The sequence below is a fragment of the Nitrospira japonica genome (assembly GCF_900169565.1).
Taxonomy (GTDB): Bacteria; Nitrospirota; Nitrospiria; order Nitrospirales; family Nitrospiraceae; genus Nitrospira_C; species Nitrospira_C japonica_A.
The window spans coordinates 2,172,374-2,387,500 of record NZ_LT828648.1; the positions used below are offsets into that span (position 1 = coordinate 2,172,374).

210 protein-coding genes, 5 tRNA genes and 3 pseudogenes (2 of these 218 only partly in view) are annotated in these 215,127 nt (G+C 60.2%); 166 read left to right on the forward strand and 52 right to left on the reverse strand.

The annotated features are described in order from the left end of the window. The 3 genes from malQ to NSJP_RS10440 form a co-directional block, all read left to right on the forward strand. Nucleotides 1-577, forward strand: the final stretch of a protein-coding gene (malQ, locus tag NSJP_RS10430) for a 4-alpha-glucanotransferase (RefSeq protein WP_080886844.1). Its footprint begins 1,673 nt before the window's first position; the window shows 577 of its 2,250 coding nt (coding positions 1,674-2,250); the start codon falls outside the window, past its left edge; the stop codon is at nucleotides 575-577. An 85-nt stretch (nucleotides 578-662) separates the two neighbouring features. Continuing rightward, nucleotides 663-1,817 (forward strand): sensor histidine kinase, encoded by a 1,155-nt coding sequence (locus NSJP_RS10435; protein WP_080886845.1) that lies wholly within the window; start codon nucleotides 663-665, stop codon nucleotides 1,815-1,817. Between the two features lie 8 nt (nucleotides 1,818-1,825). Further along, entirely contained in the window at nucleotides 1,826-3,241 is a 1,416-nt protein-coding gene (locus NSJP_RS10440) for a sigma-54-dependent transcriptional regulator (protein WP_080886846.1), read from the forward strand. Between the two features lie 43 nt (nucleotides 3,242-3,284). Here the strand turns inward: NSJP_RS10440 and NSJP_RS10445 are convergent, their stop codons facing one another. The 6 genes from NSJP_RS10445 to NSJP_RS10470 form a co-directional block, all read right to left on the reverse strand. After that, entirely contained in the window at nucleotides 3,285-3,731 is a 447-nt protein-coding gene (locus tag NSJP_RS10445) for a hypothetical protein (RefSeq protein ID WP_080886847.1), read from the reverse strand. Further along, the gene (locus NSJP_RS19740) at nucleotides 3,728-4,141 is read right to left on the reverse strand and encodes an Lrp/AsnC ligand binding domain-containing protein (RefSeq protein WP_231989364.1); all 414 of its coding nucleotides are present in this window, start codon (nucleotides 4,139-4,141) and stop codon (nucleotides 3,728-3,730) included. Before NSJP_RS19740 ends, NSJP_RS10445 begins: the two co-directional genes overlap by 4 nt. Nucleotides 4,142-4,149: 8 nt before the next feature. Continuing rightward, nucleotides 4,150-5,526, reverse strand: a complete 1,377-nt coding sequence (locus NSJP_RS19285) for a PD-(D/E)XK nuclease domain-containing protein (protein ID WP_155970093.1) — start codon at nucleotides 5,524-5,526, stop codon at nucleotides 4,150-4,152. 149 nt (nucleotides 5,527-5,675) lie between these two features. After that, a complete protein-coding gene (locus NSJP_RS10460; protein ID WP_155970095.1) occupies nucleotides 5,676-5,915 on the reverse strand; it encodes a hypothetical protein in 240 nt (79 codons plus the stop codon). A gap of 240 nt (nucleotides 5,916-6,155) precedes the next feature. After that, nucleotides 6,156-6,560 (reverse strand): hypothetical protein, encoded by a 405-nt coding sequence (locus tag NSJP_RS10465; RefSeq protein ID WP_080886850.1) that lies wholly within the window; start codon nucleotides 6,558-6,560, stop codon nucleotides 6,156-6,158. Between the two features lie 365 nt (nucleotides 6,561-6,925). After that, nucleotides 6,926-7,002, reverse strand: a tRNA-Arg gene (locus NSJP_RS10470). A 203-nt stretch (nucleotides 7,003-7,205) separates the two neighbouring features. Here NSJP_RS10470 and NSJP_RS10475 point away from each other — a divergent pair. After that, the gene (locus NSJP_RS10475) at nucleotides 7,206-7,532 is read left to right on the forward strand and encodes a hypothetical protein (RefSeq protein WP_080886851.1); all 327 of its coding nucleotides are present in this window, start codon (nucleotides 7,206-7,208) and stop codon (nucleotides 7,530-7,532) included. A 17-nt stretch (nucleotides 7,533-7,549) separates the two neighbouring features. Further along, entirely contained in the window at nucleotides 7,550-7,774 is a 225-nt protein-coding gene (locus NSJP_RS19745) for a hypothetical protein (RefSeq protein ID WP_080886852.1), read from the forward strand. Between the two features lie 194 nt (nucleotides 7,775-7,968). Here NSJP_RS19745 and NSJP_RS10485 read toward each other — a convergent pair whose 3' ends face one another. Genes NSJP_RS10485 through NSJP_RS10500 form a run of 4 tightly spaced genes read right to left on the reverse strand, consistent with a single transcriptional unit; the run spans nucleotide 7,969 to nucleotide 12,636 of the window. Continuing rightward, nucleotides 7,969-9,345, reverse strand: coding sequence for a DUF4340 domain-containing protein (locus NSJP_RS10485; protein ID WP_155970097.1), 1,377 nt, complete (start codon nucleotides 9,343-9,345; stop codon nucleotides 7,969-7,971). A gap of 5 nt (nucleotides 9,346-9,350) precedes the next feature. Then, nucleotides 9,351-10,874: a GldG family protein gene (locus NSJP_RS10490; RefSeq protein WP_172834281.1), complete on the reverse strand. Its 1,524-nt coding sequence runs from the start codon at nucleotides 10,872-10,874 to the stop codon at nucleotides 9,351-9,353. Then, nucleotides 10,871-11,641: an ABC transporter permease gene (locus tag NSJP_RS10495; RefSeq protein ID WP_080886855.1), complete on the reverse strand. Its 771-nt coding sequence runs from the start codon at nucleotides 11,639-11,641 to the stop codon at nucleotides 10,871-10,873. Before NSJP_RS10495 ends, NSJP_RS10490 begins: the two co-directional genes overlap by 4 nt. After that, nucleotides 11,638-12,636 (reverse strand): ABC transporter ATP-binding protein, encoded by a 999-nt coding sequence (locus NSJP_RS10500; RefSeq protein ID WP_080886856.1) that lies wholly within the window; start codon nucleotides 12,634-12,636, stop codon nucleotides 11,638-11,640. The genes NSJP_RS10495 and NSJP_RS10500 overlap by 4 nt, the downstream gene beginning before the upstream one ends. Before the next feature lie 238 nt (nucleotides 12,637-12,874). Between NSJP_RS10500 and NSJP_RS10505 the strand changes: the two genes are divergently transcribed. The 4 genes from NSJP_RS10505 (at nucleotide 12,875) to NSJP_RS10520 (ending at nucleotide 15,301) form a co-directional block, all read left to right on the forward strand. Then, complete coding sequence (locus NSJP_RS10505) at nucleotides 12,875-13,231, forward strand: hypothetical protein (protein WP_080886857.1); 357 nt, start codon at nucleotides 12,875-12,877, stop codon at nucleotides 13,229-13,231. Nucleotides 13,232-13,440: 209 nt separating this feature from the next. Beyond that, on the forward strand, nucleotides 13,441-14,076 hold the full coding sequence (locus NSJP_RS10510; RefSeq protein ID WP_080886858.1) for a septal ring lytic transglycosylase RlpA family protein: 636 nt from the start codon (nucleotides 13,441-13,443) through the stop codon (nucleotides 14,074-14,076). Between the two features lie 157 nt (nucleotides 14,077-14,233). Beyond that, on the forward strand, nucleotides 14,234-14,449 hold the full coding sequence (locus NSJP_RS10515) for a hypothetical protein (RefSeq protein WP_080886859.1): 216 nt from the start codon (nucleotides 14,234-14,236) through the stop codon (nucleotides 14,447-14,449). 33 nt (nucleotides 14,450-14,482) lie between these two features. Continuing rightward, nucleotides 14,483-15,301: a HEAT repeat domain-containing protein gene (locus NSJP_RS10520; protein WP_080886860.1), complete on the forward strand. Its 819-nt coding sequence runs from the start codon at nucleotides 14,483-14,485 to the stop codon at nucleotides 15,299-15,301. Nucleotides 15,302-15,340: 39 nt separating this feature from the next. Here NSJP_RS10520 and NSJP_RS10525 read toward each other — a convergent pair whose 3' ends face one another. The 4 genes from NSJP_RS10525 to NSJP_RS10540 form a co-directional block, all read right to left on the reverse strand. Then, entirely contained in the window at nucleotides 15,341-15,796 is a 456-nt protein-coding gene (locus NSJP_RS10525; protein ID WP_080886861.1) for a hypothetical protein, read from the reverse strand. A gap of 2 nt (nucleotides 15,797-15,798) precedes the next feature. Then, nucleotides 15,799-17,172 carry a HEAT repeat domain-containing protein gene (locus NSJP_RS10530; RefSeq protein ID WP_172834282.1) on the reverse strand — a complete coding sequence of 458 codons (1,374 nt, stop codon included), beginning with the start codon at nucleotides 17,170-17,172 and terminating at the stop codon, nucleotides 15,799-15,801. Nucleotides 17,173-17,218: 46 nt separating this feature from the next. Further along, nucleotides 17,219-19,375 carry an alpha-glucan family phosphorylase gene (gene glgP, locus NSJP_RS10535; RefSeq protein ID WP_080886863.1) on the reverse strand — a complete coding sequence of 719 codons (2,157 nt, stop codon included), beginning with the start codon at nucleotides 19,373-19,375 and terminating at the stop codon, nucleotides 17,219-17,221. Between the two features lie 70 nt (nucleotides 19,376-19,445). Continuing rightward, nucleotides 19,446-20,291 (reverse strand): hypothetical protein, encoded by an 846-nt coding sequence (locus tag NSJP_RS10540; protein WP_080886864.1) that lies wholly within the window; start codon nucleotides 20,289-20,291, stop codon nucleotides 19,446-19,448. 178 nt (nucleotides 20,292-20,469) lie between these two features. On the opposite strand from NSJP_RS10540, the gene NSJP_RS10545 reads away from it, so the two are divergent. The 64 genes and pseudogenes from NSJP_RS10545 (at nucleotide 20,470) to NSJP_RS10855 (ending at nucleotide 70,504) form a co-directional block, all read left to right on the forward strand. Further along, the gene (locus NSJP_RS10545; protein ID WP_080886865.1) at nucleotides 20,470-22,497 is read left to right on the forward strand and encodes an ATP-dependent helicase; all 2,028 of its coding nucleotides are present in this window, start codon (nucleotides 20,470-20,472) and stop codon (nucleotides 22,495-22,497) included. A gap of 4 nt (nucleotides 22,498-22,501) precedes the next feature. Next, complete coding sequence (locus NSJP_RS10550; RefSeq protein ID WP_155970099.1) at nucleotides 22,502-23,383, forward strand: hypothetical protein; 882 nt, start codon at nucleotides 22,502-22,504, stop codon at nucleotides 23,381-23,383. A gap of 396 nt (nucleotides 23,384-23,779) precedes the next feature. Continuing rightward, nucleotides 23,780-23,864 (forward strand) — tRNA-Tyr (locus tag NSJP_RS10555). A gap of 105 nt (nucleotides 23,865-23,969) precedes the next feature. Then, nucleotides 23,970-24,044: transfer RNA gene (locus tag NSJP_RS10560), tRNA-Gly, on the forward strand. A gap of 140 nt (nucleotides 24,045-24,184) precedes the next feature. Further along, nucleotides 24,185-24,260: transfer RNA gene (locus NSJP_RS10565), tRNA-Thr, on the forward strand. Nucleotides 24,261-24,431: 171 nt separating this feature from the next. Further along, a complete protein-coding gene (gene tuf / locus NSJP_RS10570; protein ID WP_080886867.1) occupies nucleotides 24,432-25,637 on the forward strand; it encodes an elongation factor Tu in 1,206 nt (401 codons plus the stop codon). Nucleotides 25,638-25,679: 42 nt separating this feature from the next. Continuing rightward, nucleotides 25,680-25,829 carry a 50S ribosomal protein L33 gene (gene rpmG / locus NSJP_RS10575; protein ID WP_080886868.1) on the forward strand — a complete coding sequence of 50 codons (150 nt, stop codon included), beginning with the start codon at nucleotides 25,680-25,682 and terminating at the stop codon, nucleotides 25,827-25,829. A gap of 39 nt (nucleotides 25,830-25,868) precedes the next feature. Continuing rightward, nucleotides 25,869-25,943, forward strand: a tRNA-Trp gene (locus NSJP_RS10580). 154 nt (nucleotides 25,944-26,097) lie between these two features. Next, nucleotides 26,098-26,292, forward strand: a complete 195-nt coding sequence (secE, locus tag NSJP_RS10585; RefSeq protein ID WP_080886869.1) for a preprotein translocase subunit SecE — start codon at nucleotides 26,098-26,100, stop codon at nucleotides 26,290-26,292. A gap of 142 nt (nucleotides 26,293-26,434) precedes the next feature. After that, entirely contained in the window at nucleotides 26,435-26,971 is a 537-nt protein-coding gene (gene nusG, locus NSJP_RS10590) for a transcription termination/antitermination protein NusG (protein WP_080886870.1), read from the forward strand. Between the two features lie 58 nt (nucleotides 26,972-27,029). Then, nucleotides 27,030-27,455: a 50S ribosomal protein L11 gene (gene rplK, locus NSJP_RS10595; protein WP_080886871.1), complete on the forward strand. Its 426-nt coding sequence runs from the start codon at nucleotides 27,030-27,032 to the stop codon at nucleotides 27,453-27,455. A 25-nt stretch (nucleotides 27,456-27,480) separates the two neighbouring features. Continuing rightward, entirely contained in the window at nucleotides 27,481-28,173 is a 693-nt protein-coding gene (gene rplA, locus NSJP_RS10600; protein ID WP_080886872.1) for a 50S ribosomal protein L1, read from the forward strand. Between the two features lie 132 nt (nucleotides 28,174-28,305). Continuing rightward, a pseudogene (rplJ, locus tag NSJP_RS19750) lies at nucleotides 28,306-28,812 on the forward strand (50S ribosomal protein L10); the annotation flags it as partial. Between the two features lie 27 nt (nucleotides 28,813-28,839). Beyond that, complete coding sequence (gene rplL / locus NSJP_RS19755) at nucleotides 28,840-29,241, forward strand: 50S ribosomal protein L7/L12 (RefSeq protein WP_231989534.1); 402 nt, start codon at nucleotides 28,840-28,842, stop codon at nucleotides 29,239-29,241. Nucleotides 29,242-29,322: 81 nt separating this feature from the next. Next, the gene (gene rpoB / locus NSJP_RS10610) at nucleotides 29,323-33,279 is read left to right on the forward strand and encodes a DNA-directed RNA polymerase subunit beta (protein ID WP_080886874.1); all 3,957 of its coding nucleotides are present in this window, start codon (nucleotides 29,323-29,325) and stop codon (nucleotides 33,277-33,279) included. Between the two features lie 46 nt (nucleotides 33,280-33,325). Then, entirely contained in the window at nucleotides 33,326-37,507 is a 4,182-nt protein-coding gene (gene rpoC, locus NSJP_RS10615; protein WP_080886875.1) for a DNA-directed RNA polymerase subunit beta', read from the forward strand. A gap of 123 nt (nucleotides 37,508-37,630) precedes the next feature. After that, on the forward strand, nucleotides 37,631-38,002 hold the full coding sequence (gene rpsL / locus NSJP_RS10620; RefSeq protein ID WP_080886876.1) for a 30S ribosomal protein S12: 372 nt from the start codon (nucleotides 37,631-37,633) through the stop codon (nucleotides 38,000-38,002). 37 nt (nucleotides 38,003-38,039) lie between these two features. Beyond that, complete coding sequence (gene rpsG, locus NSJP_RS10625; RefSeq protein WP_080886877.1) at nucleotides 38,040-38,510, forward strand: 30S ribosomal protein S7; 471 nt, start codon at nucleotides 38,040-38,042, stop codon at nucleotides 38,508-38,510. A gap of 111 nt (nucleotides 38,511-38,621) precedes the next feature. Beyond that, the gene (gene fusA / locus NSJP_RS10630) at nucleotides 38,622-40,703 is read left to right on the forward strand and encodes an elongation factor G (RefSeq protein WP_080886878.1); all 2,082 of its coding nucleotides are present in this window, start codon (nucleotides 38,622-38,624) and stop codon (nucleotides 40,701-40,703) included. A 35-nt stretch (nucleotides 40,704-40,738) separates the two neighbouring features. Then, nucleotides 40,739-41,944: an elongation factor Tu gene (tuf, locus tag NSJP_RS10635; RefSeq protein WP_080886867.1), complete on the forward strand. Its 1,206-nt coding sequence runs from the start codon at nucleotides 40,739-40,741 to the stop codon at nucleotides 41,942-41,944. 24 nt (nucleotides 41,945-41,968) lie between these two features. Next, on the forward strand, nucleotides 41,969-42,283 hold the full coding sequence (gene rpsJ, locus NSJP_RS10640; RefSeq protein ID WP_080886879.1) for a 30S ribosomal protein S10: 315 nt from the start codon (nucleotides 41,969-41,971) through the stop codon (nucleotides 42,281-42,283). Between the two features lie 43 nt (nucleotides 42,284-42,326). Next, nucleotides 42,327-42,947, forward strand: a complete 621-nt coding sequence (gene rplC / locus NSJP_RS10645) for a 50S ribosomal protein L3 (RefSeq protein WP_080886880.1) — start codon at nucleotides 42,327-42,329, stop codon at nucleotides 42,945-42,947. 3 nt (nucleotides 42,948-42,950) lie between these two features. Further along, nucleotides 42,951-43,574 (forward strand): 50S ribosomal protein L4, encoded by a 624-nt coding sequence (gene rplD, locus NSJP_RS10650; RefSeq protein ID WP_080886881.1) that lies wholly within the window; start codon nucleotides 42,951-42,953, stop codon nucleotides 43,572-43,574. 2 nt (nucleotides 43,575-43,576) lie between these two features. Further along, a complete protein-coding gene (locus tag NSJP_RS10655) occupies nucleotides 43,577-43,864 on the forward strand; it encodes a 50S ribosomal protein L23 (RefSeq protein ID WP_172834497.1) in 288 nt (95 codons plus the stop codon). A 19-nt stretch (nucleotides 43,865-43,883) separates the two neighbouring features. Then, complete coding sequence (rplB, locus tag NSJP_RS10660) at nucleotides 43,884-44,726, forward strand: 50S ribosomal protein L2 (protein WP_080886883.1); 843 nt, start codon at nucleotides 43,884-43,886, stop codon at nucleotides 44,724-44,726. Then, nucleotides 44,719-45,006, forward strand: coding sequence for a 30S ribosomal protein S19 (gene rpsS, locus NSJP_RS10665; protein WP_080886884.1), 288 nt, complete (start codon nucleotides 44,719-44,721; stop codon nucleotides 45,004-45,006). The genes rplB and rpsS overlap by 8 nt, the downstream gene beginning before the upstream one ends. Before the next feature lie 24 nt (nucleotides 45,007-45,030). Further along, nucleotides 45,031-45,381 carry a 50S ribosomal protein L22 gene (gene rplV / locus NSJP_RS10670; protein ID WP_080886885.1) on the forward strand — a complete coding sequence of 117 codons (351 nt, stop codon included), beginning with the start codon at nucleotides 45,031-45,033 and terminating at the stop codon, nucleotides 45,379-45,381. A gap of 51 nt (nucleotides 45,382-45,432) precedes the next feature. Then, the gene (gene rpsC / locus NSJP_RS10675) at nucleotides 45,433-46,104 is read left to right on the forward strand and encodes a 30S ribosomal protein S3 (RefSeq protein WP_080886886.1); all 672 of its coding nucleotides are present in this window, start codon (nucleotides 45,433-45,435) and stop codon (nucleotides 46,102-46,104) included. Between the two features lie 14 nt (nucleotides 46,105-46,118). After that, on the forward strand, nucleotides 46,119-46,532 hold the full coding sequence (gene rplP / locus NSJP_RS10680) for a 50S ribosomal protein L16 (RefSeq protein ID WP_080886887.1): 414 nt from the start codon (nucleotides 46,119-46,121) through the stop codon (nucleotides 46,530-46,532). A 30-nt stretch (nucleotides 46,533-46,562) separates the two neighbouring features. Further along, entirely contained in the window at nucleotides 46,563-46,772 is a 210-nt protein-coding gene (gene rpmC / locus NSJP_RS10685; protein WP_080886888.1) for a 50S ribosomal protein L29, read from the forward strand. A 23-nt stretch (nucleotides 46,773-46,795) separates the two neighbouring features. After that, a complete protein-coding gene (gene rpsQ, locus NSJP_RS10690) occupies nucleotides 46,796-47,062 on the forward strand; it encodes a 30S ribosomal protein S17 (protein ID WP_080886889.1) in 267 nt (88 codons plus the stop codon). 35 nt (nucleotides 47,063-47,097) lie between these two features. Beyond that, the gene (gene rplN / locus NSJP_RS10695) at nucleotides 47,098-47,466 is read left to right on the forward strand and encodes a 50S ribosomal protein L14 (protein WP_080886890.1); all 369 of its coding nucleotides are present in this window, start codon (nucleotides 47,098-47,100) and stop codon (nucleotides 47,464-47,466) included. 16 nt (nucleotides 47,467-47,482) lie between these two features. Beyond that, nucleotides 47,483-47,812, forward strand: a complete 330-nt coding sequence (rplX, locus tag NSJP_RS10700; protein ID WP_080886891.1) for a 50S ribosomal protein L24 — start codon at nucleotides 47,483-47,485, stop codon at nucleotides 47,810-47,812. Between the two features lie 17 nt (nucleotides 47,813-47,829). After that, nucleotides 47,830-48,489, forward strand: coding sequence for a 50S ribosomal protein L5 (rplE, locus tag NSJP_RS10705; RefSeq protein ID WP_269457664.1), 660 nt, complete (start codon nucleotides 47,830-47,832; stop codon nucleotides 48,487-48,489). 21 nt (nucleotides 48,490-48,510) lie between these two features. Then, entirely contained in the window at nucleotides 48,511-48,696 is a 186-nt protein-coding gene (locus tag NSJP_RS10710) for a type Z 30S ribosomal protein S14 (RefSeq protein WP_080886892.1), read from the forward strand. Nucleotides 48,697-48,774: 78 nt separating this feature from the next. Further along, entirely contained in the window at nucleotides 48,775-49,170 is a 396-nt protein-coding gene (gene rpsH / locus NSJP_RS10715; RefSeq protein ID WP_080886893.1) for a 30S ribosomal protein S8, read from the forward strand. A 39-nt stretch (nucleotides 49,171-49,209) separates the two neighbouring features. After that, nucleotides 49,210-49,746: a 50S ribosomal protein L6 gene (gene rplF, locus NSJP_RS10720; protein WP_080886894.1), complete on the forward strand. Its 537-nt coding sequence runs from the start codon at nucleotides 49,210-49,212 to the stop codon at nucleotides 49,744-49,746. Nucleotides 49,747-49,752: 6 nt separating this feature from the next. Continuing rightward, a complete protein-coding gene (gene rplR / locus NSJP_RS10725) occupies nucleotides 49,753-50,118 on the forward strand; it encodes a 50S ribosomal protein L18 (protein ID WP_080886895.1) in 366 nt (121 codons plus the stop codon). A gap of 45 nt (nucleotides 50,119-50,163) precedes the next feature. Further along, nucleotides 50,164-50,673, forward strand: coding sequence for a 30S ribosomal protein S5 (gene rpsE / locus NSJP_RS10730; protein WP_080886896.1), 510 nt, complete (start codon nucleotides 50,164-50,166; stop codon nucleotides 50,671-50,673). Continuing rightward, nucleotides 50,670-50,873 carry a 50S ribosomal protein L30 gene (rpmD, locus tag NSJP_RS10735; RefSeq protein WP_231989365.1) on the forward strand — a complete coding sequence of 68 codons (204 nt, stop codon included), beginning with the start codon at nucleotides 50,670-50,672 and terminating at the stop codon, nucleotides 50,871-50,873. The genes rpsE and rpmD overlap by 4 nt, the downstream gene beginning before the upstream one ends. Then, nucleotides 50,870-51,319 (forward strand): 50S ribosomal protein L15, encoded by a 450-nt coding sequence (gene rplO / locus NSJP_RS10740; protein ID WP_080886897.1) that lies wholly within the window; start codon nucleotides 50,870-50,872, stop codon nucleotides 51,317-51,319. The genes rpmD and rplO overlap by 4 nt, the downstream gene beginning before the upstream one ends. Then, nucleotides 51,312-52,631 carry a preprotein translocase subunit SecY gene (gene secY, locus NSJP_RS10745; RefSeq protein ID WP_080886898.1) on the forward strand — a complete coding sequence of 440 codons (1,320 nt, stop codon included), beginning with the start codon at nucleotides 51,312-51,314 and terminating at the stop codon, nucleotides 52,629-52,631. Before rplO ends, secY begins: the two co-directional genes overlap by 8 nt. A 4-nt stretch (nucleotides 52,632-52,635) precedes the next feature. Beyond that, nucleotides 52,636-53,292, forward strand: coding sequence for an adenylate kinase (locus NSJP_RS10750; RefSeq protein WP_080886899.1), 657 nt, complete (start codon nucleotides 52,636-52,638; stop codon nucleotides 53,290-53,292). Next, nucleotides 53,289-54,038, forward strand: a complete 750-nt coding sequence (gene map, locus NSJP_RS10755; protein WP_080886900.1) for a type I methionyl aminopeptidase — start codon at nucleotides 53,289-53,291, stop codon at nucleotides 54,036-54,038. The genes NSJP_RS10750 and map overlap by 4 nt, the downstream gene beginning before the upstream one ends. Nucleotides 54,039-54,081: 43 nt before the next feature. Then, nucleotides 54,082-54,300 carry a translation initiation factor IF-1 gene (gene infA / locus NSJP_RS10760; RefSeq protein ID WP_080886901.1) on the forward strand — a complete coding sequence of 73 codons (219 nt, stop codon included), beginning with the start codon at nucleotides 54,082-54,084 and terminating at the stop codon, nucleotides 54,298-54,300. Nucleotides 54,301-54,316: 16 nt separating this feature from the next. Beyond that, entirely contained in the window at nucleotides 54,317-54,430 is a 114-nt protein-coding gene (rpmJ, locus tag NSJP_RS10765) for a 50S ribosomal protein L36 (protein ID WP_080886902.1), read from the forward strand. Nucleotides 54,431-54,489: 59 nt separating this feature from the next. Further along, complete coding sequence (rpsM, locus tag NSJP_RS10770; RefSeq protein ID WP_080886903.1) at nucleotides 54,490-54,885, forward strand: 30S ribosomal protein S13; 396 nt, start codon at nucleotides 54,490-54,492, stop codon at nucleotides 54,883-54,885. A 24-nt stretch (nucleotides 54,886-54,909) separates the two neighbouring features. Then, a complete protein-coding gene (rpsK, locus tag NSJP_RS10775) occupies nucleotides 54,910-55,293 on the forward strand; it encodes a 30S ribosomal protein S11 (protein ID WP_080886904.1) in 384 nt (127 codons plus the stop codon). A gap of 81 nt (nucleotides 55,294-55,374) precedes the next feature. Beyond that, the gene (gene rpsD, locus NSJP_RS10780; protein ID WP_080886905.1) at nucleotides 55,375-56,001 is read left to right on the forward strand and encodes a 30S ribosomal protein S4; all 627 of its coding nucleotides are present in this window, start codon (nucleotides 55,375-55,377) and stop codon (nucleotides 55,999-56,001) included. An 80-nt stretch (nucleotides 56,002-56,081) separates the two neighbouring features. After that, on the forward strand, nucleotides 56,082-57,083 hold the full coding sequence (locus tag NSJP_RS10785) for a DNA-directed RNA polymerase subunit alpha (RefSeq protein ID WP_080886906.1): 1,002 nt from the start codon (nucleotides 56,082-56,084) through the stop codon (nucleotides 57,081-57,083). A gap of 16 nt (nucleotides 57,084-57,099) precedes the next feature. Further along, the gene (rplQ, locus tag NSJP_RS10790; protein WP_080886907.1) at nucleotides 57,100-57,510 is read left to right on the forward strand and encodes a 50S ribosomal protein L17; all 411 of its coding nucleotides are present in this window, start codon (nucleotides 57,100-57,102) and stop codon (nucleotides 57,508-57,510) included. A 201-nt stretch (nucleotides 57,511-57,711) separates the two neighbouring features. Beyond that, on the forward strand, nucleotides 57,712-58,281 hold the full coding sequence (lptC, locus tag NSJP_RS10795; protein ID WP_080886908.1) for an LPS export ABC transporter periplasmic protein LptC: 570 nt from the start codon (nucleotides 57,712-57,714) through the stop codon (nucleotides 58,279-58,281). Beyond that, complete coding sequence (locus NSJP_RS10800; RefSeq protein ID WP_080886909.1) at nucleotides 58,256-58,816, forward strand: LptA/OstA family protein; 561 nt, start codon at nucleotides 58,256-58,258, stop codon at nucleotides 58,814-58,816. Before lptC ends, NSJP_RS10800 begins: the two co-directional genes overlap by 26 nt. 5 nt (nucleotides 58,817-58,821) lie before the next feature. Beyond that, complete coding sequence (gene lptB / locus NSJP_RS10805; protein WP_269457725.1) at nucleotides 58,822-59,595, forward strand: LPS export ABC transporter ATP-binding protein; 774 nt, start codon at nucleotides 58,822-58,824, stop codon at nucleotides 59,593-59,595. A gap of 18 nt (nucleotides 59,596-59,613) precedes the next feature. Next, nucleotides 59,614-61,131, forward strand: a complete 1,518-nt coding sequence (rpoN, locus tag NSJP_RS10810; protein WP_080886911.1) for an RNA polymerase factor sigma-54 — start codon at nucleotides 59,614-59,616, stop codon at nucleotides 61,129-61,131. 162 nt (nucleotides 61,132-61,293) lie between these two features. After that, nucleotides 61,294-61,800: a ribosome hibernation-promoting factor, HPF/YfiA family gene (hpf, locus tag NSJP_RS10815; RefSeq protein ID WP_080886912.1), complete on the forward strand. Its 507-nt coding sequence runs from the start codon at nucleotides 61,294-61,296 to the stop codon at nucleotides 61,798-61,800. Nucleotides 61,801-61,814: 14 nt separating this feature from the next. Beyond that, entirely contained in the window at nucleotides 61,815-62,678 is an 864-nt protein-coding gene (gene rapZ, locus NSJP_RS10820) for an RNase adapter RapZ (protein ID WP_080886913.1), read from the forward strand. 246 nt (nucleotides 62,679-62,924) lie between these two features. Then, complete coding sequence (pilM, locus tag NSJP_RS10825; RefSeq protein ID WP_197685397.1) at nucleotides 62,925-64,028, forward strand: type IV pilus assembly protein PilM; 1,104 nt, start codon at nucleotides 62,925-62,927, stop codon at nucleotides 64,026-64,028. Beyond that, a complete protein-coding gene (locus NSJP_RS10830) occupies nucleotides 64,025-64,576 on the forward strand; it encodes a PilN domain-containing protein (protein WP_080886914.1) in 552 nt (183 codons plus the stop codon). The genes pilM and NSJP_RS10830 overlap by 4 nt, the downstream gene beginning before the upstream one ends. A 4-nt stretch (nucleotides 64,577-64,580) precedes the next feature. Continuing rightward, nucleotides 64,581-65,204, forward strand: coding sequence for a type IV pilus inner membrane component PilO (locus NSJP_RS10835; protein ID WP_080886915.1), 624 nt, complete (start codon nucleotides 64,581-64,583; stop codon nucleotides 65,202-65,204). Nucleotides 65,205-65,227: 23 nt separating this feature from the next. Then, complete coding sequence (locus NSJP_RS10840) at nucleotides 65,228-65,833, forward strand: pilus assembly protein PilP (RefSeq protein WP_231989537.1); 606 nt, start codon at nucleotides 65,228-65,230, stop codon at nucleotides 65,831-65,833. Continuing rightward, nucleotides 65,830-67,797, forward strand: coding sequence for a type IV pilus secretin family protein (gene pilQ / locus NSJP_RS10845; RefSeq protein WP_080886917.1), 1,968 nt, complete (start codon nucleotides 65,830-65,832; stop codon nucleotides 67,795-67,797). The genes NSJP_RS10840 and pilQ overlap by 4 nt, the downstream gene beginning before the upstream one ends. 243 nt (nucleotides 67,798-68,040) lie before the next feature. Beyond that, a complete protein-coding gene (aroB, locus tag NSJP_RS10850) occupies nucleotides 68,041-69,213 on the forward strand; it encodes a 3-dehydroquinate synthase (protein ID WP_080886918.1) in 1,173 nt (390 codons plus the stop codon). Nucleotides 69,214-69,238: 25 nt separating this feature from the next. Further along, entirely contained in the window at nucleotides 69,239-70,504 is a 1,266-nt protein-coding gene (locus NSJP_RS10855) for a GAF and ANTAR domain-containing protein (protein WP_080886919.1), read from the forward strand. 34 nt (nucleotides 70,505-70,538) lie between these two features. Here the strand turns inward: NSJP_RS10855 and NSJP_RS10860 are convergent, their stop codons facing one another. Next, complete coding sequence (locus NSJP_RS10860) at nucleotides 70,539-71,459, reverse strand: hypothetical protein (protein WP_080886920.1); 921 nt, start codon at nucleotides 71,457-71,459, stop codon at nucleotides 70,539-70,541. 590 nt (nucleotides 71,460-72,049) lie between these two features. Here NSJP_RS10860 and NSJP_RS10865 point away from each other — a divergent pair. The 8 genes from NSJP_RS10865 (at nucleotide 72,050) to NSJP_RS10900 (ending at nucleotide 81,017) form a co-directional block, all read left to right on the forward strand. Beyond that, entirely contained in the window at nucleotides 72,050-73,264 is a 1,215-nt protein-coding gene (locus NSJP_RS10865) for a hypothetical protein (protein WP_155970103.1), read from the forward strand. Between the two features lie 119 nt (nucleotides 73,265-73,383). Further along, nucleotides 73,384-74,697 (forward strand): urea ABC transporter substrate-binding protein, encoded by a 1,314-nt coding sequence (urtA, locus tag NSJP_RS10870; protein ID WP_080888566.1) that lies wholly within the window; start codon nucleotides 73,384-73,386, stop codon nucleotides 74,695-74,697. 74 nt (nucleotides 74,698-74,771) lie between these two features. After that, nucleotides 74,772-76,328, forward strand: a complete 1,557-nt coding sequence (urtB, locus tag NSJP_RS10875; RefSeq protein ID WP_080886922.1) for an urea ABC transporter permease subunit UrtB — start codon at nucleotides 74,772-74,774, stop codon at nucleotides 76,326-76,328. Nucleotides 76,329-76,349: 21 nt separating this feature from the next. After that, nucleotides 76,350-77,489, forward strand: a complete 1,140-nt coding sequence (gene urtC / locus NSJP_RS10880) for an urea ABC transporter permease subunit UrtC (RefSeq protein WP_080886923.1) — start codon at nucleotides 76,350-76,352, stop codon at nucleotides 77,487-77,489. Further along, nucleotides 77,486-78,250, forward strand: coding sequence for an urea ABC transporter ATP-binding protein UrtD (gene urtD, locus NSJP_RS10885; protein ID WP_080886924.1), 765 nt, complete (start codon nucleotides 77,486-77,488; stop codon nucleotides 78,248-78,250). Before urtC ends, urtD begins: the two co-directional genes overlap by 4 nt. Further along, nucleotides 78,243-78,953, forward strand: a complete 711-nt coding sequence (gene urtE / locus NSJP_RS10890) for an urea ABC transporter ATP-binding subunit UrtE (protein WP_080886925.1) — start codon at nucleotides 78,243-78,245, stop codon at nucleotides 78,951-78,953. The genes urtD and urtE overlap by 8 nt, the downstream gene beginning before the upstream one ends. A 364-nt stretch (nucleotides 78,954-79,317) precedes the next feature. Further along, the gene (locus NSJP_RS10895) at nucleotides 79,318-79,659 is read left to right on the forward strand and encodes a CC0125/CC1285 family lipoprotein (protein ID WP_155970105.1); all 342 of its coding nucleotides are present in this window, start codon (nucleotides 79,318-79,320) and stop codon (nucleotides 79,657-79,659) included. An 80-nt stretch (nucleotides 79,660-79,739) separates the two neighbouring features. Beyond that, nucleotides 79,740-81,017 (forward strand): outer membrane beta-barrel protein, encoded by a 1,278-nt coding sequence (locus NSJP_RS10900; protein WP_172834283.1) that lies wholly within the window; start codon nucleotides 79,740-79,742, stop codon nucleotides 81,015-81,017. 63 nt (nucleotides 81,018-81,080) lie between these two features. Here NSJP_RS10900 and NSJP_RS10905 read toward each other — a convergent pair whose 3' ends face one another. From NSJP_RS10905 to NSJP_RS10940, 8 genes are all read right to left on the reverse strand, one after another. Beyond that, complete coding sequence (locus tag NSJP_RS10905; RefSeq protein WP_080886928.1) at nucleotides 81,081-81,995, reverse strand: urease accessory protein UreD; 915 nt, start codon at nucleotides 81,993-81,995, stop codon at nucleotides 81,081-81,083. Beyond that, on the reverse strand, nucleotides 81,992-82,630 hold the full coding sequence (gene ureG, locus NSJP_RS10910) for an urease accessory protein UreG (protein WP_080886929.1): 639 nt from the start codon (nucleotides 82,628-82,630) through the stop codon (nucleotides 81,992-81,994). Before ureG ends, NSJP_RS10905 begins: the two co-directional genes overlap by 4 nt. Nucleotides 82,631-82,648: 18 nt before the next feature. Further along, entirely contained in the window at nucleotides 82,649-83,317 is a 669-nt protein-coding gene (locus tag NSJP_RS10915) for an urease accessory protein UreF (protein WP_080886930.1), read from the reverse strand. 100 nt (nucleotides 83,318-83,417) lie between these two features. Then, entirely contained in the window at nucleotides 83,418-84,038 is a 621-nt protein-coding gene (ureE, locus tag NSJP_RS10920; protein WP_080886931.1) for an urease accessory protein UreE, read from the reverse strand. Nucleotides 84,039-84,055: 17 nt separating this feature from the next. Continuing rightward, entirely contained in the window at nucleotides 84,056-85,774 is a 1,719-nt protein-coding gene (locus NSJP_RS10925; protein WP_080886932.1) for an urease subunit alpha, read from the reverse strand. 59 nt (nucleotides 85,775-85,833) lie between these two features. After that, nucleotides 85,834-86,265 carry an urease subunit beta gene (gene ureB, locus NSJP_RS10930; protein WP_080886933.1) on the reverse strand — a complete coding sequence of 144 codons (432 nt, stop codon included), beginning with the start codon at nucleotides 86,263-86,265 and terminating at the stop codon, nucleotides 85,834-85,836. Nucleotides 86,266-86,316: 51 nt separating this feature from the next. Continuing rightward, entirely contained in the window at nucleotides 86,317-86,619 is a 303-nt protein-coding gene (locus NSJP_RS10935) for an urease subunit gamma (RefSeq protein WP_080886934.1), read from the reverse strand. Between the two features lie 70 nt (nucleotides 86,620-86,689). Further along, nucleotides 86,690-87,739 (reverse strand): urea transporter, encoded by a 1,050-nt coding sequence (locus NSJP_RS10940; protein WP_197685400.1) that lies wholly within the window; start codon nucleotides 87,737-87,739, stop codon nucleotides 86,690-86,692. 298 nt (nucleotides 87,740-88,037) lie between these two features. On the opposite strand from NSJP_RS10940, the gene NSJP_RS10945 reads away from it, so the two are divergent. The 17 genes from NSJP_RS10945 to NSJP_RS11025 all read left to right on the forward strand — a co-directional run bounded on the left by NSJP_RS10945 (nucleotide 88,038) and on the right by NSJP_RS11025 (nucleotide 108,713). Beyond that, nucleotides 88,038-89,813: an NAD+ synthase gene (locus tag NSJP_RS10945; protein ID WP_080886936.1), complete on the forward strand. Its 1,776-nt coding sequence runs from the start codon at nucleotides 88,038-88,040 to the stop codon at nucleotides 89,811-89,813. A gap of 71 nt (nucleotides 89,814-89,884) precedes the next feature. Continuing rightward, a complete protein-coding gene (locus NSJP_RS10950) occupies nucleotides 89,885-91,162 on the forward strand; it encodes an ammonium transporter (RefSeq protein ID WP_197685401.1) in 1,278 nt (425 codons plus the stop codon). A 148-nt stretch (nucleotides 91,163-91,310) separates the two neighbouring features. Further along, nucleotides 91,311-91,649: a P-II family nitrogen regulator gene (locus tag NSJP_RS10955; RefSeq protein ID WP_080886937.1), complete on the forward strand. Its 339-nt coding sequence runs from the start codon at nucleotides 91,311-91,313 to the stop codon at nucleotides 91,647-91,649. A gap of 4 nt (nucleotides 91,650-91,653) precedes the next feature. After that, the gene (gene glnD / locus NSJP_RS10960) at nucleotides 91,654-94,332 is read left to right on the forward strand and encodes a [protein-PII] uridylyltransferase (RefSeq protein WP_080886938.1); all 2,679 of its coding nucleotides are present in this window, start codon (nucleotides 91,654-91,656) and stop codon (nucleotides 94,330-94,332) included. A gap of 44 nt (nucleotides 94,333-94,376) precedes the next feature. Then, entirely contained in the window at nucleotides 94,377-95,786 is a 1,410-nt protein-coding gene (gene glnA / locus NSJP_RS10965) for a type I glutamate--ammonia ligase (RefSeq protein ID WP_080886939.1), read from the forward strand. Nucleotides 95,787-96,126: 340 nt separating this feature from the next. Beyond that, on the forward strand, nucleotides 96,127-97,440 hold the full coding sequence (locus NSJP_RS10970; RefSeq protein WP_197685402.1) for a CmpA/NrtA family ABC transporter substrate-binding protein: 1,314 nt from the start codon (nucleotides 96,127-96,129) through the stop codon (nucleotides 97,438-97,440). Nucleotides 97,441-97,449: 9 nt separating this feature from the next. After that, complete coding sequence (locus NSJP_RS10975; protein ID WP_197685403.1) at nucleotides 97,450-98,502, forward strand: ABC transporter permease; 1,053 nt, start codon at nucleotides 97,450-97,452, stop codon at nucleotides 98,500-98,502. A 3-nt stretch (nucleotides 98,503-98,505) separates the two neighbouring features. Then, nucleotides 98,506-99,372, forward strand: coding sequence for an ABC transporter ATP-binding protein (locus tag NSJP_RS10980; RefSeq protein ID WP_080886941.1), 867 nt, complete (start codon nucleotides 98,506-98,508; stop codon nucleotides 99,370-99,372). A gap of 52 nt (nucleotides 99,373-99,424) precedes the next feature. Then, the gene (cynS, locus tag NSJP_RS10985) at nucleotides 99,425-99,865 is read left to right on the forward strand and encodes a cyanase (protein ID WP_080886942.1); all 441 of its coding nucleotides are present in this window, start codon (nucleotides 99,425-99,427) and stop codon (nucleotides 99,863-99,865) included. Between the two features lie 381 nt (nucleotides 99,866-100,246). Next, nucleotides 100,247-101,467, forward strand: a complete 1,221-nt coding sequence (locus tag NSJP_RS10990) for an ammonium transporter (protein ID WP_080888569.1) — start codon at nucleotides 100,247-100,249, stop codon at nucleotides 101,465-101,467. 82 nt (nucleotides 101,468-101,549) lie between these two features. Beyond that, entirely contained in the window at nucleotides 101,550-101,780 is a 231-nt protein-coding gene (locus NSJP_RS10995) for a hypothetical protein (protein ID WP_080886943.1), read from the forward strand. Then, nucleotides 101,780-102,946 (forward strand): ammonium transporter, encoded by a 1,167-nt coding sequence (locus NSJP_RS11000; RefSeq protein WP_080886944.1) that lies wholly within the window; start codon nucleotides 101,780-101,782, stop codon nucleotides 102,944-102,946. The genes NSJP_RS10995 and NSJP_RS11000 overlap by 1 nt, the downstream gene beginning before the upstream one ends. Before the next feature lie 2 nt (nucleotides 102,947-102,948). After that, the gene (locus NSJP_RS11005) at nucleotides 102,949-103,395 is read left to right on the forward strand and encodes a QcrA and Rieske domain-containing protein (protein ID WP_080886945.1); all 447 of its coding nucleotides are present in this window, start codon (nucleotides 102,949-102,951) and stop codon (nucleotides 103,393-103,395) included. A 54-nt stretch (nucleotides 103,396-103,449) separates the two neighbouring features. Beyond that, nucleotides 103,450-104,478, forward strand: a complete 1,029-nt coding sequence (locus NSJP_RS11010; protein ID WP_080886946.1) for a cytochrome b — start codon at nucleotides 103,450-103,452, stop codon at nucleotides 104,476-104,478. 31 nt (nucleotides 104,479-104,509) lie between these two features. Further along, nucleotides 104,510-105,934 (forward strand): multiheme c-type cytochrome, encoded by a 1,425-nt coding sequence (locus tag NSJP_RS11015; protein WP_080886947.1) that lies wholly within the window; start codon nucleotides 104,510-104,512, stop codon nucleotides 105,932-105,934. Nucleotides 105,935-106,014: 80 nt separating this feature from the next. Next, on the forward strand, nucleotides 106,015-106,797 hold the full coding sequence (locus NSJP_RS11020; RefSeq protein WP_080886948.1) for a CBS domain-containing protein: 783 nt from the start codon (nucleotides 106,015-106,017) through the stop codon (nucleotides 106,795-106,797). Nucleotides 106,798-106,871: 74 nt separating this feature from the next. Further along, nucleotides 106,872-108,713 (forward strand): ABC-F family ATP-binding cassette domain-containing protein, encoded by a 1,842-nt coding sequence (locus NSJP_RS11025; protein WP_080886949.1) that lies wholly within the window; start codon nucleotides 106,872-106,874, stop codon nucleotides 108,711-108,713. Here NSJP_RS11025 and rnhA read toward each other — a convergent pair. Continuing rightward, nucleotides 108,710-109,195, reverse strand: a complete 486-nt coding sequence (rnhA, locus tag NSJP_RS11030) for a ribonuclease HI (RefSeq protein ID WP_080886950.1) — start codon at nucleotides 109,193-109,195, stop codon at nucleotides 108,710-108,712. The two genes, NSJP_RS11025 and rnhA, sit on opposite strands and share 4 nt — an antisense overlap. A gap of 194 nt (nucleotides 109,196-109,389) precedes the next feature. On the opposite strand from rnhA, the gene NSJP_RS11035 reads away from it, so the two are divergent. Next, nucleotides 109,390-109,764 (forward strand): tetratricopeptide repeat protein, encoded by a 375-nt coding sequence (locus NSJP_RS11035; protein ID WP_080886951.1) that lies wholly within the window; start codon nucleotides 109,390-109,392, stop codon nucleotides 109,762-109,764. 156 nt (nucleotides 109,765-109,920) lie between these two features. Here the strand turns inward: NSJP_RS11035 and NSJP_RS11040 are convergent, their stop codons facing one another. The 4 genes from NSJP_RS11040 to NSJP_RS11055 form a co-directional block, all read right to left on the reverse strand. After that, nucleotides 109,921-111,165, reverse strand: a complete 1,245-nt coding sequence (locus NSJP_RS11040) for a murein transglycosylase domain-containing protein (protein WP_080886952.1) — start codon at nucleotides 111,163-111,165, stop codon at nucleotides 109,921-109,923. Between the two features lie 52 nt (nucleotides 111,166-111,217). After that, the gene (locus NSJP_RS11045) at nucleotides 111,218-112,273 is read right to left on the reverse strand and encodes a DUF2157 domain-containing protein (protein WP_080886953.1); all 1,056 of its coding nucleotides are present in this window, start codon (nucleotides 112,271-112,273) and stop codon (nucleotides 111,218-111,220) included. A gap of 189 nt (nucleotides 112,274-112,462) precedes the next feature. After that, complete coding sequence (locus NSJP_RS11050; RefSeq protein WP_080886954.1) at nucleotides 112,463-112,789, reverse strand: hypothetical protein; 327 nt, start codon at nucleotides 112,787-112,789, stop codon at nucleotides 112,463-112,465. Nucleotides 112,790-113,087: 298 nt separating this feature from the next. Beyond that, entirely contained in the window at nucleotides 113,088-113,417 is a 330-nt protein-coding gene (locus NSJP_RS11055) for a hypothetical protein (protein WP_080886955.1), read from the reverse strand. 354 nt (nucleotides 113,418-113,771) lie between these two features. Between NSJP_RS11055 and NSJP_RS11060 the strand changes: the two genes are divergently transcribed. From NSJP_RS11060 to NSJP_RS11090, 7 genes are all read left to right on the forward strand, one after another. Then, on the forward strand, nucleotides 113,772-114,920 hold the full coding sequence (locus tag NSJP_RS11060; protein ID WP_172834284.1) for a S1C family serine protease: 1,149 nt from the start codon (nucleotides 113,772-113,774) through the stop codon (nucleotides 114,918-114,920). A 124-nt stretch (nucleotides 114,921-115,044) separates the two neighbouring features. Beyond that, nucleotides 115,045-115,407, forward strand: a complete 363-nt coding sequence (locus NSJP_RS11065; RefSeq protein ID WP_155970107.1) for a SpoIIAA family protein — start codon at nucleotides 115,045-115,047, stop codon at nucleotides 115,405-115,407. 63 nt (nucleotides 115,408-115,470) lie between these two features. Then, on the forward strand, nucleotides 115,471-115,977 hold the full coding sequence (locus NSJP_RS11070) for a hypothetical protein (protein ID WP_080886958.1): 507 nt from the start codon (nucleotides 115,471-115,473) through the stop codon (nucleotides 115,975-115,977). Between the two features lie 156 nt (nucleotides 115,978-116,133). Then, nucleotides 116,134-116,646: an RNA polymerase sigma factor gene (locus NSJP_RS11075; protein ID WP_172834286.1), complete on the forward strand. Its 513-nt coding sequence runs from the start codon at nucleotides 116,134-116,136 to the stop codon at nucleotides 116,644-116,646. Between the two features lie 78 nt (nucleotides 116,647-116,724). Then, on the forward strand, nucleotides 116,725-117,711 hold the full coding sequence (locus NSJP_RS11080) for a FecR family protein (RefSeq protein WP_172834287.1): 987 nt from the start codon (nucleotides 116,725-116,727) through the stop codon (nucleotides 117,709-117,711). Between the two features lie 94 nt (nucleotides 117,712-117,805). Next, a complete protein-coding gene (locus tag NSJP_RS11085; protein WP_080886961.1) occupies nucleotides 117,806-120,304 on the forward strand; it encodes a TonB-dependent siderophore receptor in 2,499 nt (832 codons plus the stop codon). Between the two features lie 17 nt (nucleotides 120,305-120,321). Continuing rightward, nucleotides 120,322-121,479 (forward strand): PepSY-associated TM helix domain-containing protein, encoded by a 1,158-nt coding sequence (locus NSJP_RS11090; RefSeq protein ID WP_080886962.1) that lies wholly within the window; start codon nucleotides 120,322-120,324, stop codon nucleotides 121,477-121,479. Between the two features lie 723 nt (nucleotides 121,480-122,202). Here the strand turns inward: NSJP_RS11090 and NSJP_RS11095 are convergent. Further along, the gene (locus tag NSJP_RS11095) at nucleotides 122,203-124,563 is read right to left on the reverse strand and encodes a [protein-PII] uridylyltransferase family protein (RefSeq protein ID WP_080886963.1); all 2,361 of its coding nucleotides are present in this window, start codon (nucleotides 124,561-124,563) and stop codon (nucleotides 122,203-122,205) included. Here NSJP_RS11095 and NSJP_RS11100 point away from each other — a divergent pair. Continuing rightward, the gene (locus NSJP_RS11100; RefSeq protein ID WP_155970111.1) at nucleotides 124,539-126,269 is read left to right on the forward strand and encodes a [protein-PII] uridylyltransferase family protein; all 1,731 of its coding nucleotides are present in this window, start codon (nucleotides 124,539-124,541) and stop codon (nucleotides 126,267-126,269) included. The two genes, NSJP_RS11095 and NSJP_RS11100, sit on opposite strands and share 25 nt — an antisense overlap. 12 nt (nucleotides 126,270-126,281) lie before the next feature. On the opposite strand, the gene NSJP_RS11110 is transcribed toward NSJP_RS11100, so the two are convergent. From NSJP_RS11110 to NSJP_RS11135, 6 genes are all read right to left on the reverse strand, one after another. Next, nucleotides 126,282-126,929: a response regulator gene (locus tag NSJP_RS11110; RefSeq protein WP_080886964.1), complete on the reverse strand. Its 648-nt coding sequence runs from the start codon at nucleotides 126,927-126,929 to the stop codon at nucleotides 126,282-126,284. Between the two features lie 12 nt (nucleotides 126,930-126,941). Continuing rightward, nucleotides 126,942-129,551: a PAS domain S-box protein gene (locus NSJP_RS11115; protein ID WP_231989368.1), complete on the reverse strand. Its 2,610-nt coding sequence runs from the start codon at nucleotides 129,549-129,551 to the stop codon at nucleotides 126,942-126,944. 157 nt (nucleotides 129,552-129,708) lie between these two features. After that, nucleotides 129,709-130,107 carry a hypothetical protein gene (locus NSJP_RS11120; protein ID WP_231989369.1) on the reverse strand — a complete coding sequence of 133 codons (399 nt, stop codon included), beginning with the start codon at nucleotides 130,105-130,107 and terminating at the stop codon, nucleotides 129,709-129,711. Nucleotides 130,108-130,409: 302 nt separating this feature from the next. Further along, a complete protein-coding gene (gene groL / locus NSJP_RS11125; RefSeq protein WP_080886966.1) occupies nucleotides 130,410-132,050 on the reverse strand; it encodes a chaperonin GroEL in 1,641 nt (546 codons plus the stop codon). A gap of 58 nt (nucleotides 132,051-132,108) precedes the next feature. After that, the gene (locus tag NSJP_RS11130; RefSeq protein WP_080886967.1) at nucleotides 132,109-132,408 is read right to left on the reverse strand and encodes a GroES family chaperonin; all 300 of its coding nucleotides are present in this window, start codon (nucleotides 132,406-132,408) and stop codon (nucleotides 132,109-132,111) included. 276 nt (nucleotides 132,409-132,684) lie between these two features. After that, a complete protein-coding gene (locus NSJP_RS11135; RefSeq protein WP_080886968.1) occupies nucleotides 132,685-133,683 on the reverse strand; it encodes a sigma-70 family RNA polymerase sigma factor in 999 nt (332 codons plus the stop codon). Nucleotides 133,684-133,810: 127 nt separating this feature from the next. Here NSJP_RS11135 and NSJP_RS11140 point away from each other — a divergent pair, with 127 nt between their 5' ends. From NSJP_RS11140 to NSJP_RS11270, 27 genes and pseudogenes are all read left to right on the forward strand, one after another. Next, on the forward strand, nucleotides 133,811-135,013 hold the full coding sequence (locus NSJP_RS11140) for an MFS transporter (RefSeq protein ID WP_080886969.1): 1,203 nt from the start codon (nucleotides 133,811-133,813) through the stop codon (nucleotides 135,011-135,013). Between the two features lie 105 nt (nucleotides 135,014-135,118). After that, the gene (locus tag NSJP_RS11145) at nucleotides 135,119-136,330 is read left to right on the forward strand and encodes a bifunctional 3,4-dihydroxy-2-butanone-4-phosphate synthase/GTP cyclohydrolase II (RefSeq protein WP_080886970.1); all 1,212 of its coding nucleotides are present in this window, start codon (nucleotides 135,119-135,121) and stop codon (nucleotides 136,328-136,330) included. Nucleotides 136,331-136,469: 139 nt separating this feature from the next. After that, a pseudogene (gene ribH, locus NSJP_RS11150) lies at nucleotides 136,470-136,928 on the forward strand (6,7-dimethyl-8-ribityllumazine synthase); the annotation flags it as partial. Nucleotides 136,929-137,008: 80 nt separating this feature from the next. After that, complete coding sequence (gene nusB, locus NSJP_RS11155; protein ID WP_080886972.1) at nucleotides 137,009-137,449, forward strand: transcription antitermination factor NusB; 441 nt, start codon at nucleotides 137,009-137,011, stop codon at nucleotides 137,447-137,449. A gap of 27 nt (nucleotides 137,450-137,476) precedes the next feature. Then, a complete protein-coding gene (purB, locus tag NSJP_RS11160) occupies nucleotides 137,477-138,814 on the forward strand; it encodes an adenylosuccinate lyase (RefSeq protein ID WP_080886973.1) in 1,338 nt (445 codons plus the stop codon). Then, nucleotides 138,811-139,611, forward strand: coding sequence for a chlorite dismutase family protein (locus tag NSJP_RS11165; protein WP_080886974.1), 801 nt, complete (start codon nucleotides 138,811-138,813; stop codon nucleotides 139,609-139,611). The genes purB and NSJP_RS11165 overlap by 4 nt, the downstream gene beginning before the upstream one ends. A 21-nt stretch (nucleotides 139,612-139,632) precedes the next feature. Next, complete coding sequence (gene purC, locus NSJP_RS11170; protein ID WP_080886975.1) at nucleotides 139,633-140,337, forward strand: phosphoribosylaminoimidazolesuccinocarboxamide synthase; 705 nt, start codon at nucleotides 139,633-139,635, stop codon at nucleotides 140,335-140,337. 223 nt (nucleotides 140,338-140,560) lie between these two features. Then, the gene (locus NSJP_RS11175) at nucleotides 140,561-140,779 is read left to right on the forward strand and encodes a hypothetical protein (RefSeq protein WP_080886976.1); all 219 of its coding nucleotides are present in this window, start codon (nucleotides 140,561-140,563) and stop codon (nucleotides 140,777-140,779) included. After that, nucleotides 140,776-141,015, forward strand: coding sequence for a phosphoribosylformylglycinamidine synthase subunit PurS (gene purS, locus NSJP_RS11180; protein WP_080886977.1), 240 nt, complete (start codon nucleotides 140,776-140,778; stop codon nucleotides 141,013-141,015). Before NSJP_RS11175 ends, purS begins: the two co-directional genes overlap by 4 nt. Nucleotides 141,016-141,175: 160 nt before the next feature. Further along, nucleotides 141,176-141,898, forward strand: coding sequence for a phosphoribosylformylglycinamidine synthase subunit PurQ (gene purQ / locus NSJP_RS11185; RefSeq protein ID WP_080886978.1), 723 nt, complete (start codon nucleotides 141,176-141,178; stop codon nucleotides 141,896-141,898). 88 nt (nucleotides 141,899-141,986) lie between these two features. Beyond that, nucleotides 141,987-144,233 carry a phosphoribosylformylglycinamidine synthase subunit PurL gene (gene purL / locus NSJP_RS11190; protein WP_080886979.1) on the forward strand — a complete coding sequence of 749 codons (2,247 nt, stop codon included), beginning with the start codon at nucleotides 141,987-141,989 and terminating at the stop codon, nucleotides 144,231-144,233. Nucleotides 144,234-144,265: 32 nt separating this feature from the next. Next, entirely contained in the window at nucleotides 144,266-145,696 is a 1,431-nt protein-coding gene (gene purF / locus NSJP_RS11195) for an amidophosphoribosyltransferase (protein WP_080886980.1), read from the forward strand. Between the two features lie 140 nt (nucleotides 145,697-145,836). Then, the gene (locus tag NSJP_RS11200) at nucleotides 145,837-146,307 is read left to right on the forward strand and encodes a lasso peptide biosynthesis B2 protein (RefSeq protein WP_172834288.1); all 471 of its coding nucleotides are present in this window, start codon (nucleotides 145,837-145,839) and stop codon (nucleotides 146,305-146,307) included. A 238-nt stretch (nucleotides 146,308-146,545) separates the two neighbouring features. Then, nucleotides 146,546-147,562: a hypothetical protein gene (locus NSJP_RS11205; protein WP_155970113.1), complete on the forward strand. Its 1,017-nt coding sequence runs from the start codon at nucleotides 146,546-146,548 to the stop codon at nucleotides 147,560-147,562. Further along, the gene (locus NSJP_RS11210; RefSeq protein ID WP_155970115.1) at nucleotides 147,486-148,385 is read left to right on the forward strand and encodes an ATP-grasp domain-containing protein; all 900 of its coding nucleotides are present in this window, start codon (nucleotides 147,486-147,488) and stop codon (nucleotides 148,383-148,385) included. The genes NSJP_RS11205 and NSJP_RS11210 overlap by 77 nt, the downstream gene beginning before the upstream one ends. Before the next feature lie 102 nt (nucleotides 148,386-148,487). Next, complete coding sequence (locus NSJP_RS11215; protein WP_172834289.1) at nucleotides 148,488-148,943, forward strand: PqqD family protein; 456 nt, start codon at nucleotides 148,488-148,490, stop codon at nucleotides 148,941-148,943. A gap of 223 nt (nucleotides 148,944-149,166) precedes the next feature. Beyond that, entirely contained in the window at nucleotides 149,167-150,201 is a 1,035-nt protein-coding gene (locus NSJP_RS11220) for a phosphoenolpyruvate carboxykinase (ATP) (RefSeq protein ID WP_080886985.1), read from the forward strand. Between the two features lie 6 nt (nucleotides 150,202-150,207). Further along, entirely contained in the window at nucleotides 150,208-151,245 is a 1,038-nt protein-coding gene (locus tag NSJP_RS11225) for a sterol desaturase family protein (RefSeq protein ID WP_080886986.1), read from the forward strand. After that, nucleotides 151,242-152,537: a nucleotidyltransferase domain-containing protein gene (locus NSJP_RS11230; RefSeq protein WP_080886987.1), complete on the forward strand. Its 1,296-nt coding sequence runs from the start codon at nucleotides 151,242-151,244 to the stop codon at nucleotides 152,535-152,537. The genes NSJP_RS11225 and NSJP_RS11230 overlap by 4 nt, the downstream gene beginning before the upstream one ends. A gap of 156 nt (nucleotides 152,538-152,693) precedes the next feature. Further along, a complete protein-coding gene (locus NSJP_RS11235; protein WP_080886988.1) occupies nucleotides 152,694-153,230 on the forward strand; it encodes a peroxiredoxin family protein in 537 nt (178 codons plus the stop codon). Between the two features lie 30 nt (nucleotides 153,231-153,260). Then, on the forward strand, nucleotides 153,261-153,500 hold the full coding sequence (locus tag NSJP_RS11240) for a hypothetical protein (RefSeq protein ID WP_080886989.1): 240 nt from the start codon (nucleotides 153,261-153,263) through the stop codon (nucleotides 153,498-153,500). 94 nt (nucleotides 153,501-153,594) lie between these two features. Next, complete coding sequence (locus tag NSJP_RS11245) at nucleotides 153,595-154,200, forward strand: MBL fold metallo-hydrolase (protein ID WP_080886990.1); 606 nt, start codon at nucleotides 153,595-153,597, stop codon at nucleotides 154,198-154,200. After that, nucleotides 154,200-155,003 (forward strand): tetratricopeptide repeat protein, encoded by an 804-nt coding sequence (locus NSJP_RS11250; RefSeq protein WP_231989538.1) that lies wholly within the window; start codon nucleotides 154,200-154,202, stop codon nucleotides 155,001-155,003. Before NSJP_RS11245 ends, NSJP_RS11250 begins: the two co-directional genes overlap by 1 nt. Beyond that, on the forward strand, nucleotides 155,000-155,437 hold the full coding sequence (locus NSJP_RS11255; RefSeq protein ID WP_080886992.1) for a hypothetical protein: 438 nt from the start codon (nucleotides 155,000-155,002) through the stop codon (nucleotides 155,435-155,437). Before NSJP_RS11250 ends, NSJP_RS11255 begins: the two co-directional genes overlap by 4 nt. After that, complete coding sequence (locus NSJP_RS11260) at nucleotides 155,434-156,489, forward strand: methyltransferase (RefSeq protein ID WP_080886993.1); 1,056 nt, start codon at nucleotides 155,434-155,436, stop codon at nucleotides 156,487-156,489. Before NSJP_RS11255 ends, NSJP_RS11260 begins: the two co-directional genes overlap by 4 nt. 369 nt (nucleotides 156,490-156,858) lie before the next feature. Continuing rightward, nucleotides 156,859-157,305, forward strand: coding sequence for a thiol-disulfide oxidoreductase DCC family protein (locus NSJP_RS11265; RefSeq protein WP_080886994.1), 447 nt, complete (start codon nucleotides 156,859-156,861; stop codon nucleotides 157,303-157,305). Nucleotides 157,306-157,445: 140 nt separating this feature from the next. Then, nucleotides 157,446-158,351 (forward strand): hypothetical protein, encoded by a 906-nt coding sequence (locus tag NSJP_RS11270; protein WP_080886995.1) that lies wholly within the window; start codon nucleotides 157,446-157,448, stop codon nucleotides 158,349-158,351. A 2-nt stretch (nucleotides 158,352-158,353) separates the two neighbouring features. On the opposite strand, the gene NSJP_RS11275 is transcribed toward NSJP_RS11270, so the two are convergent. Beyond that, nucleotides 158,354-159,784: a peptidase MA family metallohydrolase gene (locus NSJP_RS11275; protein ID WP_080886996.1), complete on the reverse strand. Its 1,431-nt coding sequence runs from the start codon at nucleotides 159,782-159,784 to the stop codon at nucleotides 158,354-158,356. 127 nt (nucleotides 159,785-159,911) lie between these two features. Between NSJP_RS11275 and recG the strand changes: the two genes are divergently transcribed. The 3 genes from recG to NSJP_RS11290 all read left to right on the forward strand — a co-directional run bounded on the left by recG (nucleotide 159,912) and on the right by NSJP_RS11290 (nucleotide 163,879). Beyond that, entirely contained in the window at nucleotides 159,912-162,434 is a 2,523-nt protein-coding gene (recG, locus tag NSJP_RS11280; protein WP_080886997.1) for an ATP-dependent DNA helicase RecG, read from the forward strand. Between the two features lie 159 nt (nucleotides 162,435-162,593). Next, nucleotides 162,594-162,917 carry a hypothetical protein gene (locus NSJP_RS11285; protein WP_080886998.1) on the forward strand — a complete coding sequence of 108 codons (324 nt, stop codon included), beginning with the start codon at nucleotides 162,594-162,596 and terminating at the stop codon, nucleotides 162,915-162,917. Next, a complete protein-coding gene (locus NSJP_RS11290; protein WP_080886999.1) occupies nucleotides 162,914-163,879 on the forward strand; it encodes a Ppx/GppA phosphatase family protein in 966 nt (321 codons plus the stop codon). Before NSJP_RS11285 ends, NSJP_RS11290 begins: the two co-directional genes overlap by 4 nt. A gap of 70 nt (nucleotides 163,880-163,949) precedes the next feature. Here NSJP_RS11290 and NSJP_RS11295 read toward each other — a convergent pair whose 3' ends face one another. Then, nucleotides 163,950-165,440 (reverse strand): class I SAM-dependent methyltransferase, encoded by a 1,491-nt coding sequence (locus NSJP_RS11295; protein WP_080887000.1) that lies wholly within the window; start codon nucleotides 165,438-165,440, stop codon nucleotides 163,950-163,952. Between the two features lie 139 nt (nucleotides 165,441-165,579). Further along, complete coding sequence (locus NSJP_RS11300) at nucleotides 165,580-165,957, reverse strand: cupredoxin domain-containing protein (protein WP_080887001.1); 378 nt, start codon at nucleotides 165,955-165,957, stop codon at nucleotides 165,580-165,582. A gap of 165 nt (nucleotides 165,958-166,122) precedes the next feature. Between NSJP_RS11300 and NSJP_RS11305 the strand changes: the two genes are divergently transcribed. The 3 genes from NSJP_RS11305 (at nucleotide 166,123) to NSJP_RS11315 (ending at nucleotide 168,306) form a co-directional block, all read left to right on the forward strand. Then, complete coding sequence (locus tag NSJP_RS11305; RefSeq protein ID WP_080887002.1) at nucleotides 166,123-167,121, forward strand: PKD domain-containing protein; 999 nt, start codon at nucleotides 166,123-166,125, stop codon at nucleotides 167,119-167,121. A 163-nt stretch (nucleotides 167,122-167,284) separates the two neighbouring features. Beyond that, nucleotides 167,285-167,731, forward strand: a complete 447-nt coding sequence (locus tag NSJP_RS11310; RefSeq protein ID WP_080887003.1) for a hypothetical protein — start codon at nucleotides 167,285-167,287, stop codon at nucleotides 167,729-167,731. Nucleotides 167,732-167,847: 116 nt separating this feature from the next. Then, nucleotides 167,848-168,306 (forward strand): hypothetical protein, encoded by a 459-nt coding sequence (locus NSJP_RS11315; RefSeq protein WP_080887004.1) that lies wholly within the window; start codon nucleotides 167,848-167,850, stop codon nucleotides 168,304-168,306. Nucleotides 168,307-168,398: 92 nt separating this feature from the next. On the opposite strand, the gene NSJP_RS19520 is transcribed toward NSJP_RS11315, so the two are convergent. Further along, a complete protein-coding gene (locus NSJP_RS19520) occupies nucleotides 168,399-169,001 on the reverse strand; it encodes a S16 family serine protease (RefSeq protein WP_172834290.1) in 603 nt (200 codons plus the stop codon). A gap of 187 nt (nucleotides 169,002-169,188) precedes the next feature. Here NSJP_RS19520 and NSJP_RS11325 point away from each other — a divergent pair, with 187 nt between their 5' ends. From NSJP_RS11325 to NSJP_RS11370, 10 genes are all read left to right on the forward strand, one after another. Beyond that, nucleotides 169,189-170,247 carry a pentapeptide repeat-containing protein gene (locus NSJP_RS11325; protein ID WP_080887005.1) on the forward strand — a complete coding sequence of 353 codons (1,059 nt, stop codon included), beginning with the start codon at nucleotides 169,189-169,191 and terminating at the stop codon, nucleotides 170,245-170,247. Nucleotides 170,248-170,323: 76 nt separating this feature from the next. Further along, the gene (locus NSJP_RS11330) at nucleotides 170,324-171,121 is read left to right on the forward strand and encodes a segregation and condensation protein A (RefSeq protein WP_155970117.1); all 798 of its coding nucleotides are present in this window, start codon (nucleotides 170,324-170,326) and stop codon (nucleotides 171,119-171,121) included. 2 nt (nucleotides 171,122-171,123) lie between these two features. Further along, the gene (gene scpB, locus NSJP_RS11335) at nucleotides 171,124-171,996 is read left to right on the forward strand and encodes an SMC-Scp complex subunit ScpB (RefSeq protein WP_197685404.1); all 873 of its coding nucleotides are present in this window, start codon (nucleotides 171,124-171,126) and stop codon (nucleotides 171,994-171,996) included. A 292-nt stretch (nucleotides 171,997-172,288) separates the two neighbouring features. Beyond that, nucleotides 172,289-175,255 (forward strand): 6-bladed beta-propeller, encoded by a 2,967-nt coding sequence (locus NSJP_RS11340; RefSeq protein ID WP_080887006.1) that lies wholly within the window; start codon nucleotides 172,289-172,291, stop codon nucleotides 175,253-175,255. A gap of 56 nt (nucleotides 175,256-175,311) precedes the next feature. After that, nucleotides 175,312-176,778 (forward strand): IMP dehydrogenase, encoded by a 1,467-nt coding sequence (gene guaB / locus NSJP_RS11345; protein ID WP_080887007.1) that lies wholly within the window; start codon nucleotides 175,312-175,314, stop codon nucleotides 176,776-176,778. A 131-nt stretch (nucleotides 176,779-176,909) separates the two neighbouring features. Beyond that, nucleotides 176,910-178,466 carry a glutamine-hydrolyzing GMP synthase gene (guaA, locus tag NSJP_RS11350; RefSeq protein ID WP_080887008.1) on the forward strand — a complete coding sequence of 519 codons (1,557 nt, stop codon included), beginning with the start codon at nucleotides 176,910-176,912 and terminating at the stop codon, nucleotides 178,464-178,466. A 98-nt stretch (nucleotides 178,467-178,564) separates the two neighbouring features. After that, nucleotides 178,565-179,401 carry a pseudouridine synthase gene (locus NSJP_RS11355; RefSeq protein ID WP_080887009.1) on the forward strand — a complete coding sequence of 279 codons (837 nt, stop codon included), beginning with the start codon at nucleotides 178,565-178,567 and terminating at the stop codon, nucleotides 179,399-179,401. Between the two features lie 78 nt (nucleotides 179,402-179,479). Beyond that, a complete protein-coding gene (aspS, locus tag NSJP_RS11360; protein ID WP_080887010.1) occupies nucleotides 179,480-181,243 on the forward strand; it encodes an aspartate--tRNA ligase in 1,764 nt (587 codons plus the stop codon). 33 nt (nucleotides 181,244-181,276) lie between these two features. Next, nucleotides 181,277-182,440, forward strand: coding sequence for a chorismate synthase (gene aroC / locus NSJP_RS11365; protein WP_080887011.1), 1,164 nt, complete (start codon nucleotides 181,277-181,279; stop codon nucleotides 182,438-182,440). A gap of 14 nt (nucleotides 182,441-182,454) precedes the next feature. Continuing rightward, nucleotides 182,455-183,255, forward strand: coding sequence for an ABC transporter ATP-binding protein (locus NSJP_RS11370; protein WP_080887012.1), 801 nt, complete (start codon nucleotides 182,455-182,457; stop codon nucleotides 183,253-183,255). A 161-nt stretch (nucleotides 183,256-183,416) separates the two neighbouring features. Here the strand turns inward: NSJP_RS11370 and NSJP_RS11375 are convergent, their stop codons facing one another. The 3 genes from NSJP_RS11375 to ypfJ form a co-directional block, all read right to left on the reverse strand. Beyond that, nucleotides 183,417-184,427 (reverse strand): S1C family serine protease, encoded by a 1,011-nt coding sequence (locus NSJP_RS11375; RefSeq protein WP_080887013.1) that lies wholly within the window; start codon nucleotides 184,425-184,427, stop codon nucleotides 183,417-183,419. A gap of 64 nt (nucleotides 184,428-184,491) precedes the next feature. Further along, nucleotides 184,492-184,947, reverse strand: a complete 456-nt coding sequence (locus NSJP_RS11380) for an FUN14 domain-containing protein (RefSeq protein ID WP_080887014.1) — start codon at nucleotides 184,945-184,947, stop codon at nucleotides 184,492-184,494. Then, entirely contained in the window at nucleotides 184,944-185,813 is an 870-nt protein-coding gene (gene ypfJ, locus NSJP_RS11385; protein WP_080887015.1) for a KPN_02809 family neutral zinc metallopeptidase, read from the reverse strand. The genes NSJP_RS11380 and ypfJ overlap by 4 nt, the downstream gene beginning before the upstream one ends. 163 nt (nucleotides 185,814-185,976) lie before the next feature. Here ypfJ and NSJP_RS11390 point away from each other — a divergent pair, with 163 nt between their 5' ends. Then, nucleotides 185,977-186,405, forward strand: coding sequence for a DUF3015 family protein (locus NSJP_RS11390; protein ID WP_172834291.1), 429 nt, complete (start codon nucleotides 185,977-185,979; stop codon nucleotides 186,403-186,405). A gap of 107 nt (nucleotides 186,406-186,512) precedes the next feature. Further along, complete coding sequence (locus NSJP_RS11395; protein ID WP_080887017.1) at nucleotides 186,513-187,124, forward strand: pseudouridine synthase; 612 nt, start codon at nucleotides 186,513-186,515, stop codon at nucleotides 187,122-187,124. Nucleotides 187,125-187,143: 19 nt separating this feature from the next. Here NSJP_RS11395 and NSJP_RS11400 read toward each other — a convergent pair whose 3' ends face one another. Continuing rightward, nucleotides 187,144-188,049: an alpha/beta fold hydrolase gene (locus NSJP_RS11400; protein ID WP_080887018.1), complete on the reverse strand. Its 906-nt coding sequence runs from the start codon at nucleotides 188,047-188,049 to the stop codon at nucleotides 187,144-187,146. 277 nt (nucleotides 188,050-188,326) lie between these two features. Between NSJP_RS11400 and NSJP_RS11405 the strand changes: the two genes are divergently transcribed. Further along, nucleotides 188,327-189,916: an SGNH/GDSL hydrolase family protein gene (locus NSJP_RS11405; RefSeq protein ID WP_080887019.1), complete on the forward strand. Its 1,590-nt coding sequence runs from the start codon at nucleotides 188,327-188,329 to the stop codon at nucleotides 189,914-189,916. Nucleotides 189,917-189,931: 15 nt separating this feature from the next. Here NSJP_RS11405 and NSJP_RS11410 read toward each other — a convergent pair whose 3' ends face one another. The 3 genes from NSJP_RS11410 to NSJP_RS11420 form a co-directional block, all read right to left on the reverse strand. Continuing rightward, nucleotides 189,932-190,756 carry a hypothetical protein gene (locus tag NSJP_RS11410; RefSeq protein ID WP_080887020.1) on the reverse strand — a complete coding sequence of 275 codons (825 nt, stop codon included), beginning with the start codon at nucleotides 190,754-190,756 and terminating at the stop codon, nucleotides 189,932-189,934. A 67-nt stretch (nucleotides 190,757-190,823) separates the two neighbouring features. Next, entirely contained in the window at nucleotides 190,824-191,723 is a 900-nt protein-coding gene (locus NSJP_RS11415; protein ID WP_080887021.1) for a hypothetical protein, read from the reverse strand. 49 nt (nucleotides 191,724-191,772) lie between these two features. Beyond that, on the reverse strand, nucleotides 191,773-193,344 hold the full coding sequence (locus tag NSJP_RS11420; RefSeq protein ID WP_080887022.1) for a CHASE2 domain-containing protein: 1,572 nt from the start codon (nucleotides 193,342-193,344) through the stop codon (nucleotides 191,773-191,775). Nucleotides 193,345-193,513: 169 nt separating this feature from the next. Here NSJP_RS11420 and NSJP_RS11425 point away from each other — a divergent pair, with 169 nt between their 5' ends. From NSJP_RS11425 to NSJP_RS11435, 3 genes are all read left to right on the forward strand, one after another. Further along, nucleotides 193,514-195,880 carry a caspase family protein gene (locus tag NSJP_RS11425; RefSeq protein WP_080887023.1) on the forward strand — a complete coding sequence of 789 codons (2,367 nt, stop codon included), beginning with the start codon at nucleotides 193,514-193,516 and terminating at the stop codon, nucleotides 195,878-195,880. Between the two features lie 127 nt (nucleotides 195,881-196,007). Then, complete coding sequence (locus tag NSJP_RS11430) at nucleotides 196,008-196,616, forward strand: hypothetical protein (RefSeq protein ID WP_080887024.1); 609 nt, start codon at nucleotides 196,008-196,010, stop codon at nucleotides 196,614-196,616. Nucleotides 196,617-196,647: 31 nt separating this feature from the next. Continuing rightward, nucleotides 196,648-198,396, forward strand: a complete 1,749-nt coding sequence (locus tag NSJP_RS11435) for a M48 family metalloprotease (protein ID WP_080887025.1) — start codon at nucleotides 196,648-196,650, stop codon at nucleotides 198,394-198,396. A 36-nt stretch (nucleotides 198,397-198,432) separates the two neighbouring features. On the opposite strand, the gene NSJP_RS11440 is transcribed toward NSJP_RS11435, so the two are convergent. Together NSJP_RS11440 and NSJP_RS11445 are read right to left on the reverse strand one after the other, a co-directional pair. After that, nucleotides 198,433-199,320, reverse strand: a complete 888-nt coding sequence (locus tag NSJP_RS11440) for a hypothetical protein (protein WP_080887026.1) — start codon at nucleotides 199,318-199,320, stop codon at nucleotides 198,433-198,435. Nucleotides 199,321-199,378: 58 nt separating this feature from the next. Next, nucleotides 199,379-200,836 carry a caspase family protein gene (locus NSJP_RS11445; RefSeq protein ID WP_080887027.1) on the reverse strand — a complete coding sequence of 486 codons (1,458 nt, stop codon included), beginning with the start codon at nucleotides 200,834-200,836 and terminating at the stop codon, nucleotides 199,379-199,381. 187 nt (nucleotides 200,837-201,023) lie between these two features. On the opposite strand from NSJP_RS11445, the gene NSJP_RS11450 reads away from it, so the two are divergent. Together NSJP_RS11450 and NSJP_RS11455 are read left to right on the forward strand one after the other, a co-directional pair. Then, nucleotides 201,024-201,623, forward strand: a complete 600-nt coding sequence (locus tag NSJP_RS11450) for an outer membrane beta-barrel protein (RefSeq protein ID WP_080887028.1) — start codon at nucleotides 201,024-201,026, stop codon at nucleotides 201,621-201,623. A 61-nt stretch (nucleotides 201,624-201,684) separates the two neighbouring features. Beyond that, nucleotides 201,685-202,062: a hypothetical protein gene (locus NSJP_RS11455; protein ID WP_155970119.1), complete on the forward strand. Its 378-nt coding sequence runs from the start codon at nucleotides 201,685-201,687 to the stop codon at nucleotides 202,060-202,062. A 22-nt stretch (nucleotides 202,063-202,084) separates the two neighbouring features. Here the strand turns inward: NSJP_RS11455 and NSJP_RS20140 are convergent. The 3 genes and pseudogenes from NSJP_RS20140 to NSJP_RS11470 form a co-directional block, all read right to left on the reverse strand. Further along, nucleotides 202,085-202,619, reverse strand: a pseudogene (locus NSJP_RS20140) (DUF4136 domain-containing protein). 193 nt (nucleotides 202,620-202,812) lie between these two features. Continuing rightward, nucleotides 202,813-202,962 (reverse strand): hypothetical protein, encoded by a 150-nt coding sequence (locus tag NSJP_RS19295; protein WP_155970121.1) that lies wholly within the window; start codon nucleotides 202,960-202,962, stop codon nucleotides 202,813-202,815. Nucleotides 202,963-202,990: 28 nt separating this feature from the next. Continuing rightward, nucleotides 202,991-204,022, reverse strand: a complete 1,032-nt coding sequence (locus NSJP_RS11470) for a molybdopterin-dependent oxidoreductase (RefSeq protein WP_080887031.1) — start codon at nucleotides 204,020-204,022, stop codon at nucleotides 202,991-202,993. Between the two features lie 209 nt (nucleotides 204,023-204,231). Between NSJP_RS11470 and NSJP_RS11475 the strand changes: the two genes are divergently transcribed. From NSJP_RS11475 to NSJP_RS11495, 5 genes are read left to right on the forward strand one after another with little or no spacing between them, the layout of a single operon-like run. Further along, the gene (locus NSJP_RS11475; RefSeq protein WP_080887032.1) at nucleotides 204,232-204,780 is read left to right on the forward strand and encodes a QcrA and Rieske domain-containing protein; all 549 of its coding nucleotides are present in this window, start codon (nucleotides 204,232-204,234) and stop codon (nucleotides 204,778-204,780) included. A 57-nt stretch (nucleotides 204,781-204,837) separates the two neighbouring features. Then, complete coding sequence (nirK, locus tag NSJP_RS11480) at nucleotides 204,838-206,316, forward strand: copper-containing nitrite reductase (protein ID WP_080887033.1); 1,479 nt, start codon at nucleotides 204,838-204,840, stop codon at nucleotides 206,314-206,316. A gap of 18 nt (nucleotides 206,317-206,334) precedes the next feature. After that, complete coding sequence (locus tag NSJP_RS11485; RefSeq protein WP_172834293.1) at nucleotides 206,335-206,691, forward strand: c-type cytochrome; 357 nt, start codon at nucleotides 206,335-206,337, stop codon at nucleotides 206,689-206,691. A gap of 31 nt (nucleotides 206,692-206,722) precedes the next feature. Then, nucleotides 206,723-208,051: a cytochrome b N-terminal domain-containing protein gene (locus NSJP_RS11490; protein WP_080887035.1), complete on the forward strand. Its 1,329-nt coding sequence runs from the start codon at nucleotides 206,723-206,725 to the stop codon at nucleotides 208,049-208,051. A gap of 40 nt (nucleotides 208,052-208,091) precedes the next feature. Then, entirely contained in the window at nucleotides 208,092-208,511 is a 420-nt protein-coding gene (locus NSJP_RS11495) for a cysteine rich repeat-containing protein (protein ID WP_080887036.1), read from the forward strand. A gap of 33 nt (nucleotides 208,512-208,544) precedes the next feature. On the opposite strand, the gene NSJP_RS11500 is transcribed toward NSJP_RS11495, so the two are convergent. Beyond that, nucleotides 208,545-209,258 carry a DUF3313 domain-containing protein gene (locus NSJP_RS11500; RefSeq protein ID WP_080887037.1) on the reverse strand — a complete coding sequence of 238 codons (714 nt, stop codon included), beginning with the start codon at nucleotides 209,256-209,258 and terminating at the stop codon, nucleotides 208,545-208,547. 147 nt (nucleotides 209,259-209,405) lie between these two features. On the opposite strand from NSJP_RS11500, the gene NSJP_RS11505 reads away from it, so the two are divergent. The 3 genes in view from NSJP_RS11505 to NSJP_RS11515 are tightly spaced (at most 23 nt apart) and all read left to right on the forward strand, a layout consistent with a single transcriptional unit that may run on beyond the window. After that, entirely contained in the window at nucleotides 209,406-210,611 is a 1,206-nt protein-coding gene (locus NSJP_RS11505; protein ID WP_197685405.1) for an efflux RND transporter periplasmic adaptor subunit, read from the forward strand. Beyond that, nucleotides 210,612-213,758 carry an efflux RND transporter permease subunit gene (locus tag NSJP_RS11510; RefSeq protein ID WP_080887038.1) on the forward strand — a complete coding sequence of 1,049 codons (3,147 nt, stop codon included), beginning with the start codon at nucleotides 210,612-210,614 and terminating at the stop codon, nucleotides 213,756-213,758. A gap of 23 nt (nucleotides 213,759-213,781) precedes the next feature. Beyond that, nucleotides 213,782-215,127 carry the 5' portion of an efflux transporter outer membrane subunit gene (locus tag NSJP_RS11515; protein ID WP_080887039.1) on the forward strand. It continues 148 nt past the right edge of the window, so only the first 1,346 of its 1,494 coding nucleotides appear in the window; its start codon is at nucleotides 213,782-213,784; its stop codon lies off the right edge, out of view.

The following is a 215,127-nucleotide window of genomic DNA, read 5'->3' on the forward strand; positions in this document are numbered from 1 at the left end:
CGTCCCCGATTGGGTGCGGGAGGAACTGGCAAAAGCCGGTGTTCTATCCTATCGCGTCTTCTATTTCGAACGTCACGGCGATGGAACCTGCAAAGCGCCGAATGAATATCCCGAACAGTCGCTTGCCGTGGTCGGCACGCACGATCTGCCGACCTTGACCGGGTTCTGGTCCGGCCAGGATCTGCAGGTTCGAGCGGCGCTGGGTACCTCGGGAGATGATGACGCCAAACGTCGGGCATGGGAGGACCGTCGACGGGATAAAGGGCGCATGCTGGAGGCGCTCGCCCGTGAAGGCTTGTTGCCGGAAGGTGTCTCCATCGACCCGGACTCGACCCCCTCGATGACGCCGGCTCTGTGCCAAGCGATCCATGTCTACCTCGCCCGCAGCATGTCCGCCGTCGTGTTGGCCAATCTGGAGGATGGTTTGGAGGAACTGTCGCAGACCAACCTGCCTGGCACGATCGATTCCCATCCCAATTGGAATAGAAAGTATGCCGTATCGGTGGAAGCCCTGCCTGCCGACCCTCGTTTGCACGACCTGGCCGCCGTCTTGCGTTCCACACGCCCTCTAGGCTAAGACCTTCCGTCGGGATGGAGGTTTCGTCGGCATCCTTTCCTAATAAGGGACGGGATCTCCAGACCCTTCGTCGCGGACGTTCAAGATGAACAAGCAGAACCGCATTCTCCTGGCCGTCGCGGGAGTCGTCTTTCTTGCCATCGTGATTCTCGAAACCGCTGCGCCGGCGAACATCGTCGCCGCATACGGTTTGGTGTTTCCCATTTTGCTGGTCGCACGGCTGCGCAATCGGGTGTTGATGGTGCTGGCGGTCGTCTGCTGTGTGGCGGCGACCTATCTAGGGCTCATGCAGCCCACGAAGCCTGGGCGTTTTCAGGCCGCGGTCATCAATCGCTCGGTCGTCGCGGGCGTGTTGATGGTGGTGGCGTATGTCGGCATGACATGGGAAGAGCGGAAGGCGAGGGAAGAGGCGTCAAAGGCGGCTCTCGCACAACAGACCGAAAGTCTGCTGCGTGCCAATACGCTGTTGGTGGACGCGAAAGATCAATTGAATCGTTCGGAGCGTCTGGCGGCCGTCGGGCAGCTCGTGGCCTCCGTCGCTCACGAAGTCGGGACGCCGCTGCATTCGATCGCGTGGCATGTGCAGGCCTTGGCCGAGGAGCCGGGTGTCACGCCGGCCATGAAGAAGCGCATCACGGTCATCGACGAGCAGTTAAATCGTGTGGTCCGAATCATTCAAGACCTGCTGTCTTCGACCAGACAGCGGAAGCCCGAACCCGTGTGGATGTCGACGGAACGGGTCATCAATCCCGCCACGGCGCTGATGGAACCGGCGTTCCACGCGAAAGGGGTGTCGTTAAGCACCGAGTTGGCCATCGGAATTCCGCATGTATGGGCCGATGCGGAGAAGGTGCATCAAGTGCTGGTCAACCTGCTGGCGAACGCCTTGGCAGCGACGGCCCAACATGGCTCGGTCATCGTGCAAGCGAGCGGTCGCCCCGCTACGGCGGAGGAAGTGGACGTGGCGCGACGGATGGCCCCGGACATGACGGCGATGATGGTGACCATCGCCGTGCGTGACACGGGGGTGGGGATGCCGGCGGCGGACGTCCAGCGGGCCTTTCATCCATTTTTCACCACGAAGGAAGTTGGCAAAGGAACCGGATTGGGACTATTCTTGAGCCGTGAAACGGTGACGGCGCATGGAGGGAGCCTGTCCCTCCAGAGCGAAGCCGGTCGCGGAACTGTGGTGACGGTGATATTGCCCGGGAAGATGCCGAATCCAAGCGCAACGGTATAGAGACAATCATGAAAACTGCGACGATTGTGGTGGTTGACGACGATGCGGTGGCCCGTGAGCTGTTGGCGGAAGCGTTGAAGAAAGAAGGCTATAACGTTGAGGCCTTCGGGAGCGGCGAAGAGGCGATCGCACGCGGACGTGAAGGGTCGGTGGACCTCGTGCTCACCGATATCCGCATGGGGGCGGTGGACGGCCTGACGGTGTTACGCGAGTTTAAGCGGACAAGCCCGGATACCGCCGTCGTCGTGCTGACGGCCTTCGGCTCGCTGGAAGGCGCGATCGAGGCCATCAAGCAGGGTGCCTACGACTATTTGGCCAAGCCGTTCAAGAAGGAGGAGATCAAACTCGTCGTCGAACGGAGCTTGGATCATTGCCGTCTGGTCCGGGAAAATGCGCGATTCCGGGAAGAGCTGAAAGGTAAAGAGGATTGGTCGCCGCTGGTGGGCAGCAGCCCTGCCATGCTCGAAGTCTATAAGCTGGTCGCCCGGGTGTCGGAAGGCAAGAGCACGGTATTGTTGCAGGGCGAAAGCGGAACCGGAAAGGAACTGATCGCCCGTGCCATCCATGCGAACGGACCCCGGCGTGAGAATACGTTCGTGCCTGTAAATTGCGGAGCGCTTCCGGACGCGCTGCTCGAATCGGAGATGTTCGGGCATGAGAAGGGTGCATTTACCGGAGCGGTGGGTACCAAGACGGGTCTCTTCGAATCGGCCAGCGGCGGCACCCTGTTTCTCGACGAGATCGGAGAATTGGGGCAGGCGCTGCAAGTGAAGCTGCTGCGCGTCATGCAGGAGCAGGAGGTCAGGCGGGTCGGCGGCACGGCCTCGATCAAGGTCGACGTGCGGATTATCGCGGCGACAAATCGGGACTTGGAGCAACTCGTCAAGGAGGGAAAGTTCCGCGACGACTTGTTCTACCGGCTCAACGTCGTCCGCATTACGTTGCCTTCGCTCAAGGAGCGTCAGGAAGACATTCCCATGTTGGCCCATCATTTCCTGCAAAAGTGCGGCGTCGGCGCGACGAGAGCCGTGAGAGGGTTTCATCCGGACACGCTGACGCTCTTGCAACACTATCGTTGGCCGGGAAACGTCCGCGAACTGGAAAATGCTATTGAACGGGCTGTTTCGCTGAGTCGGGGCCCGCTCCTGACGCCGGACGACTTGCCGTCGGCGATCCGTCAAGCGGGATCGGAGCCGATCCAACGGGTGGAGTCGGCGGAGTCCCCTGGTGAGGCCTATCTCACGCTCGAGGAAGTGGAGAAACGCCACCTCATACGCGTGCTGAAAGAAATGAAGGGTAACAAGGTCAAGGCGGCGAAGGTGCTTGGCATTGACCGGCGGACCCTGTATCGGATGGCGGATCGCTTCGGGGTCGATCTTGGAGATGACGGGGAAGGGGGGGAGGCCGCACCCGTTTCCAACTAGGCCGAGCGGACAACAGTGGATCGCTCGAGGCGCAACCTGAAGTTTAGAGCAAATGGAGGGCGTTCTTGATCAAACGGAGTTGGTTCTCAGCGCTTTGAGGTAAAGCCGTCCGGGAGTCTTCCCACCGCGTAAACAGTCCGTCTTTCCCCTGGTAAAACACATGGAGCTTCAGCCTGGTACTATCCTCTGAGGCGGGAGTCACTTTGGCTTCCACCCAGCTCTTTCCCGTACCGAATCGCCAGTCCAGCATCCAGTCCCAAGGCCCGCGCATGTCTCGTCTGTGGCTTGTTACCATTTGTTCGTCGTCCTTGGGTTCGACGGTGTAACCCCCATCGGTCAGTACGTCGATCACTGCGATTCTGACCTGTTCGGCCGGAACCGGCAGCATGACGTCGATGATGTCGGGCTCATGGGGAATGGAGGGGCCGGCGCACGCGAGGGTTCCTAGGAGGGAGAGGCAGAGGGCTATTCGAGGGAGGATGGCGATCACTTGACCTTGGTTTCTTTCAATCGATAGACGAGATGCGTGTCGGTCTGCGTCACTCCTTCGATGGCATGAATCCGGCTGAGCACCAGCTGCGTCAAGGCATCTTGGTCCGCCACTTCCACGACGGTAATGATGTCGGGCTTTCCCCAGCAAGGGTCTACGGTCTTAATCTGCTTGATGTCCCGAAGTGCCCGGACCACACTGCTGGTCTGTCCTGGTAACACGTGAATCAACACATACGCACGGTCGGCCATAACTACCCCGCCGTCTACCGGCGCATGGATTGTACAAGGCACCGCCGGAATGGCAGGTTCGCCGTCAACGTAGCGGATGCCTCGTGTGCCTGTCAATGTGCCGGCGGGCGATTTCGCTGCGGGGGAGAGTGTGGCGACAGGAGACTTCGCTTTCTTCATCGATGGCCTCATTTCGGTGCGACGTAGACGTCGACGGTCAATTGATCGCTGATACTGATGAGATCGGTCTCGAGCCCTCGCGGATTGCCGATCCGCCCTTCCGGGTCATATACGAAATACAAGAGCGTCGAGCAGCCCTTCAGAGTTCGGCAATGTTCGATATCGGCTCGCAATTGCTCCATGAGGTCTCTTGTGTTCAATCCGGACCTGGTCTTTTTCACGATCACCGCAAGACGGCCGTCATTGAGCAGAAACCTGACGCGCGGTGTGCCGTTGGCGTAGTCGGGCACCCACTCACTCGTTTCGATGTCGTCGAAGGAAACGCGCAGCAGGGCATGCAGCAGATCTTGAGCATCCAGTTCGTCCTCGACATTCAGCGTGGCTCGATACTCGCCTCGGAGGCGGAGCTGCCGGACTATCATATGGAATCGCTTGCAAAGGGACTTGACCATCTCCAAGGGATCGGCGCCCGGCTCGCCACTGGCTGATGACGTTGGTTTCGACGCAGGGGACGATTCCGAGAAGAGCGCCTTGGGAACCGTAGAAACGGGTGTCGCCCCGGGTGGGATGAGATCGGGGGCGGCTAGCTTCGTTTCGGGAGCAACGGACGGCGTCGGCATCGATGCCGGCGCGGGAAGTGGTGCAACCGTGGGTGTCATAGGTTGTGTTTCCTGCAATGAAGGTTGTGGGGGAACAGGGGCGACCGCCTGATTGAGCGTAACCGGTTTGGGAGCAGAAACAGCAAGAGGAGCAGACAGTGAGGGGGCTGGAGTCGATGGCGGATAAACGGCCGTTAAGATCGCCGCATTGTGCTGGTTCGCTGGAGTCTGAGGACTTCCAGTGGGAGGAGCTGCCGGTGATTGTGGTGCGGCCGGCATCGATGGCGGTGGCTCAGGTGCAGCCTGCTGCCGGGTCATGTCTAGATTTGTGGTCAGCGCAACAGACATCGTAATGGGTGGAGGCAAGACCGGAGCGGCCGGAGTAATGGTCACCTGTGCTGAAGGAGTCGTGGAAGGCACGAGCGTCAGTGAGGGGCGCGGTGCAGTTGGGGCAGTAGCGGGCGGTGGAGGAGGTGTTTCCACAACCGGGGGAGGCTTAAGACCTTGTAGTTCCAATTTCTTATCTTCTAGGGCTCCAATGAGGCTCTTGAGGAGTGCAACCGTCTGTTTGGTATCAGCCGGTGTTTCCACCGAGAGGCGATGTTGTCGATAGGCTTGAAATTCCGGTGACTTGTCTCCGAACGTCTTCTTGATACATTCCTTCAGCTGAAGCTCGGTGCGTGCACGGGCGCCTTCCAAATAGGGAAACCCGTCGCGTCCCAGGTCTTCGATCTGCGGAATGAAGCTCTGCAGACGTTCGATGCCTTGAGCGATGTCTTCCAACATCGCGGTCTTCGACCGCGAGCGCTCTGCCTTTACTCGTGCCATGATGCGTGGAAAAAGTGTATCGGAGGCCATAGGCTCTGACAAGAAAACACCGTAATCCCGACAGTCAGGGGCGCATTTTCCGGATGACGAATTCACTCGTTCGATTCCTACGCGGCTGAATCAAGTTCCGCCAGCTCTTCGCCCGCGTGTGGATCCTGGGATACCGCCGCCGCCGAGAGGACCACGTGCGCGCTCTGTTGTTTACGACGATTCCGTTCCAAGACGGCGTCGAGCACGTAGCCGCAGTTGATGCACCGCCATGTGGTGGTCCACCACTCTCCACCACTCTCCTGGAGATCCACGAAATGGTCACGAACCATGCAACCGTGACAACGATGGCAATTCATGAAGCGCTCCTTTCAATGAGGTTTCGTGATTCAATGATCCAAAAATATCGGACTTCGCACGATGCGGTTAGACCTGAAAGCAGTACCTCGAAAGAGGGTGTTGGAAGACCTGGAACGATTGAAGTGATTGATTGTTTGGGGAAAAACAACGAGATTTCTGGGGAGGAGAAGCTTGGGTCGGCCTATTTAATTGGACCAACCCGTCTTCGCTCGGAATCTGAGTCAGTAGGAAAGACCTTGTTACGGTTTGATTTTTTCGATGGTTGCCAGTTTTTGGTCCGCCCCGTAGGTGAGATGGAAAATGACGAGTTTGTCCTTAAAAGCAATCTCGACAGGGGTAAAAATAAGTTCTGTCAGGCATAACGTGAAAAAATCGGCTGCGAAGTAGAAAAATCCTGTGAAGAATTTGGCGATGCCGCTATGTGCGTCAGGATCGAGTTTGTACCGGTCGTCGTAACCTCCGTCTTCCCGGGTGAAAAAATTGTCTGGCTGGCCGAGTTCGTTGATGACAGTCGATCGTTGAGCTCCCAGTTGAATGACGGTGAGATCTCCTCTTTTGGTATCGCGACTTGCTACCATGAGGACCGAACAGCCAGAAAGGCTCATGACGAGTAGGATCGCGACGAACACGTTTGGCTTTCGCATATCCCCTCCCTACCGAGTGAAAAACAATCAAGATCTTTCAATAAAGATAGCAAGCGAGATGGTGCCGCACTCAAGGCATTGATAGCATTGATGTTTCAACTGAGCCTCCATGTCTCAAATACTTCGATGAGAACTTGATTCTCTCAAGCAGAGAGGAGAGAAAAATCTAATCCCACAAGGAACAACAAACCATGTGTAACTTCCAAGGGGGTGCAGATGGGCTGGTTTGCTGGATCACTCGATGCCGTCACAAAACGGAAGAGTCAGCGGTGAGGTGTCGTCGGTAGTGGTAGCAATGGCGACCGCTCCCCTGATCGTCGAGGGTGGAGTGGCGTTCCAAGTACCTGATGTTGTGGGAGAAAATTTGGTGCCCCCGATACGAATTGAACGTACGACCCGCGGTTTAGGAAACCGCTGCTCTATCCAACTGAGCTACGGGGGCATGGTTGAATATCATATAGTTGCGCGCTCCCAGGGACAAGCGCTTTTTCGGCGTAGTGGAATAACGGCGAAGTTGTCTAGGCATTTCCCTCCTTGACTTAGCGATGCAACCAGCTCAGGCTGAATAAGACAATTCTATACACATCTGCCGACGGCCTCCTGGAAGGCCCGACCGCCGCCATTTGTGAGAAAGGCGGTCGCTCTATGGCGGACTCTCCGGATAAATCTGTTCGCAATCAAGTCCAGACCCACCTGCGTGCTTCTGATCGCATGCTCCTGTCAATCGAACCGCACTTGCTGACCGAGGAAATGCAAATTGCCAGGGACTCGATACGACGACTGAAGCAGATGATCACTCTCCAGCAAGACCGTCTGAAGAAGGCACGGCATCAGCCAGGAGGAAGTTCCTCCCACGCACGTCGATTGCGAGCCTCTACGGTGGATGCGCTCTCAATATGCAAGCTCACACTCCTGCAATTAAAACAAAGTGCTGACCAGCTCAAAATCGCTTGGGCTTCGCTCGACGATTAGTAGAGGACCGCCGACTCATGGGATTACGAAGGAACAAGAAGGACGGAGCAGACAGCGTACAGGAGATTCCGGCCCACCAATTAATCGCTCACTTTATGTCGGCAAGTGTGCCGCTGGAGCAGTACTTACAACGAGGAAAGCCGCTAACACTCCAGGAAATCGACTTGATCTCACTGACCGTCATGGGTCTCCAGACGTTTATCGAGGTATGGAAACGAAAAAAATCCATTCCTATTAAGTAGAAATCGGTTTTACTCCTTCCCGTGTAAGTTCCTCTTTTACTACCGCGCTGCGAGCAAGACCGGTTTTTCCGCTTCGGAAGACGGAACACACGCAATCCCTTCGACTGCCTTCGCCTTATGAGCAGGGAGAGGTGGGTAAAGCGTTCGACTGTCGCGAGCGCAATCCACGAAGATAGGTATCAGGCAGGTGACTGTCAATGAACAGATGACTCACCCTCCTTTGCCGAACCAAGCAGTTCCTTTTTCGATGGGATTTGCTTGAGCAGGTCGGCGCGAATCTGATAGATGCCCTGCAATCGGTGCCCCATCGCATAGGCAAGTCCATTGGATTGGCTGCCGAGGGAGAGCTTGCCGGCGAGCTTCCCGTCCCGTCCGGTGGCGACGAATTCCGCAGCGGGCGATACGAGACCGTATGGAGCCAGCGGGCCGGACTGTTTCATCACCCGTTCTTCAGCCGGCACATTGACTACCCGGCTGACGAAGAGGTCTGCGGTCTGCTGATTGACCTTGTCGGCCGGGCGATCCTCCAACACCCACTCGCCGCTCTGATTGATCAGCACATATTGTTCCGTGGCGGTCTTGACCGACAACATCGCGATGTCGGGTGCGTCCACCCCGAGCAGCCGTTTGTCCTGCAGATTGAAGAGTTCCTTCGTGAGATCTCTGATCGCCGTGGGATTGATGCGGTAGAGGGGGGCGTCAGACGTCGTCTCGGCGATCGCCTCACCGCTTGACGGGTCCGGTTGGTACAGCTTGACCGTCTGATCGCCATCGGCGGCGTGGATGGTCACCTTCACTTTCGGTGCATGAAGGGTCTTGGCCAATGTGTCGCGTTCGGGGCCCGGATCGATGATGCCGAGTGCCTTCAAGTCTTCCAGGCGGAACAGCAGCATGCGGACTTCGTTCAAGTCGGCTTCGGCCTCGATGGGGTAGCGGATTTTCCATTTTGGTTTTGGCTTTTCATTCACGTTGTACAGCACGATTTCGGTCGTAGGATAGGTGAGACGAATACGGTCGACGTCGCCTTTGGCTATACGCAAGATATCTTTGCGTCGGAAGGTCATGAGGTTTTTATTGACGAAGTCTTTCGGCGCCATATCGGTTAGCAGCAGGGCATGGTCGGATTCCCTCAAGACATACAGAGTCGAGGATAGAGGGCCGCTGTCGCCGATGGACAGTGTTTCCTTTGCGGCGCCGGTCGTAATCGTGATCGTCGTCACAGGAGAGTCGAGCCCGAACGGCGAAAGCGTGGTCGGATTTTCTTCGACGATCCGATGCACGGATCCCGTCACAAGCGCACGGATCAGGCTTTGAACTTCACGTTGGTCTGCGTCGGTTTGCAGGGGAGAGGTGATCGTCCAGCCTTTCTCGCCGGTCCGCCCGAACACCAGTTCGCTCTGATCAGTCTTGATGGCCAACCCTGTCAGGGCCTGTTGATCCAGCAATAGGACTTTTCTCTTTTCGACCGTCTGACGTTCTTCGGTTTCCTTGGCCGGAAACTCGACGAGGTACAAGTAGAGGCCAAGACCTCCGAGAACGAGGGCCATGAGTAGGGTGGGCCAGTATCTCATGAGGATTAGAGTCGGCGCCGCTTCCGCCACACCGTTAGGCCGATCATGCACAGCAAGGCAGGAATAAGGATGACTTGCACATAGAGCAGCGTTCGTTCCTGAATCGGATTGGGAATAAAGGGTCTCAGGGCCTGGTCTCTTGGACCGATGGCAAGCAGTTCTCGATCCTCCGCCAGCCACCCTGTGGTGTGTAGAAGAAAATCACTGTTGCCTGGGAAATTGACGAAGCCGTTTGTTGCAAAGGTGCTGTTACCGATGATCACGATTCCTGGTCTTGGCTTGCCTTCAACGGGAGGTGCTTTGGGAGCCAAGGCAGCGGCCATCGGAAGCGGGCCCTTAATGTCTTCCTTTTCATTGAGACCCACGACCCGGCCCTTCAGATCCGTTTCAGCCCAACTGTTCGGGGAGGTGCGTGCAAGCGGCACGTAGTCCCAGTCCTTTCCCGTCTGCTCGTCAAAGGTGATATGTCGGGCGAGCGGAAATAGCACGGCCGCATTCAGATCTTGCGTAATTTCATGTTCGGTGAAGGTGCGGACCAGCAAGGCAGTGAGATCGCCTTGAGCGAGCCGGTCCTGCAGGTCGACAAGCACTCCGGGACCAAGTCCAAGCCCCCATCGGGACAACAAGGGGGACAGATCGGCCTGTGTGTCCGGATCCACCATGAGCAGCAGTCGGCCTCCCGCGTCCACGTATGTGCGGATACGGTCCAGCTCATCCGACGTAATCGGCTTACGGGGCCCCGCCAGTGCGAGGATCGCCGTGCCGTCCGGCACCGAAGGTTGCGATAACAGACTGATTGAGTCGATTTGGTAGCCCTGTCTGATCAGCAGCTCCTTGGCGGAAGAGAAACCTGTTCGTTCCCGGTCCGTGAGACTGTGTTCTCCGTGGCCTTCCAGGAAAAGAATGCGCTTTTTCTCGTCCCGCGAAACGCGCATGAGCGCGCCGGTCAATTCCGCTTCCGATGGATTGGTCACGCGGACCGTCTGTGTGCCGCTTTCGAAAATGGCCGTGTCGGTTCTGGTGATCCCATAGGATTGCGCTGCCTTGGGCTGGCGTTCCGGGTCGATGAATTCGACGGCCAGCTTGGGACTTGCCTGTCGATAACTGTCAAGCCGTTCTTTGTAAGACTGATATCCCGCATCTTTTTCTCTTGTGAAGACGGTGACCTTTACGTCGCGTGGCAGGCTGCGTAGAACCCGATGGGTCTGAGGCGCAAGCGAAAAGTTCTGATTTTCAGAGAGATCCCACCGAACCGAGTGGCGGGCCGACAGAAAGTTGATGATCGCCAGAATCGCCACCAGCAAGAGAGTCAGAATCAGGCTGTTGGCCCCGAGCCGCGTGGACCGACGGGACGAAAAGCTCTTGAGCGATTGAAAATGGACGATGAAGAATGCAACCAGGCAGACCAGCGCCAGCCCTTCTACAACCGTCACGAGCCACAGCTTCTCGGGTGCGAGGCTGTAGGCGACCAGGCCGGCGACCGCCAGGGCCGTTCCCAATACACCCAGTGGCAGGGTTCTGAGGTTCATCTCCATCTGGTGGAATCGACGACGCGATGAGTAAGAAACAACAATAGAATGATCGCGGTGGCAAAGTAGACGAGGTCCTTCGTGTCCACGAGACCGCGCACCAGGTGGTCGTAGTGCTCCATGAACGAGACGTAGGAAATGATCTGACCTGCCGTGGTATCGCCCAGCAGGGAGCCCATACCGGCGAGGAGCCACAGGAGCAGTAAGAGACCGAAACTGACGAACGCCGCGACGATCTGATTCTCGGTCAGCGCAGACGCGAGGAGCCCCACGCTGAGAAACAATGCGCCGAGTAACGCCAACCCCAGATAGCCGGTCAACACGGGGTGCCAGTCGAAATCGCTGAAGAGCGACAGGGTCAGCGGGATGAGGCTTGTCCATGCGAGCAAGCCCAGGAAAACCAGGAATACGCTTACGAACTTCCCGGCGACGATCTCGTTCAGTCCGGCGGGGGAGGTCATCAGGAACTCAAAGGTCCGAAGCTTCCGCTCTTCCGCGAAGAGTCGCATGGTGAGGATTGGCAGAATGATCAGGAGAACGAATCGCACGCTTGCAAAGAGATTGCGGAAGATGAGGTCGTTGAGGTTGATCTGCGCCTGGCCGCCCTGGATCTGCATCAACTGGATCGCTTGGGCGCCTGCGAACACGATGTACAGATAGGCCAGCAGTCCGACGATGAGCAGGAACACCGCTCCGACGACATAGACGACCGGCGACACGAAATACGAGCGTAGCTCTTTGGCAACGATGGCGCCGACCGGCGTCATGATGAGGTCTCCGCGCGTTCCATGGGTTCGAGTTCCGTCTGGCCGGATCCTTGCCCCGGTTCGCCCATGCTTTCCTCGTGGCGCGTGAGACGGAGAAAGACGTCTTCCAACGTCATGGAAACCGGCTTGAGTTCAACAAGGCCCCAGCCGCTGTTCACGGCAAGACGGCCGACGTCTTCTCGAATGTCGTGACCCAGTTCGGATTCCAGAAGGAAGCCGCCCCCTTCACCGCCGGCAAGGACATGTTGCACGCCGGGGATCTCCTTGAACCGGGCTTCGACGTCGCCTGGCGGCCGCTTGAGCACCACTGAGATTTTTTCCGAGTTGCGCAAGCGGGCGGAGAGTTGATCGGGTGTGTCTTCGGCGACGATACGTCCGGCGCTGATGATCACCACGCGCTGACAGACGGCGGTCGCTTCAGGAAGAATATGCGTGCTGAGGATGACCGAGTGTGATCCCGCCAGGCTTCTGATCAATTCCCGTATCTCAATGATTTGCTTTGGGTCCAACCCCACTGTCGGCTCATCAAGAATCAACACGGGCGGATCGTGAACCAGGGCTTGAGCCAGTCCCACGCGCTGCCGATAGCCCCGAGAAAGATTGCCGATCAATCGATGCCGGACCGGCCCCAATCCCAACCGCTCTACTTCGCGGTTGATTGCCGCGGTGAGAGTGTTGCTCGTCAGGCCGCGGAGTTGCCCAACGAATCGAAGGTACTCATCGACCGTTAACTCTTGATAGACGGGCGGGGTTTCCGGCAAATAGCCAATCCGCCGTTTCACTTCCAACGGTTGATCCTGACAGTCGTAGCCTGCGATCCGTGCCGATCCTTCCGTGGCCGGAAGGAAGCAGGTAAGGATCCGCATGGTCGTCGTCTTGCCGGCTCCATTGGGGCCCAGAAAGGCGAGCACCTCTCCTTTGGCGACGGAGAAGGTCACTCGGTCAATGGCGGTATGCTGTCCGTATCGCTTGGTGACTTGCTGAACGTCAATCATCTGTCGTCGCTGGTGTGCTGTCGGCTGAACGGAAATCGTCGAGGTCTATACAGGCGGGCTACTCATCACCGTTGGTCCATGTAAAAGACAGGGCATCTTACTCATCGGACAGAGGGCAGTCAATATCGTTGCGCGAGATGTAAGTTAGCCATTGGGAGGACTCCGGCAGTATAGACGGCAGCTTTACACGCGCCGAGCATCCTGTTAGAGTCCACCACACTCCGAACGACTTCCGGCAATGAGAGACAGAATCGTCACGCCGACTTGGCGTTGGGTTTCCACAGCGGTGATGGCGATTTCGATTGGGTTGCTGTGCGTCCCCCTCGTTCAGGCCGCTCAGGGTCGCACGTACAAGGTACAAGGGATTGTCATTGGGGTGACCTCGAATCAGTCTCCGCAACTGATTGTCGTCAATACCCCGATCACTCCCAAGAATTTCATGACCGTCGGCGCCACCGTTACGGCTCAGACCAAGATTCTACGGGGGCAGAAAAAGGTTCCGCTCCATAGTATTCGGGTAGGCGAGAGCGTCTGGCTCACGTATATAAAGAGTCCCGAAGGCCTGCTCGCCAGGATGATCCAAGCCAAGGGCTGATGAGTTCCTGGGCGGGAGCCAATGCGGCCTTTGGGATGACGGGGGAGTCTGGGCGCATCCCCGCACATGTGATGCTATGTGATTAATCCCGGCTCCAGCCGAACGTAGGGGGCGGGGACTACGCTGTCGGTATTGTTGAACGGCAGCGCTGGCTTTAGGTTGAACCGTGAGAGTCAAAGCCATCGGTTCAACCGGATAGAGGTGACGACATGACCGTTCATGCAACGCCATCACCGTGTACTGCCGCTCTGGCCGTCGCTCTGGGCGCTTGGTGCCTCGTGGGCGGCTGTTCTTGGATTCCGAAGGGTGATTCCCAATTCGACGCCGGTATCAAGGATCGCGGCATCGCCTCATGGTATGGCGAACCGTTCCATGGCAGGCAGGCCGCAGACGGGACCATTTATGATATGGAAGGGTTGACCGCCGCTCATCGCACGATGCCCCTGGGGAGCGTGGTCCGTGTGACCAATCTGACCAATGGTAAGTATGTCTATGTTCGGATCACGGATCGCGGTCCCTATGTCAACGGCCGAATCTTGGATCTTTCACATGCCGCAGCGGTGCGAGTGGGCATGGTAAAGGGGGGGCTGTCGCTGGTCCAGGTTGAAATCGTCGGAGAGCGGCGGCCGGATGCGCTGCTCTCCTCCGATGCGGTCGCGGCATTGTCCCTTGCCAGGATCGTCAGGGCCGATTCGACGGCACAGCCCGACGGCGTCGCGCTCGGCGCTCCTCATCGGCCCCGTCCCGGCGATTTGTGGACTCGGCGAAGAAACCTGAGCGTTCCGGCGACATTGGCGGCAGATCATACGGCGCATGTCCAGCTTGCCGCGCTTGTTCTCGACTAATCCGGTACGGTCTCCCGGCTCCCGTTGACAGCGCCTAAAGCGGTCCACTAGACTGCGGCGGATGTGCTTGATGCGGGGGCTCGGGACGTTTCAAATTCCCCCGGCTCAATTTCTTCGAGAATGATCCAGAGAACTTGACGGAAGGCGGAGGTTTGTCATGGCGAAAAAGGGGACGGAATCGGACGAATCGCGGCTCAAGAAAAAAGTCGCCACGAAGTTGAGCGGCCACGAGAATCCCGAAGGTGATGCGGCACTCCGCGCGCTTCGGAAACGGCTGAAGCGCGAACAGCGGAAGCGGCGCGCGCTGGCCCTGAGGAAGAAGCATGCCGGGGCGAACAAACCGGCAGCCGAGGGAGCTCCGGCGGCAGGATAGCCGGCATTCAGCCACCGCGTAAGGAAGCGATCCATGGAACAATCGGAAACACACGACCAAGACCTACACAAAGAAGCCGGTTCTGACGCCGCCTCCGACGAACTCACCGACCAGGTGGCGGCCGAATTGACGGGCGAGACGGCTGTGGCTGAGACGACGGATGAACAGCCTGAGGCCGTGCTGCTCGAAGAGGAGAAGCCGAAGGACGAGATCGACATACAAATCGATCTGCTCAAGGATCCTGACTGGGTTGTTCGACGCGAAGCAGCCATTACTCTTGGGGAAATGGCCGATGAGCGGTGCGTAGAACCGTTGTGCCAGGCGCTGCGGGACGGCGACTGGCAGGTTAGGGAAGTCGCTGTGGATGGTCTCGGTCAGATCGGCTCTCCCGCCGTAGAATTGCTGCTCAAGCTGCTTCGTGATTGGGACGTTCGCAAGTACGCGATCGGCGCATTGGGAAAGATCCGTGATGAACGAGTTCTCGACCCGCTCATGCTCCAGCTGCGGAACGACGAATTCAAGGACGATGCGACTAATGCCTTGGTCGAGTTGGGCGCCCCGGCCTTGTCGCGCCTGATTGTGGCATTGAAGGACAAGGATGAGTTGGTCCGAAAGCAGGCCGTGCTGGCTCTCGGCCGCATCAAGCATACCGATGCCATCGATCCGCTGATTGACATGCTGGCTGATAAGGACTGGTTTACGCGTCTGACGGCCGCTGCTGCGTTGGAAGCGATCGGAGACGATCGTGGACGCGAGGCCATCAAGCCGTTGACGAAAGATTCGGATATGGTGGTGAGGATGCGGGCCGAGCGAATTTTGGCGAAGTGGAAAAAACAGCCGGCCAACGCCTGAGCGGCTTCCCGCCTGACGTTGTGCGCGCGGAGTCGTTCTCTACTTGTCGAGTTGCCGGTCGATTTCCTTTTGAACGTCGTTGAGTTTCTTCATCGGAACCGGTTTTCCCATCGATAGTTCCAGCCGCAATTCCTGCAATGTGCCAATGATGGACCGCACGGCCTGAGTCGAGCCATCTTGGCGCGCTCCCTTGATAGCCGCTTCCAGACCGGCCACGCCGTCCGCCAGTTGCTTCGCCGCTTCCCCGAAATTTTTGTCCAGCACCTCTGAGCGAGCTTGAACGATTTTTGATTTGGTTTCGAGCAGGGCTTGCCGCCTGCGGAGATCCTGTTCGATTCCCATCGTGGTATCCATGACGTTTCGAGAGACTTCCCGTATCGATTTCGGTAACCCAGCCACTGTTTGCTCCAGAGTTCCGGTCGGCCGCTGTCCGAAATAGAATCCCGCTGCAAACGACCCCGTAATCAGGACGAGCACTCCGATGAATTTCCACATGCCTATCCTTTCCGTCCCTTGGATGCCGTGGACTTGCTGTGTCGGTCGATTTGTTGCAGCAGGCTTCCGGCCACGGTGATACGGACCGCCGAGTCCGAGTCGTGCAGACCTTTTTTCAACAGCGCGAACGGAGGTGGATTCGTTTTTCCCAAGGCCTTTGCCGAGAAGAGTCTGGGCTGAGGTTGCTGGTCCTGCAACAGAGTCTGGAGGATGGTGATCCCCTGCTTGTCGGAGGCCATCCCGAGAGCCTGTGCCGTGGCGGCGCGAACTGACGGATCCGGATGACGGGCCAGGTCCGTCGCAATTAGGACAGCGGATGAATCGCCCAATCGGAGAAGACCCTCCACGGCGTTGGCGCGCACCTGCATGGATGCGTCCCTCGTCAATTGGAGCAACAGCGGACGTGTTTCGGGGATGCCGAGCCGGCCGATGCTGACGGCGGCAGTGCCTCTGACCCTGGCGTGCTCGTCCCCGATCGCGTGTGTGAGCGGCGCGACCGCCCCGGGTTGACCGAACTCTCCCAACGCGCCGGCGGCAAACGCGCGAACCGATGGCTCGGGATCGTAGACCCCTTGGCTGAGCACCGCGAGGGTCGACGGCCGCTTGAGTTTGCCGAGCGCACCTAATGCGGCCATGCGGGTTTCCGGATCCGGAAGCGTGGCGGCTCCCGTGATATCGCGCAGCATGTCCTGTTTACCCAATCGATAGAGTGCGGCATAGGCGAATACGCCTTCGGGGCCGTCTTCGGTTCTCGCCACCTCGATCAGCCGGGGCACGATATCGTTGACTCCCCCTTCACTCAGTACATTCATGGCGGCAATGCGTACAGGCGGCATGTCGTCCCGAAGCGCGCGTCGCAGCGCGTCCGACTTCGAGGCGAGCCCGGCACGACCCAGACCCTCCACGGCGCGAGCCCGCACCAAGGGGGAAGGATCCAGGAGGCCGTCCTCGAGAATAGATCGGGTCTCGGCAAGCCCCAACTCCGCCAGCGCACTGTAGGCGGCAATTCTGACGTATTCCTTGGGATCACGGACGTGCGTGGTCAGTGTGCTCAACGCAAGCGAACGTAGGAGCGGAAATTCATCCGGCTGGTCACTGGGAACCAAGCGGTCGTATAGCGTCAGGGCTTCCCCGGTCTGGCCCAATTTCAGATAGCTTTGAAGCGTCACGCGAAGCAGATCCTTCGACGGGGTGCTGTCCGAGGGCCGTGAATTCCATAACTTGAGAACCTTGTCGTATTCTGCCTCGCGGTAAGCCTGAGAGGCTTCCTGCTCAAGGCTGGTTCCCGGTGTGGTCGCAGTTGCACCGGAAGCAAGGATGGCGGCAAGCAGAAGCGCCGTAAATGAAATTGCGAGTAGCGAGAGGCGGGTCACCATGCCATGGGCAATTGAGTTTTTCGGAAGGGAAGCGGAAGAAACGCTCTTACCATATCGTTGGGGTTCTGGCCATTGCCGGCGTGTAGAGCATCTCCACATAGTCCTTAACCATCCGCTTGGTGCAGAAGACTGGTGCCACAGTCCTGATGCTTTCTTTGACGAGTTGGAGCCAGCCTCGCGGGATACCGTCAATGTCCCGTTGATAGTAGAGCGGGACGACTTCTTGCTCCAACAGCCGATAGAGCTGGTCTGCATCGTGGCGGTCCTGAACGTCGACGTCGCCATCGGCCAGTGGTTGAATGCCCCAGCCGTTCGCCCCGTTATACCCTTCCTGCCACCACCCGTCGAGCACACTGAAATGCAGCGCGCCATTGAGTGCCGCCTTCATACCGCTCGTGCCGCTGGCTTCCATCGGAAAGCGCGGGGTGTTTAGCCAGATGTCCACGCCTTGAACCAGATACTTGGCCATGTGCATCTCGTAGTCTTCCAGAAACGCCACCTGGCCTCCCAACTTGTGGTCTTGGCAATAGCTCATGACCTCGTGAATGAAATAGCGTCCCGGTTCGTCTGCGGGATGAGCTTTGCCGGCGAAGATCAATTGGACGGGCCGCCATTGGTCGTGGAGAAGGCGTTTCAAACGGTCGAGGTCGGCGAACAGCAAGGTGGCTCGTTTGTACGTGGCGAACCGTCGGGCAAAGCCGATCGTGAGCGCTTCGGGATCGAGCAGGGTGCCTCGCGCCAGCACCTGCGAAGGGTGGAGCATTCCCTGCATCCAACCGGAGCGGACACGCTCTCGTATGAAGCCCATGAGTTTGCGCTTCATCGTCTGGCGCACGGCCCAGAGTTCATGATCGGGAATATCGGCAACCCGTTGCCACATGGCCGGATCGTCGCAGCTCTCGGCCCACATCGGGCTGAGCGATTTGCTATACAGCCTGTGAAGATCGGGAGAAATCCACGTCGGAGCATGGATACCGTTGGTAATGCTCCGGATCGGCACCTGTTCAACGGGAAGTCCGGGCCAAAAATGCTGCCACATTTGGCGACTAACCCGTCCGTGTTCACGACTGACTCCATTGAGATGTGCCGACAGCCGCATCACAAGGGCGGTCATGTTGAATCCCTGTCCCCGAGATTCCGGCGTTTCGCCCAGGCCCAGGAATTCCTCACGCGAGAGGCCGATCTGATCCCAAAAACCGGAAAAATACTTGTCCATCAAGTGGTGCGGAAACACGTCATGACCGGCGGGCACAGGCGTATGGGTCGTAAAGACAGTGCTCTGCCGGACAATCTCGCTGGCTTCCGCATGGGACGTGCCTGCTTGCATAAATTCACGCAAGCGCTCCAGGGTGAGAAATGCTGAGTGTCCTTCATTGGCATGCCAGACAGAGGGGGCGATGCCCAGGTTGCGGAGCACGCGAACTCCGCCGATGCCCAGCAGGATTTCTTGACATAACCGCATTTCCTGATCTCCCCCGTACAATCGGGCGGAGAGGGCGCGGTGTTCCGGCGTATTCTCAGGCACGTCCGTGTCGATCAGATAGAGCGGGACCCGACCGACCTGCACCTTCCAGACGACCGCGGCCACGGTCCGCCCGCCTATCTCCACTGCAATCCGACACGGTTCTCCGGACGGAGTCAGCGCCGGATGAATAGGAGACTCCGCGCGATTGAAGGCTGCATAGGCGGCTTCCTGCCACCCCTCGGCTGAGATTCGTTGCCGGAAATAGCCCTGGGGATACATGAAGCCGATGCCGACCAGCGGCACCCCGAGGTCGCTTGCCTCTTTGCAGTGATCGCCGGCCAGAATGCCCAGGCCACCGCTGTAAATCGGGATCGAGGTGTGAAGGCCGAATTCTGCAGAGAAATAGGCGATGGTCTCTTTCAGCGAAGCGGCGTGCTGTGTGCTAAACCAACTATGGCCATTGGCCAGGTATTGATCGAACAGTTTGATCACCGCGGAATATTGCCGGAGATAGGACGGATCTTCCGCCAGCCGCGCCAGTCGTTCCGGTTTCACGTCCGCGAGCAGCTTGACGGGATTATGTTGGGTCAGAAACCAGAGCGTGGGGTCGATCGTTTCGAACAGCTGCCGTGCTTCGAGCGTCCAACTCCACCACAAATTTTGCGAGAGTTCCCCAAGGCGGGCCAAGCTGAGCGGCAAACCGGCACGTGGGTTCTGAGCAATGTTCGTAGTCTCCACTGCGACTCCTTATGAATGTGGGGCCGGGATGGTCGTGAGGGGATTGCCGAGCACCCCGCGCCAAGTAAGATCAGGCGTGGCCGGCCTTGTGCCAGGAGGTCCACTCATCCGAGAATGCCACGGATGCGTAGCGTTCGCCAAGAATTTTTGCAACTCGATTCATCAGTTTGGTCAACTGTTGCACTTCTTCCTGGGTGAGATCCTGGCGAAAGCGAGGATGCAGTCCCCAGCGAGTTTCCACTTCCTCGCCGGAGACGGTGGACATGACGCTGATGAGCTTGATTTCATTTCCGGTAGGATTTTGGGGCGCAGAAGCCGTTTCCATGTGTGTCATCGAGGCGGACGTCGGCTGCACGGCCATGCCGGTCGACATGGGAGGAGCGTCACCCTGCAGAATGGCGGTGATCGCCGGGACCGCGGCACTGGCGCAGAGTGTGGCGGCAGATGTAATCTGAGGATGGCCGCTGACGCCGAGAGCTTCCGCGACACGTCCGCCGAAGACGTCAAACATCTCGTTCTTTGCCTTGCTGTCTTCTGCGATGGAAAAACGATAGCGCTCATAGAGTTGGCGGCTCTCCGCCACGGCGCCTCCGATCGTCATCATGATTTCAGACTGATCGACGCCGGAGCCGAACGCGGGTTCCAAGACCGTCTTGAGCTGGATGGTCACCGCGTCCTCCAGCCCGTTCATGAACTCCGGCTGGTCCTTGATCGGAATATGGAAGGCTGAAATCCTGTCCGTCAGATTGAACATGACTTTGAGGAATTCCAGATAGAGGCCCCACTCGTCCTGGCGCTTGAGCTTCATGGCCTGCTCCGGCGCATTCTTCTTCATCACAGTGACGGATTCGCCGGCGACGGCCAGCATCAATTCGGCGAGCGACCGTTGTTGGGCTCCGTATGGCGTCTTTCCCATATATAGATATAGTACTGTGGAGTATAAGGTCCGGTGCCGTCAGGAGGCGCATTATAGCCGAGAGATCCCTTCAGACTCCAGGGGCATCCCGAGAGCCGATTGTGACGGGATCCCGCCGCGTTGAAACGGTCTCAACCATAATGTTATACAGCGCAGACATACCTGCGAACGCTCATCAATGAATCGAAACATTACCCCTTACATCTTGAAGCGGACTGCGGACGACACCACCCCGCGCAAGCTGTCGATCGATTATGCGGCGGCGCTGAATCCTCAGCAATTGGCCGCGGTGACGGCCGGCGACGGTCCGTCGCTGGTGATTGCCGGGGCGGGAAGCGGCAAAACCCGTACGCTGGTCTATCGCGTGGCATATCTGATTGATTCGGGTATTGACCCCTCGCATATTTTGCTGCTTACGTTTACGAGAAAATCGGCGCAAGAAATGCTCGATCGAGCCGGAGAATTGATCGGCTCGCGCAGCGAACGCGTGTGCGGCGGCACGTTTCACTCGGTCGCGAACATGCTGTTGCGCCGCTACGGCCGAACCATCGGAGTGGAACCGGGATTCACCATTCTGGATCGCGGGGATGCGGAGGACTTGATTGCGCTCGTGCGGTCGCAGTTGGGGCTCAACGAAAAGGACAAGCGATTCCCCCGGAAGGGGACGATCGCCGAAATTTTCAGCAAGGCCGAAAATACGCTGCGGAGCCTGGACGACATCCTATTGGAAGAATTCAGTCATTTCGCCGACCATCTTGACGCGCTTGGACAGTTGCAGAGGGGGTATCAGGCTGCGAAACGGCAACGGCAGCTCGCGGACTATGACGATCTGTTGGTTCTGCTGCGGCGACTGTTGACCGAAGACCCGCATGCGCAGGAGTCGATCTCCAGCCTGTATCGGTACATCCTCGTCGACGAATATCAGGATACCAACCGCCTGCAGGCCGACGTGATCCGCAAACTGGCCTCGACGCATCAGAACGTAACGGTGGTGGGAGATGACAGTCAGTCGATCTATGCGTTTCGGGGCGCGACATTCAAGAACATTATGGAGTTCCCCGCGCTCTTTCCAGGCGCGACGATCTACAAGCTGGAAGAAAACTACCGCAGTACTCAGCCGATCTTGAATCTTGCCAACTGCATCATCGAAGAGGCGGCCGAAAAATACAGTAAGCGCCTGTTCACGCGCAAGCTGGACGGGCCGCTGCCGACCTTGGCGGAGGCCGCGGGTGAGAATGCCCAGTCCCGCTTCGTCGCGCAGAAAATCCTTGAGCTTCGCGAGGAAGGGGTGCCGCTCGGCGAAGTTGCGGTGCTGTTCCGGTCGAGCTTCCATTCTTTTGATCTGGAGATCGAGCTCTCCCGCCGCGGCCTGCCGTTCGTCAAGCGCGGCGGCGTCAAGTTCATCGAAACGGCGCATGTGAAGGATCTGTTGGCGCATCTGCGCGTGGTCGCCAATCCGCTCGACGCGGTCAGCTGGCACAGGGTGCTGATGTTGGTCGAAGGCGTCGGTCCGAAGAAGGCGCAGGATCTGTTGGCATCGTTGGTCAAATCGGATGCGCCCTATCGGGTCTTGAGGGACGTAGGCGGGAGATCGGGCCAAGGGCTGAAGAATCTGGCCCATACGCTCGAAAGTCTGGCCGGTTCGGCCGATCTGGGGACGGCCGAGCAGGTAAATCACATTTATGAGTATTACTTGCCGATCCTCAAAGAACAGTACGACGACTATCCCAAGCGGACCAGGGACCTGGATCACCTGCATACCATCGCAGAGGGATATGCCGAAGTCGGCCAGTTTCTCGCCGACCTTGCATTGGAGCCTCCGGACGGGAGCGCGGTGGATGTGGAAGCGCCGGACCGGGACGATGAGCGGATGGTCCTGTCCACAATCCATTCGGCCAAGGGATTGGAATGGCAATGTGTATTCGTCATTTGGATCGTCGATGGGAAATTCCCGTCGCTCTATTCGTTCGTCGCAGATGAAGATTTGGAGGAGGAGCGCCGCCTGTTCTATGTTGCGGTCACCCGAGCGAAGCGGCATCTATATCTCACCTATCCGATCAATGTTTTCGATAAGAGCAGCGGCATGCTGCTTTCGAAACCGACGCGGTTTCTCGACCATGTCTCCCCGGCCATGTTCGAGCAGTTGGCTCTCATCGAAGAGGGAGGGCATTCCGACTGGCGCCGCTATCGGGACGATTCCTACTGATCCCGTGCCTCAATCGCTTGCCCACATGATGCGGCCGTTCCGTGACTGGAGTCTGCCTTTCTGTCTGCTGGTCTGCTGGTGCCTTGTCTTGATCGCAGCGTCCGGAGCGCAAGGGACGTCCGACCACATTTGGCGACAAATTGCAGGTGAAGCGGAACGGTTGGGGCTCCCGGTGAAGTTTCTCAAGGCCGTGCCAGCCGACTTCGTCAAGTTTGAATTCGACGATCTCCAGGCCTTCGCGGCCGAGTATCATCTGGGCGAGCATCGAATGGTCTTGAATCGTACGCTGTCATTCAATGCTGCCGGAGGTACGCTGCGTCCGCTGAATCGTCTGACCAGCAGCGAGATGGAAACGCTCTACCACGAACTGTTTCACGCCTACATGGATTATCTGGCGACCGATGGTCGGGGGGCCACGTTGACGTTCGCGCGCAAGCAGCAACAATGCCGGTATGGTGTAGTTCTCATCAATCCGGTCGTGCAACGTCGGACTGAGACGGAAGAACGATTTCTGAGCGAGGTCGAATCGTGGGAAGCGTTAAACGAAGCGTGGGCGGTCTTTGTTGGATGGGCAGTGTGGAACCAATCGGAATCAGCTGGCCGAACCATGCAGTCTCTTCTGAAGTCGGCAAAATCCCGTTCGGATTGGCTGCGCCGCCTGGAGTCTGCGGATCGTGAGGGGAAACTTCGGGGCTATTATGAACCGGAGAATTCTGAGGAGCGAGCCGTGGCGAGGAAGCGATTCCTAGCTCCAGCTTCTCGGATTTCCTCGGAGGAAGTCCAACACCTTATGCGGGAGGCGCTCGGTTTCCCTGACGATCTGACCAGGCAGGCCGGTCAGATGCTCGGTTCTGGCGGATTCCCTCGATTTCCCCATTCCTGTTAGCCATGTCTAGCCCAAGAAACTGAAAAGAATTGCCTGCTTAGGGACGATGATCTTGGATGCGTGGTGCAGTAGTGGGGAACGTTCCATGCGCAGCGCATCCTGCTTTCCGGATTGTGATGATGGTGAAAGTGCGGCTGATGAGGGAGGTATTTAGGTAGGGAGGGTTGAGACACAAAAAGAAAAAATTGTGCCATCGGCCTCCTCCCCCTTGACTTCAAGATACTTCATCAATAGAATCGGGCGTTTCTTGAACAAGGCTCTGTCCCCAGTTCAGTACTTTATCCTTCTTCAAAAAGGAATAGGTGCTGTACATGGACAAGCCTGCTCTTCTTTTCTCGTGCGCGGTGATGGAATAAGAGGATCAGATTTTCTGTTGAACATTGTCGTTGGCTGTTCGGGCAGGTACCCAAGTGGCCAAAGGGGGCAGACTGTAAATCTGTTGCCATCGGCTTCCAAGGTTCGAATCCTTGCCTGCCCACCAACGCAGCGCTTGCTCGACCAGGGGGCTTTTGGCTGGCGTGGTCGACTACGGGCGAGTCAGATAGGGAGTTTTGCAGCGTAGCGAATGATCGAGTGGGCCGATGATGCGGGCGTAGCTCAGCGGTAGAGTCCCAGCCTTCCAAGCTGGCTGTCGTGGGTTCAACTCCCACCGCCCGCTCCAAATGGGAGAGCCCATAGCCATAGAGATGTCGATAGGCTGATATCTCAATTCAGGGCGATGACTGGAAGGGAGTTGCCATCTCGGACTCCAAATATATTGGGACGGTTGACGGACAGTGGCTTGCCACCGATTGCAGGAACGCCCACGTAGCTCAGTTGGTAGAGCACGTCCTTGGTAAGGACGAGGTCACGCGTTCGATCCGCGTCGTGGGCTCCATGCAGAGCTTGCTCGACCTGGAGCGCTTTTCATAGTGATGTGCGACGGGATGTGGGTGCCTTGAGTCGTTGGAATGGTTTCAAGCTCGACTGATTGATTGCTCGATGCAGAGGCCCAGGGTTTCCGGATTGCCGGATGCCGCAAGGGGGTCCGAACTAGAAGGGGTGATGTATGGCGAAGGCGAAATACGAGCGGAAGAAGCCGCATGTGAACATCGGGACGATTGGGCACGTGGATCACGGGAAGACGACGTTGACGGCGGCGTTGACGAAAGTGTGTGCGGATAAAGGGATGGCGAAGTTCATTAGCTACGACGAAGTGGCGAAGGCCTCGGAGAGCCAGGGGCGCCGGGACGCGACGAAGATCATGACGATTGCGATCAGCCACGTGGAGTACGAGACGGACAAGCGGCACTATGCGCACGTGGACTGTCCGGGCCACGCGGATTATGTGAAGAACATGATCACGGGGGCGGCGCAGATGGACGGGGCGATCCTGGTCGTGAGCGCGGCGGACGGGCCGATGCCGCAGACGCGGGAGCATATTTTGTTGGCGCGCCAGGTGGGGGTGCCCTACATCGTGGTGTTTTTGAACAAGGCGGATAAGGTCGACGACAAGGAATTGCTGGACCTGGTGGAATTGGAAGTGCGGGAGTTGCTGTCGAAGTATGACTTCCCGGGGGACAAGACGCCGATCGTCCAGGGCAGTGCGCTGAAGGCGATGGAAGGGGACGGAGGCCCGCTGGGGGTGCCGGCGATCATGAAGTTGTTGGACGCGGTGGATACGTATATTCCGACGCCGCAGCGGCCGATCGACAAGCCGTTTTTGATGCCGGTGGAAGACGTGTTCACGATCAGCGGACGCGGGACGGTGGTGACGGGGCGGTGTGAGCGGGGGATCGTGAAAGTGGGCGATGAAATTGAGATCGTGGGCTTGCGGCCGACGCAGAACACGGTGGTGACGGGGGTGGAGATGTTCCGCAAGGTGCTCGACGAGGGGCAGGCGGGCGACAACATCGGGGTGTTGCTGCGGGGCACGAAGAAGGAAGATGTGGAGCGGGGGATGGTCTTGGCCAAGCTGAAGACCGTCACACCGCATACGAAGTTCAAGGCGGAGATTTATGTGCTGACGAAGGAAGAGGGCGGGCGGCATACGCCGTTTTTCAACGGGTATCGGCCGCAGTTCTACTTCCGGACGACGGATGTGACGGGGATTGTGTCGTTGAATCCCGGGGTGGAGATGGTGATGCCGGGGGACAACGTGAGCGTGACGGCCGAGTTGATCAGCCCGATTGCGATGGATCAGGGGTTGCGCTTCGCCGTGCGCGAGGGCGGCAAGACCGTCGGCTCCGGCGTCGTCACCGAAATCCTGGCGTAACGAAAAGAGGCTGCGGTCCTCTGACCGCATGGGAGTATTGCGATGCGAGAGATTATCGACTTGGCTTGTACCACCTGCAAACAGCGGAACTATTCGACCAACAAGAACAAGAAGAACGATCCTGACCGGTTGGAGCGAAATAAGTTCTGCAAGTTCTGCCGGAAACATACGCCCCATAAGGAAGTGAAATAGTCAGGCCGGTGTTCATGGTTGAGGGAACGGCTGTCACGTAGGGGCATAGTGTTAATGGCAGCACGTCGGTCTCCAAAACCGAAAGTCTGGGTTCAAATCCTAGTGCCCCTGCCAAGCAGAGTTCGCTCGACCGCGACGCGGTTCAATGGTTCTTGCTGAGCGGGTCAGGCGTCGCCGGGGTTCTCATGGCTGGAGATATTGAAGCGTGATTGGGCTGTTTTGGCTGAACGGGCCGATGCCTGATGCTTGAAAAGAAGTAGGTAATGAGATGTTTAAACGGATGATCGAATCGGTCAAGACATTTTTGACCGATGTGCGCACCGAGCTCAAGAAGGTGTCATTTCCCACCCGTGCCGAGACAATTGGATCGACCACCGTGGTGATCGTCTTTTGTGTGCTGATGTCTCTGTATCTCTCGGTGATCGATTCGTTTTTGGTGTGGTTAGTCGGAAAAATTCTTTAGCGCTGGATGAAAATCGCGCTGGACTCCTGATCCGGGAGACCTGGGGTGACCGTTGTTTGTAGAAAGACAGTCGATGGCCTGTATTGGGACGTTCGTGTCGTCTGCGCCATTGTGGCTTGAACCAGCGATTCGAGGGTAGGGCATGGGAAAAAACTGGTATGTCATCCACACCTATGCGGGCTTTGAGCAGCGGGTCAAGACCAGCTTGCTTGAGCGGGCCAACCAAATGAGTCTGGCCGAGCACCTGGGGCAGGTGCTGGTGCCCACCGAGGATGTGATCGAAATCAAGGACGGAAAGCGCCGGACCTCGCGCCGGAAGTTTTTCCCCGGTTACGTGCTGGTCGAGCTCGAGACTCCGTTGACGGACGAGACCCTTCAGATGATCAAGGAAACTCCGAAGGTGACCGGATTCGTTGGGGGAGGGGCTCAGCCGACGCCGCTGACCGGTGAAGAAGTCGCGGAATTGCTGAAGCAGGTCGATGCGGGAAATGCGGGACCTCGCGAGCAGGTGAAGTTTATCAAGAGCGACAATGTTCGGATCGTCGACGGTCCGTTCATGGGATTCAACGGCATGGTCGACGAGGTCGATCAGGATCACAACCGGCTCAAGGTCATGGTGAGTATTTTTGGAAGGTCGACCCCGGTCGAATTGGGATTTTTGCAGGTGGAACGGATTTGAACGGGCAGGGGATCGCCTGAGGGAAGGCGGAAGAGCCCGGCAGCCTTAAGGAGTTCGCATGGCAAAGGAAATCAGCGCACAAATCAAATTGCAGATTCCTGCGGGAAAGGCCAATCCGGCGCCTCCCGTCGGGCCGTCGCTTGGTCAACACGGCGTCAACATCATGGAGTTCTGCAAGCAATTCAACGCGAAGACCCAGAAGGAAGGTGACAGCATCATTCCGGTGGTGATCACCGTCTATAAGGACCGGACCTTTACCTTCATCATGAAGACACCGCCGGCTTCAGACTTGCTGAAGAAGGCCGCCGGTATCATCAAGGGGTCCGGTGTGCCCCAGAAGGACAAGGTCGGAAAGATCACCAGAAAACAGCTGAACGAAATCGCCCAGAAGAAGCTGGCGGATTTAAACGCCGCCGACTTGGAGGGAGCCGTCAAGATCATCGAAGGCACGGCCCGCAGCATGGGCGTGGTCATCCAAGGCTAACGACGAGACGGAAGGAGTACCCGATATGGGAAAGAAAATGAAAGCTGCGCTCGACAAGGTCGAGCCGCGCCAATACGCGCTGCGCGAGGCCGTGGGTGTAGTGAAGGGCACCGCCTATGCCAAGTTCGATGAATCCGTCGATCTGGCCATCCGTCTTGGCGTTGATCCGAAGCGTTCCGACCAGATGGTTCGGGGGACCACATCGCTCCCGCATGGCACGGGAAAGAAGATGCGCGTCCTGGTCTTCGCCAAGGGAGAGAAGGAGCAGGAAGCGCGTCAGGCTGGCGCGGATTTTGTGGGTTCCGATGATCTGATGGAGAAGATCAAGGGCGGATGGATGGAGTTCGATTCCGCGATCGCGACGCCGGACCTGATGGCTGCTGTGGGAAAACTGGGTAAAGTCCTCGGTCCTCGCGGGCTCATGCCCAATCCCAAGACCGGGACGGTGACCTTTGAGGTCGGCAAGGCTGTCGGAGAAATCCGAAAAGGGCGGGTCGAGTATAAGGTTGAGAAGGCCGGTATCGTGCAGGTTCCCGTGGGCAAAGTCTCTTTTAACGCCGACCAGCTGTATGACAATGCGTCAGCCGTGCTGGAAGCGGTGGTCAAGGCGCGACCGGCTTCATGCAAGGGCCGCTATCTGAAAAGCGTGACCATTTCGAGCACGATGGGGCCAGGGGTCAAGCTCGACGCCGCGGCGATTGCCAAGCAGTGGAGCTAAAACCGGCGCCACGCAACTGGTCGATCGCGTCGGAGAACACCCGGTCCGTCGAGAGTCTGCCGTAGGGTGCGATGACCGATTGGCGCCATTAAGGGCGGTTCATGGTCGGCGCGAAGGAAAAGAGGGAGTGAGATGAAGAAGGAAGAGAAGGCCACAGCAGTAGCGGAGTTGACGGAAAAGTTCGGCCGGGCGCGATTGGCGATTCTAACCGAGTGCAGCGGGCTGCCGGTCAACCAGGTGACTGAGCTTCGGAAGCAGCTGCGCGGCGCCAAAGCGGAATATAAGATCGTCAAGAACACCTTGGCGGCGCGGGCTTCGGAAGGAACGTCCGTCTCGGGTTTGAAGACTCACTTGAAGGGTCCGACGGGCATGGTGATCGGCTATGACGATCCGGTGCTTCCGACCAAGATCCTCCGGGACTTCATCGCCGCCGAGAAGCGTGAAGAAAAGATCCGCATCACCCTCGGTGTACTCGAGGGAAAGGTTGTGCAAGCCGCCGAATTGGCGGCTGTTGCGAAGCTCCCGAAGAAAGAAGTGTTGATCGCGATGCTTCTGTCGGCCATGCAGGGGCCGATTCGTGGCGTGGTCTATACACTCAATGCAGTGTTGTCCAAGTTTGTGAGAGTCATTGCCGCCATTCAGGATAAACGGAAAGGAGAAGGAGACATGCCAGCTACAGAGGGAAAGTTGTCGCAGGATGAATTGATCAAGGCGATCGAGAGCATGAGTGTGCTCGATCTGGCTGAATTGGTGAAGGGGCTGGAGAGCCGCTTCGGCGTCACCGCCGCGGCTCCGGTTGCCATGGCTGCGGCTCCCGCCGCAGGCGGTGCCGCCGCCGCTCCCGCTGAAGAGAAGACGGCATTCGATGTCATTCTGGCCTCTGCACCGGCCGACAAGAAGATCCAGATCATCAAGGTGGTGCGCGAGCTCACCAGCCTGGGCCTCAAGGAAGCCAAGGATCTCGTGGAAGGCGCTCCCAAGCCGGTCAAGAACGGCGTCACGAAGGAAGAAGCCGACACGATGAAGAAGAAGCTGGAAGAGAGCGGCGCGAAGGTCGAAGTCAAGTAACCTGTCGTTCGATCAGCAGCATCTGCGGGTACCCGCATGTGCGGGTACCCAAGCCCAACCATTGTAGTGGAGGACTGGCGAATGTCCGAAACGACTCTACAAGAGTTCGTCGAGCGGAAAGACTTTTCCCGCATCCGTACGAGCATCGACATTCCGGATCTGATCGAGATCCAGAAGCGATCCTACGAAGAGTTTCTGCAGTTTGAGGCGGAAGCTGAACGGCGAAAAGATCATGGGCTCCAGGCCGCCCTGGCCAGCGTGTTTCCGATTCCGGATTACAACAACACGGCCGTCCTGGAGTTCACCAGTTACACGCTCGGGATACCAAAATACGATGAACGGGAATGCCTGGAGCAAGGTATGACCTTCGCCGTGCCGTTGAAGCTGCGCGTGCGGCTCGTCGTGTTTGACAAGGAAGACAAGGGACCCAAGAAGAAAGTCTTGGACGTACGCGAGCAGGAAGTCTACGTGGGCGAGCTTCCGCTCATGACGGAACGAGGCACGTTTATCGTCAACGGGACCGAGCGTGTCGTCGTCAGCCAGTTGCACCGATCGCCCGGCGCCTCGTTTACCCACGACAAAGGCCGGACCCATGCCAGCGGAAAGGTGCTGTACTCGGCCCGGATCATTCCCTATCGCGGCTCATGGCTCGACTTCGAATTCGACGCGCGCGACATCCTTTACGTACGCATTGACCGCCGCCGCAAGATGCCGGCCACCATTCTGCTCAAAGCCTTCGGCTACTCCGGCGATGACTTGCTGAAGATGTACTACCCGGTGGAGGAGATCAGGGTGGTGAAGGGCAAGTTGTTGCGGAAGCTCGATCCCGAGATCCATCAAGGGCTTCGCTGCTCGGTGGAAATTTCCGAAAAGGGGGGGAAGGAACCGCTGGTCCGGGAAGGTACGAAGCTGACCAAGGGTGTGATCGCCAAGCTCAAGGCCGCCGGGGTGAAGGAAATCCCGCTCTCGCCTTCCGAACTGGTGGGTCGTGCGGTGCTCACGGAGTTGGTGGACAACAAGAAGAACAAGCTCGCGGAGAAGAATCAGCGGCTGACCGCCGACATGGTCGAACGTATCCTCGAAACCGAGATCGAAGACTTCAAAGTCATCTACTTCGACACCGCTACCACGACGCCGGTCATTCTCGATACGTTGGAAATGGAGCGAACGGGCTCGAAGGAAGAGGCGATGGTCGAAATCTATCGTCGGCTCCGTCCGGGTGAAACACCGTCTGTTGAGACGGCCCGCGCCCTGTTCGACAATTTGTTCCTGAATTCGAAACGGTACGACCTGTCGCCGGTCGGCCGATTGAAGCTCAACAAGAAACTCGGGCTCGACCTGCCGCTTGAGCAGCGCACGCTGACGGCGCAGGACATTGTCGAAGTCATCCGGTATCTGGTCAACCTCAAGATGGGCAAAGGTGAGATCGACGACATCGACCATTTGGGCAATCGGCGGGTCCGGTCGGTCGGCGAATTGCTGGAAAACCAGTTCAGGCTCGGATTGGTCCGCATGGAGCGCAGCATCAAGGAGCGCATGAACCTCCTGGATATGGAGACGGTGCTGCCGCATGACCTGATCAATGCCAAGCCGGTCGTCGCCGCGGTGAAGGAATTTTTCAGCAGTAGCCAGTTGTCGCAGTTCATGGATCAGACGAATCCGCTGGCGGAGATCACCCACAAGCGGCGTCTGTCGGCATTGGGTCCCGGCGGTTTGACGCGGGAGCGGGCAGGCTTCGAGGTTCGAGACGTGCACCCGTCGCACTACAGCCGTATCTGTCCAATTGAAACCCCGGAAGGGCCGAACATCGGTTTGATCACCTCGCTGGCCACGTATGCGAGGATCAATCAATTCGGGTTTATCGAAGCTCCATATCGGAGGGTCGACAAAGGCCGCGTCACCGACCAGATCGAGTTTCTGTCGGCCATCGAGGGTGACAAGTACGTCATCGCTCAGGCCAATTCGAAGGTGGACGGTGGAGGTCGGTTGGTTTCCGAAACGGTGTCCGCCCGATCAGCGGGGGATTTCGTCACGGCCACTCCCGATAAGATCGAGTACATGGACGTCTCGCCCAAACAGGTGGTCAGCGTGGCGACCGCCCTCGTCCCGTTTCTCGAGCATGACGATGCGAACCGCGCCTTGATGGGTTCCAACATGCAGCGCCAAGCCGTGCCGTTGTTGAAGGCGGAAGCGCCGCTGGTGGGAACCGGTATGGAAGCCGTGGTGGCGCGTGATTCGGGCTATGTGGTGCAAGCCCGGCGGTCCGGTGTCGTCGAAAGCGTCGATGCCACTCGTGTCGTCGTCCGCGCCGATGCCAAAGAGGGACGGAAGCGAAACGATTCGGGACTTGACGTCTACGATATGATCAAGTTCCAGCGGTCCAATCAAAACACGTGCATCACCCAGACTCCGGTCGTGCGGATCGGACAACCCGTGAAGAAGGGCCAGGTTTTGGCCGACGGTCCGGCCATCGATCAGGGGGAGTTGGCGCTCGGCAAGAACGTGCTGGTCGCATTCATGCCCTGGGGCGGGTACAACTTCGAAGACGCCATTCTCCTGAGCGAGAAACTGGTGCGCGAGGATGCGTTCACCTCAATTCACATCGAAGAGTTCGAGGTCGAAGCCCGTGACACCAAGCTGGGGAAGGAAGACATCACGCGCGATATTCCGAACGTCGGAGAAGAAGCTCTTCGCAATCTCGACGAGAGCGGCATCATCCGGATCGGCGCGGAAGTGAAGCCCGGCGACATTCTGGTCGGCAAGGTGACGCCGAAAGGCGAGACGCAGCTGACGCCGGAAGAAAAACTTCTTCGCGCCATCTTCGGCGAGAAGGCCGGCGACGTGAAGGATACGTCGTTGACCGTGCCTCCCGGCGTCGAGGGGATCATCGTCGATGTGAAGATTTTCTCCCGAAAGGGGCTCGACAAGGACGAGCGGTCCAAGAGCATTGAGAGCGAGGACGCGATGAAGCTCCAGCGTGATCATCACGAGGAGCTGCGCATCATCGACGAGGAAAAGACCAAGAAAGTCAGGAAGCTGCTGTTGGGGAAAGTCGTCGGTCGCGACCTCATGGATCCCGAGAGCGGCGACGTCATTTTGAAGAAGAAAGGCAAGCTGACCGCGGAGATTCTCAAGCGGCTGCCCGACGACACCGTTCGGTACATCATCCTGAGCGATCCGGACGAGCAAAAGGAGCTTGAGGACGTCGAGCGCCGGGCCAAAGAGCAGATTGAGATTCTACAGACGCTGTACGACGAGAAGGTTGGCCGCCTTAAGCGCGGGGATGAGCTGCCGCCGGGCGTCATCAAGCTCGTCAAAGTCTACATTTCGATGAAGCGGAAGATACAGGTCGGAGACAAGATGGCCGGCCGGCACGGCAACAAGGGAGTCGTGTCACGGGTTCTTCCCGAAGAGGACATGCCGTATTTGCCGGACGGGACGCCGGTGGAAATCGTATTGAACCCGCTGGGCGTGCCCTCACGTATGAACGTGGGACAGATTCTGGAAACTCACCTTGGCTGGGCCGCGAGGGCCTTGGGAATCAAGGTGGCGAGTCCCGTGTTCGACGGGGCATCAGAGAAGGAAATCAAGGACCTGCTGAAAAAGGCGAAGCTCCCATCGAGCGGGCAAACCGTCCTCATGGACGGCCGCACGGGAGAGCCCTTCGGCAGCCCGGTCACAGTCGGATACATGTACGTGCTGAAGCTGCACCATCTGGTCGACGACAAGATTCACGCACGGTCGATCGGACCCTATTCGCTCGTCACGCAGCAGCCGCTGGGCGGCAAAGCCCAGTTCGGCGGGCAGCGGTTGGGCGAAATGGAAGTCTGGGCGCTGCAGGCCTACGGTGCGGCCTCCACGCTGCAGGAATTCCTGACCGTCAAGTCCGATGACGTGCCGGGTCGGTCGCGGATGTACGAAGCAGTCGTCAAAGGGGAGCCGTTCCTGGAGCCGGGCTTGCCCGAGTCGTTCAACGTTCTGGTCAAGGAGCTGCAAAGCCTCGGACTGGACGTCGAGTTGGTCAAGACTCAAGACTAACCACTTGTGTGCCGGGCGCGTCCCGGCATCAGAGGAGGTCACTACCTTGGAAGGCGTATACACATTATTCGAAAAACCGAGGGACGCGGTGTCGTTCGATTCGATGCGGATCCGCATCGCCTCGCCCGAAAAAATCCGGTCCTGGTCGTACGGTGAAGTGAAGAAGCCCGAGACGATCAATTACCGGTCGTTCAAGCCGGAGAAAGACGGCCTGTTCTGCGCAAAGATTTTCGGGCCGATCAAGGATTGGGAGTGCAATTGCGGCAAATACAAGCGCATGAAGCACCGGGGCATCGTATGCGACAAGTGCGGCGTGGAAGTGATTCAGAGCAAGGTGCGGCGCGAACGCATGGGGCACATCGAGCTAGCTGCGCCCGTGGCGCACATCTGGTTCTTGAAGGGCGTGCCCAGTCGCATCGGCACTCTGCTGGACATGAGCCTGAAGCAACTGGAAAAGATTCTCTATTTCGAAAGCTACGTCTGCGTCGACGCCGGTCAGACAGACCTGACGGAAAAGGAACTCGTCACGGAAGAAAAACTCCGACAGCTGCAGTCGGAATTCGCGCCCAATTCCTACAAGGTTGGCATCGGCGCCGAAGCGATTCGCGATTTGTTGCGCAAGATCGACATCAATGCCAAGTGGGACGAGATCAAGGCCAAGTCCAAGACTTCCACGTCGGCGGCGTTGAAAAAGAAACACGCGAAGCAACTCAAAGTCATCGAGGCGTTCCGCAAGTCCGGGAACAAGCCCGAATGGATGATCATGGACGTGATTCCCGTGCTGCCACCGGAGTTGCGCCCGCTCGTACCCCTGGACGGCGGACGGTTCGCCACGTCGGATCTGAACGATCTCTATCGCCGCGTGATCAACCGGAACAACCGGCTGAAGCGGTTGATGGAGTTGAAGGCGCCCGGCGTCATCATCCGCAATGAAATGCGCATGCTGCAGGAGGCCGTGGACGCGTTGTTCGACAACGGCCGCCGCGGCCGTGCGATCCGCGGACCCAACAAGCGGCCGCTCAAGTCGCTGAGCGACATGCTGAAGGGCAAGCAAGGGCGTTTCCGGCAGAACCTGCTCGGCAAGCGCGTCGACTATTCGGGCCGGACGGTCATCGTCGTCGGTCCTGAACTGCGGCTGCATCAGTGCGGCCTTCCGAAGAAGATGGCCTTGGAGCTGTTCAAGCCCTTCATCTTCCACAAACTGGAGGAACGGGGCGCCGCCACGACGATCAAGAGCGCAAAGCGCCTGGTGGAAAAGGAGCGGCCTGAGGTGTGGGACGTGCTCGACGAAGTGATCCGGGAGCATCCGGTACTTTTGAACCGAGCGCCGACGCTCCACCGGTTGGGCATCCAGGCGTTCGATCCGGTGTTGGTCGAAGGCAAAGCGATCCGGCTGCATCCGCTCGTCTGCGCCGCGTTCAACGCGGACTTCGACGGCGACCAGATGGCCGTCCACGTGCCGTTGTCCGTCGAGGCACAAGTGGAAGCGCGCGTTCTGATGATGTCCATCAATAACATTCTCTCGCCGGCCAACGGCAAGCCGATCGCCGTTCCGTCGCAGGACATGGTGCTCGGGTGCTACTGGCTGACGAAGGAGCGGGTCGGTGTGAAGGGTGAGGGCAAGGTATTCGGCTCGCCTGAAGAAGTGCGCATCGCGTTCGATGCGCGCGAAGTGGAGGAGCACGCGCGGGTCAAGGTTCGCATCGAAGGCAATCTCGTGCAAACCACGGTCGGGCGGGTGATCCTGTCCGAAGTACTGCCTGCCGGAATGCCCTTCGCCTATGCCAACAAGCTGATGACGAAGAAAGAGGTGACCAAGCTGATCGATTCGGTCTATCGGCAGTCTGGACACCGCGAGACCGTCATGTTCCTCGACAAGATCAAGGACACCGGATTTCAGTATGCGACCAGGGCCGGCGTCTCGATCTGTATCGACAACATGCACATTCCCAGCAAAAAGGAAGAGTTGATCGCAAAAGCGCAGCGCGAAGTCAACGAGATCGAGCGGCAGTATGCCGAAGGCTTGATCACGAACGGCGAGCGGTACAACAAGGTCATCGACATTTGGGCCCATGTCACCGAGCAGGTGGCGGGCGAAATGATGAAGGAGTTGGGCGCAGGCGGCGATGCGGCCAAGCAGGAGGCCTTCAACCCGATCTTCATGATGGCCGACTCGGGCGCTCGAGGCAGTTCGCAGCAGATCCGTCAGCTGGGCGGCATGCGCGGATTGATGGCGAAGCCGTCCGGAGAAATCATCGAAACGCCGATCACGGCGAATTTCCGCGAAGGCCTGACGGTGCTGCAGTACTTCATCTCGACGCACGGCGCGCGCAAGGGTCTGGCGGATACGGCGTTGAAGACCGCAAACTCCGGGTATCTCACGCGCCGTCTCGTGGACATCGCGCAGGACGTCATCATCAGTGAAATCGACTGCGGTACGACCGACGGGATTTTCGTGAGTGCGCTGGTCGAAGGCGGCGAAATCATCCAGCCGATCGAAGAGCGCATCCTGGGACGCCTGGCCGCCGAGGATATCCGCGATCCCGTGACCGGCGAGATCATCGTGTCGTTCAACGAGGAGATTACCGAAGAGCGGACGAAGGACGTCGTGGAAGCGGCCGTCGACCGGGTAAAGATCCGATCCGTTCTGACTTGCCAGTCCCGTCGCGGCGTCTGCCGTGCCTGCTATGGGCGGGATCTGGCGCGCGGCCGTTTGGTCGAAAAGGGAGAGCCGGTCGGCGTGATCGCGGCTCAGTCCATCGGAGAGCCCGGAACTCAGCTGACGATGCGCACGTTTCACATCGGCGGCACCGCGAGCAAAGTGGTCGAGCAGACGGTGCTCGAAGCGAAGCATGCGGGCTACATGAAGTTCATGAGTTTTGACGCCAAGAAGAACGCCGACTTGCATAACGCCGGTATCGCCGTCCGTAACAAGGACGGCGAGTGGGTCGTGATGAACCGGAATGCGAAGATCGCGATCGTCGATGAGAACGGTCGGGAACGTGAGAAATATCCGGTTGTCTACGGCGCCAAGATCAAGATCAAGGACGGTGATCGTGTCGCCCTGGCGCAAAAGCTGGTGGAATGGGATCCGTACTCGCTGACGATCTTGACCGAGGTCGGCGGGAAGGTCGCCTACGGCGATATCGTCGAAGGCGTGACGATGAAGGAAGAATTCGACGAGGTGACCGGTTTGTCGAGAAAGGTCATCATCGAACACACGGGAGCGACTCTTCGTCCCCGCGTGTCGATCAAGGACGAAGGCGGAAAAACCGCCAAAGTGTCCGGTGGGGCCAATATGGTTGCCCGATACCTGCTGCCAGTCGGCGCCCACATCTTCGTGGAGAAGGGTGCCATGGTGCATCCGGGCGACGTGCTCGCAAAGATCCCGCGCGAGACCACGAAGACGAAGGACATCACCGGCGGTCTTCCTCGCGTGGCGGAGCTCTTCGAGGCCCGGAAGCCGAAGGAGCAAGCCGTCATCAGCGAAATCGACGGAGAGGTGTCGTACGGCGGGTTTGTCAAAGGCCAGCGCAAGGTGTTGGTCGACAATAAGATGGGCGATACCAAAGAATACTTCATCCCGAAAGGCAAGCACGTCAACGTGCATGAAGGAGATTGGGTGCGCGCCGGGGAGCCGTTGATGGACGGGTCGGCCAATCCGCACGACATCCTTGACGTGTTGGGTCCCAATGAATTGCAGAAGTATCTGGTCGACGAAGTGCAGGACGTCTATCGTCTGCAGGGCGTATCGATCAATGACAAGCACATCGAGATCATTGTTCGGCAAATGCTGCGCAAGGTTCGAATCGAAGATCCGGGGGACACGGAATTTCTCCCAGGCAGCCAGGTCAGCAAGCTGCTCTTTGAAGAGGAAAACGACCGCGTGTTGAAAAAGGACGGCAAGCCCGCACTGGGCAAACCGGTTCTGCTGGGCATCACCAAGGCGGCGCTGACGACCGACAGTTTCATTTCCGCCGCGTCCTTCCAGGAGACGACGAGAGTCTTGACCGAAGCGGCCATCAACGGGCGAGAAGACAATCTGCTGGGTCTGAAGGAAAACGTCATCGTTGGACGCCTGATTCCTGCCGGCAGCGGATTTGAGGAATATCGCGACACGTTCGTGATCAGTCCCAAGCCCGAACCGGTGGCTGTTGGCACGGGCGACGCGCCCGCGCTTCCACGCGAAGGCGTCGCCGCGGCCTCTGGAGAGACGACGGGATCGTGACGGCTGTGGCCGATTCGGCCGTGGCTTGACAGCGTAAAGGTTGATCACTATAATCCTCCGGCTTTGCCCTTGAAGGTCGCGGGCGAGCGGACAAAACAGCGGTTCAGATCAAGAGAGAGAGCAATGCCGACGATCAATCAACTCGTGAGAAAGGGCCGGCAGCTGGCCCATGCCAAGACCAAGAGTCCCGCGCTCAAGTCCTGCCCGCAAAAGCGCGGCGTGTGCCTCCGCGTCTACACGTCGACGCCGAAGAAGCCGAACTCCGCGCTTCGGAAAGTCGCCCGTGTTCGACTGACGAACGGGATGGAAGTGACGACGTACATTCCCGGCGTCGGCCACAATTTGCAGGAGCACTCAATCGTGCTCGTGCGAGGCGGGCGTGTGAAGGACTTGCCGGGCGTGCGGTATCACATCGTGCGCGGCGCGCTCGACGCCGTCGGCGTGGCCGATCGAAAGCAGGGCCGCTCCAAGTACGGAGCCAAGCGTCCAAAGTAATTTGATCCACGGAATCTGAGCAGAGAGAACGGAACGTATGCCACGAAGCAGATTTTTAGGCCAGCGAGAACCGCTCCCGGACGTCCGCTACCGCGACAAGATCGTCGGGAAGTTTCTCAATATCCTGATGGAGAACGGCAAGAAGAGTACGGCGGAACGGATTTGTTACGGCGCGTTCGACGCGATCCAGGAAAAGACCGGCGGCGATCCGCTCAAGATCTTCAAGGCGGCGATCGATAACGTGAAGCCAATCGTCGAGGTGAAATCAAGGCGGGTCGGCGGCGCATCCTATCAGGTGCCGGTTGAAATTCGTCCCGCTCGCCGGATGTCGCTGGCGCTCCGTTGGTTGTCGGAATATGCGCGGACGCGCGGCGGTAAGAGCATGCGGGAGAAGCTCGCGGCCGAACTGCTGGACGCATCCAATAATACAGGGGCCGCGGTAAAGAAGCGGGAAGACGTGCATCGCATGGCGGAGGCCAACAAGGCTTTCGCGCACTATCGCTGGTAACGTCATTCTGTGCTGCAGTTGGGCCGTGCTGCGATCCGCAGACGCGGGGTGCCCCTGAATCGCAGCTTTCACCGGCTCAGTCTGCAGCACATGTATTTTTAGGGGTTAAACGTGGCTAGGCAAGCACCATTAGAGCGGACGCGCAACATCGGGATCATGGCGCATATTGACGCCGGTAAAACTACGACCACCGAGCGCATTCTCTATTACACCGGCATGACGCACAAGATGGGTGAAGTCCACGAGGGTGCCGCGACGATGGACTGGATGGAGCAGGAGCGCGAGCGCGGGATTACGATCACAGCCGCTGCAACCACCTGTTTCTGGAAAGATCACCGCATCAACATCATTGATACTCCGGGGCACGTCGATTTTACCATCGAAGTCGAGCGCTCCTTGCGCGTCTTGGACGGCGCGGTCGCGGTCTTCGATTCGGTGCAGGGGGTAGAGCCGCAGTCCGAAACCGTGTGGCGGCAGGCAGACAAGTACCAGGTGCCGCGCATTGCGTTCATGAACAAGATGGATCGGGTCGGCGCCGATTTCTATTTCAGCGTGCAGACCATCATCGACCGTTTGGGCGCCAATCCCATTCCGATTCAGATTCCCATTGGAAAAGAATCGGAATACCGGGGTTCGATCGATTTGATTACGATGAAAGCCTACGTGTACGACGATGAGACGCTGGGAGCCAAGTATAAGATCGAGGAAATCCCCGCCGACTTGGTGGAGAAGGCCAAAGAGTATCGGGAGAAGATGCTCGATGCGGTGGCGGAGTTCGACGATCAGGTGATGGAGAAATATCTCAACGGGCAACCGTTGACCGAGGAGGAGATTCGTCGCGCCGTCCGGGCCAGTGCGATTGCCATGAAGGTCACTCCGGTGCTCTGCGGCTCGGCGTTCAAGAACAAGGGTGTCCAGCAATTGCTCGACGGCGTCGTCGAGTTTCTGCCGTCTCCTCTCGATATTCCGTCCGTCAGGGGCATCGATCCGAACACCGGAAAGGAAGTTGAGCGCAAGGCCGCCGATTCCGAGCCGTTCGCCGCGCTGGCCTTCAAGATCATGTCCGATCCGTTTGCCGGTCAGCTGACGTATTTCCGCGTCTATTCCGGCACGCTCAAAACCGGCACACCTGTGCTCAACGTGACCAAGGGGACGAAGGATCGCATCGGACGCCTGCTCAAGATGCACGCGAACAAGCGTGAAGAGATTGATGCGGTCTATGCGGGGGACATCGTGGCTGCGGTCGGACTCAAGGGCGCGACCACCGGCGATACCCTGGCCGACGAAAAGCAACCGGTGTTGCTGGAGGTCATGAAGTTTCCGGAACCGGTCATTGCCATGGCCATCGAGCCGAAGACGAAGCAGGATCAGGAAAAGATGGGATTCGCGCTTCAGAAGCTGGCACAGGAGGATCCGTCCTTCCGTGTCCGTACCGACGAAGAAACGGCCCAGACTATCATCGCCGGTATGGGCGAGTTGCATCTGGAAATCATCGTTGATCGATTGTTGCGCGAGTTCAAGGTCGAGGCGAACGTCGGCAAGCCGGAGGTTGCCTTTAGGGAAACGATCAGGCGCAAGGCCGAATCGGAGTCCAAGTATATTAAACAGACCGGTGGCCGAGGTCAGTACGGCCATGTGGTGCTTACGGTCGAGCCGTCCGAGCCTGGGAAGGGCTTGGAGTTCGTCAATAAGGTCGTCGGCGGTGCCATTCCCAGGGAGTTCATCCCCGCGATCGAGAAGGGTGTGAAGGAGCGGATGGAGAACGGTGTGATCGCCGGCTATCCCTTGCGAGACATCAAGGTGACCGTGATCGACGGGTCGTATCACGAGGTGGACTCCAACGAAATGGCGTTCAAGATCGCCGGCTCCATGGGATTTTCCGATGCCTGCAAGAAGGCGGATGCCGTGCTGCTCGAGCCCATCATGAAAGTGGAAGTGCTCGTACCGCAAGAATTCATGGGCGACGTCATCGGCAATCTGAACGGTCGTCGGGGCAAGGTGCAGGGTATGAAGGTCCGCGCAGGAGCCCAGGCCATCGAGGCTTCGGTCCCGCTCATGGAAATGTTCGGCTACGCCACTGATCTCCGTTCCCGTACGCAGGGCAGGGCGACGTATAGTATGGAATTCGATCGATACGATCCGGTGCCGCGGCAGATTGCAGAGGCAATCATCGCCAAGTATCGCGGCGAGTAATTCAGCGGTCACAGAAGTCGTAGGGAGGATTCGGCATGGCGAAGGCGAAATACGAGCGGAAGAAGCCGCATGTGAACATCGGGACGATTGGGCACGTGGATCACGGGAAGACGACGTTGACGGCGGCGTTGACGAAAGTGTGTGCGGATAAAGGGATGGCGAAGTTCATTAGCTACGACGAAGTGGCGAAGGCCTCGGAGAGCCAGGGGCGCCGGGACGCGACGAAGATCATGACGATTGCGATCAGCCACGTGGAGTACGAGACGGACAAGCGGCACTATGCGCACGTGGACTGTCCGGGCCACGCGGATTATGTGAAGAACATGATCACGGGGGCGGCGCAGATGGACGGGGCGATCCTGGTCGTGAGCGCGGCGGACGGGCCGATGCCGCAGACGCGGGAGCATATTTTGTTGGCGCGCCAGGTGGGGGTGCCCTACATCGTGGTGTTTTTGAACAAGGCGGATAAGGTCGACGACAAGGAATTGCTGGACCTGGTGGAATTGGAAGTGCGGGAGTTGCTGTCGAAGTATGACTTCCCGGGGGACAAGACGCCGATCGTCCAGGGCAGTGCGCTGAAGGCGATGGAAGGGGACGGAGGCCCGCTGGGGGTGCCGGCGATCATGAAGTTGTTGGACGCGGTGGATACGTATATTCCGACGCCGCAGCGGCCGATCGACAAGCCGTTTTTGATGCCGGTGGAAGACGTGTTCACGATCAGCGGACGCGGGACGGTGGTGACGGGGCGGTGTGAGCGGGGGATCGTGAAAGTGGGCGATGAAATTGAGATCGTGGGCTTGCGGCCGACGCAGAACACGGTGGTGACGGGGGTGGAGATGTTCCGCAAGGTGCTCGACGAGGGGCAGGCGGGCGACAACATCGGGGTGTTGCTGCGGGGCACGAAGAAGGAAGATGTGGAGCGGGGGATGGTCTTGGCCAAGCTGAAGACCGTCACACCGCATACGAAGTTCAAGGCGGAGATTTATGTGCTGACGAAGGAAGAGGGCGGGCGGCATACGCCGTTTTTCAACGGGTATCGGCCGCAGTTCTACTTCCGGACGACGGATGTGACGGGGATTGTGTCGTTGAATCCCGGGGTGGAGATGGTGATGCCGGGGGACAACGTGAGCGTGACGGCCGAGTTGATCAGCCCGATTGCGATGGATCAGGGGTTGCGCTTCGCCGTGCGCGAGGGCGGCAAGACCGTCGGCTCCGGCGTCGTCACCGAAATCCTGGCGTAACGAGCGAGAAGGATAGGGGTTGGCATGGTAAAGGTTGATCAAAGAATCAGAATCAGGTTGCGCGGGTTTGATTACCGCGTCTTGGACCAATCGGTGGCGGAGATCGTCGAGACGGTTCGTCGCAGCGGAGCAAAAATCGTCGGTCCGATTCCGTTGCCGACTCGGATCGAGAAATTCACGGTTCAGCGGGCGACTCATGCGGACAAGAAGGCGCGCGAGCAATTTGAGATTCGTACGCACAAGCGTCTCATGGACATTATGGAGCCGACCCCGGAAACCATGGATTCCTTGATGAAGCTGAATTTGGCTGCCGGCGTGGACGTTGAAATCAAGTTGTGACGGTTGACTCGGTGGTAACCGCAAGTATGGGGCGGAAGAGACTATGACGAACGGATTGCTCGGAAAAAAACTCGGCATGACGCAGGTCTTCGACGAGAGTCAGTTGGTTCCGGTGACGGTGATCAGCGCGGGACCCTGCCGGGTCGTGACGGTGAAGACGAAGGAGCGCGACGGATACGAGGCGGTGCAGTTGTCTTACGGCGACACGAAAGAGCGTCTCCTGTCCAAAGCGGAGTTAGGACATCTCAAGAAGCACGAGGCGTCGGCGAGCCGGACGCTCAAGGAGTTCAAGAAGACCGGCGACGTGGCGATCGGTCAAACGATCAAGGTCGATATCTTCAAAAAAGGCGACTGGGTTGACGTCATTGGCGTGTCCAAGGGAAAAGGATTTCAGGGTGTTGTCCGGCGTCATCACTACTCCGGAGGGCCGGAGTCGCACGGGTCCATGTTCCATCGTGCGCCCGGATCGATCGGCGCCAGCTCATTTCCTTCCCGTGTGTGGAAGGGAAAGACGTTGCCCGGACACATGGGCGCGGAACGAGTGACCTCGCAGCGGTTGAAGGTCATTGAGTCGCGGCCGGATGAGAATTTGCTGTTCGTCCGCGGGGCTGTGCCCGGTGCCGCGAACGGGCTGCTCGTGGTCAGAAAGTCGAAGAAGGGATAGGACATGCCGACGGTCGACGTCATCGATGTGAACAGGCGTAAGGTGGGTTCCGCCGAGCTTCCCGCCGAAGTGTTCGGCTGCCAGCCCCATGCGGCGCTGGTGCATGAAGCGGTGGTGATGCAGCGTGCCTGTGAGCGGCAAGGTACGGCTTCTACGCTCCGACGCGGAGAGGTCAGCGGATCGGGGAAGAAGCCGTGGAAGCAGAAGCATACCGGTAGAGCGCGCGCCGGTTCCTTGCGGTCTCCTGTCTGGAGGCACGGAGGCTCGGTCTTCGGGCCGAAGCCGAGAAGTTACGCATTCAGCATGCCGAAGAAAAAATACCGCGCCGCGCTGCAGAGCGCCTTGTCGGCCAAAGTGGCGGGCGGGCACGTGGTGGTCATGTCCGATCTTTCGCTGGCGCAGCCCAAAACGAAGGTATTGGCCAAGACCTTGAGTCAGTTCGGGGACGGCGTTCATATCCTTATCGTCGCGGGGGAGGGCCAGACTGGACTTATCCAAGCGGCCAGAAACCTTCCGACCGTTGCAGTCGTGGCGCCCGATCAATTGAACGTCTATGACGTGGTGCGTGCCGGAACGATCGTCATCCCGGAACGGGAGTTGGCTCGCGTGAAGGAGGTCTGGGCATGAAATTGGATCTTCATCGCGTGCTGATTCAGCCGCTCTTGACGGAAAAGGTGACGGCGATGCGTGAATCGAACAATACGGTCAGTTTCCTCGTGCATCCGGAAGCCAATCGATTGCAGATCAAGCAGGCGGTTGAGACTTTGCTCAAGGTCAAGGTTGAGCGGGTGAATGTGCTCAATGTGCAGGGCAAGATCAAGCGTTTGGGACGGTTCTCCGGCAAGCGGTCGGATTGGAAGAAAGCTTTCGTCAAGCTGAAAGACGGCGAAAAACTCGAGTTGTACGAGAGCGCCTAGAAGGGGAAAGAGGCATCCAATGGGGTTGAAAGCGTATAAGCCGACAACGTCAGGGCGCCGCGGGATGTCCGTGGTAACTACTGATGAACTGACCGGCAAGCGGCCCGAAAAGTCATTGACGTCGTTTCATCATCGGAGCGGCGGGCGCAATAACGACGGACGCACGACTGTCCGTTTCCGCGGGGCCGGACATCGGCGGTTGTATCGGAAGATCGATTTTCGCCGGGATAAGGTCGGTATTACCGCCAAGGTAGCCGCGTTGGAATACGATCCCAACCGGTCGGCCCGGATCGCCCTGCTGAATTATCGGGATGGAGAGAAGCGCTACATTCTGGCTCCCGTCGGTCTGCAGGTCGGCGACGTGTTGCAGTCCGGTGCGGATGCGGAAGTACGGACCGGAAACGCGCTCCCTCTGGCGAATATGCCGTTGGGTACGACGATCCATAACATCGAACTCAAGCCCGGCAAGGGCGGTCAGTTGATCCGCAGCGCCGGCGGGTTCGCGCAGGTGATGGGCCGGGATGGCGACTATGTTCAGGTACGGCTGAAATCGGGTGAAATGCGCCGGGTCCTTGCGTCCTGCATGGCCACCGTTGGACAGGTGGGAAATCTGGATCACGAAAACATCAATGTGGGGAAAGCCGGTCGATCCCGCTGGATGGGGCGGCGCCCGCACGTGCGCGGCGTGGTCATGAACCCCGTCGACCATCCGCACGGCGGCGGTGAGGGTAAGTCCGGTCAGGGAAATCCGCATCCCGTTTCGCCGTGGGGCCTGCCGACGAAGGGATACAAGACCCGCAACAACAAGGCGACGGACAAATACATCATCGCCCGACGCAAGTCAGGAGTGCGCAATGCCTAGATCGGTTAGCAAGGGGCCGTTTGTCGACGACCATCTGCTCAAGAAGGTGGAGCAGATGAACCAGACCAAGGACCGGAAGATCATCAAGACGTGGTCGCGTCGTTCCACCGTCGTTCCGGACATGATCGGGCACACATTTGCGGTGCATAACGGCAAGAAGTTTATTCCCGTCTTTGTCACTGAGAACATGGTCGGCCATAAGCTCGGTGAGTTCGCCCCCACCCGTTTCTTCAAAGGGCACGGACAGGCCAAGACGGAAAAAGCGGTCGCTCTGAAATAAAGGATGATCAGGTAAGGACTAGACATGGCAGAAGCACGAGCAGTATTGAGATTTGTTCGCGTGGCTCCTCGAAAGGCCCGTCCCGTTGTCGACATGATTCGTGGGCAGCAGGTTCCCCTGGCCCTGGCGATGCTCAAGCATCTGCCCCGCCATGCGGCGCGTGTCATCGAGAAGGTGCTCCGCTCGGCCGTGGCCAACGCCGAGCAAAAGGAGTTGGGGGACAGTGATTCCATGCGGGTCTCCAAGGCATTCGTGAATTGCGGGCCAACCTATAAGCGGTTCCGCGCCCGGTCGATGGGGCGGGCCAATGCCATTCAAAAGCGGACGAGTCATATTACCGTTGTCGTCGAGGCGCCGGGCCTCACGGGAAAGTAAAGTAACGCGCATCGCGGTCGTTCGGCCGCGGTAGAACTGAGGACAGATCGTATGGGTCAAAAAACGCATCCAATCGGCTATCGGCTTGGTTACAACTATACGTGGAGTTCACGGTGGTACGCCGAGAAAGACTACGCCAAGCTGCTGCACCAGGACATCAAGATCCGTAAGATCGTGAAGCAGAAGCTCTTTCACGCTGGCGTGGCCAAGGTGGAAATCGAGCGGTCGGGCGATCAGACCCGGGTCATCATCCATACGGCCCGTCCTGGAATCATCATCGGTCGCAAGGGCGCCGAGGTCGATAAGTTGAAAGCTGAATTGGAAAAGCAGTACGGCGGGCAGGTGTACATCACGGTCAAGGAAATCAAGAAGCCCGAGTTGGACGCCCAATTGGTCAGTGAAAACGTGGCCACCCAGCTGGAGAAGCGCGTTGCATTCCGCCGCGCCATGAAGCGAAGCGTACAATCGGCGTTGCGTCTCGGGGCGCAGGGAATCAAGATCATGATCGCCGGCCGTTTGGGGGGGGCTGAAATTGCCCGCACCGAGTGGTACCGCGAGGGGCGCGTGCCTTTGCATACGCTGCGGGCGGAGGTCGATTATGGATTTGCAGAAGCCCATACGACGATGGGACAGATCGGCGTGAAAACGTGGATCTACAAAGGGGAAATTCTTCCCGCGCAGCCGCTCAAGCCGGAATCGGCCTTTGAGCGTCGACTGGCATAAGTTAAGAGGCGAACGTGCTGGCACCGAAAAAAGTCAAGTTTCGAAAGATGATGAAGGGTCGCATGCGAGGCAAGGCCTATCGCGGCGGGAATGTCACGCTCGGCGAGTTTGGACTGAAGGCGTTGGAACCCGGTTGGGTGACCAGTCGGCAGATCGAGGCTGCACGTATTGCCATCACCCGGTATGTGAAGCGGGGTGGACAGGTATGGACGAGAATTTTCCCCGACAAGCCGATTACCAAGAAGCCGGCCGAAACCCGCATGGGCAAAGGAAAGGGCAATCCTGAGTATTGGGTGGCGGTCGTCAAGCCCGGCCGGATTCTCTACGAGATGGGCGGGGTCACCCCGGAAATCGCCAACGAAGCATTTCGTTTGGCTTCACACAAGTTGCCGATCGCGACCAAGTGCGTGGCTCGGGGAGAATTTTAAGAGCGTTGGGTTCAGGAAGGGCGGAGTGAGATGGATCTCAAAGAATTAAAGCAATTGAGTGCGCCTGAGTTGTCGGAAAAGGCCAAGGAGTTGACGCAGGAGTTGTTCAATCTCCGATTTCAGCTGGGGACTGGGCGGCTGGAAAACCCGATGCAAATCCGGAAAACCAAGCGAACGATCGCTCAGGTGAAGACGCTCTTGCGTGAAACAGAACGGGCGAGCCAAAAACCGGGCTCGTAAGAGAGGGGAAATAGGTACGCACTATGGCAGAGACGGGCGTCAAGCGGCGTGAGTGGATCGGGCGGGTCGTCAGCAACAAGATGAATAAGACCGTCGTCGTGGCGGTGGAACGGTCGGTCGTTCATCCCATCTATCGAAAAGTTTTACGGCGGATCACCAAGTTGAAGGCCCACGACGAGCAGAATGCCTGCGGGATTGGCGACCGGGTGCGGATGATCGAAACCCGACCGATCAGTAAAGAGAAGCATTGGCGGGTGGTTGAAGTACTGGAAAAAGGGCGCGGCGAGTAGTTCGCTCGTCCACGACGACAAGGAACGAGTCAGACATGATTCAGAACTATACCTACATGGATGTGGCCGATAACTCAGGGGCGAAGCAGGCCATGTGCTTCCATGTTCTCGGCGGCTCAAAGCGCCGGTACGCTTCCCTGGGAGACATCATCGTTGTGGCCGTGAAGGAAGCGATTCCCCAGGCCACGGTCAAGAAGGGCGACGTCAGCCGCGCCGTGATCGTGCGCACGACGAAGGAAGTGCGGCGTGAAGACGGATCCTATATCAAGTTCGACCGGAACGCCTGTGTGCTGATCAATAAAGATGGAGAGCCGGTCGGTACCCGCATCTTCGGACCGGTCGCCCGCGAGCTCCGGTGGAAAAAATTCATGAAGATTATTTCTCTGGCTCCGGAAGTTCTTTAGGCCGATAGGAGTAGACGTGGAAGCGTTACAGAAGGTTCGAATCCGCAAGGGCGACACGGTTGTGGTCATCGCCGGGCGCGATCGGGGAAAATCGGGAAAGGTTTTGTCGGTTGACCGTACCGCGGGTCGTGTGGTGGTTGAAAAGCTGAACATGATCAAGCGACATACCAAGCCGAATCAGAAGGTGAAGCAGGGCGGTATCCTTGAGCGCGAAGCGCCGTTGGCGATTTCCAACGTGATGTTTCTGTGCCCGGTCACCCAGAAGCCGACGCGGCTCGGGGTTCGGGTGCAGGCTGACGGCAAGCGTGTCCGCTTCAGCAAGAAATCCAAAGACACTGTGGAATAGGGGCAAAGGGAAGGCACATGGCGGACGCGAAAGATCCGAAAAAATCAAAGGGCGCGAAGCCGGCAGGACGCGCATCGAAAAAAGACGGCGCGCCGGCTCCTCAGGCGCTGGACGACGGGAGCGAGGAGTCAAAATTCAAACCGCGCCTCCGTGACATGTACCGGGAGCAGGTCATTCCGGCCCTCATGAAGGAATTCGGATACAAGAATCTGATGCAGGTGCCGAAGCTCGAACGGATCGTGTTGAACGTCGGAATGAGTGAGGCTACTCAGAACGTGAAGCTGCTCGAAAGTGCGGCGACTGAACTGGGGATGATTACCGGACAAAAGCCGGTCATAACCAAGGCCAAGAAGGCAATCGCCGGGTTCAAGTTGCGTCAGGGAATGCCGATCGGGACGAAAGTGACGCTACGGAACCGCCGGATGTACGAATTTTTCGATCGCCTGGTGACGCTGGCGCTGCCCCGGATCCGAGATTTTCGCGGCGTATCGCCCAAGGCGTTCGACGGACGGGGTAACTATACGCTGGGGCTCAAGGAACAGTTGATTTTCCCCGAAATCAAGTATGACGAGGTGGCATCGATTCACGGCATGGACATCACCATCGTGACGACGGCCCGTACCAACGACGAAGGTAAAGCCCTGCTGCGGCAATTAGGGATGCCCTTCCGGACTTAACGCGTAACGAAGGAGCCGACTGTGTCGAGACTAGCCCTGCGCAACAAATGCGCGAAGAAGCCTAAGTTTTCCTCGCGCGCGTATCACCGATGCGGGATCTGCGGGCGTGTGCACGGATTCTTGCGCCGGTTCAAGATGTGTAGAATTTGCTTTCGCCTGCTGAGCCTGAAGGGGGAAATCCCCGGAGTCAGGAAAGCCAGCTGGTGATGCGTGACCGGCGGTTGTCGGTCGCCGCACGATGCGAACAACGCAACGCATTACAATAATTGGGTGTGAAGGGAGTCTATGGTTACGGATCCGATCAGTGATTTGCTGGTGAGATTGCGAAACGGATTTCGGCGGCAACATGAAGTGGTCACTATGCCCGCGTCCAAGTTGAAACGCGAGGTCCTGCGTGTTCTGCAGGCCGAGGGCTTCATTCATGGTGTTGAGGGAGCCGAAGAGGAGGGCCATCCGGTCCTCAAGGTTCGTCTCCGGTATGTGGGCGAGGGACAGCCGATGATTACCGGTATGGAGCGTGTGAGCAAGCCGGGCCGACGGGTGTACGTCGGAAATAAGAACATTCCGCGTGTGCGTAACGGTATCGGCATGGCGATTCTCTCGACGTCCAAGGGGATCATGACCGATCAGGCCTCACGCAAAGCCGGGCTCGGCGGTGAAGTGCTCTGTTCGATCTGGTAGCGGTCGGTTGATTGCATCGGCAAGAAGGATGGCGTAGCGATGTCACGCATAGGAAAAAAACCGGTTCCGGTTCCGTCCGGTGTCGACGTGAAAGTGGCGGGGTCCGTAGTATCCGTGAAGGGTCCCTTGGGTAAGTTGGACTGGGCGCTGGCACCGGGCATCGGTGTCACGGTGGACCAGGGTCAGGTGCTGATCACCCGATCGAGCGAGGCGCGCAACGTTCGGGCGCTGCACGGGTTGGTCCGCGCCGAGTTGAGCAATATGGTCTTGGGCGTCACCAAAGGGTATGAACGAAATCTGGAAATTACCGGCGTCGGCTATAAGGCTGCCGTGCAGGGTCGCACGATGAGTTTCAACGTGGGTTACATCAATCCGGTCGTATATCCGATCCCCGCCGGGATCGAAGTGAAAATCGACAAGCAGACCCTAATCAATGTGAAGGGTATAGACAAGCGGCTCGTGGGGCAGGTGGCGGCCAACCTCCGGGCCATCAAGCCACCCGACGTCTACAAGCAAAAGGGTGTGCGGTATGTCGGCGAAGTCTTGCGTAAGAAGGAAGGCAAAACAGGGAAGTAGGATGCCATGAACAGTTTGGAAAAGAACCGGCAGCTCGCGCGTCGTCAGCAGCGTGTCCGCCAGCGGATTTTTGGGACCGACGCGCGTCCGCGACTCAATGTGTTTCGCAGCAGCAGCCACATCTATGCGCAGATTATCGATGACCTGAAAGGCCTGACGTTGGCGTCGGCCTCGTCCCTCGACAAATCGTTGCGGACGACGCTCAAATCCACGAGCAGCATCGAAGCGGCGAAGGCGGTCGGTAAGCTGCTGGCCGAGCGGGCCAAGGCCGCGAAAGTTCAGACGGTCGTGTTCGATCGCGGCGGTCGCCTGTACCACGGCCGAATCAAGGCCTTAGCCGAAGCCTCCCGCGAGGGAGGGTTGCAGTTCTAATGCAGCCACTGTCGAGTCTTCATACAGGAGAGGGGGAGTAGGCGCGTGCGAGTTAATCCCGATGAACTCAGTCTAAAAGATAAAGTCGTCTTCATCAACCGCGTGGCCAAGGTGGTCAAGGGCGGTAAGCGGTTCAATTTTTGCGCCCTCGTCGTCGTCGGAGACGGGCAGGGTTGGGTCGGCATCGGTAAAGGCAAGGCAGCCGAAGTCCCGGTGGCGATTTCCAAGGCCGTGCAGCAAGCGAAGAAGAATTTGGTGCACGTGCCGCTCAAGTCCGGAACGATTCCGCATGAAGTCCACGGACTGTTCGGAGGCGAGCACGTGCTGTTGAAACCCGCGGCGGAAGGCACCGGCATCATCGCCGGCGGGGCCGTGCGGGCCGTCGTCGAATTGGTCGGCGCGCATAACGTGATCTCGAAGACGCTGGGCCGAGGCAATCCCTTCAATACCGTTCGGGCGACGCTCGACGGCCTGACCCAGCTTCGGAATCCGGAAGAAGTGATGCAGTTGAGGCGCGGTCTCACAGATGTCCGTGCGGCCGGAGTGGGGGCATGATGGGAGCGAAAAAAACAGGCACGGCAAGCGTACGCATCACCCTGAAGCGAAGCCCCATCGGAACGCCGGAGCGTCATCGGCTGGCATTGCGCGGGCTGGGGCTGCGAAAGATTCGTCAGGCGGTCGTGCGTCCGGACACACCTCAAGTCCGGGGTCTTATTCATCAGGTCGGCTATTTGCTGGAAGTGCAACCACAATGAATCTACACGAACTGGCTCCCGCCAAGGGAGCAAAGAAAAAGCGCAAGCGGATCGGTCGAGGGCCGGGTTCCGGACACGGGAAGACCGCGACCAAGGGACATAAAGGATTACTGGCGCGTTCCGGCGGCGGTAAGGGGGCCGGCTTCGAGGGCGGGCAGATGCCCCTCATTCGTCGCGTACCCAAGTACGGCTTTACCAATCCGTTCAGGAAAGAATTCGCCATCGTTAATCTCAAAAGTCTCGTGGACTTGGCCGAGCAGGGAACCATCACGCCTCAGACATTGGTCGATGCCGGACTCGTCAGGCGGCTGACATTGCCGATCAAGATCCTCGGAAACGGGGAGCTCAAAAAGCCGTTGGTGGTTCAGGCGCACAAGTTCAGCAAGTCGGCTGAGGCCAAGATCCAAGCCGCAGGAGGCAGAGTCGAGGTCATTCCCGGTGTTTGAGCGGCTCCTGACGAGTTTTCAGAATATTTTCAAGATTCCCGAGCTGCGGACCAGAATCCTGTTCACGCTGGGCATGCTGGTCGTCTATCGAGTCGGTGCACACATCCCCACACCGGGAATCAATGGGGAGGCGCTCCAGGACTTTCTGCAAAAGCAGGGCGGTGCGCTGCTCGGTTTTCTAGACATTTTTTCCGGCGGCTCCCTGTCGCGGCTGACGATCTTTGCGCTCGGCATCATGCCGTACATCAGCGCATCGATTATTCTTCAGCTCCTGACGGTGGTCATTCCCCATTTGACGAAACTCGCCAAGGAAGGGGAGCGCGGCCGTAAGAAGATTATCCAGTATACGCGCTTCGGAACGATCGGCATCGCCCTCATCCAAGGGTTTGGTATCGCCGTCGGTTTGGAACAGATGAACGGCGGGGCGTTTGTTCTGGATAAAGGGTGGGGGTTCCGTCTGATGACGGTCATCACCCTGACCGCCGGCACTGCGTTTCTGATGTGGCTTGGCGAACAGATTACTGAGCGCGGGATCGGCAACGGCATCTCGTTGATTATTTTTGCAGGGATCGTCGCCCGCCTTCCGGCCGCGGTGGCGCAGACATTCGATCTGTACAAGGTCGGCCAGCTGAGCTTTCTGCTGTTGGCCGCGCTGGCCGTCTTGATGGTCGCAGTCGTGGCTGCCATCGTGTTTCTCGAAAGCGGTCGCCGCAAGGTGCCTGTGCAGTATGCAAAGCGGGTGGTTGGGCGGAGGGTCTACGGGGGACAGAGCACGCATATTCCGCTGAAGATCAATACCGCCGGAGTCATTCCGCCGATCTTCGCGTCGTCGATCATTGCGTTCCCTGCCACCATTGCCGGATTTTTTGAGACGCCATGGGTGAAGGCCATTGGCGCACAGTTGGCCCCGGGGTCGTTGCTGTATACGCTCATGTACGTCGGGTTGATTCTGTTCTTTTGTTTTTTCTATACGGCAGTCGTACTCAATCCGGTGGATATGGCCGACAATATGAAAAAATATGGCGGTTTCATTCCCGGAATTCGACCCGGCCAACGGACCTCGGATTACATTTATAAGGTCCTGACCCATATTACATTCGCCGGGGCGATCTATCTGGCCATCGTCTGCGTGATTCCGGAGTTTTTGATCTACAAGTTGAACGTGCCATTTTATTTCGGCGGTACATCGTTGCTGATCGTCATCGGAGTCGGATTGGATACGGCACAGCAAATCGAGTCCCATATGCTGATGCGCAACTATGAAGGCTTCCTGGGAAAAGGCATGGGACCGCTGCGCGGCCGGAGTGGTTGACCCGATGCGCGTGGTATTTCTCGGAGCGCCGGGCGTCGGCAAGGGTACTCAGGCGGATCGAGTCGCCGCAGCGTCCAAGAGCGTGAAGCTCTCCACCGGCGACCTGCTGCGTGAAGCGGTGAGAAATCAAACGACGCTGGGCCGCGAGGCCAAGGGTTATATGGACCAGGGTAAGCTGGTTCCCGATAGCGTGGTCATCGGGTTGGTCCGTGAAAAGCTCGCCGACCTTAGCGGTGCGAACGGTTTCATACTCGACGGGTTTCCGCGGACGGTCGTGCAGGCCGAGGAGTTGAATCGCGTGCTGGCGTCTGCAAATACGCCTCTCGATCGCGTGGTCAACTTTCAGGTCTCCAGGGAGGACGTGGTTCGGCGCTTGAGCGGGCGACGAAGTTGTCCCAAGTGCCAAGCGACGTTCCATGTAGACTTCGCTCCGTCTAAAAAGGGGAACGTGTGTGACCGGTGCGGTGAGCCGTTGGTGCAGCGTAGCGACGACCGGCCGGAAGCCATCGAAACGCGGCTCAAGGTATACGAAGAACAAACGGCTCCGCTGATCCGGTATTATCGCGAGCGGCAACTTCTGTCGGAACTCGACGGATCCGGCTCGGTGGACGCGGTATTTGAAGGGTTATCTCGGGTTCTGGCTCCTTACAGGCCGACATGATCATTCTGAAGACGCCAGAGGAAGTTGCCCTGATGGCAAAGGCGTCGAGAGTGGTGGCGGAAGCGCTGGAGGTTCTGAAGAAAGCGGTCAAGCCCGGGGTCACCACGGATGAATTGGACCGGCTGGCTGAAGCTGAAATTCGTGCCCGCGGTGCGCAGCCGGCGTTCAAGGGGTATCGAAATTATCCCAAGACGCTTTGTGCGTCGGTGAACGAACAAGTCGTGCACGGCATTCCCTCCAAACGAGTGCTGAAGGAGGGAGACATCGTCGGACTGGATCTTGGCGCGATCGTCGAAGGGTTCTACGGGGACTCCGCCGTGACCGTCGGGGTCGGCCAGGTAGAGGACGGCGCGGCGAAATTGGTTCGCGTGACGGAAGAAGCGCTCGCCTTGGGTATCGAACAAGCGGTGGTGGGAAATCGGTTGTCCGACATATCCCACGCGGTTCAGCGCCATGTCGAGGCGGCCGGGTATTCAGTGGTTACGGAATTTGTCGGACACGGGATCGGCCGGCAACTGCATGAGGAACCGCAAGTTCCGAACTATGGCAAGCCCGGGCAGGGACCGCGGTTGCAGCACGGGATGGTCCTCGCCATCGAGCCCATGGTCAACATGGGACGGGCAGCGGTCAGAGTGCTGGACGATCGATGGACGGCGGTGACGGTGGACGGCAGTCTGTCGGCGCATTTTGAGCATACGATCGCCGTTCAGCCAGAGGGGCCGGCGAAGGTTCTTAGTCGATTGTAGAAGAGCCGTTCGGCGAGACATCGGGAGAAAGGATACGAGGTTCGTGCCCAAGGAAGACATCATCGAGATTCAGGGGACCGTGGCTGAAACCTTACCGAACGCGATGTTTCGTGTGCAACTCGAGAACGGTCACAAGATTCTGGCGCACATTTCAGGAAAGATGCGCATGCATTTTATTCGCATCCTGCCCGGCGATAAAGTCACGGTGGAAATGTCTCCGTACGATTTAACGCGCGGGCGCATTACGTATCGGTTCAAGTAGGAGCATCGGAAGAGCTATGAAAGTGAAATCGTCCGTCAAGCCGATCTGTGCGAAGTGCAAGGTGGTCAGACGCCGGGGCGTCGTGCGGATCCTCTGCGAGAATCCGCGGCATAAACAACGGCAAGGATAGGCCTGAGGCGGGTCGTCCTGCTTCTCGCACCAGTGAGTCAGTAAGCAAACGGAGTACATATGGCTAGAATCGCCGGAGTGGATTTGCCCAGAGAGAAACGGTCGGATATCGGCCTGACTTATGTGTTCGGCATCGGCCGGGCCGCTGCCCGGACTATTCTCGATAAGGCCGGAATCGACGGAGCCGTCCGTGTGAAGGATCTCAGTGAAGACCAAATCGTAAAGATCCGCGAGATCATCGATCAGGAGTATCAGGTCGAGGGTGATCTCCGGAAGACCTTTTCGATGAACATCAAGCGCTTGATCGATACCGGCACCTATCGCGGGTTGCGTCATCGCAAAGGGCTGCCCGTTCGCGGTCAGCGCTCAAAGACCAATGCGAGAACCCGCAAGGGGCGTCGCGCAGGAGTCGGAAGCAAGCCGAGACCGGCAGCTCGTCCGGCCTCCACCACTTAATCCATTCGCGGCAAAGGGACTTCCATGAGTGTAAAAAAAGGGAAGAAGAAGGAACGACGGATCGTCCAGAGCGGGATCGCGCATGTGCAGGCCTCGTTCAATAACACCATCGTGACGATCACCGATATGAGCGGCAATACCGTCGTCTGGGCGAGCGCCGGCAATCAAGGATTCAAGGGGTCGCGCAAGAGCACGCCATTCGCCGCGCAACGCGCAGGTGAAGCCGCCGCTCGAAAGGCGATGGAAAGCGGAATGCGTCAGGTCGACGTCTACGTGAACGGCCCGGGCTCCGGCCGCGAATCGGCGATTCGCTCGCTCCAAGGAGCGGGGCTTCGGATCAATCTCATTCGTGATGTGACGCCTATTCCGCACAACGGATGCAGGCCGCCGAAGCGCCGTCGCGTATAAAGCGGCATGAGCGGTGCTGGAAGTTAAAGACAAGCATGTGAGGACACCGACAGTTGGTGTCCGGTAACCGGAGGTAGAGAAGTGGCAAAGTATCGAGGTCCTGTCTGTCGGTTGTGCCGGCGTGAGGGGGAGAAGCTGTTTCTGAAAGGCTCCCGCTGCATGACGGAGAAGTGTGCCATCGAGCGGCGCAGCTATCCGCCAGGCCAACACGGGCAGGGGCGGCAGCGTACGTCGGACTACAGCCTCCAGCTTCGGGAAAAACAGAAATTACGGCGGATTTATGGGTTGCAGGAACGGCAGTTCCGGGGCGTCTTTGAACGGGCCGAGCGGCAGACGGGCGTCACCGGCGAAGCGCTGCTGCGCCTGCTCGAATCACGACTCGACAACGTGGCCTATCGACTTGGCTTCGGTGCGTCGCGACGTGAAGCGCGCCAGCTGGTGAGCCACGGTCATGTGACGGTCAACGGCCGGAAACTGAATGTCCCCGGCGCACTGGTTCGGGCCGGAGACGTGGTGGCCGTGCGTGAGCGAAGCCGAAATTTGGTCACCATCCAGGCGGCGTTGGAATCGGTCGATGGTCGGGGCGTACCGGAGTGGCTGGAATTGGACAAGGCCGGCTTTACGGGCACGGTCCGCGCCCTTCCGACGAAGGATCAGATTACATTGCCGGTTAACGAGCAGATGGTCGTCGAACTCTATTCACGGTAACGATGACTTCATACGGCGCCGCTCCCCTGCAGAATGCTTCGCCGGGGTCATGCAGGCGCTGACACGATGAAGGGGGACTCATGATTAAAGCGATGAAGGACTTCCAGATCCCGTTGCGGGTCGAAGTCGACAAAGAAACCATGTCTCCGACGTTCGGTCGGTTTTCGACCGAGGCCTTTGAGCGGGGATTTGGGACGACGGTAGGCAACGCGTTGCGACGGGTACTGCTTTCTTCGTTGACCGGTGCAGCCGTCACGACCGTGAAGATCGAAGGGGTCTTGCACGAGTTTTCTACGATTCCCGGCGTGACCGAGGACGTCACCTCGATCATCCTGAACGTGAAGGGACTTCGGTTGGCGCTCCATACCGACAAGCCCAAGACCATCCGTCTCAAGAAAAAGGGACCGGGCGAAGCGAAAGGCTCGGACATCGTTCATGACGCCGACATCACGATTCTGACCCCGAATCTCCATATCGCCACGTTGGATAAGGACGCGACATTGGATATGGAAATGACGGTGAAGCACGGCCGTGGATATGTGCCGGCTGAGCGCAACAAGGAAGAGGGCTTGCCCATCGGCGTGATTGCGATTGATTCTATTTTTTCGCCCATCAAGCGAGTTAACTTTCAGGTTGAAAATGCCCGCGTGGGGCGCATGACCGATTATGACAAGCTGACTTTGGAAGTTTGGACCGACGGAACGATCTCGCCGCGGGATGCGCTATCGACGGCCGCTGGAATTTTGCGGGATCACGTCGACATTTTCATCAATCCCGAAGCACGGGTGGAAGGCCGTGGGGAACTGGCCGGTGAAGATGCGCAACGCGAGATCAACAAGAACCTGTTCCGTAGCGTCAACGAGCTGGAACTGTCCGTCCGGGCGGCCAACTGCCTGAAAAATGCCAACATCAAGACGATCGCCGATCTGGTGCAGAAGACGGAAGCGGAGATGCTGAAGACCAAGAACTTCGGCAAGAAGTCTCTGAATGAGATCAAGGAAATCCTGACCGAAATGGGATTGGGCCTGGGGGTGAAGCTGGACGCATTGCCCTCAAACGGCAATCCCAAGCCGATCGAATAACGAAGAAGAGGGAACCGTGCGGCACAGAAAAAAAGGCAGACAACTCGGTCGACAGACCAAGCATCGCTGGGCGTTGTTCAGAAGTCTGGTCACGTCGTTGCTCGAACACGAGCGGATCGAAACGACGGAAGCCAAGGCGAAGGAAATCCGTGGGTTTACCGACCGCATGATTACGCTCGGCAAAGACGGTTCGTTGCCAGCTCGCAGACGGGCCCTCAGCTTTCTCCGAAGCAAGGCGGTCGTCACGAAGCTCTTCAGCGACGTCGCGACGCGATTTAAGGATCGGCCGGGCGGTTATACCAGGATGGTGAAGACCAGGAGGCGGATTGGTGATGCCGCCGAATTGGTCGCGATCGAATTGGTGTCCCGCACCGAGGCGCCGGCCGCGAAACCAGCTTCTCCGGCCACTCCAGCCGAGAAATCCTAGTTCAGTAACAGGTCGCTGGGACTCTCCTGAGTTCCAGCGGCCCGTTGTCTTTACATCAAGCGCTCCACAAACATCAGATATCGTTCGTGCGCCGGGTTCTCGGCGAAACGGTTCATCCGCCAGGGGAGAAGTTTACTTGCTCTGATCCGAATGCTACTATCGTGCCAGTAACCGTTCTGAGTTGGGAGCAAGATATCTAACGTGTGGAGAACGCTGGCGCAGCGAGGCCTTCTCGGGTTGAGCGTTGTGTTGGCCTGTTATCTTGTCTACCTCCTTATGACCAATTCGACCGCCGCGCCTCCACCGACGAGACAGACCGGCGGGATGGATCAGGCCGACGCCACCATCTCCCGCTTCACCTTCACGCAAACCAAAGGCGACAAGGTACAGTGGCAGGTGGACGCCAAGCAGGCCCGGTTATTTGAACAGAAAAAACAGGCCCTCCTCGATACGGTCGCCGTCACACTCTTCGGACAGGCGGGTAAGGAACTCACCGTAGAAGGCGATGAAGGCACACTCAACACGGACACGAAGAATTTTATCTTGGCCAACCGGCTCGAGCCGCTGGTCCTCCGCACGCAGAGCGGGTATACCATCTATACGAATCATTTGTCCTGGACCGATGCAACGAGGGAGATTCGAACGGGCGATCCTGTCCGGATCGTCGGACACGGACTGGACGTAACCGGTGTCGGCTTGTTGGGTCATATGGACCGGGAAGAATTCGAAGTGCTCGAGGACGTGCATGTTGAAGTGTCTCCTGTTTCTTAGCGTTGCGCTCGCCGGTGTCGTTGTTGCCGCTCATCCGTCGCTGGCTGCCCCGGTGACTGCGGGCGCCGATCAGACTGTCAGTACGACCATCACGTCAAAAAAGATGACCGTCAAGAATCAGGACAGCCAGGCGATTTTCGAGGGGACGGTCGTATTGACGCGCGGTACCTTGGTGGTCTATTCCGATCGGATGATCGTCTCATTCGGCTCCGCGCAATCCAACGGAACCGAGGATCGGAAAGGTCGGGAGACGGCATCGCCGCGAAAAGGGCCGGACACGGTTTCGAACCGGGCGGTGAATAGGATCGAAGCGATCGGCCGTGTGAAAATCGAGCGCGACAGCGGAAACGCCACCTGTGAAAAAGCGGTGTATTATCGAGAAGAGGATAAGATCGTTCTGACCGGATCGCCTGTGGCCTGGGAAAAAGGAACCAGAGTGAGCGGGAAGCAGATTACCATGTTTCTGGCCGAGGATCGGAGCGTCGTTGAAGGGGGTTCTCACGTGCGGATCGAGCCCGAGGGGGAAGCCAAGTGACCGAAGTGGCGCACGCGTCTGCGACAGCGTCCACCGCTGCCGGATCCGGGTCTCGAAAGACCGCTCTTCAGGCCACGGGATTGATGAAGAGCTTTCGTTCGCGGAAAGTCGTCAAAGGGGTGTCCGTGGAAGTTCACGCCGGCGAAGTCGTCGGTCTGCTTGGACCGAACGGAGCAGGCAAAACGACGATTTTCGACATGATGGTGGGGCTCACACAGCCGGACGAAGGGACGATTACACTGGATGGTGAGCCTCTGACGAGCTTGCCCATGTATAAACGCGCCCGCAAAGGGATTGGGTATCTCCCGCAGGAATCGTCGATTTTCCGGCGTTTGTCCGTCGAGGACAATATTCTGGCTATTCTCGAAATGCTGGATTACTCTCGGTCGGAGCGGGCCGAGCGTGTGGAGATCTTGCTAAAGGAGCTGGATCTCGGACATATTCGGACGAGCATGGCCTATGCGTTGTCCGGTGGCGAACGTCGGCGGCTCGAAATTACCAGGGCGTTGGCGACCAATCCCTCGTTCATGTTGCTGGACGAGCCGTTTGCCGGGATCGATCCTATCGCCGTGGCGGACATTCAGCAGATCATCACTCGGCTGAAGGAAAAGGGCATCGGGATCCTCATCACCGATCACAACGTTCAGGAAACGCTTTCCATAACGGATCGTGCGTACATCATCAATGAGGGCTTGATTCTGGAGGCAGGGTCCCCCGAAGCTATTGTGAGAAGTGAAACGGCCAGAGCTGTCTATCTCGGCGATCGATTCAAGTTATAAGGAACGAATACGGTGTCGATGAAACTGCGACTTGACCTGAAGCTCAGCCAAAAGCTCATCATGACGCCGCAATTGCAGCAGGCGATCAAGCTGCTGCAATTGTCACGATTGGAACTGCAGCAAAGTCTTGTGCAGCATTTGATGGACAATCCGATGCTGGACGAGTTGCCGGCCGAAGCCGAGGAAAATGAAGGAAGCTCCGCCGACGAACAGGGGGAAGATGCCGCCGCCTCCGCATCCAGCAATTCCGAGACGGCCGAGTCCGAGGAATCGACCCCTGAAGAACGCGACACCCCCGACGAAGCTTCAGCGGCAGGCTGGGAGGAATATTTCCAGACCGACCGACGGACGGGAAGCGGCGAGCGGCAGTCCTCGTCATCCGACGACTTTCCTTCGTATGAACAGAACATGCGGAAGGCCACGTCTCTTGAGGACCATCTGCTCTGGCAGCTGTCTCTGTCCGGCTTGTCCGAACAACAGAAGGTCATCGGCCGGTTGCTGATCGGCAATCTTGACGACGACGGCTATCTGCGCATGCCCCTGTCGGAAGTCATCAGCGGAACCGAGTTTGCCGAAGCGGAAGTCGAATCGGTGCTCAAGGACATTCAGACCTTCGATCCAACGGGGGTCGGCGCCCGTGACTTGCCGGAATGTCTCCTCCTACAATTGGGACACCTGGGTCGAAGCCCCATCGGCTCGTTGGGAGCACGTCCTGGCGCATTGAAGGGGTCGATCATCGAGGCGATCATCCTTCACCATCTTAAAGATCTCGAGAAGAAGCAATATGCCCGAGTGGCCAAAGCTCTCGACGTAACGATAGAGGAAGTGTTACAGGCCACAAAAGTGATCGAGGGGCTCGAACCGAAGCCGGGCCGTCCCTTCGACAATACCCAGAATTATGTCATTGTGCCGGACGTTTTCGTCGTGAAGAACGAAGGAGAATGGGTCGTATTGCTCAATGACGACGGCCTCCCCCGCATGAGGATCAGCCCGTACTACAAACAGCTCATGGCTTCCGGGCAAAGCGGATCCACTGAAACAAAGGCGTACCTGGACGAACGTCTCCGCGCCGCCCAATGGGTGATCCGCAGCATCGAACAGCGCAACAAGACCATCGTCAAGGTCGTTTCCAGCATCGTCAAGTTCCAGGAGCAGTTCTTCGAACACGGGGTGCAGTACCTGAAACCGTTGGTGCTCAAGCAGGTTGCCGAGGACATCGGTATGCACGAGTCGACCATCAGCAGGGTGACGGCGAACAAGTATATGTATTGTCCGCAAGGCATGCTGGAACTCAAGTTCTTCTTCAATGCGGGCTTGCAGCGTGCGGATCAACCGAGCGATATGCTCTCGTCCGTGACCGTACGTGAAATGATCCGCAAGATGGTTGCAGCCGAGGATGCCCGCCACCCGTTGAAAGATGAGGAAATCGCCGCACGTCTCCGTGAGCAACAGGTGCTGATCGCCCGACGAACGGTTGCGAAGTACCGGGCAGAGGAGAACATTCCTCCTGCGACGCAACGCAAACAGTTTTTCTAGGCAATGGGACGCAAGCCGCACGGTCATCCCAGTCGGATGCCCGATGCCTAATTCCGGCCGGCCGACGAACATCATGTGTCTTATAGTCGTGGGCCGTTCTGTGGTCGCCCTTCCCAGCACCCGCCACATCAGCCAAGATGAATCACCAATAGGAGCAGCTGCATGAAGATTACAGGCAGGCATTTGGTCATAACTCCCGCGCTCAAACGTCATATCCGCGAAAAGTTCGAACGGTTGGATCGATACGGGGTGCTGCTGGATCGCATGCAGATCACGCTCGGCGTGAATAAGCTGCAGCACACGGCGGAGGCGCTCTGTTCCGTGAATAGAAAACAGTTCCAGGCCAAGACGTCAACTCGTGAAATGTACATGACGATCGACCAATTGGTTGATCGGCTTGAAACACAAATTCGCAAGTACAAGGAGCGGCGGACGGAGCATAAAGGGAAAAAGTCGGCGGCCCGCCGGGTGCCGTTCGTGCCTCCTGATTCGGTCGAACAGGACATAGAGGTCGTGCGGCCAAAAGTTTCCGTCCTGTCCCGCGCCGCGGCGTCAAGCCGCCTGGACGATCTGCCCGGCTCGATCATGGTGTTTACATGCGCCGAGTCTGGGAAGCTGCAGATCTTGAGAAGAGCCGAGAGCGGCAAGATCGTGCTCATCGATCCATAAGACAAGAGTCTGTGATGCCCGGATTAAAGCTCGTGGTGATCAGCGGTCTCTCTGGGGCGGGTAAGTCGCACGCGCTGAAATCGTTCGAGGACGTCGGATACTTTTGCATCGACAATTTGCCTCCCGCCCTCCTTCCTCCGTTCGTCGAGCTGTGTCATCAGCAAGGCGGCGAGATCAGAAACGTGGCGTTGGGCATCGACGTGCGCGAGCGCGTGTTCTTCACCGATCTGGTCGGTGTGCTGGACCGGGTGAGGGCCTTGGGACATTCTGTCGAGCTCTTGTTTCTGGAGGCCCGGGAAGAAGTCTTGGTCAGAAGGTTTTCGGAGTCTCGAAGGCCGCATCCGCTGCTCCCGGATCTCCCGGTGCTGGAGGGCGTGAGATTTGAGAAGGAACGTCTTGCCGAGTTGCGGCGCCATGCGGATCGCATTATCGACACGTCAGATTTGACGGTCCATGAACTGCGTGATCTGCTCGCGAGACAGTTCAGTCAGGACAGCGTCCCACGCCGGTTGACGATCTCCATCATCTCTTTCGGCTATAAGTTCGGCGTTCCCTATGATATCGATCTGCTCTTCGACGTCAGATTTCTGCGTAATCCATTCTTCGTTCCGGAACTCAAGCCCCTAACCGGGGAGGATCAGCGGGTCAGGGCATTCGTCCTGGCCGATCCCGATGCGGTGGCATTCATCAGCCATTTGGAGCAACTGTTCAAGTTCCTCATCCCGCTTTTTGAGCGAGAACGTCGCAGCTACCTCAATGTCGCGATTGGCTGTACGGGCGGCCGGCATCGATCAGTGTCCGTGGCCAAGCGATTGCAGGAAAGCTTTGCTGCGGCTGGCTATCCGAGCACCGTCGTCCATCGGGATTTAGGTAAATAACGGCCCGCCCCTCCAGTTCCTCCTCCCTGGATCGCATCAGATTGCATCCATTTCGCTGAAAGCGCAGCCTCCATTTCTTTCGATTTCTTGACACATGAGAGACATGAACTATACTTGGCCTGTGTCGTAACGATTTCCGCTCTGGTGGCATCGTTTTCGTGACAGGCTCAGCGGTGATCATGCGATGCAAGAAATCGAAAAATGATTTTGCCGGTTGCATGAAGTGAGATACAGTCTGAGGCGCGTATGCTGAATTCCCTTAAAAGTCTGGTGGAAACCGATATCTTTTCGATGCTTACCCCGAAGCGTCAGCTCGTGGGGCTGGACATCGGGTCAAGCGGCATCAAGCTTGTCCAGCTCAAAGAACATCGCGGACGCTATCTGTTGCAGAAATTCGGCGTCAAGCCGCTCGAACCTGAGGTGATCGTCGATGGAACGGTCATGGATGAGGGACGGGTTGTCTCGGCAATCAAGGAGCTGTTCGAAGAATTGAAGGTCAAGGTGAAGCAGGTGGCCGTTTCCATATCCGGCCATGCGGTCATCATGAAAAAAATCAGTCTCCCCCCGATGCCGGACGATGAGCTCGAGGGGCAGGTCAGACTCGCCGCGGAGCAATACATTCCTTTTGACATCAACGAAGTGAACATCGATTTTCACGTGCTTCCCCCGTCGGAGGGCGATGCGGAGGAAGGCGAGATGTCCGTGATTCTTGTGGCGGCAAAGAAGGACAAGATCAACGAGTTGACGGAATTGGTCAAGGGAGCCGGTCTGTTTCCCATGGTCATGGACGTCGATGCATTTGCCATCGAGAACATGCACGCGATCAGTTACCCCGTGTCTCAGGAGGACACCACCGCCCTCGTCAACATCGGCGCGAGCGTGATGAACATCAACATCGTGCGCGGCGGTGTCTCGGTGTTTACCCGAGATATTCCGATCGGAGGAAACCGCTACACCGAAGCGATGCAACGGGAGTTAGGGCTCTCGTATGAAGACGCCGAGGAAACGAAAAAGGGTGGCCGCAGTGCCGGTTCGAGTCAGGCCGTCACGGGCGTGATCGACAGCGTCAATGCCGAAGTGGCTTCGGAAATCGCGCGTACGGTGGATTACTTCAAGTCCACGATGTCCGATGCCGAAGTTCAGCACGTGGTGCTGTGCGGAGGCGGCGCTCAAGTGGCAGGTCTCGAGCAGCAGTTGCGCGACCGTATGAACGCCATGGTCGAGATTGCCAATCCGTTCGGAGAAATCGACACGTCAGGGTGTGACATGGATCAAGCCACTCTTGCGGAGATGGCTCCGATCGCCGCGGTCGGAGTCGGTTTGGCTCTGAGATCGGTAGGGGACCGATGATTCGCATCAATCTATTGCCCGGGCCAAAGGGGCGAAAGGCGAAGCCTCAGTATGATGTTCGTGCACAAGCCATGCTCGGGGTCGGCCTTTTCATCATCACGATCGCCGGTTGCTGGTGGTACTCTGCGTCTCTGGACGAGGAATTGGAAGTCCGACAGACCGAGAAGAGCGACAAGACCAAACAGGTGGCATCCCTGAACGAGCAGGTCAAGCAAGTCGCGGACTTTGAGCAGCGTAAGCGGCACCTGGAAGACAAGAACCGTATTATTGATCAGTTGGAAAAATCTCGTGTTGGTCCGGTCAAGGTATTGGACCATGTGAGTCAGAGTCTCGACCCCTTGAAGCTCTGGTTGGTTCGTATCGGTGTCAACGGCCAGAACATCGACTTGGAGGGACGTGCCCTGTCCAATGACGACGTGGTGGAGTTCGTCAACAATCTTCGGCGAACCGATTATTTTACCGCCATCGATCTTCAGGAGAGCCGTTCCGCCACGGAAAGCCAGCTCAGTGTCTATCAGTTCAAACTCGCGTTTAAACTGAAGGGATAAGCTGATGACCTTGCCTGCGATCAATCTGGAAGTGCTGCGCACCGTCCCGCTGGCGCAGAAAATCGGATTGCTGGTGCTGACGCTGGCCGGCATAGTGGTGGGATTCTACTACTACATCGTGGAACCAAAGACGACCGAGATCGCCGGGCTCCAGTCTGAAATCAGCAAGCTTGATGGAGACATCCAAACCCTGTCCATCAAGGTCAAACATCTCGACGAATTGATCGCCGCGAGCAAGCAATTGGAAATCGAACTGGCCAAAAAGAAGGAGCGTCTCCCGCCGGAAGAGGAGGCGGTGATGCTGCTCAAACAGGTTTCCGATCTCGCGATCCGCCTTGGACTTGACGTGAAGCTCTGGAGGCCGAGCGTGAAGTCGGAGGATCCTTCAAAACTCTTTGTGAGGATGCCGGTGAACGTAGAAGTTGCCGGCGGATACCATACGGCGGCTCTTTTCTTTGACCGGATCAACAGTTTGCCCAGGATTGTGACCGTGTCGGGTGTAAAGATGGGAAGCCCCAAGAGCGATAAAGGCCGCGTTGTCACGCAGACGGTATTTGATTTGATCGCGTATGCGGCGCCTCAGGAATCCAAGACCGTGGCGGCGGTGCCGGCAACTCAGGGCAAGTGAAGGCGGTTAACCACGTGAAGGTGATGCTCGTGTTCCAGGTAACAAAGGCGACCGCGCTGTTGGCAGGCTGCTGCGTCATCGTCTTATCCGGCGAAATCGCGTTGAGTCAGCCGGGCCTGGCGATCAACGCCAAGCAGGTGGCACCAATGCGGCAGGATTCCGTGAAGATGCCGTCTCCCGCCGATATGGGGATCCGGTCTACCTCGGATGTCGTGCCTTCCGTGTCGGAAGGTCTCGCGCCGCAGGTCGATCCCCAGCAACCGTCCGTATCCTTGTCGGTCAACGGGTATGATCCCTCCGGACGTCGAGACCCGTTCGCTCCGGTGCTTCAGCAACTCGTGCCGGGTCAGATCGACCTTACGGTGCCTCCACTGCAGCGGATCGGATTGACCGACATGAATCTGATCGCCGTCATTTGGGGAGCCTACGGGTACACCGCGATGGTCCAAATGCCTGACGGTAATGGTTACGCTGTGAGAAAAGGGACGCGCATCGGGCCAAACAATGGCGTGGTCAGCGCCATCACCGAAAAGGGAATTGTGGTTCAGGAACGGTTCACCGATGTCTATGGGCGAAAGCAAGAGCGGGAGTACGTCAAGCTCCTCCATCCGAAAGAGGGTTCAGAATGACACCTAAGACGATGCACACAACCACGGTCGTTCGCATTCTTTCTGCGGTGGGGGCGGTCGGCCTCCAGCTGTCGATCCCCTCGCTGGGTATCCCGGCCGACCTCGACAACAGTCAGCCTGCGCTCTCAGTGGACGCGGCCTCAGCGATCGATTCGGCCGTCTCTCCAATTGAGGAGCCTGCCCGCAGCCTGACCGCCATCGACATTCAACGGAATCTCCAGGATGTGTCCGTGACGATCGCCGGAGATGGATCCTTGCTCCATGAAGCCAATCTCGTGGCAGGTCGTCGGCTCGTCATCGATGTGCCGAACGTGACCTCGACGATCCGAAAGCCGGTCTGGACGGTCAATCATCCTTTGCTTCGCCGGGTGCGCGTAGGAACCTATGCGGAAAAAGTGAGAGTCGTCCTCGACATGAACGCGGATGCTGAATATGCAGTTCAAGCACGCGGCAACAGTCTCGTCGTCAGTTTGAAGGGGAACGTCGCCGATCAGAGTGAACGAGTCGAGAGCGGAGATCGTCAGACCCTTCTCAACAACCGTGCCGAAATGTTGGAACGGACCGCCAATCTTATCGCCAGGCAGGAAGACGTCCGGACTGTGCGGACGTCCAATCTTCAGCGAATCCCCGCTGCGTTCCGTGTTCGGCCCGCCCAGATGATGGTCGGAGGAGAGGAGTCTGAAAAAAGCACGCCCAAAGAAGATCTGGTGCTCGGGGAAACACGATACGTGGGGCGACGGATTTCGCTGGATTTTCAGCAGGCCGACATCAGCAATGTCCTGCGGTTGATCGCCGAGGTAAGCGGTTTCAATATCGTTGTGGGCGAGGGCGTCAAGAGCAAGGTCACCATGAAGCTGGTCAGCGTCCCTTGGGACCAGGCACTTGATATGATCCTGAAGATGAACGGTTTGGGAAAGATCAGGCAAGGAAACATTCTTTGGGTCGACTCCCTGTCGAACATTGCCAGACAGGAGGATGAAGAGGCTCGAGCCAAGGATGCCAAGACCAAGGCCGAAGAACTGGTCGATCGTGTGTTCTATGTCCGAAATCTTCAGGCGCAGGAACTCATGACGGCGCTTCGCCAGAATTTGAGCCCGAGGGGTGTCATGCAGATCAGTCAGGGCACGAACGCCCTGGTGGTCAGAGACACCGAGAGCAAGATGAACGTACTCAAGCAGTTGATCGACGGATTGGACCTCGCCGTGCCTCAAGTTCAGATCGAGGCCCGTATCGTCCAGGCCGACACCACCTATTCTCGGTCTCTCGGCGTTCAGTGGGGTGTTCAGAACCTCAATTCCGGCCAGTCGTTTGGGGTGGCCAACTTCAGATCGGGAACGGCCGGTCCGTTCGGAGCCCAGACGTCGGACTTTCTCGTAAATCTTCCCGCCACCGTCGGAGGTTTAGTCACGACGCCGGGCGCCGGGTTCACGTTCGGAAAGGCGGATGGCGCGATGCTCGATGTGCGGCTTTCCGCGGGAGAACTGTTGGGGCTGAGCAAGGTCATCGCTGCGCCGAAGGTGACGACGCTCGACAAACGTGAAGCCAAGATCTCACAGGGCGAATCGATTCCGTTCCAAACGACATCGTTGCAAGGAACGCAGACGACATTCGTTGACGCGAACCTCGAGTTGAACGTGACGCCGCAGATCACGTCGCGTGACCCGAAAGAGATCGGCAAGCAGATCCTGATGCGCGTGCGGGCAACGAGAAACGCCGTGGGAGCGCGCAGCAATCCGGCCGGTCCCAGCATCGACCGTCGCGAAGCCAACACCCAGGTGATCATCCGGGACGGTGAGACGATGGTCATCGGCGGGGTGTTCATCGACACTCAGAACAATAACGTGGCAGGAGTCCCGTACCTTTCCCGAATTCCTGTGCTCGGCTGGCTCTTCAAATCGAAGTCGGAATCTGTGGCCAAACAGGAACTGTTGATCTTCCTGACCCCGTCCATCGTCAAGACGTAACCCGCCACTCGATCGTCTTCAGTCTTTGGAAGGCCGAGCTGAGAGCAGCTCGGCCTTCCGTACTTTTCGCGTTCTATCAGATGAACCGGCCGCGGCCTCAGCGTGTGATCGTTTCGGGCTTCTGACCTTTCGCCCGTACCTCGGTTGTGTTACTATCCCATCTCTCGTAAGCCATTGATATATCGTTCAAGATTTGAAATCCTTTGGACATTTCCCAGCCTCGCCCATACCACCTGCTGAAGAATGAAGCTAAAAACGTCCGATAAAGTTTCCAACGTCCCGTTTCAGGCTGAAAAAGTTGTCCGGGTGGATTTGGGAATGCGGAGTTATGAGATTGCCGTCGAACCCGGGTTATTGCCAACCGTCGGGAGCCGTCTTGCAGGGCTCACGCGTGGCCGTAAAGTGGGAATCGTGACCGACACCCATGTGGCATCCCGCTACCTCACAGGGCTTCGCCGTTCTCTTTCGAGAGAGGGACTGGAGCCGGTCGCGATCATTCTTCCTCCGGGAGAACGATCGAAGACCTTGAGGACCGCGGGCACGGTGCTGGATGTACTCGCCCGCCACAAGTTCGATCGCCAATCGATGCTGGTCGCGCTCGGAGGCGGGGTCGTTGGCGACATCACCGGCTTTGCCGCGGCGATCTATCTGCGAGGAATCCCTTTCGTCCAGATTCCCACTACCCTGGTGGCACAAGTGGATTCCAGTGTAGGCGGCAAGACCGGTGTGGATCATCGATTGGGCAAAAACCTGATCGGGGCTTTTCATCAACCGCGCGCGGTGTTCATCGACCCCGACACGCTTCGGACGCTGCCGCGGCGAGAATGGGTGGCCGGATTGGCGGAGGTGATCAAGTACGGCATTATCGCCGATGAAGCCATGTTTTCCAGCCTGGAGCGGACCATGCCGGCTCTGTTGAAACTGGATCTATCCGCCGTTGTGCCGGTGATTGTTCGATCGTGCGAGATCAAAGCGCAAATCGTCGTCGAGGATGAGAGGGAAACGGACCGGCGGAGGACTCTGAACTACGGCCATACGATCGGACATGCCTTGGAGTCGTTGGGAGGTTACCGCGGCCTGATACACGGGGAGGCGGTCGGTATCGGGCTGGTCCAGGAGGCGAGCGTGGCCTCGTTTATGGGGTTGTGCGGAGAGGACGTCGTGAACCGGATCACGTCACTGGTACGGCTTGCCGGGCTTGCGGATCAGATGGGTCCTGTTTCTCTGCCGAGTCTCTGGGAAGCGATGCTTCACGACAAAAAGGCCGTGGCCGGTCAGGTCATCGGCGTGTGGCCTGTGCGGATCGGTGAGACCGTCATCAAGCCGGTCGACAAGAAAGTCTTCGGGGACTGGTACAAAAAGCGAGTCAAGCATACCAAGGGCCTCAGGGCTCGCAATCAGCGGAGTATCTTGTAAGCCGCATCAGTTGGGATGATCATCCATGGCGTCGACACGTCCGTTATCCATCGCGCAGCTTGAGCAAGCCTTCCGGGAAAAGTCCCGCGAAGTCGATGTCTTGCATCGGATTACCGATTCCATCAGCAATACGTTGGACCTTGAAGCGGTTCTCAAACACATCGTCGAAGTCGTGGTTGAAGTCACCAAGGCCGACGCGTGTCTCTTATATCTGTTGTCCGACAAGGGCGACGAACTCATTCTTCGGGCTTCGAAGAACCCTCATCCGAAGCTGATCGGACGCATCACCATCGGCATGGGCGAAGGTATTACCGGTTGGGTCGCGCAGGAGCGCACCAGGGTGGTGATTCCGAGCAATGCCAGCGACGATTCCCGCTTCAAGTTTTTTCATAATCTTCCGGAAGATCGGCACCAGGCCTTCGTGTCCGTCCCCATCATGGCCAAGAAGGAAGTGGTCGGGGTCATCAACGTGCAACATCGGCGGCCCAAACGGTATCGCCCCGATGAACTGGCATTGCTCTCCACCATCGCCAATCAGGTGGGAGGTGCCATCGAAAATGCGCGTTTGTATGAGCAAATGCGACGCAAAGCATTGCAGGTCGAAACGCTGTCCCAGGTGTCCGAAACGGTCGCGTCGAATCGGCTCATCGAGGACGTCCTGCAGTTGCTCGTTACCATGACGGCGCAAATGATGAACTCGAAAATTTGCTCCATCATGTTGCTCGACGGAGCCACCGGAGATCTGCGCATCGAAGCGACGCAGAGTCTGAGCGAGCTCTACCGGCGCAAGCCCAATTTGAAGATCGGGCAAAGCATCAGCGGGCGTGCGGTACAAGAACGGCGGCCGATCATCGTGGCCGACGTCATGAAGGAACCGAACTACATGTATCCGGACATGGCGAGGAAGGAAGGACTGTGTTCGCTGTTGTGCGTTCCGATGCTCGTGAGGGAAAAGGCGGTCGGTGTCATCAACAGCTATACCTCTGCGCCGTACTCATTTACGAGCGAGGAGGTCAAGCTGCTGCAGGCGATCGCCAACCAGGCAGCCATCGCAATCGAACATACGACCCTGCTTGAGAAGTCATTTGAAATGCAGGAAGCATTGGCCGTGCGAAAGCTGCTCGATCGCGCCAAAGGCTACCTGATGCGGTCCAAAAAACTGTCTGAAGAAGAAGCTTTCAGGCTCATTCAGCGGCAGAGCATGGATCTCAGAAAGTCGATGCGGGAAATTGCCGAAGCCGTGCTATTGGCGGGAGAACTGGATGAGCGGGCGGACAAACAACGAGGATGAGTGCGAGCGGTCGTCCATTCGCATCGGTCGTGAGCTACGGTGACTTCGGTGTTCCGGAGGGTTTGGGTGGAGCCGGCTGTCTCCGCGTATCTTGATCCGCCAGTTGACGTTTGATGTCTTCCAGTTCCTTTCGCAAAGCTTCCAATTCTGGATCTTTTTTATTCGTGTCTCCCACCTTGGCAGGTGCGCCTTGGGCGGACGCGGGTGCAGGCGCAGCGGGAGGTGGCTGGCGTACGATCTCGCGGCCGGCGTCGAGCGGAAGACCGGCCAGTAATTCGTAATCGATCACCAGCGTCGTATCGGTGGACAGAGCGGTTCGATATTTGTCGTCGCGCTTGGCCGATTCCGGGATGAACATCACGGTGTGATTCAGTAGGCCGGTGCGGTCAGGGACGCGGCGATTGGGCATATTGATGGTATCAGGGCGCTCAACCCGGTATCGATATTGAGTCAAGGTGACGTAGAGCGAGCGGCCGTACGCATAGATGGACCCCGCGGTGGTTTCCGGCGGAGCAAGACGCAACGGGGGCTCGGAGGAACCGACGGCTGCCCCCACCCGTTGAGAATAGACCGGCGGTCCCTGCTGATTGACCGTGAATCCCACCTGCTGGTCGGAAGCGGCGCGGCTCAGTCCGTCTGTGATCAGCGGAGCCAGGTACGCCACGTCTTCTTCAGAAAAAGCCTGTAAGGCATCTGCTTTGCGGACTCCAATATCCTGCAGAAATCCTTGATCGTCCCGTACGAGTACACCGCGCAACACGCGCGCGACTGTGCCGGCGGGAAGCTTGATGGGATGGGCGGCCTGAAAGGAGCGATCGGTGATCCGTTCGAGAACGACGGTGCCGCGATCTGACTCCTGTAGCATGAGATCCAGTTCCGAGGACGTGGCGCAGGCGGCCAGGCTGAGGATGGAAACGACCGCCGCATTACGCAGGAAACTAGAAGGTAACCCCATTCGAAAATCTCGCTCGGGCATCCGTGCAGTCTAGCACACGACCACGGTAGACGATATGGAGGCCTCGATCTCAACCCTTGAAAGTATCCGCTTGACAGGTGGGGGCGGCAGCTTTTATAAGTACGCCCGTCTAACGGCTTCAGCGGCGGACAAGGGAGTCCGAATCTGGACCGCCAAAGACGAGGACATGAGAAAAGGACAATGGCGTCCTTTTGGTCCATCATGTGGGCCGGAAGGGCGCTTTTTTATTTTGAATTGAAGTCTGATCCCAACTGGCCAGGGCATTGAGTCAACCAAGAGGGAGATCCACTGTTATGAAGGGCGGAAGAAAACGTCACCATGTACTTGGAAGCATTGGCGTCGCGGTAGTGACCCTGGCGCTCTTCAGTGCTGTCGCCTCGGCTGCGGAGGCACAGAGCGCGGGAGAATCAACCGGTGCGGGTCGCAAGTCTCGTGAGATGCAGAGTCCCCCTGCCTCATCCGAGCCGTCTATGGGAAATGAAGAAGGACAGAGTGCAGGTGAGTCAACCGGCGGCGGTCGTCTGTCACGTGAAACGCAGACTCCTCCCGCGGTCATCTGCGGAGGGTGCGTGACCCATACTCATGATGCCCAAGCCAAAGGCAGCATCGTTCCATACGGCCGCATCGAATTGGACGGCATCTACAGCACCCGCAATACCAATCCGCTCGATCCCGGTCAATTCAATGGATACGCCACGGCAGCAGGAAAGAGCAGCAATTCCTCCTCGACGTTCAATCCGCGCTACAGCGTCTTCGGTCTTCGTGCCGACCGCACGGACGGCGCCAACGTGATCACCGGCGTGGTCGAAACGGATTTTTATTCGCAGACGGACAACGCGGGAAACATCTCCCCGCGCCTTCGCCTTGCGTTTGCACGGTACTCTCCCAACAACAGCAGGACGAGTGTTACGGCTGGTATGGACTGGACGCCGGTCATGGGCCTGCACCCAAATCTTGTCGACTTTTCGATCATGGGTTACAACGGCAATCTCTGGCAGCGTCTCCCGCAGGTCACGGTTCGGCACCAGTTCAGCGAGCATATCGATGCGCTCGTGACGGTGTTCCGGTTTGAACGAGGGCTGTCGGCGATCCAACCGCAGACGCAGCGGCGTCCGTTCACAGGCAATGGCGTCGGCGGCGTGCCTCCGGTCTCCTGCAACAATCCGACGGGGAACTTTGCCTGTTCCGAGAACGCCTTCAATGATCCCGTCCAGATGCCGTACACGGGAACGAGGTTTGGGTATAACGGAACGGGTAAGCTCCAGGGGATGATGGTGGCGGTGAGTGGTGCCTATCGTTGGTATCGTTCGGCTCCGACGGCCTTGGTCGGTGGTATTCCCTCGGGTCAAGACATCAACTCATATGTAATCGGCGGGGAATTGGTGGTCCCGATCACCAGGCAGTTGAAGTTTTCCGGAGAAATTGCCTACGGTCAGGCACTTGGCGTCGAATTCTTCCGGTTCGGTCAGGATCGCAACCTCGGAACCGGAAAACCGATTCGCACGACGGTGGGATGGGGCGAAATCGATTACGCGCATGATAAAGATACGACTTTTATTGCGGGCTACGGCTTCGACAATCCTCTCAATTCCGATCTGAAAGGGGATGTGGCTGGTCCGGACACCCAGTACCTTCTGAACCATCGCACCTATGTGACGGCCGTTCGTCACATCTGGAGCGACTTCTATATGTCGTTCGAGTGGAACCATCTGATGACCGAATGGTCGACCAATGAACGCTTTGCCGGCGACAACTTCATGTTGTCGACCTGGTACAACTTCTAAACCTGCGTTCCGCCTGACGGCGTTCATCGCCCATGGTCCGGCGTCACGTTCACGGCGAAAGGAATCTGACGATGGAAAATAAGAAGCAACAGACCGAAATTACATCAACCGAGCCATCCATGGACGGCGGTCCGTCCCGACGGGATTTTTTGGTGCGAGGCGCCAGGCTCACGGCCGGCGTTGGTGTGGCGGCCCTGCTGGGGAATCTGGGGCAATGGGCGCTCTCTTATGCGGCGGACAAGGAGCCGATCAAGATCGGCGTGCTTCATTCTTTGAGCGGAACGATGGCGATCAGCGAGGTGTCGCTCCGTGACGTCGTCCTCATGGCCATCGAAGAAATCAATGCAAAAGGTGGCGTGTTGGGACGTCAGGTAAAACCGGTGGTGGTGGATCCGGCTTCCAACTGGGACCTGTTCGCGGAAAAGGCCAAGCAGCTCCTGCTCCAGGACAAAGTGTCCGCCGTATTCGGATGCTGGACCTCGGTGAGCCGCAAGTCCGTCCTGCCCGTGTTCGAAAAAAACAACGGATTGCTGTTCTATCCGGTTCAATACGAGGGAGAAGAGTGCTCCCGGAACGTGTTCTACACTGGGGCGGCGGTGAATCAGCAGGCGGTGCCGGCGGTGGAATATCTGATGAGCAAGGATGGCGGCAGCTACAAGAAGTTCTATTTGCTGGGGACCGATTACGTGTATCCGCGCACCACGAACAAGATCCTCCGTGCCATGCTCCTGGCAAAGCATGTTCCGGAAGCCGGCATCATGGAAGAGTACACCCCGTTTCATCACCAGGACTATCAGACCATCGTCGGCAAGATTAAGAAGTTCGCCGCGGGCGGGGGCGCGGCGGTGATCAGCACCATCAACGGCGACAGCAACGTCCCCTTCTACAAAGAGTTTGCCAATCAGGGGTTGCGGGCCGAAGATGCGCCGATCATGGCATTCAGCGTGGCGGAAGACGAATTGCGCGGGATGGATACGACGGCCCTGGTCGGACACTTGGCGGCCTGGAACTATTATCAGAGCGTCGATACGCCGCAAAACAAGCAGTTCGTCTCGAACTTCAAGGCCTATTGCAAGAAGAACAGTCTGCCGGACGGCGACAAGCGGGTGACGGACGATCCGATCGAAGCGGCGTATTTCGGAGTCTATATGTGGAAGCAGGCGGTCGAGAAGGCCGGCGCCGTCGATGTCGACCAGGTTCGTAAGGCCGTCTACGGCCAGAAGTTTCTCGCGCCGGGCGGCGAGGTCATGATGGACACCGGCAACCATCATACGCACAAGCCGGTGCTCATCGGGGAGATCTTGAAAGACGGACAGTTCAAGGTCGTCTCCCGCTCAAAGGGCCTGGTCAAGCCGGAGCCCTGGAGTGAATACACGAATCCGGACAAGGGCTGTGACTGGATCAGTCATCAGGGCACCTACCAGAAAAAGTAGCCGGTGAGAATACGGCGGGTGACGCGGACGAATGTGGCGTCACCCGCTTGTCATGTTCGGGAGTTCTCTGGATTGTGATACGATCGGGCCGGTTCTCGTCACTCTGCGCAGTCCTCCTCTTGTTGTGTTTGTGTTTTGTTCGAGATCGCGCCGCGGCGACCGAACTCCCGCCGGCTTCCGCTCCCGACTCACCGCTCGAACGGGCATTGAATCAGCTCACCAGCGACGATGAGACCGTCCGTGAGTCGGCGATTCGCACGGTCATCGAACAGGGAGACGTCAGTCTGGTCCCTCGTCTCGACGCGATCCGCGCCAATGCGGATCGCTCGGTCCGGCAAGCCATCAAGCCCGTCATGGACCTGCTGAAGAACCGCGCCAATCTCGAGAGTCCCGACCAAGACGTCCGCCGGTCCGCCGCCACGGATCTCGGGCTGTCCCGTCGCGGGATCGCGATCCCCTGGCTGGAGCGGGCTGCGAACAAGGAAACACACAAATGGGTCCGCTATACGATGGAGGAGTCGGGCGCCCTGCTTCGCCTGGCCGTGGACGATCAGACGACGAAACTCGCGGCCATCGACACATTGGCCGCGCTGTCGAGTCAGAACGCCGTCCCGGGACTCAAGGAACTGGTCGAGGCTGGAGGGACGGTTGACGCGAGCGGTCCCCAGCAAGAATTGTCGCGGGCGGCTGCCGCGGCCATCGAACGGATCGAAACCTGGGCCGCCTGGTCCAACGCCATTGAAACGATCTTCCGCGGGATCAGCCTGAGTTCCATTCTCCTCATCATGTCCGTCGGCCTGGCCATCGTGTTCGGCCTGATGGGCGTGATCAACATGGCCCACGGGGAACTGATGATGGTGGGGGCCTACGGAACTTTCCTGACCCAGGAATTCTTCAAGGCGTTTCTGTCTCCCGCGTTCTTTGACTACTATTTCGTTTTGGCCATGCCGGTCGCATTTCTCTTGGCTGCGGCCTGTGGATTACTGCTGGAAGCGACGGTCATTCGGTTCCTCTACGGCCGGCCGCTGGAGACCATGCTGGCGACGTGGGGAGTCAGCCTGATTCTCATGCAAGCGGCACGGGTATATTTCGGAGATCTGACGGCGGTGGTGGCGCCGGCATGGCTCAGCGGGGGCCAGCAGGTGATGGTCGGGGTCTTTCTCCCCAACAACCGTTTGTTCGTGATCGGGTTATCGGTGATCTGCGTCATGGTCATCTATGCGGTGTTGTTCCGGTCCGCGCTTGGATTGCGCGTCCGCGCCGTGACGCAGAATCGCAACATGAGCGCGTGTCTTGGCATTCCGACCCGGAAAGTCGACGCGTATACGTTCGCCTTCGGATCCGGGCTGGCAGGGATCGCCGGCTGGGCGTTGACCTTGATCGGGAACGTGGAGCCAGGACTGGGCCAGAACTACATCGTCGACTCCTTCATGGTCGTGGTGACCGGCGGTGTGGGCAAGCTCGCCGGGACGATCGTGGCGTCGCTGGGCATCGGCGGGCTCAACAAGCTGCTCGAGCCTGGTCTGGGGGCCGTGTACGGCAAAGTCTGTATTCTCGTCCTGGTCATTCTGTTCCTACAATGGCGACCCTCGGGCCTGTTCGCCGTGAAAGGGCGCCACGCCGACTCCTAGCCGGCTGACGCATCATCTCCCATGGCCGACGCGCGCGACATCCAACCTTCCGCTCCACGCGAAGCGAGCCTGGCGTTCTGGGTCTCGGGGTTCGTATTGCTGGTGGTAATGCCGTTGTTGAACGTCCTGCCGGCCGAAGATTCCTGGTTGCATCTGTCCGACTTCTCGCTGAATCGGTTCGGAAAGTTTCTTGCGTTTGCCATTCTGGCGCTCGGGCTCGATCTGATCTGGGGATACACCGGCATCCTCAGTCTGGGCCAGGGGGTGTTCTTCGGACTCGGAGCGTACTGCATGGGCATGCATCTCATGCTCACGATCGGCAAGGAAAGCGTCTACGGCAGCGACCTGCCTGACTTCATGGTCTGGAACCAAGTCAAGGAACTTCCACTGTTTTGGCAACCGTTCCACAGCTTTCCCCTCGCGGTGCTCGGGGCCGTCCTGGTTCCCACCTTCTTTGCCCTGGTGTTCGGATTTCTGGCGTTTCGCAGCCGGATCAAAGGCGTGTACTTTGCCATCATCACCCAGGCGCTGGCCTTGGTCGCCTGGCTCGTCTTCAATCGAAACGAGACGAATCTCGGCGGCACCAACGGCCTCACCGATTTCAAACAGCTGCTCGGATTCCGCCTCTCCGAACCCGGGACGCAGCGGGCGTTGTACGTGATCACGGTGCTCTGTCTCGGAGGCGCCTATCTGCTGTGCCAGTGGATCATCCGGTCACGAGCCGGAAGAGTGCTCATCGCCGTCCGCGACAGCGAACAGCGCGTTGCGTTTTCTGGTTATGCCCCGGCGAACTATAAGCTGTTCGTGTTCGTCGTCGCCGCGGCATTGGCCGGACTGGCGGGGCTGCTCTACGTGCCCCAGGTCGGCATCATCACGCCCGCGCAGATCGGCGTCCTGCCTTCGCTGGAGATGGTCATTTGGGTGGCGGTCGGAGGGCGTGGGACGCTGGCGGGCGCCGTGCTCGGCGCGGTCAGCGTGAACCTGGGCCGCAGCGTGCTGACGAACTATTTTCCCGAGCTGTGGCCGTTTATGCTGGGGGGATTGTTCGTCACGGTGGTGTTGCTGTTTCCTGACGGCCTGGTCGGCATCCTCCACAAACTGAAGGACCGGGTTGCTTCGCGAAAGACCGCTCGGCTGGCCGAAGGAGAGGCACAGATATGAGCGAACGGGGCTCGATCATCTATCTGGAAGGGGTCACCGTCGACTACGACGGCTTTAAGGCGCTCAACAGTCTTAATTTCATCGTGAACTTCAATGAATTGCGCGTCGTGATCGGACCCAACGGCGCGGGAAAAACCACGCTGCTCGACGTCATCTGCGGCAAAGTGAAGCCGGCGGCGGGCCGGGTGATCTTCGGCAAGGATACGGATCTGATAGGCAAGCGGGAAGACGACATCGTCAAGCTCGGAATCGGAAGGAAGTTCCAGGCTCCGTCCATCTACGCGAACCTGACCGTCTGGGAGAATCTCGATCTCTCGTTGAAACGGCCCAGCAAGGGCGTTTTCCACACGCTCTTGAGTCAATCGACCCGAGAAGAACAGGCGAGAATCCACGAGGCGCTGGCCACGATCAGTCTGGAAGGATTTTCGAGGACGCGGGCAGGTTCCTTGTCGCATGGACAGAAGCAGTGGCTGGAGATCGGCATGGTCATCCTGCAGGATCCCTCGTTGCTCCTGGTGGATGAACCGGTCGCCGGCATGACGGACAAGGAGACCGAGCAGACCGGAATCCTCTTGCAGTCTCTCGCGGCCCGCCATGCCATCATCGTGATCGAGCACGACATGGAATTCGTCCGCCAGATCGCGCGGATCGTCACCGTGTTGCACGAAGGCACGGTAATCTGCGAGGGGACGGTCGAAAAGGTGCAGGGCGACGCGCGCGTGCGTGAAATCTACCTGGGGCGGCAGAAAGTGCATGCTTGAGCTGAGCCACATCAACGCCTACTACGGGGAAAGCCACATTCTTCGGAACGTGTCGTTCGCCGTTTCCCCCGGCGAAGTGGCCTGCCTGATGGGGCGCAACGGTGTGGGGAAGACGACCACGCTGAAAGTCATCACGGGGCTGCTGGCGGTCCGGTCCGGAAACTTGAAATTCGATGGAGCGGATGTCACCAAGCTGCCGACCGACCGGAGAGCGCGGCGGGGGTTGGCCTACGTTCCTCAGGGCCGCGAGATCATTCCTCATCTGACGGTGCGGGAAAATCTGCAATTGGGATTTTGGGCGAGGGCCGAGGCGCCCGGACGCGGGGTCGAGCGCGAGGCGTTCGACGAGGTGTATCAACTCTTTCCCAAGCTCACCCACATTCTCCATCGTCCGGGCGGGGTCTTGAGCGGCGGAGAGCAGCAGCAGCTTGCGATCGGGCGGGCCCTGCTCTCGTGTCCGAAACTCCTGCTGCTCGACGAGCCGACTGAAGGCATTCAACCCTCCGTCGTCGATCAGATCGAGGACGTGATCATCCAGTTCAAGAATTCCAGACGGTTCGCCATTCTTCTGGTCGAACAGGGCCTGCATTTTGCCGCTCGATTGGCGGAGAAGTATGTGGTCATGGCCAAGGGGGCGGTCGTGGCCTACGGCAGGAGCGACGAATTGAACGCCGACATGGTCAGGCAGCACCTGACGGTGTGACGGCCCGATGTTTCCACTCCGTCGCGAGACGAATTCGCGCGACTTCCCGTCGATCCACGAGGCCAGTGGGTCCCGACTCTTCGGTCCTTCAGCCATGAATGGCTCCTGATTCATCCGCGTGTTCCCCGCCGCTGGTTCATCGATCATGTCGCGAATTCCATGCCGACAGAGTATGATCTTTCTCGGCATCGAGCAAAAGTGAATGCACGAGGAAGACAATCTCCATCAACCGGTGGAACTGCGGAGTGATTCATCACGGCAATGTCGGAGGAAGTTGTCCTTTCCGATGATTAGACGGCGCCGGACATTCCAGGTCCGAACTATCTTGGCGAAAAGCGGTCCGGGGCATGTTGTGATATGCGCCATGACGCTGGTCCTAACGGTCACCGGCTGCGCGACCAAACACTACACGCCGTTGGCCGAGGCCGACGACGACCAGGTCGAGCAGCTCACTGAAAACGTCTTTCGAGTCGAATATCGCGTCAGCGCCTTTACGTCCCAGGCGGCATTGGATCGATATTTCCTCCGTCGCTGCGCGGAGCTGACGTTGCGGGAATCCTACGACTATTTCCACGTCGGACGGCGATTCGATATACTCATGCTTTCGCGTCGCACCTCCATGACGCTGACCATGTTCAAAGGGGAAAGACCGGCCGATAATCCGGATCTCATCGACGCCAGGTCGGTGTTGCGCGAGTCCGAATAGTCCAGGAGGCATCCCTGCATGGTGGAACGCAAGACATCCTGATGCATGGCCCGACTGTGTCAGAAGTGGCGCGGCACCGAATGCGACGAGTTTCCGTCCGCGTGTTGGCCTCCTTCTTTGCTCTGGTTCTGTCCGGGGTGACGGGATACGTCATTGACGCGAGGGCTGACGGACCGGTCCATGTTCCCTTCGAGCGATTGGAACATCTGGGCTTACGGGTGAAAGAAACGGAAGAGGCGATTGAGAAGACCATTGTGTCGAAATCCTTAGGTCTCAAGTTCTACGGATACCTCGAGGGTTCGTATACCCAGAATTTCAATAATCCATCCAACCGCATCAACCAGCTGCGAATTTTTGACGTGAATTCCAACGAATTTCGACCGAATCTTGCGCAGTTGGTGCTGGAGCGTGAAGCCAAGTCCGACGGTTCTGGGCTCGACCGGCTGGGAGGCAAGGTCAAGTTCAATGCCGGGCGCGATTCGGATTTCATCGGAGGCATGAATCTGAGCGATTGGGCGGATTTTCAGGAGGTCTATGCCCAATACATCGTACCGGTGGGTGCGGGTTTAGACATCAAGCTGGGTCAGGTGAACAGCCTGGTGGGGTATGAGGTCGTCGAAAGCCCCTATAATGGGAATTATTCACGGTCATGGCTGTTCGGTCTCGGCCAGCCCTTTACAACTCGCGGTGTACGCGGCACCTATGCTTTCGACAAACATGTGTCCCTCTCTGTCGGTGTGATCGCGTTCATCAATTCGGCTCGCGCCAATACGCGATACGATCCCTTGACGGAAGCGGCATTGACGATCTCCCCCTCCGATCGTGTCACCCTGGTGCTCTACAACCTGCTTGGACAAAGGCCGGGTGCCGTTGGCACGCCGGGAGGCATGCTCGTTCAGGTTGGTGGTTATCTCAGTCTGCACCTGACGGATCGGGCATCGGCTATCATCGAATCCTACTATGCGAATCAGGCTAACAGCAGCACAATCAGCCCCGCCGGCAACGCGCGGTGGAACGGAGTCGCAGGGTACTTGATCTACGATATGACCAAAGAATGGGGCATTCGTGTGCGAAGCGAGCTCTATGAAGATGCGGGAGGATTCACGACCTGTGAAGGAACGACAGCGTACCAACCAAGAGCGAACGTCTGTTTCGGGGCCACGTCGACCACGTCGGCGCCTCCGGTCGGGCAGACCTTGTGGGAGGTGACGACGACGCTTCAATACAAACCGTTCAAGTCGTTGACGACCCGGTTGGAGTATCGGTACGACAAGTCCAATCAGCACGTCTTCCAGATTGGAGAACGAGCAGCCACTTACCAACCCACTCTCTCGCTGGACGTGATCTATCTCTTTTAACCGTCAGATCAGTGGCGTAGACAGCGAACCACTGTTCTGGGCCGGAAGGCGGTAGGGAATACGTCATCGCCATGCGGATTTTGGCTGGACGGACGCTCCGGTCACCGTTCGGCGGACAATGGACCAGAACTCCCGGACCCGGGCCTGCACCGGTTCGGATTCCTGGCCGAGGACTTTAAAGACCAGACCGGCGTCGTTGGGAAGTCGTGACGCACCGGCGGCCCACTGTTCCTCCCGATTCACGATCGCGGGCACCTGGCTGAAGACCGCGTCCGCGTGGTGCCGGGGCGTCAGCAACAGCACGTTGGCAAACACGTCGTACGCGCCCATGACTCCCACCTGCCGCACGTCGTGCACGCGGGGTTCGATGACGAACTTCTCGGTGAACAACTCGGTGCCGTCGGGTCGTTGTCCCCGGACGGTGGAAGAGAGCACGTCGTACTGAAACAACTCTCCCTCATTGTGGTGCTTGCGTCCCCCCATCAAGATCTCCGAATAGAGCGCCGTGGCGGTGGGATGCACGTCCATGCGCGTGAAGGCGGCGAAACGGGCCTGCGCATGGGGGATGATCGGGTCGGGGAGATATTCCAGGTAGGCGTTCTCGCCCAATACGATGCGTTGTGTCTGGGCGGCATAGTTGGCATCCATCGAATGGATCTTGGTGGCGGCTTGCGTTGTGATGTGCGCCCGCGCGTCGGGCGCGAGGTCGATTTCAATGTTGAATCGGTCGCCTTGCAGGATGCTGCCGGTGGTCGTGATCATGAACACGCATGGCAGGTCGGGGAGCGCCTCGTCCCAGTACAGCGCCTGCTGCACGAGAAGCGGAGCACGCCGATCGAGATGCGCCAGGACGGTGCGATCCCCCCGGCGTTCGAAACCGAGACGCAGGAATGCATTCTTGCCCACGGCGCCGCTCGGCATCTGCGAGGGCTCATCCTGAAACGAGGTTAATTCGGGCAGGTGACGAAACGCGGTCATGTGTGCGTCTTGCCGAACGTCATGTCGAACAGCACATTCTGCTGGATGAGTGTGACCAGGTCCATGATGCCTTCGCCGGTCTTGCAATTCGTGAAGACGAAGGGCTTCTCGCCCCGCATCATTTTTGAATCTTTGTCCATCACCTGCAGGCTCGCGCCCACGTAGGGAGCGAGGTCGGTCTTGTTGATGACCAAAATATCGGACTGGGAAATGCCGGGGCCGTTTTTCCGTGGAATCTTGTCGCCCGCGGCGACGTCGATCACATAAATAAAGAAATCGACCAATGCGGGACTGAAGGTCAGGGTGAGATTGTCGCCGCCGCTCTCGATGAGCACGAAATCGCTGTCGGGGAAGCGGGATTCCATGTCTTCCACGGCCGCAAGATTCATGCTGGGATCCTCGCGCACGGCCGTATGCGGACAGGCCCCGGTTTCCACTCCGATAATCCGCTCCTCGAGCAGGATGCCTTTCAGGGTGCGCTGGACGTGCTTGGCATCTTCCGTCGTGACGATATCATTGGTAATGATCAGGACCTTGACGCCCATGTTGACGAAGATGGGCGTCATGGCTTCGATGATGGCGGTCTTTCCGGATCCAACCGGGCCGCCTACGCCGATTCGTGTGATTTTCTTCATGATGCGCCTTATGGAGGGTTAGTTCATGAACATTCGCACGTGCGCCTTCACGTGCGCCGCCGCCATGACATCGAGCGAAGGTGAAAATGTCGCCATGTCGTCGAGCGTGGCCCCCGAGACGCGCGCGTATTCCGCTTCCGCCGTCGCGTTGACCTCGAAGAGAATGGATTGCGCGTCCAGATGATGAATCTTCATCAAGCGCAATGACGCGCTCACGATCATGCTGGCCGTCCCGTACTGGTGCGCGGCGAAGGCATCGTGCTCGGGCAGGTTCAGTTCGGCGAACAGAAGCCCGAGACAGACCGGATAGGTGCCGGGTGTTTCTTTGCGTTCGATGTGCCCCAACCAGTTCGTCACGAGCGGCGTTCGGTTCAGATGGCTCGACAGTTCAGCCAGCTTCTTTCCCATTCGCACGCTCATGGTCCTCATCTCTTCGTTGATCTTGCGGTTGAAGAGGGCGGTGTCGGCTCGCAGCGCGTCACGCAGGTCATGCGCGCGGGCCGCTCGGTGCGCCGCCAACAAGGCGATGGCATCCGAGGAGGCCGATTGGCGGGTGGCGGTCATGACGAATTGGCGCAGGGTCTCGAGGTCGCGAACAAACTGGAGTTGAATGGCGGATTCCAGCCCGTTTGAAAAAGAAAACGCCCCGACCGGCACGACCGAGTCTCCAAACTGCAGGACGCGCATCAACTCGGTGATCGTGAGCCGTAAATCCCGGCCGGGGACGGTCGAAGACGGAGAGTGGGTTGGCTGAGCATGCCCGGGAGAATCGGGGCCAGGCGCGTGCTTAATGGGCATGATCGTGCGGATGCCCGTGTCCGTGCGGGTGAGCATGGTCATGCGAATGATCGTGCCCGTCTTCGTGAGAGTGAACCGGTCCCTCTGCTCCGCCGAACAGGCGACGGGATTCATGGGGGGCGAGATAGGGAATGACCTCGGATCCGGGAACAAAGTGATACGTGATCCCGCGAAAGGCATGCGTCTTCATGACAGAGGCCATGACTTTCTGATCAACCGTCAGAGGAACATAGATGCGATCGCCCTTGACCACCGCCGGCCAGTGCTGATTGCCCAGGGCATGGCCCAATTCCACGCAGGTGCGAATCAGGATGTCCGATGCATGCGTCTGCAGCGCGGTCAATTCGACCACCATCACGTCTTTGAGACTGACCCGAGCGACGATAGCGGCCTGTCGCGATTCCTCCCACATCAGCACGTCGCCGTCGCGCAGGAGGATGCCGCGGGGCAACGAGATGGCCACGTCGACACCGTTCTGACTCAGCTTCCGCAGGCGGCTCTTTTGCGCCTCCCACTGATCGAGCGCCAGCCAGTCCAGCGTTGCGTGCTGCAGGCGTGCGCTCCATGCGCTTTCGTGAATGTTGCCGATGATGGCTTCGATGACAAGCATAGGAGTGATATGGCGGCTCAGCTGAAAAAGTACAGCTGGTTCAGGGAGATGGATGTTGCCGGTTTGACGGTCGCGTGGACCCCGTCCACCTTGACGGCAAACGTTTCAGGATTCACCTCGATTTTCGGCGTCAGTCCGTTGCGAACCATGTCACGCTTCGTAATCGTGCGTGTGCCGTAGACCGGCATGACTTTGCGCTTCAGGTCCAGCTTCTCCGCGATCCCGTTGTCATAGGCGGCCCGCGAGACGAAGCTGATGCAGGTCTCGGGCAGGGCCCTGCCGAACGCACCGAACATCGGACGGTAGGTCACCGGCTGAGGCGTCGGCAGGGACGCGTTCGGATCCCCCATGATCGACCAGTTGATCAGGCCGCCTTTGATGACCATCTTGGGTTTGGCGCCGAACATGGCCGGTTCCCACAGGACAAGATCGGCCATTTTCCCCGGAGTGATCGAGCCCACGACGTGGGAAATGCCCTGGGTGATCGCCGGATTGATCGTCACCTTCGCCACGTAGCGCAAGACACGGAAGTTGTCGTTATTCGGAGCATCCTCCGGCAGCTTGCCGAGGCCCTTTTTCATCGCATCCGCCGTCTGCATCGCACGGAGCCAGTTCTCACCCACGCGGCCCATGGCCTGCGAGTCGCTCGAAAACATGGAGATCACGCCCATGTCGTGGAGGACGTTTTCGGCGGCGATCGTCTCGGGTCTGACCCGGCTCTCGGCAAACGCCACGTCCGACGGCACCTTGGGATTGAGATTGTGGCAGACCATGATCATGTCGAACAATTCCGCCATCGTGTTGATTCCGTAGGGCAGGGTCGGATTCGTGGAGCTGGGCAACACGTTGAGTTCGCCCGCCACCTTGATGATGTCGGGCGCGTGGCCGCCTCCGGCGCCTTCGGTGTGATAGGTGTGGATCGTGCGGCCTTCGAAGGCTGCGATGGTGTCTTCGACAAACCCGCCCTCATTGAGGGTGTCGGTGTGGATGCAGACCTGCACATCCATGTCGTCGGCGACCGAGAGGCTGGCTCGAATCGTGGACGGGGTGGTTCCCCAATCTTCGTGGATCTTGAAGCCAGCGGCGCCTGCCAATACCTGCTCCACCAGCGGCGCCTTGCCCGAACAATTGCCCTTGCCGAGAAATCCGAAGTTGATCGGCAACCCCTCGACCGCCCGAAGCATCATCTCCATGTTCCACCGTCCGGAGGTGATGGTCGTGCCGTTCGTGCCGTCGGTCGGCCCGATGCCGCCGCCGAAGAAGGTGGTCACGCCGTTGCTCAATGCGGCATAGACCTGCTGCGGAGAGATCATATGGATGTGTCCGTCGTTCCCGCCCGCGGTCAGAATCAAGTGCTCGGCGGTGATGGCATCGGTGGCGGGGCCGACCGTGAGTCCGGGCGTCACGCCGTCCATGGTGCCGGGGTTGCCGGCCTTGCCCACGCCGACGATCTTGCCGTCCTTGATGCCGACATCGGCCTTGACGATCCCCAGCAACGCATCCACCACCGTCACGTTGGTGATCACCAGGTCGAGCGCGCCCCCTTCGCTCGTGAGCTGGTTGTCCATTCCCATCCCGTCGCGCAATGTCTTGCCGCCGCCGTAGATGGCCTCATCACCATACACCCGCAGATCCTTCTCGATCTCGATATACAGGTCGGTATCACCCAGGCGAATCTTGTCTCCGACGGTCGGTCCGAACAGACTCGCGTTCTCCTTCCGAGATATCTGTGACATGCGTCTATCCTCTTTCTCGGCCCTCGCGGCCGATTAGTATCCCGTGCCGGCGTGTCTCATCAGGGCTTCTTGTTCTTCGATTTGAAGCCGCGTTCGTTGGCGCGCTCCAATCCCTTGTCGAGATTCGGCCTGTAGCCGGGGGTGGGGCCGGCGCCGGTCCAGCCGTCTACCAGATTGTTGAATCCGTGGATCCGTTGCTTGCCTCCGAACGGGACGAGCGTCACTTCCTTCTCGTCGCCCGGCTCAAAACGCAAACCTGTCGATGCCGGAATGTCCAATCGCTGCCCAAATGCCGCTTTCCGGTCGAATTCCAGGGCGCGATTGACCTCGAAGAAATGAAAATGAGAGCCCACTTGGATGGGGCGGTCGCCGGTATTGCGCACCTTGATCTTGACGGTCGGCCGTCCCGCGTTGATTTCAATCGGTTTGTCGGAAAGGACATAGCCGCCGACAGGCGTCTTGGCCGAGGCGGGTGGTTTTTGCGTAGCCATCTTCCTTGCTCCTCTGTGGGGTTGAACGTGCGTGCGGCAAAGTCTTTCCAATTACTGGATCGGCCCGTGAACGGTCACCAGGCGGCTGCCGTCCGTGAACACGGCTTCCAACTGGACCAATGGGATCATCTCGGCCACGCCCTCCATGACGTCATCCCGCGTCAACGTTGACCGGGCTTCCTTCATTACCTGCTCGAGCGACTTGCCTTCTCTCGCGCCGTCTAGGGCGGAGGCGGTAATCACCGCCACCGCTTCCGGGTGATTCAGCTTCAAGCCTTTCGCTTTCCGCTTCAGAGCGACCTCGGCCATCATGTAGATCAGCAACTTGTCCATTTCTCTGGGCGTGAGATGCATGGGCGACTCCTTTACGAATGATGTCCCGAGACGGGACGGATAGCAGTCTGAGACAGGGTCTCCTGGTCGGTTACTTTCGTTGGCGCTCTCGATACCTGCGCAGGTTGTCCTCCGGCGTCGTGGCATCAGCCGGCGCGACTGGAATCAAACCTGGGAGGCCATTCATCGCGAGGAGCATCAGCCAGGTCACGAAGACAAAGGCGGAGGTCAAAACCGGCATACCGGACGGCTCCAAAAAGACGCCGAGCGAAGCCCAGACGCGCGCCGTGACCAAGACGCCGATAACTGTATAGATGAAGCTCTGCCAGTTCAAGACGAGAAACATGCCGCCGAGCGCCATGGCCGTCAGCGCGGCGTTATAACCGAACAGGCCGTCGCGGATGGCCTCGTCATGGGCTCCATAGAACATCGCCGTGACGACGGCCAAGGTCGATCCCATGAGCGCCATGGCGGCGCCGATTCGGGTGTTGATCGCGATTCCGATCAGAATGACGATGCCGGTCACCCAGTTGTCCTGGAAAAAGATTTCGGCGATGCCCATCGTGATGCCGTGAAACCAGGTGATGCCGGTATAGTCCGGCCTTGGACCTGTAAAGTCCGATGGTGAGGTCGGCTTGAGCGCATTGGAGACGTCGATCGTCGTGAACGAGAACAAGGCGCCGAGAAAGAACCAGGTGGCCAGCACGAACGGCATCGTCAGCCCCGGCACTTTATGGGGACCGAGTATGGCTCCGAAAGCGGGGACGATCACGGCCGTGAAGGCCGCACAGAGCACGATGTAAAGCCCGAGATAGAGATTGGGCGGCGCGCCCGTCGTGAAGTTGGGGCTCGTGTAGGCGACGAGTGCAATGGCGATCAAGGCTCCATTGAATCCGAAGAGCCCGTCCTTGATCATGCCTTTGTCCGCCTTGAAAAACAGCGCGGTCGCCGTGCTGATGATTGTTCCGAGCAGGCATACGGTGCCGTAGATCCAGGAATTGTAGAAAATCCCGGCGAGAATCACGGCTCCCGAGAGCGGATTGTTCTGGAAGACCACCTGGCCGATGCCTCGCAAGACCCAGTCAAGGAACCCGAATGACGGATGGTCTCGAAACTGGTCTTGAAAGGCAGTCGATGCCACGGAGCCTCCTCTGGGCTTTTTTGACGAGCCCATCTCTCTTCGCCGGGTCGATTCTAGCCAATCGATAGGGGCGCAGTAACTGTTAATTTTGACAGGCCTGTCACCTCATCGGTCTGCGAGATACCGAGCGGTGTGCAGCGAGGATACCGTTTGACAGGTCGAAGGGTCGAATGGTACCGTGGCGCCAGTTTTTCGGAGACAACGGAGTCTCCAAATCGGACTTTCTCGAACACAGGACAATGACGTCCTCGATCCCGCCCCCAGGGGTTGAGGGCGTTTTTTTTTGGGAATTGACCGGATGCGCACGTTCCGCATCGCCATGGTGCAGATGAACCCGACGGTCGGCGATTTGGGTGGCAATGTGCGACGTATTCTCCGTTGGCTGCGCGAAGCGCGTAAGGCAAAGCCCGACCTCGTCGCGTTTCCTGAGCTGGCCGTCACCGGATATCCTCCGGAGGATCTTCTGCTGAAGCCGAAGTTCGTCGAGGACAATCGTTGTGCCCTGAACGAGGTTGTGCGCGCCGCGAAGGACGTGGTGGCCGTCGTTGGCTACGTCGGTCAGGGCGACTCCGCCGGTCACCATCCGCCGTCGTCTCCGGTCGTGGCGGCGGGACGGCACGACATCTACAATGCCGCCGCGCTGTTGGCCGGGGGGCGGCTGGTGACGACCTATGCCAAGCGGCATTTGCCAAATTACGGCGTGTTCGACGAGAGCCGGTATTTCACGCCGGGGCGCAGGTTGCCGCTGGTCACGATCAACGGCACCGCCGTCGCGGTCAACATTTGCGAGGATATCTGGCTGCCTCACGGCCCCACGAGACGACAGGCCGCGGCCGGGGCAGAAATCATCGTGAACATCAACGCTTCCCCCTTTCACCTCGGCAAGAGTCGCTCGCGCGAACAGATGCTGGCGACCCGCGCCAGGGATAACGGCGTCATCGTGACCTATACGAACATGGTCGGGGGACAGGACGAATTGGTATTCGACGGCCACAGTGTGGTGCTCGACCATACGGGGGATCTCGTCGCCAGAGCGAAGGGTTTCGAAGAAGATCTGCTGGTCGTGGACCTGAACGTCGAAGCGGTGGCCAGGTCCAGATCCGCCGGAGGCCGGGCGCCGCGCACGGAGCCGCCGGCCGCGATGTCCGTCGAGAGGGTCGTCCTGGGACCCAAGCCCCGGAAGAAACAGTCCAGGGTCGTCGCACCGGTCGAACCCCTTGCCGATCCGTTGGACGAGGTCTACGAAGCATTGACCATCGGGGTGCGCGATTACGTGAAGAAGAACGGATTCAGGCACGTGCTCATCGGACTGAGCGGCGGCATCGATTCCGCGTTGACGGCCGCGATCGCCGTGGATGCCCTGGGAGCGGACAACGTGCTGGGGCTGTTCATGCCGTCTCCGTATACGTCGCGCGAAAGCCGCGAAGACACGATCGAACTGGTCCGGCGGCTGGCCATTCGGATGAAGACACTGTCGATCAGTCCGACGTTCAAGACGTATCTCAGAACGTTGGACGGGGTGTTTGCCGGCGCGAAAGCCGACACGACGGAGGAAAATCTCCAGGCCCGCATCCGTGGAAATCTGTTGATGGCGCTGTCGAATAAGTTCGGCCACTTGGTCCTGACGACGGGCAACAAGAGCGAGATGAGCGTGGGCTATGCCACGTTGTACGGCGACATGGCCGGCGGGTTCGCGGTCATCAAAGATGTCCCTAAAACGATGGTCTACGAGCTGGCGCATCGCAGGAATCGTCGAGGTGGGCAGCCGGTGATTCCCAAGCGGATCATCGACCGCGCGCCGACGGCGGAGTTGAGAGACAATCAGAAAGACGAAGACAGTTTGCCCCCGTATGCCGTCCTGGACCCCATTCTGAAGGCCTACGTGGAGGACGACCGGTCCGTGGAAGAGATGGTGGACATGGGCTTCGATCGCAGGACGGTACTGCGAGTCGTGGCGTTGGTGGACCGCAGCGAATACAAACGCCGCCAGGCGCCGGTCGGCATCAAGATCACGCATCGGGGGCTTGGCAAGGATCGCCGGATGCCGGTGACCAACGGGTATCAGGGGATGTAGCGGCGGCATTTGGGCAGAAGCGCGTCAGATTCACGGGTCGATTCGTGCGACCATCGTCAGCGGGAGGCGGTATGAAGAAATGGAGATTGTTCATGTGGACTGTCGCGGCCACGTTGCCCGCATGGACGGCCGTCGCTCGCGCGGAGGACGCGCTCGGGGCGGTTCCCGCCGCCGGCCTGCAAAGCGGCGACATCGCCTGGATGTTGGCGGCCTCGGCGCTGGTGACCGGCATGATCGTCCCGGGGCTGGCCTTCTATTACGGAGGATTGGTTCGCAGCAAAAACGTCATCAGTACGATGGTCCAATCCTTCGGGATCCTGTGCGTCGTCAGCCTGATCTGGATCCTGTTCGGCTACAGCCTCGCCTTTGCGCCGGATCGGGGAGGGGTCGTCGGAGGGCTCGAATGGATGTTGCTGTCCGGCGTCGGCGCCTCGCCGAATCCCATGTATGCCCCCACGATCCCCCATCAGGCCTTCATGCTGTTCGAGCTGCTCTTTGCGGCGTTCACTCCGGCGCTGATCGCCGGGGCGTTCGCTGAACGGATCAAGTTCGGCTCGATGCTGCTGTTCGCGGGGCTGTGGTCCGCCGTCGTCTATGCGCCGCTGGCCCATTGGCTGTGGGGCGGCGGCTGGCTGATGAAGCTCGGGGCGGTGGACTTCGCCGGTGGAGCGGTGGTTCACGTCAGCGCCGGGTTCAGCGCCGTGGCCTGCGCGATGGCCGTGGGAAAACGGCGGGGCTGGCGGACCGATTACATGGCGCCGCACAACCTTCCGTTCATTCTGCTGGGTGCGGGCATGTTGTGGCTCGGCTGGTTCGGCTTCAACGGCGGCAGCGCGCGGGGAGCCAATGCCGTGTCGGTCAACGCGATCGTCGTGACGCATCTCACGGCCGTCTCCGCCGCCATGTCCTGGATGGTTGCGGAATGGAAACATCGCGGGAAACCGACGGTCCTGGGCATCGCCAGCGGGGCGATCGCCGGCCTGGCGACCTCGACGGCGGGAGCGGGATTCGTGGGGCCGCTGGCGGGCGTGGCGCTCGGGATCGCGGCCGGATTGTGTTCCTACCTGGCAATTGTTTGGAAGGGAAAGATCGGCTATGATGACACGCTTGACGTGATGGGCACGCACGGCGTCGGCGGAATTCTCGGCATGCTCGGCGTCGGGCTGTTCGCCGCCAACGGGCATCTTGCAGTTCAGCTTGTCGCCGTCGTCGCCTCCGGTGCCTATTCCTTCATCGGCAGTTATGCGCTCTTGAAGCTGGTCGACGGAGCCGGCGGCCTTCGTGTGACGCCGGAAGAGGAGTCGACGGGGTTGGATTTGACGCAACACAACGAGCGGGCCTACTCGTGATGCTGAAAATATCGTCCAACTGCGTTCTCAGTCGCGTGGACTCCTCGCGTACGCAAGAACGTACGCTGCGGGGTCCCCGCTCCTTGCGGCCTTGTTGGACCGACATTTTGAGCATCACCCTATCTCGTCTTTGGTCTGGAGGGGAGACATGAAACTAGTTGAAGCGATCATCAAGCCGTTCAAGCTCGACGAGGTGAAAGATGCCCTTCTGGAGATCGGCGTCCAGGGCATGACTGTGACCGAGGTCAAGGGATTCGGGCGGCAGAAGGGACACAAGGAAACCTACCGCGGCCAGGAATACACGATCGAATTCGTGCCCAAGGTCAAATTGGAAGTGGCCATTCAGGACAACCAGGTGCCCCGCGTGCTGGAAACCATCGCACGGGCGGCCAAGACGGGCAGTATCGGAGACGGGAAAATCTTCGTGCGTGATTTGAACGCGGCGGTTCGCATCAGAACCGGCGAGACAGGGGAGACCGCCCTGTAGACACATGGATCAGGACGCATCGAGGACATTGCTGTCGGAAGTCCAGCCGTCCGCGCTGGGCGCCCTGCTCGAGGAACACCGCCGTGCCGTGGCGCAACGGGTCATGGGCGAGGCGTCGGGCGCCGAGACCCTTGCCGCCATGACCGAATTCGTCGACGGCCTCATCGTCGGCCGGTATCGCGACGCCGTGAAGCGCGGCGGCGACGAGTCGGCCGCGGTCGGCTTCCGCCAATGCTGCGTCGTGGCGCTGGGCGGCTACGGCCGGCGCGAATTGGCTCCCCATTCGGACATCGATCTGATGTTCCTCTTCAAGCCCGGTTCGGACAAGGCCGTCGAGTCACTGGTCCGGGCGGTGCTCCATCCACTCTGGGACTGCGGATTTCAGGTCGGCCACAGCGTGAGGACCATCGCCGACAGCATCGAACTGGCCGAAGCGGACTCGACCGTCAAGACGTCCATGATGGAGGCGCGATTTCTGGCCGGCAGTGCGGATCTCTTTCAAGATTTTCACCGGCGGTATCTGCGCAAGGTGGTGGCGAAGAATACCGACGTCTATCTGGATCAGAAGCTCGAAGAACGCCGCCGCGAGTACGAAAAATTCGGTGAGACCGTCTACTTGCTCGAACCGAACGTCAAGAAGAGCAAGGGAGGGCTTCGGGACCTGCACCTGCTCCAATGGGCGGGCATGGCCCGGTATCAAGCCCCCACGATCAGGGAGCTGTCCGACCGGGGCATTCTGTCGAGGCCGGATATGCTGGCCCTCGCCGAGGCGCGGGATTTCCTCTGGCGGGTCAGGGCTCTGTTGCACGTCCATGCGGGAACGGCCCAGGAGATCCTGACGTTCGACGAACAGGTCTGGCTTGCCGGCCACTTCGGTTATCAGGATCAGCCGCACCTTCTGGCGGTCGAACAGTTCATGCAGCAGTACTACCAGCATACGATGGGGTTGCATGAACGCTGTACGCGGTTTGTGGAACGATGCCGGAGCGTGCCGTTCTGGCACCGTGTTGCGCGGCTGTTGCCGGCTCCCCGGGTGGAGGACGCATTCGTGATTCGCGCGGGCGTGTTGACGGTGGCCGAGGAACATCGCGCGAAGGTCCTGGAGGATCCGGCTTTGCTGCTGCGCCTGTTCGATCTCGCCCGCGAGCGGCATGTGACGATCGAGCCCTCCCTGCTGGAGGACATTCACCGGCACATCGGCCACGTGGAAGCCGGTGTGTATCGTGCCCCGGAAGTCAGCCGGATTTTTCTGAGGATTTTGGCCGGACCGGGGACGACCAAGACACTGGAGGCCATGCATCGCGCCCATCTCCTCGAAAAGCTGGTGCCGGCGATGGGCACGGTCCGCGGGCTCATGCAATTCAACCAGTATCACAAGTACACGGTCGATGAGCACAGCCTGCTGGCGGTCGGCCGGGCCGAGGCCCTGGCCGGAGAAGCGGGCTTGCTGGGCGAGATCTATCGGAGCATCAAGCGGAAGGACATTTTGCATCTTGCGGTCCTGATGCACGACTTGGGTAAGGGGCAGGAAGAGGATCATAGCGACGTGGGACGGCGCCTGGCCGAAGAGGTCGGCGTCCGTTTGGGATTGGACGAGCAGGACCAACGGACGTTGTCTTTTCTGGTCCATCGGCATCTGCTGATGGCCCACACGGCGTTCAGGCGGGACCCCAACGATGAAAAGGTCGTGCTGCCCTTCGCCCGGGAGGTCGGAACTCCCGAGGTCTTGAAGAAACTGGCCGCCTTGACCGCGGCGGATATTGCGGCGGTGGGACCGGGAGTGCTGACCAAGTGGAAAGAGTCGCTGTTGATCGAGCTGTACGAACGGACGATGCCGGAGTTGTCCGGTGACCGGGACGCCCTCTGTTCTCCCGGAAGGTTGGCGCAGGTGGCGGAGGAAGTCGTCGGCCTTCCGCTCCTGGCCCAACGGACCGACGTCGACCGTGCCTGGGTCGAGGCGCAGTTGAAGCTGTTTCCCGAGCGGTACGTCCATGGTACGGTGCCGGCCCGTATTGCCGCCCACCTGTCGGCGGTCAAACGTCTTGTGTCCGGCGAAGTGGTCATGGAGTCCGGCTTCAACCCTGAATTGGGGATTTGCGAATATACGGTTATCACGCACAATGATTTGACGCCTGGAATTTTTTCCAAGATCGCGGGAGTGATGGCCGGCAGCGGGCTGCAGATCCTGGACGCCCAGATTCTCACCAGGGAAGACGGGATCGTCGTCGACACGTTTCAGGTGACGGATCCGGACTATCAGGGAGAGCCGCCCGCCGAGCGGCGGCTCACGGTCGGAGAGCGAATCGCGGCAGTCCTGAAGGGATGGGAGCACGTGGACGACGTGGTGCGACGGGGCGCGCGCCTGAAGCTCACCCGTCCGCTCCCGAAAGCCCGGGAGGCGACCGAAGTGCGGCTCGACAACGAAACATCGGACCGATGCACCATTATCGACGTCTTTGCCGACGATCGACTGGGTCTGCTCCATGTGATGACCAATGCGATTTTTCAGCTCGGTCTGTCGATTCACGCGGCGCGCATCTCCACCAGGTTGGATCAGGCCGCCGACGTGTTCTACGTCACGGACCTCTCGGGCAAGAAGTTGTCCGATCCGGTCCAGCTGGAGCGGGTGCGGGTGGGCGTCGAACAGGCCATCGAAAAGTTTCTCGCCGTCAAGGCGGCATAGCGCGAGTCGTCGGGCAACGTCAGAATGTTTGAAAGGAGGAGGGAATGAACGTTCGCGAGGTGTTGGAGTTTGCCAAAAAAAACAAGGTCCAGGTGGTGGACCTCAAATTTGTCGACTTGATCGGCACGTGGCAGCATTTCACGATTCCGGCCAGCGAGTTGACGGAAGACCTGTTCAAAGACGGTTCAGGGCTGGACGGGTCGTCCATCCGCGGATGGAGAGCCATCAACAACAGCGACATGCTGGTGGTGCCGGATCCCTCGACCGCATGCATGGATCCGTTCACCGCGGTGCCGACCTTGAGCCTCACCGGCAACGTCATCGACCCCATCTCGCGGGAAAATTACGAACGCGATCCCCGCTACATTGCCCAGAAGGCCGAGAAGTATCTGCAGAGCACGAAGATCGGGGACATCTCCTTCTGGGGACCCGAGGCGGAGTTCTTCATCTTCGATCATGCGCGCTATGACCAGACCGGACACAGCGGCTATTACTTCATCGACTCCGAAGAGGGTGTCTGGAACATGGGGCAGGATGGCGTCAACCTGGGCGCCAAGATCCGCCACAAGGAGGGGTATTTCCCCGTTGCGCCGACCGATACCCAGCAGGACATCCGGACCGAGATGATCATGGAGATGGAGAAGGTGGGCATCGCGGTGGAAAAACACCACCACGAAGTCGCGACCGCCGGTCAGGCCGAAATCGACGTGCGGTTCGATTCGCTGCTCAAGATGGCCGACAAGATGATGATGTACAAGTACATCGTCAAGAACGTGGCGCGCCGTCACGGCAAGACGGTGACCTTCATGCCCAAGCCGATTTTCGGAGACAACGGCTCCGGCATGCACACGCATCAAAGCATCTGGAAGGACGGCAAGCCGTTGTTCGCCGGCAAGGATTACGCCGGGGTGTCGCAAATGTGTCTGTATTACATCGGCGGCATCCTGAAGCACGCTCCAGCCTTGGCCGCCATTACGAATCCGACCACCAATTCGTACAAGCGTCTGACGCCGGGATTCGAAGCGCCGGTGCTGCTGGCCTATTCCAGCCGCAACCGTTCCGCGGGCATTCGTATCCCGATGTATTCGCCGAGCCCGAAGGCCAAGCGGATCGAAGTCCGGTTCCCGGATCCCGGCTGCAATCCCTATCTGGCCTTCGCCGCCATGCTTATGGCCGGGCTGGACGGCATCGAGAACAAGATCAATCCCGGCGAACCGGCCGAAAAGGATCTCTACGACCTCGAGGCGAAGGAAGCGGCGAAAATCCGCACCATGCCCGGAAGCCTGGACGAAGCGCTGAACAATCTGGAGAAAGACCATAAGTTCATGCTCAAGGGCGGCGTGTTCACCGAGGATGTGATCGAGGCGTGGATCAACTACAAGCGGACCAAAGAGGTGGATCCGATGCGGTTGCGGCCGCATCCGTATGAGTTCTTCCTGTACTATGACGTGTAAAGCGCCGTCGGACGATAGGCTTGACGCCGTTCCGATAGTCGTGATACACATACTACCCAGTCGATCGTAAACAAGGGCGTTTGCGGTCGCTGACATAAGGCACACGGACAAAGGCGTCCGTCATTCTGCAAAGGATGGCGGGCGCCTTTTAGTTTTTCGGCCGGCCGAGGAGTCTTCCAGGAAGGTCTCCTCCGCGGCTTCGGTGACTGCATCAAGACAGCATTAGACGGGTCGGCGGAGACTCGTCGCTCTTGGACAAAGGCGTCCTTCCCCGATGAGGGGGAGGACGCCTTTTGTGTTTGAAGCGCTTGTACCCAACGAATTGGAAAAGGAGCAGACCATGAACGAACCAACGCCACCGCGAGTGCTCAGCCCGGCGCCGGACGCGCTGTCGCCCGACGAATATTTCGATCGCACGCTCGAGCGGTCCGTCGCCGCCGCGGTGTTGAATGCGGCCGATCCCACGCGCCGTCAAGTCCTTGCGGGGTTGGGGGCGGCAGCCCTGACGGCGCTGATCGCCGAGCTGTTTCCCCTGGGGAGCCTCAAGGCATTCGCCGCGGATCCGGTCGGCAAGCCTGAAAAAACCGACGTGAGCATCGGCTTCATTCCGATCACCTGCGGCACGCCGATCATCATGGCGGAGCCGTTGGGGTTCTACAAGAAGCACGGCCTGAACGCGTCGGTGAAGCGGGCCGCCGGCTGGGCGATGATCCGCGATTGGACGGTGAACGAGGAGGTCGACGCGGCGCACATGCTCACGCCGATGCCGCTGGCCATCACGCTGGGGGCCGGCTCGGTGCCGACACCCATCTACATGCCCGCCATCGAAAACATCAACGGGCAAGCGATCACACTCCACGTGAAGCACAAGGGCGTGAAGTCCGCCGCCGAGATGAAGGGTTTCCGGTTTTGCGTGCCGTTCGACTATTCGATGCACAATTACCTGCTGAGGTACTACCTGGCGGAAGGCGGCATCCATCCCGACAAGGACGTGCAAATCCGGGTCGTCCCGCCGCCCGAAATGGTGGCCAACCTCAAGGCCGGCAACGTCGACGGCTATCTGGGACCCGATCCGTTCAATCAACGGGCGGTCTACGAGAACGTCGGCTTCCTCTACAAGCTGTCACGCGAGATTTGGGACCGGCATCCCTGTTGCGCCTTCACGGTGAAGAAAGACTATGCGACGGCGCATCCCAATACGTTTCTTGCGATGTGGCGGGCGATCATCGACGCCACGCACTATGCGTCCGATCCCGCGCATCGGAAGGAGATCGCGGCGGCGATCGCTCCGACCAATTACCTGAATCAACCCGTCACGGTGCTGGAGCAAGTTCTGACCGGCACGTACGCGGACGGGCTGGGAAGCATCAAGAAGGATCCGCATCGCATCGATTTCGATCCCTATCCCTGGCATTCGATGGCGATCTGGATTCTTACGCAGATGAAACGCTGGGGACACGTGAAGGGGGACGTCAACTACAAGGCGGTTGCCGAGCAGGTCTATCGCGCGGCGGACTGCGACCGGATCGCCAGGGAACTCGGGTATCCGGCCCACCAAGCCACCTCGATGACTCACGTCATCATGGGGAAAGAGTTCGATCCGAACAAGGCCGAGGCATACGTCAAGGGATTCACCATTCACAGCATGGCATAAGGAGCCGCTATGGAATCCACGAACGACGCAATGGTGTCAGAAACGGCTTCTCCGGCAGGCCGGACCGGGGAGCCCCCCCGGATCATGGTCCGGTCGCTGACGCACCGTGTGGGGGAGTCGTTGAAAAGAGCCGGCATGTCGGCCGTCCGCAGCGTCCACGTCAAAGGCGGTACGTCGGGAGGCCGGGCGGCGGGCAACCCGTGGTTCATCTCGGTCTTCGTGCTGGTGATGTTTCTCCTGGCTTGGCACTTCTTCACGCTGCGCCCGACGTTCGACCCTATCGGATTGACGGAGGAGCAGCTCCAACTCATGGAGTTCAACGGGGACATCGTACGGACGCCGGAAGGTGCCTATGTGTGGAATCCTGAAAAAGAGAAAGTGAAGGGGATTCCCGGACCCTTGGCGGTCGTGGAAAAGGCCCGTACGGAGCTGGCCGAAGCCTTCGTGAAAAAAGGAACGAACGATCACGGCATCGGCTACCTGGTGCTGTATACGGTATCGCGCTTCGGGGCGGGATTTCTGGCGGCATCCGTGATCGCGATCCTGTTGGGCGTCGTCCTCGGGCTGAACAAGGTCCTCTACCGCGCGGCGAATCCGTTCATCCAAATTCTGAAGCCGATCTCGCCGCTGGCCTGGATGCCGCTGCTGCTCTACACGGTCAAGGATCCAAAGTGGACGGCGATGCTGGTCGTGTTCATGGCGGCCGTGTGGCCCACGCTCGCGACGACCGCGTTCGGCGTCAGTTCGTTGAAAAAGGAATACCTGCACGTCGCGTCGATCGTCCAGCTCTCGTGGTTCAAGCGCTTGTTCAAGGTGATTTTGCCGGGCGCCGCGCCCACCATCGTCAACGGCCTGCGCATCTCGTTCGGAAGCGCGCTGGTGGCCGTGGTGCCCGCCGAAATGCTGCTGGGAGAGCTCGGCGTCGGGTACCTGAGCTGGATCGAGTGGAACAATCTCGACATTGCCGGCGTCATCTTCGCCATTCTCGTGGTCGGCGTCGTCGGCGTCGTGCTGGACTCCGGGTTCAATAAATTGGCGGGCCTCGTCACGTATCAGGAGTAACCCATGGCTTTCTTACAAATCGATCACGTCAGCAAGTTTTTCCCCAATCCGTCGGGCGCGGGGCAAGTCTGCATCTTCAGGGATGCGACGATCAAGATCGACAAGGGCGAGTTCGTCACGGTGATCGGGCACTCGGGCTGCGGCAAAAGCACGCTGCTCAACATCATCGCCGGGCTGGAAACGCCGTCCGAAGGCGGCGTCATTCTCAACGGGAGAGAGGCCTCCGGGCCCGGTCTGGACCGCATGGTCGTGTTTCAGAACTTTGCGCTCATGCCATGGATGACCGTGTTCGAGAATATCGCCCTCGCGGTGCGGTCGGCCTATCCCGAGTGGACGGCCGCGCAAGTGTCGGCGCATGTCACGAGATATATCGCCCTGGTCGGGCTCAAGGGCGCCGAGAACAAGCGGCCGGCCGCGCTCTCGGGCGGTATGAAGCAACGGGTTGGACTGGCGCGCGCGTTCTCGATCGAACCGAAAGTGCTGCTGTTGGACGAGCCGTTCGCTCAAATCGACGCGTTGACGCGCGGCGTGATTCAAGAGGAATTGATTCAAATGTGGAACACCTCGAGGAACACCGTCTTCATGGTCACGCATGACGTGGACGAGGCCATTCTCTTGTCGGACCGGATTCTCCTGATGACGAACGGGCCGGAGGCGCGGATCGCGGAGATGGTGCACGTGTCGATCGCGCGGCCGCGGTCGAGGGAAACCGTCATCGACCATCCGCACTATTACAAGATCAGGAACCACATCATCCATTTTCTGGTTCGTCATGCGAAGCACGGAGGTCACTACGGGACGGGGCACCAGGCGGAGTCTGGAGATCCCGTCGTCGTGAACTTCGATGAGGCAACAGTTTCGGCCGGTTGAATCGGTGGAGCAAACAGCGGGTCATCACTTCACTCAAGGAGGGGGCGCCAACATGGACAAGGAATCCGTACGGAAGGCGATTAAGGCCAGGCGACTGGCCAAGAAACTCACGATTGCCGATATTGCGAAGGACATCGGAAGGAACCCCACGTTCGTCGCGGCGGTGCTGCAGGGGAATCACAAGCTGCCGGCCGATGAGGGGAAAAAAGTCGGAGAGTTGTTGGGGCTCGATGCGGATCTGACCGCCTCGTTGAGCAAATTCCCCGTGCGCACGGATTTCCCGAATTCGAGCGATCCGTTCAAATACCGCCTGATGGAAATCATCGGCGTCTACGGCGATTCGATGCGGGAGCAGGCCAACGAGATGTTCGGCGACGGCATCATGAGCGCGATCGATTTCACGCTCGACATGGAAAAGGTGACCGGCAGTCAAGGGGAGGCACGCTGCAAGATCACCTTGAACGGCAAGTGGCTGGAGTACAAAACGTTTTAAGGAGTTGGCCGCGGGGTTTCATCTAAGGAGACGAACCGGATGTCGAATTGAACAGTACGTCAGCACACGGCGTCGGCTGCCGGCGAACCGGGACGAAGACAACGCAGTCTTCCGTTCCCCCTCCGCAGCGGACAACATGCGGACAAAGGCGTCCGTCGTTCTCTTCAGTGGAATGGCGGCGCCTTGTGTGTTTGTGGACCCTGGAGCGAGGCGGAGACGTCGAAGCGGATATCGGGCGGGCGAGGGCGCGGCGGAAAAAAGGAGCGGTTGATGGCGATCATGATCGAACGACGTGCGGCGATAAGTGGGGCGGTGGTCGTAGGGGCGGCGCCGGGAATATTGCCCGGTTGGGCTTGGGCACAATCTGCGCCTCAAGCGTCATTGATCAGCGGAGCGGATACAGCGTGGGTGCTCCTGTCCGCCGCGTTGGTTCTGACGATGATCGTGCCGGGTCTGGCACTGTTTTACGGCGGATTGGTCCGCAGCAAAAACGTATTGGGCACCATCATGCAGAGCTTCGCCATTCTCTGCGTAGTCAGCCTCCTGTGGGTGACCGTCGGATACAGTCTGGCCTTCGGCCCGGACGTGAGCGGGGTAATCGGCGGGCTCGAATGGATCGGTCTGGCCGGGGTGGGGCTGACGCCGCACGCCGTGTACGGTCCTACGGTTCCGCACCAAGCGTTCATGATCTTTCAACTCATGTTTGCGGCCATCACCCCGGCGCTGATCACCGGCGCGTTTGCCGAGCGGATGAAGTTCAGCTCGGTCATGCTCTTCTCCGTGCTGTGGTCCCTGGGCGTCTATTGTCCGGTTGCCCATTGGCTGTGGGGAGGGGGGTGGCTGGCGCAATTGGGCGCGTTGGACTTCGCCGGCGGCGCGGTGGTGCATGTCAGTTCCGGAATCAGCGCGCTGGTCTGCGCGCTGGTGCTGGGAGCCCGTCACGGATACGGGACGGATTATATGGCGCCGCACAACCTGCCATTGGTGCTGCTGGGGACCGGTCTCCTGTGGTTCGGCTGGTTCGGATTCAACGCCGGGAGCGCCTTGGGGGCCAATGAAACGGCCGTGGTGGCGTTTGTGGCGACCCATACGGCGGCGGTGACAGGGGCGCTGACGTGGACGGCGGTCGAATGGTGGCACCGCGGCACGCCGACCGTGCTGGGCCTGGCGAGCGGGGCCATTGCCGGGTTGGCGATGGTCACACCCGGGGCCGGCTATGTGAGCCCGTTGTCGGCCCTGCTGATGGGCCTCGCCGCCGGCAGCCTTTCCTACCTCGCGATCATGAAAAAAGGGCGGTGGGGCTATGACGACTCGCTGGACGTCGTGGGCATTCACGGCGTGTCGGGCGTCGTCGGCGTGCTTTTGACGGGTCTGGTCGCCTCCAAGGCCGTGAATCCTGCCGGGGCCGACGGGCTGGTCTTCGGAAACGTCGCGTTCTTTGCGGCACAGACGCTGACGGTGGCGGTCGTGGGTGTGTACTCCGCGTTCGGCACGTGGGCTGCGCTGAAGATGGCGGACCGTCTCGTCGGGCTGCGCATGCAACCGGATGAGGAGCGCATGGGGTTGGATATCAGTCAACACAATGAACGGGCCTATTCATGAGGTTGGAAAAGGCCAACCCACCTGCGGCCTTGCGAAGGTCCTTTTTGAGCCTCATGCGATCCATTGTCGGAAAGGAGGAGCCATGAGCATCATTCGGGAAGATAGAGTCGAGGCGACGATCTGTGAAACGCGTCTCAAGGACATATTGCGTGAGAAGGGGCCGCAAACGCTCGATGCCCTCTGCGCGATGCCTGATTTCGGCTGGGCGCAAGCGCTGCTCGCCGTCGATCATCTCAGCCGGTCGCATGAGATCGTGCTCAAACTGATCGCGCCCCGCGAGTATCAAGTGTCGCTGGCCGGGGAAGCCCTGTGATGGAGTCGACCGTGCACACCCTGTGGCTGCTAGCCTCGGCGACGCTGCTGGTTCTGACCGTCACCGGCATCGCCCTGTTCTACGGCGGGATGGTGCGAAAGAAGAACGTGATGAATACCATGGCGTTGCCGTTCGCCGCCCTCGCGCTCGCCTCGATCGCATGGGGGCTCGTGACCAACCTCACGGGATTGGGGCGGGACATGGAATCGTCGATCGGCCAAGCCGCGATCGGTCCGCTGTGGTCGGCCTATCACGGGATCATGGCGGCGATTGCGTTGGCGTTGGTTGCCGGCGGCATCGTCGAGCGGCTCCGCTTTTCATTTTTTCTCCTCTTCGGACTCTGTTGGATCGGAGCGGTCTATGTACCCCTGGCATGGTGGATCTGGGGCAACGGCTGGCTGGCGTCCCTGGGATGCCTGGACTTCGCCGGCGGGGCCGTCATCCACATCAGCGCGGGCGTCAGCGCGCTCGTGCTGGCCCTGGTGGTCGGGCCGCGCAGGGGCTATGGGCGGATCGACATGATGCCCAATCACCTGCCCCTGTCCTTCTGCGGCGCCGGGCTCATGTGGGTCGGCTGGTTCGGCTTTACCGGAGCGGCGGTATCTGCGCCGATGACCACGGTGACGGGTGCGTTCGTGGCGATTCACCTCTCGGCGGTGACGGCGGCGCTTTCCTGGGCTGCGGCCGAATGGCTCCAGCGCGACAAACCCACGGCCCTGGGAGCGGTAAGCGGAGCCGTGGCCGGATTGGTGGCGGTGTCGCCCGCCGCCGCGTATGTCAGTCCGGCGTCTGCGTTGGTGATCGGCCTCGGGGCGGGGAGCCTCTGCTACATGGTGGTGAACTACGTGAAGCTCATTCTGGGCTACGACGACTCGCTGGACGTCTTCGGGATGCACGGGGTCGCGGGAACCTGGGGAATGATCGCCACCGGTCTGTTCGCTTCGACCGAGGTCAATGCCGCCGGGAACGACGGGCTATTCTTCGGCTATCCCTATCAATTCTTCGTCCAGGTCGTCGCGGTCTGCGCCGCCTGGGCGTTGGCCGGGGGCGGGAGTTGGCTGTTGTTGAAGGGGCTCATGTGGTTCGTGGATCCGCGAGCGGGCGACGAGGCGGAGACGATGGGATTGGATCTCCATCAACATGGAGAGAAAGGTTATACGGGATAACCATGGCGATCATTCACGACGACGTCGGGCGCCGACGGTTTCTCAGCCAGGCGGTGATGGGATTCGGGATGCTGTTCGGCATGGGCACCCTCGGTTTTCGATTTGTCCAGTTTCTGCTGCCGAACGGAGCGCCACGGCAGCCGGAGACCGTGCTGATCGGATCGGAGTCCCGTATCCCGCTGGGTGAAGCGGTTCCCATGGATCTCGGAGGCCAAAAGATTCTGGTGCTGCGGACGGAAGGCGGGGTCGCCGCCTTTTCCAGGCGCTGTACCGATCTGGGTTGTCTCGTGTCGTGGAATCGGGAACGGGAACAATTCATCTGTCCGTGTCATCAGGGCACGTTCGACAAGACGGGGCTCAACATCAGCGGGCCGCCTCCGCGGCCGCTGGACCGGCTCGACGTCGTCAAACGCGGCGATCAGCTGTACGTCAACATTCAGAGCACGTAATGCGAAGAGTATTGGATCGTGATGGTTCAACATTTCTTCCATCAGGGGTAGTCAATGGCCGTCGACACGGTAAAGACCGAAAAAAATGACGTCGGTACGGATAAGTCCTGGGTGGACTACATCCAAAAGGACCTGCCGGAACACCTGGAATGGTGGCCCTACACCCTGGGCGCCATTCCCCTGACGCTGTTCGGGATTTTGGTGACCACCGGCCTGTTGCTGACGTTCTACTACGTGCCGGCTTCCGATCAAGCCTACGAGAGCGTCGATCAGATCACCCACGAGATCTATCTGGGCTGGTTCGTCCGCGGGCTCCACAAGATATCCGTGGATCTCATGATCCTGTTCCTGTTGTTCCATGTCATCCGGGTGTTCATGACCAGGGCCTATCAGGGCGGCGGCGAGCTGAAGTGGGTGAGCGGTTCGATCGTGTTGTTCGTCACGCTGGCGATGGGATTCACCGGATATTCGCTGGTCTACGACAACGTGTCCTATTGGGGCATGACGGTCGTGACCAACATGGTCGGAACGCTGCCGGTCGCCGGACGACCCCTGCTGCATCTGCTGCGGGGCGGCGAGGAGGTGTCGGGGGTGACGCTCCTGCGGCTGTACGACCTGCATACCAAACTCCTGCCCGTGCTGCTCGGAGGATTGGCGCTCGGACACGTGGTGACGGTGCGTCTGCTCGGCTTTACGACGGTGGCGGGAAGCCGGGCGTTCCATCCGTTCTATCCCGAACACACGATGAAGATGGGTGCCGTCGCGGTGGGATTTCTCCTGTTCATGGTGGACCTGGTCATGATCTTTCCGCCGACGCTCGGCCCGCCGGCCAATTTTCAGGAGGTGGCCTCCGACGTCTCGCCTCCCTGGTATTTCTCGGCGCCGTTCATGTGGATCTCGTTGCTGCCTGGTCCGCTGGCCCTCTGGAGCCTGATGGCCGGCGCGGGACTCTTCGTGGCCTATCCGTTCGTCGATCGCGTGCTGGCCGCGCGCGGATGGCCCATGACGTTCATCAACGGGGCGGTGGCCGCGGCGGCGGTCGGAGCGATGGTGGTGCTGATGTATCTGGACTTGCAAGGTTAACGACAGGAACACAGGAGGCAGAAGGACGCACATGGACGAGCCCGTGACGGTGTCAGGCGAGGATTCCGGCGCATCCGAGCATGCGAGCGACGGCAGAAGGAATTTTACGCGATACATGATCGGAGGATTGTGTCTCGTGCTCTTTCTGGCCCTGACAGGCGTCGGATACGTCCAGGTCGAGGAACGTCGCGGCGGCGGCATCAGGCCTTTCGTGTCGGCGGACAACAAGAAGTGCATCGATTGCCATACGGCGAAGGACGTGGGCGTCGGCGTCATCAACGACTGGAAGGTCAGCCGCCACGCGCCGAAGGGGATCGGGTGCGTGGAGTGTCACCGGGCCGAACACGGCGACGCCGACGCCTATGACCACGAAGGATTTCTCATCTCGACGCTGGTGACGCCGAAGGACTGCATGCGCTGTCACGATCGTGAAGCGAAAGAATTCGGCAAGTCTCACCACGCCAAGGCGGCGCAGTTCACCGGGTCGCTCGACAATTTCCTGGGCAACGTCGTCGAAGGTCCGGAGGTCGTCACCACCGGATGCGCCGGCTGCCACGGAAGCGTGGTGAAGGTCCTCGACAAAGGCAAGCTGCATCCGGCCACCTGGCCCAACAGCGGGATCGGCCGGGTGAACCCGGACGGCTCCAAGGGGACGTGCTCGGCCTGCCATGCGAGGCACAGCTTTTCGGTCGCGCAAGCCAGGCAGCCGGAAAGCTGCGGCCGGTGCCACATGGGGCCGGATCATCCGCAGATCGAGGCCTACTACGAGAGCAAGCACGGGGTGCTCTATGAGGCAAACAAGGAAAAAATGAAGCTCGCCGAGCCGGCGGAGAAGTGGCGGCCGGGGAAAAATTATCTCTATCCGACCTGCGCCACCTGCCATATGGGCGCGACAGGATCGCAAGAGGTGACGCACGACGTGGGGGACCGGATCAGTTGGACCCTGCGGCCGGTCGTCTCGACGAGGCTCGAGAATTTCGAAGACCGGCGGAAGGCCATGAGGCAGGTCTGCGCCTCGTGTCACAGCGAACAGATCGTGGAGCGGTTCTTTATTTCGATGGATCAAGGCATCAACTTGTACAATGACAAGTTCGGCAAGCCGGCGAAGGAGGCAATGGACAAGCTGACGGCCATGAAGAAGATCACGCCTACGCCGTACGACGAAAAGATCGAATGGGTCTTCTACGAGCTGTGGCACCACGAGGGACGCAGGGCCCGGCACGGGTTGTCGAAGATGGCACCCGACTATGTCCACTGGCAGGGCTTTTACGAAGTGGCCAAGAGCTTTTACACGAAGTTTCTGCCGCTGGTACGGGACCTGTCTCCGCAAGTGGCCGAGGAACTCCTGCGCAATGAAGGGCACCGCTGGATCGAGCGCGGCATGAGCAAGGAGGACATCTCGCAGATGTTGGAATTTTACGACAAGGAGATGCAGGGGAAGCGCGGCGGCAGCTGATCGACACTGCCGGCAGGTCCCCTTGAGCGTGCCGGTCCGATGGGGTATCCTGCTGGCCCAACACTGGAGACGAAGAGACTATGCCACGACGTAGCAGGACCGGGTTGCAACGGGCGGACATTCTGGAGCGGTATCTGGCGCGGTTTCGCAAGCAGCTGGGAACGTTTCAAATGTTCTTGTCCCGCAAACGGCCCTCCATGCCGCTGGAGGACTTTGACGAGGCCGCCGAAGAACTGATCAGCCAGGTCTACGGCCAGGCGTCCGACGAAGTGGAAGCCTACTTCTATGCGAAGAGCGGCGAAGCGGCAAATTTGCCCGAAGAGGCCCAGGAAAATGGGACGCACGACGTCGAACGGGAAAGCTTGCAGCAGCGCCGGCAGGTGCTCGAAAGCTGCTTGTCCGATTTGGAAATGCGCTACCGGCTGCAGGCCAAACGACAGCCGGGCGCCAACGGCCAGGCGATGGGCAAGCGGACCGTGGAGGACTATATGTCCCACGAGGTCCACAGTATTCACCGGGCCGCCACCATCAAGGAAGCGGGTCGGTTGCTGCAAAAATACAAAGTCGGTTCCCTCATCGTGGACGACGGCTCGCGGTACATCGGGATCGTGACGGATTCCGACCTGAGCCGCAAAGCGGTCGCCAAGGGCCTCGATCCCAATACCACGGCGGTTCTGGCCTGCATGAGCAAGCCGGTCGTGTCGATCGAGGAGACCGAGCCGATTTCGGAAGCCCTCGGCTTGATGAAACAGGAAAAGATCCGACATCTCGCCGTCACGGCCGACCGGACGATCATCGGAGTCCTGTCGATTTCCGACGTGCTGCGGGCGTACGAAGAAGTGACCGGGTCACCTGCCAGCTGATACCTCATTGCCTCGGCCGGGCGGACGGTTCGTCCGCCCGGCGAACCCATCACGCCTGACACCAAGAACCGACCATGCCGCCGACTCTGCTCCTCAGCTGCGAATCCCTCGGCAAACAGTACGGCGTCAAAGCGCTCTTCTCCGACTTGTCGCTCACGCTCAACGACGGCGATCGCGTCGGCTTGATCGGTCCCAACGGCTCCGGTAAGTCCACCCTCCTCAAGATTCTGGCCGGATTGGAAGAGCCGGATGAAGGATCGCGGTCTCTGCGCCGCCACACCCGCATCGGATATGTCGCTCAGGAGCCGTCGTTTCCCGATGGACATACGGTGGAGGAGACCTTGACGGCGGCGTTGATCGCGGAGGGGCTGGATCCTCACGAACAGAGCGATCGCATCGCCAGGGCCGTCGGTCTCGGACGGTTTGCGCGCGCCGATCAGCCGGTTGCGGAACTGTCAGGAGGATGGAAAAAGCGGCTGGCGATCGCACGGGCCCTGCTCACGGAGCCGGACGTCTTGTTGATGGACGAGCCGACCAACCATCTCGACCTCGAAGGGATTCTTTGGCTGGAGGCCGTGCTCCGGGACGAGGCCCATGCCTGCCTCGTCGTCAGCCATGACCGTCGCTTTTTGGAGTCCATCGCCTCGCGGATCTGGGAACTCAACCGCGTCTATCCGGGCGGCCTCTTCGAAGCGCAAGGACGGTACAGTGATTTTCTGGAGCAGCGCGACGCCATCCTGCACTCGCAGGCCGAGTATCAGGCCTCGCTGGCCAATCGCGTCCGGCGCGAGGTGGAATGGCTCAGGCGCGGACCGAAAGCGAGGACGACGAAAGCCAAGTCCCGAGTGGATGCGGCCGGCCGCATGATCGAGGAACTGGAAACCCTCGAAGACCGCCGACAGCAGGCCTCGGCGGCGATCGATTTCTCCTCGTCCGGACGAAAATCCAAACAGCTGCTTGCGGCCTCAGGCATCGGCAAGTCGTTGGGCGGCCGGCCGATCGTGTCGGATTTGGATTTGCTGCTCGGACCGGGAGAACGCATCGGACTGCTCGGTCCAAATGGAAGCGGCAAAACGACGCTCTTGCGCATGTTGGCCGGTACGTTGGAGCCGGATCGAGGGACCCTTATCCGGGCGGACCGTCTTCGAGTCGTCGCGTTCGAGCAGCACCGGGACTCATTGGACCAGGACGACACGCTGAGGCGCGCGCTGGCGCCGGCGGGCGACGCGGTTGTCTATCAGGACCGGTCGGTTCACGTGATTTCCTGGGCCAAGCGGTTCCTCTTCAGGCCGGAGCAACTCGATCTGCCGGTCTCGCGCCTCTCCGGAGGCGAACAGGCTCGCCTGCTCATTGCCCGGTTGATGCTGGAGCCAGCCGATTTGCTGATCCTTGACGAGCCGACGAACGACCTGGACATTCCGACGCTCGACGTGCTGGAAGACAGTCTGCTGGAGTTTGCCGGGGCTCTCATTCTGGTGACGCACGACCGCTGGCTGTTGGATCGTGTGTCGACCAGATTGCTGGCGCTGGACGGTTCGGGGCGCGCCGACTGGTTTGCCGATTACGCGCAGTGGGAATCCGGCCAACTGCGGCGGGAACGGGCGCAGGAGAGGGAGGTCAAGCCTCGATCGGAGGTGTCCGAAGCCGTGGCGGCCGCACCGTCCGGCTCTCAGAAACGAAAGGGGTTGTCCTACCGCGAGCGCCAGGAATGGGAGAAAATGGAAGCCGTGATTCTCGAAGCGGAGCGCACGGTGTCGGTGTGCGAAACGGCGGCCAACGATCCGACGATCGCCTCGTCCGCCGGGCAACTGCAAGAGAGATTTGCTGCGCTTCATGCGGCGCAGGTCGACGTCGAACGACTCTACGCCCGCTGGGCCGAACTGGAAGAAAAACGGTCGCAGGGGGGAGACGTTTAGAACAACCGGTCGTATGGCGGTGAGTCCGCCGCGCTGCCGGATCGATGGCCGGTGCGCCGCGCCTGTTCCAGGCCTGCCCTGGCCAGCGCGTCCGCCCGTTCGTTCTCCGGGTGGCCGGCATGACCCTTGACCCAATGCCATTCGAGAACATGGCGGGCGGCCAGCGCGTCGAGACGTCGCCAGAGGTCTTCGTTCTTCACCGGATCCCTGCCGGCCGTTTTCCACCCGCGCCGTTTCCAACTGTGGATCCACTCGCTGATACCCTTCTGCACATACTGTGAGTCGGTATAGACGTGCGCCTCCATCGGTTCGGGAAAGGATTGCAGGGCATGGATCACCGCGAGCAGCTCCATGCGATTGTTCGTCGTCGCCGGCTCCCCGCCGCACAGCTCCGTCTCGATCTCATTGACGCGCAACAGTACGCCCCAACCGCCGGGGCCGGGATTTCCGCTGCAGGCTCCGTCCGCATAAATTTCAATCATCGATCCGGCCTTTGTTATGATGATAGATCGTGCGTGGGAGAGAGTACGTGTCCGATCCGTAAAGGTCAATTCCGTTGACGCACGCGTGTCGGAACGTCCGCGAAGGGACTTGGCACTCCACCCATCCAAAATGGCGCACGCTCCGTAGGTAAAAAGAGCACTCACATTTCATTCTCACCCCAAGGAGGTTTCTCATGATGCTGCGACGAGGATTGGCGGCGATACTCTGCACGGTGTTCCTGGGCGTAACGGCGGCCTATGCCGACATGGGCCATGGGCATGCGGCGGCACCTCTCAAGGCCGGCGCCGGCTCCAAGGCCGAAACCCATATTACCGAAGGGATCATGCATTACGAGAAGGGACATATGGACGAGGCCAAGAAGCATTTCACGGCGGCCGTCCAGGACGATCCGCAATCGGCGGAAGCCCACTATAATGTCGCGTTGGTGTTGGACAAGACGGGCGACCACAAGGGAGCGAGCGAGCACTTCAAAAAGGCGAAAGAGCTGGGCAAGGACAATCCCGACATTCAGAACTCCGAGATTCTGAACAAGCACGTAAAAATGTAACCGGCGGCGGCTTGTGAGGCCCGGTCACCGAACGTCATCGGGCCTCACGACCGAGGTGTCAGAGAGGAGTCGCCCTCTATCCCAGCCGTGTGCTCTGTCTTCATCGGGAGTGGCTGGGTGCCGAAGTGTATGGCGGATTCTGGTTTTCGGTCCCGATCAGCTTGATGCGTTCGACGAGATCACAAACCCTTTTCGATAGGTCGTGACTTTCTCCAGGTAGTTTCTGGTTTCTTGGTAGGGGAGCTTGCTCCGCAATCTGTCGTAGAGGGCGGCCGGCTGGAGGTCGTTGATTTGCTGCAAGGCAGTCGTCCGATTCTTGGAGAAGGTTTTGAACACATTTCCGGCGCCGGTATTGTAGGCGGCGATCACGCAGTACTCGCGCGATACCTGATTGGCCACGTCGTCCAGCTGGCTGAACATCAGGACGTTCAAAAAGGCCGTCCCGAGTTCGACGTTGTGCTCTGGATCGAAGAGGTAGTCACGCGTGGGAGTGACATCCTGCCCTTTGGCGCGCCGGTAGGCCTCGCGTCCACCGCTGGTCGGCACCAGCTGCATCAGGCCGTAGGCCGGAACCGGGCTGACGGCGTAGGGATTGAAATTGCTCTCCGTCCGCATGATCGCCAGGACGAGACTCGGACTCATCGTATAGTGTTCGGCGAACCGCATGACGTAGGGCCGGTACTTTTCAGCCTGCTTCTGGGAGAGATTGGCCACCATCTTCATCGTGACGTAGGTGGCCTGCTTGCTGGTGCCGTTTTGGTCGATCGTTCTGGTGGCGGCTTTCTTCTCGACCAGATAGTTTGCAAAGGACTCGGCCGCCTCGGGCGTTCGTACGGGTTTATTTTGCTGATCCAACACAAGCCCGAGCAGGTAAGGCTCCTCCTCGCCGGTGACCGGAGTCTCCTTGTCCGAAAACAGATCGACCGTTCTCGGATCCTGCGGAGTCAACAAGGCGGCCGTAATCGCCCGGTTGAGACTCCTGCGCGCGTCCCCCGCGTCCAGCGTTTCCACGGTGATTTCCGCCTTGTCGAAATCCACGATGGCGCGACTCTTGTAGCTTTGCGTGTACTTCACGTACTTTTTCTTTTCCGGAAGCTTCACTTCCTTCGGCCCCCATTTCTCCGCCACCTTTCCGTTGAGCGCCTTGTATAGCGTCTGGAAATCGTGTTGCGCCGCTCGCAGGTCGCTGAGCAGCCGATCGGGATCTTGGGCGTATTGGTCGAGGCGCCGCTGGACGGCCTTGGAAGGATCTTTGCTCTGGACGACTTCGAGGACGGTTCTTCCGGTGCGGCTGGCGAGCGCCTGCTCCGTGGCGGCGACCATGCGATCGGTGGACTCGCAGCTGAGAAGAGCGGTGGAGAGCACAGCTGAGATCAGAAACCTGATTCGCCGGTCTGGCATGGCGGCATTGTACTACAAGGCATGCGGAAACCCAGCTCTTCGTAGAAATGCTTCAGGCCTTTGCCTGGTCCGACCGATCCTCTTTCCCAAGATTCCATATCGTTTCCGCTTTGCTGCCGATGTACCAGAAGCTGGCGGCCAGGAGCGCAAAGAAGAGAGCTTTGTGCAAGCCGTCCCAGAAGAATTCGAAATAGCGTGTATAGAGGTTGATGCCGAGGAACGTCAGGCCGAAACCTTTGGTGACGTCGTCGTCGTGTCGCAGGCCGTAATAGACCGCCCAGCCGGCCACGGCCCCAAACAGGATCGACCAATGGAACAATTCGATCTGTTTCACTCGTTCCCAGGAGGCCATGTCGCCGTGGTTGCCAAAAATAGACAGAATCCACAGGGCGATGAAGAGATATAACAGGCCCATCACGAGCGTGCTCCGATAGAACCTCGATGCGATCGGATGGCGTTCCGATGCCAGCGCGCAACCGGTCAGCAGGCCGCCGAATAGGACGAAACGCAACGGATAGTTCATGCCCAGGTAGTAGGCTCCCCAGCCGGACATATAGCCGGTTTCCGTTCCCATCCAGCCGCCGAGCGCGGCCAGCCCAAACACCCAAATCAGATTCGATTCAAGCATCACCCCCAGGACGGCGTAGAGAATGAACGAGAGCAGCAGCAGAAGGGAATAGTGCCCGCTGCCCGTGTCGAATGCCACGCCGAGTTGGGTGACGGCTCCGGCCGTCGCCAACACGCCGAGAAAGAAAATCGCCTCGTTGCGATAGACCTTTTCCGGATCCTGGAGCCGCTTTGCGAGACCCAGCCGGTAGAGTGCGGTGGCGGCGAGAGCCAGGCAGGCGCACTTGAGCATGGCGGGGGCGTTGAAGAGGATCTCGAACAACTCTTGCAGCATACGGTCGGACAGCGCGGCGCTTACCGACGTGATAATGGAAAACAGCGCAATCCAGAACGAATACTTCGCGAGTTTCCGCCAGTCGAAGTATTGGACTTCGATGGTGCCGGTGAGCGTCGCAGCTTGCGACTCGGGAATGATGCCGTCCCGTTTCCATCGCTCGATGGCATCGCGGACCACGGCGGCTTGTTTGCGCGGAAGCTTCATGACGAGTCTCTTCGAGGTGAGAAGCAAGTGGGGGTTCGAGTGGACGGATTATACGGCAGAAGGAGAGTGTCCGCTATCCCGCTCCGCTCAAGCCATGCGGCGCATCTCTCGTCGCGGTCGGTGGCGTGGTCGGCGATGCGCTCCATGCTCCGGCCGTGGGGACCTTCGGACTTGTTGTCGAGAAGAGGGTCACGGTTCGCCGATGACTTGAAGGCAGCTGGACCCGATCAGCAAGATGTAGAAATCGGTTATCTGAATCGTGCGTATTCGGCTGATGGCCGTCCGATCATTGAGATGAATGCGCTCGCGAAATGTTCCCGCATCTCCCAAGAGCCTTCCGTCTCTCTTCGCATTCTCAATGGTGTTTGTCCCGAGTGCCATACCGAGGACAATAGGTGTGCAATCCTCTCCTTGCAGGACGCCTTTCACCTCGGGATTACTGGGCTGTAGCTCATTGGTGATGTTGAGACAACCTGGAAGGATCGCAAAACATAGAAAGACGAGCGCCAATCGCATCGAGTGAGCTCCTTTGTCCTCTCTGTGTATCATGATTCTGCAGCCCTGCCCGCTTGACCTGTTCGAATCGTCTCGCCATGTCCTGGGTGCTCGATGTGCGAAGCGGCCTCGGCCACACTTGTGGTCTTCAGAGTATCCCAGAGGAGAGGGGTTGATCAATGAGTGGAGGAGGGGAGCGCGGCTTCACGATCGACAATGATTCGATGTGAATCTCAAGAGATGAATCATTGTCCGGAGGTCCGGACCCCGATGTCTGCACCGAGGTCCGGATGGGCCGACTACGCCGTTTCCCGGCGCCTCACTTCTGCTGGTCCGTCATGCCTGCGTCCTCGGCATTCTGAGGAACCGGAGCGGTGAGTTTTTCGCGAATCTCCTGTTCGGCCGGAGTGGACGGCAGACTCTGCATGGCATGGACGTCATCAAACGCCGCGGATTCCATGAGCGCTGCATTTCCGGTCGCGTTACCCCGGCCCGGATCATTGGCGAGCGGTTTGCCTGCAACCGGATCGATGGCCTTGTCCATCGGATACCCGGGATGTTTGGGCAATGTTGCCGGATTGGCAGAGGCGGCCACGCTCGTCAGGCACACAAACAGTGTGATCGCCAACAGCATCACAAAAGGTTTCATGGTGTCACCTCCTTTGTAGAGAAAACGGGGCATCACTGTGGGAGGCGGAGCGTCGCGAGGTTCTCTTTTAGCCTGCCTCCCGCTCGACGCCAGAGTCAAGCCGTCGATTCTGGGCAGTGGGGGCCGGCCTGGCGGTTTCGAGGGCTAACATTGGGCTGGTAATATCGTGATCCACAAACCATTCCGGTGATTCGGATTGGCTGTTGTAACTGTTTCCGTGGCTGGAACGACTGAGAATCGAGGCGTGAGCGACGGAGCATCCCTGTCTTGGTGTGGGATTATGAATGATCTTCTATGAAAGAGAGGCCCTCTATGAATCGTTGCGATGCAATGACCGGTCGTGCCGGATCCGACATGCGCCGATCTGCTCTGATCACGATGCTGTCATCGATCCTGTCCATTGTATTGTTTGTTCTCGCCTGCGGACCGTCCCCGGCCTCGGCTCTGAACACGCAAGAGGAAATTAATACCGTTCGCGTCTACAAGAAGATTTCCGTGGCGACGGTGCTCATCACCTCCGCCTATGCCAGCACTCATCATGTGAACCAGGAAATGGGAAAGGGCATCGGTTCCGGCGTCCTGATCGACGACCAGGGCCTGATCGTGACGAATGCCCACGTGGTTCAGGGAGCGGCGAAGCTGACCGTCATGCTCCACGACGGCACCAGGCTTCCCGCCCAAATGATCGGAAGCGATATGGTATACGACGTGGCCTTGCTGCGCGTCGCGATTCCGAAGGGCAAATATCCCCACGCCCAACTGGGCAATTCCGACAAACTGGAAGTCGGGCAGAAGGTCATCGCCATCGGACACCCGTTCGGCCTGGGTTACGCGATGTCGACCGGTATCATCAGCGGATTCGGAAAGCTCCTGGAGACCAAGCAAGAAGTGTTTCAAGACCGCATCATCCAAACCACGACGCCGATCAATCCCGGCAACAGCGGGGGGCCATTGGTGGATTCGGACGATCGGGTGATCGGAATCAACACGGCGATTCTGCTGGGTGCGCAGAATATCGGATTTGCGATTCCCATCAACACCGTGAAATCGGTCATGGCCGACTTGCAGACCTATGGCCGGGTCATTCGACCCTGGCTCGGGGTCAAGGGCAAGTTCGTGACCGAAGAACTGCGGACGCTGATCGCTCTGCCCATGGTGGACGGTCTTCTCGTTCAGGACGTCGAGGAAGGCAGTCCGGCGGCAAGGATCGGGCTGGAGGCCGGTGAATTGGACGTGGCGATCGAGGGCGAACCCTGGGTGCTCGGAGGAGATATTCTCGTGTCCATTAACGGCCAGGATTTGCGAACGATTAGCCACTATACCAAGACGCTTCAGGGTCTCAAGGCCGATCAAGCGGTCGAGTTGCGAGTGTTCAGAGACGGTGACTATCGGACCATCAACCTGACGCTCGGCGAGCGGCCGATGCCTCCGCTCCCGCAGCAGCGGCCAAAGACCGATGTCCCGCCGCTGATTCCGCAGATGCTGCCCTATTCACAATTTTAAGTCCGAGGGTGCGATGCATCGGTGTAAGCCGTGCCGTACTCCATTGGTGCCTATCGGAGCTTGCCGCGGGCGATCCACGGTTCTAGAATATTCCTCTCCGTGTCCGACTCACAGGGAGGTGGCCATGCTCGTTCATCAACTTCTTGCCAATGAAGGCATCTTGCTGATCAGGCCGGATGGACCGATCGCCGCCGGCGACTTCGAGTTGGTCGCCAAGACGGTCGATCCGTACATCGAGAACAAGGGGACGCTTCGTGGCGTGATGATCGAGGCTCCGTCGTTTCCGGGGTGGGACAGCTTTGCCGCGCTCATGTCGCATTTGTGCTTCGTTCGTGATCACCACCGATTCGTCGCCAAGGTTGCCGCTGTTTCCGACAGCCCCATTCTTTCCATCGCACCGGAAATCGCCAAACATTTTGTCCAAGCCGAAGTCCGCCACTTCAACGCGACCGACCGCGACGCCGCTCTCGCCTGGCTGCGCGAGTGATCCCAGGGCTGCAACAGGTATGGAAGTCCAGCGACGAACGACGGTCGTCGGAACGACCGATCTATGACAAACATCGGCATCAAACGCTTGCGGGGGTTGTTCATGATCCGATCAGGCACTGAAAGATCTTCTTCGGCCGCAGACCGAGCTTGCTCCAAGTTGATGATGGGAGTGGTGATTCTTGTGACCGTCATGGGGTGCGTTTCTACAGAAACTCGAGAGCGGCGGGCGTTGTCCGAGGAGTTTGACAGATGGCTCGGGCAATATAAGGACACTCGGATCATAGAAATTGGTCAGCCGGACCGCTGCGTCGGGCAGGGTGGAGGGAGCGAAATCTGCGAGTGGCGGGTCGATGGAAATGCGTTGTGGTATTTGTATGACGCGGACGGCATCGCGAGACGTTGGAAGTATACGGATCGCCGATTCGGAGAGATGAAAGGAGCCCAGGATCCGTCAGCGGCCGCAGGTCAGACTCATGAGTCGGAAGCGGACGTGGCGTGGAAGGCCGTCAAGGACACCTTCGATGACATGCAGTTCATGCCCGGCCTTGGTGCTCTTGGCGGTCAATGAGAGCTGGAAGAACATAATTAACCGTCGTGGTCTCAAATTACACTATGCCAAGATGGTTACCTGACCGCCATCGGACCCCATTGCGGGTGATTTTGAGAACTGCTATCATTCACTCCCTTCGTCTGCTGCATCCCGAGCATCCTGATGATTCTGACTGTGGGGGAAATCGAGCGTCTCTTCGATGAGCAGCGTCATCTGCTCACGCGACATCTGACGCGTCTTGTGAGCTCACGCGAACTGGCCACGGACCTCGTCCAAGAAGCGTTCGCTCGGCTCTTGGGGATGGTGGGCAAACAGCAGGTCGCATATCCACGGTCCCTCCTGTATCGCACCGCAATCAATCTCGCGATTGATCATCTCCGGACCCGAAAAACAGAGACACATTCTCTTGCTGATGCCTCGATGCTCGAAGCCGCGCTGGAGGTTGCCTCTCCCACACCGGCGGCCGATCGCGCATTATCGGCAAAACAACAACTTCAGATAGTGGCGAGCGCAATTGACCAACTCCCACCACGCACGCGCCAAGCATTCCTTCTGCACCGGGTACACGGGTACTCCTACGCTCAGATCGCGACACAGTTAGGTATCTCGGAGAGCGCGGTCGAGAAGCTGATCACCCGGGCACTGAAGCAGTGTTGGCATGCCGTCAACCTGCTCGACCTCGATTGAGCCGGGCTGGGGGCGTGACCTCCTTTCTCGTCATAGCATATACTTGGTCCGTTCAAGCCGATGCCCGGAGCCATGTCTATGTCCAACGAACAAGCCAGTTCGTCGCCGCGTCCTGAGGAGGCCAGGATCGTTGAAGAGGCGATCGATTGGTTTGGACGATTACGCGCGGGTAATGTGTCCGCGGCCGATCGAGCGGCCTTCGACCAGTGGTGTCAACAAGATCCATTGCATGCCCGCGCGTTTCGCCGCATCAACGCGGGGTGGGACCACCCGATTCTCAAGGAGGCGGCTGCCCTCGCCGCCTCAACGGAGTTTCCCGCTGTCCCGCTGAAATCCCAACCTCCAACGTGGTGGCGCCCGGCACTGGCTGCTGCGGCGGTCGTGGCGGCCTTGGTCGTACTCGCACAGGCGTCGTGGGACCTGTGGACCCGCATGCAAGCCGACTATTACACCACGGTCGGTGAGCGTCGGACGATTCAGTTGCCCGATCAGTCGACGGTGACCTTGAATACCCAAACAGCGATCGTCGTGGCGTATGAAGGCGCGGTGAGAACAATTCATCTATTAAAAGGTCAGGCCTTCTTCAAGGTGGCCGCTGATCGACAACGGCCATTCATCGTCGAGTATGCCGGAATGGCTACAAAAGCCGTGGGAACGGAATTCGTGGTGCATGCACAGCCGAGAGGCCTCGACGTGACCGTGGTCGAGGGGCTGGTGCAAGTCGCCGATGAAAAGCATTCCTGGCCAGACATTGCGCTGGCTGCGGGGAATGAAGTGCATGTGGAGCAAGGTAGGGCGGACCCACCGCATGCCATTGATCCACGGATGGCGACCGCCTGGCTCCGCGGACATTTGATGGTCACGGACGCGCGGCTCGGTGATGTGCTCGATGAAGTTCGACGCTACTATCCCGGCACCATCATTATCCTGAATCCCACGTTGAATCAGATTCATGTGACTGGTACCTATCACTTAGACCAGCCGGCCGCGCTGCTCACGACGCTGTCTCGGACGCTTCCCTTCCACATGGTCACGGTCGCTGACCGCCTGGCTGTCCTGTACTAGCTTCGACAAAGAAATTTCTCTCTGAGGGCTGGGGGGAACCCGCCTCATTCCGTCAAGGCAACGTACGGTGCCTACAGACGAAGGAGGCTCGGTGATGTCGAAGGTCTTCCAGGAACTGGTGGCGATACTCAAGCACGCAAGTCGCGGAGCCCTGTGCCTCGTGGCGTTGGCCGGTGCGCTCACCTCTCCGGTTGCGGCGCAAGAGGAGACCCCCTCCGTCGTGTTCACGATTGCATCACAGCCCTTGTCTTCGGCGTTGCACATCTTTGCAGAAACGACCGATTGGCAGGTGAGTATTCCGTCCGAGATCGTCGCGGATATGGCGTCTCCTGGCGTGAACGGAACGCATACGCCCGAGGAGGGCTTGAAAGCGCTCCTAGTCGGAACGGGACTCACCTATCGCGTAGTGAGCCCAAAGATCGTCACGCTGGAGCGTGAGAGTTCAACAGCGTTTGTGCCTGGGATGATCGCTGCGGGAACCGCGGGAGCGGCCGGCGCTATGGCGGCCACCAACGGCGACGCTACGGCCACTGGTCCAGCGATGGCAAAACCTGTGCAGGTGCCCGAGGTGGTGGTGAAGGATACCCGCCAACGTGACAACGACACGCAATCGTATGTGGCCGAGGAATCCAGCACCGCCACACGAACCGACACCCCGTTCATTCAGATTCCGCAGTCAGTAGGGGTCGTGACGCAGCGAGTAATTCAGGATCAGCGTGCCGTGCGTATGGACCAAGCGCTCCGCAACGTCAGTGGTATTGCCATTGCCCAATCGAATGAGGGAGAAGCCAACAACGACAAGATGTTCTGCCGAGGATTCCCCTGCGCGTTCTTCAAGAACAACCTTCGCAACGAGGATACGAATCAGGTGCTGACGTTTAGGGACATCTCCAATGTGCAACGGTTGGAGGTCTTGAAGGGTCCTCCGTCGGTGCTATACGGCCGAAGCGAACCCGGTGGGATTATCAACATTCTGACGAAGCAGCCGCAGGCTGAACGGTATGCCTCCATCGATCAAATCATCGGCAGTTTTAACTTCTATCGGACGATGGTCGATGTCACCGGACCCATGAATGAGAGCAAAACGCTCCTCTTTCGCGTCAACGGTGCCTACGAAAACCGGGAGAGCTTTCGGGATTTCGTCGAAGGACAACGATATTTTATTGCCCCGGTATTTACCTGGAAGGCGAGCAACAAGACGACCATCACCATCGAAGGCGAATATATCCATGATCGAACGACGTTTGATGCGGGCTTGCCGGCAGTCGGCGAGGGGATTGCTCAAGTACCACGGAGTCGCTTTCTCGGCGAGCCCTACAATCTCTCCAAGACAGAAGAAGGACGGGTCAGTCTGTTAGTGGCCCATCGGTTCACTGACAGTTGGCGGATCGAGAGTCAATTCCGGGCGGATGAAAGCAACATCCAGGGTAACTTCGCCTTTTCGGATGGATTGTTACCTGACAATCAATCGTTGGCACGCACCTTCTTCGCACTGTCCCCGGACATTTCCAGTTACTACTGGCGCAATGATGTCATTGGGAAGGTGGCCACGGGATCCCTGAAGCATGAACTCTTGGGCGGCGTCGAGCTCGGCCATCAAACGGCGTCCCTCAAATTCGGCTTCGCGCCTCTCAATAACATCGATATCTTCAATCCCATCTACAACCAATTACCTGAGCCGACTGCACCGGATTTCCTCCCCAACTCGAGAATGTTCGCGAATGCCGCGGGCGCCTATGTGCAGGACCAGGTGGCCCTTCTAAACAACCTCCATCTCTTGGTGGGGGCCCGCGGAGATTATTTCTATCAGAACAGCACCGTCGGCACCGACGTCACCAAAGCGGAGAATTGGGGGTTTAGCCCACGCATTGGCGTGTCGTATCAACCGATTGCCCCAGTATCGTTGTATGCCAATGTCACCCGCTCGTTTCAGCCGATCTTTACGCCATTTTCGGCGATCTCCAACGTGTCCAAGCCCACCACCGCGACGCAATATGAAGCCGGGGTCAAGACCGTGCTCGTGCCCGACCGGCTGACCTCGACACTCGCCATCTACCAAATCAACAAACGTGATGCGCCGGTGGTCGACCCGGCGAACCCGTTTCTCATCCTCCAAACCGGCGCGCAGCGCAGCCAGGGGGTGGAATTCGACATCGCGGCCCAATTGCTGGCAGGGTGGAGGGCCATTGCCACCTATGCCTATACCGATGCGCGGGTCACCGCCGACACCACGATTCCAGTCGGGAATCGCTTGCCGCTCGTCGCCAGAAATACGGGCAGCTTCTGGACCACCTATGACATTCAAGAGGGCCTCTTTAAAGGGGTAGGAGCCGGAACCGGCATCTTTGCCGTAGGCCAGCGTGCGGGCGATATTACCAATTCATTCTATCTGCCTGGCTATGTGCGGTGGGATGCCGCACTGTACTATCGCAAACAGGAGATATTGCCCCACACCAATCTCGTTGCGCAGCTGAATTTCTTAAATCTTCTCAATCAAGAGTACTTTTTCGGCGGGCAACAAAGTCGCGGCGCAGCCGCCTTTCCCGGTGCACCACTGAGCCTGCTTGGATCTATCAAGCTGGAATTTTTCTAGTCACAAGGATTTCGCACGTGACGATCGTGGCCTTCAAAAAGTGGTACGTCGTCCATAAGTGGACCAGTTTGGTCTGTACCCTCTTTCTGCTGCTGCTGTGCTTGACCGGCCTGCCGCTTGTCTTTCGAGACGAGTTGTCGGTCTGGCTCGGCGAAGCCGTGGAACCGCCTGAGCAGGTAGTGGCCACGAAGTCGGTCACGCTCCAAGCGTTGGTCGACGATGCGCAGCGACGACGGCCGAGCGATGCGGTACAGTTTTTGACGCTGGATGATGAGCATCCGGCCTGGTTCGTCTCGCTCGGCGCCTCTCCGGCAGCCATCGACAGTAGCGGGATTTACATGTATGACACGCGAACGGGTGACTTCCTCCACGCGGTCCCGACGAACACAGGCGTCACGAACTTCTTTTTCAAGCTCCACACAGAATTGTTTGCCGGTCTGCCTGGCATGTTGTTTTTAGGCAGCATGGGACTACTCTTCTTGGGGTCCACCGTCTCCGGCGTGGTGGTCTACGGTCCCTTCATGCGAAAGCTGGCATTCGGCACAATCCGGCAGGAGCGGCATCTTCGCCTGACCTGGCTTGACCTGCATAATCTGCTAGGGATCACAACCCTGTTGTGGGCGCTCGTGGTGGGCGTTACGGGGGTGGTCAATACCTTGGAACGCCCGTTGCTAGGTTATTGGCAACAGACGGAATTGGCAGGAATGCTGGCGCCCTGGAGCGGCAAGCCAGCTCCTCGAACTCTGCTGCCGGTGGATCGAGTCATCGAAGCTGCACAAGCTGCTGCACCTGATTTGGTCCCGCGGTTCGTCGGATTTCCCGGGACCGTCATTGCCACGCCCTATCATTATGTGGTGTTCATGCGCGGCCAGAATCCCCTGACCTCTCGACTCTTGACCCCATTTTTGTTTGATGCAGAGACGGCACAGCTCGCGGATACGCGCTCGCTGCCGTGGTATCTCACCGTACTCGTGCTCTCTCAACCCCTCCATTTCGGGGACTATGGTGGCATGCCGCTGAAGATCATCTGGGGCATGCTTGATCTGCTCATCATCATCGTGCTGGTCAGCGGGCTGTACTTATGGTGGAGAAAACGCCCCTTCGCTCTGGAACACGTCGTCGACGACGGGGAGTCTAAGGCGCGCCACGGCTTCGATCGCGTGGTGCCACGGTGAGCCAATCACTCTCATCCCGTCAAATCTGGGGCATGCCGATCGTACTGGCCGCCCTCAGCGCTATCGGCCTTCTGTCGGCACTCTTGGCTGACGGGATCTGGGATGTCCTTTCCTGGGTCACCTTGTCGAGTCCGCTCGCGGTGATGGTGTGGTCCATGGCTCGACGTTGTGGTTGATCGATGTCCTACATATGGCGTGATCATTGATGAGATACGTCGCGACTGAAATCATAGGCGCAGCGGGAAAACGGTACGACTCCAAGAAGTGAAGACGAACGGGACGGTCACCGCCACGTATAGTTATGACTCGAACGGCAATCGGCTAAGTCTGGTCATGCCGAGCGGCACGACGAATGGGACGTATGATGCGCAGGACCGACTCACTACGTACTGAGGGAAAGCCGCGTGTAACGCTGGAAGACCACGAAGGAGAAAGATAGAAAACACATCTCTCACTGGCGGGTGGCGGTGGTGAATCGGGCTATTTTCTCACCCTCCCACCCTGCCGCGACGAGACGCGGCTTTCACCGGGCGCGCGCAACGGAAGAGGCCCACTCCCACCGAGCTTGCTGATACTTCTTCCCCCTTTGGGTGTTTGAGAGAATCTTCAAGCGGGTGCCGCTGACCTACCCCCATTCGCCCACAGCGGAAGGGCCCCGCTGGGGGATGGGTGGAGCGAGGACGAATGGGGGTAGGTCAGCGGCAGGACCCGCGTCAGTTCGACTCACAACTTCCCAAACATCCTCTCCCAAAAATCCCTCACCTTCTTCATATGCTCCTCAATGTCATCCTTCAAATGCCGCGCTCCCGCCTGCCAATCATCCGTGGTGTAGCCGACCCGCCTGGCGAGGAAAATAAACTCGTCTGAGTCGCTCGGGGGCAGTACCAGATCCTTGGCGTGGCCTCTGACCATCCGGAGACCGTCGATGAGCATGCGGATGAACAGGTAGGCTTTCCGAAGATGGTCGCCGTCCTGTCTGCTGACGATGCCGGATTCCACAAGGCCGTTCAACGCCAGCATCGTGTTGGGCGTGCGTAGGATCGGATGGCGGTGGCCGTGCATGAGCTGGAGATACTGTACGGCGTACTCGATGTCGATGACGCCGCCCGGACTGAGCTTGACGTTCACGGTGCCTCGTTCGACGAGTTGCTTGAGCTGCTGCCGTCGCAGATCGAGCGCCGTGGGGAGCTCCCAGGGCTCGCCGCTGTATACGTAGCGATCGCGATGGGCTTCCACGTGTTTGCCTAGGGCCGCGTCGCCGGCCACGTGGCGCAATTTGATCAAGGCCTGGCGCTCGAACGGCGCAGCCAAACCGTCCTTGCCGTAGTACTTTGCGATCTCGTCGAGCGGGTTGGCAAGCGAACCCTTGCCTCCGTGCGGGCGCAGGCGCACGTCGAGATGGAAAATGCCTTCCTGTTTGGCCTCGATCCATTGCAACAATTCTTGCGCGAGCCGCTCGAAATACTCCCCGTTGTCGATGCCGTCTTTGCCGCTCGTCCGTCCCGTTCCCCCATAGACGAACAGGACTTCGATGTCGGAGGCATAGCCCAGCTCTCTGCCGCCGAACTTGCCCATGCCTAAGATCGTAAACGGGCAGGCTTTCTTTCCCGCGAGGCGCGGTTCTCCGTACTCTTTCTTGAGCTTGGCGCGGCAGTCGGTCACCGCCCGGTCCAGGATCACTTCCGCCAATTCCGTCAGCGCGAGGGAGAAATCGGCAAGGCCGGTCGTCGGTTCGACGATGTGCTTCATGTCGATGCGGAACAGCTCGCGATCCTTGAAGCCGTTGAGAGCGGCCTTGCGCTCCTCTTCGGTCTTGGCGCGCGCAACCGACCGGTCGAGTTCCTTGCGCAGCGACGTCTTGGGTTTGATGAGCGGAGAGTCGCGATAGTCCTGCAGCAGTGGTAGTAAATTATCGTGCTGGCGGCGGAGGAAATCCTCCCAGAGAAAATCGCTGGCGCCGAGCAATCGGGCGAGGAGCGGAAAGGTCTTCTTATCGGCCAGAAACGCCAGCGCTTCCTGCCTCGCCTTGCCCGTGCGCTCTTGGACGGTTAGGTCGAGGAATTGATCGAAGGCCTCCAGCGCTTTCGTAGGATCCGGGGCCCAGGTGAGGGCATGGGTGAACTGTTTGATGAGGACGGCCGTGAGCCGGAGTTGTTGTTGCTCTTCGGCATCCGTCAGCTTCTGCCCGTAGCGGTTGCGGACGTAGAACCGGTCGTGAAGCTTCTCGCCCTCCAGGGCGATGCTGGCTTTGGCGATGTAGACGTTGCGCATGGCCAGGGCGTTGGCGAAGGCATAGAGAAAGGCGGGCGTGTCGTCCGAGCGGATGTCCATGATGGTGTCGGTCGGCGACTGGCCGTTGTCGAAGCTGATCTGGACAGGATGGAGGAGGCCGCTGAAGGAGCCGCGCCGCTGGGCGAGTTGCTCAACCAGATGGCGGTTGACCGAGTGCCGCGCCTCTTCGACCTGCCCGCCGTCGAGAAGGCCGATGACGGCGCGCAGCTCATCGGCCAGACGGCGGTGTTCCGCCTCGTCAAACGGCACGCCCTGGACAGGCTGCACCCGGAACACGTCGACGATCTTTTTTCTGCCGAGTCCGGGCCTGGGCGTATTGCGCGCCCGAGAGCTGTTTCCCGCCGCTCCCTTCGTCGTGGACGGAGCGTGATCGGCAAAGGTATAGATCCGTCCTTCCTCGATGTTGAGCCCGAATGCCGACAGCAGCCCGCAGATCGTGGCGAATAGCGCAAAATAGTCGTAAGCCACGATCGCCAGTTCCAGACTCCCGTTCGTCGACTCGCCCAGGGACAGTTCACTGAGGTGATCGGGTGTCAGAGCGGCGGCCATGCGCAGGTGGCGCGCGACCGTCTCCGCCTCGAAGCGACGGAAATATTCCGGATCCATGCGGTCGACGAAGTCGTCGAGAATATCCCGCGGCACGTCGCCGGTCATGGGCGACAAGTCTTGGAGAAGGGCTTCGCGCTCCGTGGCATTCATCGAGTTGCAGTATACCCGAAGCGATGGTTCGTTGTGCGTGTGCGAGCCGGCCAGTATAATGCCGCGCCATGACGCACCGACCTGTCTCATCATCCGCCGGCGCCGGCGATCCTGTGTCGACGCCGCTGCCGGTTCGGCCCGACCCGACGCCGGTCCTGCTGGCGAAAGAACGGAACGTTCAAGAGGTCCGGGCGATCCTGTCCGCCTATGGCCTGGCCGACCCGGATCAAGCCGATCGCAATCTGCAGGCCATGGCCGGAGATCCGCATCAGCGCCGCCAGTTGGCCGAACTCTTGCCGATCTTGCTCGAGTCCGTGGGACGCACCGCCGATCCCGATCAAGCCCTCAATCATTGGGAACGGTTGCTCGATACTGTCACCCGCTCGTCCTTTCTGGATTATCTGCGCAGCTCTCCCCGGATGCTCGACCTCCTCTGCACGATTTTCGGCAACAGCGACTCGCTGGCGTTCACCCTCATCCGGGATCCGATGCTGATCTATTGGCTCGCGGAGCAGGATATCTTGTCGCGCCCGCCGACCTCTGCCGGTATGCACAAGGGACTTCGGGAGCAACTCGGCCAGCTCACGGTGAAGGAACTGAAGCTCGAGGCGGTGCGCCGATTCCGGAGGCGGGAAATGCTGCGGATCGGGGTGCGCGATTTATTGCGGCTGGCCGACGTGCGGGAGACGACCGGATCGTTGTCCGATCTGGCCGGTTTGCTGATCCATGCCGTCTACGAAATCGTCGACGCCGACCTGCGCCGGCAGTACGGCGTGCCCATGCACCGGGATCGCCGCGGCAAATGGGTCGAGACGGGCTTTGCCGTCATGGGGATGGGTAAGCTCGGCGGGCATGAGTTGAACTACAGCTCCGACGTGGACTTGATCTACGTCTATGAGTCCCATGACGGGGAGACCCGGGCGCCGCGCGGACGGGTCGCGAGCCGCGCGGCTGCGGCGGGGATCTCCAATGAAGAATACTTTGAGATCCTGGCGCGGGAACTGACCAAGGCCTTGGTGGAACCGAGCAAAGAAGGACGCATTTTTCGCGTCGATTTGCGTTTGAGGGCCGAAGGTTCGATCGGGCAATTGGCCCGCTCGCTGGACGAGTACCGCTCCTACTATCGAACGAGAGGACAGGTGTGGGAGCGACTGGCGTTGCTCAAGGCGTGGCCCATCGCCGGCTCGATCGAGGTGGGCAAGGCGTTTCTGCGGCTCGTCAAACCCTTCATTTTCGGCGCCGCCGCGAGGCTGCGCCGTTCCGAGGCGCTTGCGATCGTGGAGGACGTGCGGGCGGTGAAGGACATGATCGACGCCAAGATCGCGGAACGGGGACACGAGGGCCGAAACGTCAAGCTCGGCACCGGCGGGATCAGGGAGATCGAATTCCTGGTCCAGACCATTCAAGTCCTGGCCGGCAAGACGGTCCCGGCCGTACTCGACCGCGGCACGCTCGGCGCGCTGGATCGGCTCGTGGCCAAGACCGTGCTGACGGCGAAGGAACGCGACGCGCTGGCGCAGGCCTATGTCTTCCTCCGGGACGTGGAACACAAGCTGCAGATGGTGCACGACCTTCAAACTCACGCGCTGCCGCAGGAGGAGGATGAGTTGGAGCGTTGCGCAATCAGGATGGGATACGAAGAGGGGAGCCGCTCGGCTGCCAGCCGGGCCTTCAGCGCCGACCATCGCCGGCATACGGCATTGGTCAATGGGGTGTTCCGCTCCTTCTTCAACGAGCCCAATACGTCGGCGCTCTTGAAGGTGACCCTGAAGATGTCCGGGCTTCGCGCCGTGCGGTGAACGGCTAGACGGTTAGAAGGATGCCCGCACCGTGTTCGGTGCGCCGGGAGTTCCGCACTTGTTGCAGACTCCCGAGGTGATCTTCGCCTGGAGTTTTTCCTCGAGATAGTCTTCGAGGCGTTGCCAGATCCCGCCGCCGGTCTTGACCCGCTTGCACTTGGCGCAGAGGCAGAGGGTGCCGCGGAGCGATTTCAACTCCTGGACCGTCTTACCCAACTGCTTGGCCTGCTCGTCGAGCTCCTTCTCGCGTTCCGTGCGGTTGTCGAGTTCTTCTTTGACGCTCATGGCCATCGAAACCCGTGCGACCAATTCGGCGGGGATGACCGGCTTTCTGATGTAGTCCGTCGCTCCGGCGGTGTAGGCGGCGGTCAGGTCGGAAGAGTCGGTTTTGGCCGTCACCACGATCACGGGGAGATGCTCCAGCCGTTCGTCCCCGCGGATGCGCCTGCAGGCTTCCAACCCGTCCATGTCCGGCATGACGATATCCATCAGGACGATGTCCACGTGGTCCGTCGGCGGGGCCGAGGATCCGATCCCCAGCCGTTGCAGGGCGTCGGAGGCGGAATCGGCAAACAACAATGACCGATAGCCTGCCTGTTTGAGCGTAAAGGCCAGCAGCTCCCGTTGCTCCTCGAAGTCGTCGACGATGAGAATGCTCATGGCACGGCTCCTTTACTGGGTTGTGGGCGATGGTGAACGGTCATGGCCTGACGACGAGAGGGAGTGCTGCGCCGCTTCGACGGCCGTGCGCAGGTCCGTGATGCCGGCTCTGATGTGTTCGAGATGGCGCCGGACGGCGGCCTCTTCCAAGGCGCCGCCGATGGCTCCGATGGCATGCAGGCCATAGGTGCCGGCGAGCCCTTTGATGCGGTGACCGATGAGCTTGATCTGATCGAAGTTGCCGCTTTCGACCGCTCGCTGCAGCTCTTCAATGTCGAGCCGCCTGTTCTGAAGGAACTTCGGCCTCATCCTGTTCAGTTCGGCATCCAGCAGTCCCGCCTGATCCGATTTCATGCGGCCGGGTGGAGGAGTCGGCTTGGTCTCGGTCACGAATCGACGGATGGTGCTGAGCACGGTATCCATTTTCACTGGTTTGGTAAGAAAGTCGTCGCAGCCGGCCTCCGCGCTCCTTTGTCTGGATTCGGCGAAGCCGTCGGCGGTCAGGGCGACGATGGGAGTCCGGGGGAGGTCCCGCTCCGTCTCCCAGGCGCGGATGCGTCTGGTGGCTTCGCAGCCGTCGATATCAGGCATGTGCAGATCCATGAGTACGAGGTCGTAGCGGCCTGATTTGAAGGTTTCGACGACGCTCGTGCCGCTGTCGGCACAGTCCAAGCGGTAAGGGGATTTGCTCAGATACAATCGCATGACGTGCTGGGATTCGATGGAATCTTCAGCCAGCAGCACGTGCCATTCTTTGGCTCCGGATTCACGCATCGTCGATGGAAATATGCGGCCCCGCGCGGTTGCGGTCGACGGTTCCTGCGTCTCCATCCCGGTCTGCACCAGTCCGAACGGAATCGTGAAGGAGAAGGTACTGCCTTGTCCGGGCGCGCTCTCGACCCAAATGCGTCCTCCCATCAGATCAACCAGCTGCCTGCAGATGGCGAGCCCCAATCCGACTCCGCCGTAATGCCGGTTGGCTCGCGAGTCCGCTTGGGAGAAGCGCTCAAAGAGCCGGTCCCGCAGCTCGTCGATGATGCCGATTCCCGTGTCGGCGACGGCAAACTGTACCTTGCACTGCGCGTCGTCGATGGCGCGTAGTTTCGCCTGCACGGTGATCGATCCGGCTTCCGTAAACTTGATCGCGTTCCTGACGAGGTTGAGCAGCACTTGCTGAAACCGATGGGGGTCGCCTTTCATTCGGGCGGGGATCGCCGGGTCGAGGTGAGTGGTGACCGTCAAGCCCTTCCCCTGCGCTTCGGTGCCGAGAAGATTGGTGCATTCCAGCATGATCTCGCGCAGAACGAACGGTTCTGAGGTCAACGTCAGGGTGCCGGACTCCGCCTTGGCGGTCAGCAGCAGATCCTCGATCATCCGCAGGAGCGCATCGCTGGCCTTGGTGCAGCGTTCCACCAGCGCCAATTGCTGGGGGGACAACGGGGTTCTGGCCAGGTAGTCCGCCATCCCCATGATGGCGTTCAACGGCGTGCGCATTTCGTGGCTCATGTTGGCCAGGAAATCGCTCTTGGCCTTGCTGGCCGCCTCGGCCGCCAGTCTGGCCCGCACCAGTTCCGCTTCCGCCTCCTTGCGTTCCGTCACATCTTCCGAGATGCCCAGCAGATAGCGGGGCGTGCCGTCGTCGTCACAAATCGGGATCTTCTTGGTGTGCAATAACCGGACGCCCATATCCTTGGTTTGCACCGGTTCTTCCGGAATGTCGATCAGACATCCGCCGGCGAGCGTTTCGCGGTCCTTGGCGGTAAAAAAATCGGCTTCCTGCTTCGGGAAGAAATCGTAGTCGTTCTTTCCCAACAAGTCCGATCGGGAGTAGCCGAGCAAGGCTTCGCCGGCTTTGTTGAACCGGACAAACCTCAGATCTTGAGCATCTTTGACGAACACCATGTCCGGCAGGTGTTCGAACAGGGATTCGATGAACGCGGTGGTCTGCCGGAGCGCGTCCTCGGCCCGCTGTCGCTCGCTGATGTCGCGGATGAACGATGAAAACAACACGTCCTTGCCGAGCATCAGCGGGATCACGGTCAATTCGGCCGGAAAGCGTGCTCCGTTTTTCCTGAGCGCGGCCACTTCGATGCGCTGCCGGAGCATCCGTTCGGTGCCGGTGGCGAGATAGCGCTTCAATCCTTCGATGTGGGCGGCACGCTGGTCGCCCGGGACGATCAGCTCGACGAGCGGTTTGCCCATGGCCTCCTCGCGGGAGAATCCGAATATTCTCTCGGCCTGCGGATTCCATTCGACCACGGTTCCGTGCCGGTCCATCGCGACGACGGCATCGAGAGCGCCTTCCACGATCGCCTGAAGCTTGGCTTCGCTGCGTTGCCGCGCGCGCCGGCCTTGGGCGTCGAAATACAGGAACGCGGTGAGAATCCACAGGGTGCCGATTCCGACGGACCGGTTGAAAACCGCCAGAGGCAGCGACTCGCCGGAATGCGACGGCAGAAACGGCTCTCCCATGATGGCGACGGACCAGAACGCCGTGGCGAACAGGAGGATCCGGGGATCGTAGAGCCGCGCGATGGGAAGGGCCAGAAGGAAATACGGCAACCAGGGAGCAAAGCCGATAGGGAAATGCACGTCGATCGCGAAGATCAGGACAGTTGCCAAGGCGATGAGGCCTGGAGTCAACGGCCGCAGGCGGGTCCACACGGACCGAGAGGAGGGTGCATTCTGGCTTGGCGCCGGCGGCGCCCCTGCATCCGTCATGTCATCCAGTATAGGCAGGAGGTGCGGAGTCTCAAACGCTTTTCACGTTCTTGACTGGTCAGATTTTGGGTGGAACTGCATAGCGGAGGTCGCGGTCGCTGGCGAGGGAAAGATAGGCTTCACCCCACTGATGCGGGCTTGCCAGACTCCAGGGTTCGGCGCTGCCGGCCGCTTTGAAACGAAGGCCGTAGATCCCGCCATAGACCAGGTACGCCAGACCCGCGCCGGAGTCCTCAATCGGCTGGGCGAAGGCCTGACAGGCGGGCAGGGCGGGATGTTCGCTCCATCCGGTGACGTCGTACCATTCTCCGGCCGGGTTCCGCTCGAAGAGCCGCACATGCACAATAGGCCTGGCAGGACCCGTTTCCTTGAAGCGGGCGAAGAAACTGGTTTCGCAGTTTTCGTTGGATTCGACTTCGACGATCATGGGATCACGGATCGAGAATGCGTCCGCCATCTCGAGGGCGGGGGATTTCTTGACTGTTTGCGCTCATAAAGTAAGCTTACCAAAGCGATACGTGTCAAAGAAGGGTTCGTGAGGATTGTCATGACGCTCCATCGTACCAAACGGATTCTGTGCCGGTTCGCCGTCGTATGGGACCGAATACTCAAGGCCCAGAGAGACCGGTAGAAGCCTGCGGTGAGGAATCCTCCACAGAGAGACCAGCCTGAAAGCAGAAGGGCCCGGCGGGAAACCGCCGGGCCCTTCGCTTCTTCCCTCGAGCTATCGGCTGTACGCCGTCAGCTCGGTTGCGTCTCTTAGTACATCCCTTCCATGCCGTGGTTGTGGCCTGCGTGGCCGCCCGCGGCTTCCTTCTTCTCTTCAGGGATGTCGGTGATCATGACTTCGGTCGTGAGCATCAGGCCTGCGACGCTGGCGGCGTTCTGCAATGCGCAGCGCGACACCTTAGTCGGGTCGATGATGCCGGCCTTGATCATGTCCACGTATTCATCCGTCGCCGCGTTATAGCCGGAGCTGGTGTTCTTGTCATCGCGTACCTTGCCGACGACGACGGAGGATTCTCCGCCTGCGTTGGCGACGATCTGCCGGATCGGCTCTTCCAATGACCGGCGCACGATGTCGAGACCGACCTTCTGTTCGGCCGGCACATCCTTTATTCCGTCCAGGGCCTTGATGCAGCGGAGATAGGCCGTTCCGCCGCCGGGGACGATGCCTTCTTCCACCGCGGCCTTCGTCGCGTGGAGGGCGTCTTCGACGCGCGCCTTCTTTTCCTTCATTTCGGTTTCGGTCGCGGCACCCACGTTGATGACGGCCACGCCGCCCACGATCTTCGCCAAACGCTCCTGGAGCTTCTCGCGATCGTAGTCGGACGTCGTCTCGTCGATCTGGGCCTTGATCTGCTTGACGCGGGCCTCGATCTTCTTCGGGTCGCCGTAGCCTTCGACGATCGTGCTGTTGTCCTTGTCGATCGTCACGCGCTTGGCGCGGCCGAGATCGGTCAGCTTCACGTTCTCGAGCTTGATGCCGAGATCTTCGGAAATCACCTGTCCGCCGGTCAGGATCGCGATGTCCTCCAGCATGGCCTTGCGGCGATCGCCGAATCCGGGAGCCTTCACGGCCGCCACGTTCAACGTACCGCGGAGCTTGTTGACGACGAGGGTCGCCAGGGCTTCGCCTTCGACTTCTTCCGCGATGATCACGAGCGGCTTGCCCATCTTGGCCACCTGCTCGAGGATCGGGAGGAGGTCCTTCATGCTGCTGACTTTCTTTTCATTGATCAGGATGAGCGGCTCTTCGACCGAACATTCCATCCGCTCGGCGTTGGTGACGAAATAGGGGGAGATGTAGCCGCGATCGAACTGCATGCCCTCGACCACGTCCAGCGAGGTGGTCATCGACTTGGCCTCTTCGACCGTGATGACGCCGTCCTTGCCCACCTTTTCCATCGCCTCGGCGATCAGATCGCCGATGGTCTTGTCATTGTTGGCCGAAATGGTGCCGACCTGGGAGATCTCGGTCTTGGTCTGGCAGGGCTTGCTGAGCTTCTTCAATTCGGCCACGACGGCTTCGACGGCCTTGTCGATGCCGCGCTTGATTTCCATCGGATTGGCGCCGGCGGTGATGTTCTTGGCGCCCTCGCGATAGATGGCCTGGGCCAACACGGTGGCGGTGGTGGTGCCGTCTCCGGCGGTATCGCTGGTCTTGCTTGCGACTTCGCGAACCAGCTGCGCGCCCATGTTTTCATACGGATTCTTGAGTTCGACTTCCTTGGCGACGGTGACACCGTCCTTGGTGATGGTCGGGGCGCCGAACTTCTTGTCGAGAATGGCGTTCCGGCCCTTCGGGCCGAGCGTCGCCTTGACGGCGTCGGCGAGCTGATTGACCCCCTTCAGAATGGAGGCCCGAGCTGCCTCGCTGTACAACAGTTGCTTTGCCATGTGATTCCTCCCTTGGTGTCGTATGTTCAATCAATAATGGACGTGTGACGGACGATCCTCAGTTGGCGAAGATCCCGAGAATGTCCTCTTCCTTCAGGATCAAGCATTCCTCGTCCTCGATCCGGAGCTTACTGCCGGAGTACTTGTCGAAGAGCACCTGGTCGCCGACCTTGACGTTTTCAACCTTCTTCCCCACGGCCTGCACCACGCCCCGCTGCGGCTTTTCCTTGGCCGAGTCCGGCACGTAAATTCCGCCCGCGGTCCGTTCCAGTTCCTCGGTGTAGGTGATGAACACCCGATCACCCAGTGGCTGAAAACCCTTGGCGACGTTTTTCTTCTCTTTCGCTGCTGTGCTCATATGCAACACCCTCCTCGTGCTGATTAGTGAACCGGTTGATATAGTGACGATTTGGTACTGGTTCAAACTCGACGGCGCATGACTGCGCGCCTCAAGCAGAAGCCCTGATCTGCAAACTCGGGGGTTGAGATAGCCTCAGGTCAGTCCAAGTCAAGGGGGGGATTCAGAATTTCTTTCCAGCCCCACTTCGTCGTCGGGAAGGCATCATAACCTATTGACATTCCAATATGCCAGGGAGATTTTTGGTGCGGTCGGCGATAGAGAGGCCGGTGGAGGTCAGACACGCAAGCGATCGAAATCCTTGACGTCCTTCTTGATATAGTCGCGAATCCGCTTGATGATGCGAGCTTCCAACTGCCTGGTCCGCTCCTTGGTAATGCCGTACTTCTCACCCAGATCGTCGAGCGTGAGCGGCGTCTCTGACAAGAGACGATTGCGCAGAATATCCTCGTCCCGCTCGTCCAACGTCTTGACGAACTCCGCCAGCTTTGCCCGGAACAGCGTCTGCAATTGGTGCTGAGCGAGTTGCTCATCGGCTCCAACCTGCTGAGAGGGCAGCACGTCGAGCAGGGTGCCGTCCTGTTCTTCGCCGATCGGCTGGTCGAGGGAGAGTTCCCAGTTCCCCAGACGCTGATCCATTTCGACGACGTCTCGTTCCCGTACGTTCAACCGGTCGGCGAGCAGCTTCGTGTCCGGCGCAAAGCCCTGCCGTTCGAGCTTCGCTTTCTCCTTCTTCAAATTGTAAAAGAGCTTGCGCTGATCCTGTGTCGTCCCGATTTTGACGAGACGATAGGTATTGAGCAGGTAGCGCAGGATGTAAGCCCGTGACCACCAGGCGGCATAGGCATAGAAGCGCACGTTCTTCGACGGATCGAATTTCTTGATGGCCTGCATCAGGCCCACGTTGCCTTCTTGGATCAGATCCATGTGGTCGGCGCCGGTATGCAGGTACTCGGATGCGATAGCCACGGAAACCCGGAGATTGGCCATGATGAGCTTCACCGCGGCTTCGCGGCTGCCGTGCGTCCGGTATTCTTCGAATAAACGCTGTTCCTCTTCCTTGGTCAGGTACGGATGCCGCCGGACTTCGGCCAGGTATTGCTGGAGGGCCGTAACCGGTACGACTGCGGTCGTATCGACGGCCGCCCGCGTCGCGGGCGCGTCGTCCGATCCGGTGTCCGTCTTCGTCTGCTCTTCGACCGGATCCTCTTCGGAAGGTCCGAGAATTTCCGGTTCCAGCGGTGCCTCGGCCGCCGGTTTATTTTTTCGCTTCATCAGGGTCGAGACTATCACACCGTTCGACGGGGGACCAAGCGCAAGGATCGGAGGGGGCCGCCCGTCGTCGCTTGCACCGGCGAAACCGCGTCCCCTATAGTGACCTGTTTGATCCACGGGAGGCGGCATGGCGAATGTGCTGTGGGCGCTCAGACGCGGGCATTGGCCTTCGTTGATCGGAGCCTGGTTGCATTTCGAGGTCAGTTTCATGACCTGGCTGCTGATCGGTTCGCTCGGCGTGTCCATCGCGGAAGAGTTGTCGCTGTCCGCCACCCAGAAGGGATTCCTGGTGGCATGCCCGCTATTGAGCGGAGCGCTGTTCCGTATCGTCGTCGGACTCGGCAGTGATTATCTGGGACCCAAGACGACGGGACTGTACGTGTTGTTCTGTGAGATGGTGGCGCTGCTCTGGGGATGGACGGGTGGAGGGACGTTTTCGCAGATGGTCGGTATCGGGTTCATGCTCGGCATCGCGGGAGCCAGCTTCGCCGTTGCGCTGCCGCTGGCCAGCCGCGCGTATCCGCCGGCACATCAAGGCTTGGTGATGGGCCTCGCCGCCTCGGCTAACAGCGGCACGGTACTGGCCATGTTTTTCGCGCCGCGTTTGGCCGAGTGGGTCGGTTGGCGCGGGGTCTTCGGCGTGATGTTGGCACCGGTGCTGGTGACGGTCGTCCTGTTTGCAGTGCTCGTGCGCCGCGACGACGCCGCGTCGGCGCGCGAAGTATTTCCAAACTGGCGGCGAAAGCTCGAAGAAAGTCTGGCTCGGCCGGCGATGTACTGGCTCTGTTTGCTGTACAGCGTGACGTTCGGCGGGTTCGTCGGTGTCTGCAGCGCACTGCCCATCTTCCTGCACGATCAGTATAGGGTGGATCTCGTGACGGCCGGATCGATTACGGCGCTCGGCGGATTGCTCGGCAGCGTGATCCGGCCGCTGGGAGGGTATGTGGCGGATCGCGTCGGTGGAGCGCTGGTGCTCCCGGCGGTGTTCATGGCGATCGCGGCCAGTATGGTCGCCGTGGGGACGCTTCCGTCTCTCGTGCCCGCGGTCGTCTGTGTGATGGCGGCCATTACCGCCATGGGGTTCGGGAACGGCGTCCTGTTTCAGGTGGTGTCGGACAAGTTTCCGAAAGAGATCGGCATGGCCTCAGGCCTGATCGGAGCGGCAGGAGGAATCGGTGGTTTTCTCTTTCCCTTCGGTTTGGGAAGTTTGAAGGATCTGACCGGCACGTATGCCGCGGGCTGGTGGGCGTTCGCCGCGGCGGCCGGTTGTGCGTGGGCCACCGTTCGCCTGTATAATCGACGAATGAACCTGCCGCAGCGAAATGGATGAACCTAGGTCCTTTTTCCCGTTGACAGCCGAGACCGAAACGGAGTTAGCTGAGACCGGCTCGTTCCCCAATTTTCAGTTCAAAATCTGACCTTTCGGCGAACATCCATGAGCACCCCGTTCAATACCATCGAGGACGCGATTCGAGACATCAAAAAGGGCCGGTTCGTCATTCTCGTGGACGACGAAGACCGCGAAAACGAGGGCGACCTGGTCATTGCGGCGGAGAAAGTGACTCCCCAGGCCATCAATTTTATGGCCAAGCATGCCCGCGGGTTGATCTGCCTTGCGTTGACGCCGGAGCGGGTGGAAGAGCTGCAGTTGCCTCAGCAGGCGGTCGAGAACACGGCCGCGTTCGGTACCGCGTTCACCGTGTCCATCGATGCGCGCAAGGACATCACGACCGGTATTTCCGCTGCGGACCGGGCGACTACGATCCATGTCGCGATCGATCCAAAATCCAAGCCGCCCGACCTTGCCCGGCCCGGCCATATTTTCCCGCTGAAGGCGCAGCAGGGCGGGGTGTTGAAGCGGGCGGGTCAGACGGAAGGATCGGTCGATCTGGCGAGGCTGGCCGGCCTCAATCCTTCCGGCGTGATCTGCGAGATCATGAACGAGGACGGCACGATGGCCCGTGTGCCGGAATTGGCGAAGTTTGCCAAAGCGCACAAGCTCCGGATGATCACGATAAAGGCCTTGATCGAATACCGCATGCAGCGAGAGACATTTGTGAAACGAGCGGCGAGCGCCCGTTTACCGACCATGTTCGGCGACTTCGAGGCAATAGCCTTCGAGAATCAGCTCGACGGTGCAACTCATATTGCACTGGTGAAAGGTCGGATAGATGATGGCCAACCCACACTCGTGCGGGTACATTCAGGCTGCCTAACGGCCGAAGTTTTGGGATCCCTACGCTGTGATTGCCGGGATCAGCTCCACAAGGCGATGGAGATGATTCAGAAGGAGGGGCGGGGCGTAGTGCTCTATCTGAATAAGCAGGAGGGGCGCGGCATTGGCCTGCTCAATAAGATCAAAGCCTACGGGCTGCAGGATCAAGGCAGCGATACCGTCGAGGCGAATCTAAAGTTAGGTTTCAAGCCCGACCTGCGGACTTATGGTGTCGGCGCGCAGATTCTTGTGGATCTGGGACTTCATGCGATCAGGGTCATGACGAACAATCCACGAAAAATTGTTGGGATCGACGGCTACGGGTTGAACGTGGTCGAGCGCGTGCCCATCGAGATCCAGCCCCGCGAAGCCAATGTCAGGTATCTGCGGACCAAGAAGAAAAAGTTGGGGCACATCCTGAAAAAAGTTTGAGCAGGGACGACCGGGATGGTGCCCGTGCTCGAGGAACGCGCACCAAAAATCGGCGCTCGCCCAGGTCAACGTGCATGTGGTGCACTCCTGCCTCTTGTCTTGTGATCGGGATGTCTCGGGAAGGGATCAATACAGAAGGATGAAGCTCAGGAAGGGCTCCCATAACGCGACGGGGTTGAAGTTTGGGATCGTCGTCGCGAAGTTCAACAAGTTCGTGACGAGCAAACTCTTGTCCTCCTGTCTGGACGGTTTGATGAAACATGGTGTCGTCGAGCAGGACGTCGAAGTGGTGCGCGTGCCGGGGGCATTCGAAATTCCGTTGATCGCGCGGACGCTCGCGGCGACGAAGCGATTCGACGCGGTGATCTGTCTCGGCGCGGTGATTCGCGGGGATACGCCGCATTTCGACTACATTAGCGGAGAGGCGAGCCGGGGGATCGGTCAGGCGGCGCTGGATGCCGATGTCCCCATCATCTTCGGGGTACTGACCACCGATACGGTGGCGCAGGCGATCGAACGGGCGGACCCGGCCAAGTTCAATCGGGGCGGAGAGGCCGCCAAGTCGGCGATCGAGATGGCGACGGTGATGCGGGCATTGCGGGTCGGAGACGCACCGTCCGCTGAAAAACTCAAACACGACGGCGTGCGGCGGCCGGCTCGAAGGCGTTCCGCTTGATCATGGGTTCCCGCCATCAATCTCGTGAACGGGCGCTCCAGATCCTGTTCCAATACGATATCCACGGCAAGCCCGGCGTCTGGCTCGACGAGTTCTGGAACCAGTGCGAGGCGACGGAAGACGTCAGGGCCTTCGCGGAAGAATTAGTCCGCGGGGTGTTGGAGCATCGGGCCGAATTGGACGCGCTGCTCGGCCGCTATGCGACCAATTGGAAGGTCAGCCGGATGCAGGTCGTCGATCGCAATATTCTGCGTCTGGGGATCTATGAACTCCTGTGGCGCGAGGATGTGCCGGCGAAGGTCACGATGAACGAAGCGATCGAGTTGGCCAAGGACTTCGGCGATGACGAAGCGGCCAAGTTCGTCAACGGTGTGTTGGACAAGGTCCTGGCCGCTGAAGCGCGGTTGGAAGCCAAGCGCAAAGCGGCGTCCGGGCGGCCGTGAAGGACATATGACAAGGAAGAGGGCATCGTGATCGATCGGTATACCCGTCCGGGGATGAAGGCCATTTGGGATCTCAAACACAAGTATGAGATCTGGCTCGAGGTGGAATTGCAGGCTTGTGCGGCGTTCGAACGGGCCGGCCAGGCACCGCGCGGTACCGCCGCCAGAATTCGTCGGAAGGCCAGGATCAACGTCAAGCGCATCGCGAAAATCGAGTTGGTGACCAAGCATGACGTCATCGCGTTTCTTGAATCGCTGGCGGATGACGTCGGGCCGGAGCATCGGTTCCTGCATATGGGACTGACGTCCTCCGATATCGTGGATACGTCGCTCGCCATGCAGCTGACCGAGGCACTCGATCTCATTCTCGACGGGGTGGAAGGATTTCAGAAGGTCTTGAAGGACCAGGCCTTGCGGCACAAGCGGACCGTGACGGTCGGCCGGTCGCACGGCATCCATGGGGAGCCCATTTCGTTCGGGTTCAAGCTCGCCATCTGGTACGAAGAGATCGGTCGGCATCTGGAACGGCTGCGCCAGGTGCGCGGCATCATTGCGGTGGGCAAGCTATCCGGGGCGATGGGGACGTTCGCCCATCAAGGGCCGGAGATCGAGGCCTACGTCTGTTCCAAGCTGGGGCTGTCCGTCGATCCGGTGTCGAATCAAGTGGTGCAGCGGGACCGGCATGCGGCCTTCGCCACGGCCCTCGCCTTGCTGGCCGCCACGATCGAAAAGATCGCCACGGAGATCCGTCATCTTCAGCGGACGGAAGTGCTGGAGGCCGAGGAATATTTTTCCCAGGGTCAAAAGGGTTCGTCCGCGATGCCGCACAAGCGCAACCCCATCGTATCGGAAAACCTGTGCGGTCTCGCCCGCCTCGTACGGGCCAACAGCCTGGCCGCGATGGAGAACGTCGCGCTGTGGCACGAGCGGGACATCAGTCATTCGTCCGTCGAACGCGTGATCATGCCGGACAGCACGATTCTGGTGGACTACATGCTGGCGAAGGTCACCGATCTGATCGCCCGCCTGGTCGTGTATCCGGAGCGAATGAAACGCAATCTGGAGTTGACCGGAGGGTTGGTATATTCGCAGCGCCTGCTGTTGGCACTGGTCGCCAAAGGGGCTCAGCGGAAGGAGTCGTACGAGGCGGTCCAGCGCAACGCCATGGCGTCATGGCAAGGCGCGGGCATGTTGCAGGACTTGGCGGCCAAAGACCCGTTCATCGCGCGACATTTGAAGAGGAGCGAAATTGCCGCCTGTTTCGACCCGCGGTATTATCTGCGGCACCTCGACCAAGTATTTCGTCGGGTGTTCAGAGGCCCGGGACGGAGAAGGGGCGCCCAAAGAAAGCGAGGAGGCCGATGAGTCGATCACGCTGTGCCGGGCTGTATGCCATTGTGCTGTGTGTCCTATTGGGAGGGTGGGTGTCGGCGTCCTACGCCGCCGCCGATCGGGACAAGCTGCTCAGTGAACCGGGCATCTACGGGACCTTTGCCGCGTTCGGCTTGACGGAAGAATGGGGCAGGCTGGACGCTCCGGCAAAGATCGCTCACCTGACTGCCTTGAAGGGCGTGGTCGAGCAGCATCGCGAAAAGGTCGCGATCGATTTGTATCTCCTCCGAGGGCTGTCCGACCATGCGGACGTTCTCTTCCGCATTCACGCGGCGGACTTGCGGGATTCGCAGAAGTTCCTGGTCGATCTCCATGCGAGTCCGATGGGACGCTATCTGAAAGGGGCGGGCGTTCTGAACGGGATGAGCAAAAAGGCGAATTACGTTCCGGGGTTTCCCGACCAGATGAAGGCGGATCTGAAGACTGCCAGTGAGCCGGGCCCCGTTCCCTATGCGATCGTGATTCCGATCAGAAAGAGCGCCGAATGGTGGGCGCTCGATCAGGAGAAGCGCGCGGTCATGATGAAGGAACACACCGAAGCGGCGCTGCCCTATCACAAAACTGTGAAGCGGAAGCTCTATCACTCCAGCGGGCTGGACGATTTGGACTTCATTACCTATTTCGAGACCTCGAACCTGGAGGATTTCCACAACCTCATTCTGTCGCTGGAAAAGGTGAAGGAGTTTCAATATACGCGGCGATTCGGCCACCCCACCTTGCTCGGCACGTCGAAGTCCCTCGACCAACTCATCGAAACATTGGCTCAGTGACGGGCCTGATTGCGAGGCGCCATGACCAGCGGCACCATGATCTACGAGGGCAAGGCAAAGAAGATTTTCACGACGTCAGATCCCGATCAGGTCGTCCAGTACTTCAAGGACGACGCGACGGCCTTCAACGCACAGAAGCGCGGGACTATCCTTGAAAAAGGGGTCGTCAACAACAAAGTGTCGGAGCGGCTGTTCCGGTTGTTGGAACAGAACGGCGTGCCGACGCATTTCGTCGCGCGCACGAGCGACCGCGAGATGCTGACCAAGAAGGTCGCGATCGTGCCGGTCGAGGTCGTCGTGCGGAACGTCGTCGCGGGCAGCCTGGCCAAGCGCCTGGGGTTGAAGGAAGGCGAACCGATCGAGCCCGCGATCGTCGAGTGGTATTACAAGAACGACGCGCTCGGGGATCCGTTGATTGCCGACGATCACGTGCGTCTGCTCAAGCTGGCGACGCCCGAACAGATGGCGGAGATCAGGAAGCTGGCGCTGAAAGTCAACGGCGTGCTGCAGCCGTTCTTCGGCGAACGGCGGATGATCCTGGTCGACTTCAAGCTGGAGTTCGGCCTGTACAATGCAACGCTCATCCTGGCCGATGAGATCTCTCCGGATACCTGCCGGTTCTGGGATCAGACGACGAAGGAGTCGATGGACAAGGATCGATTCAGGAAGGACTTGGGTAGGATCGAGGAGGCGTATCAGGAGGTATTGAAGCGAGTCTGCGGATAGGCGCCGCGGGTCCTGTCGGCGAACAGCCCCAGCGTGCTCGCACCCCCGCCCGGTGTGGGGACCCCCGCTGCGTGCGCTAGGGCGCCCGTTCGCCGCCACCCGCACGGGCCACCGAGTCAAGATAAATGTGGTTATCCGAGTTTCCGCTGATGTCGCGGCGCAACACTCAGCCTCTCCTAATTAACCTTCGTGAAGGGAGGGAGGAGGGCGAGGAAGAGACAGAATGCTGAAGGGGTTTCTAAATTATGGACTCGTGGCGGCGGTGTTGGTGTGGGCCGCCGTGGTCGGTCTCATGGCCTATCGGCTGGAGGATTCTCCGTGGCGGTGGGCCTTCATTGCCCTGGTCTTCGCGGGGATTTTGACGATCGTTGCCATATTCCGGATCAGGCGGTACATCGACGGGTTGAGCAAGGCAGAACAGGATCGGGGGAGCCAATCGTGAAAGCAAAAGTCCACGTGACATTGAAGCAGGGGATTCTTGATCCGCAGGGGAAAGCGATTGAGCATGCGCTCCAATCGTTGGGCTTTCAGAGCGCGTCGAACGTCCGTGTCGGGAAGTATATGGAACTGGACCTGAACGAAACGGACAGGGCCAAGGCGGAAGCTCTGCTGAAGCAGATGTGCGAAAAGCTGCTGGCCAATACGGTCATCGAAGAATATCGGTACGAGTTGTCGTGAAATATTTCGGAACAAGAGCGCGGGTCCTGTCACCGGCGGAGTCCGCCGTGCTCGTTCCCCCGCCCGGTGTGGGGGACCCCCTCTGCACGCGGCGGGCACCCTCTGTCAGTGCCACCCGCGCAAGGGCATTTACTCAACGGCATGGTAGGAGGGGGGAGACGTGAAGATCGGGATCGTGGTGTTTCCCGGCAGCAATTGCGATCACGATTGCCGCCATGTCTTTCAAGACGTGCTCGGTCAAACGGTGGCGATGGTCTGGCACAAAGATGCGTTGCCGGCCGGATTGGACGCGGTCGTGATTCCCGGAGGGTTCTCGTACGGCGACTATTTACGCACGGGGGCGATCGCACGGTTCTCGCCCGTCATGACGGGGATCAAGGAGTTTGCCGCAAAGGGCGGGATGGTGTTGGGGATTTGCAACGGGTTCCAAATCCTGCTCGAGGCCGGATTGCTGCCCGGCGCGATGCTGCGGAACCGCGAACTGCATTTCGTCTGCCGGGACGTCTTCGTGCGGGTCGAAAATGCGGCCACGCCGTTCACCAACGCCTGTGTCCCCGGACAAGTGCTCAGGATTCCAATCGCACATGCCGAGGGCAGCTATTATACGGACCCGGTAACGCTCGCGGGATTGCAGGCGAACGCCCAGATCGTCTTTCGGTACTGTGCCGCCGACGGCACGGTCGGCACGGAGGCGAATCCGAACGGATCCTTGGACGGGATCGCCGGCATTCGCAATGCCGAAGGCAACGTCTTGGGCATGATGCCCCATCCCGAACGCTGCGCAGAAGCATTGTTGGGAAATGAAGACGGACGTCTGATCTTTGCGTCCATGTTGGAGACGATGAGAGGAAAGCGGAGCGAGCTGAAAATGGCGGGAGTGTGACGCCGGGGATCGGCCGTCGAAGCGAAGCATGGCGGATCCCAAGATATCGGGGCGATGCGGCCTGGCATGACGAAGGGACGAGATAACGATGACCGCTGGTGACTCACGACTGCGCGATCTCATCGCCCAGCACAATCTCACGGACGACGAGTACAAGAAGATCGTCGAGATCCTGGGGCGCGATCCGAATCTCACGGAATTGGGCATGTTTTCCGTGATGTGGTCAGAACACTGTTCGTATAAGAGCTCGCGCGTGCATTTGAAGAAACTGCCGACGACCGGCCCGCGTGTGGTGCAGGGACCGGGTGAAAACGCCGGCGCCGTCGACATCGGGGACGGCCTCTGCGTCGTCTTCAAGATGGAGTCGCACAACCATCCGTCGTTCATCGAGCCGTATCAGGGCGCGGCGACCGGCGTGGGAGGGATCCTGCGCGACATCTTTACGATGGGCGCGCGGCCGATCGCGCTGCTCGATTCGTTACGGTTCGGCGAGCTGAGTTCGGCTAAAAACCGTCATCTGATGAGAGGTGTGGTGGCCGGGATCGCCGGATACGGGAACTGCATGGGCGTGCCCACCGTCGGCGGCGAAGTCCGGTTCGACGACATTTACTCGATGAATCCGCTGGTGAATGTGTTCTGCCTCGGCGTGGCGCACAAGGACAAGATTTTCAGGGGCACGGCGGCCGGCGTCGGTAACCCCGTCATTTATTTCGGCTCGAAGACCGGTCGTGACGGCATTCACGGCGCGACGATGGCGTCCGATTCGTTCGACGACCAGTCGGAGCAGAAGCGTCCTACCGTCCAGGTCGGAGATCCGTTCCAAGAGAAGCTATTGTTGGAGGCCTGCCTTGAGTTGATGGCGGAGGATCTTCTGGTGGGCATCCAAGACATGGGCGCAGCCGGTCTGACGAGTTCCTCGTGCGAAATGGCGTCGAGGGCCGGCAATGGGATCGACCTCGACCTGACGAATGTTCCCCGGCGAGAGCCCGGCATGACCCCCTATGAATTGATGCTTTCTGAGTCGCAGGAACGCATGTTGATGGTGGCGAAGGCCGGTAAGGAGGACGACTGCATCCGGATTTGCAGGAAATGGGACCTGGACGTCGCGGTCGTGGGACGGGTGACCGGCGATGGCATGCTCCGGGTGAAGGATCAAGGGCAGGTGGTGGCGGAGATTCCCGCCAAGGCACTGGCAGACGACGGACCTCGTTATGAACGGCCGCACCAACCGCCCGCCTATCAGGATATGCTGGCCAATCTGAACTACGATGCGGTGCCAGACGTCAAGGACGCGAATGCCGCGTTGCTGGCCTTGTTGGAGTCGCCCACGATCGCCAGCAAACGATGGGTCTACCAGCAATACGATCACATGGTCCGCACCAATTCCGTCGTTCGGCCGGGCTCCGATGCCGCAGTGGTTCGGATCAAGGGGACCGGCAAGGCTGTGGCGATGACCGTGGACTGCAACGGGCGCTATTGCCTGCTCCATCCTTATGAAGGCGCGAGATTGGCCGTCGCGGAAGCGGCCCGCAATCTCGTCTGTTCGGGAGCGGAGCCGATCGGGTTGACGGACTGTCTAAATTTCGGTAACCCGGAGCGGCCGGAGATCATGTGGCAGTTCGTGCTGGCCATCGAAGGTCTCAAGGACGCCTGCGAATTCCTGCAGGTCCCCATCGTCAGCGGCAACGTGAGTTTCTACAACGAGACGAACGGACTGTCCATCTATCCGACCCCCATGCTAGGCATGGTGGGGCTGATCGAGGATGCCGACCGCGCCATGACCCAGTGGTTCAAGCAGGACGGCGACGACATCATTCTGCTCGGTTCGTCGAGGGAAGATCTCGGCGGATCGGAATATCTCAAAGTCGTGCATTCCCGTGAACAGGGGTCTCCGCCTTTTCTGAATCTGGAAACCGAACGGCATGTGCAGGATTGTGTCTTGAGCCTGATCCGTGCGGGTCTGGTACAGTCGGCCCACGACTGCTCAGATGGAGGCCTAGCCGTCGCGCTGGCCGAATGTTGTATCTCCACCGAAGACCGAAGGCTCGGTGCTGTGGTAACATTACCAGTCGGACGATTGAGGCACGATGCGGTGCTGTTCGGAGAAAGCCAGTCGCGAGTCGTCTTGTCGTCCAAACCCGAAAATCGTGAGGCTGTTTTGGAACATGCGCGGCAGCGCGGCGTGCCGGCCGAGATCATCGGAGGAGTCGGGGGCGCGCGTTTCGTGGCCTACGTCAGGGACGCGCATTCGACGACGAGGGTGATCGATAGGCCGGTCTCGGAACTGTACGAGGCCTGGGCCCACTCGCTGGAACGGACATTGGTACAGGAATAACCAGGGATCATCCTACCCACGGCAGTGGCATCATGATCAAAGAACTTCCACTGATTTCTCCCGACAAATTTCACGACGAATGCGCCGTATTCGGCGTCTACGGCCATGAAGAGGCCGCCAATCTGACCTATCTCGGCCTCTATGCCCTCCAGCATCGCGGGCAAGAAGCCTCCGGCATCGTCTCCGGGGACGGCGACCAGTTTTTCGTGCAAAAAGGGATGGGGCTCGTCGCGGATATCTACAATAAGTCGGTGCTGGAATCGTTGCCGGGATACATGGCCATCGGGCACAACCGGTATTCGACCGCGGGCGGGCAGGATCTGAAGAACGTGCAGCCGCTGATCGTGAACTTCGCGTTCGGGAACCTGGCGCTGGCGCACAATGGGAATTTGATCAATGCCCAAGTGTTGCGGCACGAACTCGAAGCGTACGGCGCGATTTTTCAATCCACCTCCGACAGCGAAGTCATCATCCATCTGATCGCCCATTCGCGGGCCAGCACGTTCCTCGCTCGCGTGATCGATGCCTTGAGCCAGGTCCGCGGCGCCTTTTCCGTCGCGCTGATGACGGACAACGGCCTGATCGCCGCGCGGGACCCGCACGGGCTGCGGCCGCTGTGCATCGGACGGCTGAGAAGCAGCTGGATCGTGGCCTCGGAGACCTGCGCGTTCGACTTGCTCGACGCGGAATACGTCAGGGAAATCGAGCCGGGCGAACTGATCGTGATCAACGATCAAGGGTTGGAGAGCCATCATCCCTTTCCCCAGGCGGATCCGGCCATGTGCGTCTTCGAGTACGTGTATTTTGCCAGGCCGGACAGCAGGATTTACGGCGCCAATGCGGTCTACGGCATCAGAAAGGCGTTGGGACGGCAACTGGCTCAGGAATCCTGGGTGCCGGCCGACATCGTGATTCCGGTGCCGGACTCCGGTGTGCCGGCCGCCCTGGGATATGCCGAAGGCGGAGGCATCCGATTTGAGACGGGGCTGATCCGAAACCATTACGTCGGCCGGACGTTCATCGAGCCCGAACAGTCCATCCGCCATTTCGGCGTGAAGGTCAAATTGAATGCCGTCCCCGAGGTTCTGGCGGACAAGCGCGTCGTGGTCGTCGATGATTCGCTCGTACGGGGTACGACCAGCCGCAAGATCGTGAAAATGATCCGGCAGGCCGGTGCGAAGGAAGTCCACGTGCGGATCAGTTCCCCGCCGATCATCTCTCCGTGCTTTTACGGTATCGATACGCCGACGAAAAAGGAACTAATCGCCTCGAGTCACTCGATCGAGGAGATCAGAAAATACATTACGGCCGATAGCCTCGCCTACCTGAGCTTGGAGGGCATGTTGAAGTCCGCCCCCGGCTCGCCCACCCAGTATTGCAACGCTTGCTTCACCGAAAAGTATCCGATTTCCTTTACCAGGGCAGAAGAACTGCAGCTGGGACTGTTTGAACCATCTGCGTAGCCGCCGCGGGTTCCGTCCGGCAGTCGGCTCCGATGTACGACCCGCCACGTGTTCTTCATCTGACTATTTCTGACCGCCTAGGTATCGCAGACCGCGCGAACACTGGATTTCCCCTCCCGCCCTGTTACACTGAGCCGATCATGATCCAGATGCTATCGAAGTACGGGACGATTGCCCTGGTGGGACTGCTCGTGTGTGCCGTGCGATTCTTGTTGAGGTGGAAGAGTCTCCCCAACGTCTTGGGCATGCTCGATCGTGGGGCACTGGCAGCCGGCCGCGATCTCGCCACATTGGAACATCGAGTCTACTATCTGGATCGCTGGCTGGAACTCCTTCCCTATAACACCAAGGGCAACTGTTTTCCTCGGGCCGTGACGCTCTATTGGCTGGCCAGACGCGCCGGCTGTCCCGTGCGATTGCACTGTGGGATCAAGCGAGAGGGGTTGAAGCTCGACGGCCATGCATGGCTCACGCTCGATCGGGAACCGTTTCACGAGCCGAGCGACCAATGGCGACAGTACGCTGTGACCTTCTCGTATCCCGAGCTCACGGTGAGTGAGGAGGGCACTCACAGCCGGCCTACTCCGACCGATTCCGCACGCGTGGCCTGACGGCCGCATCCTCGCCACACTTCTTCAAGATTCTTCTTCCCGAGCAACGTTCGCCACCGTCTCGAACAGCGTCTCCGCATGGTTCGGTGTCTCGCTCCAAGCAGTACTACTGACCTGCCTAAGTAGGGCCGGATCCCTGCTTCCAGGGAGCTAGGAAATATCAGGATCCTGAACTACTCTGCCAAAAAGTTGGCGCGGCCTTTCAGGCAGGCGCAGTGGAGCGGAAGGCGATCCGATCTTGAAGGGAGAATCCTCGAGCGTGGTACTGGTGCTGGCCGATACGACCGATCCCTGGGCGTCGCTGGTACACGCGGAACTGTGCAGGCGTGGATTGGACGTACTCCTCATCCCCCGGGCCGAACTCCTGGACAGAATCCGGCTGAATTGGCCGATGGCGGCCGGCTCACCGACCGTGGCGGGTACGATGGTCATCGACGGCCGCTCTTTTGAGTGCGGTGCCCTTCGAGGCGTGTTCGTCCAGTGGGTCCTGCCGCTTCCGCTGCTTCTCGACGATCTCTCCGTCCAGGATCGTGATTACGTCCTCCGTGAGACCACGGCGGCGTGGATTGCCTTCTTGAACAGCCTTCCTTGCCCGGTGATCAACCGGCCGGTGCCGGGAGGACGTCCGGCTCTGCTCGGAGGCAGCGCGGTCTCTGCGCAGATCGCACGTGATTGCGGGTTCGATCTTCCGGCTGCCCGGTACACGTCGAGTGAGGCCGACGCCGTTCTGCAATTTGCGGCCTGGAACGAGCAGGCGTACCTCAAGGCGTTGGGGTCGGCGGAGCCGGGAGTCGTTCTCAGTCGGCAGAATGGGATCGAGCACATCCGTCAGGTGATGGAGCGCCATGCCGTCTCGCTCCAGGCGATTCCGCAAGGTCAACGCATGACCGTCTATGTCGTGGGAGGGGACGCGGCCGCGACGATCCTTCACGCGGATGAAGAATCGTCGCAACGTACCGCCGATCTGCCGGTATTTCCGACCGGGCGTTGCGTGGACCTGGTCCGCGCGCTGGGTTTGAGTTTTGCCGAATGCCACGTCGTGGTCGCTGCCGACGGGCGGATCTGTTGTCTCGATGTGAACGGTGCTCCCAATTATTGGCGCTGCACCAGGGCGGTGCAGCGCCGGCTCGTGCAGCGTCTTGCCGATTGTTTGTCGGAAGAGAGGAGTATGGCATTTTATGATTCTGCTCGTGGGACCCATGGCGGATCCGGTGCTGGCCAACGTCTGTGCCAGACTGGCGGTCCGGAACGCTGACTTGATGCTCGTCCATCCGGATGCCGACGGCGACACGTGGAATCTGTCGTGGGCGATCGAAGACGGCTGCGTCTCGGACCGGATCGGGCTGGGGAATCGGATCGTCCGTGGGTCCGACATCGAGTCCGTCTACCTTCGCGCGATGACCAGCCGTGACACCTCCATGCAGGCCGCGCGGATGGCCGTCACGTCGCTGTGGGAGTTCGCGGAGAGCCTTCCGGTCCTCGTCGTGAATCGAAGGCAGGCCTCGCACACCAACATGTCGAAGCCCTATCAGCTGCAGCTGATCGAACGGTACGGGTTTCGAGTTCCCAAGACCCTGGTCACGATGGTGCCGGAGCAAGCCCGTGCCTTTTACGATGAGTGTGGCGGCCGTGTCATCTACAAGTCGATCAGCTCCGAGCGATCGATCGTGAAACGGCTGACCCCCGACGATTTCGCGCGGCTGGACTTGGTGCGGGAATGCCCCACGCAGTTTCAAGAGATGATTCCCGGCACGGACCTGCGGGTGCATACGGTCGGGGACCGACTTTTCGCAACCGAGGTGGTCTCCGACGGCGTCGACTATCGGTACGCGGCGGATGAGGGCGGCCGCCGAAGCATGCGCGCCGTCGAGTTGCCTCCGGCGATCCATGCCCGCTGTCTGGATCTCGTCGGCGGGATCGGGTTGAGCCTCAGCGGAATCGATCTTCGCCGGACGCCTGACGGCTCCTACTATTGCTTCGAAGTGAACACAAGTCCGGCGTTTACGTTGTTCGAAAATCATACGGGTCAGCGGATCGGCGACGCCCTGGCGGACTTGCTCCTTACGGGAACCGCCTGAGGGCGACTGAAGAGACGGGCACGCGGGGCCGGTGGCAGGAAGGTGAATGGAAGTCCGCCGGCCATGGGATGCGGACGAGACGGAAAAGGAGGAGCGTCGATCATGAGCAGACAACCCTTCATTACAGCAGACTTGAGGCCGGATGTGTCGGAGGATGACGCGGAGCAGGCGCACGTCGGTGGTTCAGCCGGCACAGAACAATTGGCCGAAGCCGCCCGCGCCCTGCTCAGCGAAGAGGAGCGGCAGCAAGTCGAACGCGGTGACCAAGGCAAGCGCCAGGAGTTGATGGCCTCGATCCCGCGGGCCAGCACGAACGTGCAGGGCACGACGCTGGACGGGGAGACCGTGCTGTTGGATTTCACCAGCGGACGGTACTACACGCTCAATCGGGTCGGGTCCGCCGTCTGGGAGCACTGTACCGGGAGCGAATCGCTGCAGGACATTCACGAGGGGCTGTGCGCCAGATACGACGCGGCGCCCGAGCGCATTGCCGACGATCTTCTGGCTCTCGTCACCCAATTGGGTCACGAGGGACTCTTAACACTGGAAAGGAGGTGAAGAAGAATGGATGCTCAACAGAAGGAATCCTATACGGAGCCTGTGTTGATGGCGCACGAATTGCTGCGCGACATCACCGGCAGCAAGTACCGGGAGAAGTATCGCGACAAGGTCAACGATAACTAATTGTGTTCCGACCTTGCCGTCATTCCATGGCTGGCCGGTCTCTGAAGATCGGCCAGCTACTGGTGGCATCAGAGCGAGCAACAAGAAGAGGTGCGAGATGATCGAAGCGAAGCCGGTGCAGGACTATCTGTTCGCATTCCATGGAATCGAATTGCACTATCACGCGTCGTCCGTGACGCTGGCGGAGCCAGTCCTGGCGTTTCTTCGGCACTACCGGAGCGAGTCCGCCTCCGAGAAAACAGTCCTGACGGTTCGCTTCGAGGAGGTCCGCAGCACGGCGGATATCCCCTATCGCATATCCAAGACGTCGAAAACGTTGTTTTCCGGAACCAGACCGGCCATGGGCGATTCCCTGCGGTCGATCTGGCGTTGTGACGTGGTACAGGACAGAGACCGGCTGGTCGCCGATTTCCATGATCAAGGCCTCTTGGTGATCGATGGGGTGCTCGGAACGGCCGAAGGCTATTTCATCAATCCAGAGGCCATGCACGCGGACGTCCGCACGAGCTTTTTTCATTTCGCGCTCTCGGAACTTCTCAAGCGGCGGGGCTTGTTCACGGTCCATGCCACCGCCTTGGAGTTTCAAGGTCGCGGGGTATTGATTCCCGGTTACAGCGGTCAAGGCAAGACAACGGCGTTTCTATCCCTGCTTCGTTCGGGCTTTCATTATTTGTCCGATGATTACCCGTTGATCCGAGACCTCGGCGGTCACATGGAACTCCTGGCGTTTCCGATGAAGATCGATGTCACCGACCATAGCGTGGAGTTTTTCCCGGAACTCAGAACGGCGCCGACCGGATTGTTGCAGCAGGGAATCTGCAAGAAATTCTTCCATGCCGAAGATCTGTACGAGAATTCCATCGGCACGTCGTGCGTGCCGGCCATCATCATGTTTCCCCACGTCGTCGACATGCCGCACAGCTGCCTCGAACCCCTGGCAAAAAGCCGCGCCCTGGAGGCGCTCATGCCTCAGGGATTGCTGGTCTACGATCAGGAGGTGGCGCGGCGCGAGTTTCATGCCCTGTCGAAACTGGTCCAGCAGACGGACTGCTATCGCCTGCATTTCGGGCGCGATATCCTGGATCTGCCGGACTTGATCAAGCCTCTCCTGGAGCTGCGCAAGAGCGCGTAAACAGCCATGGCGATTGACGCGATCACCTGGTTCGTCGAGCGGGCGGCCGAGTACGGCTTGGAGGCCGTCTCGTCCTGGTCGAATGTCCGGGCCGCGCTTGCCCAGATTCCCCTGGCGATTCTGGACCTGTCCCACCCGCTGGCCTGGCCCTATCTATTGTCCAGCCTGGTGATCGCTTGGATCCTGTTTCTGGCGGTGAAGCGGCGCGGTGAGACGGAGTGCCGATCATTCGTAGAGTTTGCGTTTCCCGCGCGGCTGTATCGGCACCCTTCGACGAGGCTGGACTGGAAATTCGGTATCTGTGACCTGACGCTTCAATTCCTGCTGTACACGCCGGTCATGACTGGCATGGGTCTGCTCGGCGCGAAGGCCATGACGGCGTTGCTCGTCGGGAGTTGGGGTTGGGAGCCGCCGCACACCCTGTCTGTCACGGGAATCGCGGCTGCGGCGGTGGGATGGTTCGTGCTGCACGACTTCGTCAATTACTGCACTCACGTGTTGTTTCATCGGATCCCGCTGCTCTGGTCGTTTCATCGGGTTCACCATTCGGCGGAGGTGTTGACGCCGGCCGCGGCGTTCCGAGTGCATCCGGTCGAGCTGCTCGCCTTCGCGGCGATTCAAGCGCCCGTCTTGGGCACGGCCGCGGTGTTGTACCAGAATATCCTGGGAGAGGAGCAGCGGATCACCATGGTGTTCGGGGTGAGCGTCTTCACGTTCGTCTCCGGCATCCTGGGCTCGCACTTGCGGCATTCTCACGTGTGGTTTTCCTACGGACCGGTATTGAATCGAGTCTTCATGAGCCCCGCGCATCATCAGATTCATCATAGCGTGGACGCGCATCATTGGAACAAGAACTTCGCGGTCAAGCTGGCCGTCTGGGATGCGCTGTTCGGCACGTTATACCTACCGGGGAGGCGGGAAGCATTGAGCGTCGGCCTTCCCGATGCCGACCGCCGGGAGTTCACATCCGTATCCGGACTCTATCTGTCGCCGTTCGTGAGGGCGTTTCAGGCGCTGGTGCCCATAGAAAGCAGGAGGGGATGATGCAGGAATCGTCTGAACAGCTGGTGACCCCGCTCGCTCCAATTTTGGGATTTAAGAGGACGCCGACTTCGTCCTGGTTTCCCGAGGCGAGATTCATCCTGTTGTGCGCCCGCACATCCCTGAGCGATGCGGTTCGGCAGCGCGTCAGAGAAACGGCTCTGGAACTGCTCGATTGGTCGCTGGTGCTGGACCTCGCGCGGTTTCACGGGGTCGGTCCGTTGCTGTGGCGGTCGATCTCCGCAACCTGCGCGGATCTGGTGCCGCCCGCGGCTCTGACGGCGCTTCGCCAAGTGACGCAGGCCGGTACGCTGCTGAACGGTGCGTTGGTCCGCGAGACGGTCCGGATCAGCCGGGCATTCGAAGAGCGGGGCCTGCCGGCCATTCCGTTCAAGGGGGCCGCGCTCGCCGCGGTGGCGTACAAGGACGCCAACCTTCGGGATTTCGACGATCTGGATTTCATCGTGCCGCAAGCCCGTCTGGCCGAGGCGCAGGACATCCTGACGGCTCATGGATATCGGCCCCTGAGTCAGTCCCGCGAGTCCTTTCAGGCTGCGCACTACCACGAGCCCTACCATTTGTATGTGCATGAGACGAGCCGTTTGCTGGTGGATCTGCAATGGGTCATGGCCCATGAACAGTTCTCGTTCCGCCTGGACCGCCCCGACATTTGGGACCGGCGGATGTCCCTGTCGGTCGAGGGAGGGCGGATCAGCACCATCGCTCCCGAGGAACTGTTGATCATCTTGTGCGTGCACGGATCGAAGCATGCGTGGGAACGGCTGAAGTGGGTCGTGGACGTGGCCGCGCTGATCCGGGCGCAATCGCCGGACTGGGACCGGGTGCTTTCCACGGCGAACCGGTGGAAGTGCCGCCGCATGGTGTTGCTTGGCTTGAGACAGGCGCAGCAGATGATGAATGCGGAGCTGCCTCCTGCGATCTGGACGGCGATCCGGGCAGACGCCGACGTGCTGGATTTGGCGGCGCGCATGCCGAAAAGCCTGCTCTTCAACCAGCAGGACGGCATCGACGAGCACGACGGGCCCGCGCTGTACTATGCGCTGAAAGATACGATACTGGAGCAGTGGCGCTATGCGCTCGAGCTTTGCCGCGACGAACATCGGGTGGTCTATGATGCGCCCGAATGGCTCCGTCATCGCCGGTTCCTTCGGCAATTGGCGCGCGCGATACAACCGGTCCGGTCGTGGATCGTCAAATTGCCTTTGGCCAAGCAGGCGCGCCGCGGGATGGCCCGTCTTACGGGGCGCGTCGGAACCGCCGATCTTCGATGCTGACCTCCCCCGCATTCTCCGTCGTTGCTCCTCAAAAAAACCACGTGGTAGGATAGCCGGAACGTGTCCGAACGACGGTTCGGTGTTCGCGGACGCGGCCGGCATCCGCCGGCCGCTTACCCGCGGGATCGCGCGGGTCGACAAGAAGAAGGAGGCGTCATGAAACGGTCCATCCTTATCGTAGCGGCGGCTTTGGCGGTGCCGATGCTGGTGTCGTATGGCGTGCTGGCGGCGGGATTCTTCAAGGTTGGGGAGAAAGCCCCTGATTTTACGTTGAACGCGTTGACGGGCGACACGGTGAGTCTCGCGTCCCAAAAGGGCAAGGTCGTCGTGCTGGGGTTGTTCCATATCTGCGATCCTTGCATGATGCAGGGGACCAATCTTCAGAAGGTCTACGAATCAACGCAAGGGAAGAACGTGGCGGTGATCGGCGTGAACTCCGCCGGCAATGCGAAAAAGGACGTCGGAGAATTTCTTTCGGCGTTTCCCGTCAAGGTGACGTATCCGTACCTATTGGATCCCGGGAAGGTGACGGATAAGTTGTACGGAGGGGGGAAATTCATTCCCAACGTGTATGTCATCGATCAAGAGGGAGTGATTCGATGGCAGCGCGTGGGGAACATGGACCTTGCGGGTGCCGACGTGATCGTGGCGGAGGTCGAAAAACTGCTGGCGGCATCGGGAAACAAGATGTAGCCATGCGGCCGATGGAAGGCGGAATGTCCCATGGATGAGATCGAAGCCGGGAAACAGAGGTTGTTGGAGATCGTCAAGGCCATAGACCCCGCGGTGCAGGTCGTCATACCTGTCTCGTCTTCCAACAGCATGTTTTTGATTTCCCTCACGAAAGGGCCGAACCGGAAGTTCATCACGCTTCCGGAGGACGACATCATCGATCTGCCCAACGAACCGGGCATCGAGACCAAGGTCACGAAAGTCGTGAAAGACGCGGTTGCGGCGCTATGAACCGACGCGACCCTTCCCTTCCATCTCAGGCGCGGGCGGTCAACCGCCGCTTCCCGCACGAAAGCGCTCCAGGCCGCGCGACGACGGGTCATTCATGAAACAACTGTTTCACGGCATCTGGCAATGGTCCTGGTTCTCCGAGGAGAAGCAGCTCGACTTCAACGGGCTGTTTCTGGCGATCGGCGAACACAAGATTCTCGTGGATCCGCCGCCCCTGACGGCGGAAGCGACCACGTTGATCCGCCGGCAGGGAGGCGTGGAGTACATCGTCGTCACGAATCGCGACCACCGGCGCGAGGCCGAGACGTGCAGACACGAATTCCGTTGCCAGCTGTGGGTACCACATGAGGATGCCGGCCAGATGGACCTTCAGCCTACGAGAACGTTCAAGGACGGTGAACTGTTGCCCGGCGGGCTGTGGGTGGTCCGTTTAACCGATCAAAAATCTCCCGGGGAGTCGGCGCTCTTCATTCCGCAGGGCAAGGGCATCCTCGTCGTCGGCGATGCCTTGATCGGAAAGCCCGCGGGGGCGGTGAGCCTCTTGGCTGCGGAGAAGTATGCCGATGCCGGCAAGGCGCGGGAAGGGCTTCGCCGATTGCTGAAGTATGCGTTCGACGCACTATTGGTGGGTGATGGGGTTTCGATTCTTACCGGAGCCAAGCCGGTGGTCGAGCTGGCGCTGAAGGATTCGCCGCCGTGATGCTCAAGAACGGTTTGTCGGAGGAACTCAATCGGCAGGGGAACGAGCACTTCTCGCTCGGACACTATACCGAGGCCTACACCTGCTATGCCAAAGCCCTCGAATGCGACCGGATGACCGGCGACCAGCGCGCGTTGGCGGCGACGCTCGGCAATCTCGGCAACATCTGTGCGGTCAGCGGCCGGCGGGACGCGGCGCAGGATTATTATCAGGAAGTATTGGAATTGCAAAAAGTCTTCGGCGACGAGAAGGGGATCGGGACGACGCTGGCCAATCTGGGTAATCTGCGCGCGGATGCGGGGGAGTGGGAACGCGCCCGGGCCTATTACCTGGAAGCATTGGACTTGATGACCAAGACGCATGACGAGGCGGCCAAAGCGGTGCTGTATTCCGATCTCGGCTTGATTGCGAGAGAGACCGGTCAATTCGAGGAGGCCATCCGGTGTTATGAACGTTCGCTCGTGCTGATGCGTCGCTTGGGAAATCAAGGCGGCACGGCGGATGCGTGGCGCATGATGGGACGGACCTTCTTGATGCAGCGTCGTCATGATGACGCGATTGCCTGCTGCCAAACCAGCCAATCCATTGCGGAGCGGGCGCACGACGAACTCCGCGCGGGCGGAGCGCGCTATGTATTGGCCCAGTGCTATGAAGAGCTCGGCCGTTTCGACGAGGCGGTTGCGTTGCTCGAACGCGTGGTGGAGATGGACCGGAAGTATCAGCTGCCGAAATTGGACGAGAACACCAGACGCCTTCAGGATCTCCGTGAGCGAAAAGAACGAGCCATGGGACAATCCGCATGAGCGCTCCGACGTCGCCCGGCTGGTCTGAAGCCCGGACCAAACTGAACGAAACGTTTCCACAGTTCTACGAACTCGAGCCGGGAGGCGCGTTGGCGCTGGACCTGGGGGCCGACGGCTGGCTATTGGAACTCAAGCCGGAAGGAAAGGTGCTGTGCCAGTACGGTGTGGCGATGGACGACATTATGAGCCTGATGTCCGACGGCACGCCGGAGGATCTGGGGACCGACGAGATCGCGAAACAAGCCAAGTACTTCATCCAGCCCGCCGTGTCGAAATTCAGGAGCCTCCTTCTGCAGTCGGGATTCTCCGAGCAGTCCGAGATGAACGACGAATACGTCGCGGTGACGTTCGAGCGGCCGGTCGACTTTCACAATCTTTCCAAGGTTGAAGATCTCATCCGCTGGTGCCGCCGGCAAATCGGCGGAGCGGCATGACCGGCCCGCCGGAGACCTTTTCGGAATTCCGCGACCTGCTTGCCGGTTATCGCCTCCCGCGAATCATCCTCACCGCGCTCGAATTGAAGCTCTTCACCGCCATGGGCACGTCGACGTGGACCCCGTCTCAATTAGCCCGCTTGCTCAAGGTCAGTGAACGGGGCGTGACGATCCTCTGCCGGAATCTGGCCATGGCCGGGTTGCTCGTCAAGAAGGGGACTCGATACCGGAACGGCCGGCTGGGCTCGACGCTGTTGAATGCCCGTCATCCTGCGTATCGGGGCCGGTATCTCGATCTGCTCACCAGCCAATGGAACGATTGGGCCGGCTTGACCGAATCGGTGCGGACCGGGAAACCGGTCGATCATGACGAGCCCGATCAGCCGGATCATCGTTCGAGATTCACCTGGGCGATGCATCAGCGCACGATGGATCTCGCGCCCCGTCTCGCTGAGAGGATTTCGCTCCGCGGGGCACGATCCCTGTTGGATCTGGGCGGCGGACCGGGAACGTATGCCCTGGCTTTCCTTGCAAAAAACAGGGAACTGAAGGCGACAGTGTGCGATCGTCCCGCCGCGCTCCGGGTGGCGAAGACGATCGCCAAGAACCATCAAGCCGGTGCAAGACTGTGGTATCTCCCGCTGGATCTGTTGGCCGATCCCATTCCCGGCTCTTATGACGTCGTGTGGTATTCGAACGTCCTGCACATCTATTCTCCCGAGCAGAACCGGTCGATCTTTCGGCGGGTCAGGGCGGCGCTCAATCCGGGAGGGCGCTTCATCATCCAAGACGCGTTCCTTCATGATCGGGAAGGGCTCCGCCCGGAGGATGCCAGCCTGTTCGCCGTGTCCATGCTCTTGTTCACGGAAACCGGCGATACCTATCGTGCGGCCGAGGTCACGGCCTGGTTGAATGCGGCCGGCTTCGAATCCGTCAGGCTGTTGAGGACGAAGAAGGGGCAGGAGGATTGGGAGGGAGGGGTGTTGGAGGCCCGTCTCCCCAGAGCGATCGCACGAACGCGTGCCAACCGGCGACGGTCAGCGCAAGGTTGAAGCCTCCGCTCAGCCAGTTCAACGGTGTGAGGCGGGGCTGGGATTCCCCCGCCGCGCCGGTCAAGCTGGCAAGGTCCAAGGCAAGTCCCACCGTTCCATAGATGACGCAGGCCATCCCGGGCCACGTCCATTTGGTCCATACCAATCCGATCAGTGCCAGCGGGATCACGACCAAGAACAGATCCCAGGACGACAGGCCTCGATCAAGCAGATTCGCTCCGGTCGTCATAGGACGGGTTTCAAATCCGATCAGAAGCAAGCCGGTCAGGATGATGGTCAGCGCCGCGCGCATGGGGCATCATACGCATGCCCTGTTGGAGGGGCAACCGTGCTTGTTCCCGCTCGCACCGGCTGCTAGTGTGAACGAGGATGAAGGACCGTCACGATCATATCGAGCGACCGGCCATTCAGGGATCGGCGCCCTGCACCCTAGTATATGACGGCCATTGCCAGCTCTGTGTCACGGCCAAGACTCAGCTTGAACAGAGGACGGCCGGACGGTCGGAAACGCCCGTGCGAATGGTTCCATACGACGGCGAGGAGGCAAGACGGCTGCTTGGATCGGCCTATCGGCCGGGCCGTCCTGACGTCGCGTTTCTCATTGATTCGACGGGCACCATCACGACAGGGCTCGATGCGTTTCTGCCGCTGCTTCCCGCCATGAGAGGCGGGGCCGTTCTGGCCCGCTTCTTTCGCCTCCCGTTAATCAGGCCGATGGCCAGATTGCTGTACCGCATGGTCGCCAAGCACCGGTATCGACTTTTCGGCGAGGCCCGCTTACCACAGGAGCCATCATCCTCTCCTCCTAACGGTTGACCATCTCATCTCGTTCCGACCGATCCGTACAAATCCGTTCAAATCCTCACCCCCCTCTTTTCGGGGGTTGTTTGCCCATACCGGGGAATTTACCCTGGGGCCTCTTGCTGGGACACTGCCAGGCAAGGAGGACGAAGCTCATGCTCTTTACATGGTTATGGCTTGCAGTTCGGTCACTCGTCGAATCGCAGTTCAGGGTCATGGACCCCGTGCCGGTTTCCTATCGGCGAACGGGATCCCGGGGCGCGCGAATCTTCGGGCTGGGGTCGATGATGCTGGCGGCAGTGGCTCTGCTGATGGCAGGGCTGCCGTTTCAGGCTGAAGCCGGGGAGCGCAGCCTACCGAACTCATCGAAGCTCAGGAAGACGGTTGCGGCGGGGTTTGGCGTGCAAAACGCCCAGTCGTCGGTCATTACCGTCAGGACGTATGATGCGGAGTCCGGCGAAATTCTTTCCGATGAATCGTATGAACTCGACATCAAAGACGATCGATCACCAGCGATGCCACAGCCGCGTGAACGTATCGTTGCCGGAGGAGTCGGAATCGGAGCCGACGGGCTATCCGAGTTCATGCTCCGCGTCTATGACGCGGCGGACGGGAAATTTCTCTGGGAAGGCCGCCTGAACCTGAATGTCACCGCTTCGGCGGGAGAAGCTGTTCCCGTCGCGGTCGCGGTTCGGCCCCAGGCGACCGTCACCCGGGTGGTTGAGAAAACCGACCCAGCAGGGCAGCCGTTTTTCCTGCTCCGGGTCCTCGATCGTGATACCGGCCGGCTGATGTGGTTCGATCAATTCTCGACCGAGGGCGCGCGCGTCCGCGCGGAACGTATCGGCGTATTCGGTCCGAACCCGGGACCGATCGATATCCAGGACGTCGATTTTCGTATCCGGATGTTCGATGAAAACGGGCGGCAATTGCTCTGGGAAGATCGGATAGCCGAGACGGAGGACGGGAGTCCATCGTCGGAGTTGGCCCAAGACCAGGCCGGAGTCATTCCGCAATGGTTCGTCGGGCCGAGTGATTCAACCAACAGGGAAGAGATCTGACGCTAGCCTTTGGCGAGTTCCCCTTTGAACTGGTCGGCCCAGCGGGATTGAAACTGTTCGTACGAGAGGGACAATTGGGATTGCATTGCCGCGCTGAGCGACTGTCTGGCCTTGAGATGGCCCAATAGCTGATTGACTCCGTGCAGGCCGTAGCGATCGATCATGTAGTGGACCGCGGAGTTTGCTTCCAGATACGCGACTGACGCCGCTTCCGGCGTCAGATTGCTCCAGCCTCCTTCCAACGCCGTCAGCGGAATCAGGGCGACCTCCTGGTGTTTGACCGGTTGGATTTCCGACCAGTGCTCGCCGGCCAGCTGCATGGCGAGCCCTTCGTTCAGCCACGTGGGAATGGCGCTGCCGCTGTGTCCCTGCATGTCGTGCAGCACGGCATGGGCGAACTCATGCCGGAGCACCTTGGTGAGCCAGGCTCGATCCGTCAGTGCGCCTTGCGAGGGGACCTGAATGCGGCCCAGAACCGGATCGAACAGTCCGTCCGCCCATACCGGGCTTCCGGTCGCACTTTGGAACGCCGTCTCCGCCTGCAGCACGACGACGATCGGTTTCGACGGGAAATGTCCGAGTCGTTGACCGATCTCCCGGTAGGCTTCTTCGAGAATGTCCTGCGCGGTCGTCCAGGTGGTGTGATCCGCCTGCCCGTCGAATTTGACGATGAAGTGGGCGCTCTCGCGGCTGGTCAACTGTTCCTCCGCTTGATCCGTCTTGCGAACCTTGGCCGTGACGGTTCTCAGATAGGACTGCACGGCCGGATCTTTTGCGGCGCGCTCCGTCGCCTGGTCGAGGTGCTGCGCCGCTTCCTTCAGACGATCCCGTTCCTGGAGCAATTCCGCCATGGCCAAGTGGGGAAAGGGTTCGTCCGGGGCCAGGGCGATCAGCCTGTCGAGGAACTCCACCGTCATGGCCGGGTCCCGCAATTCCCAATAGGCGTGGGCCAAATTCAATTGGATTACAGGATTCTTCGGATCCAGCGAGGCGGCTCTCTTGAACGTCTGAACGGACTCCTTGGTTCCGCTGCTCTTTTCTTGTTCGATCCCGACATTGTTCCACAGGACGGCGAGGTAGGGCCGGACGGCGGGATCGTTGGTGGTCGAGGTGGAGAGATTGTCCAGTTTCGACGTGGCCGCGGCGAGGTCGCCCTTCTCCAGATCGTCGCGGATGGCGGCCAAGAAGTCCTGATGCTTGCTGCGGGGAACGACGCTGTGATCGATCAGCCTCGTCTGCTTCGGGGGCGGTTCCACCGCCTCGGCGGGGCGCAGGGTTTCCGGCGGGGCCTTGGTCTCCGCTTCCTGGGCGTCCCGGGTTTGGCCGGGCGGTCGCTGGAGGTACGTAGGCTTGAACCATGCCCCGTAAATGATGATCAAGGCCACGACGAGCGCGACCTTGTAGAGGAGGTGCGAGATGTTTCGGCGATACATGAATTGACGGGTCTCTCGATGTGCTTTCGAGTCTAACACCCAACAATAGTGCGGCAAAGAATTGTCGGCAAATCATCAGACGCCGTCGTTGAGCCCACCTTGGGCCTATGATACGATCCTCGCCGACATGTGGCGCCCAGCCGAGGCCGAACCTTCCGAGCCCTTCCAGCAATGGCTGGATCGTCTGGCGCGTCCGATCGAGTTCGCCACCCGCGACGCCGGCGCGCGTCTCCCCCTCATCAAGAATCTCGACAGTTTCGTGACCGATCAGGTCATGCGGACGTTGTCCAGGCAGTCCTATCCCAGGGCGGTCGAGGCCTCGCTGCTGAAGTTGCGGGATCTGTTCGGTGGGGACCAAGGCACGCTCTCGCCCGCCAACCAGCAGCGGCGGCTCCGTGAGGCTGCCGCAATCGTTCAGGCGTTGCGGACCATGAATCACCGGCCTCCGCCTGGCGAGGCTCCTACCGCGCCGGCCGGCCTGTCCGGTGGGGAAGGCGGGCCTCGTGCCGCCCTCTGGTCGATCCCCATTCGGTTTGTGAAGGGGGTCGGCCCCAAGCGCACCGCCCTGCTTCAGCGGATTGGAATCGAAACGGTCGAACAGGCCCTGTGGACCGTTCCTTGGCGGTACGAGGACCGGTCCGTCATCACGCCGATCGGACGGCTCGCACCCGGGATGGACGCGTCGATTTGCGGCATCATCGTGCGCAGCGAGGCCAGACGCGCCCGGCATCGCCGGCTCAGTATCCTGGACATTTTTGTAGAAGACCGGACCGGTCGTATGCAGGCGGTGTTTTTCAATCAATCATTCCTGGAACCGATTCTCACCGTCGGAGTCACGGTGTTGTTGACCGGCCGCATCGTCGCCGGGGCGCGGGGGTGGGTGGACATCAGAATGGACGTGTCTCAGTACGAGGTCGTCGGATCTGACGCGGAAGCTCCCGTGCACGTCGGGCGGATCGTGCCGATCTATCATGAAACGAAGGGCTGGACGTCGAGACACATGCGGGTGCTGACGAAAGGGTTGCTCGACGCCTATACGACCGGGCTCCAGGAAATCCTTCCGACTGCGATGCGAGCCCGCTATCGGCTGCCGTTGATCGACCAGGCGATCGAAGAGGTGCATTTCCCGCGTCCGGGTACGCCGATGCCCGCATTGGAGCGCGGGTTGACGGCAGCGCATCGCCGGCTCGCGTTCGAGGAACTACTCCTGTTGCAACTGGCGCTTGCGGCACGGCAGGGTATGCTCAAGGAAGAACGCAAGCCCATGCGGTTCAATCCCAAGACGGCATTGCTGACCACGTTGTCGCGGCGCATTCCGTTCACACTGACCACCGCGCAACAGCGGGTCATCGGCGACATCCTGGCCGATATGGCATCGCCGAAGCCGATGAATCGATTGATCCAGGGAGACGTGGGGTGCGGCAAGACGATGGTGGCGCTGCACGCCATGGTGCTGGCCTGCGGGTCAGGATATCAGGCGGCGCTGATGGCGCCCACGGAGATATTGGCGGAACAACACTACCGGAATCTGAAGGGCTTGCTGGACACGCTGGGATTGTCGGTGGCGCTGATCAGCGGAGGCGGGCGCGCGAACGATAGGAAGACGGCGCGCGAACGGGTCGCATCGGGAGAGGCCAAAGTGGCGATCGGGACCCATGCCTTGATCCAGCAGGGCGTCACCTTCGCCAAGCTCGGACTGGTGGTGATCGATGAGCAGCACCGGTTCGGCGTGCTGCAACGAAAGACCCTGGCCGAGAAAGGATATACCCCCGATGTGCTCGTCCTGACGGCCACTCCCATCCCCAGAACTCTGGCCATGACCGTCTATGGAGATCTCGACGTTTCGGTCATCGATCAGTTGCCCCCGGGCCGCAAGCCGGTCCGAACCTTTCTCTACCAGGAGTCGCAGCGGCGGCGCGCCTATCAGATTCTAAAGGACGAAGTGCGCTCGGGCCGCCAGGCCTATGTGGTCTACCCGCTGGTCGAAGAATCGGAGAAAATCGATTTACAGGCGGCCATTCAGGGGGCGGAGCGGCTTCGCGCGGAAGAGCTGTCCGAATTTCACGTGGGGGTCCTCCACGGGCGGATGAAGTCGGCGGACAAGGATCGGACGATGGAGGACTTCAAGAGTGGCAAATTGCAAGTCCTGGTCTCGACCACCGTCGTTGAAGTCGGCGTCGACGTCCCCAATACTACGGTCATCCTGATCGAACATGCCGAGCGTTTCGGGTTGGCGCAGCTTCATCAATTGAGAGGACGGGTCGGACGCAGCGAGCAGCAGTCGTATTGCCTGCTCATGGCTTCGCGGGGGGGCGGAGCCAAGAGAGTCAACGGCATGGCGGATACAGCGGGTGTCCCGGCCCGCGATCGGTTGGAAGCGCTGGTGCGATCGACCGACGGATTCGTCATCGCCGAAGAAGATTTGAAGATCCGCGGCCCAGGGGAATTTTTCGGCTATCGTCAATGGGGGTTGCCGGAATTTCGCGTGGCGGATTTGATCCGTGATGCCGACCTGCTCCAGCAGGCTCGACAGGAGGCGTTTGCCCTGGTGAAGAACGACGGAACATTGTCCGCCCCGGCGCATCGAGGCTTGCGCGAGGCGATGATCAGACGGTGGGGCAAGAAATTGGAGTTGGGATCGGTCAGTTAAAAAGCGCGGGGCCTGCCCCCGACCAGTGTCTATTTGTCCTCGCTCCACCCATCCCCCAGTGGGTCCCTTACGCTGCGGGCAAATAGACACCTGGTCGAGGCACCCGCTGAGTGAAAGACCTTTCCCAAGGGAGAGAAGAGAACGGACAGAGGAAAAAGAATGGGGTTGCTGCAACGGTTGAAGCATGATTTGAAGGCCGGCCTTGCCACGTTGCGCCTGGGAACGGCCCAGGCCGCCAATCGGGCGTTGGAAGAAACCGAACTCCTGCGGTTGCGTCTGGAGGCGCGCAAAATCGATCAACGTCTCATCGAGTTCTATCGTGACCTGGGTGAGCGCGCGGTCGATCTCCGCGAGGCGGGCGAGCCGGCGGAGCGCGTGCTGTATGACGCGGAGGTCGGCCGGCTCGTGGCCGAGATCCATCAACTCAAGCACGCGGGCCGGAAGCTCGAGGCGGAAATGCGCGAAATCAGAAATTCCGAGTGAGCCCAGTGCGTCTCGCCGGAATCGACATCGGTACGTTGACCTGCCGATTGCTGATCGCGGATCTTCTGCCCGACGGCCGCCTCAAGGCAGTCCACGCCGAGCGCCGGATCCTGAGGCTGGGTGAGGACGTCGACCGATCGAAACGATTGAGCGTGGCCGCGATGGAGCGCGTCGTGCACTGTCTCAAGGGATGGCACGAAGCCGTCGGCGAGCATCGGATCGACGGCTGCGCCGTGGTGGCGACGAGCGCCGTGCGCGATGCGGCGAATCGAAGCGAGTTTCTCGCGCTCGTCACGCGTGAGACCGGACTCACCGTCGATGTCATCTCAGGTGACGAAGAAGCCCGCCGCACGATGCGCGGCATTCGTTCAGGTCTGCCCGCCGGCGTGACCGGGGTTCTGGGGCTCGACATCGGCGGAGGGAGCACGGAATTCATTCTTGATCGGCCCGGGCGGCAGCCTGTCGTGAAATCGATCGACATCGGCGTCGTCAGGCTCAGCGAGCGAATCCTGCACCACGATCCGCCCACGGCGGAGGAGATTCAGCGGGCTCGCGAATGGGTCCGGCAAGAAACGGAACGGGCCATGGCCGACATGCCCTCACGGGCCGGCCTCACATTCGTCGGCACGGCTGGAACGATCACTGCGCTTGCGGCGATGGCGCAGCGGCTGTCCTCCTACGAGCCGGCAAGGATCCATAATTATCGGCTGACGTTGGAAATCATCGTCGACCTGGAAAGGCAACTGCTCGGCCGAACCAAAGCGGCTCGTGTCGGCTTGCCTGGATTGGAAAAGAACCGCGAAGACGTCATCGCCGCCGGCGCGGTCATCATCCGAACGGTCATGGACGCGTTAGGAGAGAAGGAATGTCTGGTGAGCGATTTGGGATTGCGCGAAGGGGTGTTACTGACGCTCGCCGACCGACTGGCCGCCGGCCGGACTCCTTTCACGACTCAGTTGTGACCGATGAGGCGACCGTACAAGACGGATGCACCTGCCGGCCCATGTAGAACGGCGGGCCGATCCGCCACGCTCACCGTTGGGCGTACCAGCGGTAACCATTGGTCTCGGTAAAATTGGTCCGCGGCGCGCCTCCCGGTTTTTCCAATAACAAGACTTTGAAATCGATGAGACCGAACCAGGCCGGGTCTGCCACGTCGTGATAATGGAGGCCCTGCAATCGCGGGAGCATGTCGCCCAACGCCTCCTGGATCTCACGTTCGGTATAGGCTCGGACGATAAAGGGCCGGTTGATCCCCCGGCAGAATCGCTGGATGGTATAGGCGGCACCCGTGCACAGCACCTTCACGCTCGGCTTGATCGTCAGGAACTGCGGGAGCGTGAGGAACTGCTCCTGAAAACCGAGCCACCGTACGGCCTGCCGCAGGTGGGCGTATTGCACCTCGTATTCCGTATGGCCCGGTAATTTCACCGGCGCAGGCCAGCCGTCCTCGATTCCGAACTCCGTCAGGAACGCCCGTCCACCCGGTTTGAGTACCCGCCAGAGTTCCGCGACAAATCGCAGGGGGCCGAGATTAAAGATGACGTCGTCGGGCGGGTCGTTGCCGATGGGAAGTCGCATGCGCCTGATCCAGTCAAGCGCTTCCTGATGTTGAGGCGTGTCGCCGCTGCCGGAGGTCAATTCCCGTCTGGACAACTTGACCGGCGTCATGTCGGCCATGTTTTCATTATCGATGACGAGATCGACGGAATTATCTTTGAAAGGCAGGAATTCACCATTTGCCCGGGCGCCGGTGCAGGACCAGCCTCCTTCGGCCGCACGGACCAACTGTCGCTTCAGAAAGGGCTTGGTAATGTCGACGGACAGGTATTTCACGCCCTGCTTTTCAAACGGCAGCAGTTCCTTGCCGAGCTCTCGCGCCACATACCCCAGTCCTCCGCCGATCTCCACCAGTACCTTCGGTTTGGGACTGAACCAGCCGAGCCGGCGCAACTTCTGCATGAGCAGCCGTCCGTACGACAGACCGTTGAGCGTCTCGTTCGGTTCACGGAACAGGTGGGAGACGGTCGTTTCGATCAGATCGAAATGCCCGTCGTCTTCGCCGCCTTCGGTGAGTTCGTGCGCGTGAAAATCTTCGAGGTGTTCCTCGCCTTCGAATCCTTCCTGCCCGGACCAGCCTTCCCGGATCTGCTGGAGCAGTACATCCCACTTGGCCTTGTGTCGATGTCCTCCCGGCGGCTCGGCTCCGTAGAAACAGAGGGAATAGGTGGGGAGCGACCAGCGTTCCAGGTGCCACCGTCCCGGCTCTCCATCCGGGCCACAGACCTTTGATCCGTACTTCTCCAGCAGCGCGCGCACAGTCGTATGCCCGTTCATCGATGTGAGCATTTCAAGCCCGGTCCGGTTGAGCCGGACGATCGGCAGATTGTCGTCGAGCGGGGCGAACCACCATTCGTCTTCGCTGTGCTGATAGGCAACCAGGTCGGGGATGTGCCAGGACAGAAGCGAGAGGGTCTCTCCCTCAAGAGAGCGTGGTTCGTGGAGGGCGACGGCGGGTTTCATGGATAAGAGTTCCGGTTCGAGCGTCGCAGCCTACATGAGGACGAGCGGGTCCCGCAAGATGTGAAACGACATGCGGCTCGCTGTCGTCAGCGGGAGACAAGGAGCAGAGTCCCGATGGGAGATGGAATGAGTCAGTCGATCACAATTGGGAAGGCTGTTGCGAGTCGGTCACCGTAAGAATGCCGTACATGATCGGATGCACACGGCAGATGTAGGGGTATTTCCCGGGAGCAAGTCCCTGGATCGTGAAGCTGTCGTTGGGAAGGACCAGGCCGGAATCAAAGGCACAGGGCGCGCCGTCCTCCATGCATCCGGTATGCGTGATCGTATGTTCGGTCGGGGTCGGATTTTCCCACCTGATGGTGGACCCGCTGGAGACGGTGGCGGATTTCGGGACAAAGTATGGTGAGCCACTGTCGATGATGATGGACGTATAAGGGGCGGTGGCCGTCGTCGGACCGGCTCCCACGAGCACAAGTATGGCCAAGGCCATGAAAATGCGGAGTGTCATAAGCATTACCTCAATCCTAACCTAAAACATAATCATTGTATCATGCTGATCAAGGGGAGACATCCACTCGGGTCCGCACTGAACTTGTGATTCACTACGACCCTTGTCTTGACCCGTGGGGACGAGTATACGATGCTCCTGACCGTTCGCCCGAAGTGAGATCCAATCAATATGGTTCAGCCGGTCGTGCATGATGTGGGATGGGTGAGGCTGCTGGCGGGCACGTTGATCGTCGGCGTCTTGGGGGTCGCCGAGGCCTTTACCCTGACCGAGCCGACGGAACAGGCACTGCTCCGGTCCGGGGCGCGCGTGGCGGTGTCCGTCCAAGTCGGAACCGACGTCAACATCCGAGCCATCCGCTATTACTGGTATCGCCTCGACGAAGAGCCGGTGGATGCTCATCAGACGTTGCCGGCGCCGTTCAGGACCGCAGACGGCGACGCCCCGCTTTCCGGGTATGTCGAAGTCCCGACCGAGGCGAACGGGGCGATGCGCCTGCTTGCCATCGGAGAATTGACCAGGGGCCGGTTGGGGACTGCCGAGGACTTCGACGAAGTGATCGTGCAGGTGAGACCGGATGCTCCGCTGGGGGCGATCGAGTTTTCCGTTCAGCGGCCCTGGCGGTTCGACACGATCGGAAAACGGATGTCCGTGCCGGTCGTCGGCCAGTACGACGACGGCGTCTCGCGCCCGCTCACGGGCCCGTCATCCGGGAGCCGGTTCACGTCGTCGGACGACGCGGTGGTCACCGTGGACGAGGGGGGAATTTTGACGGTCACCGGCAACGGCCGTGCTCAGGTCACGGTCGAAAACCAAGGAAAAATTGGAACCATTCAGGTGGTCGTCAACGGTGATCCCAGCCCGAACCGTCCGCCGATCGCGGCGGTCGAGAGGGAGTTGCAGGTTCGGTCCGATCATCTCGTCGTGTTGGACGGCCTGGGGAGCCGCGATCCCGACGGGGACCCGTTGCGATATGAATGGAGGCAGCTGAGGGGGCCGCGCGTGGCCTTATCGAGCGTGGACGAGGCGAAGGCGACGTTTATGGCGCCCAAGGTGACCGAGCGCAAGCTCTTCCAATTTTCGTTGACGGTGATCGACATGGCCGGGCCGGACCGCGTGAAGGGCGCCGAAAGTGCTCCGGCCGTCATTTCCGTTTGGGTCAGTCCGTAGAACGGCTCGAACAAAAAATCCTTAGTCTCAGGAGGTATACCGGGGATATCAGGAATGTGGCGCCCTGCCGGTGCGATGACGGCAACAGGCCGTTGCAAGACGCAGAGCGTTCATGCTAGATGGAACCACGGTCAGCATTTGGAGTGGGTGAAGGAGTCATTCAATGGCAAAAGCGAAAAAACAACCGGCGAAGAAAAAGATGAAAGCAAGCGGCAAGAGAGCGGCGAAGACACCTGCGAAGAAATCGTCCGGGAAGTCTTCCGCGGCAAAAGCGAAGAAGCCATCCGTGAAAGAGCCTGTGCGCAAAGCGGCTCCCGCCCCCAAACCGGCGGCGCCCTCCGTGAAGAAGCCGGTGAAGCCCGCCGTGGACGACGAAATCAAAAAGCCGGTGTCCTCCAAACCGACAGCCAAGCCGCCGGTCACTGAGCCGAAAGAGGCGGAACTCGACGAGGACGAGATGGGCGACGAGGAACTCGAAATGGGCGGCGACGGCGAGATGGAAGAGGACATGGAAGAAGACCTCACGCTCGACGATGACGAAGAGGACGTCGACTATCTCGAGAAGTCGGAAGACCTCTTGGACGATTCCGACGATTACCGCACCCATTGATTGGTCTTTGATCACGTCGGCATGAGCGATCGCTCCGGCTTATCGCCGTAGCACGCCGTGCCTGTCTTTACCCGCCAGGCCCTCCTTTCAGGCGGTCATCAGACGAGGAGCGTGAGGTGAGCCATTTCTTGTTCATCGCCGGCGCCTTGCGCGAGCGCACGTCCCAGGAAAGCGCGGAGATCCAGCTCTCGAACGGCGTCTGGGGACTCTGCAGTTCGCTGATCCGGACGAACCTCCAAACCTATCTCGAGCCGCATTCCCGCGGACTGGTCTATGCGCTCAAGATCGGTGTGTGCGCGGAATTCAAGATCTTGCCGCCGGTACGGGACTTCTCCGAACTGGACGATTTCCTCAAGGACGAATTGCGGACGGAAGCACGCTTCGGCTACGTGCGGATCGGAGAGATTCGCCGGCGTACGTTGCCTTCGACGGTGAGCCAGGCCGTGCTCTTGGACGTGTTGCAGATTCCGGATCAGACGGAACTGGCGCGCCGGCTCAGCCTTGGCATGCACCGCGTGACCCAGGCGGAATTCGACGCGATCGCCGCAAAGTTGCCGGCCGATTCCAGCGCGTAACGGCTCTCCGGCGGTGCCGGCACTGCCGTCCTTCCGATCGGCAATTGTTCCTGTTGGCGTCGGAGGCCGGGAGCGGACTTTTCAACATCCTGCTAGAGTCGATTGCCGGTCATGAGGTGGTAGGCATCATCGACCGTGTGCACTTCCTTCACGGCGATGTTGAGGTGAAGCGCCAGTTCGTTAAGATTCCATCCGGCATCGTGAAGTTGTCCGCCGGGAACCAGGACCGTGTGATACCCTTCCCGCTTTGCGGCGCGGATCTTGTCGGGGATTCCGCCGACGGTGCCGATCCTTCCGTCATGTTCCAGCGTGCCGGTCATGGCGATGCCGCGCTGGATTCGATCTCCTTTGAAGAGGGCGATGAAACCCACGGCCATGGCCGCACCGCCGCTCGGGCCGTCGCTTCCCACCGGCCGGTAGGCCGCCCCTCGCACCGTCACGGTGCCCCCGTGCGGGAAGCCGGAAGTCCGTTGCATCGCATAGGTAAAGGCCTGCGCCATTGCCCCGAGTTGAGTTTGCCCGAATCGCACGCCGCCCATCACGCATTGGAGTTGCGGCGGCGCCGGATCGCTCTTGCCGTCCCACGCCATAAGCAGCACCTCGAACACGCCCCGATCGTTTGCGTGAATCGCTCCCAACATCGGCAGCTCGACCGTGTGCTCGGCTGCAACGGGTAAAGGAAGTGCGGCCGGCATGAGGCCCAGACTGATTGCGAGCAGCAGCCCGATCCGGGGTAGTCGAAACGGCAGGTGCGGTGATCTTGATCCATTGAGAACTGCGTCCCGGCCTGTCATGGGGGAAAGTGTAGCAACTTCCCACGGGGAGTAAAGATAAAGGCTCGTCGCCTTGCCTTGCTTTCTGGCATCTCGTATAAGGGGCGGCATGTGGATGCGCGCGCCCGTCGGAGTTCTGGCAGGCTGTCTGCTGTGGGTCTGCATGCCGGCCGTCGTATCGGCGGCATCGTGCCGGATCGATACGGCTTCTGATCGAGCCTCATCCACTTTGAAAAAGCGGCTCAGTTCGGACTGCACCGAGCATGACCGTGAACGGTATAAGGTCCAAGCCGTTGAAGTGCTGGCCGCCATCAAGCAAGGGAAATCGATTGATCTCGCCGGGGTGGTGATCGAGGGCGATCTGCGCTTGGATGAACTCCATCTCGGGGCCCTTCCTCCCGGGAGCGAACGTCAGCCAATCGATCCGGCAAGCACTGCGCGCGTGGTTCCCGGTGCTCTGTCGGTGACGCATTCAATCGTTCGCGGGGCGGTGCGGCATGGAACGGAGCGGGACGCGCTGATCGTCAAGGGAGCCGTCGACCTGAGTGGGACACGGTTCGAACGAACGGTCGATTTGTCCCACGCGGAGTTTCTGCAGCCGGTGACGCTCTCGGATGCCGTGTGTGTCCGGGAATGTTACTTCGTCCGGGCCGGGTTTCTCCGGGGCCTGACGGCCGAGGGCACGGCGTTCGGTCCTCACACCAGATTTCATCGCGCACGGTTTCACGACCGGGCGGCGTTCCGGAACGCACGGTTCAACGGGCTCGCGGAGTTCCTCGAGGTCGAATTTCACCCGGACGCCGATTTCACCGGATCGGCATTCGCATCCGGAACCGGATTTTCCGGGAGTGTCTTTCACGGCGTAGCGGATTTTTCCGGCGCGCGGTTCGAACGGGAGGCATTTTTCACCTTCACGCGCTTCGAAGGCGACGCCAGGTTTCGGGGCACGGTCTTCCGCGCGATCGCGGATTTCGACGACGCGCGCTTCGCCGGGCGCGACGAATTCTCCGGCACGGTCTTCGAACAAGAGGCCAAATTCGCCAGGGTCACGCGCCGGGATCAGCCGCCGGCGCCCGGAGGCCAGGACCGGCCGATGCAGTACGGGATCACCCTGACCTTGCTCGTCATCAGCGCCGCGCTGATCGCCTATCTGATCCGATCCCGATGAGTGGAATGGCTCCCGCCGACCACAACTAATAGGCAGAGGCTTGCTCCAATCTCCCAAAGCTGGTATAAGGCGGCTTGTGGATAACCAGCTCGAAGGAGCCGGTCAAACCGAGCTCCCATACCAGGTTCGCATCGAGAATTTCGAGGGGCCGCTCGATCTTCTGCTGCATCTCATCAAGAAGAGCGAGATCAATATCTATGACATTCCCATCGCGCTGATCACCGGCCAGTACCTCGACTACCTCGAAACGATGACCGAGTTGAATCTCTCCGTTGCGGGGGAGTTTCTGGTCATGGCCGCCACGCTGCTCCAGATCAAGTCGAAGATGCTGCTGCCGGTCGACGAAACCGTGAAGGACGAGGATGACGGGCCGGATCCGCGCGAGGAACTCGTGCGGCGGTTGCTCGAATACAAGAGCTACAAGGATGCCGCCCGCCAGCTGGACTCGCAGGAGCGCATGTGGCGGGAAATCTATACCAGGGCTCCGGCGCCGCAGGAAGAAGAAGGGCCCGCGGGAGAAGAGACGCTGGACGACGTGAGCCTGTTCGATCTGGTGGACGCGCTGCAGGGAATACTCAATCGGAATCCCGGCAAGTCGCTCATGGAAATCATCCCCGACAACCTCACGGTTCGCGACCGGATGAACACGATTCTTGAGGCGCTGGAGGGACGGGAGTCGGTGAGCTTCGCGGCGCTGTTCGAGGCGTCGTCGCACCGGCTGGTGATCATCGTCACGTTTCTTGCGCTGTTGGAATTGATCAGACTGCGGACGGCCCGTGTGTACCAGCCGGAAAATTTCGGGCCGATCCTGGTCTCGCGCAATTTCTCGTTGGTGCCGGAACCGGCGGAACTGGACGATTCGGAATGGAGGTAAGCATGAGCGAGACCGAACTGCAGGAAAGCGGGAATATGGAACGGCCGGAGGCGGCCGCTTCCGAGCAGACCGGTCCGAGTACGGAGGAGGCGGTCGTTGCGCCGGATGCGGTCGCGGCTCACGCTTCCGATCAGATGGAGCTCACCGCGATTCTTGAAGCCCTGCTGTTCGTTTCCGGCGAGCCGATGCCGCTCGCCCGTCTGGCGACGACCATCGGGACCGTCTCCAAAGCGGAAGTGCAGCAGGCCCTCAACAATCTCCGGGAGCAATTGGCGCACGACGGCAGGGGGATCCAACTGGTCCAAGTCGCCGGAGGCTATCGGCTTGCCACGAAGGCGGATTGCGCGCCCTGGCTCAAACGGTTGGAGAAGGCCAAAACGGCTCAGCGGCTTTCGCGATCGGCGCTCGAATCGCTGGCGATCATCGCATACAAGCAGCCGCTGGTTCGTGCGGAGGTCGAAGAAATCCGCGGCGTGGAAACCTCCGGCGTCATTCGGACGCTGCTGGAGCGGAAACTCGTTCGTATCGTCGGACGGAAGGAAGTGCCGGGCCGGCCGATCATGTACGGCACCACCAAATATTTCCTCGAGCATTTCGGCTTGCAGGACCTCAGCCAACTCCCGCCGCTTCGCGAGTTCAAGGAACTGGGTGAGGCGGAGCAGGCCATGTTGCCCATCGAAGACGTGACGATCGTCGGCGAGCAGCAAGCGGAACCAGCCGACTCAGAGTCTCCCTCCGAGTCCCTTGCCGAGTCTTCTTCAGATTCGCCTTCCGATTCCATGGAACCAGCGCCGTTTCAGTCCGAGGAAGGAGAGATGGCAATGGTCGCCGGAAGCGATCACACGTTCGCGGGTGAATCGGTCGACCAGGTCTAGCCTTTACCCATCTGCCGATTCGACTGCACCCGTCGCGTGAGCACCGTGCCTTCCTTATTTTAGCTTTCTCTGTCTTTCGGACCGTGAACACGGTTAACCCTCGATTGCGCGGCGTCGAGCGAGGGCCTTCTGAAGCCGTGCGCTCCGCGGGCAGGAGGGTGACCGTGTCGCACGGTCGTATCTCGTCTTGACTCTCTTTCCGCCGCTTTGCTAGACTCCTCAGTCTTCTTCTAAGTTATTGAAAGAGGCTGGTTCTTCGCTTCATGCGCTGCTGTCACACGAGGCAATATTTATGATTAAAGCATGGCTCTTAGACGAGATGTTCCGGTTTGATCGCGCGCCGCTGTCGGCGGAGGGAAATCCGGGCGAGTGGGGCGCCGGCGATTCGATCGCCGAAGAAGAGGAGTTGCCGCCGGCACCGGCCAATGTTGCCGTCAAAGCGGGCAACGGACGGCTCACCGTGACCTGGGATCCCGTTCCGGACGCCATGTACTACAACCTGTATTTCCAAACCACCAAGGGCGTCCAGATCAAGTTTTCGGAGCTCACCAGGCCGATTGCCAGCGCGGACGATTTCAAGGCCGTCATCGGCGTGAAGAAGGACAAGGGGACTTGTCTTGAAGGCGCGCAATCGCCGTTCGTGCACGACGATCTGGCCAACGGGACCTGCTATCACTACGTCGTGACGGTGGTGACGCCCAAGGGCGAAAGTCTCGAATCGCAGGAAGTCATGGCGATTCCCGCGCCCTACCTGCTCGCCATGAACATCGGCGCGGAGGGGGTGGACGACGGAGAATTCAGCTCGCCGACCGGAATCGCGCTGGACAAAGAAGGCAACATCTACGTCGCGGATACCGACAACCATTCGATCCAGAAATTCGACAAGACCGGAAAGTTCATCGCGCGCTGGGGCGGAGAGCCCTCGTCGCAGGAGGGCAGCTTCTACTACCCGCGCGGGCTCGCGGTCGGCGCGAACGACACCTTATATGTTTCCGACAGCGGCAATAACCGGGTGCAGAAGTTCGATCTCGAGGGCAACGCCATGCAGGCCTGGGGCAAGTTCGGCTTTGCCTGGCGCGGCGCCGAGATGGGCGTCTTCGACGTGCCCTGGGGCGTGGCGACCGACCAGGAGGGCAACCTCTACGTGTCGGACACGAGCAATTCCAGAATCCAGAAGTTCAAGGCCGACGGAACGCCCCTGCTGAAATGGGGACGGGACGGCAGCTTCGACGGAGCATTTTTCTTTCCCCGCGGGGTCGCGGTCGATTTCGTCGGCAACATCTTCGTCGCGGACGAGAGCAACAACCGCATCCAGAAGTTCGACGCGCGGGGCAGTTTCCTGTCCAAGTGGGGCCGCGAGGGCTCTGGGCCCGGCCAGTTCAAGGCGCCATGGGGCGTGGCCTGCGACGCGGTCGGCAACGTCTACGTCGTCGATACCGGCAATCACCGGATCCAAAAGTTCGACGGCAACGGAACGTTCCTCTGCGCATGGGGTAATCGCGGAAAGACGGAGGGGCAGTTCAATTTCCCCTATGGGATCGCGGTCGACAAGGAAGGGTGCGTCTACGTCGTCGACAGCGGAAACAACCGGGTGCTCAAGTACGTCCCGACCGACGAGGAACTGAGTCGGGGCAACGAGACTCCCGCCGCACAGGAGTCGGTCGAGGCTCCAGCACCGCACAGCGTCGTGGTCAAGGCCGGTGATACGGAAATCTTCGTGAGCTGGATGGAAGTACCGCGGGCCGTGTCCTACAACCTCTACTTCAACACCACGCAAGGGGTGGCCAAACAGACCGGCACGAAGATCGAGGGCGTGACCAATCCGTTCACGCACACGGGCCTGACCAACGATACGCCATACTTTTACGCCGTCGCGGCTGTGTTCGAAAACGGAACGGAGAGCGAGCTGTCGGCTGAAGTCACTGCGATGCCGGTCCTCATCGACGTTACGGCTCCGCAGAACCCCTACGCCGTCATCAACCACGGCGCTTTCATGACGAATTCGCCGGAAGTGGTGGTGACGATTTCGGCCAACGACGTCGATACGGGCGTCGGCGCCTATTTCATCTCCGAAGCGCCCCTGACTCCCATGGGGGGCACGCCCGGCTGGGTCGACGTCACGCCGGCGCTGAAGTTCGGAGCGACGATTCCCTTCATTCTCTCGCTGGGCGACGGACCCAAAACGATCTACGTCTGGTTCAAGGATATCGGTGGCAACGTCTCCACGCCGGCCTCGGCCACCATTTTAGTCAATACGTCGGGCTACCTCTGCGTGGCCAAGTGGGGCCGGCCCGGCCGGGGCGCGTCCTTGCTGCACGGCGGCGAGTTCATGGCGCCGATGTACGGCATGGCGGTGGACCAGCAAGGATCGCTGTTCGTCGTCGACAACGGAAACAACCGGATCCAAAAATTCGACAACACCGGCAACTTCATCATCCTCTGGGGAAATTTCGGCTCGGCCAACTCGAATTTTCACAATCCCACCGGCATCGCCTGCGACGGCAAGGGCGATGTCTGGGCGGTGGACACCAACAACCACCGGGTTCAGAAATTCGACGGCAAGCTGGGCGGCTACATTATGAAATTCGGTTCCAGGGGGAACGGCGAGGGACAGTTCAATTCGCCGTGGGGCATTGCGGTCGACCGGGTGCGCGGCTACGTGTACGTCGTCGACAGCGCCAACTTCCGCGTGCAGAAGTTCGATATGGCCGGCGAGTTCGTCATGTCGTGGGGCAGCTTCGGCAACGGCGACGGCCAGTTCTATTTCCCGAGGGGCGTGGCGGTCGATCAATCGGACGGATCGGTCTACGTCGTCGACATGGGCAACCATCGGGTGCAGAAGTTCGACACCAGCACCAACGTCCTCCCTCAATTGCTGACCAAGTGGGGAGGCAGCTCGGAGCCCGGGCACGCCAGCAGCCAGTTGGCCCAGGAGGCGGGACAATTGCGGTCGCCCTGGGGCGTGGCCGTCGACGGAGCGGGCGACGTGTACGTCACCGATACGGGCAACCATCGGGTGGAAAAATTCGATAAGGAAGGCAATTTCATCACCCAGTGGGGCGGGTACGGCAACGGGGACGGGCAGTTCAATTTTCCGTACGGACTTGCGGTCGACGCGAAAGGCAGTGTGTTCGTCGTGGACAGCGGAAACACGCGGGTGCAGCAGTTCATGCCGTCCGACGAAGGCAGCGAGCGGCTGCAGGAGGAATCCGAGGCGGCGGCTGAAATTGCGAAGGCGCAGGGCGCCACGAGCGCCTAGGTCTCGTCGGGGTGCAACCATAGCGGCCGGGAACCAAGGGGCAGTCGAGGGGATTTATGCTGGATAAGGAACCGCGTCTGGGCCTGACCTACGATGACGTGATTCTCGTGCCCGCCAAGTCGGCGGTACTGCCGAGCGAGGTGGACGTTCGGACGCAACTGAGCCGCAACATCCAGATCAACGTACCCATCATCAGTTCGGCGATGGATACCGTCACGGAGTCCCGCATGGCAATCGCCATGGCGAGGGAAGGAGGGCTCGGGATCATTCATCGCGTGCTCTCTCCCGCCGATCAGGCGGCCGAGGTCGACCGGGTGAAAAAGTCCGAAAGCGGCATGATCCTCGATCCCGTCACGATCTCGCCGGACGAAACGATCCGCGACGCCCACCAACTCATGGCCAAGTACCGCATTTCCGGCATTCCCGTCACCAAGAACAAGAAGCTCGTCGGCATCCTGACCAACCGCGATCTGCGGTTCGAAACCCGGATGGATCTCAAGGTGGCCCAGGTCATGAAGCGGGACAAGCTCGTGACCGCTCCGGAGGGGACGAGTCTGGAGAAGGCGCGCGAAATCCTCCACGAGCATCGCATCGAAAAGCTCCCGGTCGTGAACAAGCAGGGAGAGCTGAAGGGCCTGATCACGATCAAGGACATCGAAAAGCGCATCAAGTATCCCAACGCGTGCAAGGATACGCATGGACGGCTTCGAGTCGGGGCGGCCGTCGGGGTCGGTCCGGACACGGAGGATCGCGTCGCCCTGTTGAAGCGGGCCGGCGTCGATCTGGTGGTCGTCGATACGGCGCACGGTCATTCCCAGGCCGTGTTGGACATGGTGAAACTGATCAAGAAGCAGTATGCGGCCTTGGAGGTCGTGGCCGGCAATATCGCAACCGCCGAGGCCGCGAAGGATTTGCTCAAGGCCGGCGTCGATGCCGTGAAGGTCGGGGTGGGACCCGGTTCCATCTGCACGACCCGCATCGTCTCCGGTTCGGGCATGCCTCAATTGACCGCGATCGCCGATTGCGCCAAGGCTCTGGCGGGCAGCGGCGTGCCGATCGTCGCGGACGGCGGCATCAAGTTTTCCGGCGACATCACCAAGGCCCTGTCGGCGGGGGCTTCGAGCGTCATGCTCGGCGGTCTGCTGGCGGGCACCGAGGAGTCGCCCGGCGAGACGGTGCTGTATCAGGCGAGAACCTACAAGGTCTATCGCGGCATGGGATCGATCGGCGCGATGGAGCGCGGAGGCGGAGACCGCTACGGCCAGGGCGGGCGCCCGGCGCCGAAGCTGGTGCCGGAAGGCATCGAAGGGCGCGTGCCCTACAAGGGACCCATTTCAGCCGTGATGTACCAGCTGGTCGGAGGCGTGAAATCCGGCATGGGCTACTGCGGATGCCGGACGATTCCCGATTTGCAGCAGAAGGCGACCTTCATCAGGCAGACGGTGGCAGGCCTGCGCGAGAGCCATGTCCACGACGTGATCATCACGAAGGAAGCGCCAAACTACCGGATGGATTGGGAATAAGCACGGGAGCGAATGGCGTATAGCGCATAGCAGATAGCTTAATCGCCGGATATCGATTTCCCTCGCCTGCCCAATGTTTTTCTTTCTGCGACTATCCGCCAATAGCTATAAGCCATACGCTCTTCTCAATCATGGAACTCTGGCACAATAGGATCCTCGTTCTCGACTTCGGGTCGCAATACACCCAATTGATCGCGCGCCGTATTCGCGAGGCCGAGGTCTACTCTCAAATCCTTCCCTGCACGGTGCCGCTGGCGACGATTCTGGCCTATCGCCCTCAAGGGATCGTGTTGTCCGGAGGTCCGTCGAGCGTTTACGAGAAGAAGGCGCCGACCGTCCAGAAGGAATTGTTCGACCAGGGCATTCCCATCCTCGGCATTTGTTACGGCATGCAGCTGGTCACGCACCTGTCCGGCGGCGAAGTCGCCCGGTCCAAGCACCGGGAGTTCGGCCGCGCCGATTTGATGATCGACGACCCGGGCGGGCTGTTCCGCGGCATCGGCGGGGACGGGGCGACGACGGTGTGGATGTCCCACGGCGATCGCATCGAGCGGATGCCGCCCGGCTTCCGGTCCATCGCCCATACGGACAATTCTCCCATCGCGGCGATGAAGCGCGAAGATGCCACGCGCCGGATCTATTGCCTGCAGTTTCATCCCGAGGTCGCGCACACGCCCGAAGGGGCAACGCTCCTTCGCAACTTCGTCTACGACATCTGCGGCTGCAAACCGACCTGGACGATGCGGTCTTATGCGGACAGTGCGGTCGAGGACATCCGGCGGCAGGTCGGCACGTCCCGCGTCATCTGCGCGTTGAGCGGAGGCGTCGATTCGTCGGTGGCGGCCGCGTTGACGCATCGGGCAATCGGCGACCAGTTGACCTGTATCTTCGTCGACAACGGCCTGCTGAGAACGGGCGAGCGGGACCAAGTCCAGAAGACGTTCGCCTCGCAGCTGCACCTGGATCTTCGGATTCTCGACCGGACCAAGCCATTTCTGGCCGCGTTGAAGAACGTGACCGATCCGGAGCGAAAGCGGAAGATCATCGGCCGGTTGTTCATCAAGAGTTTCGAGGCGGAATCCAAGAAGCTGAAGAACATCAAATATCTGGTACAGGGGACGCTGTACCCGGACGTAATCGAGAGCGTCAGCTTCAAGGGACCGTCCGCGACCATCAAGACTCATCACAACGTCGGCGGCCTGCCCGCGCGCATGCGCCTGAAGTTGATCGAACCGCTGCGCGAACTCTTCAAGGACGAAGTGCGGGTGCTGGGAAAAGAACTGGGTCTGCCGGACGAGATTATCTGGCGGCAGCCGTTCCCCGGTCCCGGTCTCGCGATCCGGATTCTGGGATCGGTGACGAAAGAGCGGTTGATGATTCTGCGAGGGGCGGAAACCATCGTCGATCAGGAAATCAGGAGCGCCGGACTCTACCGCGAAATCTGGCAGGCCTTCGCGGTGTTGCTGCCCATCCGGACGGTCGGCGTCATGGGCGACCAGCGGACTTACGAACATGTCGTGGCGATCCGCGCCGTCACCAGTCTCGACGGGATGACAGCCGATTGGGCGAAGATTCCGAACGAGGTGCTGGGCCGCATGTCGAACCGCATCATCAACGAAGTGAAGGGCGTGAACCGGGTCGTCTACGACATCAGCTCGAAACCTCCCAGCACCATAGAATGGGAGTAACGTGAATCGTGAAGCGTCGCTCGTGAAGCGTGAAGCACAATCGTCGTCGATCCTGCGAACGACGAGATGCGAGATACGCTTCACAAAGAAGAAGTAAAATGGAAGTCCGTCTACAAAAACTCATCGCGGGAACCGGTCTCGCCTCCCGTAGGAAATCTGAGGCATTGATCTCGGCCGGCCGGGTGACCGTCAACGGCAAGGTCGTCACGGAACTCGGCACGAAAGTCGATCCCGGCCGCGACCACGTCAAGGTGGACGGCAAGCATCTCAGCGCGGCGCAACCGTTCGTCTATCTGCTGCTGCACAAACCCAAGAACGTCATGTCCACGCTGGACGATCCGGGCGGCCGGACGACGGTGAAGGATTACCTGCACGGAGTCTCGGTGCGGGTGTTTCCGGTCGGACGTCTGGATTTCGACAGCGAAGGGTTGATGCTCCTGACCAACAACGGCGATCTGTCGCAGGCTTTACTGCACCCCCGGTATCACGTGCCGAAGACCTATCTCATCAAGATCAAAGGGGTGGCGACGGACGACGAGATTGTCCAGTTGGAGCGCGGCGTGAAGCTCGAAGACGGCATGACCAGTCCGGCGATCGTCAAAAAAATCAAGAAAGCCGAACAGAACTCCTGGCTGGAGGTCACGATTCGAGAGGGGCGTAAACATCAAGTCAGGCGGATGCTGGAGACGGTCGGCCATCGGGTGATCAAACTCATGCGGGTGAAAATGGGGCCGCTCGCGCTGGGCGATCTCGCGCCGGGCGAATTCCGATTCCTCACCGACCGTGAAGCGAACGCGCTTCGCGAGTTGGTCGAGAGGCGGCTGACGTCGGATGACGGGCAGGAATCTCCGACGCGTCCGCGCCAGAGACCGGCGAAACGTGAAGGCTGGGCGCGTTCGAGCAGAGGGAAGAAGAGTCGCGGCCGGGCGGCATGAGCTTCGATGTCTTGAGGACGATCAAAGAGGTTCTCCTGTAGAGGCCTTTCATCGTCCGATGAGGAAGGTGAGCGTGACATGAAAATCCGGACGCATCGTTGCGGTGAACTGAACGGTTCCCACGTGGGGCAGTCGGTCGTCTTGAACGGCTGGGTCCAGCGGCGCCGGGATCATGGCACCGTCATGTTCATCGACTTGCGCGACCGCACCGGCATCACGCAGGTGGTGTTCAACGCCGAGCGCAACGAAGCGGTCCACAAATCCGCCCATACGCTACGCAGCGAATGCGTGGTTTCGGTGACCGGCCAGGTGATGGCCAGACCGGCGGAATCAAAGAATCCCAACCTGCCGACCGGCGACGTGGAAGTCTTCGTCGACGCCGTCGAGATCCTGAACGAGGCGAAGACCCCGCCGTTCCTCATCGAAGACGATGCCGACGTCACGGAATCGATCCGGCTCAAGTACCGATACCTGGATTTGCGCCGGCCGAAAATGCAGCGGCTGTTGAGCCTCCGCCACGGTATCGCGCAGGCGGTGAGGGCATTCCTGAACGCCGAATCGTTCCTCGAAGTCGAGACGCCCATTCTCACCAAGAGTACGCCGGAAGGGGCTCGGGACTACCTGGTGCCCAGCCGGGTCAACGCGGGACAGTTCTTCGCCCTGCCGCAATCGCCGCAGCTGTTCAAGCAGGTATTGATGGCAAGCGGCGTGGACCGCTACTACCAGATTGCCCGATGTTTCCGGGACGAGGATCTCCGCAACGACCGCCAGCCGGAGTTCACGCAGATCGACGTGGAGATGTCATTTGTCGATCGCGAACAGGTCATGAGCCTGATGGAGCGCATGATCGTCTCGGTGTTCCAGGAGGCGGGCGGCGTGCGGCTCCCCGCGCCTTTCCCGCGCATGACCTATGCCGAGGCCGTGGGGCGGTACGGCTCCGACAAGCCCGATCTCCGGTTCGACATGCCGCTTCATGACGTGACGGCGTTCGGCGCGGCCAGCGAGTTCAAAGTGTTCAAAGAGGCGGCGACGAAGGGCGGGATCGTCAAGGCGCTGATCGTCGCGGGCGGCGCGACCATGCCCAGGAGCCGCATCGACGCGCTGGGTGAGATGGCCAAGAGCTTCGGCGCGAAGGGCCTGGCCTGGCTGAAGATCACCGCCGAAGGCCAGCTGGAATCCGTGATCGCCAAGTTTCTCGACGCCCGCGCGTTTGCAGCGGCGCTGCCTGAGGCCAAGCCGGGCGACCTGATCCTGTTCGGCGCCGACAAACCCGCGATCGTCCATGACGTCCTCGGGCGCATCCGGCTCGTGTTGGGCGAAGAATTGGGATTGATCGACAAGGCCGCCTGGAAGCCGCTGTGGGTGACGGAATTCCCTCTGCTCGACTATTCGCCGGAAGAAAAACGGTACATCTTCATGCACAACCCGTTCGCCGCGCCGATGGACGAGGACGTGCCATTGTTGGATACCGAGCCGCTGAAAGTCCGGGCCAAGGCCTACGACATGGTGCTCAACGGCAACGAGATCGGCGGCGGCAGCATCCGCAACCACCGCAGTGAAGTGCAGTTACGGATTCTGGATCTGCTGGGCATCGGCAAGGAACAGGCTCAGGCGAAGTTCGGGTTTCTGCTCGAAGCGCTCGACTACGGCGCGCCGCCGCACGGCGGGATCGCCTTCGGTCTGGACCGGCTCATCATGCTGCTGGGCGCGGCCGAGTCGATCCGCGACGTCATCGCGTTTCCCAAAACGCAGCGCGCTCAGTGCCCGTTGACCGACGCGCCGTCGCCGGTCAGCGCCGAGCAGCTGAAAGAACTGCGGATCAAGCTTGATCTCGTGGAATAACTCCTCTCCTGTCAGCAAGGAGCGCCTCAACCGATGGCCGCCAACACGTTCGGTCGTCTCTTTACCGTGACTTCGTTCGGCGAAAGCCACGGGCCTGCGATCGGCTGCGTCGTGGACGGGTGCCCCCCCGGGCTGGTGCTCACCACCGAAGACATTCAAAAGGATCTCGACCGGCGCAAACCCGGTACGTCCCGACACGTGACGCAACGGCAGGAGACCGATGCCGTCGAAATTCTCTCCGGCGTCTTCGAAGGAAAGACGACCGGCACGCCGATCGCGTTGTTGATCCGAAACCAGGATGCCCGCAGCAGGGACTACGGCAACCTCATCGACACCTTCCGTCCCGGCCATGCCGACTATACCTATTGGCAGAAGTACGGCATCCGCGATCATCGCGGCGGGGGACGCGCGTCGGCGAGGGAAACGGCGGTTCGTGTGGCCGCCGCCGCGATCGCGAGAAAATGGCTCAACGAAAAGTACGGTGTCGTCATCCGCGGATATCTGAGTCAGCTCGGGCCGCTCCCTATTCCGTTCAAGAATTGGGAGGAGGTGGGAGCCAACGCATTCTTCGCGGCGGATCCCGGCATCGTGGACCAGCTCGAAGCCTTCATGGACGAGCTGCGCAAGTCCGGCGATTCCGTCGGCGCGCGAATCACCACCGTGGCCGAACATGTCCCGGTCGGTTGGGGCGGGCCGGTCTATGCGAAATTGGACGCCGATCTCGCTGCGGCGATGATGAGCATCAACGCGGTCAAGGCCGTCGAGATCGGGGCAGGGTTCGCCTCGGTCGCCCAGCGTGGATCGGAGCACGGCGACGAGCTGACGCCCGAAGGCTTCGCCTCCAACCATGCCGGAGGAATTCTGGGGGGCATTTCGACCGGCCAGGACATCGTGGTCAGCATCGGGATCAAGCCCACGTCGAGCATCAGACTGCCCCGCCGCTCCATCGACAAGCAGGGCAACGCGGTGACGGTCGAGACCAACGGGCGCCACGATCCCTGCGTCGGCCTCCGCGCGACGCCGGTCGCCGAAGCGATGCTCGCATTGGTCTTGATGGATCATGCGTTGCTGCAGCGCGCGCAGAATGCCGACGTTCGCACCGCCACCCCGAAGATCGCGGGATCGATCGGCCGTTCCCGCCAGCCGGTCCGTCCGTCCTCAGCATCAAAAGTCGATCCGGAACCCCACGAGGCGTAGTTGGTACATTCCCGATGTCTTTCGCCGACGACGGGATCATCCTCGACATCCGCAACGCGACCGTCTATCGCGGCGACACCTGCGTCTTCGACGATCTCTCCTTCTCGCTGGAGGAGGACCATCACACGGCCATCCTCGGGCCGAACGGCGCCGGCAAATCCACCATCCTCAAGCTCCTGGCCGGCGAAGTACATCCGGTCGCGGACGACCGTATGTCGATCCGCGTATTCGGAGAAGCTCAATGGAGCGTATGGGACGTGCGCAAGCGGCTCGGCATGGTCTCGCACGATCTCCAACACCGGTACCTGGACGAGGTGACGGGCATGAAAGTCGTCCTATCCGGTTTTTATGCCAGCATCGGTATTTATGAGCGGCAGGACTTCAACTACGGCCAGCTTGCGCGGGCCGACGAGATTCTCGCGGATCTGGGCGCGCAGGGACTCAGGGACAAGCCGTTCGGCCAGATGTCCACGGGAGAGCAGCGCCGCTGTCTACTCGGCCGGGCGCTGGTCCATGATCCGCCCGCGCTCGTACTGGACGAGCCAACCAGCGGCCTTGATTTGACGGCCACGTTTCACTATCTGGATCTCATCCGGCAGCACATGCAGCATGGCAAAACCGTGTTGCTCGTCACGCACCATATCCATGAAATCCCGCCGGAGATCAAACGGGTCGTGCTGCTGAAGCGGGGCAAGATTCTTCAGGATGGAGAAAAGCGCGACGTGCTGACAAACGCGAATTTATCGGAACTCTTCGATTGTCCCGTGACACTCGCCCAGGCCAACGGCTGGTACCAGGCTTTCCCAGGACGCTGAAACGACCTGTCAGCGTCGCTCTGTCGTTCAGCGGCTCAACGTAGGATGTTCAGTACGATTCGCCCGCTTCTCTCGCTGCGGCCTTGCCGAGCAGGCCGCTTGAACGTTCTGGCGAGAGCACATGGTCGCAGCCCTGAGGACGAGGTCGACTGTCCCCTTGTTTAGCCGCCGCCGAGTACGACGTGGAAGGTGAGGTCGGCATCGATGCGGCGGACTTTGACCGCCACACGCTGGCCCGGCGTCGTCCGCTCGATCAGATAATTCTTCAACTGGGCCGCGTCCAGAATGTCCGTGTCCTCGATCGCCAGCAGCAGATCATGTTTCTGAATGCCGGCGGATTTGGCCGGTTCGCCCACGTCCTTGACGGCGATTCGCCATTTGGTGCCGTCCTTCACGGTCGTCATGTGAATGCCGAGCTTCGAGAACGCCAGGGGTTTCCCGCTCAGCGCGGCGTTGACCATGCGTTCCGCCAGCGTCGTCGGAATGGCGAAGGCCAACCGGCTGCAATGCCCCTGAAGCTCGTCTTTCTCCGTCTGAATGATGGCATGCATGACTCCCACGACTTCGCCCGCGCCGTTGAAGAGTGCGCCGCCGGAGTTGCCGCTGCAGACGGACAGGTCGGCTTGCAGGAGGCGGGTATCGACTGTCTGGAGGAACGTGTTGGCATTGCCGATCCGTCCGAACGCCATCGTCGGGCCCCAGCCCAGCGGATAGCCGATGGTAAATACCTCCGTGCCGGAACCGGCCTCACTCGCGGCGAAGGAAGCCGAGGTGGTCACTGTCGGCCGGTCCTTTTCGTTCAGTCGATAGACGACGACGTCCAGATAGGCGCTGTCGCCGACCAATTGGGCGACGAGTTCATGGAGGTCGCTCGTCAGCACATGAATGATCTTGGCGACGGTCGGCCCCGATGGACTGTTCTTCTCGACGGCATGACGGGCCGTGACGATGTAGCCGTCGCGCAGATGGAAGCCGGTGCCACGGACGGAGATTCGACCGGGTTTCTCCGGGGTACGGGGATCCTGCGTATCTTCCAACACGCCGACGGTGGCTCGCTTGGCCTGTTCAAGGATCGCTGCCTGGTCCGATGAACCGGCCGATGATGGAGCAGGCAATAGGGTCATCCAGGCCAGCACGAGACAGACCGCTGCTTGCAGACGCCACAACCTCACGTGAATCTCCCTCCTTGAACCTATGCATTCGCGCGCGTGTCTGCGCGTGTGCCAGGTGACATCGCTATTTTTTCCGGAATCCGAAAAACACTCCGGCGGCGCCGGCGCCGGCAGACGGCAGATATCCGGACAGGGTTTGTCTCAATCCCTGCGCCCCTTGGTGGATGGACGCCGCGGCCTGACCGACCTGGGTTTCCACGGAACCCCAGTCCAAATCGATCCAGCCGGTGTTTTTCAAGAGAGTGACGGCGGCGAGGATGCCGCCGGCGACCAATGCCGCGAACCTCAGGAATCGCCGGAACGCCCAGCCGATGAAATAGCCGCCGAGGTAGCTGCCTCCGAAGCGGGCGGCGTCAGGCGAGGAAAAGCTCGTGACCCAGGCGACCAGTGCGGCGACGGTGGCGACGGACACCGCGACGAACGACTTGGCCGTCCACGGTCCATCCGCGACCAGCGTTTCGAAGAATCCCCGCGGCGCAGGCGAGGCTCCTTCCGCGTCGTCGTCCAGCGGTTCCTTCACAGGTTCTTACCGGCAAACGTGTCGCACGCCCGTGGATCTCCCGATTCCAGCCCTCGCCGGAGCCAGGTCATCCGCTGTTCCGACGAGCCGTGGGTCCAGCTCTCCGGACGGACGTGGCCGTGGGACGTTCTCTGCAGTTGATCGTCTCCGATCGCCCCGGCGGCGCGCAGACCTTCTTCGAAGTCCCCAGGCTCGATGAGGTTGCGTTCCCTATTGGCGTGATGGCCCCAAACACCCGCAAAACAATCGGCCTGAAGCTCCATCCGCACGGACAGGGCATTGCCCTCGGTTTCCGAGGCCTGCCGCTGCAGCCTGGTGACCCGCTCGGCCGTGCCCAGGAGGTTTTGCACGTGATGGCCGACTTCGTGGGCGATCACGTAAGCTTGGGCGAAATCCCCCGGCGCGCCGAGCCGCTGGGACAGTTCGTTGAAAAATGACAAGTCCAGATAGACCTTGCGATCGCCGGGACAGTAGAAGGGACCAACGGCGGACGAAGCGGTACCGCAGGCGGACTGCACGGCGCCGGTGAACAGCACCAGGCGCGGATCTTCATAAGAGCGTCCGAGCGCGGGCAACAGTTGCCCCCAGGTCCGTTCGGTGTCCGCCAGCACGACGGACGCGAATTTTCCCAGTTCGTCGGAGGGAGGTCCCGTCGGCCCTGTCTCCTGGGAGGATTCCGGCGACATGTTCTGAATCCCGCCGAGCATTTCCAAGAGGGCGAGGGGATTCGTGCCGGTAAAGTAACTGACCGCCAATACGAGGACGATGCCGCCCAGTCCGAGACCACCGACGCCGCCGATACGCGCCGGTCCCATTCCGCGACGGTCTTCGACGTTCTGGCTATCCTGTTGCCCTTCCCAGCGCATGGGCCTCCGACCGGGTTAGGCTGCCATGGAAGCACATCTGATGGGAAAGGATCAACACCCGGCCGGGCCGGCGCCGGCCCGTATATTGTCAAGGTATGCCGCAGCGACTATACTGCCCACGTTGCGAGTGAGATCTGAGATGGTTGTATCAAGGAGGTGGAACATGGCTGTGCGGAGAACGGAACTCTTGGGGATCGCCGTCGTCGCCTGCGGGCTCTTCGCCGGCGCTTGTACCGTGACCGAGTCGGTGAAGGGAACCTTGGACAATATCACCGACTTTACGTCCAGCACCACGCCCGGTGCCTGGTCCCAAGATGGATTGCTGCGAGCCGAACATCGCCAGATCATTTTTGCCACCTACAACTATGAAAGCGTGAAACGGGATATCGCCAGAGGAGAGGGGGAGCATCTTGCGTCCCTCGCGACATTGCTGGGAGTGGCCGAGAACCGGAGTCAGGAATTCGGGCTTCTTGCGCAGGCTCGCTATACGGAAGTCGAGTCACCCAAGACGTCGCCCGAAGAGATGCTGACCTCCATGCGGGCGATCGTGCGCGATCATCCGGAGTTGGTTCTAGTGGCCGACGCGAGGTAGCGCGGTTCTCGTCGAGCCGCCGTCTCAGTCAGTCTGCCGAAAGATTCCGGTCCAACCGTACAAGGGCGGATCCGCTCTGTCCCGAATCGTCGTCCCGTCGTGCGCACATGCCTAAGCAACGTCTCCCGACCGGTAAGCTGCTCACGCTGGCGTTCCACAAGCCGTACGACGTGCTGCCCTGTTTCACCGATCCGGAAGGAAGACCCACGCTGGCGGATTTCATTCACGTTCCCGGAGTCTATGCCGCCGGTCGCCTGGACAAGGATAGTGAGGGGCTCATGCTCCTCACGGCCGACGGCGGACTCGCCCATCGCATTACCGATCCGACGGAGAAACTGCCGAAAGTGTATCTGGCCCAGGTCGAACGCATTCCAGACGAGGCGGCGTTGGAGTCGCTACGGCGAGGGGTATGGCTCGGTGACAAGCGGACCAGGCCTGCCCAAGTTCGTCTCCTGCCGCAGGCGCCGTCGTTGCCGGAGCGGCCGGTGCCGATCCGCTACAGAAAGAACGTTCCGACCTCATGGTTGGAACTGACGCTTCGGGAAGGGATGAATCGGCAGGTCAGGCGCATGACCGCCGCCGCCGGCTATCCGACTTTGAGGCTGATACGGGTCGCGATCGGCCCGATTACGCTCGACGGCCTGCAGGCCGGGCAGTGGCGGATGCTGTCGCCGGAGGAAGTCGCGGCGATTCGACAACCGGCGACGTCGCCGGCGTGACCGAAACCGGGACGATTCCCTATTTCAGGGATCGGAGAAAGTCGCCTAATACCGTCCGGAACCGTTCGGGGTCTTCAGCCATCATAAAATGTCCCGTCTGGAATTCCACCAGCTTCGATCCGGCGATCTGCGACTGAATCCCGCGGGCGATGGCCGGTGTCGCCACGTCGTCCTTCTCTCCGACGACGATGAGCGTCGGCGCCGAGATCGCATGCAACCGGCCGTGGACGTTGGCCTGCGCCATGCTGGTCAGCGCCTCTCGCAGTACGGTGCCGTTCCAGGTTGGAATGCGATCCAGCAACGGCTGATAAAGGGCCGGAGGAGTGCCGGGTGGAAAACTCTCTACGATTATGTTGTGCGAGACGTCCCGGTAGTCCCGCTGGCGTCCGATCGTCGGCAGGTCCTTGTCCAATACCATTGCGCCGTCGGTCGTGGAGACCAGCACGAGCGCTCCAACCCGTTCCGGATGGTCCAGCGCCAGTTGCTGGAGAATCATGCCGCCCATCGACACGCCAACCCAGACGGGCTTTTCGATCGACAGTTTATTGGCCAGAGCGATCAGGTCTTCGGAAAACTGTTTGATCGTAAAGCCGGTGGAGGGTTTCTCCGAATCGCCATATCCCCGGAGATCCACCGCGATCCCTCGATACGCGGGAGAATAGGCCTGCAGATACGTGGGGAAAATGTTGCTGGTCGTCACGACACCGTGGACGAAGATCACCGGCTTGCCGGTGCCTCCTTCGAGAATGCTCAGCGTGACTCCACCGGCAGGAACCGGGCGACGACGGACCTCTCCGGCCGTCTTCGCTGCGGTATGATCCGACGCGACAGCCAACTTTGCGGACCCACGATCCGATTGTCCTGTGGACTGACAGCCGATCAGGAACAGTGGAAGGGCAAGCAGGAGAAGAGGACGCTGCGTCATGATGCCTCCTGAAGGGTGATGGAGTACGTCTATGCTTCAGTAGCAAACTTGCGGAGCCGGCGCAAGCCGAATATCTGCCGGTCGTGAATCAGTTTGGCAATCGGAGGTTGTCATTCCGGTAGAAGGAATCCAGTCAAGGCCTTGCCCTCGGCATTGGCCGACTATCTATTGGCCCGACTGAGCTGGCATGGTTGCTCCGGCTCCGATACACTGCACCGACTTCAATCGGACGTCGGCATGATTCTGTTCAATTCGATTCCACCACGAAGGCCATCGCATGTCTGATCGGCGGAGCCGGATCTTCGGCCTTCTATTCTCGGCCGTCGCCGGAGGTCTCCTCGTCACGGGGATCGACCTGCTCACCTTCCTGCTGTCGTCGACGCGGACCGGCATGTCCGGTACCTGGGAGCCTGAAAAATTAAGATGGATCGCAGGCCTCTGCCTGTTGACCTCCGGCCTGTGGGCCACCAATGCTTGGAACGTGCTGTTTCGCCGCTCGCGCTTGCAGATACTGATGCAGGACTGGTCTCTGCCCACCGCGTTGTTGTGGCTGATACCGGTTGTGTTGGGATTCCTCGTCTATTACCCGATTCCGTATTTCAATCACCACATCGACAAGTTCGTGCTCGCGCTCGGCGTCCTTTCCGCGTGGGCCGCGTGGTTGCTTGTCCATCCGAGCAGTCTCGCCCGAATGCTTGAAGCACGCGTGTATGGCTGGTTACGGATCGCCCTGATCAACGTCGTAATGTTCTTGCTCGTTGCAGAAGTCAGTCTGCGGATGGCCGATCCCTTGTTGGCGCAGAGCGGTCTCTTCAGTTCCGCTCACGACACACCGGGAGGAGGGATTCCTCACCAAGTCACGGACCGCTCCGGCATGAAAACGAACGCGTTGGGATTCCGTGACCGGGAGCGAACGATCGAGCGCACGTCTTCTGCCTGGCGCATGGTCGCGCTGGGCGACTCTTTCACGTGGGGGGCGGGCGCGCGGTACGACGAGGTCTACCTGACGTTGGTAGAACGGGCGCTGGCGGATGAACGGCCGGGCGCGGAAGTGATCAACCTCGGCATCGTGGGGTACCAGCCTGAAGACTATTCTGCCTTGCTCAAGGAACACGGCCTGTCATACGGACCGGACCTCGTGCTCGTGAACTTTTTCGTGGGCAATGACTTCATGCCGGCGCAGGGCGTGCAAATGATCGTCGCGGGTCTTCGGCATCGGGTGCACGTCAACGGCAACTGGTTTCACGATCATCTGTCGTGGGACCATTGGTATCTTTCGCATGATCTGGCCTATGCCAGGGTTTTAGCCGATGCCCGGATCAAGCGGATGCAGGGCAAGTCCGATCTGGGCATGTTCGCGTCCGATCCTGCTCCCGCCGCGTCGGATGACCCGCAGGCTTTTTCAGGATGGAGTCCCCGGTACGTCCGCATGATCCAGGGCATGCGGGACCAGTACCTCAAGGCGGACAGCTCCGTCTTTCGCGCGCGCTGGAACGATACGAAAGCCGCGCTCGAGCAGATCGACGGCGTGCTCAACGCGCGCAGGGTTCCCTGGGTGCTGGTGCTCCTGCCCGCCGAGGAACAGGTCGATCCCCGATTGCAGCGGCTGTACGTCGACATGAGCGGCGGCGTGGCGGACGAGTATGACTTCATGAAGCCGCAGCGCCTGCTGTCCGCCTGGGCCGCCGAACGAGGCCTTGCGGTGATCGACCTGAGCGCATCCTTTGCCGCGTCCGTCGAAACACGCCGTCTCTACGTCGACAACGACATCCATTGGAACGCCGCCGGCAACGCGCTGGCCGCCGGAACCGTATTGAACGGACTACGGCCTGTACTTCACCGCGCGGCGGGAGCCGTGTCCGAGTGATGGATGGGAAAAAGCTTATCGGTACTTGATCATGCGGCCGATGATGCCGATGCCGATACCGAGGAGGATGTAGCCGATCAACACGTTCACGATGACCACGCCCTGGCTGATCACGTTCGACGGTTGATAGTCGACGAGGCCCAAGGCCGCGGTCACGTTGACGGAATAGTAGAAGCCGGACCAGAAGGGAATCCACGGGGCGGTGATCATATTGTCCATCGGCTGAAGCCAGCTGATCTGGTAGAAGACTTCATAGAGCAGGCCGAACAGGCCGAGGGTGCCGGCCACCCAGAGGCCCCAGCGGGAAAAGCTCGTTCCATAGTTGCTCGTGGCCTTCCAGGCCAGTTGGGCCCAGGGATGCTTCCCTTGCATCTTCGCCCAGGCGACGCGGGCGTTGCGCTCGTTCAAATACTCCGCCTCCGACCACTCCAACTCGCCGACCTCCGCGAAGCAATGATTGGCGCGCGAATAGGACCGCACCGCGAAGTGCTGTAGATCGTGCGAGGCCGGCCCGCCACCTGTTGCCTGTGCCGCCCGTTCACTCAGTCGTCCCGCGTTCGAATAGGCGCGTCCCGCTTGAGAGAACTGTTCGAGCCGGTGTAGCTGCCCGCCAGCCTGATGATAGGCCTGGGCCGCCTTGGCCGGATCCCGGTTTTCCAAAAAGTGCGCAGCTGCCAGGAAGTAAAAGGCGGACTGCATGACCTCGGCCCGCGCGTCCTTCCTGCCGAAGGCTTCCGCTTTGCGCAGGACGGCATCGGCCGATTGCGCGGCTTCGAGCTCGCTCTCACCCTGTCTGTAAAATTCCTGTGCGGCAGGGTCGGTAAACGTGACCTGGCTCATGAGGATTCTCCGGCGGCGCGCTATGGTACCGCACTGTCGGGCGATTGGGAAAGAGGCGGTGAATCGATCACTGGTGGTAGCAGGAGGGCACCATCTCCAGGCAGTCCCGGAGCAGCCGCGCCGGTTCGTAGGAGTCCGCGAGAGGGGCGATGTTCTGATAGGCCTCGAACGCCCAGCGCTTGCGATGGGTCTGGATCAGCGCGTCGGCGGCCATCACCTGCTGCAGATCCGGCGGCAGGTCTTGGTGCGACAATGCCGGGGACGCGGCCGGAACCGATTCGGGAGAGACGACCTCGATGGATCGCCGCACGGTGTCTCCGGTCCGGTCCTGTACCGTGATGTGAATCGCTCCCGGCGGCACGCCGCCGGCCGGCAGGACCAGTCGAACCCGCCATTCGTCACGGTCAGCTGCCGCCAAGGGTTGTCCTCCCGGCCCGAGTATCTGAACCTGAAACGGGGGGGTGCCTCCGTCCCATGCCAGGGCCAGCATGGTGCGGTTCGAGCTGATCCGGCTGGTGCCGTCTTCGATCAAGGGCAATGAAAGCGGTCCTTCCCGCCCCCGGCTGCTGGTGCTCACCGGTGAGGATGAACGGACATACTGCGTCGTCAATTTGGCTCCCATGGACACCAGGGTGGAGCGAAGCCTCGTAATAAATCCCGGCGGCGCGTCAACGGCGGGAATGTGATAGGGGGAGTTGCGAACCGTGACGACGACGCGGCGATTGCCGACCTGCGCGTAGAGTTCGCTGCCGGGTGCGAGCGCGGTCACGCGATCGCCGGTCTGCAATGGCAGCAGCAAGGCGGGCGTCAACGGTTGTCCGTCCCGTTCGATCCGGATCTCCTTCAGCTCTCCGACGATCTTCTCGACGTAGCCGATGCCCTGGGCGGCCGATTCCTGGACGGCGGAGGTGGCGGTTTCATGGAGGCCGCTAAAAAGTAAGGCGACGCACAGGATCAGTCCGGCCATGACGGCGGTCCCACGCCGGGGGCCTGCGGTTGCGCGTGGCGAGAGCGGGTTACGTGTGTTCATCGGCATGCCGGTGTCGCCGGATCAACGGTTGAGGCGCGATCTCGATATCGACGAATTTCTGATAGGCCTGCAGCACGAACAATGGGAAGACCAAATCCAGCCACCAGCCGTACTGAAAGAGCCACAGGCTGAGCGGCAGGAGCACCGCGTTCACGACCAGCGTCGAGACGCGCGCGCCCCACGTTTTGGTGAACAACGAGAATGAGAGGCTGAATACCGCGATCAGCAGAAGCAGTCCGGTCCATCGAATGCTCCGGCTCACCTCCTGAAACTGACCGAATTCCATCAGGGCATTGATCTGATTGATGACGACGACGGCGCCGGGCATGTCCCCGATCGGCGTGGCGTGCATGTCCTTTCCGAATTCGAAACTGGTGCCGATGACCACGATCTTGCCTGCGACCCACTCGCGGCTCAATGGTCGTCCCGCCTCGTGCTCCGTGATCAACCGCGCCGAGATTCTGGAGAGTTGTCCCGCGAGGCTGGTCGAGGGATGGAACTTGTAAAAAATCCGCTGTTCGAGGTCGGACGGCTTCGTGCTGAGCGTCACAGGCTTGGCCAGCACGTCGTCATGGAGCGTCCAAGAATTGGCCGGCGCGGCGGAATGTTCCGGGGCGGCTTCTCCGCAGGCTTGCGGAAGGGGAGAGAACCGGCTCTGCAGTTCGGTCTGGAACTCGCGGGGTGAAAAGGCCTCCTGGCTCAATTGCGGTCTGCGCAGAATCCCCCAGGAGAGCAGCGCGACGGACGGCACAGCGTGCGGCGAGCGGTTGAGGCAGGTCGGTTCGAACAGCCGCCAATTCCGGACGAGGCCGTCGTCGTCCCGGTCGCTCAAGGGAGAGGCCCAATGCAGGACCGTGGAGCGTTCGACGATGTTCTCCAGGAGTTCGGACGGGCGCTCTTCCCGCAGAGGACCGGACGAAGTTTCAAGAGTCTCCGCCGGTGCGGCCGTCTCGGTTCGCAGCGGGAGTCCGATCGTACGGGCGATCAGGATGTGCATGGGTGGCGAGGCCGGGGTCGGCGTTGCCGTTCCGGCTGCGCCGGCACGCTCGGAATATCGGCGCAAATAGGCCGCCAAGATTTCGTCCGGCCCGTCGGACGATGCGGATGTCCCCGGCGCTGCGTCGGATCCGGCCTGCCGCACCGACAATGGCACATGTTTGGTGAGTTCGATGTCGACGACGAGAAGCTTCGCCGGCGCGTCCACGGCGAATTGAATCAGACTCAGCAGTTTGTCGCGAGGCACGAACAGCGGCTCGCCCCATGAGCGATGCGTCGCTTCGTCGATATCCAGAAAGACGAACCGTTCCTCGGCCGCGCGGGCGGTGTCGAGGCGGTCCTGCCAGAACTTGATGGCCCAGTCGGTCGCGGCCGTCTCGGCTCCCGCGAGCCCGGGGACGTACGGTCGCGCCGCGTGCAGCAGGAGCGCGGCCATGACGCCGATGCCGAGACTTTTGACGAGATGCTGCAGAAAGGGGGGGAACCGGCGCCAGCGGCGGCGGAGGGGCATGAGCGCTGGATGATGGAGCGGCGCCGTCACCCTCTGTATCCATGCCCCCATGGCGATCCCTGCGCGAGCCGGTCGTTCGCCGGTTGTGTGCCTGTCTTGAAGCCCCACAGTCTAGCAGAGTCGGGCGCGAATTCGGTACTGGGCTCAGGAGGGAGGTTTGGAGGCCCGGGAAGGGGCCACGAACCGGTTCTGTTTCTGATAGAGTGTCGGCCGATCTCATATGAAACATCGCTCCGCCAGAGGGGTGTACGCCGCCTGGGTGCTGCTCGGCTGTCTCGTCTGCACGCCCGCGGCCCTGGGCTCGACCGGACAGACCGGCCCTGATCATGGGGCGCGCCGCGCGCTGCTGGTGGGGATCGACCGGTACCAGCCTGACGACGTTTCCGCGAAATCGCAGCCCGAGGCGGGGACGAGCCGCCGCAAGTGGAAGGATCTCCGCGGCGCGGTCAACGACGTCCGGGCGTTGCGCGAGGTGTTGATCCACCGGTTCGGATTTCGGCCGGACGACGTCGTGGTCCTCGAAAATCAGGCGGCCACCAGACAGGCCATTCTCACCGCCTTCCAACGCCATCTCATCGCGCCGGCGCGATCCGGCGATCACAGCCTGTTCTACTACGCGGGGCACGGCTCCCGAATCCGTAATTCCCGTTCGACAGAATTGGATGGCAAAGACGAAACCATCGTGCCGGCCGACGCCAATACCGCGGACGGCGAACGGAAGGTCGTCGACATTCGAGACAAAGAATGGGACCGTCTCTTTACGCAGGTGCTCGATCGGGGGGCCTGGCTGACGGCCCTGTTCGACAGTTGTCATAGCGGGTCTATCTCACGCGGGGCGGTTCCCGTCTCGGCGGCGACGAGGTTTCTGGACGAGGACGAACGCGACGTGGCGTCCTTGCTGGAGCCGGACGTGCCCGCCCATCCTCCCGGCCAGGAGCCGGAACGGCGCGAGGGAGCCTTGATCATCTCGGCCTCCCAGGAAGATCAGCAAGCCAAGGAGACGGTGCAGGTAGCGGAGACGGCGAGGCAATGGCACGGCGCGTTTTCCCTAGCCCTCATGCAGTCCCTCAACGAACTGCCCGCGCAGGCATCCGCCGATCGGCTCTTTGATCGCGTCACGGCCCGTTTGGCGGCCGAAGGTCATCTCCAGGATCCCGTTCTGGCGGGACCGGCGTCGCGGCGGCATGCGCCCTTGCTGGGAGACCCGGCGGGTCATCTTGACGCGAGAATGCGCGTCAACCTCGTGCAAGCCTATGCCGCGGATGACGTCGAACTGCAGGGCGGAGCGGCCGTCGGACTGACCAGGGACACGGAGCTCGTCTCGGCATCTGCGGCCCGCAAGGCGCAGGAAGTGCGCTTACGCATCACCGACGTTCGCGGTCTCATCCGAAGCCGCGCCAAGGTCGTCAATGGCAACTGGCGCGAGCTGAAGGCGGGGGACGAGTTCGAAGTGGTGCGGAGAGGGATGCCTCCGGTGTCCACGTTGCCGGTGTGGATAGGCCCGGCGGTCACGGATGTCCGCGGCGCGCTTGCGCTGGCGCGAGACCTCGCGGCACAGGCGCCGGGGCGCGGCGTGACGCTGGTCGACGATCCGACGGCGGCGACGGCGAGCCACGTCCTGTCCTGGAACGGCGAGCAATGGCTGCTCTGGTCGCAGGCCGATCGCCCTGTCTTGTTGGGCACGGCACCGCGCGCGGCCGACATCTTGAGTCGTCTGGGAACCGCCTCGCGCGCCGCAGGACTGTTTCTGAACGTTCCGCCGACCAAGGAGGTCGCACGGCAATTCGACGGACGGCGACTGGGCCCGCTCGGCGCGACGGTCGCCGCCAAGCCAGACGAGTCTGTCTATGCCTTGACCGGACGGGTGATCGATTCGCACATTGAATATGCGTGGGTTCTGGCCCGTGCTTCCGGTCCCGATAAGCCGGGCCGCGTCTTCCCGCTTCCGGAACGAACCTCGTGGAGTCAGTGGAGCGAGCCTGATTCCAGCCGGGGCAGGTCTTGCGAGGCGGGCGGGCTGCCGGATTGTCTGGGGCGGCTCGGCAAGCTGTATTACTGGCTGACGGTCGGCGGCGCCTCGGGCGAGGAACGGTTTCCCTATCGGCTGGCGTTCAGCCGCCAATCCGATCGGACGGTAGTCGATCGCGGTGAGCTCGTCGAGGGACTGTACCGCATGGTGCTGCGGGCGGACCCCGGCCACATCGAACTGGCCCAAAAGGCCTGGGGGCTGCAGCCCCGCTACGTGTATGTATTCGTGATCGATCGCGAGGGGCGGTGCACGCAGTTGTTCCCCAATGCCGCCAGCCGGGAATACGAGCATCTGCTCCCTTCGCGCGACGATCTGAAGCGTTCGCCGGAGGCATTGGCCGAGATTCCTTTGGGCGAATCAGGCGTCGTCACGATCCAACCTCCGTACGGGGTGGACACCTATTTGGTGATTACGTCGGCTCACGCCATTCCGTATCTGGCGGAACTCGTCGAGTCCGGGCCGGTCATGACGGACGGCCGGCCGTTGCGGGGTGAGCAGGATTGGTCGATCGACAGGATGTTCCTGCGGAGCACGCCGGCGCGGCCGCCCGGAACATGACGCCGGAGCTGTACGGATGATGAAGATACGGAGCGGCATTCGTCCGCGCCGCCTACTTGACGCTTCGAGAGCACTTCTATACCTTGGCCCATCCCGACGACAGGATGGCAGAAGAAAGGACTGAGCTATGCGCAAGCTTTCACGGATTCACCCTGCATGGGTCGCGCTCCTGCTGCTCGCGAGTCTGGGGGCCAAAGGGTGTCCGGCTCAGGTCGGATGCGGGGTCTCCGGATCCATGCCGGGAGGCGCCAGACAATTCGGCGCCGAAACCTGGAACTGCCAGGTCGGGATGCAGTTTGCACAGGGTAATACCGTGACGACTCCCCAACAGGCCAAAACCGACTTGCTGGCCAAGAAGGAAAGCGCCGCGGTGCAGGTCGCGAGTCTGCGTGAAAAGGCCGCCGGCGGCGATCAGGCGTTCGGATTTGGAGGGACAGGCCAGTCCGGGACCGCCGCCGCCGAGGCGAACAGCCAGCTGGAGGCGGCCACCAGAGACTTCAATACCCTGTCGGCGCAGGTCACGTCGATCGAACAGCTTCAACCGCCTCCCGGGACGACGGTGTTGTCGGAGGGCACCTGGAACGTCCAGGGGGACAAGGCGGTGTTTCAGACCAATGCGCCCTACGATCCCGAGAAAAAATACGTGATTCCCTTTGTGGTGCGATCTGAGCGAGGCGAGGTCGTGGAGATGGGCTACATTCCCGTCACGTCCGTTCAGGTCGAGCCCGCTCGCTAGCACGCCCCACACCGTCGCCTGCGTGCTGAGTATGGTCGATCCATTGCTTCGCGCGGTCCGCCGCTTCCTGAGTCCGATCCTGCTCGCCGGGATCGTCTCTTTCGGCTCGCCCGTGCAGGCGTCCGACGAATTTCTCCCCCGCAGCAATCCGAAAGTGCAGCAGGCCGAGCAGGTCTACCGCCGGGTCGTGCAGGCGATCGGGGACGCGAGAACTCCTCCGGAATTCAAAATGGTCCGGGGCAAATCGTCGGCGTTCGACGTCGCGATGTTCGCGCCGTCGCAGCACCGGGTGATCATGGAGGAACGCTTCTATGACCTGGCGCAACGCCTGCCCGCCTCGAACGCACCCCATGCCTTGGCCCTGATTCTCGGGCACGAGCTGGCCCACTTCTATCGGAACCATTCCTGGGCGATGGAGTTCGGCCGCGCCTTCGCCGAACGACAGACCGGCGCCGCCGTTTCGCATGGCGCAGCCGGGGTTGGAGGGGCACAGGCGGCGGCCGCTGCGCCGGCCGAACGCCGGCGCGTCGAAGCGGAGGCGGATTACTTCGGCGGATTCTACAGTCTGCTGGCCGGGTATCGTCCCTTGTCCGTGGCGCCGCAGGTATTCGACGCCGTGTACAAGGAGTACCGGTTCGACGAGGCGCTGCCGGCCTACGAGCATCTGATGCGCCGCAAGGAGGCGGCCAGGGAGGCGCAGCTCAAGCTGCAAGAATTGATGCCGCTGTTCGACGTCGGGGTGCAGTTGACCGCCATCAAGGACTATGTCACGGCCGCGCGCATCTTCGAGCGCATCGCCGCCGACTTTCCCGGGCCCGAGATGTTGAACAACGCGGGAGCGGCGCTGGCCAACGAATCGCTTCGCTGGTTCCCGGAATCCGAGCGCCGCTTCCGCTATCCCTTGGAATTCGATCCGGACACCCGGCTCGCCGAGGAGGGGCAGCGCGGTGCCGAGGAGTTAGACGAACCCGAGCGGCTCGAACGGCGCACGGCGCTGTTGGAGCGGGCGAAGAGCCTGTTCGAGCGGGCCTTGGCCGCTGAACCGAGCTATGCCACGGCGGCCGTCAATCTGGCTTGCGTGCTGGATTTGCTGGGCGAACCGGATCTGGCCGCCCAACGAGCCGAGGCCCTGCTCGCGACGAAGGCGCGCGAGGATGGGACTGCCGCCCAGGCGCTCGTGATCGCCGGCATTGCGGCGGTGCATAGGGATCGCCTCGAAGAGGCCCGCAAGGCTTTCACGGAGGCGCGGGCTCTCGGTCACGCATCGGCCGAAGACAACCTGGCAGTCTTGGCCGGTCGTGACGTCGAGCGCGGAACCGGTTCGTCCGCCGACGCGCCAAGGCCTATCCAACCCGAGACGGTGGGAGGGACGAATATAGCCGACGTCAATGCGACGGAGGTATTGGCGGAACAAGACAGCAAGACGATCGGCCGCTGGGAGGCGGACGAGGAACGACCGGACGTGCGGATCGTGACGCGGACACGAGGCGGGGTACGGACGACCGTGGTGATGCGAGGATCGGCCGGAAAGCGCGTAGCCGTCGTTTTTCTGAGCGCAGAGCGTGATGCGTTGGGGAAGACCGGCCGCGGGGTGACGGCCGGAATGCCGGTTCCGCAACTGGAAGCCGCGTATGGTCTGCCTGCCGTTGTGCTCACGGCACGCAAGGGCTTGTACTATCGATATGAGAATCCGTACCGCGGTTCGCAGGTCGGCCTGCTCGTGCGGATCGATGCGAATCGGTCGGTCCGCGAGTGGGTGGCGTATCGGATCGAAGAGTAGGGGCGGGGATCGACCCCCGCCCCGCGGAAGCCCGGATCAGAAGCGCGCGATGACCTGGAAGGTGGGTCCCCACGTTACGTCGTTATTGGCCAGCCCGTTCGCATTCACGTTGATGACCTGCGCCCGAAATCCGACCTGGAGCGCCGAGCCGATCGATCCGGCTCCGGTCTTCAGGCTGGGCCCGTCCAACGACAACCCAAATTCGCTGGAATAACCCTGCACGCCCTTCGCGGTGGTCTGGACGGTGTTGCTGGGATTGTTGTTCGACTTTTCGTCGTAGAAGCCGATGGCCAGGTTTCCGTAGGCCTTCAAGGGGCCGGCGACGGTGCCGGAGCCGAAGAAGCCGATCAGTGGACCGCTAATGTAGACGGTTTCGTGCGCCGGCCCGGTGATCGCACCGGGATACGTGCTGTTGAACCGTTGTTGCATGTTGTAGTAGCCGGCGAAGAAGCCGAACCCGCGCCAAATTGACAGGGCGGCGACGATCGAGTAATCACGGCGGAGCGCCGTCGTATTGTCGATCGGGGGGCCGCTGCCCCCGTTGTTGTAGCCGAACGGCGTGAAGTTGAATCCGCCGGCCTGCAGCCAGGTGAAGTTCACCGACAGAGCATTGAAGGTTTCTTCGTTGCGCAAGCGGAACGTGCCCGTGACGCTGGGGCCGAGCATTGGTGTGGTATCGGACGTGCGGGTGGAGTTGATGCCGTTGACGAATCCGGCCGGTTGCCACTTCGCCACCCAGATCTTGAGCCCGGCATCCAGCGAGAAGCGGTCTCCGAGTATGCCGCGCTTCTCCGGTTCCGGCGGCGGTGTCGTCGCTTCAGCCGGCTTGGGCGGGTCCGCCGCCCACAGCGTCGCTGACGTCGGCAGGCTGAGCCCCACGACCACGCACAGTACGACCCACAGTCTGACCCCCACACATCTCATGCAGTCCTCCTTTAGCTGGTTGGGTTGAGTTCCGGTCTCCCGCGGCAGCCGCCGCCGGTCAGAATCCGCCGACGAACGGAGCGCGATCGGCCTGCTTTTGTTTGACGTCCGGCTCCGGCGGCGCCCCTTTGGCGGGCGTCTCCTTCGCGATGCGCTCGGCTTCGCGGCGCCGGGTTTGTTCCTGCTCCAGCGCGCGCCTGGTGTCCGCCTCGCGCTGGCGTTGTTCGGCCAGCGTCCGTTCCAAGGCCTCACGCTGCTGCTTCTCTTCGGCGAGCTTGCGCTTGGCGGTGGCCTCGGCTTGACGCAGGTCGTCCGCCGCTTTCTGTCTGGCGGCCTGTTCCGCCGTTTCGCCGGAATGCAGCGCGTCGGTCGCCCGGCGCTCGGCCTCCACCCGTTGGCGATGCTCTTCTTCCAGGCGGCGTTTGACCTCCGCTTCCTCGCGGCGCTGCAGGTCCAGCTGGCGCTCCAGTTCTTGGAGATGCGCCCGCTCCTTTTCGAGCTTGATCTTGGCGTCCAACTCGACCTGACGGCGTTCCTCCGCCAGGCGGTCCAATTCCTTCTTGAAATCCTCCTGAGCTTTGTCCCGTTGCTGCTTGGTGAGCTCTTCCGCCTTGCGGGCCTGATCTTCGAACCCGCGCGCGGCGGAGGCCAACTGAAACACGAATTGGCCGCCCTCGTCGTTGGCTCCCTGCAGGGGCTGGCTGCGGGGCATCTGCTCCGCATTCCGCGCGACCAGCGGGATGACGTGATCGGCGATGCGGCTCGGGACCAGGTAGGGCTCCTCGTTTTCCTTGAGAAACTTGATGAGGTGATAGGCAAACACGCTGTGGCCGTCCTTGCCCTGATCCGCCACCGGTTCCGTGCTGCCGGACGTCAGCCCCCAGCGCGAGCGTTTGGCATGGAGTTTCGCATAATATCGATCGGTGACCGTGGGAGCCACGGAGCGGTTCTGGGCGAAGAGGTTTCCGCTGAAGCAGGAGTCCGCGATGATGTACACGTGCTGGGCCCGCATGGCGGCGATGTAGTTTCTGATGGCCGCGTCGAGCACCCAGGTGCCCGGCTCGTCCATCGAGCCGTCCACCGGCACCCACCAGGCCAGTTGGTTGTCGTCGCTGTATTGTCCGTGTCCCGCGTAATAGACGAGGACACTGTCGGTCGGCGCGGCTTCGCGCGCGAGGCGGATGAACGCACCTTCGATGTGGGTTCTCGTGGCCTGCTCGTTCAGCAGCAGTTTGACGTGATCCGCTTTGAACCCGTAGCGATCGACCAGGACGTCGCGGAGCCCGGTCGCATCCGCCACGGCGGTCTTCAGTTTGGGCGGACCCTGATAATTGTTGATGCCGATGATGAGCGCCCAATAGTCGCCCTGGATCGAAACCTGGCTCGTCGGGGCTTTCAGCGCAGGGCCGGCGCCGCGTTTGGACGGCGGATCTTGAGCATCCGCGGGAACGGGACAGTGGAGCAGCAGAGGCAACAGGAGCAGCGAACTGGTCAACCGAGCGAAACCACAGCGCATGTCAGCGTCACCACGGATCGTCAGGTTGCCCTATTGAAACTGGGACGATAGTGTAGCGCAGGCCAGAATCAGCTTGCAATAAGGGTGTTTACGGCAGTCGGGCGTTTGAGGCAGTCGCTTGAAGGTTTGCCGAAATCTGGACTACACTACCGCCCGGCTCGTCGGGTTTTACTACTTAGGAGGGACTATGAAAGTGCGATCGTTCGGTCGAACCGCGATCATGTGGAGTGTGTTGGCTGGTTGTGTGGGCCTGTCCGGTCCGGCGCTGTCCCTGGCGGCTGAGGAATCAGGTCATGACGGAGGGGCTCGGCCCGGTGAAATCGTCGCCGGCTTCCGCGTCGGCCCCAGCTTCAGCACGACGCCGTTTCTGAGCACCGTCGGCCCGAATCTCAACTTTCAGGGACTATACGGCCTCAACAAGTATATCCGAGTCGGCATGACGCTGGATTGGGAACAGCACAAGATCTCGGATAATGGTCAAGGGACGTTCGGAGTCAGCGGACAATTTTCGACGGTGACGCTGCTGCCCGCGTACATGGAGTACCGTCCCGGACACTTCGGTCAAGTGTATCCCTACGTCGGAACCGGTATTGGTGTGAACATCAACAACAAGGACGTGTCCAACACGTTTGCCTGGCGGGCCGCAGGCGGTATCGACTACTACATCATGAAGGATCTGGCGTTGAACACCGAGGTCAAGTACACGAGGAACACGACGGACGGCCTGGACCTCGGGAGCGTGGCGCTGCTCTTCGGTCTCCGGATGTCATTTGGGGGGCAGCAGTAATCAATCGATCAATCGTACGAGCGCCGGCTCATGGCCGGCGCTCCGACGCGAGGTGATGTCGATGAAGACTGCGATGGTCGCCGCTCTTTTCGGGCTTCTGGTGGTGGGAAGTTCCTGCACCGTTCTCGTCTCCAAGGAAACGCGGTATCTCAAGGCGGCGAAGGATCATGCCACCCAGGAACAAGTGCACGCTCGTCTCGGCGAGCCGAAATATACCTCGGTCACGACCGACGGCGAGCCGATCTGGGTGTATCAGGTCCTGTTCGTCGATACCGGCGTCAACAATCAGTGGGGCACGCCCGGGGCCTGGTGCGACGAATATGTCCTGACCTTCGACAAACAGGGGATACTGAGAGATTGGACGCACAAGTCGGAGGGGCACGGAGGCGAAACCATGCCGACATACTGCGTGAGAGACGGGTTCAAGCCTCCGGCATAGCCTCTATGGAGGCCGGGTCGTCCTACTTCGGCGGAAACTTTTCGAACATCGCCGACGCGACCTCCCGGATCTTTTCGGTGTTTTCTTCGGGATTCTGACTGACCGTGTCGCTTCCCGTTCCACGCCAGATCATTTGTTTGTTCTTGGCGTCGTAAATGTCGACGTGAATCGTTCCAATGACGACCGTCGTGGGAGTCGTCACTGAACTCCCCGAAGCCATTCCCCACCCGCCGCCTTGTCCATACCACCCGTAGCCGGGACCCCACCCGGGTCCGTACGTAGTAGACCTCTTTGTCCAGCGCGGCGTGGTACATCACGAACATATCGGGGTTGTTCTCTGCTTTTTGATACCCTTTGGTAGCCAGTTGATCGTCGACCGCTTTGATGATGCGGCGGTTCACCAGGTCGTTGGGAACAGGCGTGCCTTTTTCCCACGCGTAAGTCCGATAGTGTCCAAACTCGACGTCTTTGTCGAAGTCGATCGTCACTTTCGGTGCGCAGGCCGCCAGCGCAAGTCCCAAGACCACACCGATCACTTCCATCGCGCGACGCGTCATGAATGCATCCTCCGAGCCGTCATTTGAGCGGGAGTGTACTCCCGGTATGGAGAAATTCCAAGGGGAACCGCAGCGTTTGCGAGGATGTCGCGACGGTCGGACGACCGGGCGAGTCGTATGGTTCGTTCAGCAGGGAGGAAGCAACCGGTTTGCTGCAACGCACCCGCGGTCTGAGGCGCGTGGATCGACGCCGCTAGTGCCGTTTGAAATACTGCACGTCCCGCTCGTGCTTCTCGGCCGCCGCGCGCGTGGTGAACGTGCCGAGGTTCCGGCGCTTCCCGGTCTTCGGATCCTTCTTGCGGGAGTAGAGACGATAGCCGCCGGATGCGAGTTTTCTGATCATCGGCGAAGCCTCCGCGTGAGCCCGGGCGTCAACCCGATTTGTTCTCGATGGTGCCCACTTCCGCGACGATGGTGTGAAGGCCGCTGGCTCCGTCCGGCTGGGGACGTACGATTTCCGCGATCTGCAGCCGTCCCTTCGTGTCCGTTGCGCGGACGACCGTCTGGAATTTGCCTTGTTTGGGCGGCTTCCAACTGTAGTTCCAGATCACCCAGGAATAAGGAGACATCGGCGGTTCGATCTGACAGTCGTTCCAGCTCCGTCCGGCGTCGAAACTGATCTCGACTTTGCCGATGGAGTTCGGTCCTCCGAAGGCGATGCCGCGAAACTTCTGTTCCGGTCCCCGCAACGTTTGGTAGTGACCGGGCGAATCGATGCGCGAGAAGACCTTGATCGTTGCGTCGTCGGTCCAGCCTTTCCGCTGCCAGTACCCGAGATGGTCTCCCGGATAGACTTCGATCTCGACGATCCACTTGACGTTCTTGATCCCGTACAGGCCGGGAACAATCAGCCGGATCGGGAAGCCGTGCTCCTTCGGGAGTTTCTCCCCGTTCATCAGAAAGGCGAGCATGGCGTCGTCCTGCATGGCCCGCTTGAAGGGAATACTGTCGTCGTAACCGTCGATGCCTCGAAAGATGACGTCGCGCGCGGTTTCGTCGTCGGCGCCGGCCTCCTGCAGCAGTTTTTTGAGCGAGATCCCTCGCCACGTCGCGTTCCCCATGCTATCTCCGCCGGGCAGCGTGTCGATGCACATCAGGGTGGAGATCTGATTGTAGGAATCCCGATTCAGGATGTCGCGCCAGCCGAGCGAGAGCGGCGTCTTGACCTGGCCCTTGACGTGCAGCTTCCACTGTTCGATGTTGATCTCACGCGACATCGAGACCGCGGAATCTGCGTAATTGACGACGTAAAATTTGCCGTTGGGAGTGAAATAGGTGGTCTCGCGCGGCGGGACTGCGAACATGCGGCCGAAAATGCCGCCGATGTCGTCGCAGCCGCCGGTCATGCCGGCAAGGGCGCCCCATCCCGCGGCCTTGAGTATGGTTCGACGTGAAAACGGCATGTGCCTCCGAAAAATACTGAACCTCGCTATAAGCATTATCGTACAGGACGATGGTCGACGCAATGAGCGAGCGGGCGAAGCTGCGACTGGATTCCCGCTTTCGGCGTGTCACTCTCAGTATTCCTGATGACAGACTCATCCACTCCAGCCGGTCACCCGCTTGACTCGTTCCGGAGGACTTACTAGAGTACGGCAGTCCCCATCTCGCGATGTCTGCTTCTGATCTACATCCATCCGATGCTTCGGGATTGTCCACTCCCGCCGGTACGCGTCGGCGATTTTTTCAGTGGGTCACCAGCGCGGCAGCCGGTCTCATCGGTCTGAGTCTTGCCATCCCTCTCGTCGGCTATGTGATTTCTCCTGCGTTGAAGCGGCGCGCCCAGTCATGGGTGGATGTGGCCGCCCTCGACGAACTGTCCGTCGGTAAACCCAAACAAGTGGACTACGTGGCGACCGTCCAGGACGGCTACCTGGAGACGAAGACCCAAAAAGCGGTCTGGGCCGTCAAACAGGCGGACGGGCAGGTGACGGTGTTTTCCCCCATGTGTACTCATCTCGGATGCGGGTATCACTGGAATGAAGGCGAACAAAAGTTCAAGTGCCCCTGCCACGGGAGCGTATTCGACCTGTCCGGCCGCGTCGTCGGAGGACCGGCGCCGCGCCCGCTGGACGCGCTGCCTTCCAAGACCGAGAACGGACGGCTGCTCGTCATGTACAAGGAGTTCAAGTCGGGGGCAACGGGACAAGTCGAGCTCTAACCCTGACCCGGTTCCGCCTGTCTGTGTGGGGGGACCGAGATCTCCGGAAAGGCGGCTATGCCACGATATGGCTCGCAATTCGAAGTGAAGAAACTTGTACTGCCGGTCATCTTGTCCGTCGCGCTCGGATCCACGAGCTGGGCGGCCGCACCGTCGACGCCGCCGACAAAACCGGCGAAGGGGCAGAGCGGAGCCTCCGCCGGAAAATCAAATCAGCAGGCCGACGCGACGATTCGTGCGGTCCTGTCCGCTGCACCGTCGGTGCCGCCTCCCGTCAAGCGCAGCCGGCCGGCCAAGGTGATCGTCGAGCTCGAAGTCAGCGAAGTCACCCTTCCCCTCTCGGAGGGAGTCGACTACACGTTTTGGACGTTCGGAGGCACAGTTCCGGGAAAATTCATCCGCGTGCGCCAGGGTGACGTGGTCGAGTTTCATCTCATGAATCATCCGGACAGCCGGTTTCCCCACAACATCGATCTCCATGCCGTAACCGGCCCGGGGGGCGGGGCCGCCAGCAGCAACACCGCACCGGGCCGCCGGACGCAGTTTTCGTTTACGGCCTCCAATCCCGGGCTGTACGTCTATCATTGCGCGACGGCTCCCGTCGGCGAACATGTGGCGAACGGTATGTACGGCCTGATCCTGGTCGAACCTCCCGGCGGTCTGTCGCCGGTGGACCGGGAATATTATGTGATGCAAAGCGACGTCTACACGGCCGGGAAATATCACGAAAAGGGGCACCAGCCGTTCGACATGGGGAAGGCCGTCGAAGAGCATCCGACTTACGTCGTCTTTAACGGCGCGGAGGGGTCCTTGCTGGGCGAGAAAGCACTGAAGGCCAAGGTCGGCGAACGCGTGCGGCTCTTCGTCGGGAACGGCGGGCCGAACCTGGTCTCCAGCTTTCACGTCATCGGTGAAATCTTTGATCGCGTCTATGCCGAGGCGGGAACGAAATATTCGGAACACATCCAGACCACCCTGGTGCCGGCGGGAGGCGCCGCCATCGTGGAGTTCAAAGTGGAGGTGCCCGGCTCCTATAAGCTCGTGGACCACTCCATTCTGCGCGCATTCAATAAAGGCGCTCTCGGCGAGTTGAAGGTCGAAGGACAGGAAAACAAGCTCGTGTATTCGGGCAAACAGGCGGAATCGGACTATCATCCGACGGGCGCCGTTGCCAAAGCCGCATCCCCGCCGCCGACGAAGGACAGCCACGCTTCCGGCGAGCCCCTCTATAAGACCTATTGCATGGGCTGCCATCAGGCGGAAGGGCAGGGGATCCCGGGAACGTTTCCTCCGCTCGCGAAATCCGATTATGTGGCAGGCGAGACGGCGCAGGTGATCGAACTCGTCCTCAACGGGTTCAGCGGACCTCTTCACGTGAACGGAGAAACCTACAACGGCACCATGCCTCCTATGGGACATCTGAAGGATGAAGAAATCGCCGAGATCCTCAGTTACGTTCGGAGCTCATGGGGAAATGCGGGAGCTTCCGTATCGGCGGCGGAAGTGGCGGCTGTGCGTGCGAAGACTGCTCACTAAAATAATATGGAAGGGAATATGAACCGTAGATGGATTGCCATGGCATTATTCGTCTGTGTGTTCTCCGCTCTCCTCTTGGCGCGCGCGCGAGACGCCGGTGCGGCAGGAGATGCGGCCAGGGGCAAAGCGATTTACGAGAAGCACTGCCTGGTCTGTCACGGCCCGCAGGGAAAGGGCGACGGACCGACCGGCACCTTGGTCAAGCCGCCTGCCGCCGACTTTACGTCCGAAGCCAGCAAGAAAAAGAGCGAGGGCCAATTGCTGGAAACGGTGGAAAAAGGCCGGTTGGGCACCGCGATGGGCCCCTGGAAGGGCCTGCTCCCTCCGGCCGACTTGGGAGACGTGCTGGCCTACGTGATGACGTTGAGAAAGTAATCCCCGCATCCGTGATAGTTCGAGGGAACCGATGGCCTCCCGCATCTATGCCTGGCTCGATAGCCGCCTGAACTTGAAGGCGGTCGAGCATTCGCTCCTGGACGAACCGATTCCGGGAGGCGCCAGCTGGATTTACGTGTTCGGTTCGGCCACGCTCTTTCTCTTCGTCCTCCAAGCGGTCACCGGGATGTTTCTGGCAATCTACTATGCCCCGACCCCGGACCATGCCTACGACAGCGTGCAGTTCATCGAAAATCAGGTGACGTTCGGCTGGTTCGTCCGCGGCCTGCACCATTGGGGCGCGTCCGGCATGGTGATCGCCGTCGGACTCCACATGCTCCAGGTGTTTCTCTATGGAGCGTTCAAGCCTCCGCGAGAACTGATGTGGATGGTCGGCGTGGTGCTCTTGCTGCTCGTGCTGGGGTTCGCCTTCACCGGGTATCTTCTTCCTTGGGATCAGACGGCCTATTGGGCGACGCAAGTGGGCATCAACATGGTCGGCACGGTTCCATTGGTCGGCGACTTCCTCGTAAAGGTGATGCGCGGCGGAGAGACACTCGGGGCGCTGACGCTTTCCCGATTCTTTGCCGTTCACGTATTATTTCTTCCGGCCGTCATCGTGACCGGTATTATGCTGCATCTGTTCATCCTGCGGCGGGTCGGCCCAGCCGGTCCGTGGGATGAGAAGAAAGCGGCGGCGGGCAGCGAGACGTTCCATCCCCGACAAGTCTACATGGACGCGGTCGTGATGGTGGGCGTGTTCGCGTTGTTGGTTCTGCTGGCCTGCCTGGTTCCCTTTCCCTTGGCCGACAAGGCCAATCCGGCCGACACGAGCTTCGTCCCGGTGCCCGAATGGTATTTCCTGTTTTATTACGAATTGCTGAAGTACGTGCATGGACCGCTGGAGCCCGTGGCCACGTGGATATTGCCGGGACTCTTCATCGCGGCCTTGCTGCTCTGGCCGTTTCTGGATTGGCAAAAGACCGTGCGGGCTCCCGCCTCGCGGCCGGTCGGCATGGCGCTTGGCGCGATATTTTTGCTCGTGGTCTTTTCGCTCCTCGGCGTGTCGTTGAAGAGTCTGTACGGAGTCAAGCGGGCGGATCCGGGCGTCGCGCATGGTCAGGCGCTGTTCGCCAGCCTCGGCTGTACCGGCTGTCACCGGATTCACGGTACGGGGGGAGCGATCGGCCCGGATCTTTCGTACGTCGGCGACGAACGTCCCGACAGAGAATGGCACATGAAGCATTTCCGCGATCCCCAATCCGTGTCGCCCGGATCGATCATGCCGAAGTTCCCGCTGTCCGAGCAGGAACTTCGCGATCTCACCAGTTATATGGTGAGTCTCAAGAAAACCGGATAGTCTCGCCGGATCAAATCAACAAGCGGAAGCAGGAGATGGCATGTATCGTGACTGGACGACGGAGTCCTTCGAGGGAAATGGCGATGGTCAGTCGGTCACGGATGCAGATGGAAAGGAGTCGATGTTGGAACGATTGAGATCGGAAACGATCGCGTGCCGCGTGCTTGCAGGGTGCGTCTTATGGGCGATGCTCGTTGTGGCGCCTCATGGAGCCGACGCGGACAACCAGCCTTCGCATGAGGCAAAACCGGCCGGCGCCCCCGAGCAAACGCCGACACAGGCGGCCGGTGGTCACGAGAATCTCAACCGGCTGAAGGCCGCCTGTGGCGAGGACGCCAAACGGCACTGTAAAGGCGTCATGCCGGGAGGCGGACGCATTCTCAAGTGCTTGCACGAACACGACTCGGAACTGACGGCCGAATGCCGTCACGCGATGGAACCGAGTCCCTCCAAGCCGTAATGCCCCGCTCCGTCACGCTGGGAGTATGTCGGCTCAGCCTTTGGGCGGCACGCAATTCTGCGCATGCCGTTCCTGGCAGAGACGGTATCTGGCCTTCTCCACCCAATACGCGAGGGCTTTGTGAACGTCGTCCCAGGAGTCGAAGGAGTCCGCGTCGAGCCGTTTGTTGCCGACGCGCCGATCGGCCGACGCAGCCAGCACTTCACCCGTCTGAGAATCCGATAGCTTCAGTTCGAGGCTCGCGTCGCCGACGAACAGCGGCTTGCCGGTTCCGATATTCTTCAGCATCGACGCCACCGCAAAGGCGTTCATCGGGGCGGGAATCGTCGAGACCGCCCGGAGGACGACGTAGGCCGGATCGGCCCTCGTGATTGCGACCTGGGCGTGCAGGACGCCCGGTCCCGGCTCCGACGCCATTTCATAGTCCTGAGACATGCTGTCGTAGGCCAGGGTGTAGAGGAGATCGGCAATCTTCTGCGCGCGGGCTTGGCGATCCGGATCCGTCGTCGGCGGGCCCCAGACCTGTACATGATCCAGCAGCATTTTCTTGTACGTGCCGCGCGGTATCGTCGCGACCTTGGGATTCTTGTAGAGCAACAGCGCTTCTCCGTCTTCGCCCTTGTGCATCAATGGATAGATCGGCCCGAGAAATCCGGACGTGTCGACGGAGCGCGCTTGCTTCGTCGGTGAGCAGGCGGCCAACAGCGTCACAACCAGGATGAACAGGATCGAAGAGAATCTATGCATCGAGGCCTCCGGGTTCCAGTGCAGAGCAGACAGCGGGAGGAGAGCCTACGGCAGGGACGCCCGCGATAGCAAGCCCGGACCTTGACGCTGTGGTAGGGCAATTGTATAAGTAAAGCCCTTCCCAAAAACAAAGAAGGACCTGCCGCCTTGGCTCGTTCACGCATCCCAGGATTCTCTCCCTCCGGTGCCGTTTTTCTGACGATCGTCGGTCTTGCCGCGCTGGGGGCTTCCGGCTGCGAGCGCAAAGACGCGGTCTCGGCGCTCGCTCCCGACGTGCTGGTGACCGAGGTGGTCCGCCGTGACGTTCCCATTTACGCCGAGGGAGTCGGGACGACGGCCGGCACGATCGACGCCCAGATCAGGGCCAAGGTCCAAGGCTATCTGTTGACGCGCAACTACGTCGAAGGCTCCTACGTCAAAGCCGGGGATTTGCTGTTCAAGATCGACGCCCGGCCCTACCAGGCATCCTTCGATCAGTTGAGGGGCGAGCTGGCCAGGGCGGAAGCTGCCTACAAGAAGACGCAGATGGACGTGGCCCGGGACACGCCGCTTGCCAAGCAGGGAGCGGTCAGTCAGAAGGAACTGGACGATTCCATTCAAGCCAACGAGGCCAACAAGGCCAATGTGTTTTCCGCCAGAGCCAATCTCGAAAAGGGCAAGTTGAACCTGGATTGGACGAGCATCGCCTCGCCGGTGGACGGTGTAGCCGGCGTCGCGAGCGCTCAAATCGGCGATCTGATCATGGAGAACACCGTCCTGACCACGGTATCCCAGGTGGATCCGATCAAGGTGCTCTTCCCCATCAGCGAAAAAATGTATCTCCGCTTCGCGGAACGCATTCAGAAAGCAGTCGCCAATCCGACCGGAGATCAGCGGTCTTCCGCGCCGTTGGAACTGATCTTGGCGGACGGGACCGTCTACGCCCACAAGGGCAAGGCGGCGCTTCCCGATCGGCAAGTCGACGTCAAGACCGGAACCATCACGATCGTGAGCTATTTCCCGAATCCCGGCAACGTGCTTCGTCCCGGTCAGTATGCGAAGGTCCGTGCGGTCGTGGAAACGGTCCGGGATGCGTTGCTGGTCCCGCAGCGCGCCGTTCAGGAACTCCAGGGCATCTATCAAGTGGCGGTCGTCGACGCGGACAACAAGATCGCCGTCCGGAGCGTCAAGCCGGGAGCGAGGATCGGGAGCCAGTGGGTGATTACGTCCGGCCTGAACCAGGGAGAGCGGGTGGTCGTCGAGGGACTTCAGAAAGTCCGCAGCGGCCTCGTGGTCTCGCCCAAACCCGTCCCGCCTGAACCGGCGTCCACCGATCCGGACCGGCAGCCCGCGCCGCCGGCCGCCGGTACCTAAATGGTCAGGTTCTTCATCCATCGGCCCATCGTGGCCATGGTGATCGCGATCATCACGGTGCTCGTGGGGATCGTTTCCGTCTTTCGCCTTCCCGTCGCGCAGTTTCCCAACCTGGTTCCCCCGGAAATTCAAGTCCAGACGACCTATCTAGGGGCCGACGCGCTGTCGGTCGAGCAGGCGGTCGCCACGCCGCTGGAACAACAGATCAACGGCGTGGATCACATGCTCTACATGTACTCCACGAGCGCCGGCAGCGGGCAGATGACCCTCCGGGTGGCCTTCGATCTCGATACGGATCCGAACACCGACCAAGTCCTGACGCAGATGCGGCAGACGATCGCCGTGCCGCAACTGCCCGATGCCGTTCAGCAGTACGGCATCACCAATCCGAAGGCGCTCAGCAGCCCCTTGATGATGCTCTCGCTCTATTCCCCGAGGGGCACGTACGACGCGACGTTTCTCGCCAACTATGCCTTCATCAACATCAACGATCCGCTGACGCGCGTTCCGGGCGTCGGCCAGGTCCAATTGTTCGGCGCAGGCCAGTATGCGATGCGGCTCTGGTTGAAGCCCGATCAGCTGGCCAAGCTCGAATTGACCGTGACGGATCTCATCAACGCCATCAACCATCAGAATACGGTCAACCCGGCCGGTCAGGTCGGCGCCGAGCCGGTGCCGTCCGGACAGGAGTTCACCTACACCGTTCGCGCTCAGGGCCGTCTCGTCACCGAAGAAGAGTTCGGCAACATCGTAGTCCGGGCCAATCAGGACGGGTCGTTCGTCCGTCTGCGCGACGTGGCCCGCGCCGAACTGGGCGCCCAGATGTACAACGTGCTGGGTCGATTGGACGGGGCGCCCGCCGCCGTCATCGCCGTGTACCAACTCCCGGGCTCCAACGCGATCGACACGGTCAAACAGTTGCGGTCGCTCATGGACGAGATGAAGGAGCGGTTTCCGGACGATCTGGATTATGTGGTGTCGCTGGACACGACGCTGGCAGTGACGGAAGGGCTGCACGAGATCTTCACGACCCTGTGGGAGGCCATTCTGCTGGTGATTTTGGTGGTGTTTCTGTTCCTGCAGAGCTGGCGGGCCACGCTGATTCCGCTCTTGGCGGTGCCGGTGTCCCTGATCGGCACGTTTGCGATCTTCCCGATGCTGGGGTTCTCAATCAATACGCTGTCGCTGTTCGGGTTGGTCCTTGCGATCGGCTTGGTGGTGGACGATGCGATCGTGGTGGTGGAGGCGGTGGAACACCATATCGAAAAGGGGATGGGGCCGCGGGAGGCGACGCTGAAGGCGATGGACGAGGTGGCGGGGCCGGTGGTGGCGATTGCGCTGATCTTGGCGGCGGTGTTCGTGCCGACGGCGTTCATCCCGGGGATAACGGGGCGGCTGTATCAGCAGTTTGCGGTGACGATTGCGGTGTCGGTGCTGTTGTCGGCGGTGAATGCGTTGACGTTGAGTCCGGCGCTGGCGGCGTTGCTGTTGAAGCCGAAGGTGCCGATGGGGGGGCTGCTGGGGCGGTTCTTTGGCTGGTTCAACGGGGCGTTTGCACGGCTGACGGATCGGTACGTGGGGTTGTGCGGGGGATTGATGCAGAAGGCGGGGCGGACGCTGCTCGGGCTGGCGGTCGTCACCGTCCTGGCTGGGTTCCTCGGCGCACGACTCCCTGGCGGGTTCATTCCGCTTGAGGATACCGGCTACTTTCTACTCAACGTGCAATTACCCGCCGCCGCGTCGCTCCAACGGACCGATGCGGTGATGAAAAAGGTCGATGCCATTCTGGCCGAGACGCCCGGCATCGAATTCTACACGACGGTGTCCGGCTACGGCGTATTGAGCCAGACCTTTACGACCTATAATGCCGTCGTGTTCGTCGCCCTGAAACCGTGGGAAGACCGGAAAAGCGCCGAGCAACGCTACAGGGCGATCCTCGTCGGCTTGAACAAACGGCTCAGCCGGATGCCCGAAGCCGTCGCATTTGCCTTTCCGCCACCGGCGATTCCCGGGGTGGGGAATTCCGGCGGCGTGACGTTCATCCTGGAGGATCGCTCCGGCGCGACGTTCGAGTTTCTTGCCGGTCAAACTGAACGATTCCTGGAGGCGGCCTCCAAGAGGCCGGAAATGGCTCGCGTCGTCACCACGCTGATCGCCGGGACGCCGCAATGGTTTGCCGAAGTGGATCGCGACAAGGCGCTCAAACAGGGCGTGGCGCTCCAAGACGTCTATCAAACGCTGCAGACCTTCATGGGCGGCGCATTGGTGAACTACTTCAACCGGTTTGGCCGTCTTTGGCAAGTTTACGTGGAAGCGGAACCGGAATACCGGACCAAGGCCGAGCAAGTCGGCGACTTCTACGTGCAGAACAACCAGGGGCAAATGGTGCCGCTCTCGACGTTGGTGACGATGAAGCCGATCAACGGCCCGGAGTTCACCATGCGGTACAACGAATACCGCTCGGCGCAGATCAACGCGATGCCGGCGCCCGGTTACAGCACGAGAGACGTGATGACCGCCCTCGAAGCGGTGTTCCAGGAAACCATGCCAAAGGAAATGGGCTTCGACTACATGGGTATGTCGTACCAGGAAAAGGTCGCGGCGGAAGGGGTGCCGCCGGCGGTGATCTTCGGGTTCTCGCTGCTGTTCGTCTTTCTGATCCTGGCGGCGCAATATGAAAGCTGGGCGCTTCCCGTCAGCGTGTTGCTGGCCACGCCGATCTCCGTCTTTGGCGCCTTCGGCGCTCTCTGGGCGATCGGCCTGGAGAACGACGTCTATTCCCAGATCGGATTGGTCATGTTGATCGGCTTGAGCGCAAAGAACGCGATCCTAATCGTCGAGTTCGCCAAGATGGAGGTCGAAAAGGGGCGTCCCGTCATCGAGGCGGCACTGGCCGGGGCGCGGCTCAGGCTGCGGCCGATTCTGATGACTGCGTTCGCGTTCATCCTCGGGGTCCTGCCGCTCGCATTGGCGTCGGGGGCCGGTGCCCACGCCAGAGTGATTCTGGGCTTTACCGTCTTGGGCGGAATGCTTGCCGCGACGCTGCTCGCGATCCTGATCATTCCGGTGCTGTATTACGTCGTCGAACGATGGGTGATGCAACGAAAAGCCGGCGAGAAGATCGCCGCGCCGGTCATGGTCCCCTAGCCGGTTGGAAAAGGAGGGAAACGATGTATCGCTGGAGCCTGCTTCTATTACTGGTGACCGTCCTGGCCGGATGCAAGATGGGGCCCGACTACATGCGTCCCGACGTGCCATCCGGGGAGTCGTGGAGGATTGCGCCGGCCGCCACCGAGTCGATCGCCAACTTGTCCTGGTGGGAGCTCCTCCAGGACAAGGAGTTGCAGAATGTCATGCAAATCGCGCTCACGGAAAATCAAGACGTCCGGACCGCCGTGGCCTCCGTCGATCAATATCGCGCGCAGCTCGTCATGACCAAGTGGGATTTGGCTCCGTCGCTGTCCTATGGGGCGTCGGCGTTCATGTATCACACGACGGGAGGGGACGCGACGACGATTCCGGGCGGCGGCGGCGCGATCGTGCTGCCGGGGCAGGCGGGGAAGGACAGTACGACCTTTTCGAATACGATCGGATTCGGTAATTTGAAATGGGAACTCGACCTGTGGGGGCGGCTGCGGCGCGCGGTCGAAGCGTCGGAGGCGCAGATGTTCTCCCAGGAGGAGAACCAGCGCACGGTGATTCTGAGCCTCGTCGGCAGCGTGGGTGAGGCCTATTTCGGGCTGCGGTCGCTGGACCTTCAGGTCGACATCACCAAGCGCACGCTCAAGTCCTGGGAAGAATCCGTCCGGCTCTCCCAGCTTCGCTACAAGCAGGGATACATTCCAAAATTGGATCTCGATCGGTTCGAAGCGGAACGGGCCGGCACCGCGGCGAAACTCGCCGACCTCGAAAGGCAGGTCGTGCAGAAGGAGAACCAACTCAACGCGCTCATGGGCCGCAAACCGGCGGCCATCACGCGCGGCTTGCCGTTGACGGAGCAGCCCATGCCGCCATCCGTGCCGGCCGGTCTGCCGTCGGAACTGTTGCAGCGGCGGCCGGATCTGCAGCAAGCCGAACAGACGCTCGCCGCCGCGACCGCCAACATCGGCGTCGCGCAGGCGGCGCGGTTTCCGCAACTCGCATTGACCGGCGCCGTCGGCGGCGCGAATGCGAATCTCAGCGGGACGTCGATCGGGCCGTTGTTCATCCAAAACGTCGCGGCCTCGCTCGCCGGTCCGCTGCTCAACGCGAGCGCGTTGGGCTATCAGGTGAGCGTCAACGAAATGAAAGCGCGGCAGGCGGCGCTGCAATATGAAAAGGCCGTCGTGAACGCGTTCAAGGAAGTCGAAGATGCGCTGATCGCCGTGCAGAAAACGCGTGAGCAGCGTGAGGCGCAGGAGCAGCAAGTGGCCGCGCTGCAATCCGCGCTCAAGTTTGCCGATCAGCGCTATCAAGGCGGCCGCGCGAGTTATCTCGACGTGCTCACGAGTCAACGAAGTTTATTCGAAGCGGAATT

What these genes read in the sequence shown, in the direction of transcription:
- NSJP_RS11255 (WP_080886992.1), top strand. Translation starts at nt 155,000, where the DNA reads ATGAGCGCTCCGACGTCGCCCGGCTGGTCTGAAGCCCGGACCAAACTG.
- NSJP_RS10830 (WP_080886914.1), top strand. Translation starts at nt 64,025, where the DNA reads ATGATTCGCATCAATCTATTGCCCGGGCCAAAGGGGCGAAAGGCGAAG.
- NSJP_RS11220 (WP_080886985.1), top strand. Translation starts at nt 149,167, where the DNA reads ATGATCGAAGCGAAGCCGGTGCAGGACTATCTGTTCGCATTCCATGGA.
- NSJP_RS10895 (WP_155970105.1), top strand. Translation starts at nt 79,318, where the DNA reads ATGACGCTGGTCCTAACGGTCACCGGCTGCGCGACCAAACACTACACG.
- NSJP_RS10860 (WP_080886920.1), bottom strand. Translation starts at nt 71,459, where the DNA reads ATGGGGTTACCTTCTAGTTTCCTGCGTAATGCGGCGGTCGTTTCCATC.
- NSJP_RS19295 (WP_155970121.1), bottom strand. Translation starts at nt 202,962, where the DNA reads ATGATCAGAAAACTCGCATCCGGCGGCTATCGTCTCTACTCCCGCAAG.
- NSJP_RS11440 (WP_080887026.1), bottom strand. Translation starts at nt 199,320, where the DNA reads ATGAGATGTGTGGGGGTCAGACTGTGGGTCGTACTGTGCGTGGTCGTG.
- rpsQ (WP_080886889.1), top strand. Translation starts at nt 46,796, where the DNA reads ATGGCAGAGACGGGCGTCAAGCGGCGTGAGTGGATCGGGCGGGTCGTC.
- NSJP_RS11310 (WP_080887003.1), top strand. Translation starts at nt 167,285, where the DNA reads ATGGCAAAAGCGAAAAAACAACCGGCGAAGAAAAAGATGAAAGCAAGC.
- NSJP_RS11300 (WP_080887001.1), bottom strand. Translation starts at nt 165,957, where the DNA reads ATGCTTATGACACTCCGCATTTTCATGGCCTTGGCCATACTTGTGCTC.
- urtD (WP_080886924.1), top strand. Translation starts at nt 77,486, where the DNA reads ATGAGCGAACGGGGCTCGATCATCTATCTGGAAGGGGTCACCGTCGAC.
- NSJP_RS11325 (WP_080887005.1), top strand. Translation starts at nt 169,189, where the DNA reads ATGTGGATGCGCGCGCCCGTCGGAGTTCTGGCAGGCTGTCTGCTGTGG.
- NSJP_RS11065 (WP_155970107.1), top strand. Translation starts at nt 115,045, where the DNA reads ATGCTCGTTCATCAACTTCTTGCCAATGAAGGCATCTTGCTGATCAGG.
- NSJP_RS11035 (WP_080886951.1), top strand. Translation starts at nt 109,390, where the DNA reads ATGATGCTGCGACGAGGATTGGCGGCGATACTCTGCACGGTGTTCCTG.
- rplF (WP_080886894.1), top strand. Translation starts at nt 49,210, where the DNA reads ATGTCACGCATAGGAAAAAAACCGGTTCCGGTTCCGTCCGGTGTCGAC.
- NSJP_RS11225 (WP_080886986.1), top strand. Translation starts at nt 150,208, where the DNA reads ATGGCGATTGACGCGATCACCTGGTTCGTCGAGCGGGCGGCCGAGTAC.
- NSJP_RS10840 (WP_231989537.1), top strand. Translation starts at nt 65,228, where the DNA reads ATGCTCGTGTTCCAGGTAACAAAGGCGACCGCGCTGTTGGCAGGCTGC.
- NSJP_RS11420 (WP_080887022.1), bottom strand. Translation starts at nt 193,344, where the DNA reads ATGGGGGCATGGATACAGAGGGTGACGGCGCCGCTCCATCATCCAGCG.
- groL (WP_080886966.1), bottom strand. Translation starts at nt 132,050, where the DNA reads ATGGCAAAGCAACTGTTGTACAGCGAGGCAGCTCGGGCCTCCATTCTG.
- NSJP_RS10800 (WP_080886909.1), top strand. Translation starts at nt 58,256, where the DNA reads ATGTTGAAGTGTCTCCTGTTTCTTAGCGTTGCGCTCGCCGGTGTCGTT.
- nusB (WP_080886972.1), top strand. Translation starts at nt 137,009, where the DNA reads ATGGGTTCCCGCCATCAATCTCGTGAACGGGCGCTCCAGATCCTGTTC.
- NSJP_RS11210 (WP_155970115.1), top strand. Translation starts at nt 147,486, where the DNA reads ATGATTCTGCTCGTGGGACCCATGGCGGATCCGGTGCTGGCCAACGTC.
- NSJP_RS11015 (WP_080886947.1), top strand. Translation starts at nt 104,510, where the DNA reads ATGGACGAGCCCGTGACGGTGTCAGGCGAGGATTCCGGCGCATCCGAG.
- NSJP_RS11240 (WP_080886989.1), top strand. Translation starts at nt 153,261, where the DNA reads ATGGATGAGATCGAAGCCGGGAAACAGAGGTTGTTGGAGATCGTCAAG.
- NSJP_RS11000 (WP_080886944.1), top strand. Translation starts at nt 101,780, where the DNA reads ATGGAGTCGACCGTGCACACCCTGTGGCTGCTAGCCTCGGCGACGCTG.
- NSJP_RS10970 (WP_197685402.1), top strand. Translation starts at nt 96,127, where the DNA reads ATGAACGAACCAACGCCACCGCGAGTGCTCAGCCCGGCGCCGGACGCG.
- ypfJ (WP_080887015.1), bottom strand. Translation starts at nt 185,813, where the DNA reads ATGCGCTGGGAAGGGCAACAGGATAGCCAGAACGTCGAAGACCGTCGC.
- nusG (WP_080886870.1), top strand. Translation starts at nt 26,435, where the DNA reads ATGGGAAAAAACTGGTATGTCATCCACACCTATGCGGGCTTTGAGCAG.
- NSJP_RS11265 (WP_080886994.1), top strand. Translation starts at nt 156,859, where the DNA reads ATGAAGGACCGTCACGATCATATCGAGCGACCGGCCATTCAGGGATCG.
- NSJP_RS11295 (WP_080887000.1), bottom strand. Translation starts at nt 165,440, where the DNA reads ATGAAACCCGCCGTCGCCCTCCACGAACCACGCTCTCTTGAGGGAGAG.
- secE (WP_080886869.1), top strand. Translation starts at nt 26,098, where the DNA reads ATGTTTAAACGGATGATCGAATCGGTCAAGACATTTTTGACCGATGTG.
- NSJP_RS11045 (WP_080886953.1), bottom strand. Translation starts at nt 112,273, where the DNA reads ATGAAGCTTCCGCGCAAACAAGCCGCCGTGGTCCGCGATGCCATCGAG.
- glnA (WP_080886939.1), top strand. Translation starts at nt 94,377, where the DNA reads ATGAACGTTCGCGAGGTGTTGGAGTTTGCCAAAAAAAACAAGGTCCAG.
- NSJP_RS11005 (WP_080886945.1), top strand. Translation starts at nt 102,949, where the DNA reads ATGGCGATCATTCACGACGACGTCGGGCGCCGACGGTTTCTCAGCCAG.
- NSJP_RS10785 (WP_080886906.1), top strand. Translation starts at nt 56,082, where the DNA reads ATGATTAAAGCGATGAAGGACTTCCAGATCCCGTTGCGGGTCGAAGTC.
- NSJP_RS10540 (WP_080886864.1), bottom strand. Translation starts at nt 20,291, where the DNA reads ATGGGAAAGACGCCATACGGAGCCCAACAACGGTCGCTCGCCGAATTG.
- rpmD (WP_231989365.1), top strand. Translation starts at nt 50,670, where the DNA reads ATGATGGGAGCGAAAAAAACAGGCACGGCAAGCGTACGCATCACCCTG.
- NSJP_RS11370 (WP_080887012.1), top strand. Translation starts at nt 182,455, where the DNA reads ATGTCTTTCGCCGACGACGGGATCATCCTCGACATCCGCAACGCGACC.
- NSJP_RS10520 (WP_080886860.1), top strand. Translation starts at nt 14,483, where the DNA reads ATGGAACAATCGGAAACACACGACCAAGACCTACACAAAGAAGCCGGT.
- rplA (WP_080886872.1), top strand. Translation starts at nt 27,481, where the DNA reads ATGGGAAAGAAAATGAAAGCTGCGCTCGACAAGGTCGAGCCGCGCCAA.
- rpsC (WP_080886886.1), top strand. Translation starts at nt 45,433, where the DNA reads ATGGGTCAAAAAACGCATCCAATCGGCTATCGGCTTGGTTACAACTAT.
- NSJP_RS11495 (WP_080887036.1), top strand. Translation starts at nt 208,092, where the DNA reads ATGTATCGTGACTGGACGACGGAGTCCTTCGAGGGAAATGGCGATGGT.
- guaB (WP_080887007.1), top strand. Translation starts at nt 175,312, where the DNA reads ATGCTGGATAAGGAACCGCGTCTGGGCCTGACCTACGATGACGTGATT.
- rplD (WP_080886881.1), top strand. Translation starts at nt 42,951, where the DNA reads ATGCCGACGGTCGACGTCATCGATGTGAACAGGCGTAAGGTGGGTTCC.
- NSJP_RS10835 (WP_080886915.1), top strand. Translation starts at nt 64,581, where the DNA reads ATGACCTTGCCTGCGATCAATCTGGAAGTGCTGCGCACCGTCCCGCTG.
- NSJP_RS10505 (WP_080886857.1), top strand. Translation starts at nt 12,875, where the DNA reads ATGAGAGACAGAATCGTCACGCCGACTTGGCGTTGGGTTTCCACAGCG.
- urtC (WP_080886923.1), top strand. Translation starts at nt 76,350, where the DNA reads ATGGCCGACGCGCGCGACATCCAACCTTCCGCTCCACGCGAAGCGAGC.
- NSJP_RS11470 (WP_080887031.1), bottom strand. Translation starts at nt 204,022, where the DNA reads ATGCCGTTTTCACGTCGAACCATACTCAAGGCCGCGGGATGGGGCGCC.
- NSJP_RS11260 (WP_080886993.1), top strand. Translation starts at nt 155,434, where the DNA reads ATGACCGGCCCGCCGGAGACCTTTTCGGAATTCCGCGACCTGCTTGCC.
- NSJP_RS11140 (WP_080886969.1), top strand. Translation starts at nt 133,811, where the DNA reads ATGGCGAATGTGCTGTGGGCGCTCAGACGCGGGCATTGGCCTTCGTTG.
- NSJP_RS19745 (WP_080886852.1), top strand. Translation starts at nt 7,550, where the DNA reads ATGGGATTACGAAGGAACAAGAAGGACGGAGCAGACAGCGTACAGGAG.
- NSJP_RS10545 (WP_080886865.1), top strand. Translation starts at nt 20,470, where the DNA reads ATGAATCGAAACATTACCCCTTACATCTTGAAGCGGACTGCGGACGAC.
- NSJP_RS10475 (WP_080886851.1), top strand. Translation starts at nt 7,206, where the DNA reads ATGGCGGACTCTCCGGATAAATCTGTTCGCAATCAAGTCCAGACCCAC.
- NSJP_RS10750 (WP_080886899.1), top strand. Translation starts at nt 52,636, where the DNA reads ATGCGCGTGGTATTTCTCGGAGCGCCGGGCGTCGGCAAGGGTACTCAG.
- rplE (WP_269457664.1), top strand. Translation starts at nt 47,830, where the DNA reads ATGGCGGACGCGAAAGATCCGAAAAAATCAAAGGGCGCGAAGCCGGCA.
- NSJP_RS11085 (WP_080886961.1), top strand. Translation starts at nt 117,806, where the DNA reads ATGTCGAAGGTCTTCCAGGAACTGGTGGCGATACTCAAGCACGCAAGT.
- glnD (WP_080886938.1), top strand. Translation starts at nt 91,654, where the DNA reads ATGGATCAGGACGCATCGAGGACATTGCTGTCGGAAGTCCAGCCGTCC.
- rplV (WP_080886885.1), top strand. Translation starts at nt 45,031, where the DNA reads ATGGCAGAAGCACGAGCAGTATTGAGATTTGTTCGCGTGGCTCCTCGA.
- NSJP_RS11145 (WP_080886970.1), top strand. Translation starts at nt 135,119, where the DNA reads ATGAGCACCCCGTTCAATACCATCGAGGACGCGATTCGAGACATCAAA.
- NSJP_RS11135 (WP_080886968.1), bottom strand. Translation starts at nt 133,683, where the DNA reads ATGAAGCGAAAAAATAAACCGGCGGCCGAGGCACCGCTGGAACCGGAA.
- NSJP_RS10495 (WP_080886855.1), bottom strand. Translation starts at nt 11,641, where the DNA reads ATGACGCCGGTCGGCGCCATCGTTGCCAAAGAGCTACGCTCGTATTTC.
- rpsG (WP_080886877.1), top strand. Translation starts at nt 38,040, where the DNA reads ATGCCACGAAGCAGATTTTTAGGCCAGCGAGAACCGCTCCCGGACGTC.
- NSJP_RS10975 (WP_197685403.1), top strand. Translation starts at nt 97,450, where the DNA reads ATGGAATCCACGAACGACGCAATGGTGTCAGAAACGGCTTCTCCGGCA.
- NSJP_RS11020 (WP_080886948.1), top strand. Translation starts at nt 106,015, where the DNA reads ATGCCACGACGTAGCAGGACCGGGTTGCAACGGGCGGACATTCTGGAG.
- NSJP_RS11510 (WP_080887038.1), top strand. Translation starts at nt 210,612, where the DNA reads ATGGTCAGGTTCTTCATCCATCGGCCCATCGTGGCCATGGTGATCGCG.
- rpoB (WP_080886874.1), top strand. Translation starts at nt 29,323, where the DNA reads ATGTCCGAAACGACTCTACAAGAGTTCGTCGAGCGGAAAGACTTTTCC.
- NSJP_RS11455 (WP_155970119.1), top strand. Translation starts at nt 201,685, where the DNA reads ATGAAGACTGCGATGGTCGCCGCTCTTTTCGGGCTTCTGGTGGTGGGA.
- NSJP_RS19520 (WP_172834290.1), bottom strand. Translation starts at nt 169,001, where the DNA reads ATGCCGGCCGCACTTCCTTTACCCGTTGCAGCCGAGCACACGGTCGAG.
- purL (WP_080886979.1), top strand. Translation starts at nt 141,987, where the DNA reads ATGACCGCTGGTGACTCACGACTGCGCGATCTCATCGCCCAGCACAAT.
- NSJP_RS11285 (WP_080886998.1), top strand. Translation starts at nt 162,594, where the DNA reads ATGGGGTTGCTGCAACGGTTGAAGCATGATTTGAAGGCCGGCCTTGCC.
- NSJP_RS10945 (WP_080886936.1), top strand. Translation starts at nt 88,038, where the DNA reads ATGCGCACGTTCCGCATCGCCATGGTGCAGATGAACCCGACGGTCGGC.
- purC (WP_080886975.1), top strand. Translation starts at nt 139,633, where the DNA reads ATGACCAGCGGCACCATGATCTACGAGGGCAAGGCAAAGAAGATTTTC.
- NSJP_RS11175 (WP_080886976.1), top strand. Translation starts at nt 140,561, where the DNA reads ATGCTGAAGGGGTTTCTAAATTATGGACTCGTGGCGGCGGTGTTGGTG.
- pilQ (WP_080886917.1), top strand. Translation starts at nt 65,830, where the DNA reads ATGACACCTAAGACGATGCACACAACCACGGTCGTTCGCATTCTTTCT.
- NSJP_RS11235 (WP_080886988.1), top strand. Translation starts at nt 152,694, where the DNA reads ATGAAACGGTCCATCCTTATCGTAGCGGCGGCTTTGGCGGTGCCGATG.
- NSJP_RS10855 (WP_080886919.1), top strand. Translation starts at nt 69,239, where the DNA reads ATGGCGTCGACACGTCCGTTATCCATCGCGCAGCTTGAGCAAGCCTTC.
- NSJP_RS11390 (WP_172834291.1), top strand. Translation starts at nt 185,977, where the DNA reads ATGGCTGTGCGGAGAACGGAACTCTTGGGGATCGCCGTCGTCGCCTGC.
- NSJP_RS11500 (WP_080887037.1), bottom strand. Translation starts at nt 209,258, where the DNA reads ATGCATAGATTCTCTTCGATCCTGTTCATCCTGGTTGTGACGCTGTTG.
- NSJP_RS11060 (WP_172834284.1), top strand. Translation starts at nt 113,772, where the DNA reads ATGCGCCGATCTGCTCTGATCACGATGCTGTCATCGATCCTGTCCATT.
- NSJP_RS19740 (WP_231989364.1), bottom strand. Translation starts at nt 4,141, where the DNA reads ATGAAGAAAGCGAAGTCTCCTGTCGCCACACTCTCCCCCGCAGCGAAA.
- rpmC (WP_080886888.1), top strand. Translation starts at nt 46,563, where the DNA reads ATGGATCTCAAAGAATTAAAGCAATTGAGTGCGCCTGAGTTGTCGGAA.
- scpB (WP_197685404.1), top strand. Translation starts at nt 171,124, where the DNA reads ATGAGCGAGACCGAACTGCAGGAAAGCGGGAATATGGAACGGCCGGAG.
- ureB (WP_080886933.1), bottom strand. Translation starts at nt 86,265, where the DNA reads ATGGCTACGCAAAAACCACCCGCCTCGGCCAAGACGCCTGTCGGCGGC.
- NSJP_RS11425 (WP_080887023.1), top strand. Translation starts at nt 193,514, where the DNA reads ATGAAACATCGCTCCGCCAGAGGGGTGTACGCCGCCTGGGTGCTGCTC.
- NSJP_RS11340 (WP_080887006.1), top strand. Translation starts at nt 172,289, where the DNA reads ATGATTAAAGCATGGCTCTTAGACGAGATGTTCCGGTTTGATCGCGCG.
- rpmJ (WP_080886902.1), top strand. Translation starts at nt 54,317, where the DNA reads ATGAAAGTGAAATCGTCCGTCAAGCCGATCTGTGCGAAGTGCAAGGTG.
- NSJP_RS11110 (WP_080886964.1), bottom strand. Translation starts at nt 126,929, where the DNA reads ATGAGCATTCTCATCGTCGACGACTTCGAGGAGCAACGGGAGCTGCTG.
- rplO (WP_080886897.1), top strand. Translation starts at nt 50,870, where the DNA reads ATGAATCTACACGAACTGGCTCCCGCCAAGGGAGCAAAGAAAAAGCGC.
- NSJP_RS11395 (WP_080887017.1), top strand. Translation starts at nt 186,513, where the DNA reads ATGCCTAAGCAACGTCTCCCGACCGGTAAGCTGCTCACGCTGGCGTTC.
- NSJP_RS11355 (WP_080887009.1), top strand. Translation starts at nt 178,565, where the DNA reads ATGGAAGTCCGTCTACAAAAACTCATCGCGGGAACCGGTCTCGCCTCC.
- urtA (WP_080888566.1), top strand. Translation starts at nt 73,384, where the DNA reads ATGGACGGCGGTCCGTCCCGACGGGATTTTTTGGTGCGAGGCGCCAGG.
- NSJP_RS11490 (WP_080887035.1), top strand. Translation starts at nt 206,723, where the DNA reads ATGGCCTCCCGCATCTATGCCTGGCTCGATAGCCGCCTGAACTTGAAG.
- aspS (WP_080887010.1), top strand. Translation starts at nt 179,480, where the DNA reads ATGAAAATCCGGACGCATCGTTGCGGTGAACTGAACGGTTCCCACGTG.
- NSJP_RS10995 (WP_080886943.1), top strand. Translation starts at nt 101,550, where the DNA reads ATGAGCATCATTCGGGAAGATAGAGTCGAGGCGACGATCTGTGAAACG.
- rpsJ (WP_080886879.1), top strand. Translation starts at nt 41,969, where the DNA reads ATGGTAAAGGTTGATCAAAGAATCAGAATCAGGTTGCGCGGGTTTGAT.
- rpoN (WP_080886911.1), top strand. Translation starts at nt 59,614, where the DNA reads ATGAAACTGCGACTTGACCTGAAGCTCAGCCAAAAGCTCATCATGACG.
- NSJP_RS10925 (WP_080886932.1), bottom strand. Translation starts at nt 85,774, where the DNA reads ATGTCACAGATATCTCGGAAGGAGAACGCGAGTCTGTTCGGACCGACC.
- NSJP_RS11055 (WP_080886955.1), bottom strand. Translation starts at nt 113,417, where the DNA reads ATGAAACCTTTTGTGATGCTGTTGGCGATCACACTGTTTGTGTGCCTG.
- NSJP_RS11275 (WP_080886996.1), bottom strand. Translation starts at nt 159,784, where the DNA reads ATGTATCGCCGAAACATCTCGCACCTCCTCTACAAGGTCGCGCTCGTC.
- NSJP_RS11100 (WP_155970111.1), top strand. Translation starts at nt 124,539, where the DNA reads ATGACGCACCGACCTGTCTCATCATCCGCCGGCGCCGGCGATCCTGTG.
- NSJP_RS11475 (WP_080887032.1), top strand. Translation starts at nt 204,232, where the DNA reads ATGTCTGCTTCTGATCTACATCCATCCGATGCTTCGGGATTGTCCACT.
- NSJP_RS11070 (WP_080886958.1), top strand. Translation starts at nt 115,471, where the DNA reads ATGACAAACATCGGCATCAAACGCTTGCGGGGGTTGTTCATGATCCGA.
- NSJP_RS10435 (WP_080886845.1), top strand. Translation starts at nt 663, where the DNA reads ATGAACAAGCAGAACCGCATTCTCCTGGCCGTCGCGGGAGTCGTCTTT.
- cynS (WP_080886942.1), top strand. Translation starts at nt 99,425, where the DNA reads ATGGACAAGGAATCCGTACGGAAGGCGATTAAGGCCAGGCGACTGGCC.
- guaA (WP_080887008.1), top strand. Translation starts at nt 176,910, where the DNA reads ATGGAACTCTGGCACAATAGGATCCTCGTTCTCGACTTCGGGTCGCAA.
- NSJP_RS11435 (WP_080887025.1), top strand. Translation starts at nt 196,648, where the DNA reads ATGGTCGATCCATTGCTTCGCGCGGTCCGCCGCTTCCTGAGTCCGATC.
- NSJP_RS10915 (WP_080886930.1), bottom strand. Translation starts at nt 83,317, where the DNA reads ATGCGCGTCCTGCAGTTTGGAGACTCGGTCGTGCCGGTCGGGGCGTTT.
- rnhA (WP_080886950.1), bottom strand. Translation starts at nt 109,195, where the DNA reads ATGATTGAAATTTATGCGGACGGAGCCTGCAGCGGAAATCCCGGCCCC.
- rplR (WP_080886895.1), top strand. Translation starts at nt 49,753, where the DNA reads ATGAACAGTTTGGAAAAGAACCGGCAGCTCGCGCGTCGTCAGCAGCGT.
- rplL (WP_231989534.1), top strand. Translation starts at nt 28,840, where the DNA reads ATGCCAGCTACAGAGGGAAAGTTGTCGCAGGATGAATTGATCAAGGCG.
- NSJP_RS10490 (WP_172834281.1), bottom strand. Translation starts at nt 10,874, where the DNA reads ATGAACCTCAGAACCCTGCCACTGGGTGTATTGGGAACGGCCCTGGCG.
- NSJP_RS11450 (WP_080887028.1), top strand. Translation starts at nt 201,024, where the DNA reads ATGAAAGTGCGATCGTTCGGTCGAACCGCGATCATGTGGAGTGTGTTG.
- tuf (WP_080886867.1), top strand. Translation starts at nt 24,432, where the DNA reads ATGGCGAAGGCGAAATACGAGCGGAAGAAGCCGCATGTGAACATCGGG.
- rpsM (WP_080886903.1), top strand. Translation starts at nt 54,490, where the DNA reads ATGGCTAGAATCGCCGGAGTGGATTTGCCCAGAGAGAAACGGTCGGAT.
- NSJP_RS11120 (WP_231989369.1), bottom strand. Translation starts at nt 130,107, where the DNA reads ATGGCGGACGCATTCTCGATCCGTGATCCCATGATCGTCGAAGTCGAA.
- rpsK (WP_080886904.1), top strand. Translation starts at nt 54,910, where the DNA reads ATGAGTGTAAAAAAAGGGAAGAAGAAGGAACGACGGATCGTCCAGAGC.
- recG (WP_080886997.1), top strand. Translation starts at nt 159,912, where the DNA reads ATGTGGCGCCCAGCCGAGGCCGAACCTTCCGAGCCCTTCCAGCAATGG.
- NSJP_RS10955 (WP_080886937.1), top strand. Translation starts at nt 91,311, where the DNA reads ATGAAACTAGTTGAAGCGATCATCAAGCCGTTCAAGCTCGACGAGGTG.
- NSJP_RS11485 (WP_172834293.1), top strand. Translation starts at nt 206,335, where the DNA reads ATGAACCGTAGATGGATTGCCATGGCATTATTCGTCTGTGTGTTCTCC.
- NSJP_RS10465 (WP_080886850.1), bottom strand. Translation starts at nt 6,560, where the DNA reads ATGCGAAAGCCAAACGTGTTCGTCGCGATCCTACTCGTCATGAGCCTT.
- NSJP_RS10525 (WP_080886861.1), bottom strand. Translation starts at nt 15,796, where the DNA reads ATGTGGAAATTCATCGGAGTGCTCGTCCTGATTACGGGGTCGTTTGCA.
- NSJP_RS10905 (WP_080886928.1), bottom strand. Translation starts at nt 81,995, where the DNA reads ATGACCGCGTTTCGTCACCTGCCCGAATTAACCTCGTTTCAGGATGAG.
- NSJP_RS11250 (WP_231989538.1), top strand. Translation starts at nt 154,200, where the DNA reads ATGCTCAAGAACGGTTTGTCGGAGGAACTCAATCGGCAGGGGAACGAG.
- NSJP_RS11415 (WP_080887021.1), bottom strand. Translation starts at nt 191,723, where the DNA reads ATGGCCGGACTGATCCTGTGCGTCGCCTTACTTTTTAGCGGCCTCCAT.
- NSJP_RS11025 (WP_080886949.1), top strand. Translation starts at nt 106,872, where the DNA reads ATGCCGCCGACTCTGCTCCTCAGCTGCGAATCCCTCGGCAAACAGTAC.
- NSJP_RS11040 (WP_080886952.1), bottom strand. Translation starts at nt 111,165, where the DNA reads ATGCCAGACCGGCGAATCAGGTTTCTGATCTCAGCTGTGCTCTCCACC.
- rpsH (WP_080886893.1), top strand. Translation starts at nt 48,775, where the DNA reads ATGGTTACGGATCCGATCAGTGATTTGCTGGTGAGATTGCGAAACGGA.
- NSJP_RS11215 (WP_172834289.1), top strand. Translation starts at nt 148,488, where the DNA reads ATGAGCAGACAACCCTTCATTACAGCAGACTTGAGGCCGGATGTGTCG.
- NSJP_RS11305 (WP_080887002.1), top strand. Translation starts at nt 166,123, where the DNA reads ATGGTTCAGCCGGTCGTGCATGATGTGGGATGGGTGAGGCTGCTGGCG.
- rpmG (WP_080886868.1), top strand. Translation starts at nt 25,680, where the DNA reads ATGCGAGAGATTATCGACTTGGCTTGTACCACCTGCAAACAGCGGAAC.
- NSJP_RS10950 (WP_197685401.1), top strand. Translation starts at nt 89,885, where the DNA reads ATGAAGAAATGGAGATTGTTCATGTGGACTGTCGCGGCCACGTTGCCC.
- pilM (WP_197685397.1), top strand. Translation starts at nt 62,925, where the DNA reads ATGCTGAATTCCCTTAAAAGTCTGGTGGAAACCGATATCTTTTCGATG.
- NSJP_RS11080 (WP_172834287.1), top strand. Translation starts at nt 116,725, where the DNA reads ATGTCCAACGAACAAGCCAGTTCGTCGCCGCGTCCTGAGGAGGCCAGG.
- aroB (WP_080886918.1), top strand. Translation starts at nt 68,041, where the DNA reads ATGAAGCTAAAAACGTCCGATAAAGTTTCCAACGTCCCGTTTCAGGCT.
- NSJP_RS11200 (WP_172834288.1), top strand. Translation starts at nt 145,837, where the DNA reads ATGATCCAGATGCTATCGAAGTACGGGACGATTGCCCTGGTGGGACTG.
- NSJP_RS11405 (WP_080887019.1), top strand. Translation starts at nt 188,327, where the DNA reads ATGTCTGATCGGCGGAGCCGGATCTTCGGCCTTCTATTCTCGGCCGTC.
- NSJP_RS10460 (WP_155970095.1), bottom strand. Translation starts at nt 5,915, where the DNA reads ATGAATTGCCATCGTTGTCACGGTTGCATGGTTCGTGACCATTTCGTG.
- rplK (WP_080886871.1), top strand. Translation starts at nt 27,030, where the DNA reads ATGGCAAAGGAAATCAGCGCACAAATCAAATTGCAGATTCCTGCGGGA.
- NSJP_RS11230 (WP_080886987.1), top strand. Translation starts at nt 151,242, where the DNA reads ATGATGCAGGAATCGTCTGAACAGCTGGTGACCCCGCTCGCTCCAATT.
- ureG (WP_080886929.1), bottom strand. Translation starts at nt 82,630, where the DNA reads ATGAAGAAAATCACACGAATCGGCGTAGGCGGCCCGGTTGGATCCGGA.
- rplC (WP_080886880.1), top strand. Translation starts at nt 42,327, where the DNA reads ATGACGAACGGATTGCTCGGAAAAAAACTCGGCATGACGCAGGTCTTC.
- urtE (WP_080886925.1), top strand. Translation starts at nt 78,243, where the DNA reads ATGCTTGAGCTGAGCCACATCAACGCCTACTACGGGGAAAGCCACATT.
- NSJP_RS10980 (WP_080886941.1), top strand. Translation starts at nt 98,506, where the DNA reads ATGGCTTTCTTACAAATCGATCACGTCAGCAAGTTTTTCCCCAATCCG.
- NSJP_RS11165 (WP_080886974.1), top strand. Translation starts at nt 138,811, where the DNA reads ATGAGTCGATCACGCTGTGCCGGGCTGTATGCCATTGTGCTGTGTGTC.
- nirK (WP_080887033.1), top strand. Translation starts at nt 204,838, where the DNA reads ATGCCACGATATGGCTCGCAATTCGAAGTGAAGAAACTTGTACTGCCG.
- NSJP_RS11270 (WP_080886995.1), top strand. Translation starts at nt 157,446, where the DNA reads ATGCTCTTTACATGGTTATGGCTTGCAGTTCGGTCACTCGTCGAATCG.
- rplN (WP_080886890.1), top strand. Translation starts at nt 47,098, where the DNA reads ATGATTCAGAACTATACCTACATGGATGTGGCCGATAACTCAGGGGCG.
- NSJP_RS10500 (WP_080886856.1), bottom strand. Translation starts at nt 12,636, where the DNA reads ATGATTGACGTTCAGCAAGTCACCAAGCGATACGGACAGCATACCGCC.
- NSJP_RS10530 (WP_172834282.1), bottom strand. Translation starts at nt 17,172, where the DNA reads ATGGTGACCCGCCTCTCGCTACTCGCAATTTCATTTACGGCGCTTCTG.
- rapZ (WP_080886913.1), top strand. Translation starts at nt 61,815, where the DNA reads ATGCCCGGATTAAAGCTCGTGGTGATCAGCGGTCTCTCTGGGGCGGGT.
- NSJP_RS10935 (WP_080886934.1), bottom strand. Translation starts at nt 86,619, where the DNA reads ATGCATCTCACGCCCAGAGAAATGGACAAGTTGCTGATCTACATGATG.
- NSJP_RS10485 (WP_155970097.1), bottom strand. Translation starts at nt 9,345, where the DNA reads ATGAGATACTGGCCCACCCTACTCATGGCCCTCGTTCTCGGAGGTCTT.
- NSJP_RS11445 (WP_080887027.1), bottom strand. Translation starts at nt 200,836, where the DNA reads ATGCGCTGTGGTTTCGCTCGGTTGACCAGTTCGCTGCTCCTGTTGCCT.
- NSJP_RS11245 (WP_080886990.1), top strand. Translation starts at nt 153,595, where the DNA reads ATGAAACAACTGTTTCACGGCATCTGGCAATGGTCCTGGTTCTCCGAG.
- rplB (WP_080886883.1), top strand. Translation starts at nt 43,884, where the DNA reads ATGGGGTTGAAAGCGTATAAGCCGACAACGTCAGGGCGCCGCGGGATG.
- NSJP_RS10440 (WP_080886846.1), top strand. Translation starts at nt 1,826, where the DNA reads ATGAAAACTGCGACGATTGTGGTGGTTGACGACGATGCGGTGGCCCGT.
- tuf (WP_080886867.1), top strand. Translation starts at nt 40,739, where the DNA reads ATGGCGAAGGCGAAATACGAGCGGAAGAAGCCGCATGTGAACATCGGG.
- NSJP_RS10510 (WP_080886858.1), top strand. Translation starts at nt 13,441, where the DNA reads ATGACCGTTCATGCAACGCCATCACCGTGTACTGCCGCTCTGGCCGTC.
- NSJP_RS11010 (WP_080886946.1), top strand. Translation starts at nt 103,450, where the DNA reads ATGGCCGTCGACACGGTAAAGACCGAAAAAAATGACGTCGGTACGGAT.
- map (WP_080886900.1), top strand. Translation starts at nt 53,289, where the DNA reads ATGATCATTCTGAAGACGCCAGAGGAAGTTGCCCTGATGGCAAAGGCG.
- rpsL (WP_080886876.1), top strand. Translation starts at nt 37,631, where the DNA reads ATGCCGACGATCAATCAACTCGTGAGAAAGGGCCGGCAGCTGGCCCAT.
- NSJP_RS11050 (WP_080886954.1), bottom strand. Translation starts at nt 112,789, where the DNA reads ATGCGATTGGCGCTCGTCTTTCTATGTTTTGCGATCCTTCCAGGTTGT.
- NSJP_RS10900 (WP_172834283.1), top strand. Translation starts at nt 79,740, where the DNA reads ATGCGACGAGTTTCCGTCCGCGTGTTGGCCTCCTTCTTTGCTCTGGTT.
- NSJP_RS11095 (WP_080886963.1), bottom strand. Translation starts at nt 124,563, where the DNA reads ATGATGAGACAGGTCGGTGCGTCATGGCGCGGCATTATACTGGCCGGC.
- rpsS (WP_080886884.1), top strand. Translation starts at nt 44,719, where the DNA reads ATGCCTAGATCGGTTAGCAAGGGGCCGTTTGTCGACGACCATCTGCTC.
- NSJP_RS11430 (WP_080887024.1), top strand. Translation starts at nt 196,008, where the DNA reads ATGCGCAAGCTTTCACGGATTCACCCTGCATGGGTCGCGCTCCTGCTG.
- NSJP_RS11410 (WP_080887020.1), bottom strand. Translation starts at nt 190,756, where the DNA reads ATGAGCCAGGTCACGTTTACCGACCCTGCCGCACAGGAATTTTACAGA.
- purF (WP_080886980.1), top strand. Translation starts at nt 144,266, where the DNA reads ATGATCAAAGAACTTCCACTGATTTCTCCCGACAAATTTCACGACGAA.
- aroC (WP_080887011.1), top strand. Translation starts at nt 181,277, where the DNA reads ATGGCCGCCAACACGTTCGGTCGTCTCTTTACCGTGACTTCGTTCGGC.
- NSJP_RS11400 (WP_080887018.1), bottom strand. Translation starts at nt 188,049, where the DNA reads ATGACGCAGCGTCCTCTTCTCCTGCTTGCCCTTCCACTGTTCCTGATC.
- hpf (WP_080886912.1), top strand. Translation starts at nt 61,294, where the DNA reads ATGAAGATTACAGGCAGGCATTTGGTCATAACTCCCGCGCTCAAACGT.
- NSJP_RS19285 (WP_155970093.1), bottom strand. Translation starts at nt 5,526, where the DNA reads ATGTTGGAAGACATCGCTCAAGGCATCGAACGTCTGCAGAGCTTCATT.
- NSJP_RS10515 (WP_080886859.1), top strand. Translation starts at nt 14,234, where the DNA reads ATGGCGAAAAAGGGGACGGAATCGGACGAATCGCGGCTCAAGAAAAAA.
- NSJP_RS11130 (WP_080886967.1), bottom strand. Translation starts at nt 132,408, where the DNA reads ATGAGCACAGCAGCGAAAGAGAAGAAAAACGTCGCCAAGGGTTTTCAG.
- ureE (WP_080886931.1), bottom strand. Translation starts at nt 84,038, where the DNA reads ATGCTTGTCATCGAAGCCATCATCGGCAACATTCACGAAAGCGCATGG.